The following is a 161,481-nucleotide window of genomic DNA, read 5'->3' as shown; positions in this document are numbered from 1 at the left end:
CTATTCGCCTTCCGGGTGGAGCGGCGTGGTTGGATGAGGTGAGGGTGGCGGTGAAGGCGTTTGGAGAGTGATCATGCCCAATTGGTACGTCGATCCCGACCAGGCCGACGATTCCGGCGCCGGCGAAAGCTGGGCCATCGCGAAAAAACATCTCAACGCGATGATCCAGGCCCTGACCTATCCGCTGGCCGGTATGCCCGTCACGCAATTAGGAATTGATCTATGGGCCGACATCTCCACCGGGTCTGACGGAGAAAGATACTCCGATTGGGCCTTGACTTTGGTAAAGTAAAGTAGTGTTATTTATTCATGTGCTGAGGAATGATCGAATCCTCGGTTGTGTGGATTTCGATGGTAGTCGAAGGATGGAGTTAACTAATGTTACTGAAACTCCAGTTTTTATATACTGTCCTCGAAAATCCCTATCCTCGTAAATTCTCGGAATTTTCGAATAATATAAATACCTTCTTGAGGTGAAAAGTGAACTTTTATCCTTTTAAAAAACCTTTTAGTAAGGTTTTACCATCTGACTTAAGCGCTTTAAAAGAAGTAAGGGAAGGATGGTATGTTGAATACAAGCAAGAAATGATATCACCAAAAAAAATTGCAAAGTCGATTTGCTCCTTCGCAAATCAATTTGGTGGATTATTATTTTTTGGTATAGCCGAATCTATGAACCAATCTGCTGGGGAATTTATTGGGATCCCAAATGCTGAAGTAAATAATGCTTGTAATGCCATTAGAGATGCTGCTACAAAATTAATTCAACCTTCAGTAGTTTTTGAAATTAATCAATTACAAGGACCATGCTGTGAAATAGGTCTTGTAGATGATCGGATAACGTACAATTTCTTTCGCACTTTCGAATAGTGTACTCTTTCGATTGAGGATTTTCGACCATAGCCTTCCCCCCGATGGGGAAGGAGTATTGTAGTCCGGCATGTTTTCCTTTGTTCCCCCGTCAATTTGCCTTTTCATTCACCTGTCTTACATTTTTCAGGCGCGTTCGAAAAAGGCCCGAACGGCGAAAAGCGGAGAAAAAATGTCCAGCGGCGGCGAACGGATCGGCCAGGTGTTGCAGCAGCAGAACGTGCGGTGGTTGTTCACCCTTTGCGGCGGCCACATCTCGCCCATTCTGATCGGCGCCAAAAACCACGGCGTGCGCGTCGTCGACGTTCGCGACGAGAAAAACGCCGTGTTCGCCGCCGACGCCGTCGCGCGGTTGACCGGTACGCCCGGCGTGGCCGCGGTCACCGCCGGCCCGGGCGTGACCAACACGCTCACCGCCCTGAAAAACGCGCAACTGGCGCAATCGCCGCTCGTGCTGCTCGGCGGGGCGACGGCCACCTTTTTACGCGGGCGCGGGGCGCTGCAAGACATCGACCAACTGGCCGTGATCCGGCCGCACGTGAAATGGGCGGCGGCGGTGAAAACCGTCCGGGAGATCGTGCCGACCCTGGAACAGGCCTTCGTCACCGCGCTGGAAGGGCTGCCGGGCCCGGTGTTCGTCGAATTGCCGGTCGATTTGCTGTACGAGGAAGAGTTGGTGCGCCGCTGGTACGGCGAGGCGCGGTCCAAGGGCGGTTCGCTGGCCGAAAAGGGCCTCAACGCCTACCTCGATTTTCACGTCCGGCAATTGTTCGCGGGGGCGGAGCACGCCCGACCCGGCCTGGCGGCGGCGCGGCCGCGCCGGCCGCCGAAGACGAGCGAGGTACGGCAGGCGGCGCTCCTGGTCGCCAAGGCCGAGAAGCCGGTGCTGCTGCTGGGCAGCCAGGCCATGTTGTGCGCCTGCGAGACATTGGCGATGGACGCGGCGGTCGAGGCGCTGGCCATGCCGACGTATCTCGCGGGAATGGCGCGCGGCCTGCTGGGCCCCGAGCATCCGCTGCAACTGGTCCACCATCGCAAGGATGCATTGCGCGAGGCCGACCTGGTGATCCTCGCCGGGGTGCCGTGCGATTTCCGGCTGGAATACGGCCGGCAGATCGGCGGCAAGGCCCGGGTGATCGCGGCCAATTTCAGTTACGACGAACTGACGAAAAACCGCCGCCCGACGCTGGCCGTGCAGGCCGATCCCGGACTGTTTCTGATCGCCCTGGCCGACGAACTGGTCAACACCCGCCACGACCATGCGCGCGGCTGGCGCGACTGGGCCGATCGCCGGCGCGAGGCCGACGACCGCCGGCGGGCCGAAATCGCGAGGCGGGCCGAGGAACCGGTCGACGGCGGCATCAACCCGCTGCGCCTGGCCCGCGAGATCGACGCCGCCCTCGCCGACGACAGCATTCTGGTGGTCGACGGCGGTGATTTCGTCGCCACCGCCGCTTACGTCGTGCGGCCGCGGCAGCCTTTCGGCTGGCTCGATCCGGGGGTGTTCGGCACGCTGGGCGTCGGCGCCGGTTTCGCGCTGGGCGCCAAGCTGGCGCGGCCGGCCGCCGAGGTCTGGCTGCTGTACGGCGACGGCGCGGCGGCCTACAGTCTGGCGGAGTTCGACACCTTCGCGCGCCACGGCGTGCCGGTGATCGCGGTGGTCGGCAACGACGCCCGCTGGTCGCAGATCGCCCGCGAGCAGGTGGAAATTTACGGCGACGACCTGGGCTGCGCCCTGCGACACAGCGACTACCACCAAGTGGCCGCGGGTTACGGCGGCGCCGGATTGTTGCTGGACTCGCCCGCCGAAATCCGCCGGACCCTGCAGCGCGCCAGGGAGTTGGCCGCCGAGGGCCGGCCGGTGCTCGTCAACGCCATTCTCGGCCAATCCGATTTCCGCCGGGGTTCGGTTTCGATGTGATTCGCGTTATGCTGCGGCTTCCCTCCAACCAAGGATGCGGGCATGAAGCGCATTTTCATCACGGGGGCCAATCGCGGCCTGGGCCTGGAATTCACGCGGCAGTTGCTGGCGCGGGGCGAGCGCGTTTTCGCCGGCGCGCGCCGGCCGGAACAGGCGGAAGCGCTGCAACAACTGGCCGCCGCGCACCCCGACCGGTTGACGATCCTGCCGCTGGACGTGACCGAGCAGGCATCGTTGGACGCGGCGCGCGACGCGGTGGCCGAGCGGGCGGAGGCGCTGGACTGGCTGATCAACAACGCGGGCATCATCCGCGTCGGCGCGGGTTCGTTCGACCGCGGCACCGACGTTCCGCTGGGCGAATTGCAGGCCGCCGATCTGCGGCGCGTCTTCGAAATCAACAGCGTCGCGCCGCTGCTGGCCGCGCAGACGCTGCTGCCGCTGTTGCGCAACAGCGCGGCGCCGCTGATCGCCAACCTGAGTTCGTGGGTCGGGTCCATCGCCGACAAGGCGATGCCCGGCTACTACGCGTATTGCGCCAGCAAGGCCGCGCTCAACATGTTCACCCGCCTGCTGCACCTGGATCTGCATTCGCAAGGCTTTCGCGTGGTGTCGCTGCATCCCGGCTGGGTGCGCACCGAAATGGGCGGCGCCCGTGCGCCGGTCGCGACGCCCGACGCCGTGCGCGGCCTGCTGCAAGTGCTCGATCGCCTGACGCCCGAACAATCCGGCCGCTTCTGGGATCAACTGGGGGCGGAGAGGAACTGGTAGGCGTGGCGGAAAAAATTAATCTCGTCAGCCATCGGGTTTGCCGTTAATATAGGCATCGCGAGAAAGGATCACCCATGCAACACGAAATCACGCGACCGATTCCGCTCCTCGATGAAAACGGCATGCTGACCGAACCCGGCTTCGCCAAGCGGCCGAACTTCCGGTACAACCCGGAAAACATCCGCCTGACGCCCCTCGCGGCGGTCAATCGCCTGCGCCTCAAGGAATGGGACTACTACGGCGTCACCGGCCCCGACTGGTTTTTCTCCGTCGCGGTCTCGCACGGCGGCCTGGCCGGCGTGGCCTTCGCCTACTTCATCGACTTCAAAACCCTGGCGATGCCCGAGGCTACGGTGATCACCCCGCTGGGCATGGGCGTGACCCTGCCGCGCGACAGCCGCACGGGCGACATTGTCTTTCGCTGGGGCCGGGTGAACATCGAGTTCAAGCGGCTGGCGAACGAGCGGCGCCTGCGCGTCGATTGGCCGCGCCTCTCCGACGGGCGGCCGCTGGTCGCCGATCTGGTGCTGGCGCAGCCGGAGAGCATCGAATCGATCGTCATGGCGACGCCGATCGGGGCGCGCGGTTTTTACCACAACGAAAAAATCAACTGTATGCCGGCAATGGGCGAAATCCGCCTGGGCGACACCCGGCTGGTCGTCGAGCCCGACCGGGCGCTGGGCGACCTCGATTGGGGCCGCGGCGTGTGGGATTACCACACCTTCTGGAACTGGGGCACCGCCTCGGGTTTCCTGTCGGACGGCGGGTTGATCGGCCTCAACCTCGGCAAGGGCTTCGGCGATCTGTCGGCGGCGACGGAAAACTGCTTTTTCCTCGACGGGAAAATGCACAAGCTGGGGTGGGTGGATTTCGAGTACGACGCCGGCGACTACATGAAGCCGTGGCGTTTCCGCGCCGACGACGGACGCCTCGACCTGACGCTGACCCCGATTTTCGACCGGCACGATAAGACCGACCTGCTGGTCATCCGCACCGAGGTGCACCAGATGTTCGGCCGCTACTCCGGCACGCTCGTCACCGACGAGGGGAAAAAGTTGGAGATCCGCGACCTGCTTGGCTGGGCCGAGGAACACCGGGCGCGCTGGTAGGGTGTGGGCCGTCGCCAGGTTCTTTTTGTCATTCCCGGTAAAAACGGGTAACCGTGCCCGTGCAATTCATACAAACCCATTGAAATTGTTGCGGCACTCCGGATTTTGGATTCCGGCTCACGCACGGAAAAACGATGAATGGTGGTCGCAAATCCCTCCGTCATATTCTTGCTTAACTACTTCCTTTAACCCCTCGATGACTAAACAAACGGCGGCGGAGCCGCAGGCCCCGCCGCCGTCAACCAATGGAGAAAACGAATGGCCCTTGGGGTTCACACCGGTTCGACGACGACCGCGACGGCCGGCGGATCCTGCAAGGCTTTTTTCACCGCGCACATGCTGGCGGTGCGGATGATCGCCTCATGATATTTTTCGGGAATCGCCGCGGGCAATTTGATTGCCAGCGTGACCGCCGACAAACGATGCGAGACTGGATCGAATTCGTGCCGCTGCGTCAGCGTCACCCCTTCGCTGGGCAGGTTGCGGCTTTGCAAAAAGCCCAGGACGTAGATGCCGGCGCACGTGGCCAGCGAGGCGAGGAAGTATTCGAACGGCGAAGGCGCCGTACCGTCGCCGCCGCCCCTGACCGGTTGGTCGGTTTTCACGACGTAGCCGTTGAATTCGGCGTCGACCCGTTTGTTGCCCCCGAAAGTCACGTTGATTTCCATGCCTTATTCCTCTTTTTCTTCGGTTTACTGCTGACCGGTCAGCCCGGTTTTTGTCCTTCATTTAACTACATAGTAATAATCCTATCTCAAAAAGCCAGGGGTCTTTGCACTTTTTTCTTCGGCCGGATGCTTGACCCTTGCTTTTCCTGTCTTAACTCATTAAATGGCTTAGATTTTTTCTCATACACCTGATGGAGGTTGATATGGCTATTCGCGTAGGTCTCAACGGGTTCGGCCGGACCGGCCGGGCAATTTTGCGCGAAGCCAAGCGCCGGAAAGTTCCGTTCAACTTCACGGTCATCAACGACGTGGCCGATCCTGCGCTTCTGGCAGCAAATCTGCGGTTCGATTCTGTGCACGGCGCGTACCCCAAAAGCGAAGTCCAGATCATCCAGGACGACAAGGGCAATCAGGTCCTGAAGTTCGGGGAAGATCACATCCGGGTACTGGGTGAAAAGGACAACGCGAAACTTCCGTGGAAGGAACTGCCGACCGACGTGGTGATCGACACCACCGGCGCGTTCTCGACCCGGGAAAAACTCGAAGCCCATCTCCAGGCGGGGGCCAAGAAGATCATCGTCTATCCGCCTCCCACCGGTTACGAACCCGATCTGTCGATCATCATGGGCGTGAACGACGATCAACTGACGGGCAAGGAAAAGGTCATCAGCGCCGGTTCCTGCACCACGAACGCGGCGACGCCGCTGGCCGCCATCCTCGAAAAGGAATTCGGGATCGAAACCTTGTACCTGCTGACGGTGCATGCGTTCACCAGCGACCAGCGCCTGCTCGACTTCCCGCACGCCGACGTGCGGCGCAGCCGCGCGGCCAATTTGTCGATCATCCCGACCTCGACCAGCGCCGGCAAGGCGCTCGAAAAGATCCTGCCCGAATTGAAGGGCAAGGTCTTTTCCTCGGCGCATCGCGTGCCGATTCCCGACGGCTCGGTCGTCGACCTGACCTTCGTCACCGGCAAGCCGGCCTCGGTGGAAGCGATCAACCAGGCGGTCGCCAAGGCCTGCGCCGAGGCGCGGTTGCAGGGCATTCTGGAATACTCGACCGACCCGATCGTTTCGGTCGACGTGATCGGCAACACGAACTCGGCGGTCTTCGACGCCGAATTCACCCAGGCGGTGGACGACAGGTTCTTCAAGGTGTCGGCGTGGTTCGACAACGAGCTGGGTTACGCCAACCGCGTGATCGACTTGTTGGTAAAACTCGACGGCCTCGGCAAGAACGTGTGGGCGTGAAAGGAGATCACCGATGTCACTACGCGTTGCAATCAATGGTTTTGGCCGCGTCGGGCGCTCGGTTCTCCGGGCCGCGCTCGAACGCAATGTCGACCTCGAATTCGTCGGCATCAACGATTTAACCGATCCGCGCCAGTTGCTTCTGTCGTTCAAGTACGACTCGATTCACGGCGTTTACAAAGAACGGGTGACGCTCGACGGCGATCATCTGCTGGTCGGCGGCAACAAGATCAAACTGACCGCGATCAAGGATCCGTCGCAACTTCCCTGGAAAGAGCTGAACGTCGACATCGTCGTCGATTCGACCGGCAAGTTCGTCAAGCGCGAACAGCTCGAAAACCACCTGAAAGCTGGCGCGAAGAAAGTCGCCCTGGCCGTGCCGCCGAAGGATGCCTTGGACGCCACGATCGTCATGGGCGTCAACAGCGACACCCTGACCAAGGACATGAAGCTGGTCTCCAACGCCTCCTGCACGACCAACTGCGCCGCTCCGGTGGTGAAGGTTTTGCACGACGCCTTCGGCGTCCGCCGCGGCTACATGATCACCGTGCACGCCTACACCAACGATCAGCGGTTGCTCGACTTTCCGCACAAGGATCTGCGCCGGGCCCGCGCCGCGACCCTGTCGGTCATCCCGACCACGACCGGCGCCGCCCGTGCGATCGGCAAGGTCATTCCGGAACTCAACGGCAAGCTGCAGGGCATGTCCTACCGCGTGCCGGTGGCCGACGGTTCGATCTGCGACCTGATCCTCGAGCTCGACCAGAAGGTGTGCGTCGAGAAGATCAACGAAGCGGTGAAAAACGCCTCGATGACCAACTTCAAGGGCATCCTCGAATACACCAACGACCCGATCGTCTCGGTGGATATCATCGACAACCCGCACTCCTCGATCTTCGACTCGCTGCTCACCCAGACCCTGAACGGCAACTGGGTGAAGGTGTCGTCGTGGTACGATAACGAGTGGGGCTATTCGAACCGCATGATCGACCTGATCGAGCGGATGTTCCACCTGTAAACCGGACTCCGGTAAATCAAAAGGGCGACCCCTCGGGGCCGCCCTTTTTTAATCCAGGGGTTTCGTCTGAAATGGGATATTATGATATATTATCAATGGTAGATTTTTCAAATTTATTCTTAAAAATAAAAATGATTAGGTGTAATATTATTTCAACCAAATAACATAAGAAAGGAGGCCAATTTGAAAAAGAAAGAAGAGCTTTCAATAACGCCGACAGGAAAAAATGAAACGTTAAAAAAAGAATGAACGCTTCAAAATTGGTCGGCGGTTCGTTAGCGAATTGGTCAACCATTTCTCCTCCGTGAAAGTTACCAAACCCTTTTGAAGACGAAGATATGTGAGTGCCTGTGTCTTGGGGACTGGTAAGTTTTTCAGAATTTTATTTTTTTTAAAATAAATAATTATTCAATATAATCATATGGTTATTGGCCATAGCAGTCTCCGGAATATTACCTTCCAAGTGTTTTTCCAGGTGGATGACGGAGATGTGAATCACCGTGTTTATTTAAAAAAAGTAGTGATGGAGGCGTCACGCATGTGAAGGACTCGACGAACGCGTAAATCTCTCTTCGCCCTGAAGGGGCGGGAGAACACAGCCTGGGGTGAGCCCGTCGCGGGCGTAACCCCAGGTCCGTCGCGGGCGTAACCCCAGGTCCGTCGCGGGCGTAACCCCAGGTCCGTCGCGGGCGTAACCCCAGGTCCGTTGCGGGCGTAACCCCAGGTCCGTCGCGGGCGTAACCCCAGGTCCGTTGCGGGCGTAACCCCGGGTCCGTTGCGGGCGTAACCCCGGGACCCTAGTTGATATACCCCAAATTTTTCAGATTTTTCCGCAGGGCCGGGTCGATGGTGCCGGCGTTGCCGGGCGGATAGAGCGGCTGGGTGCGGTGGGTTTTGACCCAGAGGGTGAAGTACTGTTCGGCGACCGACGGCATTTCCTTCCGCAATTCCCGCTTTTCGCCGGGGTCGGTCGTCAGGTCGTACAGTTCCTGCCGGTCGGCGGCGACGTTGAGCAGCCATTTGTATTGCGGCCCGACGACGGCCCGCCAGGTCAGATCGTCGGCGCGCTCGACCGTGGCGAACAGGTTGCGGTCGGGTGCCGGCTGTTGCAGCAGCGGAATCAGATCGACGCCGGCCAGGTAAGCCGGTTTGGCGGCGCGGGCCACGCCGGCGAGCGTCGGGTACAGGTCGATCAGGCTGACGTGCGTATCCACGGCGGCGCCCGGATTGCTCCAACCCGGGAACTTGACGAGCAGGGGCACGCGCAGGGTTTCGTTGTACAGATCACGCCCGTGAATCAGGTTGTCATGATCGCCGAACGCTTCCCCGTGGTCGGAGGTGATGACGACCAGCGATTGGTCGATGTCGGGCAGTTCGCGCAGCCAGCGCCCGACCGAATCGTCGGCGGCCTTCACCTCGGAATCGTAGAGGTCGATCAGGATTTGCATTTTATCGGGGTTTTTCTGGAAGTAGCCGGTGTTGGCTTCCTCGGCGAAGTTTTCCAGGACGATTTTTTTCAGTTCTTCCTCGTCGAATTTCGGCAGCCATTCGCGGATGAACGGGTCGACCGCCAGGTACGGATGATGCGGGTCGAAATAGTGCACGTAAAGGAAATACGGCTTGCCCTGCTGCCGCACACGCCTGAGCTGCTCGATCCAGTCCTTCACTTGCAGGTCGACCTGGTCGCGGTCGCGGAAAGCGAAGGTTTTGTAATGCGCGAAGCCCTGCGCCATGCCGTATTTTTCGTGCATGTGGTAATTGCCCGAAACGCCGAACGTTTCGTAGCCGGCGTCGCGCAGCGCCTCGGCCAGGGTCTGAAACTGGTCGTTGAGCGTGAGCTGGTATTCGATTTCCTGCACGTTCACCAGTTCGGCCTTGGTGACCCCGTGGTCCCACGGGTAAACGCCGGTGAACAGGGAGGACATGCTCGGCACCGTCCAACTGGCGGCGGCGTACGCGTGGTTGAAGCGTAGCGCCTTGGCGGCGAACTGATCGAGGTTAGGCGTCGTGGCGCGCGGATAACCGTAGGCGCCGACGTGGTCGGCTCGCAGGGTGTCGATGACGAACAGAACGATCGGCGGTTTATCGGTTTTGGCCGCTTTTTGTCGCAGGCGCTTGCAGCCGGCGGCGGTCGCGATCGTCAACGTCAGGGCCAGAATAAAACAAAACGCCTTGAGCCAAGGCGGCGAAAAACGTTTCATGTTGTCTTCTTTCCGTGTTGCTCAAAGATATCCGAGGGATTTCATTTGTTTTTTGAGCCCCTCGCTTAAATCTTGGCCAATCGAACCCGGCCTGTAAAGGGGCAAGGTTAAAAGTTGTCGCCGCAGGTCGCGGCGGGCGGCTTCCGTTTCCGCGACCGGAAGCGTGGCCAGGCGATCGTTTTTCTCGGCCGGATCGGCGGCCAGGTCGAACAGCATCCAGGTTTCCCGGTTTTGCCGGTACAACAGCTTTTGCTTGCCGTTCAGCAGGGCGCTCCACATGGAAGACGGATCGTGCCGGGTGTGCGCGAAAAGCCGGCGTCCCGCCAGGGCCGGATTCAAACCGGGTTGCGCCGGCCGCAAATCGAGGCCTTCCAGGTAAGACGGGGCCGTCGCGCCGGTCAGGGCGGCGATCGTCGGGTACAGGTCGATCAACCCGACCAGCGCGTCGCTGGTCGTGCCGCCCGAACGGCCGCCGGGCAGCCGGATCAAGAGCGGCACGTGCAATACTTCCTCGTACAGGTCGCCGCCGTGAATCAGGTTGTCGTGATCGGTGAACGCCTCGCCGTGATCGGCGGTGACAATCACCAGCGCCTCGTCGAAGCGCGGCACCTGGGGCAGCCAACGGCCGATGGATTCGTCGCAACCGGCGATTTCCGAATCGTAACGGTCGACGATGTCGGCCAGTTCCGCGCGATGCGTCAGGTAGTATTTTTCATCGAACCGCCGCGCGACTTCCTGGTCGTCGCGGTCTTTTTTGCCTGGGACGTGCCACTGGCCGAAGTAAGGTTCCTGGGCTTTGTACGGATGATGCGGATCGAAGTAATGAACGTACAGAAAATAGGGCTGGCTTTCGGAATCGGCGGCGCGGATGATCTCCAGGGTTTTTTCCACCGTGACGTCCACCTTTTTCCGCGTGCTGTAACGATGGATTTTGTAATAGTCGAAACCCTGCGCGATGCCGATTTTCCGCTGCAGGTGGTAATTGGCGTTGATGCCGTAGGTATTGTAACCCCGCTCCTTCAGGCTTTCGGCCAAGGTGAGAAATTTGTCGTTGAGCACCTGGCTCAGCAACTGTTGATCCTGTTCCGTCGAGGCGAGTTCCATTCCATGGCGAGTGGGCGACACGCCGGTGAACAGGGTGGCGACGCTGGGCAGGGTCCAACTGGCCGAGGAGTGCGCCGCGGTAAAGCGGACGGATTGGCGGGCGAACTTCGCGAGGAACGGCGTGGTCTGGCGCGCGTAGCCGTCGAACCCGCAGTGATCGTCCCGCACGGTGTCGATGACGATCAGCACGACGGGCGGCTTTGGCGGCGCCTCGTTCGGCGCGCCGTCGCAGCCGGACAACCAGAGCAGAATCAGACAGCCGATCGCCAGTCCCGCTCGGGTCAACCGGTTCATCCGCCGAGAAACCTTCTCCATCGCCGGGCCTCCGGATGAAAGTTATCCATGCCAAAATAACGAATACCAAAAAGAGCCGGTCTTGGCAAACGAAAGGTCAGGGGAACGAGAATCAGAGATACCCGAGGTTGCGCAGTTTTTTTTCGAGGTCCGGATCGATGTTTTTGCCGGTGTCGCCCGGTTCGAACAGCACCGCCGGGTGCGGGCGTTTTTCCCACAACTCGCGCAGGCGCGCGTTCTGTTCGGCTTCCGACTCGGCGAGGTTTCGCGTCTCGGACGGATCCTGATCGAGGCGGTACAGCATTTCGACGCCGGTGTCTTCCTCGCGCATCCACTTGTATTGGCCGGAAATAACGGCCATCCAGTGGTGTTCGTCGCCGCGGTGTGTCTCGGCGTATAGCAGGTCGTCGCCGGCGGGCCGATCCGGCAGGGCGCGCAGATCGCGGCCGTCCAGGTACGGCGGCGGCGCGGCGCCGGCCCACCCGGCCAGGGTGGGATACAGATCCACCAGGCTGACCGGCGCGGTCACTGAGCGGCCGGCGAATTGTCGGCCCGGCCACTGGATGATCAGCGGCACGCGCATCGTTTCGCGGTACAAGTCCGAGCCGTGCAGCATGTTGCGGTGGTCGCCAAACGCCTCGCCGTGGTCGGCGGTGACGACGACGACGGCGTCCTTGGCGCCCGGCAGTTTGCTCAGCAAGCCGCCGAGCGAGTTATCCACGAAGGCGATTTCCGAATCGTACAGATCGATCAGCACCTGCATTTCCGCCGGGTTGTCGTAGAAAAACTGCTTGCTGACCTTCTTCATGAACTTGTTGGCGTCGGTGTAGTCGGCCACCGATTTCGGATCGAACCCCGGCCGCCACTCGTCCAGCCATTTCTTGTGCGGCAAATAAGGGTGGTGCGGGTCGAAATAATGAATGAACAGGAAATACGGCTGGCCTTTGCGATAGGTCCGCCGCAGTTGGCGATTCCATTTTTTCAGCGTGTCGTTGACCTGGCCCTGGTTGGAAAACGAGAACACCTCGTAGTTGTCGAACCCCTGACCCATGCCGTATTTCGGGTCGAGGTGACCGTTCGCCGACACGCCGAAGGTGGCGTAGCCGGCGGCTTTCAGGCTTTCCGCCAGGGTGACGTACCGCGGATTGAGGATCGGCTGGGATTTGACGCCTTTTTCGCCGTCGAGCGTGGCCCGTGTAATGCCGTGCCGCCAGGGATAGACCCCGGTGAAAAGCGAGACGATGCTGGGCACGGTCCAACTCGCCGTCGCCTGGGCGTTGTCGAAACGCACCGCGCCGGCGGCGAACCGGTCGATGTTGGTGGTGATGTCGCGCTGGTAACCGTAAACGCCGGCGTGATCGGCCCGCCAGGTGTCGATGAGAATGATGATGATCGGCGGCTTGTCGGGCTGGCGCGACAACAGGCGGCGGCAGCCGGTCAGGGTCGAGGTCGCCAGGCCGAGGACGAACACCAGAAAAACGATTTTTTGGATCGTCGTCCGGAGGTTGCGTGGCGCGCGGTGGCTGGTCGTCGTCTTCATGCAGCCTTGCAAAATAGCAAATTTATGGTTCATTGCAACTTGCGTTACAAAATAGTTCCGGAATCGCGAAACGATCTCAGAGCAAAGGAGAAGCGCCATGGCCGTCCAATGCGCGAACCAGGCCGTTAACGATAAAAACTGCACCTGCAGCTATCCGGGTTGCTCCCGCCACGGCATCTGCTGCGAATGCCTGCGTTATCATCTCGCGGCGGACGAACTGCCGGCCTGCTGTTTCTCGCCGGAGGTGGAGCGGACGTACGATCGCAGTTTCCGACGGTTCGTTGAAACGCATCGCCGCTAGCCTGGCCCTGATTCTCGTCTGTTGGGCGACCGCGTCGACCGCGGCGGCCGAAACGATCGAGCTGCGCCTGTTCACCGATCGGCCGGTGAACGAACTGACGCTCCTGGCACCCGGCTGGCGCGTGACCGACGGGCAGGGGCGTTCGACGGACGCGGCGCGCTGCGCGGTGGCGCTCGCCGGTCCGCGGCGGGGTTTTCGTTGCGACGTGGGCCTGCTGGAACAGCCGCCCTTCACCCTGGCCAAGAGCGAGGCCGGCGCGGCTGAAAGCGTGATTTTGATCGTCGACGGCGAGCGGCGGCGTTACCCGGGCCGCTTGCGGTTCGAGGCCGCCGGCGACCGGTTGCAGCCGCGCCTGACGCTGGCGACGGAAGAATACGTGCTGGGCGTGCTCGCCGCCGAAACCGTCGAATCCGAGGCCGAATATCTCAAGGCCATGGCGATTTGCATTCGCGGTTACCTGCGTTATCGCCAAATCGACGCCCAGGCGCCGCTGCCCGACAACACGCGCGGCCAGATGTTTCGCGGCCTGCCCGATTCGCCGCGCGCCGAGCTGCTGGCGCGCCTGACGCGCGAAACGGTCGGTTTGACGCCGCGGGCCACCGCCCGGCCGGCGCCGGTGTTTTATCACGCCTGCTGTGGCGGTCACACGCGGGCGGTGGGCGAAGTCTGGCCGACGCTGGCCGCGTGGGCGCATTTGCGCGGGGTGAACGACGCCGACGCCGAGGGCCGGATCTGGTGCCGCGACAGCAAATGGTCGGCCTGGCAACGAAGCGTTCCGGCGCCCGCCTGGCGGGCATTTTTACGCGGCGAGTTCGGAGCGGCGCATGCCAGGCGAGTGGCCGACGAAGGTCCGGTGTCACTCGCTGCCGACGCCGGCAGCCGCGAAATCGGCGCCTGGAAATTCCGGATGCAATTGGGCCGGGTGCTGGGCTGGAACAGCGCGCCGTCCGACCGGTTCGTCATCGTCGAAGGCGATACCGAAACGATCCTGAACGGCCACGGCTTCGGCCACCGCGTCGGCCTTTGCCAGGCGGGGGCGCTCGCCCAGGCGCGCGCCGGCAAAACCGCCGAGGAGATCCTGCGGTTTTATTTCCCGGGAATTGAGATCAAGTAACGTCTTCGAAGGATCTAGGCGCGCTTTTCCAGGCGCGATTTATCGCACCCGGAAGGGTGCTCCTACGGATGGATCGACTTCCTCTTGATTCGTAGGAAAACGAATGATCGTCACCCGAAATACGGCCGCAATTCCGCCGCCCAGCTTTCCGGCGATTGATCGAACACCATTTCGCCGAGCAGCACCTCGAAAAAGCTGCGGTCGCTGCGACCGAAAGACGACCAGTTGGCCCGCGCCATGATGCGGCAGGCGAGGGGCACCGCCGGATCGGCCGGCTCGGACAGGTACAAACCCAGGTTGAAGCTGTTGCGCCCGCGGTCGCGATACCAGCGTTGCACGCACAACAGGCCGGCGACCATTTCAGCGAGCAGGCCGTCGGACAGGGCGTCGAGCGTCGCCGCCGGCGGAGCGAAACCCCAGACCTCGCAAAAGCCTTGCGGCGCCCACATGATCAGCCATTCCCACCGGCCGGTCGCGCCGACGTACCGTTCGCCGCCGGCTTTTTCCGTCGCGACGAGCAGCGGCACGAACGGGCGGCCGTGTCCGCGCGCGGCCTTTTGCAGGCACTCGCGCCAGTAGGCCGCGTACGTCGGTCCGTCGGCCTCGGCCTGCACCTGCAAATGCGGATGCACCAGCGTGCCGCCGCTGGCCGGCAGGTGGTTTTGCGTGATGACCGCGTAGCGCATCGCCGGATCGAGTTCGCGCACTTTCGCCAGATAGTCGCGGCTGACGAGGAACGCGTCGAGGTAGCGCGCCGGGTCGTAGGAGCCGACCTCGGTGAAATGTTCATGGCCGATGACCGTCACCGCGCTGTAGGGGCCGTAAGGCGCGAGGTTGGGAAACAGGAACGCCTCGCCGCGCGTGAATCGCGTCCGGCCGAAGCGGGTCTCGTCCAACCGACAGGACTTCGTCTCGAGCGCCGCCGGGCAGAACGGGCAGTCGGCGCGGCTGGCGGCGACCGGCCGGCTCACGTCGGGCCAGACGCCTTCGCCCAGGCTGGCCCCTTTGACGCGTTCGGCGGTCAACCGGCTGATTTTTCCGGTCAACGGGCAGACGCGCACCTCGGTGGGTAAATCCACCAGTTCGAAATCGCGGCGCGGATCGCCGAACCGGGAGACGAGCAGGCGCTTTTGAAAATCGATCATGTCGGCCTCACCATTCCGCCAAGGCGGCGATCGTCGCGGCGACGCTCCGGCGGCAGCGCGGCCGAAACAGGCCGTGCCGCCAATCGTCGCCGAACAGTTCATCACTGACCACCACGATGCCGGCCGCCGCAACGCCGTGATATTCCGCCACGCAGTACAAGGCCGACAGTTCCATTTCGACGATCTGCCGGCCCGCAGCGCGGTGCGCGTCGACCTTGGCGCGGGTTTCGCGATAGAGGGCATCGGTCGTCCAACCGGCGCCGCGTTTGAGTTCGATGCCGCGCCGGGCGAGGTGGGCGGCCAGGCGCTCGGCCAGCGGCGCATCGGCGGCAAACATTCGTTGCACGGGCCGGTAATGCCGGCTGGTCCCTTCGTCGGAATAGGCGGCGTCGACCAGCAGCACGTCGCCGAGGCGCACGTCCGGATGGAGGCTGCCGCCCAGGCCGAAAAACACCAGTTCGCGCGCCCCCAGCGCGATCAGTTCCTCGCCGTGCCCGGCGGCGAGCGGCGAACCCATGAACGGCCCGAAAACACCCGGCCGGCCGGCGGCGGGCGGCGGGAAATACCGCGCCTCGTTGAAGCGCCGGCCCAGCTTGCGGTCGCGCCCGGTGCGCGCCAGAAACGCGTTGAGGTGAATGCGCAACGGAAACAAGAGCACGCGTTCGTCGACCGGCCGCTGAAGCCGGGTGACTGCCTGCGGCGTGACGATCGGTTGTTGCGGGTCGTGTGGCATGGCGCTGTTGTACACTGCCGGGGCGCGATCTACAATCAGCCCGCAACGGAGGAAACGGACTCATGAAATTACGTTACTGGCTGATCGCGCTGGCGGTCGCCGGCCTGGCGCTTGCCTTCGCGGCCTGTCGCGAAAGCAATGACGACGAAACCACCCCGGCGGTCGAGGGCACGCCGCCCGACGCCTGCGCCGACAACACCGCGCCGTCGCTCGACAAGGCGATTTTCTTCGTCGACGGCGAAGCGTCCGGCGCGTCGGCCACGTTCATGGAATCGGCGAGCGTGGACATCTACCTGACCTTCAGCGACGGCGAATGCAACCTGGGCGGCGGCCGGATCGAATACGCCGTCGACGGCGGCGAGGCCGACAAGCAATCGATCGGCACCGACGCGCCCTGCGCGGCCGCAGCGGCCGATCAGGTGCTCGGCTTCACCTTTTCCGGCATGGGCGAGGGCGAACATTCGCTGGCGATCACGCTGGTCGACCGCTGCGGCGCGGGCAGCGCGGCCGCGACCCTGACCTACACGCTGACGGCCTACGAGCCGCCGGCCGACGACGATTCCGGCGATGACGACGACGACACCGCCGCGCCGATGGAACTGGCGGGTGAAATCCGCTACTACGGCGAAACGACGGATTACACCGGCCGGCCGGTGACGCTTGGCCTGTACACCGATTGGCTGCCGGGCGAGGAACTGCCGGTGGCTTACGTCTCGTACACCGTGCCGGAGACCGGTTTCCCGTTCGCCTACGAATGGAACCTCGACGACGCGGCGGTCGCGCCGGGCGATTACTACGTTTTCGGTTACCTCGACGCAGTGGACGGCGACGGCGTGTTCGTCGAAACGGTCGATCCGGCGGCGGCCCCGTATTACGCGGTGACCGTCGCGGCCGGCCTGACGACGACCTGGCATGTCAATCTCGTCGCGCCGCAGAAATAGCGACAAGAAAAAATATGCGTTGGTCGATGCCGCCCGCCGGTATCGGACGGCGCGAAATGAAAAAAGGGGAAGAAAAAAATGAGATTCGCTTTTCGGTTGCTGCTGCTCTGGTCGGTTTTGGTTCTGGGGATGATCGGCGTTTCGTGCGATTGCGGCGATGACGATGATGACGATGACGACAACGACGACGCGTCCGCTGACGATGACGCCAGTCCGGCCGATGACGACGACGCCAGCCCGGCCGATGACGACGATGACGACGACGACAGCGGGCCGCCGGTCGTCGACTGCATCCCGCCGTTGGATTACGACGGCGATGGCAATGCGGAATTATTGCTCAGCGTCTGGCTCACCGATTACAACCTGATGCGCCTTCATCTGGTCGAACCCGGCACGTTCACGCGCGGCGAGCCGATCCTGGAATACGACGTCACCGGCGGCGGGGCGAGCTTCCAGGCGGCGGATTTCGACGGCAACGGCGTCTGGGACATCGTCGCCGTGGTGGAGGCGAATGACGGCGGCGGGAGTGCCGGTTGGTATGACGTCTTCCTGAATGGCGACTTTTCGGCCCCGGCGCATACCTTCGGTCCTTACGCGGACACCACCGCCATTGCCCAATTGCTGGACATCGACGGCAACGGGTTGCCGGAAATGATGATCCGGATCGAAAGCGACGGGAAGGGAACGTCGGCGCCGGCGGTCTGGCAATTGATCGACGCCGACCACGATTTTTCCGCGATCGCGACTTTTCACACTCCGGAAAGCGCGCCGGAAGGTTCGCTGGTATTTCTGCCCGAACGGCGGGTCGGCGCGATCTGGCCGGTTGCGGGCTCGGTTACCGGCGCCGGCAAGGCGCCCGAACTGATGGCTTACGCCTATTATACCGTATCGACCGCGCATTACCTGAAATTGTTCGTTTTCAATGCCGCCGACGGCGCGCTGATCGTCGAATCCAGCCCCTATTATCTGGGGGATGCCGCGGCCAACAATTATATTTCGTCGGGGGATGTCGACGGCGACGGGCAAACCGAAGCCGTCGTTGGCATCTCGAAAAAGATCGACGACCCGGAAAATCATACGGCCTATCTGTATATCGTCGGCGGGCCGGAGTTGATGGCGGAATGGTCGGGACCGGAAACGGACGATGCTTACGCGACGGGGATCATCGAGGGCGATTACAATCTCGACGGCGTCCTCGATCCGATCGTCGGCCTCAATTCGGCCGACGGCGGCGATAATGCCCATCAGGCCTTGAACGGCCCCGGCGGGTACTCCACGCTGTTCCAGTATACGGATTCGAACGCCGCGCCGCTCACGCTGCTTACTCGGACCGGTCGCGGCTATCTGGATTTCGGCTTCAATTATCGCGGCGTCGGCAACGAGTTGTTTCTCTCCGGTCGCGAAGTCGATGGGACCGACACCACCGGCCAGGTGCGGGCGATCGAGACGGCCAGCGGCGACATCACCGGCGTATTGCAGGAATTCGATCTGGGCGACGGCGGCGGTTTCTATGGAACGGTTCTCGATCTGGGCGGCGACGGGACGCTCGATTTCGTGGTCCGTTACACCGAACGCTACCAAAACGGCGCCGATTGGGCGACGATCGTGTACTTCGAGGTGATGACCGCGCCCAATTTCTACGAAATCCTGCATGCGCAAATGCCGGACGGTTACGAATATTATTTCGATACGACCCTGGATTTGACCGGCGATCTGGCCCCGGATCTGCTGGTGATGCGGCGGAACGAGACAACCTATCACGAGGATTACCTGCTCTATCCCTGCGACTCGACCGGCTGCGACGATCCGGTGTCGATCGATTACGAGGCCGACGAGCAGTTCAATTTCATCGGGCCGATGTTGTAGGCACGAAGGACGGTAAGGATTTCCGTGGGGGCGGCCCGCTGTGGCCGCCCTTGCTATTTTCGGTGGTCCCTAACCGTAGAACTTCCCAAGCGGATGAACGGTTCTTCGCCGTTGCTCGGAAAGTCGACCTCGCATAACGGTTGAATCGGAGCCCCTGGATCGTGGAATCGATGAACTATTCCAACTGGAAGCGGATCGACTGGACGATCCAAGCCGAGACCGGACGGCCCTGGACGGTGGGGGTTTCGTATTTCCATTGCTGGACGGCGGCGATGGCGGCCTCGGCGAAGCCCAGGCCGGCGGGGGCGGAAAGCACTTTGACGTTGCTGACCACGCCGTTCTTGCTCACCAGGAAGCGCACCTTCACCACGCCCTGCCGGTTAGCCCGCTTGGCCAGCAGGGGGTATTCCGGCTTGACCATCTTCAAAACGCGCGGCGGCTTGTCCAGTTCGCTCTGCGAATAAACGTCGCCGCCCGAGTACGGCTTGACCTTCGACGGGTCGGTGAGGTCCTTTTCCGGCTCTTTCATCAGCGTGTTGCCGACGCGTACCGAAACGCCGGAGTCGCCGTCGATCGTCGATTCCTTGGTGACGCCGAAGACCGGTTTGGGCGGTTCGGCGCTGGGCGGCTGCTTCACGTCCTGGTTGGGCGGCGGCACGTTTTTCGGCTTGGGCGGCGGCGTGGCCTCGGGCTTGGGCGGCGGCGGGGGCGGCGTGGCCTCGTTGACGACCAGATCCACCACGTAGGATTCCTTGGGCGCCTGTTCGCCGACGACCAGGAAGCCCACCGCCAACAGGGCATGGACCACCAGCGAGCCCAGCAGGGCATACCGGATGATCCGCGAGCGAGTAGTGGAGACCGCCTCGATTTTCACCGCTGTTTCCTAATCCGTCGCCTTCTTGTCGGGCGGCGGCGCCGCTTCCACGTTGAGCGCGAATTTCCGCACGCCGTTGCGGCGCACCATGTCGATCAATTTGATGACGTCGCCGTGGTAGGCCATTTTGTCGGCGCTGATCACGGCCTGCAGATCGGGATTGTTCTTGACCCGCTCCACGATCGTCGCCTCGAGCTGCGCCTCGTCGGTCTTCGTGCCGTTGAGGTACAGTTCGCCGTCCTTGGTCAGAACGATCGAAAAGGTCTGCGGGTCGGACGTTTCCGCCGTCACCGCCTTGGGCAGCTCGACCTTGATCTGCGGCGAAACGATGAACGTCGCCGTGACCATGAAGATGATCAGCAGAACCAGCGTGATGTCGACCAGCGGCGTCACGTTGATATTGGTGATCGGCTCTTCGCCGTTTTGATTATTGCCGGCCATTGGCGTCTCCGCGCCCGCGTTTGGCGTAAGCGAGGACGATCTTGGCGTTGGATTCCGCCTCGTCGAGCAAAATGCGGACCCGGCCCTTGAGGGCGTTGAAAATGATGACCGCCGGGATGGCGACGAACAGGCCCACCGCGGTGGCGATCAGCGCCTCGGAAATGCCGGCCATGACCAGTTGCGGGCCCTGGGTCGTGGCCTGCGCCAGGTCGTGGAACGCCTTGATGATGCCCATGACCGTGCCCAACAGGCCGATGAACGGCGCGTTGTTGCCGATGGTGCCCAGGATCATCAGCCGCCGTTCGAGGCGGCCGCGCTCGAGGATCAACCGGCTGTTGATGATTTCCTCGATCGTCTCGGCGTTTTCGGTGTAATTTTGCAGGCCTTCGCGGATCAAAGCGGCGTTCACGCCGCGCTTGCCTTCCACTTCCTTCAAGGCGTCGGCGGTCTTCCCGGCGTCGAGCCAGCCGACCAGCTTGCCGCGGAAATCCGCCCCCAGCGTGTTGTCGCGCCGGTACTGGATGAATTTTTCGAGCGCCACCGCGATGCTCAGGATCGACAACCCGAACAGCACGTACAACAGGACGCGCGCGCCGGAGTTGGAAACGGCGATCAGTTCCTGTTCGACGCCCCCGCGTTCGGGCAACGCCATCGCCGAGGCGGGCAGGCCGCCGGCGGGCGGAACGATCGGGGTGATCTCGGTCGCCGGCGTGGCAGCCGGCGCGGGCGCGGCGGCGGGGGCGGCTTGGGCCCAGGCCGACGGCGCGGCGGCCAAAACCAGCGCGGTCAAAGCCAGAGTAAAAAGGATGCCGAACGTTCGCCTAATGTTACGCTTCATCAATACACCTTCGCTTTCATCGTCTTCAGGGACGCCGAAACGCTCACCCCTCATTTAACCCCGCAAGGCCGCAGCGGCGACACCGGGGGTGTCGAGAATTAGTATGGTTAACACAGGCCTAATTATTTGACAAGAATCCACTGAATGACGGTTTTTGGACACCGCGCCGACAAGGGTTGTTAATCCGTGTTCGTCGGCGACGGCCGAATCCCGATTGAAACTCCACTTGTGCGCCGTTGCGCCTTCTTCTAATATGTCGATCCGAACATAAATGACGAATATCAAGGACAAATGAAGCACTTTTTTCATTCGCTCCTGTTGGCGATGTTGCTGTTGACGGCGGCGGGTTGCGGTCCGGGCTGGGAAGGCTACGAGGACAATTACAGCGACTTGGAGCCGGTTTCGACGGCGCCGTGGAGTGGCGATGAAGTCGTCACGGTGGTGCTGGACGCGATCGAGGCGGACGTGCCGCTGGCGGGTTTGCAGACCTACGATTTCGAGGGCGCGCCGGCCATCTTGCTGTCCGAGCTGATCATCAAAAGCGGCGTGACCGCGACGCCCGAATCCTACCGCTACGACTTTACCGCGACCGACGGCTACGACCTTTACGTCAAGCGTTACGAGGATATTACGCTTTTGCCGAGTTGGGCGGAAATGACCGCGGGATACCTATATCTGGACCCGCGTTACGACGATTTGACCGCCGGTTGGCTCCAGCATCCCTGGGGCAGCGCATTGTCGGCCTACCAGGTGAAATGGATGAACGGTGGCGTGATTACCTTGCTGGTTTATCCCTGAGCAGACGGAGTTAAAAATGTGCGAATTTCGTAAATTGGCGACGATCGGGTGGTTGGTTCTGATTCTGACGATCCTGGCTTGCGGTTTCGGCTGCGCCGATAAAAGCACGGGCTCGGGTTCCGACGACGACGACGACAACGACACGACGGACGACGACGCGCCGGCTTCGGGCGTCGGTTCCTATAGCGTCCACCTGAACCTGGCGCCGGTGGCAATCGGCGACGGGCCGGAAATCGCCGCACGCACGGTTTACACACCGGCCGGCGAGGAACTGACGGCGCAGACCATTCTGGTCAGTGACGTGCTCGCCTCGCTGGACGCCTTCACCGCCGACGCCGGCAACTTCACCTATCGCTTCATCAACTTTTTCGACCTTGAATCCGCCGCCGCCGTCGCCTTCGCGGATTTGGCCAACGTCGCGTTTTACGAGGATCCCGACAAGACCGTGCTTTGCCTGGGATGGCTGGTGCCGGGCCACGAGGCGGATTCCCTGTGCGACATGGAAAACGGCTACCTCGTGACGATTCCGGTGGACGGCGCCTATGAGCTTCAGGATCTCGCCTACGTCAACGAGCGCAGCGGCGAGCAGCCGACGCACCTGGGCGAGACGGTCGCCCTCCGCGCCGTGGCGCATACCGGCGCGAACACCATCGTTTCCGGCTCGTACCTGAAGACCTACTTGCAGCAGGACGGTTACGGCGTCAAGGTATTCGCCGATCCCGCCGCGACGGTCGCCGACCAGGGTTACGACGGCACGCTGTATGCCGAAGCCGAAACGTTTCCAGGCGACGAGATCTTCGTGCTCGGCCACATCACCCTGCACAACGGCATGATCGAACTGGTGCCGCTGAGCGCCTATCACCTCGCGGTGCTGTCGATCAACAACCCGGTGCCCGACCCGGTGACGCTGACCATCGGCGAACTGAAAGACGATCGCTACCGCTATTGCGGCGTCCTGACGCGGCTCGACGACGTGCGAATCGTCGACGTGAATCCCGACGATCCGACGACCGATTGGCCGGATTTCGGCACCAAGTCGAAGGATATCGTCATTCAGCACAGCACCGGCGGCGACAAGATCGGCCTGCCGGTTTACGAACACACGGGCCTGCCCGGTTCGGAAAAACCGGCCGATGGCTTCGACGTCATCGGCGTGCCGGAAGTGGACGGCGAGGCGACGCAGCTTTTCCCCCGGCGGGTGGAGGACATCAATCCGACCGACCAGCGGCTGGCGGGGACGATCCGCGTCACGGTCAACGGCGAGGATTTGAGCGCGCTCGTCGATCTGGCCGATTTGCCGGCGGGCCAACAGCCGATCGGCGAGGACGGCGCGCTGGTGCCGGTGGTTTCGCTGGCCGAGGTCGCGCACGCCGCCGGGCTGACCCGCAACCCGAAATTGCTGGACTTCAAGCCGGTCGCCTACGACGGCCGGCAACCTTTCGATACGCTCTACTACGACGAATTGAAGAGCGGCACGCTGTATCAGGACACGCCGACCGAGGAAGAACAACCCGATCCGATGGTCAGCTCGTATTTCTGGGCGCAGATGGGGCTTTCGGAGATCTATTTCCTGCGCGGCGTGACGCAAATCCAGGCCTTCCGCGCCGTCGAGCCGCCCACCGAGGGCGAGGCCGAATACGGCGAGGGCATCACCCTGAAGATCAACGGCCATTCGTTCGCGGTGCCCTTCGCGGGCATGGCGACCACCGAATACGAAGGCCAGGAAGTCATTCCGGCGGCGCAACTCATCAACGACCTGGTAATCGGCCAGTTCACGATGGGCGGTTCGTTCACCACCGAGCAGATCAAGCTGCTTTACGATTACCGGCTGGTCAGCAAGGACGCCGACGACGAGGCGACGGTGCGCTACGCCGACCTGGCCGGCGGTTACGTCGTGGTCGATGACGATCCGTATATTTTCTTCCCCGACCTCGGCGACGCCTACCGGGTCGATCAACTGCTCGTGGTCGAAATGAAGCGCTACATCCAGGTGGACCTGGGCGACGGCAGCGACCCGACGGTTGTCTACCTGAGCGACTGCGCGACCGAATCGGTCGATGTCGGCGACGGGACGATGGAAGACGTGGTCTTCTTCAAGACGGTGCTGGACGAAGCGGGCGTCGATACCGGCACCGGCATGTACCGCTACGAATTCTGGCTCATCGCCTCCGACGAATTCGCCTCGACCTGGGATTACGGCCACGGCCACCTCGAGTCGATGTACTTCCGGCCGCTGGAAAATCGCGGCTATACCGTCGATCCCGAAATCGCCGCTTACGGCGGCCGCGTGTCCACCAAGGCGGTGTACGAAATCGAACTGCACGACGTGCCGCAGGAAGCGCCGTCGATCCAGGTGATCGTCGATGGCGTAACTCTCTGGGGTAACGACGCCAACAGTTGCGATGGCTGTCACTTCAAGGAAGACACCCTGCAGTTGCCGATCGACTGCACTTCTTGCCACGATGTTCCCTGAGCGGCGGGCCTGACGATGCGTTGGATCGGCTGGATGCTGTTGCTGCTGGCGGCGATCGGGGCGACCGCCGCCGGGGCCGAGGAGCCGGCGGCGGAAGAGCCGCCGCCCGCGGCGCCGGTGTTCACGCCGGGCGAGATCATCGTGACGGGCCGGCAGGCGCCGGCGGAAGCGACGGCCTCGCTGCAGGAAATCGACGAAAACGACATCCGTGCGCTGGGCGCGACCAACGTGGCCGAGGCATTGCAGACGGCGCTCGGCGCGCGCGTTGACACCGCGCCGACCTCGCTGTCGGCCAACGGCAAGCAGGAAATGCTGGCGAGCCTGCGGGGTTTCGATCCGCGTGACGTGGTCGTGCTCGTCGACGGGGTACCGGTTTACGAGCCGTATTTCCGGGTGATCGATCTGCGGCAGATTCCAGTGGGCGACATCGCCAAGATCCAGGTGTTCAAGGGGCCGACTAGCGTACTGTACGGTCCGAACGCGCTGGGCGGCGTCATCAACATCGTCACCAAACGCGGCGGCGGCCCGGCGCGCGGCCACGTCGACGCCGGCTACGGCGACGTCGAAACCTACCGGGGCAACGCGGCGGTGCGGGGCGGGGCGGGCGGCCTGGAATATTTCCTCGCGCCCGGCTTCGGCAAGAGCCGGGGTTTCCCGCTGTCCGGCGACTTCAGTGAAACGCGCAACCAGGAGCCGGGCCTGCGGGTCAATTCCGACTACCGGGATTTCTACCTTTCCGGCAAGGCCGGCTATTACCGGGGAGCCAACGGCCTTTCGCTTTCGGCCAACCATTACGAGTTCGATGGCGGCGTGCCGTTTTCGATGGAGGCGGTCGAACCCTCGACGCTGTGGCGCAAGTTCTGGCGCAAGACCGGCGCCGCGCTCTACGGCGAGCTGTCGCCGGCCGCTTTTCTCTATCTGCGCGGCAATGCCTTCTACACCCGCTTTTACAACACCATCACCACCTACACCGATAAAACGATGTCGGCGGCGATCGACGACGGTCGCGGCGTCAGCACTTACGACAACGACGTGTTCGGTTATCACTTGCTGCCGGAATTTCTTTTCGGGCCGGCGGGAACGCTGACGCTGTCGCTGCTCTACAAGCAGGACCAGGTCGATATTCAGGAAGAAAACGGCGCCAAATGGTACGAATACGGCGCCGAAACCTATTCGGAGGGCGGCGAATACGGGGTGGAGTTTTATCGCTTCAAGTTCACCGCCGGCGTCGCGCATCACCTCTACCGTCGCACCCAGACCCCGGAAACCGACCTGGGCGATGACAACGGTGCCGTCGATTATCAAGCCGGTCTGAACTACGCGCCACACGAGATGATCGACCTGCGCGCGGCTGTCGCCCACAAAAGCGCGTTTCCCGACTTGAAAACCCTTTACGGCAGCGAAGGAAACCCCGACCTCAAGCCCGAGGCGGCGCTGAACGTGGACACGGGCTTCCGCTTTCAGCCGCTGCCACAGTTGAAGCTGGCTTCGACCTGGTTTTACGCGGACGTGAAGGATTTGATCGGCAAGAAGGAAATGGGCAACGAGTACACGGTCGAGAACATCGACCGAGCGAAAATGACCGGCCTCGAAAGCGAGCTGGGCGTCGACCTAGCCCAAGGTCTGTTCGCCGCGTCGCTCGGCCACACCTACCTGGATACCCGCGACGAGCGCGATTCCCGGCAACTTCACCGGCTGGATTTCCGGCCCGAGCACACGGCCTACGCCGACGGCCGCGTCAATCTGCCTTTCGGCACGAGCCTGACGGTGCAATATTTCTACGTCGGCGAGCGGCAGTACGAGGAACCGAGCGCCGACCGGGCGAAAAAGGCCCTGCCGGAATACGGGTTGGTCAACGCGCGCCTCGGCCAGACGATCCGCTGGGACGAGGGGCGCACGGCTGCCGAGTTTTTCGTGCAGGGCAAGAACCTGTTCGACGTCTACTACGAACTGGCCCCGGAAAAAGCCGCTCCCGGCCGCATGCTCTTCGGCGGCGTGGCGATGGATTTTTAGCCACGATTTGATAGGTATTTTGGAAGTGATTTCGATAAAATGGGAATGGTAACTAATCGCCCTGCTTTTCCTGTACTTCCTTGTTTTTTGTTTCCGCTCGCCGAATGTTGTCCGGGTATAGATTGACGCCAATCGGTCCTTTTTTCCAGTCGGGCCAAGTTTCTATTTCCTTGCTGATTTTTCGTGCATGAGCCAGAAATTCCAGCATTTCATTGTTTTGCGGTTTCGCGCTCATTTTTCCTCCTTGACCAATCCTGCTTTTCGCAGCCCTTTTTCTACATCCTCAACAGCCAACTTTTCCCAATCCAAATAGGAACGAGCGATCAGTGGAATCCTTGGAAGAGCTTGCCTTGGATCCCATTGTCTGACAAGACCACCCTCTTTTCGTTTTATCGGATATCCGGAACTCCAACCCAAGGAAAAAAGATCGGCGAATTTTCTCGGTCCGATGCCGATGAACGGTTCAAATAGAACCCGGTGGTCCTTTTCTTTTTTATCCTCGACGGCTATTTCATCCTCGTGAAGTTCAAGCGCTTTGCTTTTTGGATACGGCTCAACATAAACCACTCGTTTGATGCCAGAAGCAATGATGTGCCGGGCGCAGTTATGGCAGGGGAATGTTGTCGTGTAAAGACAACCGCCACGTGGAGAAATCCCGATTCTGGCACAGGAAAGTAAGGCTTCCATTTCGGCATGAACGTCTTTTCCATATTCAGTGATGTCGAATAATTTTCCGCCGTTCAATCGCCGGAAACAATCGTTGTAGTACTTGTCTTCGATTCCGAGGCGAATAAAAGTGTCCCGGGCGATCTCCCTTTTATTTTTGTAGTTTGAATCCTGGCCACCCCCCTTGATCAAATCTCGACGATCGTCAGCACCCGGCCAATGCAATCCACCGCCAGCGCGAGGGGCATCGTTCGCGCCGATGGCGACGAGTTCTCCTTCTTGTGAAACGATCGCCGCGCCGACTTGTCGCGCTAATGAACCTGAGCGCAGGGAAGAGGCAAACGCCAAGTACATCATTTGCTCATCAGGTGTCGGTGTGAGTGTCGGATTGCCGAAAATGAGGTCCAGCAGACGTTTGAATTCTTTCTTTGATGTTTCAACCTGATTCGGATTCAAGCGAATGAAAGCATCGGCAAGAGAAAAGGTGTTACGGGTTTGTTGGCCGTAGGAATAAAATTCCGATTGATCTCTTTCGATGAGCCGTCTTGCTTCTATCTCGGTAATTAATTTGTCATTTGTCAGATGGCTGATACGTTCTTCCTGGGTCGAATACAAGGCGACCAAATAAAATCCCGGGCCATATATTTGCCGCAAGAAGCTTACTTCGTCGGGGTGTTTGAGTGATCGAAGTAAATGAACTTTTTTTGGAAAAGGTTGAGTTAGATCACCGTCCGTATCTCGTGCCTTGTTTATTTGCGCGACGGTGTATAAAGCAAGAAAATCATTTCTCCCGCTTCTTTTTCGTATTTCGTTTCCGTTGGTCATGTATGAATCAATGCGGCTGGCTTCACTCTTCTGATCTAACCCTTCAGGCAAAATATCGGCAATATATTTGCTGAGCGAAAGCGTGGATAATTCATAACCAAAGGCCTTCAGAAAGTCGCTCAAAGGATCTTCAATCAATTTTGAATTGGTTCCGACAGCGGAAACAAGACCGATGACTAATTCACTAGTAAAAGCTTTTGTCATGGGCAATCCTGAAAGGTATGATTGCGCGATTCTGCCTTCGGGGGAAGAAGATGTCAAAGACTTTTTACAGAAACTACCTAATTTTTCGGACAAACAGGCGGCCCCGCGGGGCCGCCTTTCTACTAGTGAAGGACGATAACGTATAAAACTTATTCGGGCAGCAGGTCCGTGATGTCGAAGGTCTGGATCGTGCCACCGTCCATCAGGCTCATGCTGTAGGAGCCGGGGAAGCCGGTCGCCTCGTCCCAGAAAATCCGGTAGCCGTCCTCTTCGGTGTTCTTGATCCAACCGGCATGGACGTCCTTGCCGTTTTCATAGTCGAGCCAATACGGCAGATCGAGCACGGTGCCGCCTTCACCCTCGACGTGTTCGAGGAGGCTGTAATCATCGCTGGCGATGAAATTGAAGGCGTAGGACTGTTCTTTCGGATTCCAGTTTTCCAGCGCGGCCTCGGCGATCACCAGGTGCAACGGCACGGCCAGTTCGCCCTCGCTGTCGAACGCCGGCAGACCGTTCAGGTTGACTTCGGCCTTGGTCGGAACCTCGGCCCATTCGACGGTGATGTACACGTCCTGATCGAACAGCACGTTTTCCACCATTTCGACCGTGCCGCCGTCCATCATTTTCGCGCCCAGGAAGCTTTCGAATCCCAGGCTGGCATCCCAAACGATTTCGATGTCGGTGTATTTCTCGCCGGTTTCGTCGTACTCGATGAACCAGCCCAGGGCCAGATTGTCGTAGGAGGGAAGCGGGCGATAATCGCCGTCGAGTTTCTTGGACAGTACGTCGTAATCATCGGTGGCGATAAAATTGTATTTGTAATCGGCCGGATCGAAATCCTTAGCCGCGAAAGCCAGGTCGACCACGTCCTGGACCGCGACGGCCGGATACGTATCACCGGAGTCCGGATCGGTGTATTCGGTCATCGGCAGACCGGTCAACGAGACAGTCTGGTCGCCGTCCGGGGTCACGATGGTGACCGTCTGGGCGCCCGGCCAGGTCGCGTCGTCATTGTCGTCATCGTCATCGGCCGCGTCATCGTCGGCCGCGTCGTCATCGGCGGTGTCGTCGTCGGCCGCGTCGTCGTTGTCATCGTCGTCGTCGTCACCGCAGGCGGCTGCAAGGAAACCACAAGCCAGCACGGCCACCAAGAGCCAGAGCCACCACAAATTCCCTTTCTGATTCATCACCACAAACCTCCTGATTGGAATGGAACAGTTTTCGTATGCATGGAAACGCCCGTATTATGGGAAATCGAAGCTATTATGTCAATGAAAGCATAAAGAGGCCTTCCTCGCCGAAGCTGGAAAACCGGCAAATTTTTTTCGCTGGAAAATCCGGAAGGAGCCCCCGTCAGCCGTTGGCGGCGTTGCTTTCGGCTTGCCGGCCGAAATGATCGAGCACCCAGCGTTCCAGACGCAGGTTGACCAGTTGGGGCATCTCGATCGGGGCGGTGTGGCTGCCTTGCGGCACCATCAGCAATTCGGCGTTGGGAATCAGTTCCCGCATTTTTTCCGACAGCCACCCGGGGGTGAACGTGTCTTTTTCGCCGGCCACGATGAGCACGGGCACGGTCAGGTGCGGCAGAAAATCCTCGGTCGTGTGACGCGAGGCGAAATCGAGCATCTTGGCGAACATTCGCAGGTCGATGCCGCCGATGAACTCGAGGTACGGCATGAAATCGTCGTGTTTGATCATCCGGCCGTTGATTTCGAAATGCGTGGCGATTTCGTAAGCCAACCGAGTCGGTACGAGCCGCCGCCAGACCGCTTCCGGCACCCAGGGGGTCAACACGAAAAGCGGGTACAGATAGGGGAACAGCGTGTCGAGCATGCGGTTGTCGTGAAACGTGCGGAGCGGCAGGCCGTAGCTGCCGCACATCGGCACCAGGCCCTGGCAGCGTTGCGGGTGACGGCGGGCGAACTCCAGGATCACCTGGCAGCCCATCGAGTGGCCGATCAGCACGGCGCGGTCGATTTCGTCGTCGTCCATCACGCAGGCGATGTCGTCGGCCAGGTTTTCGATCGTCAGGTTGTTGGTGTTTTTCGGCATATCGCTCGTGCCGTGGCCGCGATAATGCACGTGCACCAGGCGATGGGCGGGCAGAAAGTGTTGCCAGACGTATTTCCAGACGTAGCCGTTGCAGCCGATGCCGTCGATCAGGATGAACGGCAAGCCCTCGCCGCGGCTCTCGTACCGGATCAGGGTGCCGTCGAAGCTTTTCACGCAACCTTGCTTGGCGCGCTTCATGGAGACTCCTTGTGCCCGCGCGGAAATGCGTTTTCTATCCAAAATCCGACGAGGCCTTGCTGTCAAGGGGCCGCTTACTCGAATTCGGGATAGATCAACAACTCGCTCTCCAAGGGGTAATAGTGGCTGACGACGACGCCGGAGGGACGCCAGCCGCAGCCCAGATAGAACCCGAAGCTGCCCGCGTAATCGTTGCCGTCCAGCAGCGTTTCCTTGTTCCAGGCCGAGCCGTCCCACGCGGCAAGCAGCAGCGACAGGTTGCTGCCGTCCTGGTAGACGATTTGCGGATATCCGCTCCCGTCCAGCACCAGGCACGCGTCGGCGCCTTTGTTGCCCACCCCGTCCACCGTGGTCAGCGTCCAACCGCTGCCGGTGTTCGCCGCGTATTTCAAATCCAGCAGGGCCGCGTCCTGATAGGCGACGTGCTGGCCGCCCGAACCGTCGAGCGCCAGTGAAGTCCACCGCCCGCGATCGTCGCCGACCACCAGGGGCTCGTCCACCGTTTCGATGTTCCAATCGCCGAAACCGCCCGAAGCCACCTTGAGGCTGGCCGCGACGGCATCGTAATAACTCAACGACACCCCGCACGTCGCATCGACGGCAAGCGAGGTGTACAGCCCGGTGTCCTCGCCGTCCTCGACCACCTCGATGCTCCAGGTGTCCGTCGCGCGATAGGCGACCTTCAAATCGCCGTTGTCGGCGTCGTGATAGCTGATGTACACCGCGCCGTCGTCGCAGATCGCCACATCGCACCATTCGCCTACCGCCGCGCCGCTGTCCACCGTGGCCAGCGACCAGCCCTTGGCGGTGATTTCGGCGAACTTCAAGGTTTCCGCCGTTCCGTCCTGGTAGGCGATGGCGGGTTGTTCGCCGGTTTCATCCATGGTGATGGCGGCGTAATAGCCGGTTTTCAGGCTGGAGTTGTCGACGGTCTCCAGCGTCCAGGCGGTGCCGGACCAGAAAGCGTGTTTCAACTTGTTGGCGAAGTAGGCGACGTGCGGCCGCAACAGCGAGTCGAGAGCCAGATCGGTGTACCCCTTGGCGTCCTCGTCGACGATCATCGCCGGCGGCACCGGCGCCGTGTCGTCGTCGTTGTCGTCGTTGTCATCGTTGTCGTCGTTGTCGTCGTTGTCGTCGTCGTCATCGTCGGACGTGTCGTTGTCGTCGTCGTCATCGACGGTGTCGTTGTCGTCGTTGTCGTCATTGTCGTCGTTGTCGTCATCGTCCGAGAGGGACCCGTTGTCGTCATCGTCGTCGGCGGGAAGGCGCGAAGCCGTTTCCTCGTCGCCGGAGTTGCTGCAACCGGCCAGCGGCGACAGAAAGGCGAGGCACAACAGCAAGGCAATCGACAGTTTGACGTGAGAAGTTTTCATGCGAACCTCCCTGACCGATTATTTTGGTATACCGGCCGGTCGGAGTCAATCGAAGGGCGGATTTATTGCTGACGGAGCAACACGTAGGCCAGCGTGCCCTGGTTTTTCAACCCCGTGGCGAACAACTCGGTGGCGGAACCTTCGCCGAAGTAGAAATCCACGCGATCCGGACCGGTGATGGCCGCACCGGTGTCGGCGTCGGCGACGAGATACTGCACCGGCCGCTGCTCGGGCGTGCCGTCGGGCTGGCGGGCCGGTTCGGGAAACGAAATCAGTGCCATCAACCCGGCGCTGTAATAGCGTTTGTCGGTGGCGATGGACCGCTTCGGGGTGAGGGGCAGGCGCGCCATGCCCGCCGGCGGTTCGTCGCCGACGCGGAAGAAGATGAAGCGCGGATTGAGGCGGAAATAGTGGTCGGCGGCCGCCGGCCGGCGCCGGAAATAATCGCGCAGGCCCAGGTAGCCGCCGGGGCGCTCGGCCTCGGGTATCTCGCGTAGCGCGGACGCTTCCATGGAGACGTAATTGTAGCCGTTGTGGCCGGCGAACAGCAGCGAGCGGCGGCGGCCGTCGGGATAGACCAGCACCGCGCCGCCTTGGATCTGCGTGTAATAGTAGTCGACGGGATCGTTCGTCCAGGCGACCGCCAGTTGGGCCGCATCGTAGGCGCCGTCCATGATCTGTGCCCGGGTCGGCGCCGGAACCAGCCGCTCGCCGACGCGCCGGTAGACCTTGCCCTGGCTGGTCGTCAGATCGCGCGGCAGGCCCAGAATCGGCACCGGGTAGGCGTCGGTGCGCCGTTCGCTGACGCGCAGCACGGGTGAGTGGTAGGCGGTGAAGAGCGCCTGACGGCTGACGACGACGATTTCAAAACGCCGGGCCAGTTCCGCGCCGAAATCCGGTTGGCCGAATTTGGCGAGCACCAGCCGGCGCAGTTCGCGCACCGTGGCCAGCGCGTGCGCCTTCGTCACCCGCCGTTCGCCCAGTTTGAGCGAGGTCTGCGGGAGGTGATTGAGATATTTTTCCTGTCGGTCCAGCGCCAGCAGCAGCGAGCGCGGGTCGCCGTCGTCGCGCCAGACCGCGGGTTCCTGGGCGGCGGCGACGGTCAACCAGCAAAGCAAGGACAGGCAGACGGCGAAAAAGTGTTTCACGGCGGGTCATGATAGCGGCTCGCCGGGCTGTCGCCAATGGGCAAACGTGCTATGATCCGGCCGACCCGTGGAGGAAAGCATGTTCGGTTTGGGCGCCGGCGAAATCCTGATTATCGCCATTCTGATTCTGGTGCTGTTCGCCGCCGGCCGGCTGCCCGCCGCGGCGCGGAAGGCCGGTCAGGCCTACCGCGTTTACCGCGACGTCGACCGGAAGGTTCAGGACGTCAAGCGACCGGCCAATTGGGTCAAAATCATCGACATCGAGGAAACCAAACCGGGCGAATCGCCGAATAATCCCGCCAAACCGCCGGAAAATTCCGATCACCCGGAGCGGCCGCTTTGAAAAAACGATACATCGTCCTGATCGTGCTGCTGGTGCTGCTCCTGGGAACCGCCGGTTTTATTTATGATTGGGTTGGCGGGTTTGCCGAGACGGTGCCGGCCACCCCGGCGACCTGCCGTGTCGTGCACCACGACAACCTGGTTTATTTCAACGGCGCGGGAGCCGATCCCGAGCGCAACAGCCTGAAAATATTCGCCCCGGAAAATCAGGTTCGCGCGCCGGTGGCGATCCTGCTGCACGGCGGCGCCTGGACCGGCGGGCATCGCCGGATCACGGCGATCGAAGGCATCGCCGAGTGGTTGGCCCAACGCGGCGTGCTGGCCGTCACGCTGGGATACCGGCTGGTGCCCAACGTGCCGCCCACCGAACAGCCGTGGGACGTGGCGCACGGCATCAACTGGATCTACCGGCATGTCGACGAGTACGGCGGCGATCCGGCGCGGATCGTGTTGCTCGGCCACAGCGCCGGCGGCCATTTGGCATCGGTGGTCACTTGCGACCGGAGCTACCTCGATGAACTGGGGGCGCCGACCGGCGTACCGGCCGGCGTCATCGCCTTGTCCAATGCGTTCGATCTGCGCGACGGTCCCGAACCGGCGAGTTCGGTCGCCCGACGCCTGGTCCTGTTCGTGTTCGGCACCGATCCCGAGCGCCGCGCCAAATTGTCGCCGGTGCTGTTCGTCAAACCCGGCGTCCCGCCGTTTCTGATTATGCGGGGCAAGGGCGATCACCTGGTGCCGGCTTATCAGGCCGAGGAAATGGCGGCGGCCGTCCGCGCGGCGGGCGGTTCCGTGGAGGTCAGGCTCGTCAACGGGCGGGGGCATGTCACGCTTTTTCACGAGATGACCGAACCCGGCGACGCGACGGCCGAGGCGTCTCTGAAGTTCATCCGCGAGATCAAACCGCGCGGCGAACCGCTTCCCGCGACGACCGAATAGGCATCGTCCCGCGCCGCGCCGGCCGTTCGGGCGCCGGGTGAATTCCCGCGCAGTTCTCCGGATTGTTATTGGTTCCTTTTCTCTGCTATTCTTCGCAGGCAATCGGGTTTTCGGCGATATGTTTTTGAGGATGACCGGGAGACCGGTGTGAAAACTCGACTGCTTTTCCTCGCGGTTCTTTTGTTCCTCGCGGCGATGGCCGGCGGCTATGCCTATTGGTGGTACGGCGGTTTGGATCAAACCGGCGCGGCCACGCCGGCGACCTTTCAAATCGTGCGCCACGACAATCTCGTCTATTTTCTCGGCGCGGGCGCCGATCTCGAAAAAAATTCGCTGGCCGTTTTGGCGCCGGAGGGACAAGTGCGGGCGCCGGTGGCGATTTTGCTGCACGGCGGCGGCTGGACCAGCGGTTATCGCCAGGAAGCGCCGCTGGTGCAAAATGCCGAGTGGCTGGCCGCGCGCGGGGTTCTGGCGGTGCCGCTGGACTATCGGCTCGTGCCGGCCGTGCCGCCGACCGAACAGCCGTGGGACGTGGCGCACGGCATCGACTGGGTGTTTCGCCACATCGACGAATACGGCGGCGATCCGGAGCGGATTGTGCTGGTGGGCCACAGCGCGGGCGGCCACCTGGCGGCGCTGGTCACCGCCGACCGGCGCTACCTCGACGAACTGGGCGTTCCGGCGTCGGTGCCCGCCGGCGTCATCGCCCTGGCCGGCATGTTCGATCTGCGCGACGATCCGAACCGCCTGACGCGCATCAACCGGAAGATCGCCGATGAGACGTTCGGCACGGACCCCGCGCGCCGCGCCGCGATCTCGCCGGTCGTCTTCGCCCGGCCTGGTATGCCGCCGTTTTTGCTTCTGCGCGGCCGGGGCGACCACCTGGTGCGGCGGGAACAAAACGAGGCGCTGGTTGAAGCGCTGCGCCGCGCCGGCGACCCCGTCGAGGTATTGGACATCAAGGGCCGAACGCATAAAACCCTGTTCGACCACCTCAATGTCTCCGGCGACATCGCCGGCGAAGCCGTCCTGCGCTTCATCCGCGAAATCAAACCGCGTCCCGTCGCCGCCCCGCCGCCGGCCGAATAAACCCCGTTCGCTTTTTTGCGCCGCGCCGCCGGCTGCCCGCAACGCGGCGTTGTGCTATAACAACGACATTCGCACCGCTACTTTTCGGTCGTTCGTCCGGAGGTGTCCATGGCCGACAAACCGTTCGTCCCCTACGTTCCCGCGGAAAAAACATTGCCCGAATTCACCCCCAAGGCCGTCGCCCTGGGCGTGGTCCTGGCGCTGCTGATGGCGGCGGCCAACACCTACCTCGGCTTGTACGCCGGGATGACGGTTTCGGCGTCGATTCCGGCGGCGGTGATTTCGATGGGCATCCTGCGCGGCATTTTGCGGCGCGGCACCATCCTCGAAAACAACCTGGTGCAGACGATCGCTTCCGCCGGGCAGAGCGTCGCGGCGGGCATCATCTTCACCGTGCCGGCGCTGGTCATCACAGGGGTCTGGTCCGAGTTCAAGTATTGGGAGACGACGCTGATCGCGGTGCTCGGCGGCGTGCTGGGCGTGCTGTTCATGATCCCGCTGCGTCGGGCGCTGATCGTCGAGGAAAAGGAGCTGAAGTTCCCCGAGGGCGTGGCCTGCGCCGAGGTGCTCGAGGTCGGCGAGCGCGGCGGCAGCGGCGTGTGGTACGTCGTCTCGGCGATCGGTCTGGGCATGGTGTTCAAGTTCTTCATCGCCGGCGTGCGGCTGCTCAAGGGCACGGTCGAGGGCGCGTTCCGGGCGGGCCGTAGCGCGGTGTACTTCGGCGGCGACATCTCGCCGGCGCTGGTCGCGGTGGGCTACATCATCGGCTTCAACGTGTCGCTGTTGATCTTTCTCGGCGGCGCGTTGGGCTGGCTGATAATGATTCCGGGCTTCTACCTGTTCAACGGCTATCCGGCGGGGCCCGACAGCGTGCTCGATACGATGTACGGCACCTGGAGCACGCAGATCCGCTTCATCGGCGTCGGCGCGATGATCGTCGCCGGCCTCTCGTCGATCGTCAGCGTCCGCCAGGGTATCGTGAAGGGCATTCAAGGGGCCGTCGCCGGCTACCAGAGCGCCAAGGGGCAGGCCCCGGCCCGGTTGCGCACCGACCGGGACGTCCACCTCGGCGTGATTCTGCCCTTGCTGATCGCCATCAGCGTCTTGATTTTCGTGCTGTACATTTTCCTGACCGGCAGCCTGTCGATCGGCTCGGTGGCGGGCGTGGCGATGATCATCGCCTCGTTCTTCTTCGTGGCGGTGTCGAGCTACATCGTCGGACTGGTCGGCAGCTCCAACAACCCGGTGTCGGGCATGACGATCAGCACGCTGCTCTTCGCCTCGGCGTTGCTCTTGGTGTTCGGCATGCGCGGCGACGCCGGCATCCTCGCGGTGCTGGGCGTGGCCGGCGTGGTCTGCTGCGCCGCCTGCACGGCCGGCGACGTCAGCCAGGACCTCAAGACCGGCCACCTGGTCGGCGCGACCCCCGCGTCGCAGCAGTGGGGCATGATCATCGGCTCGGTGGTGGCGTCGTTCATCATCGCGCCGATCCTCACGGTGCTGCACGCCAGCTACGGCATCGGCATCCGGGTGAAGGAAGGCGTCGACTTTCTGAAGGCGCCGCAAGCCAACCTGTTCGCCAGCATCACCAAGGCGATGTTCGGCGCGGACAACACGATGCCCTGGGGCATGGTCGGCCTCGGCGTCGTCGTCGGCCTGGCGCTGGTTGTTTGCGACGAGATCCTCAAACGCCGCAACAGCTCGTTCCGCACCTACGTGATGCCGGTCGCGGTCGGCATTTACCTGCCGTGGTCGCTGTCGTGGCCGATTCTACTGGGCGGTGTCGCGGCGGCGGCGATCGCCAAAATCGTCGGCCGGGAGCGCGAAAAGGAAGCCGAGCACCGCGGCGTCCTCTTCGGCTCGGGCCTGATCGCCGGCGAATCGCTGATGGGCATCATCATCGCGTTCTTCATCTTTTTGAAAATCGAACTGCCGGCGGTGCCGGTGTCCGACGCGGTGGCGAGCGCGCTGTCGGTGATCGCGTTGTTGGCGTTGGTCGGCGTGATCGCGGTCGTCGTGCTCAAGGGCAAGGCGGGCGCGGCGACGCCGGAAAAATAGGCGTCCCGGCGCGCGGGAGCGGGCGAAGATGGCCGAGCGAGAAGCGCCGACCGGCAAAGCGATCCGTCGGTTGACGGTGCTGCTTCTGTTGGCGTTGGGTCTGGGCTCGACCGCGGTGCTGGCGACGTGGCATTGGCGCAACCTGATTCCCGTCGGGTACGACTCCAACCTGCATTATCATTTCACCGCCGAGGTGGCGCGGAATCTGGCCGCGCATCCGGCCCGTCTGTGGTCATTGTTCGCCGCGCACCCGGCGCGCTATCTGCCGTTGCCCTATTTCGTCGGCGCGATTTCGTGGTTATGGGCCGGCGGCGCTTACTGGAGCCTGGCCGCGCCGCTGCTGTTTTTCTGGTTGCTGGCGTGCGCCGCGCTCGCCGGCGCGGGCTGGCTCGCCGCGCCGGGGCGCCTCGCGGCGACTCTGCCGCTGGCCGCGTTTCTGGCGACGCCGGTGGCCTGGAAGGCGGGCCAGTCGTTCAACCTGGAAATCGCGGTGACCGCCGCCGCGGCGACCCTGTTGTTTTTCTTTTTACTGGCCGAGCGAAAAATCCACTGGGTCGCCTGGTTCGCGGTGGTGCTGATATCGGCCACGCTGGCGCAAACCAAGCTCGTGCTGCTTTTAGCGGTCGCGCCGGCCGGCGCCGTTTGGTGCTTCACGGGCGAACCGGCGGTTCGCTGGCGGCGAGCCTTGATGTGGTCGGCGGTCTGCCTATCGGCGGGCGCATGGGCTTACTGGCATCGCGAGGGGTTGGCGGCGGAATTTCTGACGGACTTCCGCAACACGACCGGCGAGCCGCTGTTCGGCGCGTTTTTTTATTTTCGCGAACTGGCGACGGATTTGCGCGGCGGCCTGCTGCTCGTCTTTTTAACAGCCTTCCTGATCGAGCGGGGGATGCATCGCCGACTCCGTCGCGCCGACGCAGCCTTCGCCGCGTTCTTTTTGGTTCCTTTGCTGGCCTTTACCGCGGTGGACACCAAGCGCGGCTGGTATCTGCTGGGACCCTACCTGGCGTTGCCCGCGTGGGCCGCTTGCATCGCCGGAACGACGGACGAATCGCGCCGGCTGCGGCTTGCCTCGTCTTTCGTCGCAGCCGTTACCCTGTTGTTCGTGGGTGTCCAAACCGGTCTGGCGACGGTCGCCGCGCTGGGCGAGCCGTCCGGTCATCATCTGGGCGGGATCCTGCGGCCGATGCCGTTTCCCGGCCTGGATCGCGCGACCGTGCGGCGGATGGTCAGCGAAGGCCAGCAAGGGTTGCTGACCGGCGATCCGGCCAAAACCGCCGCCCTGCATCGACTGTTTTTGTTGGCCGCGCCGCGCGACGACAACGCGCGGGTTCATCTGGCCGAGGATTTTTACCAGGCCGGGCAACCCGCCGCCGCGCTGGCCGAATGGGAGACCGTTTTGCGGCACGGCACGATCGGCTCGCAGCTCTGGGCGTTGCACGGCGTCGCCACGGCCGAGGCCGCCGGCGCCGTGCCTGCCGGCACTTTCGAGGGGTTTCTCACGCCCTTGCTCGAAACCCATACCGCCGAACGGGTGGTTCGCTATTCCCTGCTTTTGGAACAGGTCTATTTTTACCAGGCGAAACGGGATTGGCCGGCGGTGTTCGCGACGCTCGATCCGCTGCGGGCGATCACGTTGCCGGATGAGGTCACGGGCATCGATCTGGCCGAAGCCGAAGCGCTGGCGAATACGGATCGCGTGGCCGAAGCCGTGGCCTTGTTGCGCCGGGTGCTGGAACGGACGGCCGCCGGCGGCACTCAAGAAGCGCTCGTGCGCCTGGGCCTGGCGCGGAATCTGGTTTTGTTAAGACAATTCGACGAGGCCGAGCGGCAGCTCGAACGCGCCGAACAAGGCCGGTATGACGACGGCCAACTGGCGGACGTCGCCGGCCGGATGCTGGCGGCGGCGCGACCGGTGAAGGGAGCGGCCTGGGCGGAGGATTTTCTCGCCGGGCGCATCGCGCGGCTTCGCGGCGAGGCCAGGGCCAGCCTGCTGGTCGAGTTGGGGCGGCTGCAAGTCGAGCAAAACCGTCGCGACCTGGCCTGCCGTTCGTTTCGCGAAGCGCTCGCCCTGCTGGAAGATCCGCGTCAAGCCGAATGGGTGCGGCGAACCCTCGCCGAAACCGCCGAATGCCGGCTGGAATGATCGCCGTCGATGACGGCTAGAAGGGGATGGTCGCGGCGGTCTCGGCCATAACGACCACCGGCGTGGTGAAGCCGGAGCGGTCGTAGGCCCAGTCGACGAAATCCTGGTTCAGTTTGCGGAAAAGCCATTGCGATTCGACCTGGATCGCCCGCGTGTTTTCGGGAAGCCGGAAGGTGTAGTCGTCGTTGGTGCTGACGCGGAAGGGCAGGCCGCGCGTCACGACCTTTTCCTTGATCTGCCAGACGCGGTTGCGTTCGACCAACCGCCCGTCCTCGCCCATCATGTAACCGCCGAGCTTGTGCGCGGCCGGATCGAGCTGGTTGTCCGCGGCCAGATCGCCGACCCGGAAGATTTCCCGGCCGTCCTGATCTTTCACGACGACGCGCTGCCAGCAGTCGATGAGGTCGAGCGGCCCGCCCGGAAAAACGTGGTCGATGCTGGCGTTAATCGTGATGACCCGCAAGGTGAAGTCGCCGCCCGGCGTCGGTTCGGTCAGCGGCAGGAATTTCTGGTGGACCCAGATCTGCCGTTTGCCCTTGGCGTTGCGCGGCTCCCAGAAGCTGCCCCAGCCTTTGATCGGCAGCGGCAGGTCGCCGAGGCTGTACTTTTGGATCATTTCAACCGTCGCCTGATCGCCTAACGCATGCGGGTTGGCGGTGTTGGTGCCGGGGAAAACGTGGTTGCGTTCCTTGCCCGGCAACCCGAGCAGTTCGCGCGGCTGCATGTGGCAGTCGATGCACAGCGGCGCGGTGAGCGGCGTGGCGACCGTCTCGCGGATCTGCAGCCGGTGGCAGGCCTGGCAATATTCGTTGGTGAAGTACAGGTCGCGGGTGAAGACCCGGCGGTGCCCGAAGGGATTGAGGTTGACCAGCAGCCGGTCGAAGGGGGTGATCGCGTCCCGCCCGCCGTGATCGAACATCCGCAGGTGATTGAGCCGCAGGCGCACCGAGATTTCCGACTTGCGGCGGTCCGGCAGCAGATGCGCCCCGGAGATCTGGTGACAGAAAGTGCACGAGTAGTTCTGTTCGGTGTAGGACTGCCGCAGCGACACGTCGCGCTCGAACATCATCCGCGGGTAATGGCAGCCGCCGCAGGTGATCATGTTCTGCTCGCCGATCTCGTCCGCCAGCAGCTCCATGTTTTTCTGCATGTAGGGGGTGAGCATCGAGCGCCCGTGCGTCGAGATTTTCATGTCCTCGATCAGCGAATCGTGGCAGCCCGGCGTGCCGCCGCAGCTTTGCGTTTTGCTGGCCAGGCGCGGCTCGTTGAAACCGGCCGGCAGCACGTCCTGTTCGTGCGGCCCGCGGCGCTCGACGGTGAAGGTCGACAGGTGAAAGCGATAGGTCGGGTCGGCGCGGCCTTGCGCGGCCTCGTAAATCGTCACGGCGATCACGGCCGCCGCGAGCAGCACGGGCACCCACCGCCGCGGCCCGAAAACGGCGCCGGCCAGTTCCCGGAATTTCGCGCCCGCGCGCCACTGCCGCCGCCAGGAAAAAGCGACGGCCAGCAAGGCGAAAACGACGAAGGCATCGGCGGCGACGCGGTGCAGCAACAGGTAATTTTTCACCGCCCGGCCGCCGAGGGCGCCGCCGAAAATCAGGCCGGTGACCGCGACCGCGACGAAGAAGAAGAGGGCGCAGCGGCGGACGAACCGTTCCGGCCGGGAACGAAGATCGCGGATCGCCCACAGGGGATAGAGGAGAAGCAGCAGCAGGTCGGCGAGGTGGTTCGGATAGGCCGTGCGCAACGCGCCCAGCACCGCCGACAAAACGACGGCGGGCAGCACGGTGCCCAGCCAGGGATGTTCGTCGGGTTGCTGCGATCGATCGCGCCACAGGAAGATGAAAAAGAAGAGGGTCACCGCGACGCCGATCAGCGGGTGAAACAAGAGGTTGCACCGGTACAGCGGCGACCAGGTTTCGGTGACCAGCACCCAGTACCCGGAAAGGATCGCCAGCGTCAGCGAGAGGTTGATCTTTTTCATGCCGGTTTCACCCAGGTGTTCAGCCGCCGCCCCCACCAACCCACGGCCAGCGCCAGGGCGCCGGTCAGCCCCGCGACGACCCGGTAGCCGCCGAAGTAGAACGGGATTTCCAGAAACCACAGGGCCAGCGCCAGACCGAGACAATAGCAGGCGATGGCGTAGATCAGCTCATCGCCCTGGTACGACCGGATTTGACCCGCCAGCAGGAAACCGAAACCGAGGCCGGCGAGCGGCGCGGTCAGAAAAACCGCATTCCGTTCAGACAGGACAAACAGCAACGCCAGGGCGGCGACGATCAAGACGGGGGCGAGGCGCGTCGGCAAGCGGCGCGGCGAGCGGATCGCCGCCACGGCCAGAAAACCGATCGCCGTCGCCAGCAGAAAAGCCAGGTGTTGAACCGACCACGAAGTCAGGCCGAACGGGCCGCGGACGAAGGGATTGAACGAGGCGAAGATTGTCTCGCCCATGCCGGCAGCCAGTCCGATCAGCACGAATAACCACCCGGCTTTCCAGGCGGCGGGGCCCGCGGTCAGCGCCAGCCGGCGCCGGAATAGCCGGACGCAGAAATAGACCAGCGGCAACAGCAAAAGATGGCACAGGGTGAACACCCAGTGCAGGTCGGGCTGAAGGAAGGGCCGGTTGTCGGTGGTTCGATAGAAGGGCAGGTTTTCGCTGAAATCCACCTCATAAATGCCGCTGAGCTGTTTCATCCGTTCTTTGACGGCGGCGATCTTGGCGGCATCCTTCGAGGCCACCACATACAGCAGCGGATTGCCGGAGAACGGGTATTCGGATTCCGTCGTCCAGAACGCGGCGATCGTCACGGTTTTCGGGAAGGAGGCGACGAAATACCGCGATTCCTGAGTGTCCGAGGAGCCCCAATCGAGGAAGAAGACGCCGTCCGGCTTCAGCACCCGATCGAAGAGCAACGCCGCGCCTTCCTTCGTCAGCAGATAGTGTTCGGTGTAGAGATAGCTGCGCGGCAGTTGGTAGGTCTTGGTGCCGATGCCGCTGTAAAACACCCAATCGTAGCCGCCGCCGGCGAGCGCCGCCTGCCGCAGCTCGGTACGAAAATCGCCGCTCGCCAGTTCGTTGATCGATTCCTTCGAATACTGCGAATGGTCGGTGTAGGAGCGGTAGGTTTGCGACAGGCCGCGCGCGAGGGCCGGGTCGAATTGCACCACGCGGTTTTGATTCGGCCCGCTGTAGATTTCCAGCGATTTGGTCGGGCCGGTGCCGCTGTGGCCCAGCGAAAGCACGCGCAAATTCTCTTTCCACCAGTCGGGAACCGCGGGCAGCGGATCGCGCGGATCGCGCTGCGGCACGAAGCGCTCGGGGTAGAGAATCGCCCGGACGATGAAATCCCATTCCTTGGGGATCCACGAAGGCTCGACGCATTCGCAGGTCATCATGACGTTGTCGATCACCACGCCCAGGCAGGGCGGTTGGCCGTATTCGATGAAGTCCAGCTTGATGTCGCGGCCGAAATCCTTGCCGAGGTAGCGGTATTCGGTGATGCCGAAGGCGAAAAAGCTGTGCTGGGGATAAAGTTGGTAGGCGCCGAGCACCGCGCCGAGCGCCGCGAGGGCGGCGACGGCGACCGGCCAGGGCACGGCCACCAACAACAGCAATGCCAGGCCGGTCAACAGCCAGCCGAAGGGGCCGAAGAAGCCGACGGTGTACACCAGGGTGAAACCGGCGGCGAAGCCGGCAAGGAACAAACCGAGGTGCAGCGGCTGCGCCGGATCGGCTTGTTCGAGCCGGTCGGCGAAGGCCCGGCCCGCCGATCGCATCAGCCAAGGCACGCCGAATAAAAAGACGACCAGCGACAACTGGTTGAAGAAGCCCGAGCGCGGCAGCGGCACGGGATAATAGATCGCGCTGGCCAGGGCGATGGTAGCGAAATCGCGGTTGAACTGGCTGGCCGCGAAGACCGCGACCGCGACCGCCGCCACGCCGATCAGGCCGGCCGTGCGACGCCGTTTCGCTTCATCGCGCAGCAATCCCAGGGCGAGAAAAAAGAACGCCAGGCTGAGGATCAGGACCTGCAGGAAATTGGCGATCATCATGAATTCCAACGCCTTGGCGAAGGCGTTGAGAATCAAACCGGTCGCCAGTCCCAAAAGGGGAAGCAGGAAAAAACCTTTTTTCACCGCGGTTCAACCTATTGTTTGAAAACCGACTTGGTAGTGTACCTTATCATGCGGCTTTTTACAGCGGCAAATCCCGGCGAACAGGCGCGAGAGTAACTTGTTAATGGGTCTCAGTTGACGCCCGATCGCGATCCGCCGTCACGGAACGATCGTCGTGCCGTCCAGGCCGTCGAGCGCGGGCGCCAGCCGATCGGGGCTGGTGATGATCGCCCGCCGGCCGCCGCGCTGCACGAACTGGATGGCCGCGTCGACCTTGGGCCCGATGTTGGCCGCCGGGAAGTGGCCCTCGGCGAGGTAATCGGTGATTTCGGAAACGCCGACGCGTTCGAGGGCGCGCTGCTTGGGCGTGTTGAAATCGACGTAGATTTTCGGCTCCTGCATCAGGATGATCAGCGTGTCGGATTTGATCTCCGAGGCGAGCATCGAGCTGGAGAGGTCCTTGTCGATCACCGCCTCGATGCCCTCGTAGCTGCCTTCCTTATTGACCATGATCGGAATGCCGCCGCCGCCCGCCGCGATGACGATGTTGCCCTCGTTGACCGAGTGCCGGATCATGTGGCGCTGAACGATCTTGAGCGGTTTCGGGCTGGGCACGACGCGCCGCCAGCCGGACTTGCCGTCCTCGATCATCTGCCAGTTGAATTCCTTCATCAGCTTTTCCGCTTCTTCCTGCGGATAATGCATGCCGATCGGCTTGCTCGGCCGCAGGAAGGCGGGATCGTTCGGGCTGACGATGACCTGGGTGATGACGGTCACCACGTAGCGCCGGCATTCGGTCTGGCGGATTTTATTCAGAAAGGCCTGTTGCAGCAGGTAGCCCATCGAGCCGCCGGTTTCGGCGACCAGCAGGTCCAGCGGCATCCGCGGCAGCCGCGTCGCGGCCAGTTCGTTGCGCAGCAGCGAGTTGCCGACCTGCGGGCCGTTGCCGTGCGTCACCACCAGGTTGAAGTCGCGCTCGACCAGCACCATCAGCTTGCTGACGATGTCCTCGGCGTTTTTTTCCTGGGTTTCGATGTCGGGGACGTCGCCGGCGCGGATCAGGGCGTTGCCGCCCAGGGCCACCAGCACGGTCTGACGATCGCTGCGATACAGATCCATTAACGGTCTCCTTTAACGAACGGGACGGCGGCGGAGCAGCGCCACGCCCAACAACAGCGCCGTCGCCGCGAAGCCCCAATCGGCTTCCGACCGGCCCGCGCCCACCTCGCACCCGCACCCGCGGCCGTTGCCGCCTTGGGCGTCGACCGCGGTGTCGGCCGAATCGTCGTCGGTCAGGTTGCCCTCGTCGCCGGGTTCGACTTGCGCGAAGCGGACGTCGTAGCGCGCGGTTTCGATGGTGTGATGATCGAACCCGCCGGTGATGCGCAGCGCGACGCGTCGGGCTTCGCCGGCTTCGCCCAGCGCCTGGGCGCAATCACCGATGCAGTCCTGCTCGTCGACGAGGTTGTTTTGCAGGTCGTATAGTTCCAGCCGCTTGTACCGGTCGGGCGATTCGTCGGTGACGATCAACTTCAGCCGCTTGCCCTGTTTCAAGTCCAGCCGGTACCAGTCGTCGTCATACAGGCGTCGGTCGGTCACCTCGGTGCGGTCGCCCAGATCGGCGAAGTAGGAAAACGAGTCGTTCTGTTCGTCGGCGTCGTCCGCCGGCAGCGGCGAGTCGCAGTAACGCTCGGCGGCGGCGCGGATGTCGTCCTCGTCCAGATCCTCGACCACGATGTTGGGTTTGTAGTAGGCGTTCATCGTGGCGAACTTGTCGCTGGAATGATCCAGGCCCCAGAAATGCCCCGCTTCGTGGGTCAGGGTGGCGCGAATGGAATACAGATTATGGTCGGTGTCGGACTCGCCGGCCGTCCACCGGTAATTCACCGCGTTGAAAACGATGTCGGCCTCGCGCAGCCGGCCGCTCGCGTCGGAATACAGGAGCGTGATCGCCAAAGCGTCGGCGCTGACCAGCCAATTGCTGGTGCGGAACGAAACGACGTTGTGATAGTCCTGCGCCGTCGGTTTTTTCGTGGCGGTGCGGCCCTGGTAATCGAACGCCAGCGGCGCGCAGAAGGTTTGGTGGTTGAAATCCCAGCGGTTGAAGGAAGCCTGGATTTCCTCGACGGCCGCCTCGTCCTCGATGTCGACGCCCAGCGGTTCCTGGATCTCGTAAGCGGGCGGCATCGACTGCCAGGCGCAGGGATGGCCGTTGCAGTCGGCGTATTGGAAGGCGCTCGCCGGGACCGCGAGCAGCAAACCGCCGAGTAACAGCACCGCCCCGAAAATCGCTCGCCGCATCGCCGCCTCCATTACTCGCCCGCCGGTTGGTCCAATTCGGCAAGGGGTAGTCCCAATACATTCAACCGGCGCAAGCAGTCGGCGGCCGCGTCGCCGCAAGCGCGGAACCGCTCCGGCGCGCGATCGAGCACCTGGATCGCCCAGGTCGCGCCGCCGCGTTCCACCAGGGCGAACATCCCCTGGCCAAGGGCGACGGGGCGCCACACCGGACGACCGCGGTAGGCCGCCGGGTCGGCTTCCAGGAAGGCGACGAAAACATCGCCGACCTCGGGCAGCGGCGCGCCCGGCACCAGGGCGGTCAGGTCGCCGCGCTTGCCGCCGGGAACGCGCAGCACGACGCTGTCGCCGGCCGGGCCGCGCAGATTGCGGCGCACTCGGCAGACGGCCAGCGTGAACGGCATGTCGCCGCCTTCTTCGTTGATCGTGGAAACGACTTCGAGTTCGGCGATGCGCGCCGCCCTGGCTTTGAGTTCGGCCAGCGTCAACTGCCGCAGGGTGGTCGCCGCCGCGGTTCCGGCCAGCGCCAGGCAGAACAGCAGCAGGACGATGGCCGCCCGCCGCATCAGATCAGGCCCTTCGCCCGCAGCACGTCGGCGAGATCGGGTTTGCCGATTTCCTGCAGCTCGTAGTTCACCCGCACGGTCGGCCGGTCGCCGAAATCGATCAGCCGCCGCAGGTCGATCGGGGTGCCGATGATTACAGTGTCGCAATCGATGGTGTCCACCGTGGCCTGCAGGTCGGCGATCTGCTGCTCGCCGTAGCCGATGGCTGGCAGGAGGCAGGTCAGGTGTGGGTACTTGTCGAACAGCGCGTCGTATTCGCCGGCGAGGCAGGGAGTCGGATCGACCAGTTCCGCGGCGCCGAAGCGCTCGGCGGCGATCACGGCCACGCCGTAGGTCATCTCGCCGTGGGTGACGGTCGGGCCGTCCTCGATGCACAGCACGCGTTTGCCGGCGATGGCTTCGGGGTTTTCCACGAACAGCGGGCTCGCCGCCTCGATGATCGTGGCGCCCGGATTGAAGTGGCGGACGTTCTCGCGCACGGCGGCCACGTCGTTGGGATCGGCGGTTTCGACCTTGTTGATGACGACCGCGTCGGCGCGCAGCACGTTGGTCAGGCCCGGATAATAGGTGGATTCGTGCCCGGCGCGGTGCGGATCGGCCACCACGATTTCCAGGTCCGGCTGGTAGAACGAGTAGTCGTTGTTGCCGCCATCCCAGACGATGACGTCGGCTTCCTGTTGGGCCTTGCGCAGAATCGCGCCGTAATCGACACCGGCGTAAACCACGATGCCGCTGACGATGTGCGGCTCGTACTCCTCGCGTTCCTCGATGGTGCATTCGTGCTTGTCCAGGTCGGCCAGTTCGGCGAACCGTTGCACCTTCTGTTTCGCCAGGGTGCCGTAGGGCATCGGGTGGCGGATCGCCACGACGCGCTTGCCGGCGGCTTGCAGGAGCTTGATCACCCGGCGCGTCGTCTGGCTCTTGCCGCTGCCGGTGCGCACCGCGCAGATCGAAACGATCGGCACCTTGGCCTTGATCATCGAGAAGCGCGTTCCCAGCAACGTGAAACTGGCGCCTGCGGCGGTGACTTTGGCCGCCAGCTCCATCACGTATTGATGGCTGACGTCGGAATAGGAGAAGACGACCTCGTCGATCTTGTGCTTGCGGATCAACCCGAGCAATTCGCTCTCGGGAACGATCGGGATACCGTCGGGATAAAGCTTGCCGGCCAGCGAAGCGGGATACAGCCGTCCGTCGATGTGGGGAATTTGGGTCGCGGTGAAGGCGATGACCTGCACGTCCGGATTGTCCCGGTAACAGGTGTTGAAGTTATGAAAATCGCGTCCGCCGGCCCCGGCGATCAGCACTTTTTTGACCGACATGATAATCTCCTTGTTGCGTGGCGAAGATGCAGTTGAGTGTTCCAGCGTTCGGTCTTCCTTTCCACATTCGCGCTGCCAGCTTAAGTGGCCGCCCATAGACTGTCAAGAGCGAAAAAAGCCCTATAATCAATGTGTTGTGATTGATGTGGCCCCGCAGGAACATGAGTTGACTTAGCGGAATCGGGATGCTATACGATAGGCCTTTCGACGGGCGGCTTTTCGGTGCCGTCTGAATGGCCAAGCGCCGGCCGAGGGAGAGAACGGCCGTGAGGAGCCTCGGCGCTCACCCACGGAGGGATGGCCGAGTGGTCGAAGGCGGCGGTCTTGAAAACCGTTGAGCGGCAACGTTCCGGGGGTTCGAATCCCTCTCCCTCCGCTGAAAATCGAAGAAGTTCGGAGAGATGACCGAGTGGCCGAAGGTGCACGCCTGCTAAGTGTGTGAGCGTCAAAAGCGCTCCGAGGGTTCGAATCCCTCTCTCTCCGCCACGAAAAAAGGCTCCGGGCGAAAGCCCGGGGCCTTTTGTTTTATTCGTTTCTCGCGGCGCGCTATTTGCCCGCCTCGACCCGTTGAATGGTCACCTTTTTAATCGTGACCGGCTTCAGCGGCTTGTCGCGGCCGTCGCGGGGCACCGAGACGATCTTGTTCACCACGTCCATGCCCTTCACCACTTTGCCGAACACCGCGTGCCGGCCGTCGAGCCAGGGCGTCGCCTTAATGGTGATGAAAAACTGGCTGCCGCCCGTGTTCGGGCCGGCGTTGGCCATCGACAGGACGCCCGGGCCGTCGTGGCGGAGTTTCGGGCTGAATTCGTCCTTGATGGTGTAGCCGGGGCCGCCGGTGCCGGTGCCCTTCGGGCAGCCGCCTTGGATCATGAAGTCGGGGATCACGCGGTGGAAGATCAGGCCGTCGTAGAACGGTTTGCCGGTTTTTTTGCCGGTCGCCAGATCGACGAAGTTCTGCACCGTGAGCGGCGCGTCCTGATCGTACAATTTGATGATGATCGAGCCTTCCGTGGTATCGAATTCGGCGTATTCGCCCGGTTCTTTCGGCCAGTCCGCGCCTTCGACGGTCGCCGCCAACAAGAAAGTCAGCGACAGCGAGGCGATCAGCAGCAAGGTCAAATTCGGCATCGTTCGTTTCCTCCGTTTGGTTAGCGACTTAATCTAGCCGAAAGAAGGTGGATTCGTCGAGGCCGAATCGGGAAGGAGAAATCGGGAAAAGCGCGCATAGGCGTCGGTCCCGATAATAAGACATCCATTTTGTGCCTTGGCGGTTCGTCAGCCACATTGGATTGCTTGGCGATTTCGGCTAGATTCAAAACGGTTCAAGCAGGAGAACACCCGATGAAAAAATGGTTTTGGATTTTAATTTTTGCGGTTTTGCTTTTCGCCGCCTGCCAGAAAGCCGAAAAGGCCGACGACCTGGCGGCGCTGATGGGTTCGGGCCCGGCCAACGCGCCGGTTGGACCGGCCGCCGATCTGAAGCAACTGCAGGATTGCTGCGATGAAAACGCCCGGGCCATGGCCGCCGAATGCTGCCTGGAACTCGATCGCCTGATGCAGCCGCAAGGCGCCCAGTCGGGTTCCGAGGAAAAACCGGCCATGCCCGAGGGCATGATGGGCGGGCCCGGGTTTAAATCCGGCCGGCCGATTCAGGTCGACGAGGCCGTGGCCAAGCGTTGGTCGCGGGTCAAGCTGAGCGTCGGCCCGAAAGGCGGCGCGGGCAAGGAATTGGTGCTGCCGGTCGGCGGCAAGACGAAGATCGAGGGTTCGTCGGTTGAGATCGAGGTCGTGTCGTTTCTGCCCGCCTTCAAGATGACCTCCGAGGCCATCATCAGCGAGGGCGGCGAGCCGAACAATCCGGCCGCCAAGGTGGTGATCCGCGAAACCGGCAAGCCCGATTGGACCGGCTGGCTGTTTGCCAAGATGCCCGACGTTCACGCCTGGAAACACGATACGCTGGCCGTGACTTTGCTCGGCGGCGTGGAAAGCGGGGCCAAGTAATGGCGGCGGAACGAATCCGGGCGGTGCCCGAGGGCGTGGTCTTTCAGCCGGTCGACGCGATCGTCAACGCGGCCAATCGCTCGCTGCTCGGCGGCGGCGGGGTGGACGGCGCGATTCACCGCGCGGCCGGCCCGGAACTGCTGGCGGAATGCCGCACCCTCAACGGTTGCGACACCGGCGACGCCAAGGCGACCAAGGGTTACCGATTGCCCGCCCGATTCGTGATCCACACCGTCGGCCCCTTCTTGGTAAACGGCACCAAGGGCGAACCGGCTTTGCTCACTTCCTGCTACCGGCGCAGCCTGGAAACGGCGGTCGCCGTCGGCGCGCGCACGGTGGCCTTCCCCTGCATCAGCACCGGCGTCTACGGTTATCCGTTGGTGCAGGCGGCGCGCATCGCCGTCGCCGCCGTCCGCGAGTTTCTCGCGACGCACGCGGAAATCGAGGAGGTGCGCTTCTGCTGTTTCACCGATGAGGAATATCAGGTTTACCAGCGGCTGCTGGGTTAGAACGTATCGCCAATTTTTTGAATGCGAAGAAGAGATCCTTCGCGACGCTCAGGATGACAACCTCGCGAACCGGTCATTCTGAGCCGGTAAGCGAAGAATCCACCCACGCGGAAATGGTTGGTATCACCCGGTTACTTTCGGCCTTTCCCCTACCGCGCCTTGCCGATCCCCTCGATGGCGACCGGATTCGCGCACGAGGCGATGTCGCCCATGTCCTTGCCGAGGAACTTGTCGCGGATCACCCGGCGTAAGATTTTCGCCGAGCGGGTTTTCGGGAGATCGTCGACGAAGTAGATCGCCTTGGGCCGCAGCGTCTTGCCCAGATCCTTGACGACCTGATCGCTGATTTCCTTGCGCACGGCCTCGCTTTCGGTAAAGCCCGGCTGCAAGGACACGAAGCAGACCACCGTTTCGCCCTTCAATTCGTCGGGAACGCCGATCGCCGCCGCTTCCTTCGTCGCCGGATGCTGCAACACCGCCGCCTCGATTTCCGCCGGGCCGGTGCGCTTGCCGGCGACCTTGATGGTGTCGTCGGAGCGGCCGCGCAGGAACCAGAAGCCGTCGGCGTCGCGCTCGGCCCAGTCGCCGTGGAACCAGATGTTGTCGAACACCGAGAAATAGGTGTTGAGGTAGCGTTCGGGATCGTTGAGGAACCCCTTGGTCATCGACGGCGCCGGCTTTTTGCAGACCAGGTGACCGATGCCCACCGGCATCGACCGGCCGTTTTCGTCGAAGATGTCCACGTCCATGCCCAGGCCCGGACCGCGCAGAGTGCACGGTTTCAGGTCGGAGATCGGCAGCGGCATCAGGTGGCAGCCGACGATTTCCGTCCCGCCCGAAATGTTCATGATCGGGCAACGCTTCTGCCCGACTTTTTCGAAGAACCAGGTATACGATTCGGGGTCCCACGGTTCGCCGGTCGAGCCCAGGTACTTGAGCGTACGGAGGTCGTGCCGGGTCACCCACGATTCGTCGCTGCCCTTGAGCAGCCGGATCGCGGTGGGCGAGATGCCCAGGTGCGTCAGGCGGTGTTTTTCAACCAGTTCCCACAGGCGGTCGGGCTGCGGATAGTCCGGCGCGCCGTCGAAGAGCAGGTACGTGCCGCCGAAGATCTGCACGCCGATCATTTCCCACGGGCCCATCATCCAGCCGATGTCGGTGAACCAGAAGAAGTTGTCGTCCGGCTTTACGTCGAAGGCGTAACCCAGTTCCTTGCCCATCTGCGCCAGGCAGCCGGCATGGGTGTGCACGGTGCCCTTCGGTTTGCCGGTGGTGCCGGAGGTATAGATGACGAGACAGTAATCCTCGGCTGCCATCACCTCGGTCGGGCAGGTATCGGGTTGGCCCTTGATGAAATCGTTCCAGGTCACGTCGCGGCCCGGCACGACGTTGACCGGCTGGCCGGTGCGTTCGACGTAAACGACCTTGACGATCGAAGGCACGTCGCGCACGGCGAGATCGGCCTCGGCCTTGACTGCGGCGGGCTTGGCACGGCGGAAGGTGCCGTCGGCGGTGAAGAGCACCTTGGCCTTGGCGTCGCCGAGACGGTCGGACAGGGCTTTTTGACCGAAGCCGGAGAAAACCGGGATCACGATGGCGCCGATTTTCATCGTGGCGAAAAACGCGACGACGATCTGGTAGACCATCGGCATGTAAATGCCCACGAAGTCGCCGCGGCCCACGCCGGCGGCCTTGAGCGCGTTGGCCGTCTTGCAGACCTCGCGATCGAGTTCGGCGTAGGTCAGCCGGACGACATTGCCCGCTTCGTCCTCGGCGATGAGCGCCGGGTGGTCGCCGCGGCCGTCGCGGACGTGGCGGTCGAGGCAATTGAGCACGACGTTGGTCTGGCCGCCGACGAACCACTTGGCCCAGGGGAAGCCGCCTTCCTGCACCTTTTCGTAGGGTTTGTACCATTCGATGCCGAGATCCTTCATCGCGGCGTCCCAGAACCAGGAGGTATCCTCGACGCTGCGCCGGATCAGATTGTCGTAATCGGCGATGCCGTGTTTTTTCATAAAGCGCGCAATGTTGCTTTTGGTAAGGTAGTCTCCTGATGGACGCCAGATAATCTCGCTCATGGTTTACTCCCGCTTAACTACAAAGGTTGTTCGGCTACTATGACCGATTGCGTTGAATTTTTCAAATACTGCTTTTCTCGAACTGTGCGAAATTCCTGATTTTCGTGGTGGGCGCGACTAGTAGTACGCGAATCTGTCGCGGTTCGAATGGCCCGAACGGGATCAAACACCCGGTTTTTTACCGGCCGAGACATCGATTTCCAGCCAGCCATTGACGCTGGTGGCGTACAAGCGATCGTTGGTCGAGTCGTAGAACATCTCGCGGGCGCGCTTTCCTATAAAAATGCGATCCGTCGATTGTCGAGTCGTCATATCCAGAACGGTAATGGTGCCGTCAACGTAATTCGACGCGAACAGGCGGTGGCCGACCGCATCGTAGGCCAATTGGCGGACGCCGACGCCCACCGGCACCTGGCCAACATAACGGCCGCTGGTCAAATCAAAAATGTAGACGGCGCCGTCCAGAATCGCGGTGGCATACAGTTCCTTGCGGTCGTTGTCGATGACCATGCTGATCAAATAGCCCTGTCCGCACAAAAGCCGAAGCCAGGGCAGGCGAAAGGAGGCGACGGCCTGTAAATCGGCGGTCAGGCGGGTAATCGGACGGTCGTTAAGAATCACTTCCTCGGTTAGCGCGTAAAGTTCACCGCTGGTTGGATCGCGTAAAAGATAAGCCAAGCCACCGGCTCGGCTTTGATCGATGGTCCTTTCGGTCAAGCCATTGAGGGTGACGGCATCCAATCGTTCGATCCGGGGCTTGCCGTCGAATCCCAGGTAAAGCGTGTCGCCGGTCGCGTCGGGAAACACCCAGCGCGGACGATAGGGCGCGGGAAACTTCAGCGTCCGCTCGAAAGCGAGCCGTGTCTCGTCCCAAACAAAAAACGTGTTGTTCGAGGAACTAGTCAGATAACATTTTTTATTCGGTAAGCAGGTGCCTTGAATGATCGTCTGGCCAAAAAGAGCCTGGCGCAGGCGGCCGGTCCGCCGTTCCACCAATAGTAAAGCTTGTCGCCCCCGGACCGAAGTCGGCGGATCTTCCTGTCCATTGCCCAAATAAATGAGTTCGGGATCCGCCGAGGGGAAAAAGATCCGCGGATCGCTGACCGAACGTCGCGGATCCCGGTTTTTGTCGCTGGGGCTCATCCACGGACGCAATTCTTCGGCGCGCTTCTGTGAAAACAGGACTTTGATCCGGGAATCAGCCTCGACCCGCCATGAATCGTCGTCTCGGACGGTGTAAAACAGTACAAACCAGAGTTGAAGAAATAGCGGTAGCAGTAAATTGTAGACAAGAAAAAAGTGCAGTAGGGTCTTTCGCCAATTCGGCGATCGACGATGCCGGACAGCGGCCCAGCAACCCGCCGGAATAAATGAAGCGGCCCAAAGCCAGGGATTATCGATAAGAAAACCAACCCAGAACGGTCGGTCCCAATAGGCGCAAATAAAAACCAACAAGATCAGGTTGACGGCGGCGAGACGGCGAAAAAACAAGGCCATCCGCGGTTTGTTTTTTTTTCTCGCGCCTTGCGCAAGAGATCGCCAAAAGAGGACAGCCAGGGTGAAAAAAAATGAAGGAATGGCGAACATCGTGCCTCGGGTTAGGGAATCATTTTTCGACCCATCGCCAAGAGGAGTGAAATCTACAATTACCGCGCGGATTTGTCAATTAATCCCTTGAAGAAGCGTGGTCGGGGAAAGTAATCAGAGGGAACTCCGATCATCCGCCGGGCTTCGGGCAAGGTTGACTTGGATGTGGTTTCTTGTTTTTTATCGCCCGGCGGCAGTAGTTAATCCTCGAAGCTGGCCAAATAGCGGCCGAAATGTCGGGACGGCTTTTTTCCGGTGATTTTCAGAAAACCATCCACCATCGAGCCGAATACCATTTTGAACATCCCCAAGCCGCGACCCCAAATGGCATGCGAGAAATTCAGGTGTCGAGAAAAAATCAACGACCACGATTGAATCCAGATGCCTTTCAGTTTCACGCGCCACTTTCCCGCCATGGTAATGCCGGGAAGGGTCATCACTGAATTCCAGGCGTGATCCCAGATGCCCCAATCGTCGAACTTTTCTTTCGGAATGATCGAGTGGCGCATGGCGGCATCGAATAGCAATCCACCGGGATACGGCATGGCCGGCGAGCAGGTGATCGAGTCGACCAGCTTTTCCTTAAGCATCGAACGGGCAAAGGCGAGCGTTTGCTCGGATTCCTTGACGCCTTCGTACATGAATTGGCCATCCTGTTCCCAAGCGTTGAACAACATGAACAAGCCAACCACCTTAATGCCGTGACGCTGGTAGATGGCGGCGGCTTGCCGGGCCTGCTCCAGAGTGATGTTTTTTCCGATGCCGTTGAGCGTGGCCTGGTTGCCGGATTCGATGCCGAGGTGAACCAACCAACATCCGGAAGCCTTCATCGCGGCCGCCATTTCGTCGGTAACCGGCGTCGAGCGGGAAAACGTTTGCCAATCCAAGCCCAAATTCGCGTCGGCGATCGCGGTGGCGGTTTCGGTGGCCCACTTCTCGGAGCTGTTGAACTCGTCGCCCATGTCGAAATACTCGCGCACGCCGTAGCGATCGCGCATTTCCCGCAATTCGGCGACGATGTTGTCGGGACGTCGCAGTCGTTGCCAGGGCTTTTGCCGTTTCCACACCGTTCGCGCGCAAAACCAGCAATTGTTGACGCACCCTCTACCCGAAAGGATGTGTTGGTTGTGTTTGTGGTGGGCGACGTAGATCCCCGAATAGTCGCGGAGGTTGACCATGTCGCGCGCGGGGAAAGGAAGAGTATTGATGTCTTCCATCAAGGGGCGATTGGGTGTCCGCGCCACCCGGCCGTCCTCGCGGTACAGCAGCCCGAGAATTTTCGCTGGATCGCCGCCACCGTCCAACAGGTCCAGCAGTTCAACGAGGGTTTCCTCGGCTTCGCCGTGGGCCGCCCAATCGACCGCGCTTTTTTCAAACGCATCGTTTTCAAGGCTGGTGACGTGGGTTCCGCCGGCGATGACAATCACCTCGGGCCGCGCTTTTTTCAACGAATTGATGAAGCGGTAAGCCGTGCTGGCATTGAAACTCACGTACGTGACCGCAAAAATCCGAGCGGGACTGGCCAACGCCTCGACCATGGCTTTGCTCGGTCCGATCCGCAGGCCGTCGATAATCGAAACATCGATCGCGGGGCGTTCGCGACGGACATACGCGGCCAAGGACAGAATGGTCAGGGGAGGGAAAACATCGTTCCAAATGCCGGCAATCGGTCCGTCATAGGGAGCATTAACGAAACAAACGCGTTGCTTCATTTGTTATCTCTAGTCTCCGTGAATTTGCCCATCCAGGCAACATTTATCCGTTGTTAATACCATGTTGTTCAAATTCTCGATCTCGATCGGTTATCGCCAGTGCTTGAGTTGCCGTTCGTGAGAAAGATCGATTAGAAAACTTGGCGCGGTTTTGTCGCCATTTTCTTTAAAGTTCTTTTTATCATCACGGTTGTTCCCTGTCAATCAATCGAACAAAATCTGACCAATAATGGCCAAAAAAATAGCGGTTGAACAGTGCGCGTCCTTAATTTTTGGCAAGGATATATTTCCAGAGCGGTTTGAGCGCCAGCAAGCGCACGTGAGCCAGGTATTGGCGAAAGGACAAACGTTCGAAAACCTTGGCGTAGTAGGCAAAATGAAGAAAGAAAAGACCACTGAACAACAACGGGATATCCCATTTCGTCAACCGCATGAACCACGACGAAAGGCGGGGGAATTTAACGCAAAGAAAATAGATTTTTTTCAACCGCGCCAGCCGTTCTTTTTCCGGAACGTCCAGCACGATGTCGTGGTGATAGGTCGGATGGAATTCCACGTTCGCCGGCAAGGCGGCCTGCACGACGGGGTCCGCGGTCAGGGCCAAACCGGGATAGGGTTGAAAAAAGGTGCTCCAGAGATAGGTCGGGTTCAACTTTCGGAAAAAGGCCAACCGCCGCAGATGATCGTTCACCCTATCGCCCGGTAAGCCGAAAAAAACACTGCACCCGACGGCGATGCCGACTTCGCGCAGTCGCCGGCAAACACGAATGATTTCCTCGTTGGCGACGTTTTTTCCTAAAAGCGTCCGACGCTGCTCCTCGTCTCCGGTTTCCGACGCGACAATCAAGGCTTCCACGCCGGCTTGCTTCATCAGTAAAAAATCCTCGTCCCGCAAGGCGCCGAAGCGATAGTTGGCGATGATCGGTTTGTGAACGTACCGACGATAAAGAAGCAAAAACTCGCGCAACCAGTCGTTGTCGTTCCACATCGTTTCATCGACGATCAACACGTGTTTGAAAAAACGGTCGGCCTCATGCCGCCGCAATTCCTCGATGACCCGCTCCGCACGGCGTTTTCGCAAATAGCGGCGACCGCCGTAATATTCCCGCAACAGAGGATTGAAACAATAACGGCAGTTGAACGGACAACCGCGACCGCAGAGAATTGGCAGAACCCGGCTGTGGCGGAAATAGGAATATTTGTCGTACAAGGCGAGGTCTTGAAACGGAGCGGCATCGAGGTCCGTCAGGATGCCGGGGTGGTCGTTGCGTGCGATGCCGACCGATGTTTTAACCCACAATCCGGGAATATCGTCATACGAAAGTCGCCGGTCCAGTCGCCGGGCCAATTCCAGCAGCGGCGCCTCGCCTTCCCAGCGGCAGACGATGTCCACCGCGGAATTTTCAATCACCTCCGGGTGAAAAATTGCTTCAAGATTGCCGAAAATGACGAGGGTATCCAGCCGACTCTTGATCCGTTTTGCCGTCGCCAAGGACCAATCGCGACTGGGAGTAAGTACGGAAAAGCCGACCAGATCCGGCTTAAACCGGATCAAATCATCCAGAATCGGTCGATCGGACAAACCGGAAAAACAAAACAATTCAACCTGATGCCCGGCCTGTTTGAGAGCCGCCGACAGAGCAGTGAAACTCATGTAGGAATAAAGAAATTCCTGGCAAAAAGCGATTCTCGCCATGGTCGGTTTGCTCTAGGTTGCCGGTTCGTATATTTGTGCAAAAGTTTGGTTGCGAGAGCGAAATCTATGCCAGTCATTCGTGGAAATCAAGAAAATACACGATAAATACCAAGCGGCTTGGGCGCTCTATCGCGCGGTGGTAAACCGCTGAAAAACCGGCGGGGAGTTAAAAAAAGCGAGGAGCTCCAGCCCCTCGCTTTTCGTTTGCATTCGTCGTCGGTCTTGATTAGTGGACTTTCACTTCGATTTGCTTCGGTTTGGTCTCCTCGCGTTTGGGCAGCGTCACCTTCAGGATGCCGTTTTCCATGTGCGCCTCGACCTTGTCGGCGGCGATGGTGTTGGGCAGCGAGAACGAACGGGTGAAGGTGCCGTAGAACTGTTCGATCCGCGCGTAATTTTCGCGCTTGTCTTCCTTGTCGAGCTTCCGCTCGCCGCTGATGGTCAGCATGTTGTTCTCGATGTTGACCTTGATCTCCTTCTGGCTCAGACCGGGGAGGGCGACGGAAACCAGGTAGTTTTCCGTGTCCTCGAAGATGTCGACCGCCGGGCTCCATTGACCGATCAGGTTGTCGTCGTTGAGGGAGCGGGTGCCCCAGAAATCGTTGAACAAGCGGCCCATTTCACGCTGAAAAGTGTCGATTTCCCGGGTCGGATTCCATCTGATGATTGCCATGGTCGTTCCTCCTCTTATTTCCAAGTTGACGTTTGTATTTATTTTTTTCATCGCCGCGAAGCCCGTCGGGCTTTTTTCCCTGTTCGGCCTCTTGGCGGCGCCTCTTATTTACGGCTAAAAAATAAATCGCTTCTTTTGGCTGTCAATGCCTAATTGACAAAAAAAATAAAAAAGACTAAGTTTGATGACGTTGGTAAAGTCGGGAGGAAAAACGATGGATTCCGAAAAAAAGGCCGTGATTCTCCATGAGGATCGGCAAATCGATGAAGCGATTCGTTTTCTGCACGGCCAAAAAGAATTGATGGAATCCGAACTGACCTTGCGGGCCAAAGAAATCGGCGACTACCTCATTCACCATTTTTTTCAGGACGACCTCGAGCAGATTTCCTCCCAAAATCCACTGAAAAACATGTCCTTTCGCCGACTTTGCGAGCGTTCCGATCTGCCGTTCTCCGAATCGGCCTTGCGCCGATTTCTTCATGTCGCGGTGAACTTCCGTTTCTTGCCGCTCGAAAAGGCCAAGGAGTTGCCACCCTCGCACCATTCGGTGCTTTATCAGGTCGCCGATACCGAGGAACGATCGCGTATCGGGTGTCAGGCGGTGGATCAATCCTTTTCGGTGCGCCGGTTGCGGCAAGTGGTTAAAGGAAAAGGCCGGCGCCGCCCGGGTGGCGGGCGTAAACCGCTGACCGAATTTCAGAAAAATTGGAAATTGCTGGTGCAGGCGGCGGAAAACCTGGCGCAAAAGGTCGAGAAAGAGTCCTTCATCGAGGAGGATTCCCTCGGCGAAATCTGGCAGGAGTCCCGAACCATCCGCGACCATCTCAACAAAATAATGGATCGGTTGATGGAGATTCCGCAGGTCAATTTAAAAAAGCCGGAATCTTGATATTGCGCCCTGGCAGCCTTATTTTTCATGCGAAATAAAGTGGCGATTCCTCGGCCTGCGATGTCCGGCCGGGGCAGACCAGTGACGTAAGGAAATGAAAGACAATGATTTCTTTCGAAAAAATGACCGTCAAACTGCGCGAGGCCGTGGCCGGGGCGGAAAGCCTCGCCCGTGAAAACGGCAACCCGGAAATCCTGGCGGCGCACCTATTTGCCGTGCTGCTCGATCAGGAAGAAGGCCTGATCAGGCCGATTCTGGAAAAACTCGGCACTTCGCCCGACGCGTTGAAGGCCGATGTGCGCGAGGTGATCGATCGCCTGCCCAAGGCGCACGGGGCCGAGGTCCATGCCGGCCACGAATTCAGCGTGCTGTTCGACGCCGCGCAGAAAATCGCCGACCAGATGAAGGACGACTACCTTTCGGCCGAGCACCTGCTGCTGGCCGTCGCGGGCGGCGCGGGCAAATCGCTGCAGGCCGCTTTTCGCAAGCACGGCATCCGCACCGACGACCTGCTCAAGGCCCTGATGGAAGTGCGCGGCTCGCACCGCGTCACCGATTCCGACCCGGAGGCGAAGTTCCAGGCGCTTGAAAAATATTGTCAGGACCTGACCGAACTGGCCCGCCAGGGCAAGCTCGATCCGGTGATCGGCCGCGACGAGGAAATCCGCCGCGCCATCCAGGTGCTGTCGCGCCGGACGAAAAACAACCCGGTGCTGATCGGCGAACCCGGCGTCGGCAAGACGGCCATTGTCGAAGGTATCGCCCAACGGATCGTCGCCGGCGACGTGCCCGAGAGCCTGAAGGACAAGCGCGCCCTGGCGCTGGATCTCGGCGCGCTGGTGGCCGGCGCCAAATACCGCGGCGAATTCGAAGACCGGCTCAAGGCCGTGCTGAAGGAAATCGCCGCCGCCCAGGGACGGGTCATCTTGTTTATCGACGAACTGCATACGGTCGTTGGGGCCGGCGCGGCCGAGGGCGCGCAGGACGCGGCCAACATGCTCAAGCCCGCCCTGGCGCGCGGCCAACTGCACTGCATCGGCGCCACCACGCTGGACGAATACCGCAAGCACATCGAAAAGGATAAAGCGCTCGAACGCCGCTTCCAGCCCGTTTTTATCGGCGAGCCGTCGGTCGAGGACACCATCGCCATCCTGCGCGGCATCAAGGAAAAGTACGAGGTGCATCACGGCATCCGCATCCAGGACGCGGCGCTGGTGGCGGCGGCGCGGCTATCGGCGCGCTACATCGCCGACCGCTTTCTGCCCGACAAGGCCATCGACCTGGTCGACGAAGCGGCCAGTCGGCTGAAGATGGAAATCGAAAGCGTGCCCACGCCGATCGACGATATCCAGCGCCGGGTCGTGCGGCTACAGGTCGAGCGGCAGGCGCTGTTGATGGAAAAACACAAGGACAAGAGCCGCCTCGCCGAGCTGGACGAGGAAATCAAGGCCTTGCAGAAACAGACGGACGAAATGAAGGCGCGGTGGCAGCGGCAGCGCGACCTGGTCGGCCGGATTCGCCAGGTCAACGAGGAGAGCGATCAACTGAAAACCGAGATGGAAAACGCGCGGCGCGTCGGCGATCTGCAGCGGGCCGCCGAGCTGGAATACGGCCGGTTGCCGGAATTGGGCAAACGGCTGGCTTCGTTGCAAAACGAACTGAAGCAAGAACAACAAGCCGGCGCTTTCGTGCGCGAGGAAGTGACCGACGAGGACATCGCCTTCGTCATTTCCAAATGGACCGGCATTCCGCTGTCGAAAATGCTCGAAACGGAAAGCGGGCGGCTGCTCAAGATGGAAGAGCGCCTGCGCGCGCGACTGGTGGGGCAGGACGAGGCCGTGTCGCGCGTCGCCAAAGCCATCCGCCTGTCGCGGGCCGGCATCGCCGATCCCAACCGGCCGATCGGCTCGTTTTTGTTTCTCGGCCCGACGGGCGTGGGCAAGACGGAACTCGCGCGCTCGCTGGCCGAGTTCCTGTTCGACGACGAGCGCGCCATGGTGCGCCTCGACATGAGCGAATACATGGAAAAGCACACCGTCAGCCGGCTGATCGGCGCGCCGCCGGGATACGTCGGCTACGACGAGGGCGGCCAACTCACCGAGGCGGTCCGCCGCCGGCCGTACAGCGTGGTGCTGCTGGATGAGATCGAAAAAGCGCATACCGACGTGTTCAACGTCTTGTTGCAAGTGCTCGACGACGGCCGCCTGACCGACGGCCACGGGCGCACGGTCGATTTCCGCAACACGATCCTGATCCTGACCTCGAACGTCGGCAGTCAGTACATGCTGGAACTCGACGACCGGGCCGAGATCGAACGGCTGGCCAACGAGGCGTTGCGGGCGACGTTCCGCCCCGAGTTCCTCAACCGGGTCGACGCGATCCTGATCTTCAACCGGCTGGGCAAGGACGACATCCGGCGCATCGTGGACATCCAACTGGCGCGGTACGAAAAACTGCTGGCGGCGCGCGAGATCGTTCTGGATCTGTCCGCGCGCGCCAAGGACCGGCTGGCCGAGATCGGCTACGACCCGGCCTACGGCGCCCGGCCGCTCAAACGGGCCATTCAGGAGCACGTGCTGGAGCCGTTGTCCGAAAAAATCATCGCCGGCGAAATCAAAACGGGCCAACAGGTGAAAGTCGATTTCAAGGAGGGCGAGTTCCGGTTCAAGTGATCGGCTTCGTTTTCGACCGTTTCGCGGGCCGGTGTCGTTGAGGTCCATCGGCCGAACCGCGAAAAAAAACGATCACTGTCTTTCTGTGCGCAAGCCGGAACCCCCGACCCCATGCAAGGGCGAAGGGCGAAACTGCTTTCCCTTCTCCCTTCGTGGGAGAAGGGCAGGGATGAGGGGGAAATGCCGACCAATCCGTCATGCCGAACTTGTTTCAGCATCCGGGCTTCAGACCCTGAAACAAGTTCAGGGTGACGAAAAGTGTCGTTCAGGGTGACGAAAAGTGTCGTTCAGGGTGACGAAAAGTGTCGTTCAGGGTGAGCGATCACTCGCCGCGGTTGCTGGCGAATTTCACCGGCACGATGTACTGCACGTTGCTGTAGACGCCGGTCGAGCCGGTGAAGCCCAGGCGCACCAGGGTTTCGCCGCCGAGGTTCTGGTCGATGAAATCCTCGTCGTAGGAAATCGTCGGCGCGGTCGAATCCAGAAACACCTCCAACAGCTCCGTCGCCGCCGTCCACCGCACCCGCAGATCGTGCACCGTGCCGTCCTCGAGGTTGGGCAGCGTCACCAGCGGGCGGGTCGAGTTGTGGTGATCCGCCGAGCCGTCGACATCGACGGCGAGGTGGTCGTCGAGCGGGTCGCCCAGGTTGCCTCCCAGGTGCGCGCCGTCGTTGGGGTAGGTATCCAGTTCGATGCCGATGGAGGGCACGATGCCCTGGTAGCCGAGCCCTTCGCCGGTTTGCGCGGCGACGCTTTCGGTGGCGATCACAAAGACGATGCCGTCGGCGCCTTCCTCGTCGTGATCGCCCAGGTAGACGTCGAACCGCAGGTCGAAGTCGAGCGCCAGGTCGAACGAGGCCGTGTACCAGGCGCCGCCCACGGTGTCGGGCTGATCGGGCGTCAGCACGATCCGGTCGCCGTCCCAGGCCGCGGCTTCCACCAGCACCCATTCGCCGGCGGCCAGACCGGCCGGGTCATCCTCGTCACCGTTGTCGCAGGACCAGACGAAAAGCAGCGCCGCCAGACCCGCCAGCAGCGAAAGCGAACCGAACGCCATTTTCCGGTAGGGCATTGCCGTTCCTCCCGAGGTAGTCGTTTTTTTTCGCGCCAAACGAATACTTATCAAAATTCGGGAATTCCTGGCAACCGGAAAAATGTTATCCGATATTGAGCAATTACAGCCGTAAAAATACGGCCGACCAGGCGGAATCTTTACATTCGGCGACAAAAGCTTATACTGCATCCGTTGTTTGATTTTCCGCTCCTTGATCCGCAAGGATTTTCCCAAGGGTGTGACGATCGGATGATCGTCGCAGGACCTAACCGGGTGGTCGGGCCGCCATCCAAAAATTTGCCGTTTTCGACCTGCTGTTCGGGACAGCCATGCCATTTGTTCCGAATGGCGCGGCGTAGCGACATTTTTGGAGGCGAAATTGAAAAAGAGCAAAGAAGTCGAACCGGCCGTCGCCGCTCAGCCAGAGTCGTCCAGCAGTTGTCTGGGAGCGTTGCTTCGTGCGGTTTGGATGCTGCTCGGCACCGGTGTTCTGCTTTTCCTGACGATTTCGATTGTCATCAACAAATGGCCCTGGTTTCATCCGCTTGATCTGGTCTTTTGGCTGGTGCTGATCGCGACGATCCTGGCCCGCCTGTTCGATATCACCCGTTTCTCGGGCCGGACGGCCAACGGTGAAAAAGCCACAATGAAAGACTGGCGGGATTACAGCCTGCTGGTCGGCGGCATCTTTATCGTCGGATGGTTGGCGGCGCATCTGATCAATCTGTTGCGTTGATATCGCGCGCGGCAGTCCGCCGTCGGTCCGGAGTGATGGCGGCTACCTGAAACCGGAATTGTTGCCTCTCTGAATTAACTATTTCGTTAAAAAAATGACTTGTTAAAAACACCGATGGGATTGTATACTCAATTATTCGAAAGACGCGAATGATTCACTGAGTGCCAAATCCGTTCAGCTATTGATCACCCGAGAAAAATAAGTATGGTAAACCGCCGAGGTACGGTGGGGGGTGGGATTCGTGTTAGGGCGATAATGGCAAAACGTATATTTTTTAGATTTATTCAATCGGGGCGGTTGCTCGGTTTGGCGTGGTTCCTTTTGTTGTTGGTCGTTCCGGTTCAGGGTCGAGCCGCGGAGGTGTTGGAGCTGGACGCGAGCCGGTCGCGGACCCTACTTGGCCCTTACCTCGAAACCCTGATCGACGGAAAAAATGAATGGTCGATCGAGCGGGTGACGCAAGAGCCGCTGACCGCGCGGTTTGCGCCCAGCCACGACAAGGTTCCCAACTTCGGTTTGACGCACGCGGCGGTCTGGGCGCGCTTCACCATCCACAATCGTACCGAACGGGCGCTCACCCGCTATCTCATTTGCGAGATGCCGGTGTTGCAGACGCTGGACGCCTTTTTCCCCCTGGGCGACGGTCGTTATCAGCAAAAGACGGTTGATTTCCGGCGGCCGTTTCGGGATCGTGAAATCGACAAGCGGCAAGCGGTTTTTTCCTTCCACCTGGCGCCCGGCGAACGGCAGGAAATCTATCTGCGCTTCGTCAGCCAGGATCCGCTGCTGCTGTGGGCCTCGGTCTGGGATCCGCGGACCTTCGAGGAATACGATCGCGGTTTTCTGTTGATCGTCGGCGTCGGTCTGGGGATCCTGTTCGGCTTGCTGTTGTTCAACCTGACGCTGCTGATCGCGCTGCGCAACATCGACTACCTTTACTACCTGATTTTTCTGCTGTCCTTCGTGCTCTATCAGCTTTGCCTGAGCGGTTTGACGCACCAATACATCTGGCCCAATCGCCCGTGGCTGGCGCAATACGGGCCGGTGCTTTTCGGCGGCCTGACGATTTGTTTCGGCATGGAATTTTTCCGGCGCTTTCTCAACATCCGGAACTACCTGCCGCAATGGGACGGAGTCTTCAAGCTCATCATCGTGTTGGCGCCGATCCTGACGGCCATGGGACTGATCGATTATTCGATCGCGGTCTGGGCGCTGATGCTGCTGACGATCCTGCTTTTTCCTTTCCTGCTTTTCGTCACCCTGGCGTCCTGGCGCCGCGACAATCCGCTGGCCCCGCCGTTTCTGCTGGCCTGGACGTTCTACCTGGGCGGCGGCGTGGTGTTCGGGCTGTTAGTGTCGGGCAGCCTGTTGCCCGGTGCGATAAGCATGAACGGTGTCTGGATCGGTTTTTTCCTCGGCTGTGTCGTCCTGTCGCTCGCGAAAGCCGAACGGTTGCTGCGCCGGCGACACAGCTACGCCAAGGAAGCGGCGACGCTGAAAAAATTGCAGGAGGAGCAAAAGGAAAGCGAGCGCCGTTTCCGCCTGCTGGCGGACAATTCATCCGATGTGATCTGGATGGCGACGCTGCCGGAACTGCGTTTGACGTATATCAGCCCTTCGTCCCGCCGGCTCTTCGGCTTCTCGCCCGAGGAAATGATCGGTCATGAACTGGGCGATTTCATCGGGCCCGCCTCGGCGGCCAACACCCGCGAGGTGCTGAAAAGCGAGTTGGCCAAGCCGGCCGACCAACGCTCCACTTCGCTGCAATTCGCGATTTCCATCATTTCCAAGCAGGGCGCGGTCCTCGAGGTGGAAATCGCCACTTCCTGGATTCCGGGCGAGCGCGGCGAGCCGGTGGCGTTGCAGGGCAGCATCCGCGACGTGACCGAGCGGAATCACGCGGCGAATCACCTGGCGAAGAGCGAGGAACGCTACCGCCTGCTGGCCGAAAACCTCACCGACGTCATCTGGAGCATGGACCTGAATTTCCGTTACACCTACATCAGCCCGTCGGTGCAGGCGATGTTGGGCTTTTCGGTGCGGGAAATGCTGGCGCTGCCGCTGGACCGGCAAATGACGTCGCTTTCGTATCAACGGTTCATCCAGGCCTTGACCGAGGAATTGGAGGCCAACGCCGCGCGCTACCTGGAACCGCACGGTCACCGCGCGGTGGAGATCGAACTGTATCGCCGGGACGGCCTGACGTTGTGGGCGGAGACGCGCCTGACGTTCCTGCGTGGGCCCGACGGCCGGCCGCGCGGCGTGATGGGCCTGACGCGCGACATCACCGAGCGCAAGGAAGCCGAGGAGCGCGATCGCAAAAACGCCCGCGACCTGGCGATTCTTTCCGAAACCGCGATGGCCTTCGCCGGGTTGTCCCACGAAGGTGAAATCTACGAAGTGATCGGCGAGCAACTGCAGCGCATCGTGACGCCGGCCATCACCCTGGTCAACGAATTCGAGGAGGGGTCCGAGAGCGTGGTCTGCCGGACCGTCCACGGCATCGGCTGGCGGATGGAGAGCGTCGTCGAGTTCCTGGGCATGAGCCCGATCGGCATGAACTTTCCTCGGCCCAGCGAAGAGACGCGGCGCGATCTGTTGAGCGGCCGGCTGTTCTCGTTGCCTGCTGAAAAGTATCTGGCGTTTTTCAGCCAACTGAACAAAGCCATGATCCCCGTCGTCAGCCGGACGTTCGACCTGGAGCGGATCTATGTCGTCGGGCTGAATTGGCAAGGCAAGCTCTACGGCAGCATGGTGGTGGTGCCGCGGCTGGGAACCGAAATCAACCTGAACCTGGTCGAAACCTTCGCCCACCAGGCGTCGATCACCTTGCAGCGCATTCGCGCCGAACGGCGCTCGCTGGCGCTCGAAGCGCAACTCTTCCAGGCGCAGAAGATGGAAGCCATCGGCCGGCTGGCCGGCGGCGTGGCGCACGACTTCAACAACCTGCTGACCGGCATCGCCGGCAACGTTTCCCTGGCGGAGATGATCATTCCCCGCGAACATCAGGCGGCGGAGAATCTGGTCGAGATCGGCCGGGCGGTCGAGCGCGCCGCCGCGCTGACCAAGCAGCTCCTGGCGTTCAGTCGCAAGCAAATCATCGAACCGAAAGTGGTCGACCTGAATCAGGTCGTGGAAAACCTGCGGAAAATGCTGGGGCGGCTCATCGGCGAGGATATCGAACTGCAATTGAAGCTCGACCCGTCCATCGGCCTGGTCCTGGTCGATCCCACGCAGATCGAGCAGATCATCATCAATCTGGCGGTGAACGCCCGCGACGCGATGCCCGACGGCGGCCGGCTGACGATCGCCACCGGCGAGTTCGCGCCGACCGCGAAGGATCGCGAGAAAAGGCCGCAGCTCGTCGCCGCCGGTTACGTGATGCTGTCGGTGGCCGACAACGGGTGCGGCATCGAGCCGGAGTTGCTGGGGAAGATTTTCGAGCCGTTCTTCACCACCAAGGCCAAGGGCAAAGGCACCGGTCTGGGCCTGGCGACGGTTTACGGCATCGTGGCCCAACACAACGGTGACATCGAGGTGGAATCGACGCCCCACCAAGGTTCCGTATTCCGGATTCTGCTGCCGCGGTTGGCGGCAGGACCGGAAGTCGAAGCGACCGGCGGCGGTGACGAGGTTCTGCCGACGGGCCGCGAGACGATCTTGCTGGTCGAGGACGAGGACATGGTGCGCGAAACCACCGAGAAGCAATTGAGCCGGCTCGGCTATCGCGTTCTGTCGGCGGCCAACGGCGACGACGCCTTGCGGATTTTATTGACGGTGAAAAACGAGGTGGACCTGATGCTCACCGACGTGATCATGCCGGGGATGAACGGCCGCGAACTGGCGGACCGGGCGCAAGAGTATCAGCCCACGCTCCGGGTGCTGTTTACTTCCGGCTACACCGACGACCACATCGTCAGCCAAGGCGTTCTGGAGCCCAATTTGCACTTCCTCGCCAAACCCTATTCGGTGTTCGGCCTGGCGCAAAAAGTCCGGCAGGTGCTGGATCAGGGTTCGTTGTCGATCCGGTAGCGAGACGGGCGGGCGGCTACTTCGATTTCTTGTCGATTTTCATCTTGCCTTTGACGCGCTGTTCGCGCACGTCGTTGAGCAGGCGCTGCAATTCGACCTGGAAGCGTTTTTCGAACAGCAGGAACTTCGCGGTCTGCTCGGCGTTGAGTTGCCGGCGCAGGTCGCGGTATTCGCTTTCGCGAACCTTCATGGCTTTTTGTTCCAGGCTCAGGATTTCATCGACCGTGCGGTTGGTTTCGCTTTCGGCCGGGTTGGCTTGCTTCACCAGATCGTTCAGCTTGACGTAGGCCTGTTCCTTCTGTTCCATGATTTCGCGGAATTGCTGGTCGTATTTTTGAATCACCGGGAACAGCCGCGCCGATTCATCGGAATTCAGATCGAGCAGTTCCACCAGCCGGTACAGGCGCACCATTTCCAACCGGTGGATGGCCTCGTCGCGCCGCGCGGACGAATCTTGCTTCTGATCCTGCTGGGCCCAGGCGGCGGACGCCGGAATGACCGACAGGCAGAGCGCAACCAGAATCAACGCGAGGCGACGCATTTTCGGCTCCCTAGCAGGCTGTTGAAAAAGGTCGTCCTGGCCTTTTTCAACTACGCTCAATAAAAAGCGTGGTTTTTATTTCGCTTCATTTTCGGCAACTTCGGATGTTGCCGAAAATGGCGATCCATCCATGGATCGTACGCAGGGTGTTTTTCAACACCCTGCTAGAGGGTCCACTTGTTGATGTCTTTCGAGACGGTATCGGTGACGGCCGTCAGTTCCTCCTCGCTCAGGTCCACCACGAGCGGCGAATTGACCACCGGGTGTTCGGTCAGCGAGCCGGGCAGCACCATGACTTTGGAATGGGTGAGTTGTCCGAGCAGCACCTTGGCCATTTCGACTTGCAGTTTGTCGATCTCGTCGCCTTCCAGCGAATCGACCGCCTGACGCATGTCCGGATCGACCCGGGTGGCGGCCACCAGACGGCCCTTTTTGGCGATCACGGCGTAATTGCCGTGCAACTTGGCCATCGAGGGTTGCGCGTCGTTCGAACGCAGGCGGCCGGTGTAGGACATCGTGCCGACCAGAACCACCAGCAGGGTGGCGGTCGCCGCGGCCACGCGATACAGCATGGCGGGCGTCGTCAATCGTTCCCACCACCGTTTGTACCACGGCGTTTGCACGGCTTCGTCGGCGATGTGCCGCTGCACGCGGGCATAGAACAGATCGAAATAGGCTTCGCCGGGGTCTTCCGCCGGATGCGTCACCGCCGCCAGCGCCTGCCGGATCTGGTTGACTTCGCGAGCACAATCCGGACAACGGTTCACGTGCTCGGCCACCTCTTCGGCGATTTCGGAGGGCAATTCGCCTTCCAGCCAGTCGATGAGTTGTTCGGTGGTTTTTTCGCACGTCATGCTTGGCTTTCTCCCAGATTGACCATCAGCCCCTTCAGGGCTTTGACCGCGTAATGATAGTTTACTTTGGCAGCCGATACCGAAATGCCCGAGGCCTGGGCGATTTCGGCGAAGCTCATGTCGCCGAAGGCCCGCATCTGCAACACCTCCCGCTGCCGGGGAGGCAGGTTTTCCAGCGCCTGCCGCACGATCTGCCGCCGCTCGTGGTTGTCGATATCGTTTTCCACGGTGCTGTAGTCGGTCGCGCTGCGTTCCGTCACTTCCTCGCCCATGTGACGCGCCCGATCGCGGATCAGGTTTTTCGAGTAATTCATCGCAATGCGAAAGAGCCAGGTTTTCAGGCTGGCGCGGCCTTCGAAACCGGCCAGATTCTTGTAAGCCGAAACGAAGGTTTTCTGCGCCACTTCATCCGCGTCCTGATGGTTGCCCACCATTTTGAGGGCGAGAAAATAAACCATCCGCTGGTATTTCTTGACGATCACCTCGAAGGCAAACCGGTCGCCTTCCTTGACGAATCGTTCCACCAGGATTTTATCGTCGTCGTGCACTGTCTCTCCGTGATCGATCCGGTCTCGTCCTTCGCTAATCTGGACACTCCTCTTGGGCGGCAAGTTAAACGGCATTTGTACGCCTCCAGGCGACAAGCTTGGACTATTTTCAATCACTGTCAAGCAGCCGGCGCCGGCGGATGGATTTCACCGAGACATTACCGTCGTCGATGTATACGGCTGCGGGGACGGCTCGATTTGCTTTCGCCGCCAGGCATCGAAATGTCGGCACTGTTGGAAAAGCGCGGTTGAGAACAATTCAAAACTGCTCATTTCAATATTGAACAAAATTCTCATTAATTATTTTCTCCGGAAGTGGGAATATTTGTAATTGTTTGATTTATTAGAATAAAATTGAATTTCGGTGATTTTTCCTGAAAACGATGGGGAGTTTGATAATGACATCAATTCTCAATAAACATGCTTTATTCACTTGCCTCGGCATTGAAAATGTGTAGAATCATCGCGCCACAGCGTGGGAGTTTAGTCAGCCATGACTAGTTTGATTCTCCTAGGTGTATCCGCCATTCTGGTCAATAACTTCGTGATGAGCCGTTTCCTTGGGATCTGCCCGTTTCTCGGCGTTTCAAAAAAAATCGAAACCGCGATCGGCATGGGCCTGGCGGTGATTTTCGTCATCACGCTAGCGGGCATCGTGACCTGGTTGACGCAATACTACATTCTGGAACCGCTAGGCGTGGGCTATCTGCAAACGATCGCCTTCATTCTAATCATCGCCGCATTGGTGCAGTTCGTCGAGATGGTGATTCTGAAAATCAGTCCGGTATTGTACCGGGCGTTGGGCATTTATCTGCCGCTGATCACGACCAACTGCGCGGTGCTCGGCGTGGCGGTGTTGAATATTCAGAAGGGTTACAATTTTTTCGAGATGCTCGTTTTCTCCATCTCGGCGCCGGTGGGTTTCACCCTGGTCATGGTGATCTTCGCCGGCATCCGCGAACGGATGGAGACCTCCGACATTCCGGAGTCGTTGCAAGGGACCGCTATCGCACTCATCACCGCCGGGCTTTTGAGTCTGGCCTTCATGGGTTTCGCCGGCCTGGTCAAGGGATAGTCCAATGATCGAATCCATCCTTGTACTGACAGGTATTGGGTTACTTTCGTCCGTCGGCTTGGGCGTGGCCGCGCGCTTCTTCGCCGTTGCGGTCGATCCGCGGCTCGAGGAAGTGCTCAAGTTCATGCCGAACGTGAACTGCGGCGCGTGCGGCAACCCGGGTTGCGCCGGATGGGCCGGTTCGCTGGTCGCGGGCACCGGATCCATCAATGCTTGCCCGGTCACCTCGCCGGAAGCGCGCCAATCCCTGGCCAAGCTGTTGGATCTGACCGTCACCGAAACCGATTCGCAAGAGGCGATGGTTTTTTGCCAGGGCAGTGCCGAGCACGTCAAACTGCGGTTCGAATATCGTGGGGTTCCTTCCTGCAAGGCGGCCAACATGCTGGGCGGCCAACTCGGTTGCCGCTATGGCTGTCTCGGGTTCGGCGATTGCAAGCGCGCTTGCCCGTTCGACGCCATCGTGGTGGAAAACGGCTTGGCCCGGGTGATTCCCGAGCGCTGCACCTCGTGCGGCAAATGCGTCGCCGCCTGCCCGCGGTCGCTGATTTCGGTGCAGCCGGCGTCCAAACAGGTGCTGGTGCTTTGTCGCAACCACGACCGCGGCAAGGAGGTCACGTCGAATTGCAAGGTCGGCTGCATCGCCTGCGGCAAGTGCGTCAAGGCCTGTCCGGTTGAAGCGATCGAGCTGCAAAACAATGTGGCGGTGATCAACCCGGAAAAATGCATTCGCTGCGGCGCTTGCGCCCGGGTCTGTCCGACCCACAGCATCGCCGATTTCGCCGGGCCGCATTACACGGCGCGGATCAACGAACATTGCACGGGCTGCACGTTGTGCGCCCGGGTTTGCCCGTCCCGGGCCATTACCGGTGAACGCAAGGAAAAGCACGTGGTCGACGCGGCTCAATGCGTGCGTTGCCACAAGTGCCACGATACTTGCAACTTCGAAGCCATTGAAATGGTAGACGAGCAGGGCGTCATTCAGATTGCGCCTCGGCCGAAAAAAACCAAGCAACCCTCGGCCGCAAAGGAGAGCGCATGAGCATCCGGCGTTTCCGCGGCGGAGTGCATCCACCCGAATTCAAGTTTTCAGCCGGCCGGCCGGTGGAAGTTCTGCCGCCGCCCGGCGAGATGGTGTTGCCCTTATCGATGCATCTGGGCGCGCCGGCCAAGCCGCTGGTCCAAGGCGGCGAGCGCGTGCTGCGGGGACAGGCGCTGGCCGAGCCGTCGGGGTTTGTCAGCGCCTATATCCACAGTCCCGTGTCGGGCGTCGTGCGCAAGATCGAGCCGCGCGACCACCCCTTGGGAAAGCCATTACCGAGCATCGTGATCGACAACGACGGCCAGGACGAGACCGTCGCCTTCACGCCGCTGACCGATTGGCAAACCGCCGATCCGGCGCAATTGCTCGAGGCCGTGCAGCGGGCCGGCGTGGTCGGCATGGGCGGCGCGACATTCCCGACGCACGTGAAACTCAAACCGCCGGCGCAGTTCAAAATCGATACGGTGATCGCCAACGGGGTCGAATGCGAACCCTACCTGACCGCCGACCATCGGTTGATGCTCGAGGAACCCGAACGGATTCTCACCGGACTGCGGATCGTCCTGCGCATTCTCGGGGTGAGAAAAGGCAGGATCGGCATCGAGCGCAACAAGCCCGACGCCATCGCCCTTTTACGGCAAAAAACCGCCGGGGCGGACGACATCGAGGTGGTCGACCTGCACGTGCGTTATCCGCAGGGCGCGGAGAAACAGCTGATTTTCGCGTGCACCGGCCGGCAGGTGCCGACTGGCGGTTTGCCGATGAACGTGGGCGCCGTGGTGCAGAACGTCGGCACCTTGGCGGCGATTCACGACGCGGTGGTGCTCGGCCAACCGGTAATGGAACGGATCGTCACCGTTACCGGCCAGGCGATCAAAGAACCGAAAAACCTGCGGGTGCGTTGCGGCACGCCGATCCATTGGCTGATCGAAGCGGCCGGCGGCGCCATCGAGCCCTTCGCCAAGGTCATCAGCGGCGGTCCGATGATGGGCCTGGCGCAATACAACCTGAATACACCCGTCATTAAAGGAAGCAGCGGTGTGCTGTGCCTGCCGGCGGCGATGGTTCAGGCGATCGATCTGCGGCCGTGCATCCGGTGCGGCGCTTGCATCCGGGGCTGCCCGGCCGGTCTGGCGCCGACCGATCTGGTTCACCAGGTGCAGGCCAATAACTTCCCGGAAGCCGAAAGTCTAGGCGTGCTCGATTGCATCGAATGCGGTTCCTGCGCCTTCGGTTGTCCCTCGGGGATTCCATTGGTGCAGTGGCTGCGCCTCGGCAAGGCCGAGGTCATGGCGAGAAGGAAAAAATCGCAATGACGGAAACCAGTTCTCGCTTGATCGTTTCTTCCAGTCCCCACCTGCGCGGGCCTGATTCGGTGCCCAGGATCATGTGGTCGGTGGTGGGCGCGCTCACCCCGGCGGCGTTGATCTCGATTTACTATTTCGGCGTTCGCGCGGCCCTGACGATCGTGGTGGGCATCATCGGCTGTCTGGCGGTCGAGTACCTGTTCACCAGGCTGTTCAAAAAAAGCCTCTACGTGACCGACGGTTCGGCGGCGGTGACGGGTCTGCTGTTGGCGTTGAATCTGCCGGGCAATGCGCCGTGGTGGATGGTGCTGATCGGCTGCGTGATCGCCATCGGTTTCGGCAAGATGGTTTACGGCGGCCTGGGGCACAACATTTTCAACCCGGCGCTGATCGGTCGCGTGTTCCTGCTCATCAGCTTCCCGGTCCAGATGACGACCTGGCCCGTGCCGCGGCCGTTGTTCGGTCGGGTCATCACCGATGCCGTGACGGCCGCGACGCCCCTGGGCCTGGCCAAGGAAGCGATTTTGATGAACAAGCCGCTGGCGTCCGATCAAATCGTCAACTGGGTCGATCTGGCGATCGGCCAGATCGGCGGCAGTATGGGTGAGACCAGCGCGATCGCGCTGCTGCTGGGCGCGGCGTTTTTGCTTTACAAGGGATACATCAGCTGGCAAACGCCGGTGTCCTTCATCGGCACCGTGGCGGTGATGGGCCAGATTTTCCATTGGTACAAACCGGAACTTTATCCGAACGCCTTGTTCCACGTCCTGGCCGGCGGTTTGATGCTCGGGGCCTTGTTCATGGCCACCGACATGGTGACCTCGCCGCTAACCGGGCGCGGCCAGTTAATTTTCGGCATGGGCTGCGGCATCTTCACCGTGGTCATTCGCCTCTTCGGTGGCTATCCCGAGGGCGTCTCTTTCGCCATCTTGCTGATGAACGCCGTCGTGCCGATCATCGACCGTTACACCAAACCGAAAAAATTCGGTTTCGTGGCGGAAAGCGCCAAGAAGGTTGGGAGTCCAGGATGAAAGAGATACTGAACCTCTGCCTGGTACTGGGAGCGATTTGCATCATCAGCGCCGTGGCGCTGGCGCAGGTTTACAGCATGACGAAGGAACCGATCGCCACGGCGGCCGAGGCCGAGGCGAAGGATGCGGCCAAGCTCGTCCTGGAACCGATTCTCGCCGGCGGGGCAACCATCGAGAAGAAAGAAAACATCGGCGGAAAAAAGGCCGTTTACGTGGCGATGTCCGATGGGCAGCCGAAAGGTTTCGCTTACTTGATTTCCTCGAAAAAAGGCTACGCGGGCGAGATCCAAAGCATGATCGGTTTGGATATCGCCGGGAATCTGATCGGTTACAAAGCGGTCATTCACGGCGAAACGCCCGGCCTGGGCTCGAACATCGCGACCAACGTCAAATGGATTCACCAGATCGTGTTCAAGGGTCAACAACCGCGCAACCTGGAAAACACCGATTGGCGGGTGAAAAAAGACGGCGGTGAGATCGACGCCTTGTCCGGCGCCACGATCAGCCCCCGCGCCGTGGTCGGCTCCATTAAGGAAGGGCTCGAATGGTTCCGCGATAACCGCGCCGCCCTGACCGGCGAACCGGCCGCGTCGGCTGCGGCCGCGCTTGCGGTGCCACCGGCCGAACCGACACCCGACGCGAAGTTGGAAGAAGGCGGTGTCGCCGATCCGAAGCTGCCGGCGGCCGTTCCCCTGCCGAAAATCACCAAAACACCCCCGCCCATCGCGGGCAAGGATTTAACGGAGTAACGGCCATGTCGCTGTGGAAGGATTTGACCAATGGCATCGTCGCCGAAAACCCGACGTTCCGCCTTGTTTTAGGCATGTGCCCGACGCTGGCGACCAGCACCAATGCCAAAAACGGCATCGGCATGGGCATTGCCGCGACGTTCGTGCTGGTTTGCTCCAACATTCTGATTTCGGCCTTGCGGAACGTGATTCCCAACAAGGTGCGCATCCCGGCCTATATCGTGGTCATTGCCGCCTTCGTGACCATCGTCGACCTGTCTATGAACGCCTATTTTCACCAACTTTACAAAGCCTTGGGCATTTTCATCCCGCTGATCGTCGTCAACTGCATCATCCTGGGTCGCGCCGAGGCCTTTGCGAACCGTAACCCGGTGCTTAATTCCGCTTTGGACGGCATCGGCATGGGGATCGGCTTCACGCTGGCATTGACGGCGATCGGATCGGTCCGCGAAATTCTGGGTAACGGCACGGTTTTCGGAATCCCGGTGCTCACCGCGCTGGCCGATGCGGCCGGTGGCCAATACGTGCCGATCATCGTGATGATTCTGCCGCCGGGCGCCTTTTTATGCCTCGGCTCGATGCTGGCCGTCATCAATCGTCTCACGCGCAAGGAAGCCAAATAAAGCCAAGGCGTTTCGGCGCATCTTGCGGTTCAACGACAAGCCGTTATGATAACAATGCTTGTTTTTTCCGACGGGTGAGGCATGCGTCGAATTGGGCTCATTCTCCTGGTCCTGCTGCTGGCGGCGACGGTGTCGGCGCAAGCCCAGACCGACGAACCGCGCGGCATGGTGATCGCCGCCGATGGCGTGGTGCGCCTCGAGCGCGCCGGTCTGCCCGAACCGATTCTGGCGGATGCCGGTTTTGAGATCTTCGAAAACGACCGGCTGACCACCGACGGCGCCGGCCGCGCCAAGCTGCAGTTCGGCGGCCAATTGATCGTTTACGTCGGTTCCAATACCGACCTGGTCGTGGAACGAAGCATTCACAATCTGAAAGACCGGGCCCGCGTCAACTTTTTCCACCTCAACGCCGGCTCGCTGCGCCTGTTGGTCCGGCCGCGTCCCAATTACCGCCATACCGTCCGCGTCGACGATCCGAATCTCGCCGCCGCCGGGCACAACGCCTATTTCGTGGTCGAATACGATCCGCAAGCGGGGCGCTCCCGGATCTACAACCTCGCCGGCGAGGTTCGCCCGCTGGGGCGCGAAGGCGGAACGAGCAACGTCGCCGAATTGGCCGCCGGCGCGATCGTCACGTCCGAGGACGGTAAACTCCGGGTGCTGACGCCGGATGAAACCGCCGCCGCCGCGCCATCCCTGCTGGCGGAGACGGAGGTCGCCAATCAATATCTTTGGCAGCATCGGCCCGGTTCGGCGATGCATCTGGTCGAGAGCCGGTGGTTGTCGTCCCAGCAAGGCGGCGTCCCGAACGATCAGGGTTTGCTGCTGGCCGAGGAAGGAGAAGGCGGGGCGGATTTCGATGCGTTCCACTCGGCCGGCCTGCGGGAAGGCCTGCGCGAGGAGGATCTGCCGTACCCCGACGATTTCTCGCGGCTCCCCGCCGGGGTGCAGCCCCAAGCGGATCGGGTCGCGGTGCGGATTCACATTCGTTTTCCGGAGGCGAACCCGAAATGAGGCGATCCGGAAAGTCGGCGATTTGTCTCTTGATTTTATCGGCGAGCGTCGTCGCCCTGCTGGTCGCCTGCGCCGCTTCGCGGCCCGATGACGCCGGCGGTTCATGGCAAGCGAAAGTGTACGCGTACCTGGGTGCGAAAGCCGACCTGCCGCCGGATATCGTGGAAATTGAATTGCTCGTCAACGGGCCGGGTATGGCGTTGATCCGCAAATCCTTGTGGGTGGCCGATTTGGCGGACGACGAGGAAGTCTCGTTCCTGGTTTATCTGACGGCCGGCCAGCGGTTGATTGAGGTCAATTGCTTGACGGCAGACGGTTTCGGCCTGTATCGCGGATCGCGCACGGTGCAAGTCAGTAAAGCCGATTTGGATTTGACGATCAATCTGGAGGCCTACGGGACGATCGAGGGGCGAATCACCTACCTCGACGGGACGCCGTTGGCCGATTACCAGGAAATCGCCTTCGAGACGGAGATCGAGACCGGCGCGGAAGGGTATTATCACCTGGAAATGCCGCTCGGCGAAACGATCATCGAGGTGCAGCCCGAGTTGTCGCTCGCCTCGTTCACCCGCGTGCGGTTGACGGAACCGGGCGAACTGACGCTGGCCGATCTCGTGTTGATCCCGACCGCCGACGCGACGCAACCCTGGATTGCCGCGGTTGCGCCGAGCCGGCAGATCGTCGGCGGCCAGGCGGTGGGCGTTTTCGGGCGGGGATTCCAAACGGGAACGGAGCTGACGGTTTGGTTCGGCCAACCCGAGTCGATGATCGAAGCCGAGATTCTCGGCGTCGGGTCGGACAACGATTTGCAGGCGGTCGTACCGGCGGACGTTCCGGCGACGGGTTCGGTCGCCGTTTGCTGGACCGGAAACCAGGACTGCTCGAACCTGTTCCCTTATGCCTTGGTCCAGTGAAAAGAAGGAGCGCGCGGTGAAACCGTGGCCGGTCATCCTGCTTTTTATTCTGGTTTTGACGCTCGTGGCGGCCGGTGGTTGCGGCCGCCGAGGAAAGCTGATTCCGCGCGACGAAACCCGGCCGGCCGACGAGCAAATCCCGTCCGGATGGAAACAGAATACGCCGGAACCGTTCGGGGCCGAGCTGGGGGCGGACGGCTTGTTTGAACAGGCCGGCGATCCGGCCCGGCTGCGCGCGCGGGACCTGACTCCCGAACCGACGCCCGAAGCCACGCCGCCGGCCGCGGACGAAACCGACGAGGCGGACCAGCCATGAGCGATCGCGCGATTCCGATCACCAAAATGTCCGGCAGCGGCAACGATTTCATCCTCGTGGACAACCGCCAACGGTGGCTCGATCCGGATCGGGCGGCGCCCTGGGTTCGCGCCGTCTGCCGCCGCGCACTGTCGGTCGGCGCCGACGGCGTCATCCTGCTCGAAGCCGATCCGCGGGGCGAGGCCGATTTCGCCTGGCGTTTCTTCAACAGCGACGGCTCGGAAGCCGAGATGTGCGGGAACGGCGGCCGCTGCGCGGCCCGTTTCGCCCACGATGCCGGCCTGGCCGGCGAGACGCTGACCTTCCGCACGAAGGTCGGGCTGATCCGCGGCTGGGTGCTCGGCGGCCGCGAGGTGCGCGTCGGGCTGACGCCGCCGCGCGATTACCGCTCGGCGGTGGAAATCGAAACGGCCGGCGGCCGCGTGCGACTGGCCGCGATCGATACCGGTGTGCCGCACGCGGTTTGGCGCGTCGCCGACCTCGCGGCGGTGCCGGTGGTCGGGTGGGGCCGCCCGGCCCGCCATCACCCGGCTTTCGCGCCGCGCGGCACCAACGTGGATTTCGTGCAAATCCTCGGCGAGCAAGACGTGGCGATCCGCACCTACGAGCGCGGCGTGGAAGACGAAACCCTGGCCTGCGGCACCGGTTGCGCGGCCGCGGCGGTGACCCTGGGCCTGGCGGGCGAGGTTAAACCGCCCGTCCGCCTGCTGACGCGCGGCGGCGAAACGCTGATCGTCGATTTCCGGCAGGTCGAGGGCCGGATCGCGGACCTCACTCTTCAAGGTCCGGTGCGCTACGTATTTCGCGGCGAACTTCATTCGGAGGCGCTGTTGTAGCCTCCGCCGGTTCCCCCTGTCGGCGTTGGTAAAGCAGGATCGGCCCGATATCCTCGGGATAAGGGAAGTGTTGGATCAGCTCGAAGTGGGGCTTGATCTCGAAAAAGATCTGAAACACCCGTTGGGCGAAGTGCGCGTCCACGTCCTGCGGTTGCGAATAATTGCGGACATCGCGATTGAATCCGGTCTTGACCACGAGAAAATCCGCCGCCGACAGGTATTCGCGCAGCGTATCGTCGTTGTCCAAGCCCGGCGGCGTCCGGCCGACCGACGCCCATTCAAAGAGATTGGTCACGTTGGCCAGCGGATCCAGCATCCAGAGCCGGCCCTGGATCATCGAGGTGAAGGGCGAATCGATCAGCAGAATGACGCGCGCGTCGGCGCTGTTGGTCTCCAAGGCCTGCGTCAGCGGCGCCAGGCCCCAGTTGCTGCGTTGCGGGCGGGGAACGCCGACGAGATGCAGCCGATTTTCGTAGGATTCGAACGAAAACACCGTCTGCTCGGGCCGCAGGTGATCGTAGGCCGTCGCGGCGACCACCAACAGAATCAGCACGGTCGCCTTGGCGATGCGCCGCGAACGCGATCCCACCGCCGGCAGTTGCTCCAGCCCCAGGGCGGCCAGCACCGTCCCGGCGGGCAGCAGCGGCAATAAATAACGGGTGCTGAGCATCCCGTAAGTGATGTGCAACACCAACAGCGGCGCCGCCAGCCAGAGAATCAACGTGCGAACGCCGCGATCCTTCTTGGAAACGACCAACAAGCCGATCAGCGTCAGGACGGAGAGGATCGGCCCCAAGCCGTCGGTGATCAACAGCCGCAGGTTGTCCAAAAACCCGGCTTCGTCGGTTTGCAGGTAGAAAGCGCGGACCACCTGCCGTCCAGTGAACCAGGCATGTAAATTAGGAACCAGCACCGCGACTCCGGCCAGCAGGGTCATCGCCCCGGCGATCAAGACGTTCAGCAGACGATGCCGGCGCGCCTCCGATTTGTCCTCGAGGTACCCGGCAAGAATCAAATAAAGGGAAGGTACGGCGAGATAGAGGGGAAAAGACTGTTTGGTCATCATCCCCACGCTGCAGACCGCGCCGAACGCCAGCGACGGCGCGCGATGCAAGAGGCCATCGCTGCGCAACAACAGAAAGATCGCGAGGGTGACGACCGCGGCCAGCGGCACATCCACCATTTCCATCCGGCTGAAACGGTACAGCCCGGGGGTCAACGCCGTAAACAGGGCCGCGAACATCCCCGCGCGGTCGCCGGCCAGCAGATGGCCGATCCCGAAGGCCGAGAGGATCGCCAGCAGCGACCAGACCGCGACGGTCACCGCGCCGGCCCGCGGGACGTCGCCGGCGATCCAGCGGACGGGCAGGGTGGTGTAATGAATCAACGACGGGTAGCTCGAAGCGGCGGTATCGAGCCGAAAAGCTTCCCAGGCCGCCGCGTTGCCTTGCAGCGCGTGCGCCAGCAGACGGCCCGTTTTTTCCAGATGCATCGGATCGTAGGCGTCGTCGATCTGGTCGGCGATGATGACCGCAAGGTTGACGATGAACGAGGCCGCGCATAGCAGGACAAGCAAAGGCCAGATCCAGGGTCGCAGGCGACCGATACGCATGAACGGCTGTCTCCCGGTCGGTCAAGCGGCGCGGCCGGTTTGCTTTGACGCGATTCCGGCCCGCGAATAGTCCAAGAACCTTTTATTTGGCGGGAAGAATGGCGACGGCTTCGATTTCCAATTTGCAACCCACCGGACCGGGCAGAGCGGCTACTTGAACGGCGCTGCGGGCCGGATAGGGTTTGGCGTTGTCGTCGTCGAAAAATTCTTTATAGACTTCGTTGACCTTGCCAAAGTCGTTGATATTCAGCAAAAAAACGGTCATTTTGACGACATCCAACAAGCCCGAACCGGCGGCGGAAAGCACGGCGGCCACGTTACCGAGGGCCAGACGCGCCTGATCCTGAATATCGTCAGGTATTTTTTTGGTTTCGGGATCGATCGGCAATTGACCGGAGGTATACACGAAATTACCGCATTTGATGCCTTGAGAATATGGGCCGATGGCGCCCGGCGCTCGGGTAGTCGATACCGCTTCCTTGTGGTGCATGACAGAGTTCCTCCGGAATTCATCGTGTACGCAATGGATACATGATAGCTCAAATTACAATAAAGGCAAGGAAAACAAACCCGAATTCGCATCGCGTGGCGAAAAGGGATGAAATCGACGCAGATTATTAGGCTTGTGGGTATCGCTTATTTTTCTTGACTTTTTTTACCAAGTTTTGATAAAAGCGCTTTATAGACCATAGGTTAGATAATCCATCGAAGATCCGCAGCGATCTTTATCATTCTAACATATTGATTAATAAGCGATATTATTTAAAATGCCCAGGTGCATTGTTTTGATCGGTTCGACACTCGGCAAAAACATTTCCTTGCTTTCCACAAGGAAAGGAGGCGCGACGATATGAAAAAAGGCTTCATCCTCCTGATCCTGACATCCATTCTAATGGCGACTTCGGCGCTGGCGGCCGATTCGAACGGCGGCCTGATGGCCGGTTTCGGGGCGATCAATCTGGGCGGCACGATGAAGGCCGGCCTCAACTATTACATCGGCGACGAAACCCTCGGGGAAAACACCGACGGCCAGCGGCAAGCGATGGATAACGGCAAGGACACGGAATTCGTCCTCAATACTCTCCTGCTCAAGGTATACGGTTGGGTCGTGGATAACCGCGTCGGCTATTTTTCCACGATCGCCTACGACCAGGCGACCAACGCCATGAGCGTGCTCGATCTGAAACTCGGCTTCAGCTACATCCCCTATACGACCTTCGTCGTCGGCCGGATTCGGCCGGAAATGACCTACTACAATTCGCTGCCCGAGCAAATGTGGAAAACGATCGACGAACCGTTGATGAACCGGCTGGTCTTTCCGCGCACCCGCCAGACCGGCCTGGATATCGCCGTGAACACGCCCTACGTGGACGCCAATCTGGCCATCTACAACGGGCGCGAATATTTCCCGTCCTTCGTGCCGCAAAACGCCTTGCAGCCGGTCGGCAACGCGAACTGGCTCGACCAGAACACGACCAAGGACGTTCATTTCGGCCTGGTGGGCAAGCCCGTATTGGAAGGTTTGAAGGTTCGCGCGAACGTCTGGTATGGCATGCCGGTCGATAACTTCAAGGATGATCAGGGCTCGCTGCGCGATCAATTCGCCAAGATCATCTTCGTCAACGGCGGCATCGACTTCCTGGGGCCCTGCGGCGTCGTATTGGTCGGCGAGGTGCTTTACGGCGATTACACGTGGAACAAGAAAAACCCCGGCGCGGATTTGCAATTCTCGCACGATCGACAAGGAACCGACGACCGGTCGCTGAGCGAGGATTACACCCTGCAAACCTTGTCCTATTACGTGATGGCGGGGTTCAACTTCGGTCCGAAGCTGAACGTGCCGGTGGAAGTGCTGGCCCGTTATGATTACCTCGATCCCGACACCTTGAACGACAAGACCAAAGACGGCCATCCGCTCAGCGATCAGGATGCCCTGACCGATATCATGGGCGGCGTCAACTATTACCTGCAGGGCTATCACGCCATGATCTCGCTGAACTACATTCATCATGGCGAGGAATGGGAAAACGTTTTAACGAAAAAAGGCGACAGCGATCAGACCGGCATCGACAACGACGAGTTGAAGGTGCAGGCGCAGGTCGCTTTTTAACGGGAGAAATTCAAACAGGTTTTTCACCCGGTGCCAATAACGGCGAAAAACATTTGAAAAACAAGGTAATTTAGGCTCATTGACAAGAAAATAGGCTGGCTGGGCGCTTGTTGAAATTGGTTGACAAGTAGAATCCGGCGCGTTATTGATAGCCCATTATTCAGTGAAACCAATTAACAAGTGCGGAACAATAATCGCTTATTAGCTCAATCTTTGAAAATTTGGACGTGGTGCAATGACCGAGTTTTCAGATCGGAATGGTCGGAAAATCGGGAACGATGAGTTCGATGACAACCGTCCGCCGATTTCGTGGTGCGAATTCCGCGGACTGAAAAGGTTGGCTAAAGCAGGGAATCCAATGCAAGACAATCACCATATCTCATCAAAAGGAGGTCGTAGAATGAAGAGAATGTTGGTCATTTCGTTAACCGTTTTGCTGTTGACTGCTGGCTTCGCGCTGGCCGCCGAACAGCAATCGGTGAACGCCGGTTTCGGCAGCGCCACCTTGAATGGACTCTTCAAGGCCGGCTTCAATTACTACGTCGGCGATGAGACCCTCGGTGCCGACAAGGACGGCAATCCGCAGGCCATGGACAATGGCAAGGATATGGAATTCACGGTCAACTATTTCCAACTGGGCGTGAACGGTTGGGTGGTCGACAAGCACGTCACCTATTTGGCCACCATGACCGCCGACACCACCGCCGGTTCGGTCAGCCTGTTGGACCTGAAGTTGGGCTTCCTCTACATTCCGTACACCGGCATTTACGTCGGCCGCATTAAGCCGGATATGACCTATCACGGCACCATCAACAGCGGCACGTTCAAGACCATCGAAATGCCGCTCATGAACCGCAACATCTTCGGCCGTCAACGGCAGACCGGTTTGAACCTCAACCTGGATACCAAGTACCTGGCCGCGAACCTCGGCGTGTACAATGGCCGGCAGTATACTCCGGCGTTGATTGCTCCGGGCGGCACCGACCCGGTCGGCAACGTCGACTACCTGGATCAGAATACGGGCAAGGACATTCACTTCGGCTTGATCGGCAAACCGCCGGTGGAAGGCCTGAACATCCGCGCCAACCTGTGGTACGGCACTCCGCTCGATGCGAATGAAGTCAAAGACGGCGAATTGACCAACCACAATGTGTCGGTCATGTTCCTGAACGGCGGCGTCGATTACCTGGCTCCTTTCGGCCTGACCCTGATCGGCGAATTGTTCTACGGCACCTACGCGTGGGACAGCAAGGATCCGGCGACGAACTTCGAAGACGACCGCGCGGACGACACCTACGAACTGACCACCATGTCCTATTACTTGATGGCCGGCTACAATTTCGGGCCGGTGTTCGAGGTTCCGGTTGAAATCGTGGCCCGCTACGACTACCTGGATCCCGACACCCTGAACGACAAAGAGAAGCACCCGGCCAGCGAGCAAGACGCGTTGACCGACATCGTCGGCGGCGTCAACTACTACATCAAGGGTTACAACGCGATGTTGTCCCTCAACTACATCTATCGCGGCGAAGAATGGGAAAAAGTCCTGACCAAGAAGGGTGATGACGATCAGACCGGCATCGCCAACGACCAACTCAAATTGCAAGCGCAGGTCATGTTCTAGACGTCTGAATCTCGTTTCGTCGACAGCCCCGCGAGCCCGGCTCGCGGGGCTGTTTTTTTGGGCGGGCCGAAAAACCTGTTACCAGAAAAAAGAAAGCGATCTCTCCGTTCGGCCGAAATGACAACCAAGCGCCGTCCTTATTCCTTCCAGGTTGACAGGTCCGGCGGGGAAAGATACGTTTTGTGCCCGCGAAGCATGAAGCGACAGCGTGTGGAGAAACAATCATGACCGGCAATGAAGTCCGCAAGGCATTTCTCGATTATTTTGCTAAACAGCAACACCGCGTGTTGCCCAGTTCGCCCCTGGTGCCGCAAAAGGATCCGTCCTTGTTGTTCACCAACGCGGGGATGGTCCAATTCAAGAGCGTTTTCCTGGGCGAACAGGACATCGGCACGCGCCGCGCCACCACCAGCCAGAAATGCCTGCGGGTGTCGGGAAAACACAACGATTTTGAAAATGTCGGCCGCACCGCCCGCCACCATACGTTTTTCGAAATGCTCGGCAATTTCAGCTTCGGCGACTATTTCAAACCAGACGCGATCCGCTTCGCCTGGGAACTGTTGACCCAGGTCTACAAGCTCAACCCGGATAAACTGTACGCCAGCGTTTTCGAAACCGACGACGAAGCCGCCGAAATCTGGCGCACCCAGGTCGGCGTGCCGCCCGAGCGGATCGTGCGCTTCGGCGAGAAAGAAAACTTCTGGTCGATGGGCGACACCGGCCCCTGCGGCCCGTGCAGCGAAATCATTTACGATCAAGGCCCCGACTTCGAGGGCACCATCGACGGCGAGGGCGATCGCTTCCTCGAACTGTGGAACCTCGTCTTCATGCAATACAACCGCGACGAAACCGGCAAGCTCACGCCGCTGCCGCGCCCGTCGATCGACACCGGCGCCGGCCTCGAACGGATCACCGCCGTGCTGCAGGGCTGCAAGACCAACTACGATTCCGACCTGTTCACGGCGATTCATCGCGAGACCACCCGCCTCTCGGGCCACGAGTACCTGGCCGATCCGGATACGACCGTCAGCATGCGGGTCGTCGCCGACCACATCCGCGCGATCGTCTTTCTGATCGCCGACGGCGTGCTGCCGTCCAACGAAGGCCGCGGCTACGTGCTGCGGCGGATCATGCGGCGGGCGGCCCGTCACGGCGTGCTGCTCGGCCTGAAGGACCCGTTCCTGTATCAGGTCGGCGGCGCGGTGATTTCCACGATGAAGGGCGCCTATCCCGAATTGCAGGACCGCGCCTCGTACATCGCCAAGGTCGTCAAGAACGAGGAGGAACGTTTCCTGCGGACGCTGGAAACCGGCCTGAAAATGCTCAACGCCGAACTGGCCCGCACCCAGGGCGTGCTCGACGGCGCGCTGGCGTTCAAACTGTACGATACCTACGGCTTCCCGCTCGATCTGACCGAAGACATTTGCCGCGACCGCGGCGTTACGGTCGACAAGGCGAGTTTCGACCAGGCGATGGAACGGCAGCGTAATCAGAGCCGCGCCGCGTGGGAAGGCTCGGGCGCCGCGGCGCTGTCGGCTGGCCAACGCGAACTGCTCGGGAAGGGTTTCACGACGGAATTCGTCGGTTACGACAACCTCAAGGCCGAAGCCGAAATCATCGGCCTGGTGCGCGACGGCGCGGCGGTCGACCACCTGGCGGCCGGCGAGGCGGGCGAATTGTACGCCGACCTCACGCCGTTTTACGCCGAAATGGGCGGCCAGCTCGGCGACCAGGGAAAAGTGCTCAGCGGCGACGCCCTGGCCGACGTGACCGACGCGCGGCACGTCGGCGGGCTGGTGGCCCACCTGGTGCGCGTCCGTAAGGGCGAGGTGGCCGTCGGCCGGCGCGTGACCCTGGCGATCGACCCGGTCCGCCGCCTGCGCATCCAGCGCAACCACACCGCGACCCACCTGCTGCACAAGGCGCTGCACGAGGTGCTCGGCCCCGACGCCAAGCAGGCCGGTTCGCTCGTCGCCCCCGAGCGCCTGCGCTTCGACTTCACCCATTACGCGGCGATGAAGCAGGAGGAACTGCTGGCCGTCGAAACCCGCGTCAACGAAATGATCATGGCCGACGAACCGGTGTCCGCCACCCAGCGCGACTACGACGCGGCGGTCAAGGCCGGCGCGATGGCCCTGTTCGGCGAAAAGTACGACAAAACGGTGCGCGTCATCGAAATCGGTGACGGCGAAAGCCTGGAGCTGTGCGGCGGCACCCATTTGCAGCGCACCGGCCAGATCGGCTCGTTCGTCATCGTCGCCGAGGGTTCGGTGGCCGCCGGCGTGCGGCGCATCGAGGCCCTGACCGGCGACGCCGCCGTGGCCCATTTCCAGACCCTCGACGAACGCCTGCGGACCGCCGCGGAATTGCTCAAGGCCGCGCCCGCCGAACTGGTGGAGCGGACCGAAAAGCTGCTGGCCCAGTACAAGGCGGCCGAAAAGGAAATCGAAAAGCTCAAAGCCCAACTGGCCGGTCAGGCCGGGCAGGGCATCCTCGAAAAGGTACAGGAGATCGGCGGGGTCAAGGTGCTGGCCGACATCATCGCCCTGGAAGATCCCAAGGAACTGCGCAATTTCGCCGCGACGCTGCGCGACAAGCTCGGCTCGGGCGTGCTCTTCCTGGCGGCCAACGCCGGCGGGAAGGCCCTGCTCATCGCCATGGTGACACCCGACCTGACCAACCGTTTCCACGCCGGGAAGATCATCCAACCGGCGGCTCAGGCGGTCGGCGGGGGCGGCGGCGGCAAACCCGACATGGCGCAGGCCGGCGGGTCCGATGCCGGCAAGCTCGACGAGGCCCTGGCGGCGGCGCTGGCCGCGATTCGCGCCATGTAGCCGGCGGCGATCGTTTTTCGGCGGCCGTTCGGCCTCCGGGCGGGGTGGACCATGTTGCGATTCGAGAAACGGACTCGCCGGTGGTCGACGCTCCGCGTCTTTTCGTCCTCATCAACCGGTATAAAGCTTCCGCCCGGCGGGGAAACGCGATGACCGGCGATTTCCCCTGGCTCCGGCGCCTGGCCGCTTTTCAACGCCTGGAATTGCGTCTCGACGAAAATCTGGCGCCGGCCGCCGCGCGTGTCTACTGGCCGCTGGCCAATAAAATCGCCGCGCGCTGCGCGGGCCGCGATGCGCCGCTGTTGGTCGGCCTCAACGGGCCGCAAGGCTCCGGCAAAACCACCGGCGCGGCGCTGCTGCGTTTTCTGCTCGGCGAATTGGGTCTGGCCGCGGTCGCGCTTTCCATCGACGATTTTTATCTGCCGTGGCCGGAGCGGCAGGCGTTGCAAGCCGGCCATCCCGACAACCCCTACTATCGGGTTTCGCGCGGCAACCCCGGCACGCACGACCTCGCGCTGGCGCACCGGGTGCTCGACACCCTGTCGACGGCCACGGCGACGGATTCGACGCGGTTGCCGCAATTCGACAAATCGCTGCACGACGGCAAAGGCGATCGCCTGCCGCCCGAGCGCTGGCCCGTTTTTCACGGCCGGCCGGCGGTGATTCTGCTGGAAGGCTGGCTGGTTGGCGCGCCGGTCTTGCCGGCCGATCTGCTCGACCGCCTGAAGAGTACGCAGCCGGAGGTCATGGCCTGGGAGCGGGAGAACGATCCCGACGGGCGGTACGGCCGGGCGTTGAACGAAGCGCTCGGCGCGTACGAATCGGTGTGGAACCGGCTCGATGTGCTGGTCGTGCTGCGGATTCCCTCGCTGGCCAAGATTCGCGAATGGCGCACCGCGCAGGAGCGCGAATTGCGCCGCGCCGCCGGACAGGGCATGAGCGACGAGGAAACGGCCGATTTCGTCAAACCCTACCTGTTATTGACCGCCGTGCACGGCCGGCAGGTGCTGGGGAATTGCCGGTTCGGCCTGACGGATTTTTTGATTGAAATCGGCGAGGATCAGCAGCCCTGGCGGCTCGTGGAATGCCCGCGCGCCGTCCCGGATGCGGCGGCGGACGGGCCGGCGAACGGAGCGGAGGCATGATGAAACCACGGATCGGACTGGCGGCCGTCGCGCACCCGAATGAGGTGGGCTTCGCCGAGGCGGCGGGGCTGTTGCGGGAAATCACCGCGGCTCTGGCCGGAGCGGGCGAGGAATGGGTGGTTCATCCGGCGGTCGTCACGGAAATCGACGCGGCGGACGAGGCATTCGAACGATTTTATGCAGCCCGTTTGGACGGGTTGGTGATTCTGACGGCCACCTGGAGCGATGACTTTTTGGCCGTGCGGCTCGTCAAACGCTTGGGGGTGCCGGTGTTGACTTGGGCGCGGCGCGGGGTCCACACGGGCTCGCTCTGCGGCACGCAGCAACTCGACCAGGTGCTCGCCGAATTGGGAATGCCGTTCGTCTTCTGCCTGGGCGAACCGGACGACCCCGAGGTTCGCCGGCTCATCGCCGAATTCGCCCGGGCCGCCGGCCTGCGCTCGCGCCTGCAAAACCTTCGCGTCGGCCTGCTCGGCCACCGCAATTTCGGCATGACCGAAATCGCGGTCGACGAACTGGAACTGCGCCGCCGGCTCGGCCCGGAAGTCGTGCCGCTGTCGGCGCGCCGGTTCGCCGCCGCCGTCGAGGCGATCACCGACGCCGCCGCCGAGGCCGGTTGGACGGCGGCGCAAGCCGGGATGAAAAACCAGGCGACGCCCGCGGCCGGCCGTCAGGCCGCGAAAGTGCTGCTGGCGCTGAACGAGTGGCGCGTCCGGCATCGGTTGGGCGCGGTAGCGGTGGATTGCTATCCCGACTACATGGGGCGCTTCTGCCTGGCGGCCGCGCGGCTGGCCGCCGAGGATTTCGTCGTCGCCTGCGAGGGCGACGTCAACGGCGCGGTGGCCCAGGTCATGATGCATTGCCTGACCGGCGGCCCGACCCACAACACGGATCTGCTGGACGTTGACGACGCGGCGGGCACGGCGCTGTTCTCGCACTGTGGCGCGGGCCACCCGAGCCTCGCCGCCGATCCGCGACAGGTGACCTTGGCGCCGGTGCGCCTGGCCGATGAGGGAGTGTGCGTCTTGTTTCCAGGCAAACCGGGACCGGTGACGCTGGTCAACCTCGTCGGCCGCGCCGGCACGTACCGGATGGGCGTGATCGAAGGCGAGGCGGTGGCGACGGATCTGGAATTTCCCGGCAACCCGGTGCGGGTCCGCCTGCCGGGCGGCGGCCGCGCGTTTCTCGAATTCGTCGCGCGGCACGCGTTGGGCCACCACTGGATGATCGGCTACGGCCGCGTCGCGCGCCCGCTGGCTTGGTTGGCGGATTGGTCGGGATTGCCGCTGTACCGCGGCGGCGAATAAACGGCCGTTCTTGTTGACCCGTTCGGCGACCGTGTTTAGTTTTCAAGGGAAGCAGAATCACCTGCCAACCATCAAAGGGACCGGCCCATGGACGAAGCGACTCGTTTGCGCAAAATTCTGGCTTCGCTGTTCGCCTTGGTCATCGGCCTGGGGTATCTCACCGCGCTGGCCAACCTGTATTTCGCGATGCATCTGGCCGACGGCCAACCCGGGCTGACCCCGCGCGACATCGTCCTCCATTTTCACGGCGAGCCGGAAAAAACGCTGTTGTCGGCGAAAATCCAGGGATCGATGCGGCCCAACCTGAAAGACGACGGCCAGGTTCAAACGATCCTTGCCTGGATCAAGGGCGGGGCGACCCAGGATACCTTCGGGCCGGTGAAGGAGATTCTCGACGCGCAGTGCATCGGCTGTCACAACCCCGCGGGCATCGGTTCGTTCCGGCCGCTGACCACGTTCGCGGAAGTGGCCACGACGACGACCGCCGACACCGGCATGTCCTGGGCGCGGCTGGCGATGGTTTCGCACCAGCACCTGTTCGGCATCGGCCTGTTGTGCTTTGTGCTAGGTTGGTTGCTGCTGCAAACGCCGTTGCCCGCGAAATTCAAGATCGCGGCGATGCTCATCGGTTTTGTCGGCATGTTGCTGGACGTCGGCGGTTGGTGGGCGACGAAGTGGAATCCCTCGCTGGCTTTTCTGGTGATGCTCGGCGGCGCGCTCAACGGCCTGTTTTTCGGTATCGGCGTCTTCTCGATCTGGTGGGACGCGTTTTTCGCGAAGCGGCGCACCTGATCTTTTCGATTTGACTCTCGGCCGGAATCCGACCTGCTAATTCAACCCGGCGATTTTCGCCGCCGCCGCCGCGGCGGCCTGCTCGGACTTCGCCTTTTCGAGAAACACCTCGGCCAGCATCGTGGCGATTTCGTCCAGCGCCGCGTTGAGGCGCGGGTGCAGCGGTAGGGCGCGGCCGATCGCCAGGGATTGGCGGAACGCGGGGCCGTCGGGCGAGGCGGCGAACCAGGGGTCGTCGAGCAGGTCTTGCCGCACCGGCAGCCAGCCGCTCTGCGTCAGTTTGTCGCGCTGCACCGCAGCGGCGAACAGGGCGGTCAGCAACGGCAGGCATCCGGGCTTGCCGCCCGCCGGCAACACCAGCGACCAGCCGCCGATGAGCGTGGCCCGGGGCACCGGCAGGGACGCCATCCGGCCGGCGAAGGCGCTTTGCTTTGCCAGCATGCCCCGGTCCCACGAGCCGCCCACGGCCATGGCGTAGGCGCCGCCCGCCAGACCGTTGAAGACGTCGTTTTGTTCCATCCCGGCCACGCCGGACGGACAGGCGCCGGCCTGGATCAACGATTGCAGCCACGCCAGAGCCGCCGCGGCCTGGGGCGCCTCGAGCCGCAGCCGGCCCGATTCGTCGGCCAGATCGCCGCCCTGAGCGAAATACCACGGCAGGAAAGCGAGCGCCGCGTTGGGGTAGCGCTGCGCCGAAAAGGCGAAACCGCGCGCTTCGCCCTGCAGCCGTCGCGCCATTTCCGCCAGGCGGTTCAGATCCCATTGCGCCGGGTCCGTGGGCGGCGTCACGCCGGCCGCCGCGGCCAGATCACGCCGGTACCAGAGCACCATCACGTCGGCGTCGAAAGGCACGGCCCAGACACTTTGCCGGTCACTGACGGCCGGCAGCAAAGCCGGCAGCGCCTGACCGCGCACCAGTTCCGCCGCTTCGGGAGGCAGGGGTCGGAGCGCGCCGGCCTCGACGAGGGGGCCGATCCATTCGTTGCGCGCCAGAACCGCGTCGGCGAAGTCGCCGCGTTTGGCGCCGAGCAGAATCTTTTGAAAAATCGCGTCGCGCTTGCCGACCAGCACCTTGGCCTCGACGTTCGGCCAGGCTGCCAGCGCCGTTTGCAGGGCCGGGAGTTTATCGGGGGCGTACCACGACGGCACGAGCAGGGTGAAATGCGCCGGCGCGACCGGTTCCGGGCGCGAACAGCCCAAGCTTGCCAGCAGGCAGAACAACAGCAGTCCGAGAAAAACGGTTCTAGTTCGCAAGGTGGCTCCACAACCGCCGGCGGAATAGCGCGAAGAGCGCCAGCACCGGCAGGATTGAAAGTAAAAGATACGCCGCCACGTGGCCCTGCTCGAAACCGTGCTCGCTGAAATAGCGGTACAGTCCGACCGTGAGCGTCATTTTTTGCGGATCCTCGAGCAACAGGAACGGCAGGAAAAACGTGTTCCACGAGGAAATGAACAGCAGCAGCCCCGTGGCGAACAGCCCCGGCCAGGCCAGCGGCAGCGTCACGCGCCAGAAGACCGACGGCGCGGACAGGCCGTCGAGGCGCGCCGCCTGCTCCAGGCGCACGGGGACGTTTTGAAACGTCGCGGTCAGGGTCCACATCGCGAGCACGACGCCGCCCGATTTGAGCAGCGCGACGAACGGCAGGCTGTCGAACGCGTTCAGGTTTTCGGCCAGGCGATAGATGGCGGTCATGTTGGCCGCGCCCGGCGCCAGGTGCAGCGCCAGGCAGCCCAGCAGCACCGCGTCGCGATAGCGGAAACGATGCCGCGCCAGGCCGTAGGCCCCCAGCGCCCCGAGGGCCAGCGCGACCGCCGTCGCCGGCAGGCAGACCGCGAGCGAATTGCCGAGTTGTCGCCAGAAAATGGCGCCGCCGAGGATTTCGGCGTAATAGGCGAAAGTGGTTTGGACGGGCCAGAACGTCGGCGGCCAGCGATGCATTTCGATTTCCGGCGTCAGCGACAGGCGCACCAGCCAGAACAGCGGCAGCAGGGCATAACCGGCGAGCAGGAGGAGCGGCAGGATCAGCCACCGGCGATGCGGCTTCATGCCGGCCTCCGCAGGCGCAGGTACATCGCCGCGAACACCGCGTACAGCGCCAGAATGACCATTCCCAGCGCCGAAGCGTAGCCCAGTTCCATCCGGCCGCCGAAGGCCGTGCGATAGGTGAACAACGCCACCAGTTCCGTGGCGCGCAACGGCCCGCCGCCGGTCAAGGCGAACGGCAGGGTGAAGGAAACCATCGCGCCCATCCAGACCAGCAGCGCGTTGGCGCCCAGCATCCGCCGCTGATGCGGCAACAGGATGTGGCGCAGCATCATCAGGCGCGAGGCGCCGTCCAGCCGCGCCGCCGCGAGCAGGTGGTTCGGCAGCGAGGCCAGACCGGCCAGTTGCAACAGGGCCGACAGCGCCAGCCCGTGCCAGAGCGTGGCGATCCACAAGGCGCCGAACGCGAAGCCGGCGTGCGTTTTCCACGGCAACGGCCCGAGCGACAGTTGGGCTAGCAGCCAGTTCAACAGGCCGCCCTCCTCGCCGAGAAACTCGTGCCAGACCAGCGCCACCGCGATGTCCGACAAGGTCCACGGCATCAGGAGCAGCAAGGTCACCAGCAGCTTTCGTCGGGGCGATTCGAGCGCCGTCAGCGCCAGGCCGAATCCGAGGCCGACCTGCAGCACGACCGCGCCGCAGGCGAACAACAGGCTGGCCAGGATCGCCCGGCCGAACAGCGGATCGCCGAGCAGGCGGAGGTAATTGGACGGGCCGATCAGTTGGCCCGCGCCGCCCGGTCCGGCGTCGGTAAACGACAACGCCAGGGCGTAAGCCAGCGGCGCCGCCCAGACGATCAGGGCCAGCCCGATCGGCGGCCCCAGGTAGCGAAGGACGATCGGCGCGCGGCGCTCGCTCATGCCAGCCGTTCTCCGGTGACGGCGTCGAACAGGTGCACTTCCGCCGACGCCAGACCCAGGCGGACCGGCTCACCGGCCGCCGGCAGGTCTTTGTCGCGGTGCAACCGCAGGCGGATTTCCGCCTCCGGCAGGCGGACCGTCGCGATTTTCACCGGTCCCTGGTATTCGACCCGCGCCAGGGTGCCGCACAGGCGCGATTCGCCCTCGACCGGCACGACCGCCTCGGGACGGAAACCGCACAACACGCGCGGCCGGTCGAGCGGGTGATCGCAGGGAACTTCCCCCCACGGGCCGCGGACGACGCCCTGCCGCAATTCGCCGGCCAGCAGGTTCATCGCGGGCGCGCCGAAGAAACGGGCGACGAATTCGTGGGTCGGCCGCTCGTAGATTTCCCGCGGAGTGCCCGACTGAATCACCCGGCCGTCGCGCATCACCGCGAGCCGATCGCCCATCGCCATGGCCTCGGCCTGGTCGTGGGTGACGAAAACCGTCGCGACGCCGGTCTCGTCCACCAGGTCGCGGATCAGGCCGCGCAGCTTTTCGCGCAGCAGCGGGTCGAGGCTGGAAAGCGGCTCGTCCAAGAGCAGCAGGTTGGGCCGCCGGATCAGCGCCCGGCCCAGCGCCACCCGCTGGCGTTCGCCCCCGGACAATTCGTGCGGATAGCGGTCGAGCAACGGTTCGATTTCCAGCCGCCGGGCGATGCGCGCCACGGCCTCGGTCGTGGCCTGCCGGCGGGCGCGCAACGGAAACCCCAGATTTTTCGCCACGGTCAGATGGGGATAGAGCGCCCCGTCCTGGAAGACCAGGGCGACGTTCCGGGCGGCGGGGGATTCACTTCGCCAGTCGCGGCCGGCGAAGGCGATTTGGCCGCCGTCGGGGTCGAGCAGGCCGGCGATGATGTGCAAAGCCGTGGTTTTACCGCAACCGGAGGGGCCCACCAGGGCGAGCAGTTCGCCCAACCGCAGGGTGAAAGTCAGCCCGGAAAGGGCGCTGGCGCGGCCATAACATTTGGTAATATCTTGCAGATTCAGCAATTCAGCCATGACGCCGGGTAATTTATGTGAATGCCGGCATAAAAGCAAATCGGCTCACCTTTTTCCCTTTGACGGTCGATATGCTATTGACTGGATGATTGAATCGAATTGCTTGTAAAATCTGGCGTATTTGCTGGTTGACATCTCGGACGGGCGGCATTAAACCCAACTTGCCGTATCACTGAAACGCGAATGCTCGACCCGTGGAATGATCGATACAGTGGGAGCGACTGATGGGTATCGAATTGCATCAACCGGACTATCTCGATTTGATGCGGCAGCAGTATCCGGATAAGTTTCTGGCGGAAGACCGGATTTTTCAGAAAATCCACCGCGGCGCCAAAATCTTTGTCGGCACGGCCTGCGGCGAGCCGCAATATCTGGTGCGGTCGCTGGCCGAGTACGTTAAAAACAATCCGAAATCGCTGTTCGACGCCGAGGTTTTCCAGGTCTGGACCCTGGGCGTGGCGCCGTATACCGAACCGGTATTCAAGGCCAATTTCCGCCACAATTCGTTCTTCATCGGCGACAGCTCGCGCGGCGCGATCAACACGGGCCTCGCCGATTATTCGCCGATTTTCCTTTCGCAGGTGCCCGAATTGTTCCGGACCGGCATGGTCGAGGTGAACGTCGCGTTGATCCAGGTTTCGCCGCCCGACGCCCACGGCTACATGAGCCTGGGCATCAGCGTCGACATCGTCAAAACCGCGGCGGAGAAGGCCGATCTGGTCGTCGCCCAGGTGAACCGCTACATGCCGCGCGTGCACGGCGACGGCTTCATTCACATCTCGGACGTCGATTTTCTGATTCAGCACGACGAGCCGCTGCTGCGCTACGAGCCGGAAGCCAATACCGACGTGATGCGCGAAATCGGCGGCTACGTGGCGCGCCTGGTCCAGGACGGCGACACCATCCAGGTGGGCTACGGCGCGACGCCCAACGCCATTCTCGATGCGCTTTCGGGCAAGAAACACCTCGGCGTGCATACCGAGCTGCTCAGCGAGGGGCTGGCGCGGCTGATCATCAAGGGCGTCATCGACAACTCCCGCAAGACCATCGACGCCGGCAAGACGGTCGCCTCGTTCAGCATGGGCACCGAGGAAACCTATCAGTTCATTCACGACAATCCCGGCATTCAGTTCCGCACCATCGACTACACCAACGACCCGCTGATCATCGCCAAGCAAGACCGGATGGTGGCGATCAACAGCGCCCTGGCCGTCGATCTGACGGGCCAGGCGACGGCCGAATCGATCGGTAGCATGTTCTACAGCGGCATCGGCGGCCAGGCGGATTTCATGCGCGGCGCGGTGCTGTCCCGGGGCGGCCGGTCCATCCTGACGATCCCGTCGACGGCGCTGGGCGGCAAGGTGTCGCGCATCGTGCCGTTCCTCTCGGAAGGCTCCGGCGCGACGCTCAACCGCGGCGACATCCACTACGTGGTGACCGAATACGGCATCGCCTACCTGCACGGCAAGAACATCCGCGACCGCGCCATGTCGCTGATCGCCATCGCGCACCCGAACCACCGCGCCTGGCTGATTAAAGAAGCCAAGCGGCACAACCTGATTTACAAAGACCAGGCGTTCATCCCGGGCAAGCGCGGCGAGTACCCCGACGAGATCGAAGCCTTCCGCGTCACGCGTAAAGGCTTCGAGCTGTTCGTGCGACCGGTCAAGATCAGCGACGAGTCGCTGCTCAAGGATTTTTTCTACGACCTGTCGGACAACAGCCTTTATCGCCGGTTCATCTCGGTGCGCAAGGACATGCCGCACGAGCGGCTGCAGGAATTCGTGGTGATCGATTACACCAAGGAGATCGTGCTCCTGGCCTTCGATCCCAGCGCCGAGGTGGAAAAGGTGGTCGGCGTCGGCCAGTACTGCGTCGACGAAAGTTCGCACACGGCCGAGGTTTCCTTCGTGGTGCGCGACGAATTCCAGAACATGGGCGTCGGCACCGAATTGCTCAATTACCTGACGTTCCTTGCCAAGAAACAAGGTTTGCTCGGTTTTACGGCGGAAGTACTCGTGGAAAACAAGCCCATGCTGCGCCTGTTCGAAAAGGCGGGCTACGACATGACCAAGTCGATGGCCGAGGGCGTTTACGAACTCAAGATGATGTTCAGGAAGTAAGGAATGAGCAGCCAAGAATCAACCATCCAGTATCTCTTCAAGCCCCGGAGCGTCGCCGTGCTCGGCGCCTCGACGAACCCGGACAAGATCGGCAGCAAGGTGCTGCGGAACATCCTGGGCAGCGGCTACCAGGGCAAGATCTACCCCGTCAATCCGAAGGGCGGCGAAATCGACGGCATCCCCGCCGTGCGCAGCCTCGGCGAGATCGCGGGCGGGATCGACCTGGTGACCATCGCCATCCCCGCCAAACTGGTCGTCGGCGCGGTCGAGGAATGCGCCAAAGCCGGCGCCAAACACCTGTCGGTCATCACCTCGGGGTTCTCGGAAGTCGGCAACCTCGAGGAGGAAAACCGCATCGTCGCCATCGCCCGCGAAGCCGGCATGCGCGTCCTGGGCCCGAACATTTTCGGCGTCTACAGTTCGGCGGCCTCGATCAACGCCACCTTCGGCCCGAGCGACGTCGAACAGGGCGGCGTGGCGATCATCACCCAGAGCGGCGCCCTGGGCATCGCCATGATGGGCAAGACCAAGACCGAAAAAATCGGCCTCTCGGCCGTGGTTTCGGTCGGCAACAAGTGCGACGTCGACGAAGCCGACCTGTTGACCTACCTGGTCGAGGACGACCTGACCAAGGTCGTGCTGATGTACATCGAGGGCGTCAAGGAAGGCGCCAAGCTCGTGCAAATCCTGCCGGAAGCGATGAAGAAAAAACCGATCATCGTCATCAAATCCGGCCGGTCCAAGCGCGGCGCCATGGCCGCTGCCTCGCACACCGGCTCGCTCGCCGGCGCCGATGAGGTCTTCTCGGCCATCATGCGCCAGTGCGGCGTGCTGCGCGCCGAGAGCATCCAGGAAGCCCTCAACTGGTGCAAGTTCCTGCAGGATACGCCCCTGCCCAAGGGCGAAAACACGGTGATCCTCACCAACGGCGGCGGCATCGGCGTGCTGGCCACCGACGCCTGCGAAAAATTCGAGGTCAACCTGTACGACAACATCGCCGAGATGCAGCGGATGTTCGCCGGCTCGATGCCCGACTTCGGCTCGCTGAAAAACCCGGTGGACATCACCGGCCAGGCGTTGATCGACGATTACGACAAAACCATCAGCGCCGCGCTGCACAACGACAACGTCGATTCGCTGATCGTCCTGGGCTGCCAGACGGCGGTGCTCGACGCCCACAGCCTGCCCGGCACGATCGAGCGGGCGATGGCTCCGGCGATGCCGAAGAAGCCGCTGATCTTTTCCTTCTTCGGCGGCCCGGCCATCGAGGCGGCGATCACCGAGCTCAAGGGCAAGGGCCGGCCGATCTTCGGCGACGTCTACGAGGCGGTTTCCTGCCTCGGCGCGTGCTATCAGGTGACGCGCAACCGGCAGACAGACCGCGGCGACGCGGGCATCGTCGACCGGCTGGCGGCCGAATTCGACTACGACACCATCCAACGCGTGCTCGCCGGCGTGCGCGCCGACAACCGTCGTTTCCTGCTGGCCCACGAGGCCCAGACGCTGATGAAGGCGGCGGGCATCCCGATGCCGCAGAGCGTGGTCGCCCGCAATCTCGACCAGGCGGTCAAAGCGGCCGAGGAAATCGGCTATCCGGTCGTCATGAAGATCGTCTCGAAGGACATCATTCACAAGAGCGACGCCGGCGGCATCGCCCTGGATCTGGACAACCGCCAGGAAGTGGTGGACGCGCACGAGGCGATCATGCACAACTGCCGCGCCCACAATCCCAACGCGGTGCTCGAGGGCGTCGAGGTCGCCGAGCAGGTGCCGAGGGGCACCGAGACGATCATCGGCGCGCGGCGCGACCCGTCGTTCGGCCCGATCGTCATGTTCGGCCTGGGCGGCATTTACGTCGAGGTGATGAAGGACGTTTCCTTCCGCGCCATTCCGCTCTCGTACAACGAGGCCGGCCGGATGATCCAGGAGATCAAATCCTTCCCCTTGCTGCTGGGTGTTCGCGGCGAAAAGCAGAAGGACATCGACACGCTGCTCCACACCATTTTGCGGGTGGGCGCGGTGCTCAGAACGTTCGACGAAATCAACGATATTGAAATTAACCCTCTGGTGGTTTACGACCAGGGAATGGGCGCGAAAGCGTTGGATGCGCGAATTTTGCTTCGCCATTCCGTCAAAGGAGCCTAGTGATGAAGAAGCTCGTCGTTGCCTCAACCGGTAAAAGCGCCGGCAAAACCTGCCTCATCGTGGGAATTGCATCAGCCTTGGGCGGGACTTGCGGTTACATCAAGCCTATCGGCGACCGCCTGCTTTATCGCAAGAAAAGGCTCTGGGATCACGATGCCGCCCTGTTCGCCGCCCTCTGGAAGCTCGACAACAAGCCCGAGGACATCACGATCGGCTTCGAGCACGCCAAGCTGCGGTACATGTACGACCGGTCCGGCACGAAGGAAAAGATCGGCGAAATGGTCGCCGCGGCCGGCAACCGCGACTACCTGTTCATCGAGGCCGGCGGTTCGCTGTCGTTCGGCGCCTCGGTCCACCTGGATCCGATCTCCCTGGCGAAGTACGCCGAAGCCGAACTGCTGCTGATCGTCGGCGGCGACGAGGATTCGGTGCTCGACGAAATCCATTTCTACAAGAACTACATCGACGACGAGGGCGCCCGGATGGCCGGCGTCATCATCAACAAGGTGCAGGATCTCGAAGACTTCCAGCACACCTTCGGCGAGGAACTGGCGTCGACCGGCATCCCGATCCTCGGGGTGATTCCGCAACAACCCGAATTGCGGGCGCTGCCGGTGAAGTACCTGGTCGAACGGCTCTTCGCGCGGGTCGTCGCCGGCGAACTGGGCCTCGACCGCGTCGTCGAGAACCTGTTCCTCGGCGCGATGTCGGTTTCCTCGGCGATCGGCCACCCGTTGTTCGAAAAGCCCAACAAGCTGATCATCACCTCGGGCGACCGCAGCGACATGATCCTGGCCGCGCTCGAAACCGCCTCGTCGTGCATCGTGCTGACCAACAACCTGCTGCCGCCGGGCAACATCCTGTCCAAGGCCTCCGAGGCCAGGATTCCGGTGCTGCTCGTGCCCTGGGACACCTACACCACGGTGCAGAAAATCGGCCAGGTTGAGCCGCTGCTCACCACCGACGACAAAGCGAAAATCGAACTCCTCACCGATTTGGCCAAGGCGCACGTCAAGCTCGACGTCCTGAAAAAATAGTTATTACCGCGAAACCAGTGGCCGGCCGGTCCGCCTGGATCGGCCGGCTTTGTTTTACGCGCCGTTCTGGAATTGAGCGGCCGGCAACGGCCCGCGCGCCCGGTCGCGATTTGACGCCGGCACCGGGACCACCGGCGTCCCGCCGGTGCTTGCCTTGATTCTTGCCGAAAGACCTTGCCGTGATAGCTGTCTTTAAAAAACACTACCCCTGAAAGGCCCGGGCGGGGCCTCCAAGGGGTAGATAAAAATCAAATGGATTTAGTCGGTTTCGCGACTAGAAACGATTGCGGCCGCCGCCGAAGCGCGAGCCACGATCGCCGCCACGACCACCGCCGCCACCGCCGCCGCCGGGCCGTTTTTCGCTGGCGGTATCGACGCGGATGGTCCGGCCGTCGAGCTCGGTGCCGTTGAGGGCCAACGCGGATTTGGCCGCATCGGCGCTGGCGAAGGTGACGAAGCCGAAGCCGCGGCTGCGGCCGGTCTCGCGGTCGCTGACCACGATCGCTTCCTCGATTTCACCGTATTGGGAGAAAGCGTTCTTCAAGCCTTCGCTGTCGGTCGACCAGGAGAGGCCTCCCACGAAAATTTTGTTCGCCATAGACTCGTTCCTTTACATGTTTTGGGAAGCCGATTGCAATGACACAGTAATTTCTCGGTGATTCAGAGGTCAGGCCATACGTTCCGGAAAGCGAAAAAACGAGGCGGAAGTGAGTATTGCCAGCATGTTACCGCGGAACAACAAGCGATTACCCGTGCACCCAATGCTCCCGATGAAAAAGACCCTTACCGGACGTTTGTCAAAAGACCGAACAGACGTCTTTTACCGAAACATCCCGGCGACTGGGATTTGTGTATCATGTCGGTTTTGGAAAAGCAATGGATATCCCGCTAATTACGCGCGGCGGTGTAACGTTCGGTCGAAGCGATCCAACAGCGAATAGATGACCGGCACCACTACCAGGGTCAGCAGCGTTGAAACCAACAGGCCGCCGATGACGCAGACGCCCATCGACGAGCGCATTTCGGCGCCATAGCCGTTGCTCAACACAATCGGCAACATGCCGAAAACCATGGCGGCGGTGGTCATCAGGATCGGACGCAGCCGAGTCGGGCCGGCCTGCAACAAGGCGGCTTTCATTTCCATTCCGTCGCGGCGGCGCAGCACATTGGTGTAATCGACGAGCAAAATCGCGTTTTTTGTCACCAAGCCCATCAGCATAATGACGCCGATCATGGCAAAGATGCTCAAGTTGTCGCCGGAAAGCAGCAACGCGCCCAACGCCCCCGGCAACGAAAGCGGCAGGGCGATCATGATCGTCAGCGGGTGAATGTACGAATCGAACTGGCTGGCCAACACCATGTAAATGATGAGCACGGCGAGCAGCAGGGCGAGGTACATCGACTGAAAGGATTCGCCCATGACCTTCGCGAGGGTGCCGACCGAGGTGACGATTCCCGGATGCGGCAGCGAATCGGCGGCGGCCTGAATCAGCTTAATGGCTTTGCCCATCGGCATGGTCGAATCGAAACCGACCTTCACGTCGATTTTGCGCAAGCGATCCTCGCGGTCGATCTGCGTCGGTCCGAAACCGTTTTCGATCCGGGCGATGGAAGAAAGCGCTACCAGGGAATGGTGTTGGTTGCGCACCTGAAGATTGGCCAATTGCGCGGGGTTTTGCCGCGCCGCCTCGTCCAGGCGCACGCGGATTTCGTAATCGTCGCCTCCGATCCGATATTTGGACGCCTCGATGCCGCCGACCAAGGCATTGACCGTTTGCCCGATCGTGTACGAAGCGACTCCTAGATGTGCCGCCTTTTCCCGATCGACCAGAAGCTTCACCTCGGGCCGGTTTTTTTCGTAAGTGGTTTCGAAGTCGGTCAGGCCCGGCGTGCCGCGCAGGCGGTCCACCAGACGCCGGCTGAAATCGTCGAGGGCGGCCAGATCATGCCCCTTCAGGCTGTATTCGACTTGATTCATATGAACCGCGACGTCCCCCGTATCCATGATGTCTTTCGGCGACACGTAGAGTTCCGCCGCGGGAAATTGTGCGGTCAGGGCCTGAATCGCGGGGATGATTTTCAGGAGAGATTCTTTCCGTTCGTTTTTCGGCACGAGGCCGACGGTGATTTCCGCCTGATTCTGTTTCTTTTGCGCATCGGCCCCAACCGTCAGCATGGTGGAAACGACCGATTTGTTTTCCCGGATTTTTGCGGCGATCGCCGCGGCGTAGGTTTCGGTTTTCTCCAAGGACGAACCGATCGGCAGTTTGACGCGGACCAGGATCATATCCAAATCAGTGGTGGCGGACAGGGTGGTGTTGAGCAGGAAGATCGAGCCCAGGCTGAGGAGGAAAACGCTCACGGCGATGGCGATCGTCGCTTTCCGGTGGTCCAACGCCCAGCCGATCAAGCGCCGGTAATTCCGGTCCAGCGCCAGCAGTACGCTTTCAATGCGTGCGTAGATGGCGTGAGGGCGGGGCGGTCGCAGAAAACGCGCGCACAACATCGGCGTCAGGGTAAAGGAGACAAAAAGCGACAACAGCACCGCGACGGATACCGTCAGGCCGAATTGGTTGAAGAAACGGCCGATCAAACCCTTCATGAAAGCCACCGGCAGGAAGACCGCGACGATGGTCAGCGTGGTGGCCAGAATCGCCATGCCGATTTCCTTGGCGCCGCGGACCGCCGCTTCGCGCGCCGGCAAGCCTTTTTCCAGGTGCCGGTAGATGTTTTCCAGCATGACGATGGCGTCGTCGATCAGGATGCCGATCGACAGCGAAAGCGCGACCATGGTCAGGGTATTGAAGGTGAAATGCATGGCCCGAATGAAAATGAAGGTGCCGATGATCGAGGTCGGGATCGCCAAGGCCGCGATCAGCGTGGAGCGCGGACTGCGCAGAAAAACAAAAACGATCAGAATCGCCAGCACGCCACCGAACAGCAGGTCAAAGCGAACGCTTTCGAAGATGGCCCGGATGGAAAGGGTCTGGTCCACCGCCACCCGCGCTTCCCATCCCGCCGGAAGGCTTTGTTCAATTTCGGCCAGGCGTTTTTTGATTGCCTGACCGACCTCGATGGTATTGGTGCCGGATTGTTTGCGGATCACCAGGGCGACGGCGTTGGTGCCGTTCCATTGGGCGGCGGTGCGGCGTTCCTCGACGCCGTCCTCGACTCGGCCCAGATCGCCCAGAAAGATCGGCTGGCCGGCGATTTCCACGATTTTCAAATTGCGGATTTCATCCAAAGTGGCGAACCGGCTCAGCACCTTGACCGACAATTCCCGTTCGGCGGTGGTGATTGCACCGCCCGGGAAATCGAGATTGTTGGCGGCCAGCGCGCCGATCACATCGGTGACGGCCAAGTTGCGCGATTGCAGACGGAAGGGATCCAAGAACACGTGAATTTCCCGTTCCTGGCCGCCGACGATGTCCACCGAGCCGACGCCCGGCACGTTTTGCAAGGTCTTTTTAATGGTTTCGCTCGTATAGTGCGTCAGTTCGCCGACGGATGCCGGGCCGCTGACCGTCAGGGTCAGAATCGGGAACGAGCCGGGATCGACCTTGGTGATGATGGGCGTTTCGGCATCGGAGGGCAGTTGGGTCACCAGGCGGGCGATCTGATCGCGGACATCCTGGATCGCGCTGTCGATCTTCACTTCCAGTTCGAACTCGACGATCAATTGCGAGACGTTTTCGACGCTGATCGACCGCATGGTCTTGATGCCGGCGACGTTGCTGAGGGCATCCTCGATTTTTTCCGAAATCTCTTTTTCCACCGATTCGGGATCGGCGCCGGGATAGATCGTCGTGACGGTCACAATCGGTGTATCGACATTCGGCAGCATGTCCAGGCCGATTTCGGGATAGGAAGCGATACCGAACACGAAGATGGCCGCAATCATCATACTGGTGAATACGGGGTGACGAATGCAAATTTCGATCCACGACATTGGCGATCCCTTCGTTAAATCGTTTTCTCGCCGGGCCGGCATCAAGGCCGCCCGGCCTTGCCGTTTGCCGGCTGGTTCAGCGCGGCCGCCGTGGCGGCAATCGTCGCATCGCGGGGCAAGCCCTCCTCGATCAAAACACGGTCGCCGATGACGATGCCGGGCGTGACCGGTGTTTTGACGAACTCATCGTCTTCCTCGACGACTACGAAGGACCGCCCGTTCGGCTCCTGGCCGATCGCCGTCGCCGGGACGAGCACCGCGCCGTCCGGCAATCGGCGCGGGATCGTTACGCTCACGAACGAACCGGCCCGGATGCGGTTTTCGGGGTTCTCGATTCGCAGGCGAACTTCGAAAGATTGGGTTCCGGGTTGCAGTTGGCTGGAAACGAAGACCACGCGGCCGGTCGTTTCCAAGCCAATACTTTCCACGCGCACCGTCGCCTCCTGATCGGGAAGCACGAATCGGCCGTCGTTTTCGGGCAGGAAAATCTGCACCTCGAGCGCCGACAGATCGACCAGGCGTAATAGAGGAGTCGGCGGCATGAGGGTCACGGTTTCGCCGACTTCCTTCAAAATTTGCGTGACGACGCCGTCGTAAGGCGCGGTGAGGATGCTGTCGCCGAGCGATTTTTTCGCGCTTTTCAGGGCGGCGGCGGCCATCGTCCGGCGGGCGAGGGCTTGTTGCTGTTGTAGCCGTATTGCCTCAAACGCGACTTCCGAAATGGATTCATCCCGGCGCAACGTTTCATAACGCTCGTAATCGCGTTGCAGTTGGTCGGCCGCGATTGCGGCGGCGTCGTATGCAGATTGCGCCTGTTCGACGCCCAATTGGAACGCCTCCGGGTTCAATCGCATTAGAATCTGGCCGCGTTTGACGGCCTGGCCGCGCGCTACGACGATTTGGGTGATTTTGCCGTTGACCTCGCTGCCGAGCAGACTGTCGCGCAAGGGCAGCGCCGTGCCGGAGGCCGTGATCGCCGGGACCGCTTCGTTCGCGCCGAGTTTCTGGACCGCCACGGCCGGCCCCGCGGTTTCTTTTTCGGCGGCGCCGGCCGCTCCGGAGTTTTCGCGAGAAGCAGCGGACGATCGACAACCGGCCGCCGTCAGGGCCAGTAGCGCCAACAGCAGCGGCAACAAGCGAAACAGCGATTTCATGATTTTCTCCTTATTCCCGATCGCGGCTGGGGAGAGCGGCTGCCGGGGCATCGTCGGCCTGCCGCAAATTCTGGAAAGGTATTTCGCCGATCGCGGCGGCCAGCGAGGCGTCGGCCAGCACCGCCAGGTAGCTGGCGGCGTCGTAACCGGTCTGCGCCGAGGTCAGTTGCGTCTGGGCGCCGAGCAGGTCGGTGGTCGTGGTCTGACCGACCCGGTAGCGGTTTTGTTCGATCCGGAAATTCTCTTCCGCCTGGGCGAGAACCTGCCGATTGGTTTCGACGGATTCCCGGGCCAGATTGGCGTCGCGCCAGGCCTTCTCGATCGACATCTGCAAGTCGATCCGCGTCCCGCGCGCTTCGTGCATCGTCTTCTCGGCCGCGTAGGCAGTCGCGCGGGACTGGAGCACGTCGCCTCCCAGGCCCCAGAAATTCCAGGTCAGCACGAATCCCGCCGAGTACGTTCGGTCCGGCGTCGTGTCCAGGCCGTCGTCGTTCCAGTTTGCGGCGGCGACGGCGCCGACATCCGGCAGCAGTTGAAGATAGGAGGCGGCACGATTTTCCCGGGCGATCTTCTCCTGCAGCCGGGTAAGCTGGATTTCCGGCCGATCTCGTTCGCCCTGTTCGAGGTGCCACGCGAGTTCACGGTGATCCGCCAGGGCGGTCGGCGGATCGCGCAGTTCAATCTCCGCGAGCGGCAGATCCAGCAGTTTGGCGAGGTAGGACTTGGCGTAGGCTTCGTCGCTGCGGGCCTGCTTCAGTTGCAGCGCCACTTCGCTGCGGCTCATTTGGATTTTCAATAGATCGGCCTTGGTGATCAGGCCTTGCGTTTTCATTGCCTGGGCATCGGTTTCCAATCGCTCGACGCGCGCCAGCGCCTGTTCGAGCGTCGCGGTTTTCTTTTCGGCGATCAGCGCCTGAAAGTAATTCATGGCCAGATAGAGCGCGATCCGATCCCGGGTCGCCCGATAGCCCAAACGGGCCGCTTCGGCCGTGTTGCTCGCCATTCGGTCGTACAACGCGAGGCGCGGTATTTGCGTCAGCGGTTGATAAGCCTGCAATGTCAAATCGTTGTCGTGATCGGGCACCGCCGTAAAGGCGTTGAAGTCGATCTGGCCCAGCATCGAACCGAAAAGGGCCGCCTGCTCCGCCGGCAATCCGGCAGGCAGCGTCAGCGACATGTCCGGCATGGTATCGTGAACATCCAGCCAGGTTTGGTGCGCCTGCAGGGTGACCTGCGGTAGAAAACGGGTCGCCGCGGCATAACGCTCCTGATCGCGTTGCTCCATTTCCGCCCGCGCGGCCAAAACCCGATCCGAATGGGCCAGGCCCCGGGAGAGGCACTCCTTCAGATCCAGGGCGAACGCCGGGGCGCTGGCTGCCAGAATCAAGACCGTCACTACCGCCCAAGCGGTGAACCAGCGCCGCTTCATCCGGATTCTCCTTTGCGGAAAAAACAGGGGGCACTCGTCGAAAGGAAACAGGGAGGATCGAGAAGTACGTCTAGTTGAAACCAGCATTAAGGCCGTTCTTTCGGTGCGGAATTGGTTCATCCATTCAACCACCGGCCCCCTGGCAACGACCTTGACGTTTTCGACGAGTGCCGCCCACGAACAAAAGGGGTTGAAAGTCGCTCGCTCTAGAAAATTCCGGTCAGGCCGATTTGGAGGCCGAACCGGCTCGAGGTCGCGTCGTAATCGAATTCGGTTCCGCTCGTGTCGTCCGTGCCGGAAAGCGAGGTGTATTGATAGTAGACCGAAGGCGTCAGGGCGATTTCATCGGCAAAGAAGAAGACCGCGCCGAGGCTGGGCCGTACGGCGAATCCGCCGGCGGTGTCGGAAGTGCTGTCGCCTTCATCGGGTTCGTTATTGAGGCCTTGATAATCGTAACCGACTTCGACATTGATGAAGGGGTGCACCGGGATGGGCGTGGCATAGTAGTAGCCGGTTTGAATGCCCGCGAACGCCTCGCTGGTGGAAGTGATGTTGTCGTCCTCGTCGGTGACGCTCCGATAGTCGTACCGTAGCGCCGGTCCGAGTTCCCAGCCTTTCAGGATGAAATAGCCGCCTTGAACGCCGGCTCCGAATTGGGCGATGTCGGTTTCGACTTCATCGCCGTCTTCCGGCTCGAAGGTGTCGGTGCCCATGCCGAAGTCGAGCCCGCTGGACAGATTCAACATGAATTTGCCTGCCGCGAACGGATTGTCCTTGGCCGTTACACCCCAGGCAAAGGAGCTGCCGGTCATCATCAACAAAGCCGCCAGAACCAACAGAGGAATCAAAAGCTGCTTTTTCAAAGTAAAACCTCCTCGTTTGTTTTGTTCTCACACCAAAATCAACTGGCGGTTTGATTAGCATTGGGTGTGCCAATTTTATAATTTCAATAAAATCAACATCTTATGTAAATTTTCAATGAAAATATGCGATATTTCGTAAAAATCATTGGCGATATTTCGTAAATTGTTCTAAAATTACGAAATATCGCGTAAACGAAAAAGTGATTGAAAAGACATGACAATTGACAAAGATGAATTTTTTCATCGGGTGACCAAGGCAATTACCGGCACTTTGGATATTGAAAAAGGGTTGGATCAATGTTTTCGCTTATTGCAGAAATTTATGCCCGTCAATCAGATGAATCTGCTGCTCTATGATTCGTCGGTCGGAATGATGAAGTTATTAGCCGGTGCAACCAATATGGATGTGCCATTCTCACATCAGAATATTGTGGCTCTTCCGGAAATCGCCCGGCAGTTTGTCGACCGCCTGCTGGTCGAAAACAAGCCTTTTATCACTTCGATCAACGGATTAGATGATTTGCTGAAAATCGGCTTTTCATCTGGTGATTACGATCAGATGGGGATTCCGATCGAATTCATCAACGAAATGTCGCGGTTCATCCTGGGTTTGTTCATCGAAGGCAAAAACGTGGCCTTTCTGGAGGTTTCGACTTTCGGTCTGAACCATTATACGGAGGAACACGGGCAATTGCTGCTCTTGCTAAACGAACCGTTGGCTATCGCCGTGGACAACTACCTGACTCACCAGGAAGTATTGAAACTCAAAGCCATGTTGGAAGACGACAATCGTTTTCTGCAGGCCGAACTCCACCATCTCATCGGCGATCAGATCATCGGCGTGGACATGGGTCTGCGGCCGGTCATGGATATGGTGGAACAGGTGGCGTCGAAGAACAGCCCGGTCATGCTCTTCGGCGAAACGGGGGTCGGCAAGGATTTGATCGCCAATGCCATTCACGACGCGTCGCCCCGCCGGAACGGGCCCTTCATCAAAGTGAATTGCGGTGCGATTCCCGAAAACCTCATCGACAGCGAGCTTTTCGGCCACGAAAAGGGAGCGTTCACGGGGGCGATCGCGCGCAAGCGCGGTCGCTTCGAGCGCGCCGACCAGGGGACGATTTTTCTCGACGAAATCGGTGAATTGCCCTTGCCGGCACAGGTGCATTTGTTGCGCGTCATCCAAAACAAGGAATTCGAACGCGTCGGCGGCACTGAAATCCTGAAAACCGACGTTCGCATCATCTCGGCCACCAACCGCAACATCGAGGATATGGTCTCGGCCAGGCAATTTCGCGAGGATTTGTATTTCCGGTTGAATGTCTTTCCCATTTTGATTCCGCCGTTACGGCATCGAAAAACCGACATCCCCGCCCTGGCGCAATATTTTATCGAGCGCAAGGTGATCGATCTGAAGATCGCCAAAACTCCCTCACTGGCGCCGGGAGCCCTCCGGCGGCTGATGGAGCACAAATGGCCCGGCAATGTCCGTGAGCTGGAAAACCTGATCGAGCGGGAACTGATCCTGAACAAGGGACCGGTGCTGGAATTCCCAAGTCTGACACCCGTCGGCGATGCCGATCTCGTGAAAAACGGCAAGGCAGCGCCCCAAGCGGCCCGGTTGGACGAGGCGATGGCCGACCATATCCAGTACGCACTCTCCCTCGCCAAAGGAAAAGTGCACGGCAAGGGCGGCGCGGCGGAAATCCTGGGAATCAATCCCAGCACCTTGCGCAGCCGGATGAAAAAGCTGGGCATTCCGTATGGTCGCAAGTGACGGAGACGCGCCGGCATTTTCAACCGTCGGGCGCGATGTTATAGCTATTTAGACAATTGGGACCATTCACCAGATCCGCTAAAAGGGGCGAAGCCATGACCGAAGCATCACGCCAGGCGTTGGTGGGGTTGCGGGATCTGACGACTCTCAAGTGGTACGTCATTCCGCTGTTGGCGATCACCTTTTACATCTACGTGAAAGAGATCCACCAAGCCCGGCAAACCGGCAACTGGGACGCGATCTTCGCCGGGCTCACTTTGTTCGGCATGGACTTCGTCAACGAAACCTGGAACGGCATGGTGTTTCACCTGACGCAGCGTTCGGCCGTCTGGACCACGCCGGGCGATACCGCACTGCGCACACTGATGGGCTGGAATATCGAAATCATGTTCATGTTTTCCATCGCCGGCATCATTTTCTATTATTCGCTGACGCCGGCGCGCGACCAGAAGATTCTCGGCCTGCCGGAGGGCTGGTTCTGGGCGATCGCCTACGCGGCCTTTTGCGTGTTCGTCGAGTGCCTGCTCAACCTGGGCGGCCACCTCGTGTGGGAATACGAATGGTGGAACCTGTCCTTCAAGGGCGTCTGGCTGATCTTCCTGTTCGGCTATTTCCATTTTTACGTGGCCATTTTGCTGGTGCTTTCCCTGCGAACCGTCAAGGCGCGGGTGATCGCCGTGTCGTCGCTGTACGGCCTCGCCGCCGCCGCCAACTTCGTGTTCCTGGGCCTGCTCGGCTGGGTGTATTAGCGCGCGAAAATCCGCCGCCGACCGACTCACCATTTCGCCGTTGCTGTGCTACACTTCTCGGCCATCTTTGGAGAACGATCGAAACGATGTTGTGCCGTAAACGAATGTGGAGCCTTTGGCTCTGGTTGCTCGTCGCCGCCGCGCCGGCCCTGGCCGCCGAGCCCGTTTCGTGGGGTTGGGGCGCCGAGGGCGACATGCCGGCGAAGGTGCGGTCGGTGGTGCTGGAATGCGCCGCGCAAGCGGTGCGCGACGGCGGCCGGGCCGAAGTGGTCGTGCTGGGCGCGGTGAAAAACCTGCCCGAATTCCGGTCGGCGCTGGAGAAAAGCAAGCTGGCCGGCGGTTTTTGGTTCGGCTATCAGCGCAAAGGCCAAAAGGAAACGCTCTTTGTCTGGCGGGTGGAGACGGGCGCGGCGGATTCGCCCTATCGCGCCAGCCCGCTGGGCGAGTATTACGACCGGCCGTGCAACCTGGCCGGCCGGCTGGTGTGGGAGTTGCTCGACAAGCCGCTGGAGCCTTATTCGATCAAGCTGCTCGAGCAGGCATACGGCGCCTGGACGAAAGGCGACCCGCTGGCCGCGGACGACTTCTTTCGCAAGGCGGCCTACGTGTCGGACAAATCCGCCGGTCTGTGCCGCGACGCGGGCCGGATGTGGGCGGAAAACGGCCGGCCCGATCAGGCGTTGTTGTGGTATCAACTGGCCCTGACGCGCCAGCCGCGCGATTTCCTGACGTACCTCTGGCTGGCCCGAATGTACGAGCAAAACGACCAGCCCGCCGAAGCCCGGCAGGCCTTGCTCAACGCCCTGGATACCGGCCCGCGCCTGCCGGTGCTGTTGGTCTCCGTCGGCCGCCATGAGGTTTTGAACGGCCGCGTCACCGAAGGCCAGCAACTCCTCGAGGAAGCGGCCCGCCGCGACCCGGACGATCCGACGACCGAACTGGAACTGCTGCGCGCCGCCGAGCGGAATCAGGATTGGGGCGTGGCGTCGGCGGCGCTGGCCCGTGTGCTGGCGCTGCAGGGCGGCTCGTTCGAACTGCACCAGATGCTGGTCGATTACCAACTGCGGGCCGGCAATTACCCCGCCGCCGAACAAACGCTGAACCAGTTGCGCAAACAGGCGCCCAACGACCCGGACCTGTTCCACGATTATCTGCGGCTGCTGGTCGCCACCGGCCGTCACGCCGAGGCCGAGCCGCTGCTGACCGATTATCTGAAACGTCAGCCCAATGCCTTCTGGGCGCTCTATGAACTGGGCCGCATCCATTATCAGGCGCGGCGTTTCACCGAGGCCGCCGCCGTCCTGGAGCGCGCCGCCGCCCTGGCGCCGGCCGATGTTCAGATCCAGCAATTGCTCAACAAAACCTACGAGCTGGCCGGCGACAAGGAACGCTCGTTCGCCTATTACGAGCGGCGGCTGACCACGCGGCAGGAGAGCGGCAACGAGGAGCTGGATCGCTACCTCACGCTGGCCCAGGAACTGGGCCGGCAGGATCGCGCCGCGGCCACGCTCGAGCAATTGCTGCGCGGTGCGTCGCGGCCCGCGCAACGCGTCGCCGTCGCCATCGCCCTGGGCCGGATGCAGGAAAAGCAGGGGCGGCCCGACGAGGCGATCCGCACCTATCGTTCGCTGCCCGGGCGCTTTCAACGCGATCCGCGGCTGCTGTTCGAACTGGGCCGGCTCTATTTTCAAATGCAGGACAACGAGGCCGGCGCGGCCGAATTCCGCGAATTGCTGGTGTACAGCGGCGACGCGCGCCTGCTGATGAGCGCCGCGAAACTGTGCGCCGGCGCGGGTCAGCACGAACTGTCGGTCGATCTGCTCGGCGCCGCCTACCGCGCCGACGGCCAGGCGACGACCGCCGGCGTGCTCTACCTCGAACAATTGCTGTTGCGCGAGCAGGATCGCGGCAACCTGACGCTGATCAACGAACTGCACCAGAAGGTCGCGCAGGATGACGAGCGCGAACTGCTTTACTGGCTCGAGCTGTTCTGGTACGCCGAAACCGGCCGCAACGACTATTTCAACGAGCTCTTGCCCTACGCCTTGCGGCTCGTCGCCCGCCGGCCGGCCACCAAGGTCGAACTGGCCGAGTGGGCCTCCGTGGTGCAGGATCGGCTGTATGGAATGCGCCGCGGCGAGATGCTCGACCTGCTCGCCGTTTTCGCGCGAAAGATTAAGGCCGAGACCTTCGCCGCCAAATACGCCGTTTCCCTCGTTGAAAAAACCGTGAAGGGAGATTGAACATGCCCGTGACCGTCACCCCCGTACTGTACGAAGGCCGCCAGGCCGTCGAACTGCTCACGCCCGCGTTGCGCCTCGTGGCGCTGTACGAATACGGCCCGCGCCTCGCCTTTTTCGGCCGGCCGGGCGGCGACAATCTCCTGTTCTGGAATCCGGACCTGCCCGGCCGCGGCGAATGGAAACTGCGCGGCGGCCACCGGGTCTGGGTGACCCGCCCGCTGGGCGACGAGGGCGAGGAAACCTACCGGCCCGACAACCAGCCGGCCGAATTCAGCGCGCAACCCGACGGTTTCGCGCTGACCGGCGCGCGCGATCCCTTCAACGGCACGCGGCGCGGTCTGAGCGTGCGGGTGCTGGGCGACGCGGCGCTCGCGGTCGACAATTTCGTGCGCAACGACAACGACGTGCTGTACAGCGGCGGCGTCTGGGCGCTGACCTGCACGCTGCCGCGGGCGGGCACGCGTTACGGCGTTCCGGTAGGCGACGGCGCGACGTGGGACGCCTTCCACATGGTGTTCTTCCGCACCTGGGCCGGCCACGACGGCGTGCTGCAGGATCCGCAATTCTCGTTCGTCAACGACGTGCTGGTCGTCGATCCGCAGGGCAAGGAAAACAAGCGCATGCTCCAGGCGCCGCGCGGCATCATGGCGATGAGCTGCCCGGCGCGCGGCCTGACCTTCGCCAAGCGGACCGGTTGGGAGCGCAACGGCATTTATCCCAATGGCACGAATGTCGCGTTTTACATCGGCCCCGGCAATTTCATGGTCGAGCTGGAAACCATGGGCGCCGAGGTCACCCTCAAGCCCGGCGAAACGGCCCACAACGTCGAGACCTGGGTGCTCCGCGACGGCGCGACGGATTTAGACCACGCCGAAAAACTGGTAGACTTGTTCGCGGGGCTTTGAGCGATCGAGCGAAAAATCGCTACTCGATAAAGGCCGGTTCGTGCGCATTTTGATGGTCATACCGTATTTCGTCCCCTGGGGCGGTCCGGCGCAGGTCGCGCGGGAACTCGCCGGTCGCCTGGCCCGGCACGGCCATTCAATTTCAATCTGGACCACCGACGCCGGCAGCGGCGACGAACGAGAAATCGCGCCGCCACCCGAGGAGCGTGGCGTCGAGCTGCGGGTGTTTCCCAACCTCGGTGCGCGGCTCGCCCGCCGCCAGCGCGGTTTTCTCCCCCTGCAAATGCGCACCGCCTTGCGCCGCGAACTGGCCGGTTTCGACGTGGTGCAGGTCGTCGAATTCCGTCACTTGCCCGGCGCCTGGGCGACCGCCGCGGCCGACCGCCAAGGCGTCCCGGTGCTGCTTTCGCCCCACGGCACCGTACCCAACGACCCGCCGCGCTACCGCTTCAAGCAGATTTTCGACGCGTTGTACGGCCGCCGGGTGTTGCGCCGCGCCGCGCATTTTCACGCGCTGAACGAACGTGAACGCGGCGAACTGCTCGCCGCCGGCGTCGCGGCCGAAAAAATCACCGTCATTCCCAACGGCGTCGAGCCGCCGCCGCCGGTATCCGCCGATGAGCGGCAAGCGGCCCGCCGGCGGCTCGGTTTGCCGCCCGCGGATTTTGTCGCGCTCTTCGTCGGCCGCCTGCATTCGCACAAGGGGTTGGATACGTTGATTTCGGCGGCGGTGCGCGCCAAGGCGTACGGGGTTCCGGTCCGCGTGCTGCTCGTCGGCCCGGACGACGGCGCGATGGAGGAATGCCGGCAACAAGCGGCCTCCGCGGGGTTGTCGGATCGCGTCTGGTTCACCGGTTTTCTGACCGGCGACCGGAAGCGCGAGGCGTTCGCTGCGGCCGATTGTTTCGTCAACCTGTCGCGTTCCGAGGCGATGCCGGTGACCGTGCTCGAGGCGCTCGCCTACCGGCGGCCGGTGTTGGTCGGCGCGGCGGCGGCGGTGGACGGTCTGGCGGCGGCCGACGCGGGGTGGATCGTCGCGACCGGCGACGGCGAGGCGGCGGGCGCGGCGCTGGTCGCGGCGGCGCAGGCCGGACCGGGCCGGCGCGAGGAACTGGGCGCCAACGGTCGGCGGCTGGTGGAAGAAAATTACTCGTGGGAAATCGTCGCGCACCGCTACGAGGAACTGTTCGCCGCGCTTATCCGCCGCTGACGGGCGCTTCCGGCGGCTCCTTTTTCTCCAATTCCCCGACGCGCTGGCGCAGCTTTTCCAACTCTTCCTGTTGCTCGGCCAGTTGCAGTACGATCTTCGTCTCATGCCGCTTGGCCTGGCTCAGCGCGACGGTCAGGTGAAACAAAATCAAAATGATAAACAGGCTCGCGGTGAGCAGCACCATCGACGGCGGGTAGGCGATGCCGATCCATTGCGCCAGCTTGGCGACCAGATCGAACCACAGCACCATCGGGATCAGCACGAAACTGGCGAGCAGCCACAAAATGGCATACCGCTCCATCAACGCCCGGCGGCGGATGAATTCGATCGTCAGCAAGAGGGCGAAGACGATGACGATGACCGCCGTCACCTGCTGGCGCGCCAACAATTCCTGAAAAGGCATGTCCTCCATGGCGCGGAGTCTAGCACAACCGAAACGGCGCGGTCGAGGAAGGTCGCGTTTACAGGTCGCCGGCGGGCAGGCCCGTTTCGCGCCACGCCGCGACAAGTTCGCCGAGCGGACGGAACCCGCCGCTTTGCAGAATCGTCCGCAGTTTGCCGGCGACGCCGCGCAGGCCGTGCAGGTGGATCAGGCGTTCGCGCGCCGTCAGGCCGGCGGGGCGGGGCTGCTCGACCAGGATTTCGCGCGGGTGCAGGTAGTAGATCAGCGGCAGGCCCTCGGCGGCGGCGTTCGCCGCCAGGCGCTTCAGCAAAGCGGCGGGCAGGGCGCGCAGGTAAAACCCGCCGGCGAACGGGATGACTTTTCCCCACAGCCGCGCGGTGGTGCCGGGCACCTCGACCAGCGGCAGCGGGCGGCCGTCGATCCGCGGCTGGAACGGGGCGCGCGGCGCGTCGGGATAGCCGTAAAGATAGGTGCGAAACGGCAGCAGGCTGGCGTCGTAAAGGTAGCCGGCGTCCGCGATCGCTTGCAGGTAATGCTTGTTGGCCGGGCCGATCGACCAGGACGGCGCGCGATAGCCGGCGATCGCTTCGCCCCAGGCGTCCTCGATCCGCTGCTTGGCCGCGGCGATGTCGGCGCGAAATTCGTCGGCGGTCTGTTCGTACGCCAGGCGATGATGCGAGCCGTGGCTGGCGACCTCGTGTCCGGCGGCGCGCAGGCGCGGCAGAAACGGTTTCACCTCGTCCAACACGTCGGCCAGGATGAAAAACGACGCGCGGACGTTCAGCTCGGCCAGCAGATCCAACAGCAAGGGCATGCTTTGCGGCAGGATACTCGTCGCGCCCGCGGTCGCCGGCATTCCGGCCAGATTGGAATGGTGCCAATCCTCGACGTCCACGGTGAAGGCGCGATCGATCATGCGTTGTCCCAATCGGCCAGCGTCACGGCCCAGCGGGCCGGCTCGGCCAGCGCTCGTTCCCACGCCTCGTTGGCCGTGAACAGACGGTAGCCGAAGTAATTGGTCTTGGGCATCAGCCGTTCCGGAACCGTCAGCAGCCGGCCCCGGCCCAGCCGCTCGACGTAGGCCGGCGGAAAAACGCTGAACAGAACGTCGCAATCCAGCGCCTTCAACCGCCGCGCCAGATTGGCGAACAGCGCGCGCAACAGGACCGCGTCGCCGTCAGGCGGCCAGAAATCCACCACCGCGCCGCCGCGCCGGCCGCGAAACTCGATCACCCGCCCGACCATGTAACCCGCCAGCCGGTCGCCCTCGTAATAGCCGAGGCGCAGGTAGTGCCGGTCGCCGACGTCGGCGAAGCGCCATTTGAGAAACGGCTGCACCCGGCGGCATTGGATGCCCGGCGCCAGCAACGGCAGTTCGTCGCCGAGATCGGTTTCGCGGATCGCGTCCTCGGCCGCGTAGTGCCGCCGCGCGAGCAGCGACAGCGGTTTCCACGGCACGCCGACCACCGGGCCGAGGATCGAGCCGAACAGCCGCCGGAGCCTTAGCGGGTGCGCCTGGATCGGCAGCGGCGGCAGCGCCCGCCATTGCAGCTTGGTGAAATTGCCGTGCTTGCTGTTTTCGTTGGGCACGCCGTAGACGAGGTTGTAGCCGTCGCGCCGCGCCTGCTCGTACACCGCGTCGGCCAGTTGGATGAACAGACCGCGCCCGCGCGCCCGCCGGTGCACCATCGTGTCGATGTCGAGGCCGGCGCGCAGCGTTTCGGCGCCCAGGGCGAATTCGCGGTAGGCCAGCGCGTAGTGGCCGACGAGGCCCTTCTTGTCGTGCGCCAGCCAGATGATCGACGGGCCCAGCGGGTTTTTCAGGTAGTCGTGCCGCCATTGTTCGAGCGTGCGGGTCTGGCCGAATTCCGGCCCGAAAACCTCGTTGAACAAGGCGACGATGTCGGATTCGTCGCCCGGTCGATAGGGTCGCAGTTCGAGGGGCGGCTGGGGCATGATCAGCGATTCTCCCGGTCGGGTTGGGGGCGAAGGATTTTTTCGAGCCAACCGACGGCCAGGCCCGCCAGGCCGGCCAGGTTGCGTAAAAACGTCAACAACGGCAGCAGCCAGAGCACCGGGTCGGCGACGTGACGGTGCAGGCGCAGCATGCCGGGAATCTGCAGGCCGATGAAAATCGCCGCCAGCAACGGCGGCGCCCCGGGCAGACGGCAGGCCAGCAGCAGCGACCCGGCCAGCAGCAGCGACAGCGCCAGTTGCAGGGTGATCGCCAGATCGCCGGGCTGGCCGATCTGCCGGGGCAGCAACGGGCGATAGCGGCCGTAGGCGTAGTTGCGGCTCAGAAAGCCCCACAGGCTCGGCTTGAAGTGATGGCGCACGCGGGCCGCCGGCTGGTAGCGCAGCCGATGGCCGCGCGCCCGCAGGCGCTGGTTGAACTCCATGTCGAGGCAGCTGTTGAACAACCGTTCGTCGAAGCGGCCCGCCTCGCGAAACGCCGCCGCGCGGTAGAGCACGTTGGCCGAGGTGAGGTGATCGACGTCCTGCGGCGTCGCCGGCTGGCGGATTTCCGCCTCGTAGCCGGCCAGACGGGCCACCCACGGATCGTCGGGCGGGGTCTCGAGGTAGCCGCCGACGGCGATCACGCGCGGGTCCGCCAGTTCCGCCGCCGCGATCCGCAGCCAGTCCGCCGCCGGTTCGACGTCGGCTTCGAGGATCGCGATCCAGTCGCCGGTCGCTTCTTGCAAGCCGAGGTTCAGCGCCGAAGCCTCGCCGCCGGCCGGCTTGCGCAGGTAACGCGCGCCGGGCTGCCGGGCCGCGAATTCCTGGGCCAGGCGCGGGCTGTCGTCGGTGGAGCCGTCGTCGATCAGCAGGTGCTCGCGGCGGCCGTCCCAGTCCAGCGCGGCGATGGCCGCCAGGGCGCGCGGCAGGGTCCGTTCGTCGTTGTGGATCGGAGTGAGGATCGTTACGTTCACCGGGTACTCGTCTCGCTCAGTAAACTTGTTCGCAGCGCCAGGCGTCGCAGGCGGCGCAGATTTCCTGCTGGTTCGCGAAGAAGCGGCGCATCGCCCGCGAATTCCAGATTTCGCTCAACGGCTGTTCCAGCAGGTTGCCGACGATCATCCGGCGCAGCACGCAACACGGCGTGACGTTGCCGTGCACGTCGATGTAAACGTGGTACAGCGTGCGCAGGCAGAGCCGGCCGCCGCGGGTCGCCACCCGCACCGGCCACCACGGTTTGTTGATCGCCAGAACCGGCAGGCGGCCGCCGGCCGCTTCCTCCGCCGCGCGGATCAGCCGCCGTTCCTCGAGCACGCCGGGCCGCGACAAGCCCGCGATGCCGCGCGTGTCGAGCCGCACCAGGTTGACGCCGTCGGCGCGCAAACGGCGGCCCAGGGCGACGATCTCGCGCAGGTCGGCCTCGCCGTCGACTTGCAGGGTGGTCTGCAATATCAGGTGCGGCGTGGGCGAAGCGCCGCGTTCCGCCAGCAGGCTTTCGAGATTTTTGATGACCGTCGCGGCCTGCCGGTGGCCGGGCAGATCGCCTTCGCGCACCGTGTCGAGCGAAACGGAAATGCTTCGCACGCCGTGGCGTAGCACGCCGGCGATCGCGGCGTCGCGCAGCAGCAAACCGTTGGTGGTGAAGTGCACGCGGATCTGGGGCGCGGCCTCGCGCACGCGCCGCAGCAGGCCGAGAAAATCGCGATGGAACAGCGGCTCGCCCCAGCCGGTCAAGCCGAGGTCGCGCACGCCGCGCAAATTGCGCAGCAGGGCATCGAAGACCTCGGGGCGCACGTCCTCGTCCGGCACTTTGAGGGTCCGGCGGGGGCACATGCGGCAGTCGAAGTTGCAGCGGTTGGTCACCTCGAGCTGCACTTCGCGCGGCAGGGGCGCGCGCCGTCCGGCCAGACCGCGCAGGAACAAGGCCGCGTGTTTGGTCGTGTCGATGGCGATGATGATCTCCCTCTGTCGTCGAAACGGTTGCCGAACGAACTATTTTATCATTGATCGGACTTTCCGAAAGCGCATAAAATGATTGCGACCGGCAACGCAACAACGGCGCGGCGGCAAGGTGGGTTTCATCAACCAACAAAGCGAACAGATCGGCGGCGGGCGGCGAACCGCGGTGCTGGCGGCGGCGCTCGTCGCGCTGTTGATCGGCGGTCTTTTCGCCGGGCTCACGACCGACGGCCTCGCGTCGCCCGACGCCATGCGCTACGCCCAGATCGCGCGGCACGCGCTGCAGGGGCGCGGTTTTCTCGATACCGTCATGCAGCCGCACGGTTTTTCGTGGTGGCGCGAAGGCCCGGTGGCGTCGCGCGAGGCGCTGGGCTCGTTCGATCCGTTTTTCGCGTTTCCAGCCTACCTGGCGGGTTGGTTTTTCGTTTTCGGCCCCGCGGACGGCACGGTGATCGCCGCCAACCTTTTCGTTTTCGCCGCCCTCGTCGCCCTGTTTTTCGCGCTGGCGCGGCGCCTCTGGGGAACCCGCCCGGCGATCGTGGCGGCCGCGCTGCTGGCTTTTAACGGCAAGCTGCTCACCTACGCCGCCGCCGGCCTGAGCGAACCGTTGTATCTTCTGCTCGCGGTCGCGGCGGTCTACCTGCTGGTTCGCTGGCGGGAACGGCCGGTCGCGCTGGCCTGGATCGGTCCGCCGGCGGCCTTGATGCTCTACACGCGCGACCTGGGTAAACTGTTCGTGGGAGCGTTTTTCCTGCTCGTGGTTTGTTTTCTGCCGCGCCGGCGCCTGCTGGGTTTGACGGTGCTCGGGCTGTCGTTCGCGGCGAGTTTTTGGCTGCTGGGCCAATGGGCCGGCCTGGTGAACGAGCGCGCGACCGCCCGCCTCGGCGCGGTGACGCGCGGCGAGGCCGACCCGCGGATCGCCGCCGAACTCAACCGGCCGGCGCCGACCTGGGTGGGCCGGCTGATCGACCGCGTGGGCGGCGCTTCGTTCCTGGTGTTTTCCGCGCCGTTTCCCGGCCACAGCCTCGAGCGCAGCCTGGTCTCGGTCAAGGCTTCGCAAGTGTACGCCGAACACCCCGCGGTGTTTTACGACAAATGGCGGGCCAACGCCGGCGTCACGGCGCGCAATCTGGCCGGCCTGTTCAATCCGCTGTGGCTGGCGGCCTTCGCCTGTTTTCCGCTGCTGCGCAGTCGCGACCGGTGGCCGCTGTACGCCTGGACGTGGCTGCTGATCGCGCTGCACGTCGCGGTCAACCTGATCTTGTTGTCCATGCCGCGCTACAACGTGATCGCCGTGCCGTTCTGCCTGCTGTTGGCCGCGCCGGTCCTGGTCGCCGCGACGGCAAAGCCGTTCCCGCGCGGCAAGGCCGGTCCGCTCGTTTTGCTGACGGCGGCGGTCGCGCTGGGGACGATGCCGTGGGCGTTTGCCGCCCGATCGCCGGTTGGCGGTTGGCCGGTGGAAGCCGAGGCGGCGAAGCTGGCGAACGCGGATCGGCAACGCCAGGAGGCGATCGGCCGGTTCATCGGCCGGGCGACGGCGCCCGGCGAGGTGGTGGTCGGCGACGATCCGTGGGTGATCGGCTGGCGGGGCGACCGCCCGGCGATCTGGCTGCCGATGGATCGCGGTCAGTTGGATCTGCTGCGGCGGCGCGCGACGGTCGATTGGCTGCTGCTGGCGTTGAAGAATCCGGCGGACGAGCCGTATTGGCGCGACTGGTTGCGCGACTGCGGCGCGTCCGGCGCGGCGGTTTGCGACGGTTTTCGTTTTGCCGCGGCCCAGCGCTACGCCGACCAGACGTTTTACCTGTTTCGCGCGGTCGCGGTCGAAGGAGCGACTCCACCATGAGCTCACCGCTGGTTTCGGTGCTGTTGCCCGCCTACAACGCCGGCGCCTACCTGCGTGAGGCCGTCGACAGTATCCGCGCGCAGACGCTGGCCGATTGGGAGTTGATCGTCGTCGACGACGGCAGCACCGACGACACGCCGGCGATTCTGGCCGGTTACGACGAGCCGCGGCTGATCGTGGTGCGGCAGGCCAACGCGGGGGTGAGCGCGGCGCTCAACGCGGGCCTGGCCCGGGCGCGCGGACGGTACGTGGCCCGCCAGGACGCCGACGATCTTTCGCATCCGGAGCGGCTGGCCCGGCTGACCGCTTTTCTCGTCGCGCATCCGGAAATCGACGCGGTCAGTTCGGCCTTTACCGCCGTCGCCCCGGACGGAACGGAGCTTTATACCGCGCGCCTGATGATCGAGCCGCTGACGATCAGTCGTTTTCTGCTGGCCGGCAACTGCGTTTTCCATCCGGGAGTGATGATCCGCGCGGCGGTTTTGCGGGAGCTGAACGGTTACCGGGTCGAGGCGCGCCACGTCGAGGATTACGACCTGTGGATCCGTCTCGGCGCCGCGCCGCGCTTCGCCGCCTTGCCGCTATCGCTGGTGCGCTACCGGGTCCATCCCGAAAACGTGTCGTCGCGCCATGCGGCCTTGATGGCTGAAAATACCCGCGCCGTCGCCGAACGCGCCTGGGAACAGGCGAGCCGCGCGCCGTGGGGAATGCTGACCGGCTGGGGCGAAGCGCGGTTCGCCGCGCGTCGCTTGCGGGAAGCCGTCGCCGCCTTGCCGGACGGGAAACTATGGCGGGCCTATCACCTGGCCGGCTGGCTGTCGCTCGTCGGCCAGGCGGTGCGGCGCGGAAAATTCCGACTGGCTTTTCGCCTGGCCGTCGAAACCAAAGGTTTTCTCTACGGCGATTGGGGCGCGGCCGGCGCGCTACTGAGCCTGTTTTGGCGGGTGCGGCGCCGCGCGCGCGGCTGGAAAAATATCCGGTCGGAAATGCGGGACATCCTTGGCGGCGTCCGCCGCGAAGGGTGACGGCTAACCGCGCGACAACCCCGCCGCGCGCAATACCGCGTTGATGCGGTGGCTCCAGAGATGCTCGGCCTGGGTCCGCGCGGCGTAAGCCGCGGCGATGCGCGCCCGTTCCGCCTCATGCTCCAGAAAGTAGCGGGCCTTGTCCAGGCATTCCTCCAGGGTGTCGAACGGCACGTATTCCTTGTCCGGCGTGTAGTAGTCGTCGAGCCGCGGCGCCCGGTGCGCCAGCATCAGCGTGCCGCTCAGGCCCATGTCGAACACGCGGCTCTTGATCTGCCGCGCGCCGCCGCGCGACGAATCGAGCGGCGTGAACGAAACGCGCGAGCGGTTCCACAGGCCGTTGACCTGCGCGAAGTCGAGGGTGTCGAAGCCGCCGAACAGGCGATAGGCGAGCGACGGGCTCCATTCGCTGATCGCGCGCCGGAACGGCGACGGCGGGCGGAAACCGCCGTCGGGCAGCGGCGCCGGATTGCCCGAGCCGAGGCCGAACGCGATCAGGCCGGCACCCCGGCGAAGTTGCCGGATTTGCCGGGCGCGTTCGCCGTAGACCTGGCCGACGAACGAAAAATCGACGTCCTTGGCGACGGCCAGCCCGTTCCAGAAGCCGGTGCAGGCCCATTGCGCATGCAGCAGGTTGGGGACGGCGTCCCGTTGCGTTTCGTACACGTCGGGCGAATTGGTGACCATGAACGTGTACCAATCGGCGCGTGGCGCCGAGTAATCCGTCCAGCGCCATTCGTCGTCGCTGTTCCAGGCGAAGGTTGGCGCGAGGCGGGCCGCGGCGGTCAGCGTGTCGCGGTCGAATTCGTCGCGGTGCGTGGCGATGAAGACGGCGTCGCAGGGAAAATCGCGCAAGGCGGCCAGAAACGCTTCGCGCATCGCGGGCTGGCCGCGCCGGGGCGCGGCGTGAAAATCGAAGAACCGCACTTCGTGCCCGAGCGCCTGGGGAACCTTGACCAGATAGTAGTACTGCGGTTCGACGGCCGTCGGCAGGCCGTAATAATGATAAGCGCCGCAAACGAACAATCGCATCGGTTTCACTCGTTCGAAGAGTCGGCTTGAAACAGTTTTTCGTATTCGCGGATCACCGTCGACCAGCGGTAACGATCCTGCGCGAAGTGCGCCCGGGCCCGCGCGAGCGATTCCTGTTTTTCCGCCGGCAGTTCGACGCCCGCGCTTTCCACGCGGCGGGCCAGTTCGGCGGCCGATGGGTACATCTCGACGTGCGGGTAATGCCCGTAATTCTGTCCCGGGCAAAGCGACAGATAGGGCACGCCCAGGTAGCCGCTTTCGAGCAGGATATTGGGCTGCGCGCCCTCGACCCGGCTGGTGGAAATGATGCCGCTGGCCTGCGACAGCGCCGCGAGAAATTGCGGCCGGGGTAAACCGAGCAACAATTTCAGGTTCGGGTAACGCGCCGCCGCCTCCCGCGTCTGAACGATGCGATCGCCGGTGCGGTCGCTGGCCAGGATCGCGAACGTCAGCCGCGGCAGCCGTGCGACGATCTCCTCCAGGAAAACGTCGACGCCCTTCCAGGTCCAGAGGTTGTGGGCGAAGACGAAATATTTTTCGGCGCCCGCGCCGGCCCGGCCGCGATAGGGGTCCAGCTCCGCGAAGTCGAGCCCCTGGGTGATGAAATGATACGGGACGTGCGGATTGACGGCGCGGTCGATGAGGTATTCGGCGCCGAGCGGATCGACGTGAATCGCCAGATCGGCGTACTTTTCGACCTTCCGCAACAGGCGGCGCCGCAGGGCGAGCGGCGCGTCGGCCGCGTAGCCGCCGATCAGGTTCACCACGGTTCGGCGCGCCAGGCGGCTGACGACGGCGAGGTTGCGGTAGGTCAAGGGGCTGTGGACCATGTTCGGAAAATACACGTCGGGGCGGTGGCGCAGCGCGAAACGCCAGAGCGCCGGCAGCGAGTAGGGGAAAATTTCGATCCCGTTGTGCTCGCCGGGCGCGGCTCCCGGAACGAAAACGGCCACCCGGTCGAAGCCGGGCCGCACGCCTTCGAGGATGCGTTGCAGCACCATTTCCGAGCCGCCGACGGACGGCCAATAGGCGACGTTGGTTGCCAGAAGCAGTTTCATCGCGTTCTCGCTGCGGATCGCGGGCCGCTCGTTTTTCGTCTTTCCCTGCTCATGCCCGTTTCCCGCGGTTTTATCAAGCCGCCGGCCGGCGCGCCACGATCACCAGAAAGGGCGACCAACTCGGCGTCGGCCGGTGAACGCGCCGGCTGATCGCTTTTCCGGCGCGGTAAAGCGCCTGCCCCGCGACGCGGCTGACCAGCGACGGGCGCTCGGCGTCCATCCAGAAATCGAAGGTGCCGTAGTAATCGGCGAACAATATTTCCAGCGACCGCGCCGCGAGAATTTCCCGCCAGCGCGACAGGTCCATCGCGGCGAGCACGTGCCGTTCCAGGTTTTCGCGGTCGAACAGCCGGTGAAAAACGTATTGCATCCGGCGGAAATTCGGCGCCGCCAACAGCAGCGTGCCGCCCGGCGCGAGCAGATCCGCGTGCCGCTGGATGACGGTTTCGAAGTCCGAAAAATGCTCGACGAAGCCGACCGAAACCACCGCCTCGTACCGTTGCGGCGGCGTGAACGACAGAAAGTCGCCCTGGTGGATCCGGCCGACCGCGACGCCGTGGGCGCGCAAATGCTCGGCCAGCGCGGCGGTGGCGGGTGTTTGATCGATGCCGTGCACGGTGTAGCCGAAGGCGCGGCCGAGATGAATCAGGTAGTCGCCCGGATAGCAGCCGACCTCGAAACACGTGCCGCCGGCCGGAAAATAGCGCGCGAACAAATCCGCGAACCAGACGCGCTCGGGCCGGTACTGCAGCGGTTGGCGCCGGTATCCCGCCGCCCAGTATTCGCCCGAGGCCAGGTTTTGCGGATCGCGATTCAAGCGGACGGCTCCTTATCCGGCGATGAATGCGGCCAGCGCCGCTTCGTAGTTTTCGAAACGATAGTAAGCCTCGTACTCGCGGCGCGCGTTGGCGGCGCGGACGTCGAGTTCCGGCGCCAGGCGCGTCAGGGCGGCCGGCAGCTCGTCCAGCCGCTCCAGGCAGAGGCCGGCGCCGGGCGCTTCGATCGCCGCGCGCAAGCTGGGGTAGCGATTGGTCACGACCGGCAAGCCGAACCGCAGGTAGGAGGCGATTTTGCCCGACGAGCGCCCCACCGTTCGCATGTTGAGCGACAGGTCGCGGTACCACGCCAGGCCCGCGTCGGCCGCCGCCAGGACGCGGTCGACGTCCGCCAGATCGGCGTACGGTTCGGCGGCGATGAACACGTTGTTCAGGCGGCGGTCGGCGATCAGCCGCCGGAGTTTTTCCAGGTATTCCGGCTGCGCGTAGCCCTGAAAATAAAGGGCCCAATCCGGCAGCGCCGCGAACTGCTCGGCCGTTTCCAGGCAGGAAAAGAACGCGTTGATGCCGCCCAGGTGCAAGGCGATCCGCTGCCGGCTGCCAAGGCTCAGTTTTTCACGCAGCCAAGGCGATTTGGCGGCGACCGCCGGGCCGCGGCAGGTCACCGGCAGGTGAAAAACCGGCACGTCGTCCGGCAACCCGTAGTCGGCGCGGAACAGCTTTTCCTTTTCGTCCGACTGGATGATCAAACCGGAGATCGCGCCGCTGTTCCGGCGTTCGGCCGCGCGAATGCGGCGCGGATAATACAGGCCGGAATGGTCGCCGTTCAGGTACAACTCGAGGCTGTAATAAAGCGGCCGGGCGGCCGGAAAAAGCTGCCGGCAGAGCACGAAGCCGTGCGGCTCGAAAGCGACGAATCGGTCGTAGGAGCGGCGGCGGGCCGTCAGCCGTTCGCGGAGATATCGCCCGATGTGGCGGAAGCCCAGGTCGAAGACGCGGATGTTTTTCTTTCGCAAAAGGGGAATGTCGGTCAGGGCGACGTTGAACAGGTAGCAATCCACCTGGTAACGGTCGGAAACGAAATCGAGAAAGTTGACGATCGACGGGCTGTTGCCGAGCGAATAATGCGCGATGAAAACGGCCAGCCGGTTCATCATGCGACCCACCGGCGACCGGTGGGACAAGGCGCGGCGCCGTCACCCCGCACGCGCGACCCCCATTGCGTTCCAGGTCGTTTCGTCCGGGTCGTGGTCGAAGTCGGGAAACGCGCCGAGGCGCTGCAGGGCAAAGCCGGCATGATCCAGAAACTGCGCCAGTTCCAGCGGAAAGAAAAAGCGCATTTCGTGATCTTCCTCGGCTTCCTGAACCAGGTGATCGCGATCGATCAGCCAGAGGCGATAACGGACCAGGCAGGTGTGCCGGTTGATGTTCAGTTCGCCGTGAGTGGCGCGCCAGATGTTGCCGTCGGGCGTCTCGACTTTTTTCATCCGCATGGTCGGTTTCTGGTGCAGCACCGCCGGGCCGTGCCAGACGTCGAACAGCAACAGGCCGCCGGGCGCGAGGTGGCGGCGAGCCGTCGCCAGCGTGGCGGCGACCTCGGCGTTGTCGATCTGGTAGCCGAGCACCGCAAAGAGGATCAGCACGGCCTCGAACTGGCCGATCGCCCCCATCTGCCGGATGTCGCCTTCTTGAAAACGCAGCCGTTTGTGCCCGGTGGATTGTTCCGCCTTGGCCTTCGCGCGCGCCAGCATGCCGGCTGAAATGTCCACGCCGGTGACGTTGTAATGGCGCTCGGCCAGCGGGATCGCATGGTTGCCGGTGCCGCAGCCCAGATCGAGGACGCGCTTGATCGGCGTGGTGCCGTAATCGCGGAAGAGGCGTTCGATCAAGTCGCATTCGGCGGCGTAATCCTTGTCGCGGTACACCAGATCGTAGGCGTCGGCATAGAACGGACCAAAGACGGTACTCATGGCAACACCTCGCGCACGGCCGCGCCGACGCGGTCGAGTTGTTCGTCGGTGAGCGCCAACCCCGAGGGCAGATAGAGCCCCTGCCGCGCGATCCGTTCGGCCACGGGATAGCGCTCGCCGGCGAACCAGCCGCGCCGTTGCAGCGCCGGTTGTTCGTGCAAGCCGAGAAAGAAAGGCCGGGTTTCGACTTCCTTCGCCCGCAGCCGCCGCGCCAGTTCGCCGGCGTCCAGGCCGGCGTCCGGGGCGACCACCAGGCCGTACATCCAGTAGACGTTGCGCGCCCAGGGCTCCTCGACCGGCAGTTGCAGTTGCGGCAGACCCCGCAGCCGCTGCGTGTAAGCCGCGCCCTGGCGGCGTTTGCGCGCGACGATCTCGTCGATCCGCTCGACCTGCGCCAGGCCGAGCGCGGCCTGCAGGTTGGTCAGCCGGAAATTGAAGCCCAGTTCCTCGTGTAAAAAGCGGCGGGGCCCCTGAAAACAAAGGTTGCGCCGCCGGCGCAGCTTTTCGGCCAGGGCGGGATCGTCGGTCAGTACCATGCCGCCCTCGCCGGTGGTGACCAGCTTGTTGGCGTAAAAACTGAAGGCGCTCAAGTCGCCGAACCCGCCGCAACGCCGCCAATCGCCGCCGATCCGGCATTGGGCGCCGTGGGCCTCGGCCGCGTCCTCGACGATCGCCAGGCCGTGCCGCCGGGCCAGCGCCGTCAGCGGTTCCATGTTCACCGGATGGCCGTAAAGGTGAACCGGCATGATCGCCCGCGTGCGCGGGGTGAGTTTCGCCTCGACCTGCGCCACGTCCAGGCACCAGGTGCGAGGATCGGCGTCGACCAGCACCGGCACGCAGCCGTTGTAGACGGCGGCCAGCGCGCAGGAAATGATCGTGAAGGTCGGCATGATGATTTCGTCGCCGGGTTGCAAATCGAGGGCCGAGACCGCCAGTTGCAGGGCGACGGTGCCGTTGGCGACCGCGACGCCGTGGGCCCGGCCGCAATAGGCGGCCCAGGCGGCTTCGAATTCCTCGATGAACCGCCCGGCCGAGGAAATCCAGCCGGTGCGGACGCATTCGGTCACGTACGCCAGCTCCCGCTCGCCCAGCGACGGTTCGTTGACCGGGATCATCAAAACCGTTCCTTCTCTTCCAGGCCGGTGTAGGGGCCCTGTTTGATTTCGAGCAGCACGGTCGGTTCCAGCATGCGGAAGCCGTGGCCGCCGCCGACCATGAGCATCACGTCTCCGGGCAGCAGCTCGCGCGTGGCGACCAGTTCGCGGGCGTCATTGTAAACATCGATTAGGCAGCGGCCGGATTTGACCACCAGCACCTCGGAGGTGCCGACCAGATGGCGTTCGAGATCCCGGTGCACGTGGCGGGCGATTTCGCCGCCGGCCGGGTAAACGACATAGCCCACCTGTTGCTTGAATTCCGGCGGCGTCAGAAAGGTGGTCCGGTCGGGCAGCAGGGCGGCCTTGATGATGTAGGCCAACGGTTTGCCGTCCCAGGTGATGTGTTCGACGTATTCCATGGTTGCCGCATCTCCCGCGAAAGGCCGTATCAAAAAATTACGGAAAAACGATCCGTCCCCGCCGATCATCGTACCCAGGCCGACACGGCTTGCGCAATAGGCCTGCCGCCCTTTTCGCGCCGTCGGGTTCACTCGGAAAGCAGGTAAGTGTCTTGCCGGATGTGGCGATAAAGGGCCGGTCGCAGCCAAGCGCGCGCCTGGTGCAGCCCCCGGCCCAGCCAATAGCGGCCGGCCGCACGGGCCGCTACGTTGCGCGGGCGCCAGACCGCCAGGCCGAGGCCGAGGTAGAGCAGGGCAAATAGCGGCAGGCGGAAGCGCGCGGGGCGGGCACGGATTTGGCTGTAGGAGTCGCTCAACCCTTGCTGAAAGCGCCGGCGGCAAAAATATTCCGGTTGCAACCGCGCGGCGGGAATCCGATGAACCAGCGCCGCTCGCGGCTCGTAGACGATCCGGTAGCCCAGTTCGTACACGGCTTGTTGCAGTCCGTTTTCGCCGTCGCCCCGTTGCCAGAGATCGCGTCCCTCGCCCATGGCGTCGGGGTGGAAGCCGCCCGCCTCGAACAAGACGTCCCGGCGAATCGCCAGGTTGCAGCCGAAGGCGATCCGCGGCCAGGACAACGCGAGCGGCGCCGCGCCCAAGTCCAGCAGGCTGAGGTTGTCGGGCGATAACTCCTGGACGAAGGACGGCGGCGGCTGCTCGTAGCCGGGCGTCACCTTGCCGCCGACCACCGCCGTGAGCGGATCGGCGAACGGCGCCAGCAAGGCCGCCAGCCAGCCGTCCGGCGTGTCGACGTCGTCGTCGACATAAACCAGCAAGGCGCCCCGCGCCTGCCGCGCGCCCGCGTGGCGGGCCTGATGCAGACCGGGACGATTTTCGGCGAGGTAGCGAATCGGCCAGGAAGCGCCGGCCCGCGCCGCTTCGACCCGCTGCCGGACGGCGTCGTTCGGCCGGTTGTCCACCACGATGATTTCGCCGCCGCCCGCGGGCTCAGCCTGCCGGTCGAGGGTTTCCAGCGTGCGGGCCAGCGAGGCGGCGCGGTCGCAGGTGGGAACGATGACCGAAACGGCCAGCGACGGTTCGGCGGCGCGCGGTGCGATCCGCGTCCAGTACAGCGTGTCCCGCCGGCGCCCGCCCTCGATCTGGCGCGGCGCGACCTGTTCGCGCACGGCCCGCCGCACGCCCTCGGCCCAGCCGTAATCGTGAAAAACGATCCAACCGCCGGGTTTCATTTTCGGCAGCCAGACCGCGAGGTCGGCGGCGACGCCCGCGTAGGAATGATCGCCGTCCACGAAAAGCAGATCGACGGCCGGCGCGAAGGAAGCGGCGACGGCGACCGATTCGCCGCGGTGCGGTTGGATCCACGCGGCGAGCGGCGCGGTGTTGGCGCTGAATTCGGCGAAGGTGTCGCGCTCGCCCTCGGTCATCGCCCGGTTGGTCCAGGTGTCGACGGCATGAACCCGGCCGTCGCTTTCGCGCGCGCCCGCCGCCAGACAGGTCGTGCTTGCGCCCAGGTAGCTGCCGATCTCCACCACGACGGCGCCGGACGGCAAGGCGCGAGCAAGGGCAAAAAGGACTTCCTGCTCGGCCGGTGTCAGGTGGGTGGCGATTCGTTTCACGCCCAAGCGGGCCAATGACCGGCGGCACGAGTCGAATCGTCCGGCGCCCATCATTTCAGCGGACCTCGTGAATTTCCATTTGCACGTTCAGCGCGGCGACGCCGTCTTCCTTGGTCAACAGGTAGCCGGTGCGGTAGATGTCCGCCGGGTGCAGGTGGAAGCCGATCGCGTTCTCGACGCAATCCTCCAAGGCCTGCGGGTGCGAACCGAGGGAAACGGTCGCCAGGTACGCGCCGGGGGTGAACTGCCGAGCCGGCATCCGAAAACTGACGACGCCGCGCGGCGGCAACTGGTAGGGCGGCGGCGCGCCCATATAGGAATTGAAACCGCCGACGCGCACGCCCTCGAAGGTGCGGAAGTGAAAGCCGATCCCGGCGAGGCGGACGACGGGGGAATCGTATTCGATGTCCAGCACGATGTCCTCGTCCTGGGAAAAGTCCTCGGCCGGCGAACCGTCGGGGCGGCGGCAACGGACGGCGCGCAGGATTTTTTTCATGCCCGGCAGGCGGTTCGGATGGTCGGTCAGGTCGACCTCGGCCTCGCGCGCCGCCAGGCCGTGCGACAGGTAGCGTTCGATGGCCTGGCTGATTTCGCCTTCGTAGCGCAATTGCCCGTCGTGCAGCCAGAGGGCGCGCGGCGTCAGTTCGCGGATCAGGCCGAGGTTGTGGCTGACGAACAGCACGGTCCGCCCGCCGCCGGCCGCGTCGCTCATTTTGCCCAGGCATTTTTTCTGGAAGGCCGCGTCGCCGACGGCGAGCACCTCGTCGACCAGCAGGATCTCGGGCTCCAGGTGCGCCGCCACCGCGAAGGCCAGGCGGACGTACATGCCGCTGGAATAGCGTTTGACCGGCGTGTCGAGAAATTTCTCGATTTCAGAAAAGGCGACGATTTCGTCGAACTTCGCCTTGATCTCGGCGCGGGTCATGCCGAGCAGCGCGCCGTTCAGGTAGATGTTTTCGCGGCCGGTCAACTCGGGGTGGAACCCGGTGCCCACTTCCAGCAGCGAACCGACGCGCCCGCGGATTTCGGCGCGCCCCGCCGTCGGCGCGGTGATTCGCGCCAGAATTTTCAGCAGCGTGCTCTTGCCCGCGCCGTTGCGGCCGATGATGCCGAGCACCTCACCGCGCTGTACCGCGAACGAGACGTCGCGCAGCGCCCAGAACGGCGCCGGTTCCGGGGCCGCGGTCGCCGAGCCGCCGAGCCGCCGGGCCAGTTCGGCCAGCGAGTCGCGCAAGGTGCCGTAACCGCCCGTCGTCGCGCCGAGCCGGTAGCGCTTGCCCAGGCCCGTGACGCGAATGGCGAAGTCGTCGTTCATCGGTTACACCACGTCGGCGAATTCGTTTTCCATCCGCCGGAAGTAATAGGCGCCGCCGATCAGCAGACCGAGGCCGACCAGCGTCGAGACGATCATCATGCCGGTCGCCGGAAACGGCTTGCCCAGCAGCGCCCAGCGGAAACCCTCGACCACCGCGACCAACGGGTTGAGCCCGTAGAGCAGGCGCAGCGACGGCGGCACCAGGCTGCTGGGATACACCACCGGGGTGACGAAGAGCCAGACCTGGATCAGGAACGGGATCGCGAACTGCACGTCGCGGTACTTGACGTTGACGGCGGCCAGCCACAGCGCGCAGCCCAGGGCGGTCAGAAACGCCAGCAGAACGAACGCGGGCAACCAGCACACGCGCGCGGTCGGGTGAACGCCGTAGGCGGCCAGCAGCACGAGCAAGAAGAGCATCGCGATGAACAAATCGAGCAGGGCGGCGATCGCCGAACCGGCCGGCAACAGCAGCCGCGGAAAGTAGACCTTCTGCACCAGGCCGGCGTTCGTCACCAGGCTGGTGCTGCCGAATTGCAGCGCCGTGGCGAAGTAGGTCCAGGGCAAAAGGCCGACGAAGGAAAAGACCGGATAGGGCACCCCTTCCGAGGGCAGGCCGGCCAGTTTGCCGAAAAAGAGGGTGAAGACGATCATCGAAACCAGGGGTTGCAACACGGCCCAGGCGACGCCGATGGCCGTCTGCTTGTATTTGACCTGAATGTCGCGCAGCGTCAGGTAGTACAGCAGGTCGCGATACGACCACAGTTCCGCCGGATCGACCGGCACGAACCGTGAAGGCGGCGCGATGACGGTGAGCCGGGCGGGCGGCGCGTTGTCGGTTCTTCCGGCTACGGACGGCTCCAGCGAAAATCCTCCCCTCACGATGGTGATTTTTCATTTTAGGAAATGCGGCGGTCCGGGACAATCCACCGGCCGCCGGTCGACGCGGCGCGTGGATTTATCTGGCTTTGGCGAGGTCGCGTTTCGCCAGCAGGATTTCCCGCGCCGGCGCCCGCAGATTGTAGTGCGAGCTCATCGAATGGCCGTAGGCGCCGACGGTGGCGATCAGCAGAACGTCGCCTTCCTTGGCGGCGTGAATGCTGCGCTCGTGACCCAGCACGTCGCCCGATTCGCAGATCGGCCCGACGATATTGGCCTTGACGCGCTTGGTCTTGCCCAGCGCCGTCAGGTTGACGATCTCGTGATAGGCCCCGTAAAGCGCCGGCCGGATCAGCGAATTCATGCCGGTTTCGATACCGATGTAATGGACGCCGTTTTTCTGCTTGGTTTGCGTGGTGCGGGCCAGCAGCACGCCGGAATGCGCCACCAGGTACCGCCCAGGTTCGAGCCAGATTTCGATCTGCGGATACGCGGCCTTCACCTGCGCGAGGTTGGCGTTGACCTTTTGCAGGTCGAGCGCCAGTTGCCCCGGCTTTTCGACGACGCCCAGGCCGCCGCCCACGTCGAGGGTGCGGACGGTCGGGATGCGCTCGGCGATCGCCGCCAGGAAGGACGCGGTTTCGCGCCAGTTGTCGGGCGTCAGAATGCCGCTGCCGGTGTGGGCATGCAGTCCGGTGATCCGCACGCCCAGTTTTTTGATCAGGGCCAACAGGGCGTCGACCTGTTCGGGGATGATGCCGAATTTGGAATGGCTGCCCGCCGTCTTGACGTGGTGGTGATGGCCGCGGCCGATGCCCGGATCGAGGCGCACGAAAATTTCGCGGCCGCGAAACACCTCCGGCCATTGCTGCAAGGGGAACAGATTGTCGAGGGTGACCAGCACCCCTTGCTGCAGCGCGGTTTCGTATTCGCGGCGCGGCGCGAAGTTGGGGGTGAACAGGATGCGCCGGCGGTCCAGTTCGGGAAACAGGTCGAGCAGCAATTCGACCTCGCCCGGCGAAACGCACTCGAAGCCCAGGCCGGCCTGGTGAAAGAAGCGCAGAATCGGCGGAAACGGGTTGGCCTTGATCGAGTAGAAAATCCGCGCCACGGCGGTCAGGCGCTGCAACTGCTCGACGGCCGCCGCCAGGGTTTCCTCGTCGTAGACGTAAAGCGGCGATTCCGCCGCCGCCTGGGCCAGCAATTCGTCGCGCCGCTCGCGCCACCAGGGTTTGGGCGCCGGCGCTTTGCGCTGCGTGTCTTCCTCGAAGAGGTCGTTCCACGACGGTCCGTAGAGGCTCTCGTTGCGCGAGTGCTCGAAGAGCTGCTGGTGCAGCACGTCAACCAGTCGTTGCGTCTGATTTTCGTCGACCACGAAGGTCAGGTTCAGGTCGTTGGCCGCCTGGCTGACGAGGTGGATGCGCGCCTCGCCCAGCGCCTCGAAAATCGGGCCGAGCTGGTTGAGGATCGTGCGGATCCGGCGGCCGATCAGGCTGACCGACGCGCAGGGGCCGATCTTGCGCACCGCGCAGAAAACCTCGAGGTCGCGGACCAGCGCCTGCAGGGCGTCGGGGTGGAGCGCGTTGGCCACGTTGTCCAGCGACACGGTGACGTTGGTTTCCGACGTGGACACCAGGTCGACCGAAATGCCGTGCCGCTTGAAGACCGCGAACACATCGGCCAGAAAACCCACCTGCCGCCACATCCCCAGCGATTCCATCGAAATCAGCGTGATCTGGTACTTGGAGGAAATCCCCTTGACCTGCGCGCTGGGCATCGCGACGTCGGACGTGATGACCGTGCCCTCGACCGACGGCTGCGAGGTGCAGTAGATGTGCAGCGGAATGTTGGCCTCGCGGACGGGCGGCAGGCAGCGCGGGTGCAGCACCTTCGCGCCCATCGAGGTGATCTCCTGCGCTTCCTCGTAATCGAGTCGTTTGAGCAGGCGCGCGGTCGGCACCTCGCGCGGATTGGCGGTGAAGATGCCGTGGACGTCGGTCCAGATTTCGCAGCGCTCGGCGCCCAGCTTGGCGGCGAAATAGGCGGCCGAAGTGTCGGATCCGCCGCGGCCCAGCAGGACGGTCTCGCCGCCGGCGTCCCGGGCGATGAACCCTTGCGTCAGCACGACCGGCGTGCCGTAGGCGGCGAATTGCTCGCGCAGCAGCGGATCGTCGGTGTGACAACAGGTGGCGGAAAGGAAGTGCTGCCGGATGCCCTGGTGTTCCTTGGTTTCGGCGACCAGGGATTGGCGGGCGTCGTGCCAGGTGGTGGCCAGGCCCTGCAGGTTGAGGTAGGCGGCGCCGAGCCGGGTGGCCATCAACTCGCCGTAAGCCATCACCCGGGCGTGCAGCCGCGGGCTGACTTCCTCCACCAGAGCGGCTCCCTGCACCAGGCGGGACAACTCCAGAAACGAATTCTGCAGCAGCGTCTCGCCGTCCAACCCCAACTCGCGGGCCAGCGCCAGGTGCTTGTCGCGCAAAGCGTCGAAAATCCCGGACGAATCGCCGCCGGCCGCTTCCTCGAGCAATTTTTCCAGGCTGTTGGAGACGCCGGCGAGGGCGGAGCAGACCACCAACACCCGCGGCCCCGCCGCCAACCGTGACTGAACGATGCCGGCGATGGTCCGCCAATTCTCGACCGTGGAAACGCTGGTGCCGCCGAACTTGATCACCACCCAGCGGAGATCCTGGCTCATGATGGTCCCGTTCCTTCCTTTTCTCGGATGCCGAATTTTCGTTTTTTTCGTTCAGGTTGCCGGGTGAAAAATCACGTTGATTTAAGTTGCGACCTATACCCGCTTGAGTCCGGAGGGTCAACGTTTTTTTCGGCGGGGCGAAACTTTTTTCCCCGTTCGTCTACCGTTCGATGGCGAAGCCGGCGAAAGCCCGCCGGCAGCGCTCCAGTTCGTCCGGAGTTTGCCAGCGTTCGATCGCCAGGCGGGTCGGCCGGTCGATGAGCACGGCTTTGCGCGTCCAGGTCGGATTGTAGGGCAACAGATCGACCCGGCGGACGCCGCAGTCGTCCAGAAAACGGGCGATCGCCGCCAGGTTTTCGTCGGTGTCGGTGAGGCCGGGCACCAGCGGTACGCGCGGCAGCAGCCGGAAGAAGCCGGTGCGCGCGACGACCGCCAGGCGGCGGAAATTATCCAGGATTCTCCCGTTGGGCGCGCCGCAGAATTCGCGGTGTTGGCCGTCATCCATCAGTTTCAAATCGAAATAGATCGCATCCAGCCAGGGCAAAAGGTTTTCCTGGAAACGGGTGAAGTCAAATAAACCGCCAGTTTCAAGCAACGTCCGAATGCCCAGTTGCTTCGCCCCGCGCAGCAGCTTGGCGGCGTAGTCCGGGTAGAGCGTCGGTTCGCCGCCCGACAGCGTCAGGCCGCCGCCGGAATTGCGGAAGAACGGGAGGTAGCGCTTCAACTCGGCGAGGATTTCCGCCGGGGGCCGGTAGCGGCCCAGCCGCCGCAGCGCCTCAGTGGGGCAGACCGCCGCGCAGCGGAAATCGCGCCGGCAGCGGTCGCGGTCGACGGCGCCCGGCCGGATCGCGCCGTGCGGGCAGGCCGCCGCGCAGGCGCCGCAGTTGACGCAGGCGGCCGGATCCACCGCCAGCTCGGCTTCCGGCGATTTGCTTTCCGGATTGTGACACCAGGCGCAATCGAGCGGGCAGCCCTTGAAAAACACCGTCGAGCGGATGCCCGGGCCGTCGTCCAGCGAGTTGTGCTTGACGTCGAGGATCAGCGGTTCGGCGGCGAAGTCCGCGGGCATCAAGAGATCCCGTACTCGGCGCGCTGGATCAGCTCGAGTTGCAGGTCGCGATTGAGCGTCACGAAATAGGCGTTGTAGCCGGAGATGCGGACCAGCAGGTTCCGGTAGTCCTCCGGGTGCGCCATCGCGTCGCGCAGGATCGCCGAGGTGACGACGTTGAACTGCATCTGCATGCCGCCGAGTTCGAAATAGGTCTTCACGTAATGCCGGATGTTATCCACCGCCTGGGCGTGCGTGTCGCGCGGGCCCGGCACGATTTTGACGTTGAAGGCGATGTTGTTGTTCATCTGTTCCGGCCGCAGCGCCGCCACGTCGCGGATCGGATCGAGCAGGTTTTCGGAAGCGTTCGGCACGGGCGTCAGCCCCGGCGTGAAGGGCTTGCCGGCGAGCCGGCCCGAGGGCAGGGCGCCGCTCAGGCAGCCGAAAGCGACGTGGTTGGACATCGACCAGAACCCTGCCGTGTACCGGCCGCCGCGGTAGTTCGCCTGAGCGGCGAAGGCGTCGTGCGTCAGCCGGGTGACGCGATCGGCCATGGCCAGCGCCTCCGGATCGCCCGAGCCGAATTTCGGCGCCTTTTTCAACGCCAGCGCCCGCCAGGCCGGCGCGCCGGCGAAGTTGTCGTCCACGGCGCGTCGCAGTTCGGCGAGCGACACCTTCCGGGCGTCGTACACCAGCGTCTTGATCGCCAGCAACGAATCGGTGACGTCCGCCAGGCCGATGCAGGCGGCGCCCGAGGTGTTGTAGCGCGCGCCGCCGCGCGAGGCGTCGCGGCCGGATTGGCGGCAGCCGTCGAGCAACGACGACAAAAGCGGCGTCGGGCGGACCTCGCCGTGCACCGTGCCCAGCAAATTGTTGTATTCGCAGGCCTGATCGATGAGAAAACGATACTGCTCGGCGAAGGCGGCGAAGAAACGATCGAACGTCGCGAAGGTGGCGTTGTCCGCCGGGCCGGTTTTCGGTCCGAGATCCCAGTTCATCAGCGGGTGGCGGCCGTTGTGCAGCGCCATTTCCAGCGCCGCCACCATGTTCATCATCATGCAGTTGGTGTGGCCCATGTGCCGGCCCGCCAGCGTCGGCTCGACGCAGCCGGTGGCCGACCAGTCGCGCAAATGCTCGGGCGGATAGTCGAACTCCGCCAAGGAGGCCATGACGGCGCGGTCGTTGTGCAGCGAGGGCGTCGCGGCCGTCAGGTAATTGACCTCGCACAACCGCCGCAGGTAATCGTCGGAGTTGATCCCCGGGTGAAAACGGGCGTTTACGTTGGGGTCGCGGATGTTGAGCAGCTCCGTGACCTTCAGGAAGACATAAGTCATGTCGTTCACGCCGTTCGCGCCCGCGGGCGTCACGCCGCCCAGGGTGATCGCCTGGTCGGATGAACTGCCGCCGAAGAGGAAATTGCCGATGTCCGGCACCAGGGGCAGGTGATCGGTGCAGCGCAGGTAGAAACAGCCGACCAGCTCGATGGCCCGGCGGATGTAGGCGCGCCGCGCCTCCGGATCGGCGATCGCTTTCAGATCGGCCGCGAAAAACGGTTGCAGCCATTGATCGAGCCGGCCCAACGAAAGGCCGGCGTTGGTGTTCTCCTGATGCAGCGCGAGCCACATCGTCCAGATCGCCTGCAGCGCCTCGTGCAGGGTGCGGGCCGGTTGGCGCGGCACGCGCGCGGTGATGGCGGCCAGCGCGAGCAACTCCGACCGGCGGGGGCCGTCAGGCTCCGCGGCCGCTTCCGCGGCCACCTGGCGCGCCAGGTTGTCAGCGTAATCGTTGACGCCGGCCAGCACGGTCGCCATCGCCTCCAGCAGGTGGCATTTTTCCTCGCCCGCCGGTCCGGCGACGACCGGCTCGGCTTCGATTTCGGCGATCATCCCCTCGGTACCCAGGCGCAGCAGCCGCGGAAAATCGGGGATGGTGTGCGAGACGGCGACGGTCTTCCAGAGGAAAAAGACGGCGAAGCGCTCGTCCATCTGCTGGCAGAGCGGCGCGTGGTAGCGGCGGCGGACGATTTCGCGGACGTTGCGCTTTTCCCAATAAGGGAAAACGTCCTCGTGCAGGACGCGCCGGGTTTCCTGGCTGATATCGTAGGGATTCAACGGCCGGTACGGCGCCGACAGCAGTTCGCCCCAGATCATCGTGCCGTGCGTGTCCGGATAAAGCACCACGCCGATTTCCTTGGCGGTCGTCGTGCCGGCGAGCAGATCGTCGGCGCGCAGCCGCGGCGTTTTGTGGGCCATGAAAAAGCGGAACGCGGCGGCCTGTCGCAGCACCGGAACCCACGGCCGGCCTTGCGCGTCGGTTTCAAAGCCGTTTTCCCGGAACCATTGCGTCAGCAAAACCGCGCGTTCGGCGCAGATTTCCGGTTTTTGCGTGAAGTGGAGGTTGAGAAATTTTCGCAGGCGCGGGAAGTCGTCGAGGGAATATTCCGCCAGGTAGGGATCGTCGAGATGGCGCACGGCGTCCGTCGGTTTGCCCGGCAGGCGTTCGCGGCGCCGCGCGGCCAGCTTGGCCGAACCCTCGCGATCGGCCGGGCGGTCGTCGCCGTCAGGCTGGGCGGCCGCCTGTCGCGCCGCCATCCGGCGGTGCTTTTTCTCCAGCAAAACCGAGAGGAGAAAATTGAACTTGCTCATCGTCGCCAGGTTGCCGCGAATCGACAGCTCGTTGCGCAACAGCAGGTTCATCACCTCGTTGGGCGGCAACCGGAGCATTTTTCGGATGACCGACTTGTCGCGAAAGCACAATTCGGTATCCGCGTCCGGCGGCGCGTCGCCGAGCACCTGGACGCGGCCGTCGCGGAAGCGCAAGCCGGCGCGGATCGTCCCGTCCAGCGTGCGGAAGCCGACGGTGAAATCCATCCACCCGTCGCGGCTTTTGAGGTACCGGCGGAGGCGCGGCCGCCACCCGTAATTGGCGGCGAACAGATGCAGCAACAGCGGCACCAGCCAATTTCGTCCGGTTCGCGCGGGCATGACGGACCTCGCTTTCAAACCGTAGTGTAACAAAAATCCGCCCGGTGGCGATGCCGCGGCGGACCGGGAGACGAAAGGCCATTCCATATTCTGTCCCTCGGTATATTTTGACACCGAGTGCCTAATGCATTATATATTACGATTTTGTTCAAGACGGCTTGGCCGTTGTCGACCCGCGTCCCGCCATTCGGGTTCGGGGTCGCCAAGGGCTGAAAACAGGGACGGAGCAGCGATTCATGAAAAATCGGCCGGATATTCACCAGGTCGCGCCGCCGGCCGGCACGGCTCATGATCCCCAAGATTTGTCGTTTTCACCGGTGTCTATTTACACTCAGTGTCTAGAGAATTATACTCAGGAAATGCTGAATCATAGCTCCCTGCGCGAACGGAAAAAGGCCAAAGTCCGCGACTCCTTGATCCAGGTGTCGATGAAACTGTTCATCGAAAAGGGATTCGAGGAAACGACGGTCGACGAGATCGCCGAGGCCGCCGAGGTTTCGCGCCGTTCCTTCTTCCGTTATTTTCCTTCCAAGGATTTGGTCGTTTTTCCGCATCAAGAAATCTACCTGGAATATTTTCGCCGGTTGCTGGCCGAAAATCGCGGTCAGGAAACGGCGATGGACGCGATCCGCCGCGCCACCATGACCATGGCCGAGCAATACCACGCGGCGCGGGAAGATCACCTGATTCAACAGCGCATCATCCAGAAATCGCCGACCTTGATCGCGCGCGGCGACAAGATGGACGAGGACTGGGAAGCGATCATCGCCGCGGAACTGATCACGCGGGGCGGCGATTCCGGAATGACCGATCGCCGGGCGCGGTTCCTGGCCGGGGCGATCATGGGATTGTTCAAGGTCATCCTGCGCGAATGGTACCAAAGCGATTGTCGCAGCGACCTGAAGCGGATGGGCGAGGAAGCGATGTCCATCATGGAATTCGGTATGCGCGGGGACGAACCCCAACCGCCGGCCGCCGTCCCGCGCGCCGCGGAAACCGCCGGCGCCCGCGGCCGCGCGGGCAAGCGGAAAAGATAAGGCGGTTTTCGCCGCCGGCTTCTCAATTCATTTGCCGACAGCTCCCGCGACGCGTTGTTTACAGCGCGCCGTGGCGCACGATTTCACCCTCGGCCAGGTAGATGACGTCCTCGGCGATGTTCGTGGCATGGTCGGCGATGCGTTCCAAATGGCTCGCCGCCAGCAACACCTGGATGTAGCATTCGAGCCGCGCCGGATTCCGGCGCATGGCCTCGTACATCAGCCGGTTGATCTCGTGGCGGATGGCGTCGACTTCCTTGTCGCATTCGAGGACGCCGCGGGCGGTGGGCGAATCCAGATGAACCAGCGAATCGAGACTGCGCTTGAGCATGCTTTGCGTCTTGTCGGCCATCAGCGGCAGGTTGGTCGGCGGCGCGATGCGTTCCGGTTGTTGGGCGAGAAAGCGGGTTCGCTGGGCGATGCTGACCGCCAGGTCGCCGATGCGTTCCAGGTCGTTGTTGATCTTGAGAATGGCGATGATGAAGCGCAGATCGATCGCGACCGGCTGGTAGAGCGCCAGAACCTTCAAGCACTCCTCCTCGAGATCGACTTCCCGATGATTGATTTCCTCGTCGTCCCGCACGATTTTTTCGGCCAGTCCGGCGTCCAGCGACATCAGGGCCTGCACCGCCAGGTGCACGCGTTCCTCGACGATGGCGCCCAGTTCGAGAATGCCGGTTTTGAGTTTCTCGATTTGCTTGGAAAGCAGCTTTGCCATGGGTCGAATCCTTTCCGGATCAGCCGAAACGGCCGGTGATGTAGTCTTCCGTTTGTTTGTGGTCCGGCTTGGTGAAGATTTTTTTGGTCGTCCCGTACTCGACGATTTTCCCTTCGTAGAAGAAGGCGGTGTAATCGGAGATGCGGGCGGCTTGCTGCATGTTGTGGGTGACGATCACGATCGTGTAACGGCCGCGCAACGTGTCGATGAGTTCCTCGATTTTTGCGGTGGCCACCGGATCGATGGCCGAGGTCGGTTCGTCCATCAGCAGCACTTCCGGCTTGACGGCGATGGCGCGCGAGATGCACAGGCGCTGCTGCTGGCCGCCCGACAGGGCGGTGCCCGGCTGGGCCAGCTTGTCCTTCACCTCGTCCCACAGCGCGGCGTCGACCAGGGCTTTTTCCACGCGCTCGGCCAGTTCGCCCTTCGTCAGGCGGTAATGCAGCCGCAGGCCGTAGGCGACGTTTTCGTACACGCTCATCGGAAAGGGCGACGGCTTCTGAAAGATCATGCCGACGCGCCGCCGCAAATCGATCCGATCGATGTTGGGCGCCAGGATGTCCTGGCCGTCGAGGTAGATGTGGCCGGTGGCGCGCTGGTCGCGGTACAACTCGTAGATGCGGTTGAAAACGCGGATGTGGGTCGATTTGCCGCAGCCCGACGGCCCGATGATCGCCGTCACCTTGCCGTCCAGAATGTCCAGATTGTTGTCGACGAGCGCCCGATGGCTACCATAATAGAAATCCAGGTGTTCGACGCGCAGCTTGGCGCCGGTGACGACCTGGTCCCGCGCCGTCGTCGTCGCGGCTTCGATGGCGCCGGCCACCGGATTCATCATTTCCGCGAAGGTCTGCATCATTTTTTCACCCCCATGAACCCGAGCCGGGCCAGGATGGTCAGCGCCAGCACCGCGGCGGTGATCAGCAGCGAGGCGCCCCAGGCGGCCTGCTGCCAATCCACATACGGCGACATGGCGTAGTTGAAAATCGTGACGGTCAGATTGGCCGTGGGCTGGAACAGCGAATTCGGCCAGTACGGACTGTTGAGCGCGGTGAACAACAACGGCGCGGTTTCGCCGCTGACGCGGGCCACGGCGAGCAGGGTGCCGGTGATCATGCCGCGTTTGGCCGCCTGCAGCACCACGCCGACGATTGTCCGCCAGCGCGGCGCGCCCAGCGCCAGGGCCGATTCGCGCAACGAATCCGGCACCAGGCGCAGCATGTCCTCGGAGGTCCGCGCCACGACCGGCAGCATGATGATCGCCAGCGCCACGGCGCCCGCGAAGCCGGAAAAGTGGCCGAACGGCCGCACCAGCAGGCCGTAGGCGAACAGGCCGACGATGATCGACGGCACGCCCATCATCACGTTGACGGTGAAGCGCACGACGGCGCCCAGACGCGAATGGCGACCGTACTCGGACAGGTACATGCCGGCCAGCACGCCCATCGGTACGCCCAGCGCGATCGCCAGGGCGGTCAGCAGTCCGGTGCCGACCAGCGCGTTGGCCAGGCCGCCGCCGGGGATGCCCGGCGGTGTCGGCAATTGCGTGAAGAAAGCGGCGTTGAGCGAAGTCGCCCCCCGCTGGAAGATTTCCAGCAGGATCCAGCCGAGGAAAAAAATGCCGATCAACGCGGCCAGCGCAGAAATCACGGTGACGATCCCGTTGGTGATTTTGCGGCCGAGCGGCGGACGGCGGTTCATCGCGGCGCCCCCATTTTTTTCTGGATGCCCCGCAGCCAGAGTTGCGCCGCGATCTGGATGAGAATGGTCATGACGAACAGCACCAGGCCCAGGCCGATCAGCGAGTTGAGGTAGAGCGGTTCGGCGGCCTCGGTGAATTCGTTGGCCAGGGTCGAGGCGATGCTGTTGGCCGGTTCGAACAGCGAGGCGGAGACGTGATGGTTGTTGCCGATCACGAAGGTGACCGCCATCGTTTCGCCGATCGCCCGGCCCAGGCCGAGAAAACAGGCGCCCAGCAAGCCGGAAATGCCGTACGGGACCATGATCTTGCGGGTCACTTCCCAGGTCGTGGCGCCCATGCCGTAGCCGGCTTCCTTGATGATCGGCGGCACCATGTGGAACACGTCGCGCATCACCGAACTGATGAACGGCAGCACCATCAAGGCCAGGATGACGCCGGCGGTCAGCATGCCCAGGCCCATCGGCGGCCCCTGGAAGAGCGGCAGAAAGCCGAGGTGTTCGCCCAGCCAGGGCTGAATGTGTTCGGCCATGAACGGCGCGAAGACGAACAACCCCCACATGCCGTAAATGATGCTGGGGATGGCGGCGAGCAATTCGATGCCGTAGCCCAGGATCTTGCTCAGGCGTGGCGGCGCCAGTTCCACCAGAAACAGGGCGATCACCAGGCCTAGCGGCACCGCCAACGCCATGGCGATCAGAGTGGAAACCAGGGTGCCGTAGACCGAACTGGCCGCGCCGAACAGCTTCGCGACGGGGTCCCAGTCCTGCGAGATCAGAAACCGCCAGCCGAAACGGCCGAGCGCCTCCCGCGAACCGCTGTAGAGCACGGCGAAAATACCGGCCATCAGCAGGGGAATCCCGATCGCCGAGACGAGGGTCAAACCCTTGAAAACCCGGTCGCCGGTGCGTGTCTGTCGCACTACCTGGTCGCTCATGCTTCACGCTCGAAAGGCGAAAGCGGGGAACCGCCGGAGCAGCCCCCGTTTCCGCCGGATGGATTCGGATAAGCCGTCGGCTACCAGACCGGCTGGCCGCCCGCCGCGATGGATTTCTTCCACTCGGACTGCACGAGCTGGATCACGCTGTCGGGCAGCGGCACGTAATGCAACGCAACCGCCTGGTCCTTGCCGTGGGCGAAGCACCAGTCGAAGAACTTCAGGATCGTCTGCGCCTTGGCGCCGTTGGCCTGCGCCTTGTGCATCAGGATGAAAGTCGCGCCGGTGATCGGCCAACTGCCGTCGCCCGGCTGGTCGATCAGGACCAGGTAGAAGCCGGGGGCGTTTTTCCAGTCGGCGTTGGCCGCGGCGGCCTGGAAACTTTCGAGGGTCGGGGCGACGAATTTCCCGGCCTGGTTCTGCAGCAGGGTAAAGGCCATTTTGTTTTGCAGGGCATAGGCGTATTCGACGTAGCCGATGGCGCCGTTGGTTTTCTGCACGTAAGCGGCGACGCCCTCGTTGCCTTTGCCGCCCAAGCCGGTCGGCCAGGAAACGGCCTTGTCGGCGCCGACCTTGGTTTTCCATTCGGCCGAAATCTTGGCCAGGTAGTTGGTGAAGATCCAGGTGGTGCCGGAGCCGTCGGCGCGGTGAATCACGTAGATCGGGGTGCTCGGCAGGGCGAGGCCGGGATTGGCGGCCTTGATCGCCGGATCGTCCCATTTTTTAATTTTACCCAGGTAGATATCGGCCAGCGCGGCGGGCGTCAGTTTCAGTTTGCCGGCGCCGATGCCTTTCACGTTGACCACCGGCACGACGCCGCCCATCACCATCGGAAATTGCACCAGGCCGGCTTCGTTCAGTTCCGCCTGGGTCAGCGGGGCGTCGGAGGCGCCGAAATCGACGGTCTTCGCCTTGATCTGGGCGATGCCGCCGCCGGAGCCGATCGACTGGTAGTTCATTTTGACGCCGGTGAGTTTTTCGTATTTGTAGGCCCACTGTGCGTACAGGGGGTAAGGGAACGTCGCGCCGGCGCCGTTGATGATTTCACCGGCCAGGGCCTTCAAGCCGGTCGCCGGCAGAATCAGCAAGCCGGCCAGGATCGTCAAGGCAATCAGTTTCCAGGGTTTCATCGGATTTTATCTCCTTTCGCGTCGCGGGACGCTCTTCCGGTTTCACTTTTCGGAAAGAAGATAAAAGGCGGGTGCTAAATTACCGCTACCGGATTGTTAATTTTCGGTTAGGAATGAAAATCGATCAGGCGCGTGGCAAATGAATCGTAAAAACACTGCCTTTGCCGGGTTCGCTTTGCACGGTGATTTGCCCGCGATGCACGTTGACGATGTGTTTGACGATCGCCAGACCCAACCCGGTGCCGCCCAGTTTGCGGCTGCGCGCCTTGTCCACCCGGTAAAAACGCTCGAAGATCCGCGGCAGGTGTTCGGCTTCGATGCCGCAACCGCTGTCGGCCACGACGAGTCGCGCTTCGGTCGGGGTGCCTTCGAGCCGGATCGTCACCCGGCTGCCGGCCTCGCCGTATTTCAGCGCGTTGTCCAGCAGGTTGACGACCGCCAATTCAAGCAACTTCTGGTTGACGACCACTTGCAGTTCCAGGTCGCCGGTCAGCTCGACCGCGGCCTTTTTTTCGGCGATCCGCGCCGCGCAGATATTGAGCGCCGACTGGACGACTCCGGCCAGGCGCGCCGGTTCGCCGGCGACGGTCGCGGCCTGCTCGTCCTGCTCGATTTTCGACAGGAACAGCAGGTCGTCGATGATCGAATTGAGCCGTTCGGCGTGATTGGACACGATGGCGAGGAAGTTTTTGGCGTTTTCCGGGTCGTTGATCGCCCCGTCCCGCAACGTTTCCACGAAACCTTTAATGGAAGTGATGGGGGTTTTGAGTTCGTGCGAAACGTTGGCGACGAACTCGCGCCGCAGGTTTTCCAGCTTTTTCAGGCGCGTGACGTCGTGCAGCACGATCAAGGCGACCGCGCCGTCCTGTTCGGCGGTCGGCGGCAGAAAAATTCCATAGGCCAGCAGGAACCGCTCGCCGCCGTCGTGCAACAACAGGTCGGCCTCGGAGCGTTGGCCCTTTTCCAGCAATTCACCGATGAATTTCTGCAGATTCGCGTATCGCGCCACCTCCAGGATCAAACGGCCCGCCGCCTGTTGCGGATCGACCCCCAGCAGGCGCCCGGCCGCCTGGTTGAGGCGCACGATCCGCCGTTCGCCGTCGATCAGCATGACCGCTTCGTTCATGTTCGCCAGCACGGCTTCCTGCTCGCGCTGCTGCCGCGTCACGGTGCGGATCCATTGGTCGAGCTGGCCGGCCATCCGATTCAACGAGTCGGCGAGGACGGCCGATTCCTCGTAATCGGCGGCCTGGACGCGGGTCGAGAAATCGCCTTCGGCCAGCCGCGCCGCGCCGCGGGCGACCGCTTGGAGCGGCCGGGTGACGCGCCGCGCCGTCCACCAGAGCAAACCGCCGGCCAGCAGCGCCACCGCCAGACCGCCCAGCGCGATGCGGAGATCGAGGTTGTTCAGCGCCTGTTTGAAAACCGGCAGGGGCATGGATGCGCGCACGATCACGGGTTGTCCCCCCGGGTTTTGCAGACGGATCGGCACGGCGACGTAAACCAGGTCCTTCTTCAGCGTGAAGCTGTAGCGGATCGAACGGCCGACTTTTCCGGCCAGGGCTTCGCGCACCTCGGGCCGGTCGGCATGGTTGTCCATCGCCGCCGGAGTTTGTTCGGAGTCGGCGAGCACCTCGCCCGACGGCCGGATGAGCGTGTAACGCGTGCCGGTCTCCCGGTCCAGGCGCCGGCAGATGTCGTTCAGTTCGAGCGGCATCCGCGTCGGATCGGCGTTTTTAATCTCCTCGGCCAACAGGCGGGCGTCGGTTTCGAGGATGTTGGCGGTATGGTCGAAATAGAAATTCCGCAGGATCAGGGTGGTGTACCCGAACAGGGCCGCCAGACTAAACAGGAGAATGGCGATTTGGACGGGGTACAATTTCCAGAACAGTTTTTTTCTTGTCACCGACTCCTCCCGATCATCGTCTTGCGGTGAAAGGCGGTAATTCTAATAGGCGTCGGTTTGCCTTTTGTTTGCGTTCGATGAGAAATGCGTTAATCCGCTCGCTCCTCGTTCGCGGTTCACGTGCCGGGGTCCGGCGACGCCTCGTTCGCCGGAGCCGCCTCGGGCGACGGTTCGGCGGCCGTTTCCTCGTCGGGCGCCGGCTCGGCCAGGGGTCGCGCGGCCAGCGATTCGCCGTGCAGGAACTTCGCCAAATCGATCTGCACGATCCCCAGGCGGCTGCCGATGAACAGCAAATCGTTCTCCTCATCCAACCAGACCGGCTCGGCCTTGTTGCCCACCGGCACTTTGCGGATCACCTTGCCCGTGCCGTCGCTGATGACCGACAGCATGCCGGTCGCCCGGCTGACCGCGTAAAACAACCCGCGGCGGACGTCGTGCGCCAGGCCGAGAATGTTCGGATCGGTATGCATCGTCCGCAAAATCCGCATGGTGTCGAGCGAAACCTCGTGCAGTTCGTCGGAATAGTAGCTGGGAATCAGCACGGTGTGCCGTCCCTTGACCGGCGTGATCAGCATGCCGGCCCGCAGGTGGACTTCGCGGATGATCTGAAAGGTCCAGCTATCCAGTTCGACCAGGCTCATCAGGAAGCGGTCGCCCAGCATCCCGACGAGCGCGTACAGCCGGTGGTTGGGCGCGTCCAGGTACATGCCGTAAACCCCGTCGCTGAACAGGGTGTAACCGGTTTTTTGGAAGTCGATCGTCTTGCGCAGGCTCAATTGGCAGGGGTCGGCGATGTTTTCGTACGTGAGATAGGAAATCACCGGCGGCGTGACGTTGGAGACGAACAACCCTTCTTGATTGTAGGGGATGAACTGGAGCGGCGTCAGCAGGCCGAAGGGGAAGATATCCTTTTTGCACTGGGTTTTCAGGTCGTCGGCGTCGAGCGAGAGGAAATCGCCGGTATACCAATTGGTGCCCCAGAGGTGCCGGCCGTCCGGCGCGAGTTGAAGGTCGCGCATCAAGCCGGGAAGAAGCTGCTGCCGGGCTTTTCCCGTCGCGCGGTCGAAGGCGTACAGGCCGCAGGTCGGCCCGTAATTGACGTACAGCCGTTCGGGCGTGCCCACCATCTTGCGCAAAAAGGTGAAGGTCGAATCCACCTCGGTGCCGGGCGGCGGATAGAACATCGAAACGCCCTCGATGCTCCGCGTGTCGTAACCCCGGGTCGCCAGGATCGGCATCAGGTCGTGAATCGACTGCATCGGCAGAATCCCGATGTAGTTCAACAGGATCTGCGCGAAGAAATAGACGATCGGCACCACGCGAAACGCCATCGAATAAAAGCGGATCACTAACAGAAAAAACAACAGCAAGGGCGGGCCGCCGAAAAGGGCGGCGAAGAAAATGTAGGATCCTTTGCGGGGCGGCAGATTCTGGCCTGGGCGGAACGACATGCCTTCGATCGGCGCGAGCGTCCATAGATACAGCCAGATCATCACCAACGAAAAAATCAGGGGGATGAGCCAGATCAAACGCGATTTCGGTTTGGTGGTCGTCCGCCACATCAACAAGGTGATCGCAATGACGAAAAAGGCGGTAAAGTAAGGAGTCAGCGGAATGAACATCCGCAGCCACCAGACGATCTTGATCATCTCCGGCCGCAACCAGGAAAAATCGAACCCCTTATGGGTAACCTCCAAATTGGAAAGAAAGGTGGCGAAAAACGCGATGGCCATGAAAAACAGCCATTGCAGCGTCGTCGCCTGAAAGCGCAATCGTTCGCGCCAACGGTGCAGGTGGTTGAAGATATAGAGGCAGGCGGTAAAGAGGAGGCCCCAGAGGAAAATCTGCCAAAGGCTGGAGACGTCCAAGGGGTGGAAGATCAGCGCCTTCACGAACAGGTAGAAAAGCGCATTGAAAATCAATACATCGAGCCAAAGCACCAGGACGCGCCAGTGCGGCTTGTCGGCCGGCACGCGGACATTGTCCCATCCTTCCAAACGGGTGGTGAACCTTGATTTCCACCGATAGATGGCGTGAACGGTCAGCATGCTGGTCTTCTTATCACGCCTGCCGCGGGGAGAAAAGCGACGCCCCGGTTCACGCCGGGCTTTCTGGCATGCCGAAGGAAAAATGCTACAATGAGCGAACCGGATGAGGGCCGAATAAAATTCTTCGACGGATCGGCGGGTCGATGGCGGGGAGCCGTTTCATTTTTCGTCAACCCTGGTTGCTTCGATTGACGCAATTCATCGTGGCCGTGCTCTTGATGCGGCAAATTTTCTGGTCGCTTTGGGGCCGGCTCAACCCGGATGAATTTGAAAACGCTCAGGTACTTTGGCTCCTGCTGCACGATATCTGGCCCGGCCGTGATTACTATCATTCCCATCCGGCCTTCTTCAATTTTTTACTCTATCCGTTTTACCGGGCGTGTGGGCCGACGCCCGAAATGTTCTCCTGGGTCCGCGCGGGCCTGTTGCCGATCAGCCTGTTGCCGTTCTGGCAATTGTCTCGTCTCACCCAGCGGGTGGCGGCTGAAAAAATCGTTCCCTGGCTGGCCCTGGCCTTGTTTCTGACGGCCTCGTTCGCCGCTCGCAGCCTGGTGGAATCACGGCCCGATACCCTCCAAGTGCCATTCATTCTGGCCGGGCTGCTCGCGACGCTGGCTTATCTGGACGACCGCCATGCAGCCCGCGCGCGTCTGGCGACGGCGGCCGTCTGTTTCGGGGTCGCGCTGCTTTTCGGCAACAAGGTCGTTTTGGTGATTCTCGCCACGGCCTGGGCGTTGGAACGTTTTCACGACCGATTTTTGCATTGGTCCTTCGCACGACGGTTGTGGCGGCTGGCGTTGTTCGGCGCGGTATTGCTGGTCCCGGAACTTTTGTACTGGGGAAGTTACGCGGCTTTCGGCCGAACCGACCTGCTGCGCTCGCTTTTCGCCTTGTCGTCGCTCCAGCCCCTGGTCCAGCCCGCCGTCGCGTTGGCGCTGCCGCGACACCTGCTGCTCATCTGCCTGGTCGGCCCGGTGGTCATTTTGCTTGGCTTGCTCGGCCTTTACGGCGTATGGCGTCCGGCCTCCGAACCCGGCATGCCGTCGGCGGCGGTTTTTCTACTCGGCTCTTCCGCGTTGGCGCTGTTGGCGCAGGCGTTGCTCATGCCGGTCAACCTGCCCCACTTGTCGGTATTGCCGCTGTTGCTGCTGAGCATCCTCGCCGCGTTGTGGCTGCGCCGGCGGCCGGGTTGGGTCGTGGCCGGTTGCCTGTTGATTTCGCTGCTCGTGGGAATTCGGTTCGATGCGCACCAATTCGAAACCCGCCGGCGGCAGTTGGACGCGTTTCGGTACTTGTTGGAGGTTGCGCCCCGCGATCGCCCCATCCTGGATGGCTACAGCGGGTTCGCCTGCTTTCGGCCGATCGTCGGCCGTCTGATCTATTATCGCCCCCGGTATTTCGATATTCCGGAATCCGACGAAGGTGCCGCCGAGATTATCGATCACCTACGCGATCGCGGCTTCGCTGCCGTGGTCGTCGATCCGGCGTATCCCGAAATGATGCGGGGCATCCGGACGTTGATCGAGCGCAACTACGAGCCGTCCGTCTATCCGGAAATCCGGTTGCCGCGAAAAACCGTCGCGGCGCCGGACGCTTTGAGATAAAATGCCGCGCATTCGCCACGCGAAAATCTAATTCGGGAGACCATCATGGATCGCCATATTCTGACCGGTCAACGGATCGAACGCGCGCGACGCATCGCCCAGGCTGGTGGTTTGGAGCCGGCGCTCGCGGACGGCAGTCTGCCGCGTTATATCGACACGACGCTTTCCGAAGCCCTGGTGCTCGGGCTGTTGCGGCAGGGCGTGCGCAAGTACATCGGCATTCTCGGCCACGGCTCGACCGAAATCGGCGAGGTCCTGCGCATTTACGAGGCGCAGGGCCTGGTTAAGACCTACGCCGTGCGCAGCGAGGTGGAGGCCGGCCACGCCGCGATGGCCCTGCGTTGGGTAACCGGCGAAAAGGCGGCGGTGGTCACCTCGATCGGTCCGGGCGCGCTGCACGCCTTCGCTTCTTCGCTGGCGGCGGCCAGCGACGGCGTCGGCGTCTGGTACCTGTTCGGCGACGAGACGACCGAGGACGAAGGTCCGAACATGCAGCAGATTCCCAAGCACGAGCAGGGCCTGTTCCACCAAATGTGCGCGACCCTCGGCGAAGCCTATTCGCTGCACACGCCGGCGGCGCTGGGCCCGGCCTTGCAGCGCGGCCTGTGCCGCGTGGACGATCCCCATTTCGCGGGGCCGTTTTTCCTGTTGCTGCCGCTCAATACCCAGCCCGCGCCCCTGGTGCATTTCAACCTCGACGAACTGCCCGCCGGGCGGCCGCCGCGCCTGGGCCCGGCGGCGGACGAAGCGGCCTACCGGGAGGCGGTCGCGGCGCTGACCGCGGCCGAGCGCGTGACGGTCAAGCTGGGCGGCGGCGCGCGCGCCGCCGGTCCCGAAATCCAGGAACTGCTCGAACTGACCGACGCCGTGGCGGTGCTCAATCCGATCGCCACGGGGACGATTCCCTACGATCATCCGCGCAACATGCTGGTCGGCGGCTCGAAAGGCTCGATCTGCGGCAACCACGCCATGGAGGAAGCCGACCTGATCGTGGCGGTGGGCACCCGCGCCGTCTGCCAGTCGGATTCCTCGCGCACCGGTTACCCGCGCGCCGCAAAGGTGATCAACCTCAACACCGATCCGCGCGCCGCGTTGCATTACACCCGAACCGTCGCGCTGGTCGGCGACGCCGCCGCCACGCTGCGACGACTGAACGAATTGCTGCGCGCCGCCGGCCGGCCGGCGAAAAAATCCAAGTGGCTGGAAGCCTGCGCCGCCAAACGCCGCGAGTGGGAAGCGTTCAAGCAAGAGCGCTTCGATCGGCCGGCGCTGTTGGACGAGATGTGGCAGGCGGAAGTGCTGACGCAGCCCGCCGCGATCAAAATCGCCACCGATTGGGCGCGCGCCCATGACGCCGTGACGTTTTTCGACGCGGGCGACGTGCAGGCCAACGGTTTCCAGATCGTCGAGGACGACCGGATCGGCCGGACCTTCACCGAAACCGGTGCCAGCTACATGGGGTTCGCGGTTTCGGCGCTCTTGTCCACGGCGCTCGCCGACCGATCGTTCTACGGGCTGGCCTTGAGCGGCGACGGCTCGTTCGTCATGAATCCGCAGATCCTGCTCGACGGCGTGGAACACGGCGCGCGCGGCTGCATTCTGCTGTTGGACAACCGACGGATGGCGGCCATTTCGTCGTTGCAGTTGGCGCAGTACGGCAAGGATTACGCGACCAACGACGCGGTGCGGGTCGATTACCGGCAATGGGCGGCGGCGATCCAAGGCGTTTTGGCGCTCGACGGAGGCCGCACGCCGGAATCGCTGCGGGCAGCGCTGGCCGAAGCCTACGCGCATCCGGGGCTTTCGTTGATCCATCTGCCGGTCTATTTCGGGCCGGACCCGCTGGGCGGCCTGGGTGCTTTCGGCCGCTGGAACGTGGGCAACTGGGTCGAGAACGTCCAGGCGTTGCGCCACAAGATCGGCTTGTAACGACCCGCTTCCGAATCGGCCTGGAAGGAGTTCAATGAAATCGGCGGAAAGAACGCGCCTGGGTTGGACGTTGGCGGTGGCCCTGACGTTGGGGCTGCTGCTGCCCGGCATCCGCTATTTCAATCCGACCAATCGCGGCATCATGGATCTATTCTGGCTGCTTTTTTTCGCCTGGATTCCGGTCGGCGGACTCTTGCTGCTGCCGGCCCGCTATCGGCCGACGAAATGGATCCCGAGGATTCAACTGGCACTCGGGCTGATCACCGGCCTCGCGCTGCTGCAATCGGTGCTTTATCTCGGGGCGATCCTCGCGGTTTTCTATCGGTGGATCGGCCTGCTCGCCGTTTTGCTCGTGCTCGTTTTTCTCGGGCGGTTTTTTCGCTCGCCGCGGCCGCGGTTGCTGGTGCTGCTCGTCGCGGCGGCCGTCATTCCGCTGGCCGGGATGCTTTGCAGTTGGTGGAATTTCTTAATGATCGGCGCGGGCCGTTACCAGCCCGGCACCGAGCAGGCGCCGGTCCGGTTGCTGATCGATCCGACGGAACTGAAAAGCCGCGATCCGCAGATTGGCAAGGCGCATCCGTATTTCGTGGAATACGACGCCCCGGCGGATTTGCTGGTGGCTTCCTTCAAGGACGATTGGGGGGCGATCTATCCCCGGTTCGATCGCGAGCGGCACAATTACCTGGTGATGCGACGGACGAATGGCGAGCCGCAATGGCGGCTTTTGTATTTCGGCCCGTCGCAGCAGCCGGAAAATATCAAGCTCGATCCCGACCGCAGCCGGGGGTGGGTCAACGTCTTGGATCCGGCGCGGCACACATTTCATCTGGCCGCGTTTTCGTATGCCGGCGATGAACTGCGGCAGACCGCTTTCGGCGAATTGCCGGTCGAACCGAACGCGCTTTTCTATCACGCCGATCAGGATCGCCTGTTCGTGTTGGGCATGCGCCGCGAACTGGTCGAACTGGATCCGGTCAGCCTGAAAATCCGCGCCCAATACAGTTTCAACTACCTGCTGAACAACGATGTGCGCAACACCGAACTCCACAGCGAGTTGATCCGAACCCTGAAGGGCGAGGAACTGGTGAACCTGACGGCGTATTACCGGTTGGCGGCCAATACGCTCTACCTGGGCGGGTTGGGCCGCCGCTTGCACGCCGTCTCGTTCGAACGCCCGATCCCGCCGGTCTCCTCGGCCGACGAAGCAGCGGGTCTGCCGCCGGTCGTTTCCCTGTCGCGGGGCACGAGCCGGCGCGTGGCGCTCGGACCGGAAATCCTGCAACTCGACTATGACGCGGAGTGGAACGAGTTGTGGGCCGGATTGCCGCTGCAACGGGAAGTCGTGGCGCTGGACGGCGATACCCTGGCGATCAAGCGGCGATTCGCCGCGACGGTCGCCGTGCGGCCGCTGGCCGTTCTGCCCGGCACCGACTATTTGCTGACCGGCGATTACGCCGCCGATCGGACGGTCTTGCTCGACCGCCGCGACGGCGCCGTGAAGGCCGTCTACCGTTTGGGCCGCCTGCAACGCCATGCCGTCGCCGACCCGGCCGCGCCGCGCGCGTTCGTGGCCACCGGTTGGGGGGTTTTCGAGGTGCGGGTCGCGCCGTGATGGGGAATTAATTTTCGGGAATGGTTGCCGCTTCGATCGCCACCGGCTGGCCGGCGAGGCGCAAGGATCGTTCGGCCGCCTCCAGAATGCGGCTGATGCGCCAGGCTTCCGACCCGCCGGCGAGCGGCGTGGCGCGGCCGTCGATGCATTCCAGCAGATGATCGACCACCCGGCGTAGTGGTTCCGCGCGATCGACCGGCGAGATGCGGCGCTGCGCGGCGGCGGTCTCGGTACCGGGCGGCCCGGGAATAATCGCGAGACTGCCCGCCGGATCGAGGTCGTCGTACAGCACGGTCGCCTGAGCGCCGATCAAGCGGGTGCAGCGCTTTTTTTCCTCCGGCCGCCAGCCCACGCGGATTTCCGCCCGCTGCCCGGCGGCGAATTCGACGGACAAGGTGGCTTCGCTCGGCTCGCCCTGCGGCAACATCCGATGAGCGACGGCCGCGACTCGGCGAGGTTCCCAACCGAAGAGGAATTGCAGAATCGACAGGTCGTGGACCGCCAAATCCCACAACACGTTGACGTCGGGCGCCTGAAAACCGCGGCTGTAGCGTTCCGCCTCGTAGGCGGCGATTTCCCCGAGGCCGTCGTGACGCACCAGTTCGCGCAGGCGGCGGACCGGTTCGGAGAAAATGAAGGTGTGATCCACCAACATGACGCGCCGCCGCTCGGCGGCCAACGAAAGCAGGGCGGCGGTTTCGCGGGCGGTCATCGCCAGGGGTTTTTCGACCAGGATGTGTTTGCCGGCGAGGAGCGCTTCGCGCGCCAGCGCGGCGTGGGTGCTGGCGGGCGTGGCGATGGCGATCGCGTCGATTTCGGGGTCGCGCCAGAGATCGGCGGCCTCGGCGGTCGTGCGCAGGGACGGCCAGACGGCGTTGATTTCAGCCCGGCGGTCGGGCCGGCGGTCGCAGGCTGTTTTCACGGCGGCGCCGTCGCCGGCGAGCAGATTACGGATCAATTTCGGGCCCCAACACCCACAGCCGATCACCCCAAAAACGATCATGAGTATTTTCGCCGCCTTGTCGGTTGGCGCCGCGGCGTTCGTTACCACGGCCTTGGTGCCTTTTATCACTAATAAACCCGGTATTCCATGCCGTCGGCGAGAATGATAGAAAACAGTTAATCGACCGGGTCGATCATCCGTCGGCCGGCGAGGATAACGCTGTCGCGAGGAACGTAAAAATGACGCAGCAGCCGAACCGGAGGCAACGGGCGCTGATCACCGGCGGCGCCGGTTTTATCGGCTCGGCGCTGGCGCGCGTACTACTCGCCTCGTTTGATGAAATCACGGTGCTCGACAACCTGGCCACCGGCCGCCGTGAAAATCTCGCGGAATTGCCGCCGGGGCGCGTGCGGTTCGTCGAAGGGGACGTGCGGGATTCCCGGCTGCTCGACGATTGTTTGCCCGGCGCGGCGGTCGTCTATCATCTGGCTTGCCTCGGCGTGCGGCATTCGCTACATGCCCCGCGCGAAAATTTTTCGGTCAACGCCGAGGGTACGCTGGCGGTGCTGGAAGCCGCGCGGCGGCACCGGACGCCGCGCCTCGTGCACGTTTCGTCGTCCGAGGTTTACGGCGACGCCGGGCAAACGCCCATGACCGAGGATCACCCCTGCCGGCCCAACACGGTCTATGCCGCCGGAAAATTGGCGGGGGAGGCGCTGGTGCGGGCCTTGGCGCGGACCGCCGACCTGCCGGCGGTCATCGTGCGGCCCTTCAACACCTACGGCCCGCGGTCGCACCACGAGGGCGACAGCGGCGAGGTCATCCCCAAGTTTTTGCTGCGCGGGTTGGCCGGCCGGCCGCTGGTCGTTTTCGGCGACGGCGAACAGACCCGCGATTTTCTATACGTCGACGACACCGCCCGCGGCATCGCCGCCGCCGGCCTCGTCCCGGCGGCGGTCGGCCTGACGCTGAACCTGGGCAGCGGCCGGGAGATTTCCATCCGCGAATTGGCCGGGCAAATCGGCCCGCTGATCGGCCGACCGGAAACGGCGATCGAATTCGCGCCGGCGCGTCCCGGCGACACGCGACGCCTGCTGGCCGACGCCGGATTGGCGCGGCGGGTGTTGAATTTCACGCCGGCCGTTTCGCTGGAGGAAGGATTGCGGGCGCTGCTGGCCTGGTATCGCGCCCGGCCCGTTTCGCCCGAGGAATTGTTGCGCGAGGAGATCACTTTCAATTGGCGGACGCCCGACGGAGCGCACGATGACTGAACGGATTCCCCTGGCCAGACCGTGGCTCGGCGGCGCGGAGCTGCAGGCCTTGCGGCGGGTGCTGGCGAGCGGCTGGCTGACCCAGGGGCCCGAGGTGGCGGCGTTCGAGCGCGAGTTCGCCGCGTTCGTCGGGGCGCCGCACGCCTGCGCGGTGACCAATTGCACCACGGCGCTGGGCCTGGCGCTCGAGGCGCTGGAAATCGGCGCCGGCGACGAGGTGCTCACCGTCAGCCATTCCTTCATCGCCGCCGCCAACGCGATCCGCCAGCGCGGCGCCCGCCCGGTTTTCGTCGACATCGACCCGGCGACCCTGAACATCGACCCGGACCGCGTCGAGGCGGCGATCACCCCGCGGACCCGCGCCGTCTTGTGCGTGCACCAATTGGGGATGCCGTGCGACCTGGCGCGCCTGCTGAAAATCGCCCGCCGCCGAAACCTGGCGGTGATCGAGGACGCCGCCTGTGCTCTCGGCAGCGAAATCAGAATCGGCGGGCGATGGGAACGGATCGGCCGGCCGCGCGGCGACGTCGCCTGCTTTTCGCTGCATCCGCGCAAGGTGATCACCACGGGCGAGGGCGGCCTGATCACCACGCGCCGCGCCGACCTGGACCGCCGGCTGCGCCTGCTGCGCCACCACGGCATGAGCATCAGTGACCGCGAACGCCACGAGGCGCGGGAAGTGCGGTTCGAGCAGTATCTGCTGCCGGGGCACAACGGCCGACTGACCGATCTGCAGGCGGCCGTCGGCCGCGTGCAATTGCGCCGTCTGCCGGGCATTCTCGAACGTCGCCGCCGCCTGGCGGAACGCTACCGGCTAGCCTTGGCGGCGCTGCCGGGCTTCCGGCCGGTGAGCGAACCGGTCTGGGCGCGAACCAATTGGCAGAGCTACGGCGTCTACCTGCCGGACGGGATCGAGCAGACGATCGCGCTGCAATGTCTGGCCGACCGCGGCATCGCGGCGCGGCGCGGGGTGATGTGCGCCCATCGCGAGCCGGCTTATCCGGCGGACGCCTGGACGAGCGGCCCGCCGGCGCCCGGCGCCCGATCCGCGCTCGCGGCGAGCGAAACGGCCAGCGACCGGATGATCCTGCTGCCGTTGTATCCGCAAATGACCCGGCGCGAGCAGGACGCCGTTCTGGCGGCTTTGCGGGCGATCGCGCGCGGCCGCGCCGACTGATCGCCGACCCTTCTCATCGCCGGCCGGCTTGGCTAGAATGAAGTCGATTTCCAACTGGACGGAGCCCGACGTTGTCGTCGATCGACATACCGACGCGCTTGAGCCTGACCATCGCCTTGCCGGTGTACAACGAACCCGAAACGATCGCCGAACTGGTGCGCGATTCGCTGGCGGTGCTGGAACGGGCGACGACCGGTTTTCGCGAGGTTTTGATCGTGGACGACGGCAGCGCGGCGCCCACGGCCGAACTGGTGCGCGAACTGGCGGCGCGGCCCGGCGTTCGCTTCGTCACCCATCCGCGCAACCGGGGTTTCGCCGCGGTGCAGCGAACCTGTTATCGCGAAGCGCGGGGCGATTGGGTTTTTCTGCTGCCGGCCGACGGGCAGATTGCGCCGGCGGTGTTGTTTGATCTGCTGCCGGGCTGCACGACGAATTCGCTGATCCTCGGCGTGGCCGCGGGCGAGGCGATCGACCGGAGGTTCTTTTCGCGGCTCTATCATCGGCTCGTGCGGCGGCTGTTTTCGCTGCCGTACGGCGATTTCGGCGCTTGTTTGCTGGTGAAGCGTGAATTGGCGACGAGCGTGCGGTCGACGGCCGCCACGCCGGTGGCCATGACGGAACTGGTCGTGGAAGCGCATCGCCGCGGCGTCGGCGTGGCCGAGGTGGCGGTGCAAAAAACGCCCCGTCGCTTCGGGCGGTCCAAGGCCGCACGGTTGTGGCGGACGGCGCCGCGCACCGCCTGGGAGCTGGCGGCGGTTTATTGGCATACCCGGACGAAAAGGAAACCCGGATGATTCCGTTTGTCGATTTGTCGGCGCAGTACCGCGAGATCGGCGCCGAACTGGAGGCAGCGGTCCATCGCGTGCTGGCCAGCGGGCGGTACGCGCTCGGACCCGAGGTGGAAGCCTTCGAAAACGAATTCGCCGCCGAGCACGGCGCGACGGAAGGCGTGGCCGTCAGCAGCGGCACCGCCGCCTTGCACCTGGCGCTCCTGGCCGCCGGCGTCGGCCCGGGCGACGAGGTCATCACCACCCCGCTGACCTTCGTCGCCACGATCGCGGCGATCCTGTATACCGGGGCGCGGCCGGTGCTCGTCGACGTCGACCCGCGCACCTACACGCTCAACCCGGAGGCTGTCGCGGCGGCCGTGACGCCGCGCACCAAGGCGTTGTTGCCGGTGCACTTGTACGGTCAGCCGGCCGATCTCGATCCCTTGTTGGCCGTCGCCGAACGGCACGGTTTGCGGCTGATCGAGGACGCGGCGCAGGCGCACGGCGCCGTTTATCGCGGGCGGCCGGTGGGCGGCATCGGCCACCTGGGCTGCTTCAGCTTCTATCCGGCGAAAAACCTGGGGGCGTGCGGCGAGGGCGGCATCGTCCTGACCAGCGATCCGGACCTGGCGCGCCTGCTGCGGTTGTTGCGGAACTGGGGCGAGGCGGGAAAAAACCAGCACGTGCTCAAGGGCTTCAATTATCGGCTGGACGCGCTGCAGGGGGCGATCCTGCGGGTCAAGCTGCGCCATTTGGCGGCCTGGAACGAGGCCCGGCGGACGCTCGCCGATCGTTACCGTTCCCTGCTGGACGGCCTGACCCTGACCCTGCCGGCGGAGCGCCGGGCGGGCGAGCACGTCTACCACGTGTTCGCGCTGCTCGTCGATCGCCGCGAACGGGTCCGCCAAGCATTGCGGGAACGGGGCATCGAGTGCGGCGTGCATTATCCGCTGCCGGTCCACCTGATCCCGGCCTATGCTGAACTGGGTTACCCGGCCGGCCGGTTTCCGATCGCCGAGCACATCGCGGCGATGGAACTGTCGCTGCCGATCTATCCCGAATTGACCGCCGCCCAACAAGAGGAAATCGCCCTGGCGCTGCGGCAAACACTGGCCGTTTAGCCGGGTGTTGAAAAGCACCTGGCGTGCGATCCAGGGATGGATCGCCATTTTCGGCAACTTCCGAAGTTGCCGAAAATGAAGCGAAAGAAAAACCACGCTTTTTGTTGAGCGCGGTTGAAAAAGACCAGGACGGCCTTTTTCAACAGCCTGTTAAATCGATTCGCGGTTTGCGCTTCCCGCGGCCTTGGTTTTATACTGCGTCACTCCGACCGGACCCTTCCGGCAACCGAAAGGTGTGAATTTGGCTCGCGTCTTGCTGATCAATCCGTCCATGGACGTCGCCGCCGGCTTCGGCGAATACCACACGCTCATGGAGCCGATGCCCTGCGTCGGCCTCGCTTACCTGGCGGCCACCAGCCGCGCGGCGGGGCACGAAGTGCGGGTCATCGACAACTTCGCCGACAACCTGCCGCCCGAGCAATTGGTGGCGGCGGCGCGTGCGTTCGATCCCCAGGTGATCGGCCTGGGCGTGCTGACTCCCTCGGCCCGCGCCACCGAGGATCTGGGCCGCCGCTTCAAGGCCGCCTTGCCCGAAGCGCGCGTGGTGTTGGGGAACCTGCACGCCTCGCTGTTCGCCGACGAAATGCTCCGCGACGGCGCCTGCGACGTGGTCGTGCACGGCGAGGGCGAGCGCGTCTTTCCGACCCTGATCGCGGCGCTCGGGCAGGGCGCCGACTTGGCGACCGTCCCCCACGTTTCGTTCCGGCGCGACGGCGAAACGGTCACCACCGGGCGCGGCGAGCAGATCCAGGATCTCGACGATTTGCCCCGGCCGGCGTGGGATCTGTTTCCCTGGAAGAAATACACGTTCCTGCCCTTCGTGACCGTCGCCAAGCCGTGCCTGTCGATCATGGGCACGCGCGGCTGTCCGTTCCGGTGCAAGTTCTGCGCCCTGGGCTACATGGGCAGCCATGTGCGCGTGCGGACGCCCGAGAACATCGCGGCCGAGGTCGAGTGGCTGGTGCGCGATTTCGGCATCCGCCACGTGGGATTCGTCGACCCGATCTTTCCGCTCAGCAAAAAGCACGGCATCGAAACCTGCCGGGCGATCCGCGCCCGCCGGCTTCCGGACAACTGGTGGTGGACCAGCGAAACGCGCGTCGACGTGATCGACGAGGAAATGTGCCGCGAGATGAAGGCGGCGCGCTGCCGCCGGATCCTGTTCGGCGTCGAAAGCGGCGTCGACGAGCTGTTGGCCAACGTGGGGAAGAATTTCAAGATCGAGCACGTGCGCCGGGCGGTGACGGTGGCGCGCGCGGCGGGCCTGGAAATCGCGGCGTTCTTCATGCTGGCGCTGCCCGGCGAGACGGCGGCGATGACCCGGCGGACGATCGATTTCGCCTGCTCGCTCGACATCGATTTCGCCAAGTTCGGCGTGACCATTCCGTTGCCCGGCTCGCAGTACTACGAGGATCTGGTGAACAGCGGCCGGATCAAGCCCGGCGATTGGGACAAATTCACCACCTTCAACCCGGATCCGGACACTCTGCCTTATATTCCCGAGGGGCTGACCGGCGAGGAACTGCAACGCCTGCACCGCAAGGCCACCTGGCGGTTCTATATGCGGCCGAAGATGATCTTCCGTCACCTGTTCGTGCTGCGCACCATCGGCCTACGGCGCCTCTTTGACGGCGCGGTGATTCTGCTGCGCCAGTTTTTCCAGGGAAGACTGTAACATGCGCGTCCTGTTCGTCCGCCCGCCCAAATACCTGTGGCCCTACATGAACGAACAGGACAACTACCTGCTGCCGCAGGCCATCGTCTACCTGGGCGCCGCGGCGCGCGCCGCCGGGCACGAGGTGACGCTGCTCGACTGCATGCCGGTGCAAATGGGCTGGCGCACCCTGGAGCAAACCATCCGCGACCGGCGACCGCAGGTTGTGCTGGCCGGCGACAGCGAAACGCTTTACGCGCACGAAAGCGGCCGCGTTTTCCAGGTGGCCAAGGCGGTCGATCCGCGCATCTTCACCGTGGCCGGCGGCGTGCATTTTTCCCACGCCTGCGCCGACGCCTTCGCCAAATACCCGATCGACGCCATCGTGCGCGGCGAGGGCGAAATCACCCTGACCGAACTGCTGGTTGCCGTGGAGGGCGGCGGCGATTTGCGCCGGGTGGCCGGTTTGGCGCTGCCCGACGGCGCCGGCGGCGTCCATTACACGGCGCACCGCGCGCTGATCGAAAATCTCGACACCCTGCCGTTCCCGGCCTACGACCTGCTGCCGATGAACAAGTACGGCACCGCGCGCTACCTCTTTTCGCCCGGCGGCGTGACCATCCACCACAGCCGCGGCTGCATCGACGGCTGCCGCTACTGCGCCTGCTGGCTGCAAATGGCCCGGCGCGAGGGCGCGATGCCCGACGAAACGCTGCGGCCCCGCTATCGCACCCGTTCGGTGGGGCCTGTGATCGAAGAAATGGAACACCTGGTGCGGCAGTACGACAAACATTGCCTGGTGTTCGTCGACGACACCTGGAACGTCGATCCGCGCTGGTGCGACCAATTCGCCGACGAGGTGCTGCGCCGGAAAATCAAGGTCAACTGGCACGCCTTCATCCGCGCCGATCTGCTGCACCGCGACGTCGAGTCCGGCCTGTTCGAGAAATTGCTGGCCGCCGGTTTGTCGCACGTCTGCATCGGCCTGGAGCGCGCCGACGATGCCGAGCTGGACAACCTCGAAAAGCACCACATGGACGTCGAGCGGAACAACCGGTTGATCCCCCTGGTCCGAAAAAGATTTCCGCAGCTTTTTTTGCAGACCACGTTCATCGTCGGGCTGCGGCAGGACACGCCGGCCAGCCTCGACCGCCTGCTGAAGTACGTCAAAACCCTCGACCCCGACTATCCGGCTTTTCACCCGATTACCCCCGTGCCCGGCACGCCCCTGTGGGACGAGGCGAACGAGAAGGGCTGGCTCGAGGTGAAGGATTTCTCGCGCTACGACTGGATGACGCCGGTGATGGGCACCGAAAAAATGACCCGCGAGGAACTGGAATACAAAATCTGGGAAATGAACAAGCGCTTCATGGCGCCCTGGCGCGTGCTGCGCGGCGTCTTTTCACGCCACCAGTATCGCCGCCGCATGTACCTGTGGTGGCTGAAGGTCAGCCTGAACGTCGCCTTCGACTACGTGCTCGACCGCGTGCTGCCCTCGCGCTCGGTCCGCCGCAAGGCGCTGCTCTCCGAATACGTCGGCATGATCCGCCCTGATTGGTACGACCGCTGAGCGCCGGCCGCCCGGCTCTCTTGCCAGCCGCGACTCCCTCGGTTACCGTGAGCCCCATCCGGAGGAAAGGTTGAAGAAATCCTGGTTTTGGCTCGCGGGAATCCTGGCGCTGGCCGCCGCCGTCTATGCGCCCAGCCTGCGCGGCGAATTCGTCTGGGACGACCGCGCGCTGGTGCTGGACGACGAGCAACTGCGGTCGTTCGCCAATCTCCCCAAGCTGTTCGCGCGCGATTTCTTCGCGCCCGGGCAGGACGATTTCAAGTATGGCTACTACCGGCCGCTGATCACCTTCAGCTACCTGCTGGACTGGTCGTTGTGGCGCGACCGCCCGCTGGGTTACCGCCTGACCAACCTGCTGTGGCATCTGCTGTCGGTCGCGCTGCTGTTCACTCTGGCGCGCCGCCTCGCGCCCGACTCGCCGGTCGCCGCGCCGCTGGCCGCCGCGGTGTTCGCGCTGCACCCGATTCACGCCGAATCGGTGGCCTGGATCGCCGGGCGCACCGACGTGCTGTGCACCGCCTTCGCGCTCGGCTCGCTGCTCGCCTGGCATCGCTATCTGCAACCGGTTGAGGCGCCGCCCGTCCCGAAGGGAAAAAAGAACGTCGCGCCGCCGGCTCCCGTGCGCCATTGGCGCTGGCTCGCCCTGGCGGTGTCGTTGTTCTTCCTTTCGCTGCTGGCAAAGGAAATGGGCGTGGTGGTGCTGCCCGTCGCGGCGCTGCTGGCCTGGCTCATGCCCGAGCCGGGGCAAAAGAAAACCTGGCCGGTCGCGGCGGTCGTCGCGTTCGTCGGCGCGGCGGCCGTCTACCTGGTGCTACGCTTTGCCGTCGCCGGAGTGACGACCGAATCGCCGTCGCCCGATCATTCGCTCTGGCGGGCGCTGGCGACGTTTCCGGGGGCGTTCGCGCTTTATCTCGGCAAGCTGTTCTATCCCGGCGAACTCTCGTCCTACTGGACGCATCCGTACGTCGATCACCCGTTCCGCCCGACGGGGGTGATGGGCCTGATCGACCTGACTTTCCTGCTGCTTTTATTCTGGGCCACGCGCCGGCGGGACGCGCGGCTGTCGTTCGCCGTCGCGGCGTTTCTCGTCTCGTTCGCGCCGCTGGCCAACCTGGTGCGCATCAGCGCCCCGGCCGACATGGGTTTTGTCATGGCCGAGCGCTTTTTGTATTTGCCGTCGGCGTTTTTCTGCCTGGCGCTCGCGCTGGCCG

At 62.8% G+C, this 161,481-nt stretch carries 128 protein-coding genes, 2 tRNA genes and 2 pseudogenes; 65 read left to right on the top strand and 67 right to left on the bottom strand.

Annotated features, from left to right (window positions below; all coding sequences use genetic code 11):
* The first annotated feature begins 73 nt into the window (after window positions 1-73).
* The 5 genes from GX444_02115 (at window position 74) to GX444_02095 (ending at window position 4,668) form a co-directional block, all read left to right on the top strand.
* Window positions 74-292 carry a hypothetical protein gene (locus GX444_02115; protein ID NLH47377.1) on the top strand — a complete coding sequence of 73 codons (219 nt, stop codon included), beginning with the start codon at window positions 74-76 and terminating at the stop codon, window positions 290-292.
* Window positions 293-480: 188 nt separating this feature from the next.
* Window positions 481-870 carry an ATP-binding protein gene (locus GX444_02110; protein NLH47376.1) on the top strand — a complete coding sequence of 130 codons (390 nt, stop codon included), beginning with the start codon at window positions 481-483 and terminating at the stop codon, window positions 868-870.
* Window positions 871-1,042: 172 nt separating this feature from the next.
* Window positions 1,043-2,791: a thiamine pyrophosphate-binding protein gene (locus tag GX444_02105; protein NLH47375.1), complete on the top strand. Its 1,749-nt coding sequence runs from the start codon at window positions 1,043-1,045 to the stop codon at window positions 2,789-2,791.
* A 42-nt stretch (window positions 2,792-2,833) separates the two neighbouring features.
* A complete protein-coding gene (locus GX444_02100; GenBank protein NLH47374.1) occupies window positions 2,834-3,559 on the top strand; it encodes an SDR family oxidoreductase in 726 nt (241 codons plus the stop codon).
* Between the two features lie 74 nt (window positions 3,560-3,633).
* Window positions 3,634-4,668: a DUF2804 domain-containing protein gene (locus GX444_02095; protein NLH47373.1), complete on the top strand. Its 1,035-nt coding sequence runs from the start codon at window positions 3,634-3,636 to the stop codon at window positions 4,666-4,668.
* A 272-nt stretch (window positions 4,669-4,940) separates the two neighbouring features.
* On the opposite strand, the gene GX444_02090 is transcribed toward GX444_02095, so the two are convergent.
* Entirely contained in the window at window positions 4,941-5,336 is a 396-nt protein-coding gene (locus GX444_02090; protein NLH47372.1) for an osmotically inducible protein C, read from the bottom strand.
* Between the two features lie 203 nt (window positions 5,337-5,539).
* On the opposite strand from GX444_02090, the gene GX444_02085 reads away from it, so the two are divergent.
* Entirely contained in the window at window positions 5,540-6,586 is a 1,047-nt protein-coding gene (locus GX444_02085; GenBank protein NLH47371.1) for an aldehyde dehydrogenase, read from the top strand.
* A 13-nt stretch (window positions 6,587-6,599) separates the two neighbouring features.
* On the top strand, window positions 6,600-7,604 hold the full coding sequence (gene gap / locus GX444_02080; GenBank protein NLH47370.1) for a type I glyceraldehyde-3-phosphate dehydrogenase: 1,005 nt from the start codon (window positions 6,600-6,602) through the stop codon (window positions 7,602-7,604).
* A 797-nt stretch (window positions 7,605-8,401) separates the two neighbouring features.
* Here the strand turns inward: gap and GX444_02075 are convergent.
* The 3 genes from GX444_02075 to GX444_02065 all read right to left on the bottom strand — a co-directional run bounded on the left by GX444_02075 (window position 8,402) and on the right by GX444_02065 (window position 12,743).
* Window positions 8,402-9,805, bottom strand: a complete 1,404-nt coding sequence (locus tag GX444_02075) for a sulfatase (protein NLH47369.1) — start codon at window positions 9,803-9,805, stop codon at window positions 8,402-8,404.
* Window positions 9,806-9,826: 21 nt separating this feature from the next.
* Window positions 9,827-11,224: a sulfatase gene (locus GX444_02070; protein ID NLH47368.1), complete on the bottom strand. Its 1,398-nt coding sequence runs from the start codon at window positions 11,222-11,224 to the stop codon at window positions 9,827-9,829.
* Window positions 11,225-11,315: 91 nt separating this feature from the next.
* Window positions 11,316-12,743 carry a sulfatase gene (locus tag GX444_02065; protein NLH47367.1) on the bottom strand — a complete coding sequence of 476 codons (1,428 nt, stop codon included), beginning with the start codon at window positions 12,741-12,743 and terminating at the stop codon, window positions 11,316-11,318.
* A 97-nt stretch (window positions 12,744-12,840) separates the two neighbouring features.
* Between GX444_02065 and GX444_02060 the strand changes: the two genes are divergently transcribed.
* Window positions 12,841-13,044 carry a cytosolic protein gene (locus GX444_02060; GenBank protein ID NLH47366.1) on the top strand — a complete coding sequence of 68 codons (204 nt, stop codon included), beginning with the start codon at window positions 12,841-12,843 and terminating at the stop codon, window positions 13,042-13,044.
* Window positions 13,025-14,158, top strand: coding sequence for a SpoIID/LytB domain-containing protein (locus GX444_02055; protein NLH47365.1), 1,134 nt, complete (start codon window positions 13,025-13,027; stop codon window positions 14,156-14,158). Before GX444_02060 ends, GX444_02055 begins: the two co-directional genes overlap by 20 nt.
* A 110-nt stretch (window positions 14,159-14,268) precedes the next feature.
* Here GX444_02055 and GX444_02050 read toward each other — a convergent pair whose 3' ends face one another.
* Complete coding sequence (locus GX444_02050) at window positions 14,269-15,303, bottom strand: hypothetical protein (GenBank protein NLH47364.1); 1,035 nt, start codon at window positions 15,301-15,303, stop codon at window positions 14,269-14,271.
* A gap of 7 nt (window positions 15,304-15,310) precedes the next feature.
* Window positions 15,311-16,036, bottom strand: a complete 726-nt coding sequence (locus GX444_02045; GenBank protein NLH47363.1) for a nucleoside phosphorylase — start codon at window positions 16,034-16,036, stop codon at window positions 15,311-15,313.
* Between the two features lie 62 nt (window positions 16,037-16,098).
* Here GX444_02045 and GX444_02040 point away from each other — a divergent pair, with 62 nt between their 5' ends.
* Window positions 16,099-16,977 (top strand): hypothetical protein, encoded by an 879-nt coding sequence (locus tag GX444_02040; protein NLH47362.1) that lies wholly within the window; start codon window positions 16,099-16,101, stop codon window positions 16,975-16,977.
* Between the two features lie 78 nt (window positions 16,978-17,055).
* Window positions 17,056-18,843, top strand: a complete 1,788-nt coding sequence (locus GX444_02035) for a VCBS repeat-containing protein (GenBank protein NLH47361.1) — start codon at window positions 17,056-17,058, stop codon at window positions 18,841-18,843.
* Between the two features lie 175 nt (window positions 18,844-19,018).
* Here the strand turns inward: GX444_02035 and GX444_02030 are convergent, their stop codons facing one another.
* Genes GX444_02030 through GX444_02020 form a run of 3 tightly spaced genes read right to left on the bottom strand, consistent with a single transcriptional unit; the run spans window position 19,019 to window position 20,996 of the window.
* Entirely contained in the window at window positions 19,019-19,717 is a 699-nt protein-coding gene (locus GX444_02030; protein NLH47360.1) for a TonB family protein, read from the bottom strand.
* A gap of 9 nt (window positions 19,718-19,726) precedes the next feature.
* Window positions 19,727-20,158 (bottom strand): biopolymer transporter ExbD, encoded by a 432-nt coding sequence (locus GX444_02025; GenBank protein NLH47359.1) that lies wholly within the window; start codon window positions 20,156-20,158, stop codon window positions 19,727-19,729.
* Window positions 20,145-20,996 (bottom strand): MotA/TolQ/ExbB proton channel family protein, encoded by an 852-nt coding sequence (locus GX444_02020; GenBank protein ID NLH47358.1) that lies wholly within the window; start codon window positions 20,994-20,996, stop codon window positions 20,145-20,147. The genes GX444_02025 and GX444_02020 overlap by 14 nt, the downstream gene beginning before the upstream one ends.
* Before the next feature lie 291 nt (window positions 20,997-21,287).
* Here GX444_02020 and GX444_02015 point away from each other — a divergent pair, with 291 nt between their 5' ends.
* From GX444_02015 to GX444_02005, 3 genes are read left to right on the top strand one after another with little or no spacing between them, the layout of a single operon-like run.
* Window positions 21,288-21,794: a hypothetical protein gene (locus GX444_02015; GenBank protein ID NLH47357.1), complete on the top strand. Its 507-nt coding sequence runs from the start codon at window positions 21,288-21,290 to the stop codon at window positions 21,792-21,794.
* A gap of 16 nt (window positions 21,795-21,810) precedes the next feature.
* Entirely contained in the window at window positions 21,811-24,267 is a 2,457-nt protein-coding gene (locus tag GX444_02010) for a hypothetical protein (protein ID NLH47356.1), read from the top strand.
* Between the two features lie 15 nt (window positions 24,268-24,282).
* On the top strand, window positions 24,283-26,280 hold the full coding sequence (locus GX444_02005; GenBank protein NLH47355.1) for a TonB-dependent receptor: 1,998 nt from the start codon (window positions 24,283-24,285) through the stop codon (window positions 26,278-26,280).
* A gap of 52 nt (window positions 26,281-26,332) precedes the next feature.
* Here the strand turns inward: GX444_02005 and GX444_02000 are convergent, their stop codons facing one another.
* The 4 genes and pseudogenes from GX444_02000 to GX444_01985 all read right to left on the bottom strand — a co-directional run bounded on the left by GX444_02000 (window position 26,333) and on the right by GX444_01985 (window position 30,225).
* Window positions 26,333-26,515, bottom strand: a complete 183-nt coding sequence (locus GX444_02000; GenBank protein NLH47354.1) for a hypothetical protein — start codon at window positions 26,513-26,515, stop codon at window positions 26,333-26,335.
* Window positions 26,512-27,975 (bottom strand): cytidine deaminase, encoded by a 1,464-nt coding sequence (locus tag GX444_01995; protein ID NLH47353.1) that lies wholly within the window; start codon window positions 27,973-27,975, stop codon window positions 26,512-26,514. Before GX444_01995 ends, GX444_02000 begins: the two co-directional genes overlap by 4 nt.
* A 1,004-nt stretch (window positions 27,976-28,979) precedes the next feature.
* A pseudogene (locus GX444_01990) lies at window positions 28,980-29,081 on the bottom strand (PepSY domain-containing protein).
* 247 nt (window positions 29,082-29,328) lie between these two features.
* Window positions 29,329-30,225, bottom strand: coding sequence for an alpha/beta hydrolase (locus GX444_01985; protein NLH47352.1), 897 nt, complete (start codon window positions 30,223-30,225; stop codon window positions 29,329-29,331).
* A gap of 1,025 nt (window positions 30,226-31,250) precedes the next feature.
* Between GX444_01985 and GX444_01980 the strand changes: the two are divergent.
* Window positions 31,251-31,430, top strand: a pseudogene (locus tag GX444_01980) (hypothetical protein).
* Between the two features lie 230 nt (window positions 31,431-31,660).
* On the opposite strand, the gene GX444_01975 reads toward GX444_01980, so the two are convergent.
* The gene (locus tag GX444_01975) at window positions 31,661-32,746 is read right to left on the bottom strand and encodes a hypothetical protein (protein NLH47351.1); all 1,086 of its coding nucleotides are present in this window, start codon (window positions 32,744-32,746) and stop codon (window positions 31,661-31,663) included.
* A gap of 79 nt (window positions 32,747-32,825) precedes the next feature.
* On the opposite strand from GX444_01975, the gene GX444_01970 reads away from it, so the two are divergent.
* The 5 genes from GX444_01970 (at window position 32,826) to GX444_01950 (ending at window position 39,320) form a co-directional block, all read left to right on the top strand.
* Window positions 32,826-33,089, top strand: a complete 264-nt coding sequence (locus tag GX444_01970) for a hypothetical protein (GenBank protein ID NLH47350.1) — start codon at window positions 32,826-32,828, stop codon at window positions 33,087-33,089.
* Entirely contained in the window at window positions 33,086-34,027 is a 942-nt protein-coding gene (locus GX444_01965; protein ID NLH47349.1) for an alpha/beta hydrolase, read from the top strand. Before GX444_01970 ends, GX444_01965 begins: the two co-directional genes overlap by 4 nt.
* 147 nt (window positions 34,028-34,174) lie before the next feature.
* Window positions 34,175-35,116, top strand: a complete 942-nt coding sequence (locus GX444_01960; GenBank protein ID NLH47348.1) for an alpha/beta hydrolase — start codon at window positions 34,175-34,177, stop codon at window positions 35,114-35,116.
* Window positions 35,117-35,224: 108 nt separating this feature from the next.
* Window positions 35,225-37,174 (top strand): oligopeptide transporter, OPT family, encoded by a 1,950-nt coding sequence (locus tag GX444_01955; GenBank protein ID NLH47347.1) that lies wholly within the window; start codon window positions 35,225-35,227, stop codon window positions 37,172-37,174.
* Window positions 37,175-37,202: 28 nt separating this feature from the next.
* A complete protein-coding gene (locus tag GX444_01950; protein NLH47346.1) occupies window positions 37,203-39,320 on the top strand; it encodes a hypothetical protein in 2,118 nt (705 codons plus the stop codon).
* A gap of 16 nt (window positions 39,321-39,336) precedes the next feature.
* Here GX444_01950 and GX444_01945 read toward each other — a convergent pair whose 3' ends face one another.
* The 6 genes from GX444_01945 to GX444_01920 all read right to left on the bottom strand — a co-directional run bounded on the left by GX444_01945 (window position 39,337) and on the right by GX444_01920 (window position 47,622).
* Window positions 39,337-41,304 (bottom strand): cytochrome b/b6 domain-containing protein, encoded by a 1,968-nt coding sequence (locus GX444_01945; GenBank protein ID NLH47345.1) that lies wholly within the window; start codon window positions 41,302-41,304, stop codon window positions 39,337-39,339.
* Entirely contained in the window at window positions 41,301-43,457 is a 2,157-nt protein-coding gene (locus GX444_01940) for a hypothetical protein (protein ID NLH47344.1), read from the bottom strand. Before GX444_01940 ends, GX444_01945 begins: the two co-directional genes overlap by 4 nt.
* 138 nt (window positions 43,458-43,595) lie before the next feature.
* Window positions 43,596-44,555 carry a carbamate kinase gene (locus GX444_01935; GenBank protein ID NLH47343.1) on the bottom strand — a complete coding sequence of 320 codons (960 nt, stop codon included), beginning with the start codon at window positions 44,553-44,555 and terminating at the stop codon, window positions 43,596-43,598.
* 12 nt (window positions 44,556-44,567) lie between these two features.
* Window positions 44,568-45,737, bottom strand: coding sequence for a matrixin family metalloprotease (locus GX444_01930; GenBank protein NLH47342.1), 1,170 nt, complete (start codon window positions 45,735-45,737; stop codon window positions 44,568-44,570).
* An 11-nt stretch (window positions 45,738-45,748) separates the two neighbouring features.
* Complete coding sequence (locus tag GX444_01925) at window positions 45,749-46,300, bottom strand: hypothetical protein (protein ID NLH47341.1); 552 nt, start codon at window positions 46,298-46,300, stop codon at window positions 45,749-45,751.
* Window positions 46,300-47,622, bottom strand: a complete 1,323-nt coding sequence (locus tag GX444_01920) for a GTPase (GenBank protein ID NLH47340.1) — start codon at window positions 47,620-47,622, stop codon at window positions 46,300-46,302. The genes GX444_01925 and GX444_01920 overlap by 1 nt, the downstream gene beginning before the upstream one ends.
* 291 nt (window positions 47,623-47,913) lie before the next feature.
* Here GX444_01920 and GX444_01915 point away from each other — a divergent pair.
* Together GX444_01915 and GX444_01910 are read left to right on the top strand one after the other, a co-directional pair.
* Window positions 47,914-47,998 (top strand) — tRNA-Ser (locus GX444_01915).
* Window positions 47,999-48,017: 19 nt separating this feature from the next.
* Window positions 48,018-48,108: transfer RNA gene (locus GX444_01910), tRNA-Ser, on the top strand.
* Between the two features lie 60 nt (window positions 48,109-48,168).
* Here GX444_01910 and GX444_01905 read toward each other — a convergent pair.
* The gene (locus GX444_01905; protein NLH47339.1) at window positions 48,169-48,753 is read right to left on the bottom strand and encodes a peptidylprolyl isomerase; all 585 of its coding nucleotides are present in this window, start codon (window positions 48,751-48,753) and stop codon (window positions 48,169-48,171) included.
* A 213-nt stretch (window positions 48,754-48,966) separates the two neighbouring features.
* Between GX444_01905 and GX444_01900 the strand changes: the two genes are divergently transcribed.
* Window positions 48,967-49,626, top strand: a complete 660-nt coding sequence (locus GX444_01900; GenBank protein ID NLH47338.1) for a hypothetical protein — start codon at window positions 48,967-48,969, stop codon at window positions 49,624-49,626.
* A complete protein-coding gene (locus GX444_01895) occupies window positions 49,626-50,135 on the top strand; it encodes an O-acetyl-ADP-ribose deacetylase (protein ID NLH47337.1) in 510 nt (169 codons plus the stop codon). Before GX444_01900 ends, GX444_01895 begins: the two co-directional genes overlap by 1 nt.
* A 149-nt stretch (window positions 50,136-50,284) precedes the next feature.
* Here GX444_01895 and GX444_01890 read toward each other — a convergent pair whose 3' ends face one another.
* The 5 genes from GX444_01890 to GX444_01870 all read right to left on the bottom strand — a co-directional run bounded on the left by GX444_01890 (window position 50,285) and on the right by GX444_01870 (window position 57,881).
* Window positions 50,285-52,213 carry an AMP-binding protein gene (locus GX444_01890; GenBank protein NLH47336.1) on the bottom strand — a complete coding sequence of 643 codons (1,929 nt, stop codon included), beginning with the start codon at window positions 52,211-52,213 and terminating at the stop codon, window positions 50,285-50,287.
* A 162-nt stretch (window positions 52,214-52,375) separates the two neighbouring features.
* Window positions 52,376-53,356 carry a hypothetical protein gene (locus GX444_01885; protein ID NLH47335.1) on the bottom strand — a complete coding sequence of 327 codons (981 nt, stop codon included), beginning with the start codon at window positions 53,354-53,356 and terminating at the stop codon, window positions 52,376-52,378.
* A gap of 644 nt (window positions 53,357-54,000) precedes the next feature.
* Window positions 54,001-55,512: a radical SAM protein gene (locus tag GX444_01880; GenBank protein NLH47334.1), complete on the bottom strand. Its 1,512-nt coding sequence runs from the start codon at window positions 55,510-55,512 to the stop codon at window positions 54,001-54,003.
* Between the two features lie 265 nt (window positions 55,513-55,777).
* Window positions 55,778-57,208, bottom strand: coding sequence for a B12-binding domain-containing radical SAM protein (locus tag GX444_01875; GenBank protein NLH47333.1), 1,431 nt, complete (start codon window positions 57,206-57,208; stop codon window positions 55,778-55,780).
* Between the two features lie 226 nt (window positions 57,209-57,434).
* Entirely contained in the window at window positions 57,435-57,881 is a 447-nt protein-coding gene (locus tag GX444_01870; GenBank protein NLH47332.1) for an Hsp20/alpha crystallin family protein, read from the bottom strand.
* A gap of 214 nt (window positions 57,882-58,095) precedes the next feature.
* On the opposite strand from GX444_01870, the gene GX444_01865 reads away from it, so the two are divergent.
* Together GX444_01865 and clpB are read left to right on the top strand one after the other, a co-directional pair.
* Window positions 58,096-58,770, top strand: coding sequence for a hypothetical protein (locus GX444_01865; protein ID NLH47331.1), 675 nt, complete (start codon window positions 58,096-58,098; stop codon window positions 58,768-58,770).
* Window positions 58,771-58,874: 104 nt separating this feature from the next.
* Window positions 58,875-61,442, top strand: coding sequence for an ATP-dependent chaperone ClpB (gene clpB / locus GX444_01860; protein NLH47330.1), 2,568 nt, complete (start codon window positions 58,875-58,877; stop codon window positions 61,440-61,442).
* Between the two features lie 322 nt (window positions 61,443-61,764).
* Here the strand turns inward: clpB and GX444_01855 are convergent, their stop codons facing one another.
* A complete protein-coding gene (locus tag GX444_01855) occupies window positions 61,765-62,514 on the bottom strand; it encodes a hypothetical protein (GenBank protein ID NLH47329.1) in 750 nt (249 codons plus the stop codon).
* Window positions 62,515-62,875: 361 nt separating this feature from the next.
* On the opposite strand from GX444_01855, the gene GX444_01850 reads away from it, so the two are divergent.
* Together GX444_01850 and GX444_01845 are read left to right on the top strand one after the other, a co-directional pair.
* Window positions 62,876-63,232 (top strand): hypothetical protein, encoded by a 357-nt coding sequence (locus tag GX444_01850; protein NLH47328.1) that lies wholly within the window; start codon window positions 62,876-62,878, stop codon window positions 63,230-63,232.
* 360 nt (window positions 63,233-63,592) lie between these two features.
* Entirely contained in the window at window positions 63,593-67,264 is a 3,672-nt protein-coding gene (locus tag GX444_01845; GenBank protein NLH47327.1) for a PAS domain S-box protein, read from the top strand.
* A 16-nt stretch (window positions 67,265-67,280) separates the two neighbouring features.
* Here the strand turns inward: GX444_01845 and GX444_01840 are convergent, their stop codons facing one another.
* From GX444_01840 to GX444_01830, 3 genes are all read right to left on the bottom strand, one after another.
* Window positions 67,281-67,805, bottom strand: a complete 525-nt coding sequence (locus GX444_01840; GenBank protein ID NLH47326.1) for a hypothetical protein — start codon at window positions 67,803-67,805, stop codon at window positions 67,281-67,283.
* Between the two features lie 164 nt (window positions 67,806-67,969).
* A complete protein-coding gene (locus tag GX444_01835) occupies window positions 67,970-68,659 on the bottom strand; it encodes a hypothetical protein (GenBank protein NLH47325.1) in 690 nt (229 codons plus the stop codon).
* Window positions 68,656-69,207: a sigma-70 family RNA polymerase sigma factor gene (locus GX444_01830; GenBank protein NLH47324.1), complete on the bottom strand. Its 552-nt coding sequence runs from the start codon at window positions 69,205-69,207 to the stop codon at window positions 68,656-68,658. The genes GX444_01835 and GX444_01830 overlap by 4 nt, the downstream gene beginning before the upstream one ends.
* 493 nt (window positions 69,208-69,700) lie before the next feature.
* On the opposite strand from GX444_01830, the gene rsxA reads away from it, so the two are divergent.
* The 10 genes from rsxA to GX444_01780 all read left to right on the top strand — a co-directional run bounded on the left by rsxA (window position 69,701) and on the right by GX444_01780 (window position 78,111).
* Window positions 69,701-70,282 carry an electron transport complex subunit RsxA gene (gene rsxA, locus GX444_01825; GenBank protein NLH47323.1) on the top strand — a complete coding sequence of 194 codons (582 nt, stop codon included), beginning with the start codon at window positions 69,701-69,703 and terminating at the stop codon, window positions 70,280-70,282.
* A gap of 4 nt (window positions 70,283-70,286) precedes the next feature.
* Complete coding sequence (locus tag GX444_01820) at window positions 70,287-71,321, top strand: 4Fe-4S binding protein (protein NLH47322.1); 1,035 nt, start codon at window positions 70,287-70,289, stop codon at window positions 71,319-71,321.
* Window positions 71,318-72,637 (top strand): electron transport complex subunit RsxC, encoded by a 1,320-nt coding sequence (gene rsxC / locus GX444_01815; GenBank protein ID NLH47321.1) that lies wholly within the window; start codon window positions 71,318-71,320, stop codon window positions 72,635-72,637. Before GX444_01820 ends, rsxC begins: the two co-directional genes overlap by 4 nt.
* Complete coding sequence (locus GX444_01810; protein ID NLH47320.1) at window positions 72,634-73,659, top strand: RnfABCDGE type electron transport complex subunit D; 1,026 nt, start codon at window positions 72,634-72,636, stop codon at window positions 73,657-73,659. The genes rsxC and GX444_01810 overlap by 4 nt, the downstream gene beginning before the upstream one ends.
* Window positions 73,656-74,408 carry an RnfABCDGE type electron transport complex subunit G gene (locus GX444_01805; GenBank protein ID NLH47319.1) on the top strand — a complete coding sequence of 251 codons (753 nt, stop codon included), beginning with the start codon at window positions 73,656-73,658 and terminating at the stop codon, window positions 74,406-74,408. The genes GX444_01810 and GX444_01805 overlap by 4 nt, the downstream gene beginning before the upstream one ends.
* A gap of 5 nt (window positions 74,409-74,413) precedes the next feature.
* Entirely contained in the window at window positions 74,414-75,031 is a 618-nt protein-coding gene (locus tag GX444_01800) for an electron transport complex subunit E (protein NLH47318.1), read from the top strand.
* 81 nt (window positions 75,032-75,112) lie between these two features.
* Entirely contained in the window at window positions 75,113-76,045 is a 933-nt protein-coding gene (locus tag GX444_01795; protein NLH47317.1) for a FecR domain-containing protein, read from the top strand.
* On the top strand, window positions 76,042-76,959 hold the full coding sequence (locus GX444_01790) for a hypothetical protein (protein ID NLH47316.1): 918 nt from the start codon (window positions 76,042-76,044) through the stop codon (window positions 76,957-76,959). Before GX444_01795 ends, GX444_01790 begins: the two co-directional genes overlap by 4 nt.
* A gap of 16 nt (window positions 76,960-76,975) precedes the next feature.
* Window positions 76,976-77,275, top strand: coding sequence for a hypothetical protein (locus GX444_01785; GenBank protein ID NLH47315.1), 300 nt, complete (start codon window positions 76,976-76,978; stop codon window positions 77,273-77,275).
* Window positions 77,272-78,111 (top strand): diaminopimelate epimerase, encoded by an 840-nt coding sequence (locus tag GX444_01780; protein NLH47314.1) that lies wholly within the window; start codon window positions 77,272-77,274, stop codon window positions 78,109-78,111. Before GX444_01785 ends, GX444_01780 begins: the two co-directional genes overlap by 4 nt.
* On the opposite strand, the gene GX444_01775 is transcribed toward GX444_01780, so the two are convergent.
* Together GX444_01775 and GX444_01770 are read right to left on the bottom strand one after the other, a co-directional pair.
* Complete coding sequence (locus tag GX444_01775) at window positions 78,047-79,723, bottom strand: phospholipid carrier-dependent glycosyltransferase (protein ID NLH47313.1); 1,677 nt, start codon at window positions 79,721-79,723, stop codon at window positions 78,047-78,049. The two genes, GX444_01780 and GX444_01775, sit on opposite strands and share 65 nt — an antisense overlap.
* An 82-nt stretch (window positions 79,724-79,805) precedes the next feature.
* The gene (locus GX444_01770; GenBank protein ID NLH47312.1) at window positions 79,806-80,213 is read right to left on the bottom strand and encodes a RidA family protein; all 408 of its coding nucleotides are present in this window, start codon (window positions 80,211-80,213) and stop codon (window positions 79,806-79,808) included.
* 360 nt (window positions 80,214-80,573) lie between these two features.
* Here GX444_01770 and GX444_01765 point away from each other — a divergent pair, with 360 nt between their 5' ends.
* The 6 genes from GX444_01765 to GX444_01740 all read left to right on the top strand — a co-directional run bounded on the left by GX444_01765 (window position 80,574) and on the right by GX444_01740 (window position 89,535).
* Window positions 80,574-81,833 (top strand): hypothetical protein, encoded by a 1,260-nt coding sequence (locus GX444_01765; GenBank protein NLH47311.1) that lies wholly within the window; start codon window positions 80,574-80,576, stop codon window positions 81,831-81,833.
* 400 nt (window positions 81,834-82,233) lie between these two features.
* A complete protein-coding gene (locus tag GX444_01760) occupies window positions 82,234-83,457 on the top strand; it encodes a hypothetical protein (GenBank protein NLH47310.1) in 1,224 nt (407 codons plus the stop codon).
* A 224-nt stretch (window positions 83,458-83,681) separates the two neighbouring features.
* Window positions 83,682-86,291 (top strand): alanine--tRNA ligase, encoded by a 2,610-nt coding sequence (alaS, locus tag GX444_01755; GenBank protein ID NLH47309.1) that lies wholly within the window; start codon window positions 83,682-83,684, stop codon window positions 86,289-86,291.
* 149 nt (window positions 86,292-86,440) lie between these two features.
* Window positions 86,441-87,436: a kinase gene (locus GX444_01750; GenBank protein NLH47308.1), complete on the top strand. Its 996-nt coding sequence runs from the start codon at window positions 86,441-86,443 to the stop codon at window positions 87,434-87,436.
* Window positions 87,436-88,743 carry a hypothetical protein gene (locus tag GX444_01745; protein NLH47307.1) on the top strand — a complete coding sequence of 436 codons (1,308 nt, stop codon included), beginning with the start codon at window positions 87,436-87,438 and terminating at the stop codon, window positions 88,741-88,743. Before GX444_01750 ends, GX444_01745 begins: the two co-directional genes overlap by 1 nt.
* Before the next feature lie 87 nt (window positions 88,744-88,830).
* On the top strand, window positions 88,831-89,535 hold the full coding sequence (locus GX444_01740; GenBank protein ID NLH47306.1) for a hypothetical protein: 705 nt from the start codon (window positions 88,831-88,833) through the stop codon (window positions 89,533-89,535).
* Window positions 89,536-89,571: 36 nt separating this feature from the next.
* Here GX444_01740 and GX444_01735 read toward each other — a convergent pair whose 3' ends face one another.
* The 4 genes from GX444_01735 to GX444_01720 are packed head-to-tail and all read right to left on the bottom strand — an operon-like array spanning window position 89,572 to window position 93,482.
* Entirely contained in the window at window positions 89,572-90,789 is a 1,218-nt protein-coding gene (locus GX444_01735; protein ID NLH47305.1) for an extracellular solute-binding protein, read from the bottom strand.
* Window positions 90,779-91,582, bottom strand: a complete 804-nt coding sequence (locus tag GX444_01730) for a carbohydrate ABC transporter permease (GenBank protein ID NLH47304.1) — start codon at window positions 91,580-91,582, stop codon at window positions 90,779-90,781. The genes GX444_01735 and GX444_01730 overlap by 11 nt, the downstream gene beginning before the upstream one ends.
* Window positions 91,579-92,439, bottom strand: a complete 861-nt coding sequence (locus tag GX444_01725) for a sugar ABC transporter permease (protein ID NLH47303.1) — start codon at window positions 92,437-92,439, stop codon at window positions 91,579-91,581. The genes GX444_01730 and GX444_01725 overlap by 4 nt, the downstream gene beginning before the upstream one ends.
* Window positions 92,436-93,482 carry an ABC transporter ATP-binding protein gene (locus GX444_01720; GenBank protein NLH47302.1) on the bottom strand — a complete coding sequence of 349 codons (1,047 nt, stop codon included), beginning with the start codon at window positions 93,480-93,482 and terminating at the stop codon, window positions 92,436-92,438. The genes GX444_01725 and GX444_01720 overlap by 4 nt, the downstream gene beginning before the upstream one ends.
* Window positions 93,483-93,706: 224 nt before the next feature.
* Between GX444_01720 and GX444_01715 the strand changes: the two genes are divergently transcribed.
* The 3 genes from GX444_01715 to GX444_01705 are packed head-to-tail and all read left to right on the top strand — an operon-like array spanning window position 93,707 to window position 98,787.
* Window positions 93,707-95,605, top strand: a complete 1,899-nt coding sequence (locus tag GX444_01715; GenBank protein ID NLH47301.1) for a GNAT family N-acetyltransferase — start codon at window positions 93,707-93,709, stop codon at window positions 95,603-95,605.
* A gap of 3 nt (window positions 95,606-95,608) precedes the next feature.
* Window positions 95,609-97,750, top strand: coding sequence for a CoA-binding protein (locus GX444_01710; protein NLH47300.1), 2,142 nt, complete (start codon window positions 95,609-95,611; stop codon window positions 97,748-97,750).
* A 2-nt stretch (window positions 97,751-97,752) separates the two neighbouring features.
* Complete coding sequence (locus tag GX444_01705) at window positions 97,753-98,787, top strand: phosphotransacetylase family protein (GenBank protein ID NLH47299.1); 1,035 nt, start codon at window positions 97,753-97,755, stop codon at window positions 98,785-98,787.
* A 274-nt stretch (window positions 98,788-99,061) separates the two neighbouring features.
* Here the strand turns inward: GX444_01705 and GX444_01700 are convergent, their stop codons facing one another.
* From GX444_01700 to GX444_01680, 5 genes are all read right to left on the bottom strand, one after another.
* The gene (locus GX444_01700; GenBank protein NLH47298.1) at window positions 99,062-99,385 is read right to left on the bottom strand and encodes an RNA-binding protein; all 324 of its coding nucleotides are present in this window, start codon (window positions 99,383-99,385) and stop codon (window positions 99,062-99,064) included.
* Between the two features lie 294 nt (window positions 99,386-99,679).
* Window positions 99,680-102,736, bottom strand: coding sequence for an efflux RND transporter permease subunit (locus GX444_01695; protein ID NLH47297.1), 3,057 nt, complete (start codon window positions 102,734-102,736; stop codon window positions 99,680-99,682).
* A 41-nt stretch (window positions 102,737-102,777) separates the two neighbouring features.
* A complete protein-coding gene (locus GX444_01690) occupies window positions 102,778-103,890 on the bottom strand; it encodes an efflux RND transporter periplasmic adaptor subunit (GenBank protein ID NLH47296.1) in 1,113 nt (370 codons plus the stop codon).
* A gap of 10 nt (window positions 103,891-103,900) precedes the next feature.
* On the bottom strand, window positions 103,901-105,319 hold the full coding sequence (locus GX444_01685; protein ID NLH47295.1) for a TolC family protein: 1,419 nt from the start codon (window positions 105,317-105,319) through the stop codon (window positions 103,901-103,903).
* Window positions 105,320-105,525: 206 nt separating this feature from the next.
* Window positions 105,526-106,182 carry an outer membrane beta-barrel protein gene (locus GX444_01680; protein NLH47294.1) on the bottom strand — a complete coding sequence of 219 codons (657 nt, stop codon included), beginning with the start codon at window positions 106,180-106,182 and terminating at the stop codon, window positions 105,526-105,528.
* A gap of 214 nt (window positions 106,183-106,396) precedes the next feature.
* On the opposite strand from GX444_01680, the gene GX444_01675 reads away from it, so the two are divergent.
* The 5 genes from GX444_01675 (at window position 106,397) to GX444_01655 (ending at window position 113,066) form a co-directional block, all read left to right on the top strand.
* Window positions 106,397-107,959, top strand: coding sequence for a sigma 54-interacting transcriptional regulator (locus tag GX444_01675; protein NLH47293.1), 1,563 nt, complete (start codon window positions 106,397-106,399; stop codon window positions 107,957-107,959).
* A 95-nt stretch (window positions 107,960-108,054) separates the two neighbouring features.
* Window positions 108,055-108,708 carry a hypothetical protein gene (locus GX444_01670; GenBank protein NLH47292.1) on the top strand — a complete coding sequence of 218 codons (654 nt, stop codon included), beginning with the start codon at window positions 108,055-108,057 and terminating at the stop codon, window positions 108,706-108,708.
* 86 nt (window positions 108,709-108,794) lie between these two features.
* The gene (locus tag GX444_01665; GenBank protein NLH47291.1) at window positions 108,795-110,951 is read left to right on the top strand and encodes a tetratricopeptide repeat protein; all 2,157 of its coding nucleotides are present in this window, start codon (window positions 108,795-108,797) and stop codon (window positions 110,949-110,951) included.
* A gap of 2 nt (window positions 110,952-110,953) precedes the next feature.
* Window positions 110,954-111,856 carry a hypothetical protein gene (locus tag GX444_01660; protein ID NLH47290.1) on the top strand — a complete coding sequence of 301 codons (903 nt, stop codon included), beginning with the start codon at window positions 110,954-110,956 and terminating at the stop codon, window positions 111,854-111,856.
* A 40-nt stretch (window positions 111,857-111,896) separates the two neighbouring features.
* Window positions 111,897-113,066: a glycosyltransferase gene (locus tag GX444_01655; protein ID NLH47289.1), complete on the top strand. Its 1,170-nt coding sequence runs from the start codon at window positions 111,897-111,899 to the stop codon at window positions 113,064-113,066.
* Here GX444_01655 and GX444_01650 read toward each other — a convergent pair.
* From GX444_01650 to GX444_01630, 5 genes are read right to left on the bottom strand one after another with little or no spacing between them, the layout of a single operon-like run.
* On the bottom strand, window positions 113,053-113,469 hold the full coding sequence (locus tag GX444_01650) for a DUF2304 domain-containing protein (protein NLH47288.1): 417 nt from the start codon (window positions 113,467-113,469) through the stop codon (window positions 113,053-113,055). The genes GX444_01655 and GX444_01650 overlap by 14 nt on opposite strands.
* Before the next feature lie 58 nt (window positions 113,470-113,527).
* Window positions 113,528-114,385 carry a DUF3473 domain-containing protein gene (locus GX444_01645; protein NLH47287.1) on the bottom strand — a complete coding sequence of 286 codons (858 nt, stop codon included), beginning with the start codon at window positions 114,383-114,385 and terminating at the stop codon, window positions 113,528-113,530.
* Window positions 114,382-115,425, bottom strand: coding sequence for a GNAT family N-acetyltransferase (locus GX444_01640; GenBank protein ID NLH47286.1), 1,044 nt, complete (start codon window positions 115,423-115,425; stop codon window positions 114,382-114,384). The genes GX444_01645 and GX444_01640 overlap by 4 nt, the downstream gene beginning before the upstream one ends.
* A gap of 2 nt (window positions 115,426-115,427) precedes the next feature.
* A complete protein-coding gene (locus tag GX444_01635; GenBank protein NLH47285.1) occupies window positions 115,428-116,399 on the bottom strand; it encodes a glycosyltransferase in 972 nt (323 codons plus the stop codon).
* Between the two features lie 16 nt (window positions 116,400-116,415).
* The gene (locus GX444_01630; protein ID NLH47284.1) at window positions 116,416-117,348 is read right to left on the bottom strand and encodes a radical SAM protein; all 933 of its coding nucleotides are present in this window, start codon (window positions 117,346-117,348) and stop codon (window positions 116,416-116,418) included.
* Between the two features lie 148 nt (window positions 117,349-117,496).
* On the opposite strand from GX444_01630, the gene GX444_01625 reads away from it, so the two are divergent.
* The gene (locus tag GX444_01625; GenBank protein NLH47283.1) at window positions 117,497-119,230 is read left to right on the top strand and encodes a hypothetical protein; all 1,734 of its coding nucleotides are present in this window, start codon (window positions 117,497-117,499) and stop codon (window positions 119,228-119,230) included.
* Complete coding sequence (locus GX444_01620) at window positions 119,227-120,255, top strand: glycosyltransferase (GenBank protein NLH47282.1); 1,029 nt, start codon at window positions 119,227-119,229, stop codon at window positions 120,253-120,255. Before GX444_01625 ends, GX444_01620 begins: the two co-directional genes overlap by 4 nt.
* 3 nt (window positions 120,256-120,258) lie before the next feature.
* On the opposite strand, the gene GX444_01615 is transcribed toward GX444_01620, so the two are convergent.
* The 13 genes from GX444_01615 to GX444_01555 form a co-directional block, all read right to left on the bottom strand.
* A complete protein-coding gene (locus tag GX444_01615) occupies window positions 120,259-121,287 on the bottom strand; it encodes a glycosyltransferase family 1 protein (GenBank protein NLH47281.1) in 1,029 nt (342 codons plus the stop codon).
* 5 nt (window positions 121,288-121,292) lie between these two features.
* The gene (locus tag GX444_01610; protein ID NLH47280.1) at window positions 121,293-122,345 is read right to left on the bottom strand and encodes a glycosyltransferase; all 1,053 of its coding nucleotides are present in this window, start codon (window positions 122,343-122,345) and stop codon (window positions 121,293-121,295) included.
* A gap of 73 nt (window positions 122,346-122,418) precedes the next feature.
* On the bottom strand, window positions 122,419-123,162 hold the full coding sequence (locus GX444_01605; GenBank protein ID NLH47279.1) for a class I SAM-dependent methyltransferase: 744 nt from the start codon (window positions 123,160-123,162) through the stop codon (window positions 122,419-122,421).
* Between the two features lie 12 nt (window positions 123,163-123,174).
* The gene (locus GX444_01600) at window positions 123,175-124,278 is read right to left on the bottom strand and encodes a glycosyltransferase family 4 protein (protein ID NLH47278.1); all 1,104 of its coding nucleotides are present in this window, start codon (window positions 124,276-124,278) and stop codon (window positions 123,175-123,177) included.
* 39 nt (window positions 124,279-124,317) lie between these two features.
* Window positions 124,318-125,091, bottom strand: coding sequence for a class I SAM-dependent methyltransferase (locus GX444_01595; protein NLH47277.1), 774 nt, complete (start codon window positions 125,089-125,091; stop codon window positions 124,318-124,320).
* Window positions 125,088-126,206, bottom strand: coding sequence for a DegT/DnrJ/EryC1/StrS family aminotransferase (locus tag GX444_01590; protein NLH47276.1), 1,119 nt, complete (start codon window positions 126,204-126,206; stop codon window positions 125,088-125,090). The genes GX444_01595 and GX444_01590 overlap by 4 nt, the downstream gene beginning before the upstream one ends.
* Entirely contained in the window at window positions 126,206-126,607 is a 402-nt protein-coding gene (locus tag GX444_01585; protein NLH47275.1) for a hypothetical protein, read from the bottom strand. The genes GX444_01590 and GX444_01585 overlap by 1 nt, the downstream gene beginning before the upstream one ends.
* A gap of 128 nt (window positions 126,608-126,735) precedes the next feature.
* Window positions 126,736-128,277, bottom strand: coding sequence for a glycosyltransferase (locus tag GX444_01580; protein ID NLH47274.1), 1,542 nt, complete (start codon window positions 128,275-128,277; stop codon window positions 126,736-126,738).
* Window position 128,278: 1 nt separating this feature from the next.
* Window positions 128,279-129,538, bottom strand: a complete 1,260-nt coding sequence (locus GX444_01575) for an ABC transporter ATP-binding protein (GenBank protein NLH47273.1) — start codon at window positions 129,536-129,538, stop codon at window positions 128,279-128,281.
* Window positions 129,539-129,541: 3 nt separating this feature from the next.
* Window positions 129,542-130,402, bottom strand: a complete 861-nt coding sequence (locus GX444_01570; GenBank protein ID NLH47272.1) for an ABC transporter permease — start codon at window positions 130,400-130,402, stop codon at window positions 129,542-129,544.
* 94 nt (window positions 130,403-130,496) lie between these two features.
* Window positions 130,497-133,112, bottom strand: a complete 2,616-nt coding sequence (locus GX444_01565; protein ID NLH47271.1) for a bifunctional aspartate kinase/diaminopimelate decarboxylase — start codon at window positions 133,110-133,112, stop codon at window positions 130,497-130,499.
* Between the two features lie 160 nt (window positions 133,113-133,272).
* The gene (locus GX444_01560; GenBank protein NLH47270.1) at window positions 133,273-134,181 is read right to left on the bottom strand and encodes a glycyl-radical enzyme activating protein; all 909 of its coding nucleotides are present in this window, start codon (window positions 134,179-134,181) and stop codon (window positions 133,273-133,275) included.
* A complete protein-coding gene (locus tag GX444_01555) occupies window positions 134,181-137,144 on the bottom strand; it encodes a formate acetyltransferase (GenBank protein ID NLH47269.1) in 2,964 nt (987 codons plus the stop codon). Before GX444_01555 ends, GX444_01560 begins: the two co-directional genes overlap by 1 nt.
* A 359-nt stretch (window positions 137,145-137,503) precedes the next feature.
* Between GX444_01555 and GX444_01550 the strand changes: the two genes are divergently transcribed.
* Complete coding sequence (locus tag GX444_01550) at window positions 137,504-138,181, top strand: TetR family transcriptional regulator (GenBank protein ID NLH47268.1); 678 nt, start codon at window positions 137,504-137,506, stop codon at window positions 138,179-138,181.
* Window positions 138,182-138,239: 58 nt separating this feature from the next.
* On the opposite strand, the gene phoU is transcribed toward GX444_01550, so the two are convergent.
* The 7 genes from phoU to GX444_01515 all read right to left on the bottom strand — a co-directional run bounded on the left by phoU (window position 138,240) and on the right by GX444_01515 (window position 146,619).
* The gene (phoU, locus tag GX444_01545) at window positions 138,240-138,899 is read right to left on the bottom strand and encodes a phosphate signaling complex protein PhoU (GenBank protein ID NLH47267.1); all 660 of its coding nucleotides are present in this window, start codon (window positions 138,897-138,899) and stop codon (window positions 138,240-138,242) included.
* 19 nt (window positions 138,900-138,918) lie between these two features.
* Complete coding sequence (gene pstB, locus GX444_01540; protein ID NLH47266.1) at window positions 138,919-139,755, bottom strand: phosphate ABC transporter ATP-binding protein PstB; 837 nt, start codon at window positions 139,753-139,755, stop codon at window positions 138,919-138,921.
* Complete coding sequence (gene pstA, locus GX444_01535) at window positions 139,755-140,600, bottom strand: phosphate ABC transporter permease PstA (protein ID NLH47265.1); 846 nt, start codon at window positions 140,598-140,600, stop codon at window positions 139,755-139,757. Before pstA ends, pstB begins: the two co-directional genes overlap by 1 nt.
* The gene (gene pstC, locus GX444_01530) at window positions 140,597-141,535 is read right to left on the bottom strand and encodes a phosphate ABC transporter permease subunit PstC (protein NLH47264.1); all 939 of its coding nucleotides are present in this window, start codon (window positions 141,533-141,535) and stop codon (window positions 140,597-140,599) included. Before pstC ends, pstA begins: the two co-directional genes overlap by 4 nt.
* An 80-nt stretch (window positions 141,536-141,615) precedes the next feature.
* On the bottom strand, window positions 141,616-142,665 hold the full coding sequence (gene pstS, locus GX444_01525; GenBank protein ID NLH47263.1) for a phosphate ABC transporter substrate-binding protein PstS: 1,050 nt from the start codon (window positions 142,663-142,665) through the stop codon (window positions 141,616-141,618).
* A 124-nt stretch (window positions 142,666-142,789) separates the two neighbouring features.
* Window positions 142,790-144,571: a PAS domain-containing protein gene (locus GX444_01520; protein ID NLH47262.1), complete on the bottom strand. Its 1,782-nt coding sequence runs from the start codon at window positions 144,569-144,571 to the stop codon at window positions 142,790-142,792.
* 116 nt (window positions 144,572-144,687) lie between these two features.
* The gene (locus tag GX444_01515; protein ID NLH47261.1) at window positions 144,688-146,619 is read right to left on the bottom strand and encodes a hypothetical protein; all 1,932 of its coding nucleotides are present in this window, start codon (window positions 146,617-146,619) and stop codon (window positions 144,688-144,690) included.
* A gap of 143 nt (window positions 146,620-146,762) precedes the next feature.
* Between GX444_01515 and GX444_01510 the strand changes: the two genes are divergently transcribed.
* Genes GX444_01510 through GX444_01500 form a run of 3 tightly spaced genes read left to right on the top strand, consistent with a single transcriptional unit; the run spans window position 146,763 to window position 151,764 of the window.
* Complete coding sequence (locus GX444_01510) at window positions 146,763-148,223, top strand: hypothetical protein (protein ID NLH47260.1); 1,461 nt, start codon at window positions 146,763-146,765, stop codon at window positions 148,221-148,223.
* A gap of 45 nt (window positions 148,224-148,268) precedes the next feature.
* Entirely contained in the window at window positions 148,269-150,152 is a 1,884-nt protein-coding gene (locus GX444_01505) for a thiamine pyrophosphate-binding protein (protein ID NLH47259.1), read from the top strand.
* 34 nt (window positions 150,153-150,186) lie between these two features.
* Complete coding sequence (locus tag GX444_01500) at window positions 150,187-151,764, top strand: hypothetical protein (GenBank protein NLH47258.1); 1,578 nt, start codon at window positions 150,187-150,189, stop codon at window positions 151,762-151,764.
* A gap of 7 nt (window positions 151,765-151,771) precedes the next feature.
* Here the strand turns inward: GX444_01500 and GX444_01495 are convergent, their stop codons facing one another.
* A complete protein-coding gene (locus tag GX444_01495) occupies window positions 151,772-152,767 on the bottom strand; it encodes a Gfo/Idh/MocA family oxidoreductase (GenBank protein ID NLH47257.1) in 996 nt (331 codons plus the stop codon).
* A gap of 179 nt (window positions 152,768-152,946) precedes the next feature.
* On the opposite strand from GX444_01495, the gene GX444_01490 reads away from it, so the two are divergent.
* From GX444_01490 to GX444_01460, 7 genes are all read left to right on the top strand, one after another.
* Complete coding sequence (locus tag GX444_01490) at window positions 152,947-153,978, top strand: NAD-dependent epimerase/dehydratase family protein (GenBank protein ID NLH47256.1); 1,032 nt, start codon at window positions 152,947-152,949, stop codon at window positions 153,976-153,978.
* Window positions 153,971-155,155: a DegT/DnrJ/EryC1/StrS family aminotransferase gene (locus tag GX444_01485; GenBank protein ID NLH47255.1), complete on the top strand. Its 1,185-nt coding sequence runs from the start codon at window positions 153,971-153,973 to the stop codon at window positions 155,153-155,155. Before GX444_01490 ends, GX444_01485 begins: the two co-directional genes overlap by 8 nt.
* Window positions 155,156-155,226: 71 nt before the next feature.
* The gene (locus GX444_01480) at window positions 155,227-155,949 is read left to right on the top strand and encodes a glycosyltransferase family 2 protein (GenBank protein ID NLH47254.1); all 723 of its coding nucleotides are present in this window, start codon (window positions 155,227-155,229) and stop codon (window positions 155,947-155,949) included.
* The gene (locus tag GX444_01475; GenBank protein NLH47253.1) at window positions 155,946-157,046 is read left to right on the top strand and encodes a DegT/DnrJ/EryC1/StrS family aminotransferase; all 1,101 of its coding nucleotides are present in this window, start codon (window positions 155,946-155,948) and stop codon (window positions 157,044-157,046) included. The genes GX444_01480 and GX444_01475 overlap by 4 nt, the downstream gene beginning before the upstream one ends.
* A gap of 241 nt (window positions 157,047-157,287) precedes the next feature.
* On the top strand, window positions 157,288-158,721 hold the full coding sequence (locus tag GX444_01470) for a radical SAM protein (protein NLH47252.1): 1,434 nt from the start codon (window positions 157,288-157,290) through the stop codon (window positions 158,719-158,721).
* 1 nt (window position 158,722) lies between these two features.
* Entirely contained in the window at window positions 158,723-160,270 is a 1,548-nt protein-coding gene (locus GX444_01465; protein NLH47251.1) for a radical SAM protein, read from the top strand.
* A gap of 70 nt (window positions 160,271-160,340) precedes the next feature.
* On the top strand, window positions 160,341-161,481 hold a 1,141-nt coding region (locus GX444_01460; protein NLH47250.1), incomplete at its 3' end, for a hypothetical protein.

The organism is Myxococcales bacterium (genome assembly GCA_012517325.1).
GTDB lineage: Bacteria > Lernaellota > Lernaellaia > Lernaellales > Lernaellaceae > JAAYVF01.
This window is presented reverse-complemented; position numbering and strand designations above follow the sequence as displayed.

What these genes read in the sequence shown, in the direction of transcription:
- GX444_02115 (NLH47377.1), top strand. Translation starts at nt 74, where the DNA reads ATGCCCAATTGGTACGTCGATCCCGACCAGGCCGACGATTCCGGCGCC.
- GX444_02105 (NLH47375.1), top strand. Translation starts at nt 1,043, where the DNA reads ATGTCCAGCGGCGGCGAACGGATCGGCCAGGTGTTGCAGCAGCAGAAC.
- GX444_02100 (NLH47374.1), top strand. Translation starts at nt 2,834, where the DNA reads ATGAAGCGCATTTTCATCACGGGGGCCAATCGCGGCCTGGGCCTGGAA.
- GX444_02095 (NLH47373.1), top strand. Translation starts at nt 3,634, where the DNA reads ATGCAACACGAAATCACGCGACCGATTCCGCTCCTCGATGAAAACGGC.
- GX444_02090 (NLH47372.1), bottom strand. Translation starts at nt 5,336, where the DNA reads ATGGAAATCAACGTGACTTTCGGGGGCAACAAACGGGTCGACGCCGAA.
- GX444_02085 (NLH47371.1), top strand. Translation starts at nt 5,540, where the DNA reads ATGGCTATTCGCGTAGGTCTCAACGGGTTCGGCCGGACCGGCCGGGCA.
- gap (NLH47370.1), top strand. Translation starts at nt 6,600, where the DNA reads ATGTCACTACGCGTTGCAATCAATGGTTTTGGCCGCGTCGGGCGCTCG.
- GX444_02075 (NLH47369.1), bottom strand. Translation starts at nt 9,805, where the DNA reads ATGAAACGTTTTTCGCCGCCTTGGCTCAAGGCGTTTTGTTTTATTCTG.
- GX444_02070 (NLH47368.1), bottom strand. Translation starts at nt 11,224, where the DNA reads ATGGAGAAGGTTTCTCGGCGGATGAACCGGTTGACCCGAGCGGGACTG.
- GX444_02065 (NLH47367.1), bottom strand. Translation starts at nt 12,743, where the DNA reads ATGAAGACGACGACCAGCCACCGCGCGCCACGCAACCTCCGGACGACG.
- GX444_02060 (NLH47366.1), top strand. Translation starts at nt 12,841, where the DNA reads ATGGCCGTCCAATGCGCGAACCAGGCCGTTAACGATAAAAACTGCACC.
- GX444_02050 (NLH47364.1), bottom strand. Translation starts at nt 15,303, where the DNA reads ATGATCGATTTTCAAAAGCGCCTGCTCGTCTCCCGGTTCGGCGATCCG.
- GX444_02045 (NLH47363.1), bottom strand. Translation starts at nt 16,036, where the DNA reads ATGCCACACGACCCGCAACAACCGATCGTCACGCCGCAGGCAGTCACC.
- GX444_02040 (NLH47362.1), top strand. Translation starts at nt 16,099, where the DNA reads ATGAAATTACGTTACTGGCTGATCGCGCTGGCGGTCGCCGGCCTGGCG.
- GX444_02035 (NLH47361.1), top strand. Translation starts at nt 17,056, where the DNA reads ATGAGATTCGCTTTTCGGTTGCTGCTGCTCTGGTCGGTTTTGGTTCTG.
- GX444_02025 (NLH47359.1), bottom strand. Translation starts at nt 20,158, where the DNA reads ATGGCCGGCAATAATCAAAACGGCGAAGAGCCGATCACCAATATCAAC.
- GX444_02020 (NLH47358.1), bottom strand. Translation starts at nt 20,996, where the DNA reads ATGAAGCGTAACATTAGGCGAACGTTCGGCATCCTTTTTACTCTGGCT.
- GX444_02015 (NLH47357.1), top strand. Translation starts at nt 21,288, where the DNA reads ATGAAGCACTTTTTTCATTCGCTCCTGTTGGCGATGTTGCTGTTGACG.
- GX444_02010 (NLH47356.1), top strand. Translation starts at nt 21,811, where the DNA reads ATGTGCGAATTTCGTAAATTGGCGACGATCGGGTGGTTGGTTCTGATT.
- GX444_02005 (NLH47355.1), top strand. Translation starts at nt 24,283, where the DNA reads ATGCGTTGGATCGGCTGGATGCTGTTGCTGCTGGCGGCGATCGGGGCG.
- GX444_02000 (NLH47354.1), bottom strand. Translation starts at nt 26,515, where the DNA reads ATGAGCGCGAAACCGCAAAACAATGAAATGCTGGAATTTCTGGCTCAT.
- GX444_01995 (NLH47353.1), bottom strand. Translation starts at nt 27,975, where the DNA reads ATGACAAAAGCTTTTACTAGTGAATTAGTCATCGGTCTTGTTTCCGCT.
- GX444_01985 (NLH47352.1), bottom strand. Translation starts at nt 30,225, where the DNA reads ATGAAGCGCGCCAAGCAAGGTTGCGTGAAAAGCTTCGACGGCACCCTG.
- GX444_01970 (NLH47350.1), top strand. Translation starts at nt 32,826, where the DNA reads ATGTTCGGTTTGGGCGCCGGCGAAATCCTGATTATCGCCATTCTGATT.
- GX444_01955 (NLH47347.1), top strand. Translation starts at nt 35,225, where the DNA reads ATGGCCGACAAACCGTTCGTCCCCTACGTTCCCGCGGAAAAAACATTG.
- GX444_01950 (NLH47346.1), top strand. Translation starts at nt 37,203, where the DNA reads ATGGCCGAGCGAGAAGCGCCGACCGGCAAAGCGATCCGTCGGTTGACG.
- GX444_01945 (NLH47345.1), bottom strand. Translation starts at nt 41,304, where the DNA reads ATGAAAAAGATCAACCTCTCGCTGACGCTGGCGATCCTTTCCGGGTAC.
- GX444_01935 (NLH47343.1), bottom strand. Translation starts at nt 44,555, where the DNA reads ATGGATCTGTATCGCAGCGATCGTCAGACCGTGCTGGTGGCCCTGGGC.
- GX444_01930 (NLH47342.1), bottom strand. Translation starts at nt 45,737, where the DNA reads ATGCGGCGAGCGATTTTCGGGGCGGTGCTGTTACTCGGCGGTTTGCTG.
- GX444_01925 (NLH47341.1), bottom strand. Translation starts at nt 46,300, where the DNA reads ATGCGGCGGGCGGCCATCGTCCTGCTGCTGTTCTGCCTGGCGCTGGCC.
- GX444_01920 (NLH47340.1), bottom strand. Translation starts at nt 47,622, where the DNA reads ATGTCGGTCAAAAAAGTGCTGATCGCCGGGGCCGGCGGACGCGATTTT.
- GX444_01905 (NLH47339.1), bottom strand. Translation starts at nt 48,753, where the DNA reads ATGCCGAATTTGACCTTGCTGCTGATCGCCTCGCTGTCGCTGACTTTC.
- GX444_01900 (NLH47338.1), top strand. Translation starts at nt 48,967, where the DNA reads ATGAAAAAATGGTTTTGGATTTTAATTTTTGCGGTTTTGCTTTTCGCC.
- GX444_01895 (NLH47337.1), top strand. Translation starts at nt 49,626, where the DNA reads ATGGCGGCGGAACGAATCCGGGCGGTGCCCGAGGGCGTGGTCTTTCAG.
- GX444_01890 (NLH47336.1), bottom strand. Translation starts at nt 52,213, where the DNA reads ATGAGCGAGATTATCTGGCGTCCATCAGGAGACTACCTTACCAAAAGC.
- GX444_01885 (NLH47335.1), bottom strand. Translation starts at nt 53,356, where the DNA reads ATGAGCCCCAGCGACAAAAACCGGGATCCGCGACGTTCGGTCAGCGAT.
- GX444_01880 (NLH47334.1), bottom strand. Translation starts at nt 55,512, where the DNA reads ATGAAGCAACGCGTTTGTTTCGTTAATGCTCCCTATGACGGACCGATT.
- GX444_01875 (NLH47333.1), bottom strand. Translation starts at nt 57,208, where the DNA reads ATGGCGAGAATCGCTTTTTGCCAGGAATTTCTTTATTCCTACATGAGT.
- GX444_01870 (NLH47332.1), bottom strand. Translation starts at nt 57,881, where the DNA reads ATGGCAATCATCAGATGGAATCCGACCCGGGAAATCGACACTTTTCAG.
- GX444_01865 (NLH47331.1), top strand. Translation starts at nt 58,096, where the DNA reads ATGGATTCCGAAAAAAAGGCCGTGATTCTCCATGAGGATCGGCAAATC.
- clpB (NLH47330.1), top strand. Translation starts at nt 58,875, where the DNA reads ATGATTTCTTTCGAAAAAATGACCGTCAAACTGCGCGAGGCCGTGGCC.
- GX444_01855 (NLH47329.1), bottom strand. Translation starts at nt 62,514, where the DNA reads ATGCCCTACCGGAAAATGGCGTTCGGTTCGCTTTCGCTGCTGGCGGGT.
- GX444_01840 (NLH47326.1), bottom strand. Translation starts at nt 67,805, where the DNA reads ATGCGTCGCCTCGCGTTGATTCTGGTTGCGCTCTGCCTGTCGGTCATT.
- GX444_01835 (NLH47325.1), bottom strand. Translation starts at nt 68,659, where the DNA reads ATGACGTGCGAAAAAACCACCGAACAACTCATCGACTGGCTGGAAGGC.
- rsxA (NLH47323.1), top strand. Translation starts at nt 69,701, where the DNA reads ATGACTAGTTTGATTCTCCTAGGTGTATCCGCCATTCTGGTCAATAAC.
- GX444_01820 (NLH47322.1), top strand. Translation starts at nt 70,287, where the DNA reads ATGATCGAATCCATCCTTGTACTGACAGGTATTGGGTTACTTTCGTCC.
- rsxC (NLH47321.1), top strand. Translation starts at nt 71,318, where the DNA reads ATGAGCATCCGGCGTTTCCGCGGCGGAGTGCATCCACCCGAATTCAAG.
- GX444_01810 (NLH47320.1), top strand. Translation starts at nt 72,634, where the DNA reads ATGACGGAAACCAGTTCTCGCTTGATCGTTTCTTCCAGTCCCCACCTG.
- GX444_01805 (NLH47319.1), top strand. Translation starts at nt 73,656, where the DNA reads ATGAAAGAGATACTGAACCTCTGCCTGGTACTGGGAGCGATTTGCATC.
- GX444_01800 (NLH47318.1), top strand. Translation starts at nt 74,414, where the DNA reads ATGTCGCTGTGGAAGGATTTGACCAATGGCATCGTCGCCGAAAACCCG.
- GX444_01795 (NLH47317.1), top strand. Translation starts at nt 75,113, where the DNA reads ATGCGTCGAATTGGGCTCATTCTCCTGGTCCTGCTGCTGGCGGCGACG.
- GX444_01790 (NLH47316.1), top strand. Translation starts at nt 76,042, where the DNA reads ATGAGGCGATCCGGAAAGTCGGCGATTTGTCTCTTGATTTTATCGGCG.
- GX444_01780 (NLH47314.1), top strand. Translation starts at nt 77,272, where the DNA reads ATGAGCGATCGCGCGATTCCGATCACCAAAATGTCCGGCAGCGGCAAC.
- GX444_01775 (NLH47313.1), bottom strand. Translation starts at nt 79,723, where the DNA reads ATGCGTATCGGTCGCCTGCGACCCTGGATCTGGCCTTTGCTTGTCCTG.
- GX444_01770 (NLH47312.1), bottom strand. Translation starts at nt 80,213, where the DNA reads ATGCACCACAAGGAAGCGGTATCGACTACCCGAGCGCCGGGCGCCATC.
- GX444_01765 (NLH47311.1), top strand. Translation starts at nt 80,574, where the DNA reads ATGAAAAAAGGCTTCATCCTCCTGATCCTGACATCCATTCTAATGGCG.
- GX444_01760 (NLH47310.1), top strand. Translation starts at nt 82,234, where the DNA reads ATGAAGAGAATGTTGGTCATTTCGTTAACCGTTTTGCTGTTGACTGCT.
- alaS (NLH47309.1), top strand. Translation starts at nt 83,682, where the DNA reads ATGACCGGCAATGAAGTCCGCAAGGCATTTCTCGATTATTTTGCTAAA.
- GX444_01750 (NLH47308.1), top strand. Translation starts at nt 86,441, where the DNA reads ATGACCGGCGATTTCCCCTGGCTCCGGCGCCTGGCCGCTTTTCAACGC.
- GX444_01745 (NLH47307.1), top strand. Translation starts at nt 87,436, where the DNA reads ATGAAACCACGGATCGGACTGGCGGCCGTCGCGCACCCGAATGAGGTG.
- GX444_01740 (NLH47306.1), top strand. Translation starts at nt 88,831, where the DNA reads ATGGACGAAGCGACTCGTTTGCGCAAAATTCTGGCTTCGCTGTTCGCC.
- GX444_01730 (NLH47304.1), bottom strand. Translation starts at nt 91,582, where the DNA reads ATGAAGCCGCATCGCCGGTGGCTGATCCTGCCGCTCCTCCTGCTCGCC.
- GX444_01725 (NLH47303.1), bottom strand. Translation starts at nt 92,439, where the DNA reads ATGAGCGAGCGCCGCGCGCCGATCGTCCTTCGCTACCTGGGGCCGCCG.
- GX444_01720 (NLH47302.1), bottom strand. Translation starts at nt 93,482, where the DNA reads ATGGCTGAATTGCTGAATCTGCAAGATATTACCAAATGTTATGGCCGC.
- GX444_01715 (NLH47301.1), top strand. Translation starts at nt 93,707, where the DNA reads ATGGGTATCGAATTGCATCAACCGGACTATCTCGATTTGATGCGGCAG.
- GX444_01710 (NLH47300.1), top strand. Translation starts at nt 95,609, where the DNA reads ATGAGCAGCCAAGAATCAACCATCCAGTATCTCTTCAAGCCCCGGAGC.
- GX444_01705 (NLH47299.1), top strand. Translation starts at nt 97,753, where the DNA reads ATGAAGAAGCTCGTCGTTGCCTCAACCGGTAAAAGCGCCGGCAAAACC.
- GX444_01700 (NLH47298.1), bottom strand. Translation starts at nt 99,385, where the DNA reads ATGGCGAACAAAATTTTCGTGGGAGGCCTCTCCTGGTCGACCGACAGC.
- GX444_01695 (NLH47297.1), bottom strand. Translation starts at nt 102,736, where the DNA reads ATGTCGTGGATCGAAATTTGCATTCGTCACCCCGTATTCACCAGTATG.
- GX444_01690 (NLH47296.1), bottom strand. Translation starts at nt 103,890, where the DNA reads ATGAAATCGCTGTTTCGCTTGTTGCCGCTGCTGTTGGCGCTACTGGCC.
- GX444_01685 (NLH47295.1), bottom strand. Translation starts at nt 105,319, where the DNA reads ATGAAGCGGCGCTGGTTCACCGCTTGGGCGGTAGTGACGGTCTTGATT.
- GX444_01675 (NLH47293.1), top strand. Translation starts at nt 106,397, where the DNA reads ATGACAATTGACAAAGATGAATTTTTTCATCGGGTGACCAAGGCAATT.
- GX444_01670 (NLH47292.1), top strand. Translation starts at nt 108,055, where the DNA reads ATGACCGAAGCATCACGCCAGGCGTTGGTGGGGTTGCGGGATCTGACG.
- GX444_01665 (NLH47291.1), top strand. Translation starts at nt 108,795, where the DNA reads ATGTTGTGCCGTAAACGAATGTGGAGCCTTTGGCTCTGGTTGCTCGTC.
- GX444_01660 (NLH47290.1), top strand. Translation starts at nt 110,954, where the DNA reads ATGCCCGTGACCGTCACCCCCGTACTGTACGAAGGCCGCCAGGCCGTC.
- GX444_01650 (NLH47288.1), bottom strand. Translation starts at nt 113,469, where the DNA reads ATGCCTTTTCAGGAATTGTTGGCGCGCCAGCAGGTGACGGCGGTCATC.
- GX444_01645 (NLH47287.1), bottom strand. Translation starts at nt 114,385, where the DNA reads ATGATCGATCGCGCCTTCACCGTGGACGTCGAGGATTGGCACCATTCC.
- GX444_01640 (NLH47286.1), bottom strand. Translation starts at nt 115,425, where the DNA reads ATGCCCCAGCCGCCCCTCGAACTGCGACCCTATCGACCGGGCGACGAA.
- GX444_01620 (NLH47282.1), top strand. Translation starts at nt 119,227, where the DNA reads ATGAGCTCACCGCTGGTTTCGGTGCTGTTGCCCGCCTACAACGCCGGC.
- GX444_01615 (NLH47281.1), bottom strand. Translation starts at nt 121,287, where the DNA reads ATGCGATTGTTCGTTTGCGGCGCTTATCATTATTACGGCCTGCCGACG.
- GX444_01610 (NLH47280.1), bottom strand. Translation starts at nt 122,345, where the DNA reads ATGAAACTGCTTCTGGCAACCAACGTCGCCTATTGGCCGTCCGTCGGC.
- GX444_01600 (NLH47278.1), bottom strand. Translation starts at nt 124,278, where the DNA reads ATGATGAACCGGCTGGCCGTTTTCATCGCGCATTATTCGCTCGGCAAC.
- GX444_01595 (NLH47277.1), bottom strand. Translation starts at nt 125,091, where the DNA reads ATGAGTACCGTCTTTGGTCCGTTCTATGCCGACGCCTACGATCTGGTG.
- GX444_01590 (NLH47276.1), bottom strand. Translation starts at nt 126,206, where the DNA reads ATGATCCCGGTCAACGAACCGTCGCTGGGCGAGCGGGAGCTGGCGTAC.
- GX444_01585 (NLH47275.1), bottom strand. Translation starts at nt 126,607, where the DNA reads ATGGAATACGTCGAACACATCACCTGGGACGGCAAACCGTTGGCCTAC.
- GX444_01580 (NLH47274.1), bottom strand. Translation starts at nt 128,277, where the DNA reads ATGATGGGCGCCGGACGATTCGACTCGTGCCGCCGGTCATTGGCCCGC.
- GX444_01575 (NLH47273.1), bottom strand. Translation starts at nt 129,538, where the DNA reads ATGAACGACGACTTCGCCATTCGCGTCACGGGCCTGGGCAAGCGCTAC.
- GX444_01565 (NLH47271.1), bottom strand. Translation starts at nt 133,112, where the DNA reads ATGAGCCAGGATCTCCGCTGGGTGGTGATCAAGTTCGGCGGCACCAGC.
- GX444_01560 (NLH47270.1), bottom strand. Translation starts at nt 134,181, where the DNA reads ATGCCCGCGGACTTCGCCGCCGAACCGCTGATCCTCGACGTCAAGCAC.
- GX444_01555 (NLH47269.1), bottom strand. Translation starts at nt 137,144, where the DNA reads ATGCCCGCGCGAACCGGACGAAATTGGCTGGTGCCGCTGTTGCTGCAT.
- GX444_01550 (NLH47268.1), top strand. Translation starts at nt 137,504, where the DNA reads ATGCTGAATCATAGCTCCCTGCGCGAACGGAAAAAGGCCAAAGTCCGC.
- phoU (NLH47267.1), bottom strand. Translation starts at nt 138,899, where the DNA reads ATGGCAAAGCTGCTTTCCAAGCAAATCGAGAAACTCAAAACCGGCATT.
- pstB (NLH47266.1), bottom strand. Translation starts at nt 139,755, where the DNA reads ATGCAGACCTTCGCGGAAATGATGAATCCGGTGGCCGGCGCCATCGAA.
- pstA (NLH47265.1), bottom strand. Translation starts at nt 140,600, where the DNA reads ATGAACCGCCGTCCGCCGCTCGGCCGCAAAATCACCAACGGGATCGTC.
- pstC (NLH47264.1), bottom strand. Translation starts at nt 141,535, where the DNA reads ATGAGCGACCAGGTAGTGCGACAGACACGCACCGGCGACCGGGTTTTC.
- pstS (NLH47263.1), bottom strand. Translation starts at nt 142,665, where the DNA reads ATGAAACCCTGGAAACTGATTGCCTTGACGATCCTGGCCGGCTTGCTG.
- GX444_01515 (NLH47261.1), bottom strand. Translation starts at nt 146,619, where the DNA reads ATGCTGACCGTTCACGCCATCTATCGGTGGAAATCAAGGTTCACCACC.
- GX444_01510 (NLH47260.1), top strand. Translation starts at nt 146,763, where the DNA reads ATGGCGGGGAGCCGTTTCATTTTTCGTCAACCCTGGTTGCTTCGATTG.
- GX444_01505 (NLH47259.1), top strand. Translation starts at nt 148,269, where the DNA reads ATGGATCGCCATATTCTGACCGGTCAACGGATCGAACGCGCGCGACGC.
- GX444_01500 (NLH47258.1), top strand. Translation starts at nt 150,187, where the DNA reads ATGAAATCGGCGGAAAGAACGCGCCTGGGTTGGACGTTGGCGGTGGCC.
- GX444_01495 (NLH47257.1), bottom strand. Translation starts at nt 152,767, where the DNA reads ATGATCGTTTTTGGGGTGATCGGCTGTGGGTGTTGGGGCCCGAAATTG.
- GX444_01490 (NLH47256.1), top strand. Translation starts at nt 152,947, where the DNA reads ATGACGCAGCAGCCGAACCGGAGGCAACGGGCGCTGATCACCGGCGGC.
- GX444_01485 (NLH47255.1), top strand. Translation starts at nt 153,971, where the DNA reads ATGACTGAACGGATTCCCCTGGCCAGACCGTGGCTCGGCGGCGCGGAG.
- GX444_01475 (NLH47253.1), top strand. Translation starts at nt 155,946, where the DNA reads ATGATTCCGTTTGTCGATTTGTCGGCGCAGTACCGCGAGATCGGCGCC.
- GX444_01465 (NLH47251.1), top strand. Translation starts at nt 158,723, where the DNA reads ATGCGCGTCCTGTTCGTCCGCCCGCCCAAATACCTGTGGCCCTACATG.